Origin of the sequence: Pectobacterium aroidearum, assembly GCF_041228105.1 — a bacterium.
Classification (GTDB): domain Bacteria; phylum Pseudomonadota; class Gammaproteobacteria; order Enterobacterales; family Enterobacteriaceae; genus Pectobacterium; species Pectobacterium aroidearum.
Genome location: NZ_CP166097.1, coordinates 1,960,075 through 2,190,760, shown reverse-complemented (window position 1 = coordinate 2,190,760; position 230,686 = coordinate 1,960,075). Strand labels below are relative to the sequence as shown.

At 50.2% G+C, this 230,686-nt stretch carries 213 protein-coding genes, 4 tRNA genes, 1 other RNA gene and 5 pseudogenes (2 of these 223 running past the window's edge); 89 read left to right on the top strand and 134 right to left on the bottom strand.

Going from position 1 to position 230,686, the window contains the following annotated elements; genetic code table 11:
• The 6 genes from nrfD to AB8809_RS10100 form a co-directional block, all read right to left on the bottom strand.
• Positions 1–545, bottom strand: the 5' portion of a protein-coding gene (nrfD, locus tag AB8809_RS10125; protein ID WP_225182417.1) for a cytochrome c nitrite reductase subunit NrfD. 418 nt of this gene lie to the left of the window's left edge; the window shows 545 of its 963 coding nt (coding positions 1–545); its start codon is at positions 543–545; its stop codon lies beyond the left edge, outside the window.
• Positions 542–1,213, bottom strand: coding sequence for a cytochrome c nitrite reductase Fe-S protein (gene nrfC, locus AB8809_RS10120; RefSeq protein WP_349856067.1), 672 nt, complete (start codon positions 1,211–1,213; stop codon positions 542–544). The genes nrfD and nrfC overlap by 4 nt, the downstream gene beginning before the upstream one ends.
• Positions 1,210–1,779, bottom strand: a complete 570-nt coding sequence (gene nrfB, locus AB8809_RS10115) for a cytochrome c nitrite reductase pentaheme subunit (RefSeq protein ID WP_194430351.1) — start codon at positions 1,777–1,779, stop codon at positions 1,210–1,212. Before nrfB ends, nrfC begins: the two co-directional genes overlap by 4 nt.
• A gap of 48 nt (positions 1,780–1,827) precedes the next feature.
• On the bottom strand, positions 1,828–3,201 hold the full coding sequence (gene nrfA, locus AB8809_RS10110; protein WP_043881940.1) for an ammonia-forming nitrite reductase cytochrome c552 subunit: 1,374 nt from the start codon (positions 3,199–3,201) through the stop codon (positions 1,828–1,830).
• A gap of 645 nt (positions 3,202–3,846) precedes the next feature.
• Positions 3,847–5,013 (bottom strand): alpha/beta hydrolase-fold protein, encoded by a 1,167-nt coding sequence (locus AB8809_RS10105; RefSeq protein ID WP_349856068.1) that lies wholly within the window; start codon positions 5,011–5,013, stop codon positions 3,847–3,849.
• A gap of 197 nt (positions 5,014–5,210) precedes the next feature.
• Positions 5,211–6,905: a sulfatase gene (locus AB8809_RS10100; RefSeq protein WP_349856069.1), complete on the bottom strand. Its 1,695-nt coding sequence runs from the start codon at positions 6,903–6,905 to the stop codon at positions 5,211–5,213.
• Between the two features lie 502 nt (positions 6,906–7,407).
• Between AB8809_RS10100 and AB8809_RS10095 the strand changes: the two genes are divergently transcribed.
• On the top strand, positions 7,408–8,625 hold the full coding sequence (locus tag AB8809_RS10095) for an anaerobic sulfatase maturase (RefSeq protein WP_230458220.1): 1,218 nt from the start codon (positions 7,408–7,410) through the stop codon (positions 8,623–8,625).
• Between the two features lie 90 nt (positions 8,626–8,715).
• Here the strand turns inward: AB8809_RS10095 and AB8809_RS10090 are convergent, their stop codons facing one another.
• The 4 genes from AB8809_RS10090 to licT all read right to left on the bottom strand — a co-directional run bounded on the left by AB8809_RS10090 (position 8,716) and on the right by licT (position 15,150).
• Entirely contained in the window at positions 8,716–10,353 is a 1,638-nt protein-coding gene (locus AB8809_RS10090; protein WP_349856070.1) for a carbohydrate porin, read from the bottom strand.
• 275 nt (positions 10,354–10,628) lie between these two features.
• Complete coding sequence (locus AB8809_RS10085; RefSeq protein ID WP_349856071.1) at positions 10,629–12,035, bottom strand: 6-phospho-beta-glucosidase; 1,407 nt, start codon at positions 12,033–12,035, stop codon at positions 10,629–10,631.
• Positions 12,036–12,070: 35 nt separating this feature from the next.
• The gene (bglF, locus tag AB8809_RS10080; protein ID WP_349856072.1) at positions 12,071–13,972 is read right to left on the bottom strand and encodes a PTS beta-glucoside transporter subunit IIABC; all 1,902 of its coding nucleotides are present in this window, start codon (positions 13,970–13,972) and stop codon (positions 12,071–12,073) included.
• Between the two features lie 314 nt (positions 13,973–14,286).
• Positions 14,287–15,150, bottom strand: coding sequence for a BglG family transcription antiterminator LicT (gene licT, locus AB8809_RS10075; RefSeq protein ID WP_015840653.1), 864 nt, complete (start codon positions 15,148–15,150; stop codon positions 14,287–14,289).
• 644 nt (positions 15,151–15,794) lie between these two features.
• Between licT and pykF the strand changes: the two genes are divergently transcribed.
• Both pykF and AB8809_RS10065 read left to right on the top strand, forming a co-directional pair.
• On the top strand, positions 15,795–17,207 hold the full coding sequence (gene pykF, locus AB8809_RS10070) for a pyruvate kinase PykF (protein ID WP_181828775.1): 1,413 nt from the start codon (positions 15,795–15,797) through the stop codon (positions 17,205–17,207).
• Positions 17,208–17,520: 313 nt separating this feature from the next.
• On the top strand, positions 17,521–17,757 hold the full coding sequence (locus AB8809_RS10065) for a major outer membrane lipoprotein (protein WP_005970385.1): 237 nt from the start codon (positions 17,521–17,523) through the stop codon (positions 17,755–17,757).
• A gap of 180 nt (positions 17,758–17,937) precedes the next feature.
• Here the strand turns inward: AB8809_RS10065 and AB8809_RS10060 are convergent, their stop codons facing one another.
• From AB8809_RS10060 to sufA, 7 genes are all read right to left on the bottom strand, one after another.
• Positions 17,938–18,960 (bottom strand): L,D-transpeptidase family protein, encoded by a 1,023-nt coding sequence (locus tag AB8809_RS10060; protein ID WP_182100099.1) that lies wholly within the window; start codon positions 18,958–18,960, stop codon positions 17,938–17,940.
• A 387-nt stretch (positions 18,961–19,347) separates the two neighbouring features.
• On the bottom strand, positions 19,348–19,764 hold the full coding sequence (gene sufE, locus AB8809_RS10055) for a cysteine desulfuration protein SufE (protein ID WP_015840657.1): 417 nt from the start codon (positions 19,762–19,764) through the stop codon (positions 19,348–19,350).
• Positions 19,765–19,797: 33 nt separating this feature from the next.
• A complete protein-coding gene (gene sufS / locus AB8809_RS10050; protein ID WP_015840658.1) occupies positions 19,798–21,021 on the bottom strand; it encodes a cysteine desulfurase SufS in 1,224 nt (407 codons plus the stop codon).
• Positions 21,021–22,367 (bottom strand): Fe-S cluster assembly protein SufD, encoded by a 1,347-nt coding sequence (gene sufD / locus AB8809_RS10045; protein ID WP_320704040.1) that lies wholly within the window; start codon positions 22,365–22,367, stop codon positions 21,021–21,023. Before sufD ends, sufS begins: the two co-directional genes overlap by 1 nt.
• Positions 22,342–23,088, bottom strand: a complete 747-nt coding sequence (gene sufC / locus AB8809_RS10040; RefSeq protein WP_015840660.1) for a Fe-S cluster assembly ATPase SufC — start codon at positions 23,086–23,088, stop codon at positions 22,342–22,344. Before sufC ends, sufD begins: the two co-directional genes overlap by 26 nt.
• Positions 23,089–23,185: 97 nt before the next feature.
• A complete protein-coding gene (gene sufB / locus AB8809_RS10035; protein WP_010276389.1) occupies positions 23,186–24,685 on the bottom strand; it encodes a Fe-S cluster assembly protein SufB in 1,500 nt (499 codons plus the stop codon).
• Between the two features lie 13 nt (positions 24,686–24,698).
• Positions 24,699–25,070 carry a Fe-S cluster assembly scaffold SufA gene (sufA, locus tag AB8809_RS10030; protein WP_015840661.1) on the bottom strand — a complete coding sequence of 124 codons (372 nt, stop codon included), beginning with the start codon at positions 25,068–25,070 and terminating at the stop codon, positions 24,699–24,701.
• A 427-nt stretch (positions 25,071–25,497) separates the two neighbouring features.
• Between sufA and AB8809_RS10025 the strand changes: the two genes are divergently transcribed.
• Positions 25,498–25,899 (top strand): hypothetical protein, encoded by a 402-nt coding sequence (locus AB8809_RS10025; RefSeq protein WP_015840662.1) that lies wholly within the window; start codon positions 25,498–25,500, stop codon positions 25,897–25,899.
• A gap of 80 nt (positions 25,900–25,979) precedes the next feature.
• Here AB8809_RS10025 and menI read toward each other — a convergent pair whose 3' ends face one another.
• Both menI and AB8809_RS10015 read right to left on the bottom strand, forming a co-directional pair.
• The gene (menI, locus tag AB8809_RS10020; RefSeq protein ID WP_015840663.1) at positions 25,980–26,396 is read right to left on the bottom strand and encodes a 1,4-dihydroxy-2-naphthoyl-CoA hydrolase; all 417 of its coding nucleotides are present in this window, start codon (positions 26,394–26,396) and stop codon (positions 25,980–25,982) included.
• On the bottom strand, positions 26,396–29,449 hold the full coding sequence (locus AB8809_RS10015; RefSeq protein WP_349856073.1) for an FAD-binding and (Fe-S)-binding domain-containing protein: 3,054 nt from the start codon (positions 29,447–29,449) through the stop codon (positions 26,396–26,398). Before AB8809_RS10015 ends, menI begins: the two co-directional genes overlap by 1 nt.
• Before the next feature lie 418 nt (positions 29,450–29,867).
• Between AB8809_RS10015 and ydiK the strand changes: the two genes are divergently transcribed.
• From ydiK to apbE, 3 genes are all read left to right on the top strand, one after another.
• A complete protein-coding gene (ydiK, locus tag AB8809_RS10010; protein ID WP_043881786.1) occupies positions 29,868–30,977 on the top strand; it encodes an AI-2E family transporter YdiK in 1,110 nt (369 codons plus the stop codon).
• 301 nt (positions 30,978–31,278) lie between these two features.
• Positions 31,279–31,390, top strand: an RNA gene (rprA, locus tag AB8809_RS10005) — antisense sRNA RprA.
• 91 nt (positions 31,391–31,481) lie between these two features.
• On the top strand, positions 31,482–32,528 hold the full coding sequence (gene apbE, locus AB8809_RS10000) for an FAD:protein FMN transferase ApbE (protein ID WP_349856074.1): 1,047 nt from the start codon (positions 31,482–31,484) through the stop codon (positions 32,526–32,528).
• 203 nt (positions 32,529–32,731) lie between these two features.
• Here apbE and ppsA read toward each other — a convergent pair whose 3' ends face one another.
• Complete coding sequence (gene ppsA / locus AB8809_RS09995) at positions 32,732–35,110, bottom strand: phosphoenolpyruvate synthase (RefSeq protein WP_349856075.1); 2,379 nt, start codon at positions 35,108–35,110, stop codon at positions 32,732–32,734.
• A 300-nt stretch (positions 35,111–35,410) separates the two neighbouring features.
• On the opposite strand from ppsA, the gene AB8809_RS09990 reads away from it, so the two are divergent.
• The 6 genes from AB8809_RS09990 (at position 35,411) to AB8809_RS09965 (ending at position 41,349) form a co-directional block, all read left to right on the top strand.
• The gene (locus tag AB8809_RS09990) at positions 35,411–36,232 is read left to right on the top strand and encodes a pyruvate, water dikinase regulatory protein (RefSeq protein WP_349856076.1); all 822 of its coding nucleotides are present in this window, start codon (positions 35,411–35,413) and stop codon (positions 36,230–36,232) included.
• Positions 36,233–36,423: 191 nt separating this feature from the next.
• Positions 36,424–37,470 (top strand): 3-deoxy-7-phosphoheptulonate synthase, encoded by a 1,047-nt coding sequence (locus tag AB8809_RS09985; protein WP_349856077.1) that lies wholly within the window; start codon positions 36,424–36,426, stop codon positions 37,468–37,470.
• 220 nt (positions 37,471–37,690) lie between these two features.
• Positions 37,691–38,743: a hemin-degrading factor gene (locus AB8809_RS09980; RefSeq protein WP_015840670.1), complete on the top strand. Its 1,053-nt coding sequence runs from the start codon at positions 37,691–37,693 to the stop codon at positions 38,741–38,743.
• Positions 38,740–39,558, top strand: coding sequence for a hemin ABC transporter substrate-binding protein (locus AB8809_RS09975; RefSeq protein ID WP_300992322.1), 819 nt, complete (start codon positions 38,740–38,742; stop codon positions 39,556–39,558). Before AB8809_RS09980 ends, AB8809_RS09975 begins: the two co-directional genes overlap by 4 nt.
• Positions 39,555–40,559, top strand: a complete 1,005-nt coding sequence (locus tag AB8809_RS09970) for an iron ABC transporter permease (protein ID WP_015840672.1) — start codon at positions 39,555–39,557, stop codon at positions 40,557–40,559. Before AB8809_RS09975 ends, AB8809_RS09970 begins: the two co-directional genes overlap by 4 nt.
• A complete protein-coding gene (locus tag AB8809_RS09965; protein ID WP_349856078.1) occupies positions 40,552–41,349 on the top strand; it encodes a heme ABC transporter ATP-binding protein in 798 nt (265 codons plus the stop codon). Before AB8809_RS09970 ends, AB8809_RS09965 begins: the two co-directional genes overlap by 8 nt.
• An 18-nt stretch (positions 41,350–41,367) precedes the next feature.
• Here the strand turns inward: AB8809_RS09965 and AB8809_RS09960 are convergent, their stop codons facing one another.
• The 9 genes from AB8809_RS09960 to AB8809_RS09920 form a co-directional block, all read right to left on the bottom strand.
• Complete coding sequence (locus AB8809_RS09960) at positions 41,368–42,819, bottom strand: protein adenylyltransferase SelO (protein ID WP_349856079.1); 1,452 nt, start codon at positions 42,817–42,819, stop codon at positions 41,368–41,370.
• Between the two features lie 186 nt (positions 42,820–43,005).
• On the bottom strand, positions 43,006–43,731 hold the full coding sequence (locus tag AB8809_RS09955; protein ID WP_349856080.1) for an EAL domain-containing protein: 726 nt from the start codon (positions 43,729–43,731) through the stop codon (positions 43,006–43,008).
• A gap of 138 nt (positions 43,732–43,869) precedes the next feature.
• Positions 43,870–44,886: a lipoate--protein ligase A gene (locus AB8809_RS09950; RefSeq protein WP_320704030.1), complete on the bottom strand. Its 1,017-nt coding sequence runs from the start codon at positions 44,884–44,886 to the stop codon at positions 43,870–43,872.
• Positions 44,887–44,928: 42 nt separating this feature from the next.
• Positions 44,929–45,405, bottom strand: coding sequence for an NlpC/P60 family protein (locus tag AB8809_RS09945; protein ID WP_219607087.1), 477 nt, complete (start codon positions 45,403–45,405; stop codon positions 44,929–44,931).
• A 144-nt stretch (positions 45,406–45,549) separates the two neighbouring features.
• Entirely contained in the window at positions 45,550–46,326 is a 777-nt protein-coding gene (btuD, locus tag AB8809_RS09940; RefSeq protein WP_349856081.1) for a vitamin B12 ABC transporter ATP-binding protein BtuD, read from the bottom strand.
• Positions 46,327–46,878: a glutathione peroxidase gene (locus AB8809_RS09935; RefSeq protein WP_182100086.1), complete on the bottom strand. Its 552-nt coding sequence runs from the start codon at positions 46,876–46,878 to the stop codon at positions 46,327–46,329. It lies immediately after the preceding gene.
• 51 nt (positions 46,879–46,929) lie between these two features.
• Entirely contained in the window at positions 46,930–47,967 is a 1,038-nt protein-coding gene (btuC, locus tag AB8809_RS09930) for a vitamin B12 ABC transporter permease BtuC (protein WP_349856082.1), read from the bottom strand.
• Positions 47,968–48,103: 136 nt separating this feature from the next.
• On the bottom strand, positions 48,104–48,868 hold the full coding sequence (locus tag AB8809_RS09925; RefSeq protein WP_015840681.1) for a class I SAM-dependent methyltransferase: 765 nt from the start codon (positions 48,866–48,868) through the stop codon (positions 48,104–48,106).
• A gap of 52 nt (positions 48,869–48,920) precedes the next feature.
• The gene (locus tag AB8809_RS09920) at positions 48,921–49,262 is read right to left on the bottom strand and encodes a cupin domain-containing protein (RefSeq protein WP_039532204.1); all 342 of its coding nucleotides are present in this window, start codon (positions 49,260–49,262) and stop codon (positions 48,921–48,923) included.
• A 116-nt stretch (positions 49,263–49,378) separates the two neighbouring features.
• On the opposite strand from AB8809_RS09920, the gene AB8809_RS09915 reads away from it, so the two are divergent.
• Entirely contained in the window at positions 49,379–50,095 is a 717-nt protein-coding gene (locus tag AB8809_RS09915) for a Crp/Fnr family transcriptional regulator (protein ID WP_349856083.1), read from the top strand.
• A gap of 355 nt (positions 50,096–50,450) precedes the next feature.
• Here the strand turns inward: AB8809_RS09915 and AB8809_RS09910 are convergent, their stop codons facing one another.
• From AB8809_RS09910 to lolC, 6 genes are all read right to left on the bottom strand, one after another.
• The gene (locus AB8809_RS09910) at positions 50,451–50,618 is read right to left on the bottom strand and encodes a hypothetical protein (protein WP_180777893.1); all 168 of its coding nucleotides are present in this window, start codon (positions 50,616–50,618) and stop codon (positions 50,451–50,453) included.
• 52 nt (positions 50,619–50,670) lie between these two features.
• Positions 50,671–51,501 (bottom strand): Sir2 family NAD+-dependent deacetylase, encoded by an 831-nt coding sequence (cobB, locus tag AB8809_RS09905; RefSeq protein WP_015840684.1) that lies wholly within the window; start codon positions 51,499–51,501, stop codon positions 50,671–50,673.
• Positions 51,502–51,512: 11 nt separating this feature from the next.
• On the bottom strand, positions 51,513–52,427 hold the full coding sequence (gene nagK / locus AB8809_RS09900) for an N-acetylglucosamine kinase (protein ID WP_349856084.1): 915 nt from the start codon (positions 52,425–52,427) through the stop codon (positions 51,513–51,515).
• An 84-nt stretch (positions 52,428–52,511) separates the two neighbouring features.
• Positions 52,512–53,759: a lipoprotein-releasing ABC transporter permease subunit LolE gene (gene lolE / locus AB8809_RS09895; RefSeq protein ID WP_181844747.1), complete on the bottom strand. Its 1,248-nt coding sequence runs from the start codon at positions 53,757–53,759 to the stop codon at positions 52,512–52,514.
• Positions 53,756–54,463, bottom strand: a complete 708-nt coding sequence (lolD, locus tag AB8809_RS09890) for a lipoprotein-releasing ABC transporter ATP-binding protein LolD (RefSeq protein ID WP_015840687.1) — start codon at positions 54,461–54,463, stop codon at positions 53,756–53,758. Before lolD ends, lolE begins: the two co-directional genes overlap by 4 nt.
• A complete protein-coding gene (gene lolC / locus AB8809_RS09885; RefSeq protein WP_349856085.1) occupies positions 54,456–55,658 on the bottom strand; it encodes a lipoprotein-releasing ABC transporter permease subunit LolC in 1,203 nt (400 codons plus the stop codon). Before lolC ends, lolD begins: the two co-directional genes overlap by 8 nt.
• A gap of 142 nt (positions 55,659–55,800) precedes the next feature.
• Here lolC and mfd point away from each other — a divergent pair, with 142 nt between their 5' ends.
• Positions 55,801–59,253, top strand: coding sequence for a transcription-repair coupling factor (gene mfd / locus AB8809_RS09880; protein ID WP_349856086.1), 3,453 nt, complete (start codon positions 55,801–55,803; stop codon positions 59,251–59,253).
• 126 nt (positions 59,254–59,379) lie between these two features.
• Here mfd and AB8809_RS09875 read toward each other — a convergent pair whose 3' ends face one another.
• A complete protein-coding gene (locus tag AB8809_RS09875; protein ID WP_349856087.1) occupies positions 59,380–60,219 on the bottom strand; it encodes an oxidoreductase in 840 nt (279 codons plus the stop codon).
• Between the two features lie 186 nt (positions 60,220–60,405).
• Positions 60,406–61,416, bottom strand: coding sequence for a helix-turn-helix domain-containing protein (locus AB8809_RS09870; protein WP_349856088.1), 1,011 nt, complete (start codon positions 61,414–61,416; stop codon positions 60,406–60,408).
• Between the two features lie 277 nt (positions 61,417–61,693).
• Between AB8809_RS09870 and yegD the strand changes: the two genes are divergently transcribed.
• Positions 61,694–63,046 carry a molecular chaperone gene (gene yegD, locus AB8809_RS09865; protein WP_349856268.1) on the top strand — a complete coding sequence of 451 codons (1,353 nt, stop codon included), beginning with the start codon at positions 61,694–61,696 and terminating at the stop codon, positions 63,044–63,046.
• Positions 63,047–63,108: 62 nt separating this feature from the next.
• On the opposite strand, the gene AB8809_RS09860 is transcribed toward yegD, so the two are convergent.
• A complete protein-coding gene (locus AB8809_RS09860) occupies positions 63,109–63,699 on the bottom strand; it encodes a TetR family transcriptional regulator (RefSeq protein ID WP_349856089.1) in 591 nt (196 codons plus the stop codon).
• 135 nt (positions 63,700–63,834) lie between these two features.
• Here AB8809_RS09860 and AB8809_RS09855 point away from each other — a divergent pair, with 135 nt between their 5' ends.
• A complete protein-coding gene (locus AB8809_RS09855) occupies positions 63,835–65,043 on the top strand; it encodes an MFS transporter (RefSeq protein WP_349856090.1) in 1,209 nt (402 codons plus the stop codon).
• A gap of 40 nt (positions 65,044–65,083) precedes the next feature.
• A complete protein-coding gene (locus tag AB8809_RS09850; protein ID WP_349856091.1) occupies positions 65,084–66,277 on the top strand; it encodes an MFS transporter in 1,194 nt (397 codons plus the stop codon).
• An 83-nt stretch (positions 66,278–66,360) separates the two neighbouring features.
• On the opposite strand, the gene AB8809_RS09845 is transcribed toward AB8809_RS09850, so the two are convergent.
• From AB8809_RS09845 to AB8809_RS09805, 9 genes are all read right to left on the bottom strand, one after another.
• The gene (locus tag AB8809_RS09845) at positions 66,361–66,900 is read right to left on the bottom strand and encodes a glycine zipper 2TM domain-containing protein (RefSeq protein ID WP_039505960.1); all 540 of its coding nucleotides are present in this window, start codon (positions 66,898–66,900) and stop codon (positions 66,361–66,363) included.
• A gap of 467 nt (positions 66,901–67,367) precedes the next feature.
• Positions 67,368–68,672 carry an NAD(P)/FAD-dependent oxidoreductase gene (locus AB8809_RS09840; protein ID WP_180777881.1) on the bottom strand — a complete coding sequence of 435 codons (1,305 nt, stop codon included), beginning with the start codon at positions 68,670–68,672 and terminating at the stop codon, positions 67,368–67,370.
• A 366-nt stretch (positions 68,673–69,038) separates the two neighbouring features.
• Positions 69,039–69,581, bottom strand: coding sequence for an alpha/beta hydrolase YcfP (ycfP, locus tag AB8809_RS09835; RefSeq protein WP_015840698.1), 543 nt, complete (start codon positions 69,579–69,581; stop codon positions 69,039–69,041).
• Between the two features lie 162 nt (positions 69,582–69,743).
• Positions 69,744–70,763, bottom strand: a complete 1,020-nt coding sequence (gene nagZ, locus AB8809_RS09830; RefSeq protein WP_349856092.1) for a beta-N-acetylhexosaminidase — start codon at positions 70,761–70,763, stop codon at positions 69,744–69,746.
• A 63-nt stretch (positions 70,764–70,826) separates the two neighbouring features.
• Positions 70,827–71,720: a thiamine kinase gene (gene thiK / locus AB8809_RS09825; RefSeq protein ID WP_349856269.1), complete on the bottom strand. Its 894-nt coding sequence runs from the start codon at positions 71,718–71,720 to the stop codon at positions 70,827–70,829.
• Positions 71,701–72,282, bottom strand: coding sequence for a penicillin-binding protein activator LpoB (gene lpoB / locus AB8809_RS09820; RefSeq protein ID WP_015840701.1), 582 nt, complete (start codon positions 72,280–72,282; stop codon positions 71,701–71,703). Before lpoB ends, thiK begins: the two co-directional genes overlap by 20 nt.
• Before the next feature lie 21 nt (positions 72,283–72,303).
• Positions 72,304–72,684, bottom strand: a complete 381-nt coding sequence (locus AB8809_RS09815) for a YcfL family protein (protein ID WP_181828800.1) — start codon at positions 72,682–72,684, stop codon at positions 72,304–72,306.
• A gap of 84 nt (positions 72,685–72,768) precedes the next feature.
• Complete coding sequence (hinT, locus tag AB8809_RS09810; RefSeq protein WP_010276226.1) at positions 72,769–73,119, bottom strand: purine nucleoside phosphoramidase; 351 nt, start codon at positions 73,117–73,119, stop codon at positions 72,769–72,771.
• A 228-nt stretch (positions 73,120–73,347) separates the two neighbouring features.
• A complete protein-coding gene (locus AB8809_RS09805; protein WP_349856093.1) occupies positions 73,348–74,802 on the bottom strand; it encodes an MFS transporter in 1,455 nt (484 codons plus the stop codon).
• A 123-nt stretch (positions 74,803–74,925) separates the two neighbouring features.
• On the opposite strand from AB8809_RS09805, the gene AB8809_RS09800 reads away from it, so the two are divergent.
• Positions 74,926–75,723 (top strand): helix-turn-helix transcriptional regulator, encoded by a 798-nt coding sequence (locus AB8809_RS09800; RefSeq protein ID WP_349856094.1) that lies wholly within the window; start codon positions 74,926–74,928, stop codon positions 75,721–75,723.
• A 59-nt stretch (positions 75,724–75,782) separates the two neighbouring features.
• Here the strand turns inward: AB8809_RS09800 and ptsG are convergent, their stop codons facing one another.
• From ptsG to yceD, 14 genes are all read right to left on the bottom strand, one after another.
• The gene (gene ptsG / locus AB8809_RS09795; RefSeq protein ID WP_349856095.1) at positions 75,783–77,216 is read right to left on the bottom strand and encodes a PTS glucose transporter subunit IIBC; all 1,434 of its coding nucleotides are present in this window, start codon (positions 77,214–77,216) and stop codon (positions 75,783–75,785) included.
• A 313-nt stretch (positions 77,217–77,529) separates the two neighbouring features.
• Positions 77,530–78,327 (bottom strand): metal-dependent hydrolase, encoded by a 798-nt coding sequence (locus AB8809_RS09790; protein WP_015840706.1) that lies wholly within the window; start codon positions 78,325–78,327, stop codon positions 77,530–77,532.
• 19 nt (positions 78,328–78,346) lie between these two features.
• The gene (gene holB / locus AB8809_RS09785; RefSeq protein WP_349856096.1) at positions 78,347–79,357 is read right to left on the bottom strand and encodes a DNA polymerase III subunit delta'; all 1,011 of its coding nucleotides are present in this window, start codon (positions 79,355–79,357) and stop codon (positions 78,347–78,349) included.
• On the bottom strand, positions 79,357–80,016 hold the full coding sequence (gene tmk / locus AB8809_RS09780) for a dTMP kinase (protein ID WP_349856097.1): 660 nt from the start codon (positions 80,014–80,016) through the stop codon (positions 79,357–79,359). Before tmk ends, holB begins: the two co-directional genes overlap by 1 nt.
• Positions 80,006–81,025, bottom strand: a complete 1,020-nt coding sequence (gene mltG, locus AB8809_RS09775) for an endolytic transglycosylase MltG (protein WP_349856098.1) — start codon at positions 81,023–81,025, stop codon at positions 80,006–80,008. Before mltG ends, tmk begins: the two co-directional genes overlap by 11 nt.
• Positions 81,026–81,039: 14 nt before the next feature.
• Positions 81,040–81,837, bottom strand: coding sequence for an aminodeoxychorismate lyase (gene pabC / locus AB8809_RS09770; RefSeq protein WP_349856099.1), 798 nt, complete (start codon positions 81,835–81,837; stop codon positions 81,040–81,042).
• Between the two features lie 128 nt (positions 81,838–81,965).
• Positions 81,966–83,207, bottom strand: a complete 1,242-nt coding sequence (fabF, locus tag AB8809_RS09765; protein ID WP_181844733.1) for a beta-ketoacyl-ACP synthase II — start codon at positions 83,205–83,207, stop codon at positions 81,966–81,968.
• 81 nt (positions 83,208–83,288) lie between these two features.
• Entirely contained in the window at positions 83,289–83,525 is a 237-nt protein-coding gene (acpP, locus tag AB8809_RS09760) for an acyl carrier protein (RefSeq protein WP_005970506.1), read from the bottom strand.
• 154 nt (positions 83,526–83,679) lie between these two features.
• Positions 83,680–84,414: a 3-oxoacyl-ACP reductase FabG gene (fabG, locus tag AB8809_RS09755; protein ID WP_010297224.1), complete on the bottom strand. Its 735-nt coding sequence runs from the start codon at positions 84,412–84,414 to the stop codon at positions 83,680–83,682.
• Between the two features lie 14 nt (positions 84,415–84,428).
• The gene (gene fabD / locus AB8809_RS09750) at positions 84,429–85,358 is read right to left on the bottom strand and encodes an ACP S-malonyltransferase (protein WP_015840712.1); all 930 of its coding nucleotides are present in this window, start codon (positions 85,356–85,358) and stop codon (positions 84,429–84,431) included.
• A gap of 16 nt (positions 85,359–85,374) precedes the next feature.
• Positions 85,375–86,328 (bottom strand): beta-ketoacyl-ACP synthase III, encoded by a 954-nt coding sequence (locus tag AB8809_RS09745; RefSeq protein ID WP_181828847.1) that lies wholly within the window; start codon positions 86,326–86,328, stop codon positions 85,375–85,377.
• Between the two features lie 6 nt (positions 86,329–86,334).
• Positions 86,335–87,381 (bottom strand): phosphate acyltransferase PlsX, encoded by a 1,047-nt coding sequence (gene plsX / locus AB8809_RS09740; RefSeq protein ID WP_015840714.1) that lies wholly within the window; start codon positions 87,379–87,381, stop codon positions 86,335–86,337.
• A gap of 29 nt (positions 87,382–87,410) precedes the next feature.
• Positions 87,411–87,581: a 50S ribosomal protein L32 gene (gene rpmF, locus AB8809_RS09735; RefSeq protein ID WP_011093369.1), complete on the bottom strand. Its 171-nt coding sequence runs from the start codon at positions 87,579–87,581 to the stop codon at positions 87,411–87,413.
• A 16-nt stretch (positions 87,582–87,597) separates the two neighbouring features.
• Positions 87,598–88,119, bottom strand: coding sequence for a 23S rRNA accumulation protein YceD (yceD, locus tag AB8809_RS09730; RefSeq protein WP_015840715.1), 522 nt, complete (start codon positions 88,117–88,119; stop codon positions 87,598–87,600).
• 140 nt (positions 88,120–88,259) lie between these two features.
• Between yceD and AB8809_RS09725 the strand changes: the two genes are divergently transcribed.
• Positions 88,260–88,844 (top strand): nucleoside triphosphate pyrophosphatase, encoded by a 585-nt coding sequence (locus AB8809_RS09725; protein WP_349856100.1) that lies wholly within the window; start codon positions 88,260–88,262, stop codon positions 88,842–88,844.
• Between the two features lie 66 nt (positions 88,845–88,910).
• Here AB8809_RS09725 and rluC read toward each other — a convergent pair whose 3' ends face one another.
• On the bottom strand, positions 88,911–89,867 hold the full coding sequence (gene rluC, locus AB8809_RS09720) for a 23S rRNA pseudouridine(955/2504/2580) synthase RluC (protein WP_015840717.1): 957 nt from the start codon (positions 89,865–89,867) through the stop codon (positions 88,911–88,913).
• 606 nt (positions 89,868–90,473) lie between these two features.
• Here rluC and rne point away from each other — a divergent pair.
• Positions 90,474–93,812, top strand: coding sequence for a ribonuclease E (gene rne / locus AB8809_RS09715; RefSeq protein ID WP_349856101.1), 3,339 nt, complete (start codon positions 90,474–90,476; stop codon positions 93,810–93,812).
• Positions 93,813–93,874: 62 nt separating this feature from the next.
• On the opposite strand, the gene AB8809_RS09710 is transcribed toward rne, so the two are convergent.
• Positions 93,875–94,162: a putative quinol monooxygenase gene (locus tag AB8809_RS09710; protein ID WP_181828851.1), complete on the bottom strand. Its 288-nt coding sequence runs from the start codon at positions 94,160–94,162 to the stop codon at positions 93,875–93,877.
• A gap of 184 nt (positions 94,163–94,346) precedes the next feature.
• Here AB8809_RS09710 and pyrC point away from each other — a divergent pair, with 184 nt between their 5' ends.
• From pyrC to AB8809_RS09680, 6 genes are all read left to right on the top strand, one after another.
• Positions 94,347–95,390, top strand: coding sequence for a dihydroorotase (gene pyrC, locus AB8809_RS09705; RefSeq protein WP_015840720.1), 1,044 nt, complete (start codon positions 94,347–94,349; stop codon positions 95,388–95,390).
• Between the two features lie 106 nt (positions 95,391–95,496).
• Positions 95,497–95,736, top strand: a complete 240-nt coding sequence (gene dinI / locus AB8809_RS09700; RefSeq protein WP_015840721.1) for a DNA damage-inducible protein I — start codon at positions 95,497–95,499, stop codon at positions 95,734–95,736.
• Positions 95,737–95,824: 88 nt separating this feature from the next.
• Positions 95,825–96,082: a hypothetical protein gene (locus AB8809_RS09695; protein WP_015840722.1), complete on the top strand. Its 258-nt coding sequence runs from the start codon at positions 95,825–95,827 to the stop codon at positions 96,080–96,082.
• A gap of 242 nt (positions 96,083–96,324) precedes the next feature.
• A complete protein-coding gene (gene bssS / locus AB8809_RS09690; RefSeq protein WP_005970542.1) occupies positions 96,325–96,579 on the top strand; it encodes a biofilm formation regulator BssS in 255 nt (84 codons plus the stop codon).
• Between the two features lie 441 nt (positions 96,580–97,020).
• On the top strand, positions 97,021–97,575 hold the full coding sequence (locus tag AB8809_RS09685; RefSeq protein ID WP_039471531.1) for a cytochrome b: 555 nt from the start codon (positions 97,021–97,023) through the stop codon (positions 97,573–97,575).
• Positions 97,576–97,604: 29 nt separating this feature from the next.
• Entirely contained in the window at positions 97,605–98,180 is a 576-nt protein-coding gene (locus AB8809_RS09680; protein ID WP_155116510.1) for a YceI family protein, read from the top strand.
• A 70-nt stretch (positions 98,181–98,250) separates the two neighbouring features.
• Here the strand turns inward: AB8809_RS09680 and AB8809_RS09675 are convergent, their stop codons facing one another.
• On the bottom strand, positions 98,251–99,318 hold the full coding sequence (locus tag AB8809_RS09675; RefSeq protein WP_182100062.1) for a rhodanese-related sulfurtransferase: 1,068 nt from the start codon (positions 99,316–99,318) through the stop codon (positions 98,251–98,253).
• A 216-nt stretch (positions 99,319–99,534) separates the two neighbouring features.
• Between AB8809_RS09675 and AB8809_RS09670 the strand changes: the two genes are divergently transcribed.
• Both AB8809_RS09670 and AB8809_RS09665 read left to right on the top strand, forming a co-directional pair.
• A complete protein-coding gene (locus AB8809_RS09670) occupies positions 99,535–100,629 on the top strand; it encodes an NADH:flavin oxidoreductase/NADH oxidase (protein WP_349856102.1) in 1,095 nt (364 codons plus the stop codon).
• Between the two features lie 259 nt (positions 100,630–100,888).
• Complete coding sequence (locus AB8809_RS09665; RefSeq protein WP_349856103.1) at positions 100,889–101,809, top strand: Kdo(2)-lipid IV(A) acyltransferase; 921 nt, start codon at positions 100,889–100,891, stop codon at positions 101,807–101,809.
• Between the two features lie 125 nt (positions 101,810–101,934).
• Here the strand turns inward: AB8809_RS09665 and mdoH are convergent, their stop codons facing one another.
• Positions 101,935–104,499: a glucans biosynthesis glucosyltransferase MdoH gene (mdoH, locus tag AB8809_RS09660; protein ID WP_015840728.1), complete on the bottom strand. Its 2,565-nt coding sequence runs from the start codon at positions 104,497–104,499 to the stop codon at positions 101,935–101,937.
• Positions 104,492–105,994, bottom strand: coding sequence for a glucan biosynthesis protein G (locus AB8809_RS09655; protein WP_155116511.1), 1,503 nt, complete (start codon positions 105,992–105,994; stop codon positions 104,492–104,494). The genes mdoH and AB8809_RS09655 overlap by 8 nt, the downstream gene beginning before the upstream one ends.
• A 442-nt stretch (positions 105,995–106,436) precedes the next feature.
• Between AB8809_RS09655 and AB8809_RS09650 the strand changes: the two genes are divergently transcribed.
• Together AB8809_RS09650 and AB8809_RS09645 are read left to right on the top strand one after the other, a co-directional pair.
• Positions 106,437–106,889, top strand: coding sequence for a DUF2946 domain-containing protein (locus tag AB8809_RS09650; RefSeq protein WP_015840730.1), 453 nt, complete (start codon positions 106,437–106,439; stop codon positions 106,887–106,889).
• 101 nt (positions 106,890–106,990) lie between these two features.
• On the top strand, positions 106,991–108,514 hold the full coding sequence (locus AB8809_RS09645) for a PepSY-associated TM helix domain-containing protein (protein ID WP_349856104.1): 1,524 nt from the start codon (positions 106,991–106,993) through the stop codon (positions 108,512–108,514).
• A 110-nt stretch (positions 108,515–108,624) separates the two neighbouring features.
• On the opposite strand, the gene AB8809_RS09640 is transcribed toward AB8809_RS09645, so the two are convergent.
• The 3 genes from AB8809_RS09640 to AB8809_RS09630 all read right to left on the bottom strand — a co-directional run bounded on the left by AB8809_RS09640 (position 108,625) and on the right by AB8809_RS09630 (position 111,875).
• Positions 108,625–110,289, bottom strand: coding sequence for a methyl-accepting chemotaxis protein (locus AB8809_RS09640; RefSeq protein ID WP_349856105.1), 1,665 nt, complete (start codon positions 110,287–110,289; stop codon positions 108,625–108,627).
• Positions 110,290–111,135: 846 nt separating this feature from the next.
• Complete coding sequence (locus tag AB8809_RS09635; RefSeq protein ID WP_205946699.1) at positions 111,136–111,417, bottom strand: hypothetical protein; 282 nt, start codon at positions 111,415–111,417, stop codon at positions 111,136–111,138.
• Positions 111,418–111,575: 158 nt separating this feature from the next.
• On the bottom strand, positions 111,576–111,875 hold the full coding sequence (locus tag AB8809_RS09630; RefSeq protein WP_349856106.1) for a hypothetical protein: 300 nt from the start codon (positions 111,873–111,875) through the stop codon (positions 111,576–111,578).
• Between the two features lie 154 nt (positions 111,876–112,029).
• Between AB8809_RS09630 and AB8809_RS09625 the strand changes: the two genes are divergently transcribed.
• Together AB8809_RS09625 and AB8809_RS09620 are read left to right on the top strand one after the other, a co-directional pair.
• The gene (locus AB8809_RS09625) at positions 112,030–112,215 is read left to right on the top strand and encodes a GhoT/OrtT family toxin (protein WP_349856107.1); all 186 of its coding nucleotides are present in this window, start codon (positions 112,030–112,032) and stop codon (positions 112,213–112,215) included.
• Between the two features lie 83 nt (positions 112,216–112,298).
• Positions 112,299–112,805 (top strand): DUF523 domain-containing protein, encoded by a 507-nt coding sequence (locus tag AB8809_RS09620; RefSeq protein ID WP_181828863.1) that lies wholly within the window; start codon positions 112,299–112,301, stop codon positions 112,803–112,805.
• Between the two features lie 54 nt (positions 112,806–112,859).
• Here AB8809_RS09620 and AB8809_RS09615 read toward each other — a convergent pair whose 3' ends face one another.
• The 4 genes from AB8809_RS09615 to AB8809_RS09600 all read right to left on the bottom strand — a co-directional run bounded on the left by AB8809_RS09615 (position 112,860) and on the right by AB8809_RS09600 (position 114,940).
• Positions 112,860–113,288: a universal stress protein gene (locus AB8809_RS09615; protein WP_015840738.1), complete on the bottom strand. Its 429-nt coding sequence runs from the start codon at positions 113,286–113,288 to the stop codon at positions 112,860–112,862.
• A gap of 156 nt (positions 113,289–113,444) precedes the next feature.
• Positions 113,445–113,900 carry a GNAT family N-acetyltransferase gene (locus tag AB8809_RS09610; protein WP_015840739.1) on the bottom strand — a complete coding sequence of 152 codons (456 nt, stop codon included), beginning with the start codon at positions 113,898–113,900 and terminating at the stop codon, positions 113,445–113,447.
• A gap of 4 nt (positions 113,901–113,904) precedes the next feature.
• Positions 113,905–114,429, bottom strand: a complete 525-nt coding sequence (locus tag AB8809_RS09605; RefSeq protein WP_180777841.1) for an isochorismatase family protein — start codon at positions 114,427–114,429, stop codon at positions 113,905–113,907.
• Between the two features lie 88 nt (positions 114,430–114,517).
• Positions 114,518–114,940, bottom strand: coding sequence for an NUDIX hydrolase (locus AB8809_RS09600; protein WP_015840741.1), 423 nt, complete (start codon positions 114,938–114,940; stop codon positions 114,518–114,520).
• Positions 114,941–115,499: 559 nt separating this feature from the next.
• On the opposite strand from AB8809_RS09600, the gene AB8809_RS09595 reads away from it, so the two are divergent.
• The gene (locus tag AB8809_RS09595; RefSeq protein ID WP_228483929.1) at positions 115,500–115,682 is read left to right on the top strand and encodes a biofilm/acid-resistance regulator YmgB/AriR; all 183 of its coding nucleotides are present in this window, start codon (positions 115,500–115,502) and stop codon (positions 115,680–115,682) included.
• 370 nt (positions 115,683–116,052) lie between these two features.
• Here AB8809_RS09595 and AB8809_RS09590 read toward each other — a convergent pair.
• A tRNA-Ser gene (locus tag AB8809_RS09590) sits at positions 116,053–116,140 on the bottom strand.
• A gap of 287 nt (positions 116,141–116,427) precedes the next feature.
• Here AB8809_RS09590 and yccA point away from each other — a divergent pair.
• Both yccA and tusE read left to right on the top strand, forming a co-directional pair.
• On the top strand, positions 116,428–117,087 hold the full coding sequence (yccA, locus tag AB8809_RS09585; protein ID WP_015840743.1) for an FtsH protease modulator YccA: 660 nt from the start codon (positions 116,428–116,430) through the stop codon (positions 117,085–117,087).
• Positions 117,088–117,197: 110 nt separating this feature from the next.
• Entirely contained in the window at positions 117,198–117,527 is a 330-nt protein-coding gene (tusE, locus tag AB8809_RS09580; protein WP_015840744.1) for a sulfurtransferase TusE, read from the top strand.
• 12 nt (positions 117,528–117,539) lie between these two features.
• Here the strand turns inward: tusE and yccX are convergent, their stop codons facing one another.
• Positions 117,540–117,818, bottom strand: coding sequence for an acylphosphatase (gene yccX, locus AB8809_RS09575; RefSeq protein WP_015840745.1), 279 nt, complete (start codon positions 117,816–117,818; stop codon positions 117,540–117,542).
• A 223-nt stretch (positions 117,819–118,041) separates the two neighbouring features.
• Between yccX and hspQ the strand changes: the two genes are divergently transcribed.
• The gene (hspQ, locus tag AB8809_RS09570; RefSeq protein WP_015840746.1) at positions 118,042–118,350 is read left to right on the top strand and encodes a heat shock protein HspQ; all 309 of its coding nucleotides are present in this window, start codon (positions 118,042–118,044) and stop codon (positions 118,348–118,350) included.
• A 97-nt stretch (positions 118,351–118,447) separates the two neighbouring features.
• Here the strand turns inward: hspQ and AB8809_RS09565 are convergent, their stop codons facing one another.
• Positions 118,448–118,861: a CoA-binding protein gene (locus AB8809_RS09565; protein WP_015840747.1), complete on the bottom strand. Its 414-nt coding sequence runs from the start codon at positions 118,859–118,861 to the stop codon at positions 118,448–118,450.
• A gap of 193 nt (positions 118,862–119,054) precedes the next feature.
• Between AB8809_RS09565 and AB8809_RS09560 the strand changes: the two genes are divergently transcribed.
• Together AB8809_RS09560 and AB8809_RS09555 are read left to right on the top strand one after the other, a co-directional pair.
• Positions 119,055–119,579 (top strand): DUF2057 family protein, encoded by a 525-nt coding sequence (locus tag AB8809_RS09560; RefSeq protein WP_349856108.1) that lies wholly within the window; start codon positions 119,055–119,057, stop codon positions 119,577–119,579.
• Positions 119,580–119,716: 137 nt separating this feature from the next.
• Entirely contained in the window at positions 119,717–120,175 is a 459-nt protein-coding gene (locus AB8809_RS09555; RefSeq protein WP_015840749.1) for a methylglyoxal synthase, read from the top strand.
• Between the two features lie 84 nt (positions 120,176–120,259).
• Here AB8809_RS09555 and helD read toward each other — a convergent pair whose 3' ends face one another.
• Entirely contained in the window at positions 120,260–122,317 is a 2,058-nt protein-coding gene (helD, locus tag AB8809_RS09550) for a DNA helicase IV (RefSeq protein ID WP_349856109.1), read from the bottom strand.
• Positions 122,318–122,514: 197 nt separating this feature from the next.
• Here helD and AB8809_RS09545 point away from each other — a divergent pair, with 197 nt between their 5' ends.
• The gene (locus AB8809_RS09545) at positions 122,515–122,961 is read left to right on the top strand and encodes a YccF domain-containing protein (protein ID WP_181848705.1); all 447 of its coding nucleotides are present in this window, start codon (positions 122,515–122,517) and stop codon (positions 122,959–122,961) included.
• Between the two features lie 20 nt (positions 122,962–122,981).
• Positions 122,982–125,117 carry a YccS family putative transporter gene (yccS, locus tag AB8809_RS09540; RefSeq protein WP_349856110.1) on the top strand — a complete coding sequence of 712 codons (2,136 nt, stop codon included), beginning with the start codon at positions 122,982–122,984 and terminating at the stop codon, positions 125,115–125,117.
• Positions 125,118–125,133: 16 nt separating this feature from the next.
• On the opposite strand, the gene AB8809_RS09535 is transcribed toward yccS, so the two are convergent.
• Positions 125,134–125,754, bottom strand: a complete 621-nt coding sequence (locus tag AB8809_RS09535) for a TfoX/Sxy family DNA transformation protein (RefSeq protein ID WP_349856111.1) — start codon at positions 125,752–125,754, stop codon at positions 125,134–125,136.
• A 224-nt stretch (positions 125,755–125,978) separates the two neighbouring features.
• Here AB8809_RS09535 and sulA point away from each other — a divergent pair, with 224 nt between their 5' ends.
• The gene (gene sulA, locus AB8809_RS09530; RefSeq protein ID WP_181848703.1) at positions 125,979–126,485 is read left to right on the top strand and encodes an SOS-induced cell division inhibitor SulA; all 507 of its coding nucleotides are present in this window, start codon (positions 125,979–125,981) and stop codon (positions 126,483–126,485) included.
• 362 nt (positions 126,486–126,847) lie between these two features.
• Complete coding sequence (ompA, locus tag AB8809_RS09525) at positions 126,848–127,933, top strand: porin OmpA (RefSeq protein ID WP_182100048.1); 1,086 nt, start codon at positions 126,848–126,850, stop codon at positions 127,931–127,933.
• 153 nt (positions 127,934–128,086) lie between these two features.
• Here the strand turns inward: ompA and matP are convergent, their stop codons facing one another.
• Positions 128,087–128,545, bottom strand: coding sequence for a macrodomain Ter protein MatP (gene matP, locus AB8809_RS09520; protein ID WP_180777826.1), 459 nt, complete (start codon positions 128,543–128,545; stop codon positions 128,087–128,089).
• Between the two features lie 176 nt (positions 128,546–128,721).
• On the opposite strand from matP, the gene AB8809_RS09515 reads away from it, so the two are divergent.
• Both AB8809_RS09515 and fabA read left to right on the top strand, forming a co-directional pair.
• Positions 128,722–130,491 carry a Lon protease family protein gene (locus AB8809_RS09515; protein ID WP_349856270.1) on the top strand — a complete coding sequence of 590 codons (1,770 nt, stop codon included), beginning with the start codon at positions 128,722–128,724 and terminating at the stop codon, positions 130,489–130,491.
• A gap of 91 nt (positions 130,492–130,582) precedes the next feature.
• On the top strand, positions 130,583–131,101 hold the full coding sequence (fabA, locus tag AB8809_RS09510) for a bifunctional 3-hydroxydecanoyl-ACP dehydratase/trans-2-decenoyl-ACP isomerase (protein ID WP_005970620.1): 519 nt from the start codon (positions 130,583–130,585) through the stop codon (positions 131,099–131,101).
• Between the two features lie 94 nt (positions 131,102–131,195).
• On the opposite strand, the gene AB8809_RS09505 is transcribed toward fabA, so the two are convergent.
• The 4 genes from AB8809_RS09505 to betI all read right to left on the bottom strand — a co-directional run bounded on the left by AB8809_RS09505 (position 131,196) and on the right by betI (position 135,822).
• Entirely contained in the window at positions 131,196–131,849 is a 654-nt protein-coding gene (locus tag AB8809_RS09505) for a DUF533 domain-containing protein (protein WP_349856112.1), read from the bottom strand.
• A gap of 146 nt (positions 131,850–131,995) precedes the next feature.
• On the bottom strand, positions 131,996–133,675 hold the full coding sequence (gene betA / locus AB8809_RS09500; protein WP_349856113.1) for a choline dehydrogenase: 1,680 nt from the start codon (positions 133,673–133,675) through the stop codon (positions 131,996–131,998).
• Between the two features lie 19 nt (positions 133,676–133,694).
• Positions 133,695–135,167 (bottom strand): betaine-aldehyde dehydrogenase, encoded by a 1,473-nt coding sequence (gene betB, locus AB8809_RS09495; protein WP_349856114.1) that lies wholly within the window; start codon positions 135,165–135,167, stop codon positions 133,695–133,697.
• Between the two features lie 67 nt (positions 135,168–135,234).
• On the bottom strand, positions 135,235–135,822 hold the full coding sequence (gene betI, locus AB8809_RS09490; protein WP_180777817.1) for a transcriptional regulator BetI: 588 nt from the start codon (positions 135,820–135,822) through the stop codon (positions 135,235–135,237).
• A gap of 352 nt (positions 135,823–136,174) precedes the next feature.
• Here betI and AB8809_RS09485 point away from each other — a divergent pair, with 352 nt between their 5' ends.
• From AB8809_RS09485 to AB8809_RS09475, 3 genes are all read left to right on the top strand, one after another.
• Positions 136,175–138,208, top strand: coding sequence for a choline transporter (locus tag AB8809_RS09485; protein ID WP_349856115.1), 2,034 nt, complete (start codon positions 136,175–136,177; stop codon positions 138,206–138,208).
• Between the two features lie 215 nt (positions 138,209–138,423).
• Complete coding sequence (locus AB8809_RS09480) at positions 138,424–139,062, top strand: RpiB/LacA/LacB family sugar-phosphate isomerase (RefSeq protein WP_015840763.1); 639 nt, start codon at positions 138,424–138,426, stop codon at positions 139,060–139,062.
• A 218-nt stretch (positions 139,063–139,280) separates the two neighbouring features.
• Positions 139,281–139,370 (top strand) — tRNA-Ser (locus AB8809_RS09475).
• Positions 139,371–139,637: 267 nt separating this feature from the next.
• Here the strand turns inward: AB8809_RS09475 and phoH are convergent.
• The 12 genes from phoH to AB8809_RS09415 all read right to left on the bottom strand — a co-directional run bounded on the left by phoH (position 139,638) and on the right by AB8809_RS09415 (position 154,085).
• Complete coding sequence (gene phoH / locus AB8809_RS09470) at positions 139,638–140,426, bottom strand: phosphate starvation-inducible protein PhoH (RefSeq protein ID WP_015840764.1); 789 nt, start codon at positions 140,424–140,426, stop codon at positions 139,638–139,640.
• A gap of 531 nt (positions 140,427–140,957) precedes the next feature.
• Positions 140,958–141,473, bottom strand: a complete 516-nt coding sequence (gene fliZ / locus AB8809_RS09465) for a flagella biosynthesis regulatory protein FliZ (protein WP_015840765.1) — start codon at positions 141,471–141,473, stop codon at positions 140,958–140,960.
• A 203-nt stretch (positions 141,474–141,676) separates the two neighbouring features.
• On the bottom strand, positions 141,677–142,399 hold the full coding sequence (locus tag AB8809_RS09460) for an RNA polymerase sigma factor FliA (RefSeq protein ID WP_015840766.1): 723 nt from the start codon (positions 142,397–142,399) through the stop codon (positions 141,677–141,679).
• Positions 142,400–142,752: 353 nt separating this feature from the next.
• Positions 142,753–144,174 (bottom strand): hypothetical protein, encoded by a 1,422-nt coding sequence (locus AB8809_RS09455; protein ID WP_349856116.1) that lies wholly within the window; start codon positions 144,172–144,174, stop codon positions 142,753–142,755.
• Between the two features lie 44 nt (positions 144,175–144,218).
• Positions 144,219–144,959, bottom strand: a complete 741-nt coding sequence (locus AB8809_RS09450) for a class I SAM-dependent methyltransferase (protein WP_349856117.1) — start codon at positions 144,957–144,959, stop codon at positions 144,219–144,221.
• Complete coding sequence (locus AB8809_RS09445) at positions 144,956–145,408, bottom strand: N-acetyltransferase (protein WP_015840769.1); 453 nt, start codon at positions 145,406–145,408, stop codon at positions 144,956–144,958. The genes AB8809_RS09450 and AB8809_RS09445 overlap by 4 nt, the downstream gene beginning before the upstream one ends.
• Complete coding sequence (locus AB8809_RS09440; RefSeq protein WP_349856118.1) at positions 145,396–146,364, bottom strand: hypothetical protein; 969 nt, start codon at positions 146,362–146,364, stop codon at positions 145,396–145,398. The genes AB8809_RS09445 and AB8809_RS09440 overlap by 13 nt, the downstream gene beginning before the upstream one ends.
• Complete coding sequence (locus tag AB8809_RS09435) at positions 146,364–147,323, bottom strand: glycosylase (protein ID WP_015840771.1); 960 nt, start codon at positions 147,321–147,323, stop codon at positions 146,364–146,366. The genes AB8809_RS09440 and AB8809_RS09435 overlap by 1 nt, the downstream gene beginning before the upstream one ends.
• A 2-nt stretch (positions 147,324–147,325) precedes the next feature.
• Positions 147,326–148,027, bottom strand: a complete 702-nt coding sequence (locus AB8809_RS09430; protein ID WP_349856119.1) for a WbqC family protein — start codon at positions 148,025–148,027, stop codon at positions 147,326–147,328.
• Positions 148,028–148,153: 126 nt separating this feature from the next.
• Entirely contained in the window at positions 148,154–149,263 is a 1,110-nt protein-coding gene (locus tag AB8809_RS09425) for a DegT/DnrJ/EryC1/StrS family aminotransferase (RefSeq protein ID WP_349856120.1), read from the bottom strand.
• Positions 149,264–149,563: 300 nt separating this feature from the next.
• Entirely contained in the window at positions 149,564–152,995 is a 3,432-nt protein-coding gene (locus tag AB8809_RS09420) for a methyltransferase regulatory domain-containing protein (RefSeq protein WP_349856121.1), read from the bottom strand.
• A 223-nt stretch (positions 152,996–153,218) separates the two neighbouring features.
• The gene (locus AB8809_RS09415) at positions 153,219–154,085 is read right to left on the bottom strand and encodes a flagellin (protein ID WP_320703953.1); all 867 of its coding nucleotides are present in this window, start codon (positions 154,083–154,085) and stop codon (positions 153,219–153,221) included.
• A gap of 267 nt (positions 154,086–154,352) precedes the next feature.
• On the opposite strand from AB8809_RS09415, the gene fliD reads away from it, so the two are divergent.
• The 3 genes from fliD to fliT are packed head-to-tail and all read left to right on the top strand — an operon-like array spanning position 154,353 to position 156,594.
• The gene (gene fliD, locus AB8809_RS09410; protein WP_349856122.1) at positions 154,353–155,777 is read left to right on the top strand and encodes a flagellar filament capping protein FliD; all 1,425 of its coding nucleotides are present in this window, start codon (positions 154,353–154,355) and stop codon (positions 155,775–155,777) included.
• 26 nt (positions 155,778–155,803) lie between these two features.
• Positions 155,804–156,214 carry a flagellar export chaperone FliS gene (gene fliS, locus AB8809_RS09405; RefSeq protein WP_015840777.1) on the top strand — a complete coding sequence of 137 codons (411 nt, stop codon included), beginning with the start codon at positions 155,804–155,806 and terminating at the stop codon, positions 156,212–156,214.
• The gene (fliT, locus tag AB8809_RS09400; RefSeq protein WP_015840778.1) at positions 156,214–156,594 is read left to right on the top strand and encodes a flagella biosynthesis regulatory protein FliT; all 381 of its coding nucleotides are present in this window, start codon (positions 156,214–156,216) and stop codon (positions 156,592–156,594) included. The genes fliS and fliT overlap by 1 nt, the downstream gene beginning before the upstream one ends.
• Before the next feature lie 266 nt (positions 156,595–156,860).
• On the opposite strand, the gene fliE is transcribed toward fliT, so the two are convergent.
• The gene (fliE, locus tag AB8809_RS09395; protein ID WP_015840779.1) at positions 156,861–157,175 is read right to left on the bottom strand and encodes a flagellar hook-basal body complex protein FliE; all 315 of its coding nucleotides are present in this window, start codon (positions 157,173–157,175) and stop codon (positions 156,861–156,863) included.
• Between the two features lie 260 nt (positions 157,176–157,435).
• Between fliE and fliF the strand changes: the two genes are divergently transcribed.
• From fliF to fliR, 13 genes are all read left to right on the top strand, one after another.
• A complete protein-coding gene (gene fliF, locus AB8809_RS09390; protein ID WP_205946712.1) occupies positions 157,436–159,166 on the top strand; it encodes a flagellar basal-body MS-ring/collar protein FliF in 1,731 nt (576 codons plus the stop codon).
• Positions 159,163–160,155 carry a flagellar motor switch protein FliG gene (gene fliG / locus AB8809_RS09385; protein WP_015840781.1) on the top strand — a complete coding sequence of 331 codons (993 nt, stop codon included), beginning with the start codon at positions 159,163–159,165 and terminating at the stop codon, positions 160,153–160,155. The genes fliF and fliG overlap by 4 nt, the downstream gene beginning before the upstream one ends.
• Positions 160,148–160,873, top strand: a complete 726-nt coding sequence (gene fliH, locus AB8809_RS09380) for a flagellar assembly protein FliH (protein WP_181828887.1) — start codon at positions 160,148–160,150, stop codon at positions 160,871–160,873. Before fliG ends, fliH begins: the two co-directional genes overlap by 8 nt.
• A complete protein-coding gene (gene fliI, locus AB8809_RS09375) occupies positions 160,873–162,243 on the top strand; it encodes a flagellar protein export ATPase FliI (RefSeq protein ID WP_349856271.1) in 1,371 nt (456 codons plus the stop codon). Before fliH ends, fliI begins: the two co-directional genes overlap by 1 nt.
• An 8-nt stretch (positions 162,244–162,251) precedes the next feature.
• Complete coding sequence (gene fliJ / locus AB8809_RS09370) at positions 162,252–162,698, top strand: flagellar export protein FliJ (RefSeq protein WP_015840784.1); 447 nt, start codon at positions 162,252–162,254, stop codon at positions 162,696–162,698.
• Positions 162,695–163,990 (top strand): flagellar hook-length control protein FliK, encoded by a 1,296-nt coding sequence (locus AB8809_RS09365; protein ID WP_181828888.1) that lies wholly within the window; start codon positions 162,695–162,697, stop codon positions 163,988–163,990. Before fliJ ends, AB8809_RS09365 begins: the two co-directional genes overlap by 4 nt.
• 155 nt (positions 163,991–164,145) lie before the next feature.
• A complete protein-coding gene (fliL, locus tag AB8809_RS09360; RefSeq protein WP_015840786.1) occupies positions 164,146–164,625 on the top strand; it encodes a flagellar basal body-associated protein FliL in 480 nt (159 codons plus the stop codon).
• 5 nt (positions 164,626–164,630) lie between these two features.
• On the top strand, positions 164,631–165,644 hold the full coding sequence (gene fliM / locus AB8809_RS09355; RefSeq protein WP_015840787.1) for a flagellar motor switch protein FliM: 1,014 nt from the start codon (positions 164,631–164,633) through the stop codon (positions 165,642–165,644).
• A complete protein-coding gene (gene fliN / locus AB8809_RS09350) occupies positions 165,637–166,050 on the top strand; it encodes a flagellar motor switch protein FliN (protein ID WP_015840788.1) in 414 nt (137 codons plus the stop codon). Before fliM ends, fliN begins: the two co-directional genes overlap by 8 nt.
• Positions 166,050–166,472 carry a flagellar biosynthetic protein FliO gene (gene fliO / locus AB8809_RS09345; RefSeq protein WP_015840789.1) on the top strand — a complete coding sequence of 141 codons (423 nt, stop codon included), beginning with the start codon at positions 166,050–166,052 and terminating at the stop codon, positions 166,470–166,472. The genes fliN and fliO overlap by 1 nt, the downstream gene beginning before the upstream one ends.
• Entirely contained in the window at positions 166,469–167,245 is a 777-nt protein-coding gene (gene fliP, locus AB8809_RS09340) for a flagellar type III secretion system pore protein FliP (protein ID WP_015840790.1), read from the top strand. The genes fliO and fliP overlap by 4 nt, the downstream gene beginning before the upstream one ends.
• 20 nt (positions 167,246–167,265) lie before the next feature.
• Positions 167,266–167,535: a flagellar biosynthesis protein FliQ gene (gene fliQ, locus AB8809_RS09335; protein ID WP_015840791.1), complete on the top strand. Its 270-nt coding sequence runs from the start codon at positions 167,266–167,268 to the stop codon at positions 167,533–167,535.
• Positions 167,536–167,537: 2 nt separating this feature from the next.
• Positions 167,538–168,323 carry a flagellar biosynthetic protein FliR gene (fliR, locus tag AB8809_RS09330; protein ID WP_015840792.1) on the top strand — a complete coding sequence of 262 codons (786 nt, stop codon included), beginning with the start codon at positions 167,538–167,540 and terminating at the stop codon, positions 168,321–168,323.
• Between the two features lie 341 nt (positions 168,324–168,664).
• Here fliR and flgL read toward each other — a convergent pair whose 3' ends face one another.
• The 11 genes from flgL to flgB all read right to left on the bottom strand — a co-directional run bounded on the left by flgL (position 168,665) and on the right by flgB (position 178,883).
• Positions 168,665–169,618, bottom strand: coding sequence for a flagellar hook-associated protein FlgL (flgL, locus tag AB8809_RS09325; RefSeq protein WP_015840793.1), 954 nt, complete (start codon positions 169,616–169,618; stop codon positions 168,665–168,667).
• Between the two features lie 31 nt (positions 169,619–169,649).
• Entirely contained in the window at positions 169,650–171,356 is a 1,707-nt protein-coding gene (flgK, locus tag AB8809_RS09320) for a flagellar hook-associated protein FlgK (protein WP_181828890.1), read from the bottom strand.
• Positions 171,357–171,480: 124 nt separating this feature from the next.
• The gene (flgJ, locus tag AB8809_RS09315; protein WP_015840795.1) at positions 171,481–172,443 is read right to left on the bottom strand and encodes a flagellar assembly peptidoglycan hydrolase FlgJ; all 963 of its coding nucleotides are present in this window, start codon (positions 172,441–172,443) and stop codon (positions 171,481–171,483) included.
• The gene (locus AB8809_RS09310) at positions 172,443–173,552 is read right to left on the bottom strand and encodes a flagellar basal body P-ring protein FlgI (RefSeq protein ID WP_015840796.1); all 1,110 of its coding nucleotides are present in this window, start codon (positions 173,550–173,552) and stop codon (positions 172,443–172,445) included. Before AB8809_RS09310 ends, flgJ begins: the two co-directional genes overlap by 1 nt.
• A gap of 16 nt (positions 173,553–173,568) precedes the next feature.
• Positions 173,569–174,282, bottom strand: a complete 714-nt coding sequence (flgH, locus tag AB8809_RS09305) for a flagellar basal body L-ring protein FlgH (protein WP_043881944.1) — start codon at positions 174,280–174,282, stop codon at positions 173,569–173,571.
• A gap of 181 nt (positions 174,283–174,463) precedes the next feature.
• Entirely contained in the window at positions 174,464–175,246 is a 783-nt protein-coding gene (flgG, locus tag AB8809_RS09300; RefSeq protein ID WP_010301659.1) for a flagellar basal-body rod protein FlgG, read from the bottom strand.
• A 27-nt stretch (positions 175,247–175,273) separates the two neighbouring features.
• A complete protein-coding gene (locus AB8809_RS09295) occupies positions 175,274–176,029 on the bottom strand; it encodes a flagellar basal body rod protein FlgF (protein ID WP_015840798.1) in 756 nt (251 codons plus the stop codon).
• A 21-nt stretch (positions 176,030–176,050) separates the two neighbouring features.
• Positions 176,051–177,268, bottom strand: coding sequence for a flagellar hook protein FlgE (flgE, locus tag AB8809_RS09290; RefSeq protein ID WP_349856123.1), 1,218 nt, complete (start codon positions 177,266–177,268; stop codon positions 176,051–176,053).
• A 75-nt stretch (positions 177,269–177,343) separates the two neighbouring features.
• Positions 177,344–178,018 (bottom strand): flagellar hook assembly protein FlgD, encoded by a 675-nt coding sequence (gene flgD / locus AB8809_RS09285; RefSeq protein WP_349856124.1) that lies wholly within the window; start codon positions 178,016–178,018, stop codon positions 177,344–177,346.
• A 15-nt stretch (positions 178,019–178,033) separates the two neighbouring features.
• Complete coding sequence (gene flgC / locus AB8809_RS09280) at positions 178,034–178,438, bottom strand: flagellar basal body rod protein FlgC (RefSeq protein WP_015840801.1); 405 nt, start codon at positions 178,436–178,438, stop codon at positions 178,034–178,036.
• Between the two features lie 28 nt (positions 178,439–178,466).
• The gene (gene flgB, locus AB8809_RS09275) at positions 178,467–178,883 is read right to left on the bottom strand and encodes a flagellar basal body rod protein FlgB (protein ID WP_015840802.1); all 417 of its coding nucleotides are present in this window, start codon (positions 178,881–178,883) and stop codon (positions 178,467–178,469) included.
• 165 nt (positions 178,884–179,048) lie between these two features.
• Here flgB and flgA point away from each other — a divergent pair, with 165 nt between their 5' ends.
• The 3 genes from flgA (at position 179,049) to AB8809_RS09260 (ending at position 180,598) form a co-directional block, all read left to right on the top strand.
• On the top strand, positions 179,049–179,717 hold the full coding sequence (flgA, locus tag AB8809_RS09270) for a flagellar basal body P-ring formation chaperone FlgA (protein ID WP_181828891.1): 669 nt from the start codon (positions 179,049–179,051) through the stop codon (positions 179,715–179,717).
• 141 nt (positions 179,718–179,858) lie between these two features.
• Positions 179,859–180,155 (top strand): flagellar biosynthesis anti-sigma factor FlgM, encoded by a 297-nt coding sequence (flgM, locus tag AB8809_RS09265; protein ID WP_349856125.1) that lies wholly within the window; start codon positions 179,859–179,861, stop codon positions 180,153–180,155.
• 5 nt (positions 180,156–180,160) lie between these two features.
• Positions 180,161–180,598: a flagella synthesis protein FlgN gene (locus AB8809_RS09260; protein ID WP_015840805.1), complete on the top strand. Its 438-nt coding sequence runs from the start codon at positions 180,161–180,163 to the stop codon at positions 180,596–180,598.
• 58 nt (positions 180,599–180,656) lie between these two features.
• Here the strand turns inward: AB8809_RS09260 and AB8809_RS09255 are convergent, their stop codons facing one another.
• The 15 genes from AB8809_RS09255 to AB8809_RS09185 all read right to left on the bottom strand — a co-directional run bounded on the left by AB8809_RS09255 (position 180,657) and on the right by AB8809_RS09185 (position 197,213).
• Positions 180,657–181,076, bottom strand: coding sequence for a flagellar protein FlhE (locus tag AB8809_RS09255; RefSeq protein ID WP_349856126.1), 420 nt, complete (start codon positions 181,074–181,076; stop codon positions 180,657–180,659).
• Positions 181,073–183,157 (bottom strand): flagellar biosynthesis protein FlhA, encoded by a 2,085-nt coding sequence (gene flhA / locus AB8809_RS09250; protein WP_349856127.1) that lies wholly within the window; start codon positions 183,155–183,157, stop codon positions 181,073–181,075. The genes AB8809_RS09255 and flhA overlap by 4 nt, the downstream gene beginning before the upstream one ends.
• Positions 183,150–184,301 carry a flagellar biosynthesis protein FlhB gene (gene flhB / locus AB8809_RS09245; RefSeq protein WP_015840807.1) on the bottom strand — a complete coding sequence of 384 codons (1,152 nt, stop codon included), beginning with the start codon at positions 184,299–184,301 and terminating at the stop codon, positions 183,150–183,152. Before flhB ends, flhA begins: the two co-directional genes overlap by 8 nt.
• A gap of 243 nt (positions 184,302–184,544) precedes the next feature.
• Positions 184,545–185,189: a protein phosphatase CheZ gene (gene cheZ / locus AB8809_RS09240; RefSeq protein WP_015840808.1), complete on the bottom strand. Its 645-nt coding sequence runs from the start codon at positions 185,187–185,189 to the stop codon at positions 184,545–184,547.
• 9 nt (positions 185,190–185,198) lie between these two features.
• Positions 185,199–185,588: a chemotaxis response regulator CheY gene (gene cheY, locus AB8809_RS09235; protein WP_015840809.1), complete on the bottom strand. Its 390-nt coding sequence runs from the start codon at positions 185,586–185,588 to the stop codon at positions 185,199–185,201.
• 38 nt (positions 185,589–185,626) lie between these two features.
• Complete coding sequence (locus AB8809_RS09230; RefSeq protein WP_015840810.1) at positions 185,627–186,679, bottom strand: chemotaxis response regulator protein-glutamate methylesterase; 1,053 nt, start codon at positions 186,677–186,679, stop codon at positions 185,627–185,629.
• Complete coding sequence (gene cheR / locus AB8809_RS09225; RefSeq protein WP_014915918.1) at positions 186,679–187,551, bottom strand: protein-glutamate O-methyltransferase CheR; 873 nt, start codon at positions 187,549–187,551, stop codon at positions 186,679–186,681. Before cheR ends, AB8809_RS09230 begins: the two co-directional genes overlap by 1 nt.
• A gap of 516 nt (positions 187,552–188,067) precedes the next feature.
• Positions 188,068–189,753 (bottom strand): methyl-accepting chemotaxis protein, encoded by a 1,686-nt coding sequence (locus AB8809_RS09220; RefSeq protein ID WP_225182372.1) that lies wholly within the window; start codon positions 189,751–189,753, stop codon positions 188,068–188,070.
• A gap of 135 nt (positions 189,754–189,888) precedes the next feature.
• A complete protein-coding gene (gene cheW / locus AB8809_RS09215) occupies positions 189,889–190,386 on the bottom strand; it encodes a chemotaxis protein CheW (RefSeq protein ID WP_010279509.1) in 498 nt (165 codons plus the stop codon).
• A gap of 31 nt (positions 190,387–190,417) precedes the next feature.
• Positions 190,418–192,433 carry a chemotaxis protein CheA gene (gene cheA / locus AB8809_RS09210; protein WP_228484003.1) on the bottom strand — a complete coding sequence of 672 codons (2,016 nt, stop codon included), beginning with the start codon at positions 192,431–192,433 and terminating at the stop codon, positions 190,418–190,420.
• 33 nt (positions 192,434–192,466) lie between these two features.
• Positions 192,467–193,519, bottom strand: coding sequence for a flagellar motor protein MotB (motB, locus tag AB8809_RS09205; RefSeq protein WP_180777781.1), 1,053 nt, complete (start codon positions 193,517–193,519; stop codon positions 192,467–192,469).
• On the bottom strand, positions 193,516–194,403 hold the full coding sequence (motA, locus tag AB8809_RS09200; protein WP_015840814.1) for a flagellar motor stator protein MotA: 888 nt from the start codon (positions 194,401–194,403) through the stop codon (positions 193,516–193,518). Before motA ends, motB begins: the two co-directional genes overlap by 4 nt.
• 134 nt (positions 194,404–194,537) lie before the next feature.
• Positions 194,538–195,116 carry a flagellar transcriptional regulator FlhC gene (gene flhC / locus AB8809_RS09195; protein ID WP_015840815.1) on the bottom strand — a complete coding sequence of 193 codons (579 nt, stop codon included), beginning with the start codon at positions 195,114–195,116 and terminating at the stop codon, positions 194,538–194,540.
• Between the two features lie 3 nt (positions 195,117–195,119).
• Positions 195,120–195,470 carry a flagellar transcriptional regulator FlhD gene (gene flhD, locus AB8809_RS09190; protein WP_015840816.1) on the bottom strand — a complete coding sequence of 117 codons (351 nt, stop codon included), beginning with the start codon at positions 195,468–195,470 and terminating at the stop codon, positions 195,120–195,122.
• Positions 195,471–196,280: 810 nt separating this feature from the next.
• Positions 196,281–197,213, bottom strand: a complete 933-nt coding sequence (locus tag AB8809_RS09185) for a DMT family transporter (RefSeq protein WP_015840817.1) — start codon at positions 197,211–197,213, stop codon at positions 196,281–196,283.
• 310 nt (positions 197,214–197,523) lie between these two features.
• On the opposite strand from AB8809_RS09185, the gene AB8809_RS09180 reads away from it, so the two are divergent.
• Positions 197,524–199,245 (top strand): methyl-accepting chemotaxis protein, encoded by a 1,722-nt coding sequence (locus AB8809_RS09180; RefSeq protein ID WP_015840818.1) that lies wholly within the window; start codon positions 197,524–197,526, stop codon positions 199,243–199,245.
• A 61-nt stretch (positions 199,246–199,306) separates the two neighbouring features.
• Here AB8809_RS09180 and dsrB read toward each other — a convergent pair whose 3' ends face one another.
• Positions 199,307–199,510, bottom strand: a complete 204-nt coding sequence (gene dsrB / locus AB8809_RS09175; RefSeq protein ID WP_015840819.1) for a protein DsrB — start codon at positions 199,508–199,510, stop codon at positions 199,307–199,309.
• A gap of 210 nt (positions 199,511–199,720) precedes the next feature.
• On the opposite strand from dsrB, the gene AB8809_RS09170 reads away from it, so the two are divergent.
• The 3 genes from AB8809_RS09170 to AB8809_RS09160 all read left to right on the top strand — a co-directional run bounded on the left by AB8809_RS09170 (position 199,721) and on the right by AB8809_RS09160 (position 202,203).
• Positions 199,721–201,136, top strand: coding sequence for a diguanylate cyclase (locus tag AB8809_RS09170; protein WP_181848683.1), 1,416 nt, complete (start codon positions 199,721–199,723; stop codon positions 201,134–201,136).
• A 272-nt stretch (positions 201,137–201,408) separates the two neighbouring features.
• Positions 201,409–201,627 (top strand): KTSC domain-containing protein, encoded by a 219-nt coding sequence (locus tag AB8809_RS09165; protein WP_180777774.1) that lies wholly within the window; start codon positions 201,409–201,411, stop codon positions 201,625–201,627.
• A gap of 219 nt (positions 201,628–201,846) precedes the next feature.
• Complete coding sequence (locus AB8809_RS09160; protein WP_349856128.1) at positions 201,847–202,203, top strand: hypothetical protein; 357 nt, start codon at positions 201,847–201,849, stop codon at positions 202,201–202,203.
• A 336-nt stretch (positions 202,204–202,539) separates the two neighbouring features.
• Here the strand turns inward: AB8809_RS09160 and AB8809_RS09155 are convergent.
• The 7 genes and pseudogenes from AB8809_RS09155 to AB8809_RS09125 form a co-directional block, all read right to left on the bottom strand.
• A tRNA-Leu gene (locus tag AB8809_RS09155) sits at positions 202,540–202,626 on the bottom strand.
• An 8-nt stretch (positions 202,627–202,634) separates the two neighbouring features.
• Positions 202,635–202,708: transfer RNA gene (locus AB8809_RS09150), tRNA-Cys, on the bottom strand.
• Positions 202,709–203,387: 679 nt separating this feature from the next.
• Complete coding sequence (locus tag AB8809_RS09145; protein WP_165325039.1) at positions 203,388–203,543, bottom strand: hypothetical protein; 156 nt, start codon at positions 203,541–203,543, stop codon at positions 203,388–203,390.
• A 45-nt stretch (positions 203,544–203,588) separates the two neighbouring features.
• Complete coding sequence (locus tag AB8809_RS09140) at positions 203,589–203,726, bottom strand: hypothetical protein (RefSeq protein ID WP_165345982.1); 138 nt, start codon at positions 203,724–203,726, stop codon at positions 203,589–203,591.
• A gap of 142 nt (positions 203,727–203,868) precedes the next feature.
• Positions 203,869–204,275 (bottom strand): annotated as a pseudogene (locus AB8809_RS09135) (transglycosylase domain-containing protein).
• Between the two features lie 347 nt (positions 204,276–204,622).
• Positions 204,623–204,817, bottom strand: coding sequence for a hypothetical protein (locus AB8809_RS09130; protein WP_129706981.1), 195 nt, complete (start codon positions 204,815–204,817; stop codon positions 204,623–204,625).
• A 107-nt stretch (positions 204,818–204,924) separates the two neighbouring features.
• Positions 204,925–206,244 (bottom strand): D-serine ammonia-lyase, encoded by a 1,320-nt coding sequence (locus AB8809_RS09125; RefSeq protein WP_129706983.1) that lies wholly within the window; start codon positions 206,242–206,244, stop codon positions 204,925–204,927.
• A gap of 493 nt (positions 206,245–206,737) precedes the next feature.
• Between AB8809_RS09125 and dsdC (AB8809_RS09120) the strand changes: the two are divergent.
• A pseudogene (gene dsdC / locus AB8809_RS09120) lies at positions 206,738–207,592 on the top strand (DNA-binding transcriptional regulator DsdC).
• 3 nt (positions 207,593–207,595) lie between these two features.
• Here dsdC (AB8809_RS09120) and dsdC (AB8809_RS09115) read toward each other — a convergent pair.
• Complete coding sequence (gene dsdC / locus AB8809_RS09115; protein WP_129706985.1) at positions 207,596–208,522, bottom strand: DNA-binding transcriptional regulator DsdC; 927 nt, start codon at positions 208,520–208,522, stop codon at positions 207,596–207,598.
• Positions 208,523–208,725: 203 nt separating this feature from the next.
• Between dsdC (AB8809_RS09115) and dsdX the strand changes: the two genes are divergently transcribed.
• On the top strand, positions 208,726–210,063 hold the full coding sequence (gene dsdX, locus AB8809_RS09110; RefSeq protein ID WP_129706987.1) for a D-serine transporter DsdX: 1,338 nt from the start codon (positions 208,726–208,728) through the stop codon (positions 210,061–210,063).
• 65 nt (positions 210,064–210,128) lie between these two features.
• On the opposite strand, the pseudogene AB8809_RS09105 reads toward dsdX, so the two are convergent.
• Positions 210,129–210,374 (bottom strand): annotated as a pseudogene (locus AB8809_RS09105) (IS30 family transposase); the annotation flags it as partial.
• An 11-nt stretch (positions 210,375–210,385) separates the two neighbouring features.
• Between AB8809_RS09105 and AB8809_RS09100 the strand changes: the two are divergent.
• From AB8809_RS09100 to AB8809_RS09045, 12 genes and pseudogenes are all read left to right on the top strand, one after another.
• Positions 210,386–210,921: pseudogene (locus AB8809_RS09100) on the top strand (Tn3 family transposase); the annotation flags it as partial.
• Positions 210,922–211,142: 221 nt separating this feature from the next.
• Positions 211,143–212,093 carry a LysR family transcriptional regulator gene (locus tag AB8809_RS09095; protein ID WP_242451645.1) on the top strand — a complete coding sequence of 317 codons (951 nt, stop codon included), beginning with the start codon at positions 211,143–211,145 and terminating at the stop codon, positions 212,091–212,093.
• Positions 212,094–212,529: 436 nt separating this feature from the next.
• On the top strand, positions 212,530–212,742 hold the full coding sequence (locus AB8809_RS09090; RefSeq protein WP_039325633.1) for an AlpA family transcriptional regulator: 213 nt from the start codon (positions 212,530–212,532) through the stop codon (positions 212,740–212,742).
• Between the two features lie 33 nt (positions 212,743–212,775).
• The gene (locus tag AB8809_RS09085) at positions 212,776–213,639 is read left to right on the top strand and encodes a ParA family protein (protein ID WP_129706989.1); all 864 of its coding nucleotides are present in this window, start codon (positions 212,776–212,778) and stop codon (positions 213,637–213,639) included.
• Positions 213,623–213,883 carry a type II toxin-antitoxin system HicA family toxin gene (locus AB8809_RS09080; protein ID WP_044202821.1) on the top strand — a complete coding sequence of 87 codons (261 nt, stop codon included), beginning with the start codon at positions 213,623–213,625 and terminating at the stop codon, positions 213,881–213,883. The genes AB8809_RS09085 and AB8809_RS09080 overlap by 17 nt, the downstream gene beginning before the upstream one ends.
• The gene (locus AB8809_RS09075; protein ID WP_129712300.1) at positions 213,876–215,600 is read left to right on the top strand and encodes a ParB family protein; all 1,725 of its coding nucleotides are present in this window, start codon (positions 213,876–213,878) and stop codon (positions 215,598–215,600) included. The genes AB8809_RS09080 and AB8809_RS09075 overlap by 8 nt, the downstream gene beginning before the upstream one ends.
• 11 nt (positions 215,601–215,611) lie before the next feature.
• On the top strand, positions 215,612–216,172 hold the full coding sequence (locus AB8809_RS09070; protein ID WP_103182579.1) for a DUF2857 domain-containing protein: 561 nt from the start codon (positions 215,612–215,614) through the stop codon (positions 216,170–216,172).
• Positions 216,172–217,386, top strand: a complete 1,215-nt coding sequence (locus tag AB8809_RS09065) for an STY4528 family pathogenicity island replication protein (RefSeq protein ID WP_129706993.1) — start codon at positions 216,172–216,174, stop codon at positions 217,384–217,386. Before AB8809_RS09070 ends, AB8809_RS09065 begins: the two co-directional genes overlap by 1 nt.
• A 280-nt stretch (positions 217,387–217,666) precedes the next feature.
• A complete protein-coding gene (locus AB8809_RS09060; RefSeq protein ID WP_129706995.1) occupies positions 217,667–218,485 on the top strand; it encodes a PFL_4669 family integrating conjugative element protein in 819 nt (272 codons plus the stop codon).
• Complete coding sequence (locus AB8809_RS09055; RefSeq protein ID WP_129706997.1) at positions 218,482–219,042, top strand: DUF3158 family protein; 561 nt, start codon at positions 218,482–218,484, stop codon at positions 219,040–219,042. Before AB8809_RS09060 ends, AB8809_RS09055 begins: the two co-directional genes overlap by 4 nt.
• A gap of 61 nt (positions 219,043–219,103) precedes the next feature.
• Entirely contained in the window at positions 219,104–219,505 is a 402-nt protein-coding gene (locus tag AB8809_RS09050) for a single-stranded DNA-binding protein (protein WP_129706999.1), read from the top strand.
• A gap of 242 nt (positions 219,506–219,747) precedes the next feature.
• Positions 219,748–220,521 carry a hypothetical protein gene (locus tag AB8809_RS09045; RefSeq protein ID WP_103182583.1) on the top strand — a complete coding sequence of 258 codons (774 nt, stop codon included), beginning with the start codon at positions 219,748–219,750 and terminating at the stop codon, positions 220,519–220,521.
• Here the strand turns inward: AB8809_RS09045 and AB8809_RS09040 are convergent.
• On the bottom strand, positions 220,518–223,808 hold the full coding sequence (locus AB8809_RS09040; protein ID WP_129712301.1) for a hypothetical protein: 3,291 nt from the start codon (positions 223,806–223,808) through the stop codon (positions 220,518–220,520). The two genes, AB8809_RS09045 and AB8809_RS09040, sit on opposite strands and share 4 nt — an antisense overlap.
• A gap of 163 nt (positions 223,809–223,971) precedes the next feature.
• Between AB8809_RS09040 and AB8809_RS09035 the strand changes: the two genes are divergently transcribed.
• The 4 genes from AB8809_RS09035 (at position 223,972) to AB8809_RS09020 (ending at position 229,489) form a co-directional block, all read left to right on the top strand.
• Complete coding sequence (locus tag AB8809_RS09035; RefSeq protein ID WP_129712302.1) at positions 223,972–225,984, top strand: DNA topoisomerase III; 2,013 nt, start codon at positions 223,972–223,974, stop codon at positions 225,982–225,984.
• Positions 225,985–226,511: 527 nt separating this feature from the next.
• Entirely contained in the window at positions 226,512–227,945 is a 1,434-nt protein-coding gene (locus tag AB8809_RS09030) for a DNA cytosine methyltransferase (protein WP_349856129.1), read from the top strand.
• Positions 227,946–228,178: 233 nt separating this feature from the next.
• The gene (locus AB8809_RS09025) at positions 228,179–228,976 is read left to right on the top strand and encodes a GTPase (protein ID WP_129712305.1); all 798 of its coding nucleotides are present in this window, start codon (positions 228,179–228,181) and stop codon (positions 228,974–228,976) included.
• Positions 228,977–229,123: 147 nt separating this feature from the next.
• Complete coding sequence (locus AB8809_RS09020) at positions 229,124–229,489, top strand: DUF3085 domain-containing protein (protein ID WP_005966940.1); 366 nt, start codon at positions 229,124–229,126, stop codon at positions 229,487–229,489.
• Positions 229,490–229,540: 51 nt separating this feature from the next.
• Here AB8809_RS09020 and AB8809_RS09015 read toward each other — a convergent pair.
• Positions 229,541–230,686: pseudogene (locus AB8809_RS09015) on the bottom strand (IS4 family transposase) (it continues 29 nt past the right edge of the window).

Genomic DNA, 230,686 nt, shown 5'->3' with positions numbered 1-230,686 from the left:
ATCGGGTTATTCAGCAGCGGATAAGTCTTCAGCGCGGACAGTAAAAATCCGGTGTAAGCCCCTAACATCACCGCCAGCAGCAACATCACGATATCCAGCGATTTCTGCAGCGGCGCCAGCCAGCCGAGCACTTTGGGAACGAGCGTCAGCTTCGGTAGCCAGCGCTGTTGCAGCACGATAACCTGCTCGCTAAAAATATTGGCGAGCCAGACGGCCAGCGCCGCCATGTATACCTGAAACAGCATGACCCCGACCGACATCACCGAGGTAAAGCTGTAATGGAACATGAGCTTCCAGAACGTCCAGGGGCGCGTCAGGTGGAAGATCAGAATCAGCAATCCAAAAATGATGGTGCACGGCGCGAGAATCAGCGTGGTGCGCATAAGCGTACTGTCGGCGGTTGCCTGTTCAGGATGGTAGCGCCGCAGTAGAGCCGACAGCGTCACCAGCCCCGCAGAAATGCCCACCAGAAACAGGTAAATCGCAATCGGCCAATCCCAGACCAACGAATCAAAATGGAATGCGCTTGAAGACACGGGCGTCATTGATGAACCTCCCCGTATTTAAACGGTACGCGATAAACCTTAGGACGAGTGCCGAGCGCGATTTTGTAGCGATACGTCGGCTGTTGACGAAGCAGGCGGGAAATCTCGCTGTCAGGGTCGTCAAGGTTACCGAACGTCAGCGCGTTGGTCGGACAAGACAACACACAGGCAGGCAGTTTTCCGGCTTTCAGGTTGGTCTTGCGGCAAAAATCGCACTTATCCGACGTTTTCGTCTTCGGATGAATAAAGCGCACCTGATAAGGGCAGGCAGCAATACAGTATTGGCACCCTACGCACAGATCGGGATTCACATCCACAATGCCGTTTGCTGCATCGCGATACGACGCCCCGGTAGGACACACGTCAACACAAGGCGCATGATCACAGTGCTGGCAGGAATGACGGAAAAAACGGTATTTCACGTCCGGGAACGTCCCTATCGGTTCGCTGCGAATGATCGTCAGGCGCGATACGCCCTCCGGCACCTGATTGACCTCACGACAGGCATCCATGCACGCCGTACAGCCGATACAGAGCGATTCATCGTGGATCATGCCGTAGCGGACGCCGTTGATACTCAGCGTCTGTGCGACAACCTGCCCCGCCGTGCTGGTGAGGGCAATCAGCCCTCCCATACGGGCAAGAAATTGACGACGAGAGCAACTCATGGCTGCCTCTTATTACCCAGATGCACTGAGGCTGGGTTAAAATCGGGGTTATTACGCTGGTCGCTGTGGCAATCCACACACAGTTTGATGCGGCTCTTGTCGTTCAGCGTCTGCATACTATCCTGCGCGGGGTGCAGTTGATGACAGCTGGCACACGCTACTTTCGTCACATGCACATCGTGTGGCCAGAACGCTTTCTGCAACTGTTCCGGCGCATGGCATGACATACAGACGCCGTTTTGTTCTTCCACCTTGTACATCGGGAAGTTAAAACGCATGACATCTTTCACGCCTTCGCGGTGCAGCAGCGACGGCTTGCCGTGACAGTTAGTACAGGTCAGCTGTTTTTGATTATGCGGGTTGATGGCGGAAGCATGTTTCCCCTGCATGCCATCCTCTTCCGGTTTATGACACTGTAGACAAGCCTCATCAGGATTGCGCTGTGGCATAACCTCCCACCGCTCTCCTTTTTCCGCCTGAGGTGCGGGCTGCGTCAGCCCTGGCAATGCCCAAAGCATGCCTGATACCAGCACCCCGGCAGTCAATAACGAACGTAATACGCTCATATCCACTCCACTTTATGATCGCCCGCGTCCACGGGCGATGAGGGGTTATTAGTTCAGTCGTCCTGCTTTACGCGCTTGCTCATCCCACTGCGGCACTACCGTATTCAGGAAATCCTGTTTTTCGGCTTTGATTTGCTGCATGTTGAGCCCAATCGCCTGCTGCGCTTTTTCTTTCGTTGAGATATCCGGCAGCTTGACTTCGCCTGTCACGCCTTTTTGTGCCAATAGGCGCACCAGTTTGGTTCTCGCCTCAGCGGATTTACTCAGTGACGTGCCGAGCATCCGTAAGCCTTCATCTGGCGCATGCATGTGAATACCGTGAGAGGCAACCGCCAGATCCCAACGCCACTGAGCATGGCGGATATCCATCAGAATCGGCTGCATTTCTGCTTCAGTTGCACCGGCATCCCAGGCCGCCTTGGCCTCAAAATGCGCATGAACCAGCTGTTCTTCCGCTTTCAGTTTTAATTCATGAATAGCCGTTTTACGTTCGGCGACAACCGCCTGCATCGCCGCTTTATCCTGCGTGTGGCAATTGGTACAGGTTTCGCCGTAATTATCGAAGGGGTTACCAATCTTGTGATCGGTGTACAGCTTGCCGTCTGCGTTTTTCACTTTCGGCATATGACAGTCGATACAGGTCACGTTGTTTTTACCGTGGATACCGACGCTCCAGGTTTCATATTCTGGATGTTGGGCTTTCAGCATCGGTGCGCGGGAAAGGGTGTTGGTCCAGTCGGAGAAAGAAATGGCGTCATAGTATTTTTCCATGTCTTCGACTTTCGTGCCGTTATCCCATGGAAATTTCACCGCTTTGTCTTTACCAGAAAAATAATACTCAACGTGGCATTGTCCACAGACCATAGACTGCTGGCCGAACCGACTGGCTTGATCAAACGGCTTACCAATCGCTTCCATCGCACGTTCCGCATAGGGGCGAGACAGCGTCAGCGCCGGTTTGCCCTGAGCAAAATCCGGCGACGCGGTATCATGGCAGTCTGCACAGCCGAGATCGTTAGTAATCTCCGGCCCGCCTCGCGCCCACTTACCTTTGAAGTAACCGTCCTCGCCCTCCTGCTGGATCAATCGTGCCACATCAGGGCTTTTACAGCTCCAGCACGCCATTGGCAAAGGGCCATCTTCTGCCGTTTTCGGTGCGCCGGTACGCAGCGTTTCACGCACATCTGTTATTGCGTAAGCGTGGCCGCGCGGCTTGTTATAGTCCCTGGAGAAGGGGTAACCCGCCCAGAGGATCACCATATAGGGATCTTCTGCCAGCGCATCATGACGTTCTGACTGTTCGCTGGTGGCCTTCCACGAGTTGAACTGATCGGGGTGTTGAGCGGTGAAGACTGAATTTCTTGCCTCTATCGGAGCGGGAGGCGATGACACCGGAGCATCAGCGGAATAGGCGGGCATCATGAGAAAAAGACTGGCTACCATGCCCCACAGATAGGAGATTGACGTGCTTATCCTGACCATGCGTTTGTGTCCAATTTAAGCCGCCTACTGGCGGTCATTTTAGTTATCTATTTGACAGAAACCACAACAACTGTCGTGACATTACTCGCCGTATGAATAACAAAAAGATGCATTCAAAATATTGTTTTTGATCAAAGGTAAAGAAAAGTAATGAATCGTATCGAAAAGTTCTTGATGCCAGTCCCAATCGCGGCGGAAAGACTCAACAAAATAGGTGCAGGAACTTAAAAATTGCGAAATGAAACATCAGGGTATAGGTCACAAACGCCGGGATGAGATGCCATATCGTCATCTCACCCAGGGTATTTTCTGATAACACACGGTCTTTATCGGTAGAAAAAACTCAGTAAATAGATAATCAAAATTTAAGTAGTAAACGCACCTGTAGATGTGTCCTTAATCTAATGGCGATCGTCTAAGGCTCGAGATGCTTTGCAGGCACGGAGTGTCATCCGCGAGAACGTCATATCCCGGTACGTCTTAACTTCACAATTTAGTAAACACTCTTTATCCTTCAGCCAATTTATTTTCCCTCGCCATCAGAGAAAGCGGACATGCGATGACGCTGCCCGCAGTACGAAGACGCTATTTAAAAAGTTTCTGAACAAATTCACTGTAGGCCGGTCGCCAGACATCCATTTCATGGCCGAGATTCGGATAATGGCGGTAGTCAAAACGGATATTCTTCTGCTCCAGTGTCGTTTTCAGCCCTGCAATATCCTTACCGGTGATGTTGTCGGTTTCACCAATCACGACCGTAAAGTTATTCAGTTGCTGATTGATCTGCTCAGGCCGCGCAAGCTGTGCAGCAACAGCCGTGTTTGGTACCGTTTCGGTGGTAACACCGCTGAACGTTGCCAGCCAGCCGAAATGATCCAGATGGCTCATGCCAGATACCAGCGCCTGATAGCCGCCCTGAGACAGCCCGGCCAGCGCTCTGCCGTTCGCATCCTTACGGACGTTAAAACGTTTGCCGATTTCGGGGATAATGTCATGAATCAGCTCCCTGTCCGCCGCCAGCGCATTGCGCGGGTAGAACACCTTGCGGCGCTCCTGCGGTGGATATTCTTCCGGGATAATGCCGGGAACGTCCGTTTCCGTATCCGGAATGACGACCAGCATCGGCTCAATCTTTTTCTCCGCCAGTAGGTTATCCATTATCTGCGGTATCCGTCCTTGCACCACGGCCGATGCCCCCGTGTCGCCAAAGCCATGATAGAAGTAAAGCACCGGCAGCGGTTTTGACGACTCGCTATAGCCCGGCGGCGTCCAGACATACACCTGACGCTCAGATTTCAACGCGTTGGAATGATAGGTTAGCGTTCTTAGCTCACCATGTGGCACCTGACGCACATCCAGAATACTCCCCGGCACCAGAATCAGGCTGGTATTCACCTGACGCTGCGGTTTAGTCAACGCCGTACCGGTATCAATGGTGCGAAAACCGTCCACGCTAAAAAAATATTCATACAGGTTCGGTGCCAACGCTGACGTTTTGAACGACCACACGCCAGATTCATCTTTCGTCATCGCATGGGACACGATGCTATCGGGTGTCGAACCGGTAAAAACACTGACCTGTTTCGCCGTTGGCGCAAACAGGCGGAAGGTAATGCTGCTATCCGCGTTAACCGCCGTGACGTATTCACTCACGGGGACAGTTGCCGCAGGCATAACAGGAAAATCGGCAGGTAGCGCGAGTGCATTCACCGATACCAAAGAAAGTAAACATGCTAAATATTTCATTTTCATTCTTAGCTCCTTTCACTATCTGCACTTAACTGGAAAAGCAAAGTAATCTCTTCTATTCAGTAAGCACTGATTACCTGAGTTCTTAGTTTTACATACAGAAATTCATCAGATAGACGAGATAACTTAGAAGAAAAGATAGCCATATAATATGGCTATCTTTAAAGCACCTAGGTTAACAACCTATCGTGAGCGGATAATTATTTATCAGCCTTTTTATTCATCAGTTCTTTAACCATTTGGTCAGCCTTTTCGAATGAAGCAAAGACTTTTTCCCCTTCAGCATCTTTATTTACGGTTTCCGGGATGATTCCTGAATACTTGTCGCGAGGGTTATCACCACGTAGCCACTCATCAGGAAAGTCTGCCATTTTCTTACCTGTCTCTTGATAACGGAAAACTTGCCCTTCCTTTGTCCTTTGGTTGTAAGGGATAACGTTTCTGTTATCATGATCCTTCAGCTCCATATACAATTGCTTACGGAGAGCGATCTTCGTCTCAATCAGTTTTTTATCTTTAGAATCAATCAGGTTTTGTTTTTCATCCGGATCGTTCTTCATGTCATACAGCTCTTCCTTATCCCAAATCCCGTAGTACTGAATATATTTATATTCTGGTGTACGAATGGCAAATGTCGTCGGAGTATAAGGAAAATCGTATTCCCAGAAGTATTCATAGGCGAAATAGTCTTTGCGTTTTGCCTGTTTTTCTTTATCCGATTTTATATTCAGGAAGCTATTACCATCATAGTTCTTCGGCTTTTCCGCACCCGCTGCTTCCAGGAATGTCGGTGCAATATCAATATTGGCGACTAAATCTTCAACAACATCACCTTTGCCAAAACCAGGTCCTGATGCAATAAGTGGAACACGCATTGATGTTTCATAAGCACTACGCTTGTCGATCAATCCATGTTCGCCAAAGGTGAAGCCGTTATCCCCCATAACCATAACTATGGTATTTTTATCCAGTCCATTTTTCTTCAGCCATTCCTGAACACGGCCGACACTATCATCGACCGAGCGTAGCGTTTCATAATAATCACGCTGGAATTGCTGCATATCCATTTTCTTATTATAAGGATAATCTACACCATGCCAGCTATTACGCTGGTTTTTAACCCACATCGGTTTTCCTTCGTAATTTTCCGGTGTATCAGCATACGTCTCTGGCAGTGGGAAAGTGACTTTATCCATCGACCCTTTGTGTCTGATTGCCGGATAAAAATCAGAATGAACCCCTTTATGCGATAAATACATCATGAAAGGTTTTTTCTTATCAATACCGTCTAACCAGTTAACCGCGTAGTCGGTCAACTCGTCGGTAATGTATCCTTTTTGTGGAACCATTTTCCCATCAATATTCAGCTTTGCCTGTTCACCAAACATATTTATTGGGTAGTAGTCCCCTTGGCCCAATAACCCGACCCAACGGTCAAAACCAGCAAAACCAGCTTTAGCGGTGTAATCTGCGCCACCAAAGTGCCATTTGCCAAAGAAACCGGTTTGATAGCCACGCTCTTTCAATTTTTCTGGGAAATAATTCAGTTTTGACAAGTCTGTCGGATTGTTATCTGACACACCATGATTATGCACATACATCCCTGTCAAAATACTGGCGCGACTGGGTGAGCAAAGAGAGGTGGTAACAAACGCATTTTTAAACCAAGTACCATTTTTTGCAATTTCATCCATATGTGGCGTCTGGATGTTCTTATTGATAAAACCAAATGCGTCATACCGTTGATCGTCGAGTAAAATATAAACAATATTTGGACGTTGTGATTCGGCGTTGCTACCTGCTTTATTAGCCGTCGCATTGTCTGCTGCAAGCACCGAACCGCTTAGTGCCTGTAAACAACATAACGCAATTGCGCTACGTACAAAGGTATTCATAGTTAGCCCCTATTTCCCAGATGAAACTCAAAAAAAAACCTGACGCGGATTGAATATTATTCAACCCGCGTCAGGTCACGTTCATACAGCGTTACGCCCTGTTTACCTTCATAGGATGCCGCAAATTTTTCTTAATTCAATGTAACTGAAGCATATCTGTGAGTTCGATCACTTTCGCTGCTATAAATATTATCGCCAATAGCGGATGACCCAAAAATAACATATCCACCCGATGTATCCTGGCATAATTTTTATTTTTCTGTAACTATCAACCATGTAGCAATCATGAACCGTTATTGTGTGAACAGACTCTCACTCGCGGCCATAAATATTGATATGCATCATATTTTTGGTATGATGTTAATTAAGATCGTTACCAGTTATATTGGGCGAAACCTGGCAGGCGTTGGTTATAACCAAACCAACTTCTGCCAGGTTTTTTTATTTCCAGCCTCAAATATCACATTATGTAGAACGGCGTTTATGTGAGGGTAGTATGAGTATGAAAATACAGAATTTTCAATTGATGGCAAAACCTTCAGGTTCAGTATGTAACATTGACTGCTCGTATTGCTTTTATCTGGAGAAAGAGCACCTCTATCCAGAACGAAAAAGTCACTGGAAAATGGACAACACGACCCTAGAAAATTACGTCAGAAAAAATATCACGGGGCAAAAAGCAGATGTCGTTGATTTTCTCTGGCAAGGCGGAGAACCTACGCTGTTGGGTATCGATTTTTTCCGCGAAGCAGTTCGGCTACAAAATCTCTATCGCGGCAATAAACAAATAAATAACTACTTCCAAACCAATGGGACAAACATTAATGATGACTGGGCGCGCTTCTTAAAAGAGAACAACTTTCTGGTCGGTTTATCTATTGACGGCGATCGTATCAGTAATGATTCACATCGCCTGACACGGTCAGGAAAAAGTACCTTTGATGATGTGATAAAAGGTTTAGAAGCATTGCAACGCCGCCATGTCGAATTTAATACGTTAACCGTCGTCAATTCAGAAAATGTCAGACGTCCGCTCGACGTCTATCGCTTTTTAAAACGTATCGGCAGCCGCTATATGCAATTTATTCCATTGGTAGAGAGACGTGCTTCACAGCCCGATGCTAATGGGTTGACGCTGATTCAACCTGATTTTTCCGGCCAATGTAGCGTCGAATCCTGGTCCGTCCCGTCGACTGCCTGGGGACGTTTTCTTAATACCATTTTTGATGAATGGGTGCAGAAAGATCTTGGTACCGTTTTTGTTATGAATTTTGAGCAAACAATGGCAAAAATGACTGGTATGCCAAGCGCTTGCGTCATCAACGAAGTATGTGGCGGAAATTTGATTGTGGAATCGAACGGCGATATTTATTCCTGCGATCATTTCGTTTATCCAGAAAATAAACTGGGAAATGTGAACGATGATGATCTGCTGACACTCGTCAATTCCCCCCAGAATATCGCCTTCGGCGAAAAAAAATTGACCAACATCAGTAAAGACTGTCTCAATTGCCCAGTTAAACCAGTATGCAATGGCGGCTGCCCCAAGCATCGTTTCGAGTTATCCAGTGATGGTCGGCCAAATAAACATTATTTATGCAACGGCTTTTCCACTCATCTCACTCACGTATTGCCAAAAATGAAAACAATACTAGAAATGCTGAATCATCGTGCAACACCAACAAAAATGCGTAAAACAATAAAATCAATGCATTACTAATAAAAATAAATTCATAAAAAAACACAGTACTGACGTACTGTGTTTTTTATTACTTTAATGAACGATGTTAAAGGTAGTGAAACGTGTAAATTACCACCACACTTCGGCCTGAACGCCTACACTTAACTGGTCCTGCTTATCATCTCTAAATGTGAATTTATCTAATTCATTATCCAATACACGTAACCATGTACCATAGAAACGAATTTCTGGTCGAGATGACAACATACTGGTATCAACTTTAATGGTATGGAATAACGTTGTTTTGACGCCAGACTGCTTATAGTTAACACCCAGTTTGTCTTTATTGTTCTGATTAAAGTAACCTAGTTCAACGCCAGTCTGATTATAATTACTCCAAATATAAGCGGGACGAATTGCACCACTAATATTATTAAAGTCACTGTGCGCGCCAGTATAAGGGCTGTAAATATCGCTGCCTTGAGTATACACTAAAGCATTAGCCATGATGACATTATCAGCAAGATACATTTCTCCTTGGGAGATCAAGCGTAATGCCGTACCACTATGTTCGCCAGAATACGTTGGCAACGCTCCGTCTCCCGTAAAGGGGTTAGAGTTAGTGTAGCGCGATAGGTTGCTGGCAATTGAGTTATTCGCAACCTGGAGTGTAAATTCATTAAATCCTTTTGGATTCATTTTCTGGTTAAGGATCACACTCGCAAGGTAAGCATCTTTCAACTTGAAATATTCGCCACTTCTTTCGCCGCTTTTTTGAGAGTCACTTTTGTTTGCTGCCATATATTTAGCGGTAAATGTGAGATCGGCCTTATCCCAAAGTGGAATCTTCTTATAACGGACTTCTACTGTATTGGTATTCGCTTGCTTGGTTGTGTTATCTGACACTTTCCTGAGATTAAGATCTTCTCTTGTCAGAGCTACATCTAGTTTCCCTACACCCGCATTAATATTTTCGATACCAACACCCGCACCAACGCCAGAACGGTGGCTTTTCCAATCCAGCATTTGGATTTCATAAACAGGCAAACCATGTTTGCCCACCCAGAAATCTGCTTCTGGAAACGCGGGTAAGAATCCTTTCGTTGTGAGATAAAGATCTGAAAATTGAAGTCTATTTTCTGTTTGCGGCGATTCACCAAACCAGCCTGCGGAATATTGCTGTCCAACAACACCATCTAACTTAACTATCGCATGAGCGCTCTTGTCTCCTTGCTGATAAACCCGTTGTTTAAAAATAAAGTCAAACCAGCCATTATGTTCGTTACCAAATCGCCCTAACCCACCAGGCGCCCATCCTTCCGGTGAACCATTCGAGGCGGTCGCATAACCGGCCCGGAAATACCCTGAATAGGTAAAACCAATATCATCTTTAACGTACTTACTAATATCAGACAGCGTTAGCGATCTATTTTCCGGTACTGAGGAAGGTGTATTGGCCACTACCGCAGACGGTGTCTTATCCGATGTGTTGGGTTGGGATGCAGCAACAGACTGAACAACAATTCGTTCCTTTCCTGTTGGTTTATTAATATTTTCTTTTGCCGTTATTTGTTGCTGTTGGGCAATCGATTTATACTCTCTCAATTCTGCTTTCGTTGATTGCAGCTCTTTTTTATTATCGGCCAACTCTCTTTCTAGTAAAGCCAGCCGTTCCTCTACCGTTAATTTCGCTGCAATAGCGCTATTAGAAGCAATCGCTGAGGCAATCAACACAACTATCAACTTCAGAGATGTTTGTTTACGCATGTTCTATCCCAAGTCATTCTATGTGGAAAAACAAATACACCTACCACTAATTACAGGTACATTTTCGGTTATCATTTTTAGGTAAAATTTAGATTCTAATTTTAAAAAAACCATTACCTCCATCAATTAATCAGAACTACCATCTCTCCCTCTAAAAACATTCATTGAATAACTTTAAAATGACGTCCAGAGAAATAAATGACTTATCGACCTATTATTAATGATTAAAACGTTTGAGTAAGTGAAGTCCTTTTCACTTATCTGGCACACCGCTATTACTCTTTTGAAAATGTCAAAACCTGTCCTTGTGTCGCAATAACGTCTTTATACCAGTAGAAACTTTTCTTACGTCGACGCGCTAATGTGCCGTTCCCTTCATCATCACGATCGACATAAATGAAGCCGTAGCGTTTCGACATTTCGGCTTTTGATGCACTAACCAGATCGATCGGCCCCCAGCAGGTATAACCCATAACCTCAACGCCATCTTCCAGCGCTTCACCCACTTGATACAGGTGATCGTTCAGGTATTTGATGCGATAGTCATCGTTAATGCTGCCATCACTTTCAAGTTTGTCTTTGGCACCCAAACCGTTTTCCACAATGAATAGTGGTTTTTGGTAACGGTCATACAGATAGTTCAGCAAATAGCGCAGCCCTTCCGGGTCGATCTGCCAACCCCATTCAGAACTTTCCAGATGCGGGTTCGGCACCATGTTCAAAATATTGCCGCGCGCTTTCAGGTTCACTTCTTCATCGGTGGTCACACAGCCCGTCATGTAGTAGCTGAAAGAAATGAAATCGATAGTTTCTTTCAACGACTGGCGATCGTCTTCCGTTACCGTCAGCGTAATCCCGTTCTGTGCAAAGAAACGCTTCATGTACGCCGGGTAGTATCCTCGGCTTTGAACATCGCCGAAAAACAGCCAGTCGCGGTTCTGCTGCATCGTTTCCATGACATCCGCAGGCTTGCAGGTTAATGGATAGAACATAGAACCCAACATCATATTGCCGATTTTGGCATCAGGGATGATGTCATGACACGCCTTCACCGCTTTAGCACTCGCAACGAGCTGGTGATGAATCGCCTGATAAATATCCTGCTTACTGCTCTCGGTCGGCAAACCAATTCCGGTAAATGGGGCATGTAACGCACAGTTGATTTCATTGAACGTCAGCCAATATTTCACTTTGTCTTTATAGCGCTGGAATACCGTGCGGGCATAGCGTTCGAAGAAGGTGATCGTTTCACGGCTTCCCCAGCCGCCGTAATTCTTCACCAGGCCATACGGCATTTCATAGTGGGACAGCGTCACCAATGGCTGAATGCCGTATTTCGCCATTTCATCAAACAGGCGATCGTAAAATGCCAGCCCTGCCTCATTCGGCTGGGTTTCATCGCCCTGCGGAAAAATACGCGTCCAGGCAATCGAGGTTCTAAGGCATTTGAAACCCATTTCCGCAAAGAGCGCGATATCTTCCGGATAGCGGTGATAAAAATCGATCGCGATATCTTTAATTCCGCTGTCGCCCGGCGTACGCGTGACGATCTCGCCAAAAATACCCTGAGGCTGTAAATCGGATGTTGATAGCCCTTTACCGTCCGTTAAATACGCGCCTTCAACCTGATTGGCTGCGATCGCGCCGCCCCACAAGAATGCTTTCGGAAACTGATGGCTCATCTTTTCTCCTCCCAATTGGGTCGTAAATTTCAATGTCAGCGAATTAACGTCAGTAAGGCGCCTTGCTCCTGCACGGTGTCTCCGGCAGTAGGCAGAACATCAACGTAATCTTCGCTATTGGTGATAATGACGGGCGTCGTTGTGTCATAGCCGGCTTTCTCAATCGCCTGATAATCAAACTCCACCAGAAGATCGCCCTGCTTCACGACATCGCCGGTTTTAATGTGCGCGGTGAAATACTGACCATCCAATTTCACCGTATCGATACCGACGTGAATCAGCACCTCGGCTCCCTCTTCAGATTCGAGTCCAATGGCATGGTTGGTTTTGAACAGCGAGGCAACCGTGCCACTCACGGGTGAAACCACACGTCCGGCCTGCGGTTTAATCGCGATCCCTTTCCCCATTAAGCCACTGGCGAAGGTTTCATCACCGACCTGCTCAAGCGGAAGCACCGTTCCCGAAATCGGGCTGCTTATCTCTTGCTTACGCGTGGTATCGCTCTGACGCGGTGTGGCTTGCGGCGTTGCCGTGGATGTATTGATTTCTTTCGTATTTTCTTGAGACGGAATGCCGAAGGCCCAACTCGCGGCGGCGGCAAAGGTAAAAGCAATCACCGTACCAATAATGGCGGCCCAGACCGTGTTATCAACACCTGACGGCGGTATAACCTGAGTAAAGGTGAAGATGCTCGGGAAACCAAAGGAATAGATAGTGGTATGGAAATATCCCAGAATGGCGGCACCCATTGCGCCACCAACACAGCCAAAAATGAAAGGACGCTTCAGCGGCAACGTCACGCCATACACCGCCGGTTCCGTAATACCAAAGATCGCAGCCGAGAAAGCGGAACCGGAAATCCCTTTTAGCTTCATATCACGTGTACGCAGCAACACACCCAGTACTGCTCCCGCCTGCCCTAATACCGCAGGAACCAGTAGCGGCATCATAGTGTCATGCCCCAATACGCTGAGGTTATTGATCATCAGCGGCGTTAGCCCCCAATGCAGACCAAAAATAACAAACACCTGCCACAGTGCGCCCATCAACGCACCCGCGATCATGGAGTTCAGCCCGTAGATTAACTGGTAACCGCTGGCCAGCATGTGCCCAAGCCAAGTTGCCGCAGGGCCAATCAGCAAGAACGTGACGGGAACCGTAATGCAGAGGCACAGCAGCGGCGTAAAGAAATTGCGGATATTAATATGCAAGATGGCATTCAGCGGTTTTTCCAGACGTGAAGCAAGCCAGGCCGAGAAAATAATCGGAATAACTGAAGAGGCATAATTGATGAAGGTAATCGGAATGCCAAGGAAATACAGCTGTTGATAACCTGCATTCTGCATGGCACCAAATTCGGCAATCATGGATGGATGCACCAGCGTGGCACCAATTACCATGGTAACAAATGGATTGCCACCAAACTTTTTCCCTGCGGTATAGCCTAATACTACCGGGAAGAAAAAGAATAATGCATCGCTTGCCGCAAACAACACTTTATAGGTTCCACTGGTTTCAACCATCCAACCACACGCCAGACTGAGCGCCAGAAAACCTTTTAAAATACCCGATGCTGCCATCACCCCAATTAACGGGGTAAATATTCCAGAAATAATATCAATGAAGCGCGAAAAGATATTTCCTTTTTTCTCATCGCCGTCTTCATGATTCGCGGAATCCGTCCTGTCGGTCAATCCAGAAATATCCAACAAGCTGTTATAGACATCACTAACATGATTGCCTACGACAACCTGAAATTGCCCGCCGCTTTCAACGACCATGATCACGCCTGAGTTATCCTTCAGCGCCGCGGCATCCGCTTTTTTGTTATCTTTTAATTTAAAACGTAATCGGGTTGCGCAGTGCATGACGCTAATGACGTTGCCGCGTCCGCCGACACCATCGAGTATCTCACTTGCTAATGCTTTGTATTCCATCGCCTATCCTTAATGCTAAACAGACTTAAATATCAATAATTTAAGATTGCCAGTTCTGTTTGAGACAAAAAAAAACCTAAATCGCTTTTCCCAATACGCATTGAGAAAACGATTTAGGTTTTGCCTGCCCGCCGAGACTAGCCTGAACAGTAACAATCCTACTTGTTTGCCAGCGCGACTTACGCACTAACAATAAAAACGTACTTCATCTGATAATTTACTTTCCACATACTTTATTCTTTCACTTTCCCCGTATGCAAGTACATTTACCTTGTCATGCGGCTATTTTGTGACGAAAAGCAAATTAGCAGAAATTACTCCCCATCACCTGGTTCTATTTTATCCTGACCTTCTGTTCGCACGCGTTCAATATGAATCGTTAAGAACATCAACTCTTCTTTCGTTAACGTGTAGTGATACTTTTGAATAATGTGTGCCTGTATTTTTTCCGCACAGCGATAAGACAGTTGATACCGTTCTTTCACCACATCATGTAATGACTCATCATCACTAAAGACCGTACTTTTTCCTATTAACCGCTGCGCAAAGAACTTCAAATGTGTCACAAAGCGATGATAACTTAACGCTTGTTCGTTATAATCCAGGTTAAGCTGATATTTTACAATATTCAGTATTTCCTGCATGATTTTAGTAATTTGCAGTACTTCCGGCATTTCGCTGTCGAGCTGCGCGTTCACCAAATGCAAAGCAATAAACCCGGCTTCATCTTCCGGTAAACGCACGGCCAAACGCTGCTCAATAATATCCAGCGCTTCCAGACCGACAGCGAATTCTTTTGGATACAGGCGCTTTATTTCCCATAGCAGAACATTGCGGATATCCACGCCCTGTTTGTGGCGTTCTATCGCAAAGTGGCAGTGATCCGTTAAAGAGATATAGACGCTGTTTTGCAGTTTCCCAGGCAACCGATCCTTTGCCAACAGGATGATCTTATCTGCTGTCGTGATGACATCCATCGGAATCTCTGACAGCAATTCCTGTAGACGTGACGTCAACTCCCCGGATTTCATCACAAACACGCGCTCAATCAGCGTTTCGTCCAGCAGATCGCCAGAGTGCTTTTTGAAGCCCAGCCCGCGTCCCATCACAACCGACTCATTATTGTTTTCGTCGATTACGGTAACGACATTATTGTTGAGTATTTTGGCAATCTTCATTTTTCAAACCCTGGAAACAAAAAAACCAGACACCCGTAGCAAGAACGAGCATCTGGTTTTGCCTGCTTACGCAGTAACAATCCGCAATGGCAGGTAAACTACCATCTGCCTTTATCTTCTCAAGAAGCATGACACAAAAACGTGATACGGATCGACAGAAAAGCGTGCGGCTTACACGTATTTTCTTTATTTATTGCCAGCCGTTACAAGAATCGCACCCGAGCGCCCATTCACCGCAGTACTGCATTCATACTGCGTTTTTGTTAGGCAGTTGCGCAACAAAGTTGGGTAAAAACACCAAATCGCTCAATTTTTTGCGTAAACGCGACGAAATATTCAATTTCATACCTTTTACCACCTTGTTTCTCGTCGCTTAATAACTATAATACGGAACGTCGTTTCAATTGAATGGTTTCAGCTAAACAACGTGCCACTATCAATAACATTATTATCAACGGCATCGCCAACGCGACTCCCGCAAATCTTATGCGACGAGCGGTTGCGCACTTCATCATCCATTCATTACGACCATCTATACTTACCTTTTCTATACTGTTTCCTCATACATTCTTTCCAGCGGCTTGCCTCGCATCGCCACTGGTTCACTCGTTTTTTTATCCATCACAACTTGTAGAAACTATCGTATGAAAAAGACAAAAATTGTTTGTACCATCGGGCCGAAAACAGAGTCAGAAGAAGTGCTTGGCAACCTGCTGTCTGCCGGCATGAATGTTATGCGCCTGAACTTCTCTCACGGGGATTACGCAGAACACGGCCAACGCATCAAGAACCTGCGTGCCGTTACGGAAAAAACCGGCAAGAAAGCTGCTATCCTGCTTGACACAAAAGGCCCTGAAATTCGTACCATGAAGCTGGAAAATGGTGCTGACGTCACGTTGACCGCCGGTCAGACGTTCACGTTTACCACCGATCAGAGCATCGTCGGTAACAAGGATCGCGTCGCCGTCACATACGCGGGCTTTACTGAAGACCTCAGCGTCGGCAACACCGTTCTGGTTGATGACGGCCTGATCGGTATGCAGGTTACGGCAATCAACGGTAACGACGTCGTCTGTAAAGTGCTGAACAATGGCGATCTGGGCGAGAATAAAGGTGTTAACCTGCCTGGCGTTTCCATCCAGTTGCCTGCACTGGCCGAAAAAGACAAACGCGACCTGATTTTCGGTTGTGAACAAGGTGTCGATTTCGTTGCGGCCTCCTTTATCCGTAAACGTTCCGACGTTGAAGAGATTCGTGCTCACCTGAAAGCACACGGTGGCGAGCACATCCAGATCATCTCCAAGATCGAAAACCAGGAAGGTCTGAACAATTTCGACGAAATCCTGGAAGCGTCTGACGGTATCATGGTTGCTCGTGGCGATCTGGGCGTTGAAATCCCGGTTGAAGAAGTCATTTTCGCGCAGAAAATGATGATCGAGAAATGTAATCTGGCACGCAAAGTGGTTATCACCGCGACGCAAATGCTGGATTCCATGATCAAAAACCCACGCCCTACCCGCGCTGAAGCTGGCGACGTCGCTAACGCCATCATCGACGGCACCGATGCCGTTATGCTGTCTGGTGAAAGTGCTAAGGGTAAATACCCGCTGGAATCCGTTACCATCATGGCGACCATCTGTCAGCGTACAGATTCTGTGATGAAAAGCCGTCTGGATACCATCAAGACCCCTGGCGTACTGCGTATCACCGAAGCCGTCTGCCGCGGTGCGGTAGAAACTGCAGAGAAACTGGATGCACCGCTGATTGTCGTTGCAACCAGCGGCGGTAAGTCTGCCAAATCTATCCGCAAATACTTCCCAAATGCCCGCATTCTGGCGCTGACAACGAACGAAGTCACCGCGCGTCAGCTGCTGCTGAGCAAAGGCATTGATACGCTGCTGGTGAAAGAAATCGCTTCTACCGATGATTTCTACCGCATCGGTAAAGAAGCGGCGCTGAACAGCGGTTATGCGCAGGCTGGCGACGTTGTGGTGATGGTCTCTGGCGCACTGGTTTCCAGCGGCACAACCAACACCTCTTCCGTACACCGTCTCTGATCCCAACAATCAGATCGGAAAAAAGCGCCTTAATGGCGCTTTTTTTATATTTTGAAACGACTTCCTACAGCGCGATAACCTAATTAATGCGTTTGCGTAACACGCCATTTAATAGCCTAAAGCCTCGGAGTTATCCGATAAAAATAGCACTGTTTTCCTTACTTTTTTAATGAATAGGTAAAACTCGCTGTTTCTTTGAGCGAACGATCAAAATTAAGCATGTTCTCATCAAAAATTTATTCTCATTAGAAAAAAGTTTGTGTAATACTTGTAACGCTACATGGAGATTAACTCAATCTAGAGGGTATTAATAATGAATCGTACTAAACTGGTACTGGGCGCGGTAATCCTGGGTTCTACTCTGCTTGCTGGTTGTTCAAGCAACGCTAAAATTGATCAGCTGTCTTCTGACGTTCAGACTCTGAACGCTAAAGTTGACCAACTGAGCAACGACGTGAACGCAATCCGCTCTGACGTACAAGCTGCTAAAGACGACGCAGCTCGTGCTAACCAGCGTCTGGACAACCAAGTTCGTACTTACAAAAAGTAATCGAACTGGTTAAGTAGTGAAAATGGCGCACAATGTGCGCCATTTTTTTTGTCTGCGTTTTACCTTTTCAGCTTTCCCTTTCAATCCTTTTTTCGCCTGATCAGGCATCGTCATCCTTTAGCACTATCCCTGGAACCAGCACAGATGCGCCTGAACGCATCTGGCCGATTTATTTCATGATTAACGCGAGGTAGTACTGATAGCCGTGATCGGTGCAGCCTGATGCGTCTCAGGCGCTTCTGGCGCTGATTCTACCGGTGGCTGGTAGGTATTGATATCTTGTCCTATGCTCACCACGATCGGCATACCTGAACGGCGCACAATCGCATCAGCAACCGCTTTACTGTCCGTCTCCGCATCTTTAACAAACTTCTGCGTCTTCGCCGTCAGTGGAATCGGCATGGTTTGTGGATCGTCTTTATCGGTCTTCGACAGAGGCTGATGCACTTCAACGTAACGTTTGCCGTCCGGTTCAACGGAGGTTTTAATTGCATCGTTAAGAATCTGCACTCGCGTACCAACCGGCACGTTGTCGAACAACGCCTTAATGTCATCCGGACGCAGACGGATACAGCCGGAGCTTACGCGCATACCGATACCGAAGTCCGCGTTCGTACCGTGCAGCAGATAAACGCCGCCGTGCGCGGACAGACGCAGCGCATGCAATCCCATTGGGTTATCCGGTCCAGCCGGAACGACAGCTGGCAGCTTAATGCCCTGCTCTTCAAGATAATGCTTGCGGATGTTTGCCGTTGGCGTCCAGGTCGGGTTCTCACGCTTCTCACTCACGCTGGTCGTCATCAGTGGCGTATTACGCCCCAACTGACCAATGCCGATCGGGTACACAATGACGGTATTCTTCCCTTTCGGGTAGTAGTAGAGGCGCAGCTCCGCCAGATTGACCACAATACCTTCACGCGGGGTATCCGGCAGCAGCATTTGCGTTGGGATGGTGAGCGTGGAACCCGCTTTCGGCAGGTAAGGATCCACGCCTGGGTTCGCTTCCATCATGCCCAATAAACCAATCTTGAAATCCGCCGCGATAGCTTCCAGCGGACGACCATCATTGGGGACCGTATAAGCGATATTCTCGCCGATGAGGCGGCTATTTGGTGGCGGTAGCGGGTATTCCGTCGCTTTAGCGGCGGTGCTGGTCAGGTATGCCGCGAAAGCCATACCAAGTAAAGTTAACGCGCGTTTCATATTAGATTCCCTACAATCAATAACATCTGGCTATGTACCCAGAATGCAGTATCCGGCTATACCTCTTGATCTGGTGTCAATGCGACTATTACTGCCACTCTCCACCGAACGTGGGTATATATTAGCATTGTTGTAACAAAAGAATATTTTATTTAAAAATCAAAGCATTGATATTCAATTCTTTACAAAGCAGAGTCAGCATAAAATTTAACGGGAAATAAATATACGGGACGAATTCTGAAATATCAGCGAGTTAATAAATATGCCGGAAAACAATAACGTGCCGTTGGTAAAAAACCGTAAATGGAAAAAACAAAAAAGCGCTGGACGTTTTTTCCGTCACAGCGCTTTTTTACACTCCAGGAAAGCAGAAAACAGGGAAGAAAATTAAAGCAGTGCGGCGGCGTGCGCACGAATTGCGCGTAACATCGCCTCAAGCCCCTGAGAGCGGGATGGCGTCAGATGTTGGTTCAGCGCCAGCGATTCAAAGAAAGGCCGTACATCCAACTCAACTATTTCCTGCGCTGTCAACCCCTGATACAGGCTGAAAACCACCGCAATCAGCCCCTTCACAATAGCGGCATCGCTGTCGCCGTGCAGAACGATAACGCCCTGCTCGTCAGGCTGCGCCACAATCCAAACCTGGCTCTGGCACCCCGAAATCAGGTTATCTGGATTACGCCATTCATCGGGCAACGGATCAAGACGCTCCCCTAGCTCGATGATATAAAGATATTTTTCTTCCCAGTCATTACAGCGCGCAAAGTTGCGCGCCAGTTTCTGCGGTTCTGGCAGACTCGCCATGGTTTCCTCCCCGAACAGATTCGCGCGCGGCGCTTAACTGCCCAGCAATCGATGGATACGTTGCAATCCGGCAACCAGCCGGTCAATTTCTTCGCGCGTAGTATAAACTGCCAGCGAGGCGCGGCACATACTGGGAACACCGTAATGTTCCATCAGCGGCATCGCGCAATGGTGGCCGGTGCGAATCGCAATACCGTACCGATCGAGGAAACTTCCGACATCATAGGCATGGTGCTGCCCAAGATTAAACGCAATGACGCCGTGACGCTCAGCAGGGCCGTACAACGTCAGATCGGGCACTTGCTTTAGTGCCTCCAGCGCATACTTCATCAGCGAGGATTCATAACGTTGAATCTCTTCCCGCCCCAACGCCGTCACATAGTCCAACGCAGCGCCTAAGCCCATGATACCGCCGGTATTGGGCGAACCAGCCTCAAAGCGCCACGGTGAATCCGCATAGGTGGTACCTGTGCGCAGGCTAACCTGACGAATCATCGCCCCGCCACCTTCCCACGGCGGCATAGCCTGAAGCAGGTCACGTTTGCCGTACAGCACGCCAATACCCGAAGGGCCGTAGATCTTATGTCCTGAAAAGACAAAGAAATCACAGTCCAGATCCTGCACATCGACAGTCTGATGCATAATCGACTGCGCACCATCGACCAACGTAACCGCACCAACTGCTTTTGCCTGTGCGATCATGGTCTTAACTGGGTTTAGCGCACCGAGTACGTTAGAGATTTGCGTTACTGCTAGCAGGCGAGTTCGCTCATCCAGTAATCCAGGAAGCTGCGCAACATCCAGTGAGCCATCTTCGGCCAGCGGCAATACGCGAACCTCAACGCCACGCGCTTCCGCCAGCATCTGCCAGGGAACGATATTCGCGTGGTGTTCCATCTCGGTGATGATCAGGTTATCGCCCGGCTGGATGAATGTGCGGCCATAGCTGTTAGCCACCAGATTGATGGCCTCCGTCGTCCCGCGAACAAAGACAATCTCTTCCACTGAGGCTGCATTGATAAAAGCAGCCACCTGCTCACGAACCGCTTCCATCGCGCTAGTCGCCTGTGCGCTCAGCGTGTGAATGCCGCGGTGCACCGCAGCATATTCATGACGATAGAATTCGGCTTCACGTTCGATAACCGACTGCGGCTTTTGCGCACTCGCGGCGCTATCAAGATAGGCTAACGGCTGACCGTTAACCTCGCTTGCCAGCAACGGAAAATCGGCGCGAACCCGTTCAATAGGATAACTCATCATACCGCCTTGCCGGCATTCGCCAGCGCGTTTGGCAAACGCTGCGCGATACGTTGCAGAACCACATCTCGCAGAGACTCGTTTTCAATCGCTTCTGTGACTTCCGCCGCAAAGGCGAAGATGATCATCTGCTGCGCATCCTGCTCCGTAATACCGCGAGAACGTAGATAGAACAGCTGCTCTTCATCCATACGGCCAATGGTGGCACCGTGGCTACATTTCACGTCATCCGCGTAGATTTCCAACTGCGGCTTGGTGTCGACCTCAGCCAGTCTGCCCAACAGCAGGTTATTGTTGGTCATCTGTCCGTCAGTTTTCAGCGCGTGAGGGGCAACTTTGATCATGCCGTTAAACACCGCTCTGGCGCGATCGTTGACGATGACTTTATGCAACTGACGACTTTCACCATAGCCCTGATTGTGTTCCAGATACGTTCGCGTATCACACACTTCGCTGCCGACGGGCAGAATCAGGCTATTCATGGATAAATTGGTACCTTCGCCGTTCAACTGAGCGCTGGTATGGTGACGCGTCAGCCCAGCTCCCAGCAGGAAACTGTGGCTGCGAACCCGAGCGTCGCGTGCCAGCACCAGATCGTTATGTGCGAAGTGGTAGCTCGCCGCCGCTTCAAACGCCAGCTTATAGTGGCTAACCTGGCTATTTTCTGCCGCATTCACCGTCAGGCGTGCGCCAGTAAAGTGGGCATGCTCATCCAGACTGACATAGTGCTCGATAATTTCCGCACTCGCGCCACGTTCAACGTTCAGGTGGTGGCGATGGTGAACCGTGTTCAATGCCGCGGCCTGGCTGCTGCTGATATGCAACAGGTAAAGCGGTTTTTCCGCCTGCTGTCCGGCAGCCAGACGAATCAGCGTGCTCGTACTAGCCAGACTTTCGGTCAAATGCAGGAACACCTCGGACTGGATCGCCGCAGGCAGTATGCCCTGCGCTCGCGACGCCTGTACGTCAACCTGATAAGGCCCCCAGGCGCTGTCGCTGAGTTCAGCATTGAATACGCCATCGACAAACACCAGACGCCAGCTATCTACCGCGAATGCCAGAGCATCCACCGCTGCGCGATCGAGAGACGGGGCCTGCGGTGCGACAAATTCGTTGCTCAGCAAACCATCCAGCGGCGTGTATTTCCAGTGCTCGTGCTTACGGTGCGGTAAGCCAAGACGCACCACGTCCTGCCAGTGTTGGTTCGCCGCTTCAGAACGGCGCGACGCATCACGTTCAAACAGACCTTGCCATTGCTGCAACGCCTGTTCTTGTTTCTGTGCGATGCCAGTTTTACCCGCCGCGTTCTCGCTCGTCACATTATTGCCCGTCGGTAAGCCAGCCATAGCCTTGCTCCTCCAACTGTTTCACCAGCGAGAAATCACCGGATTTCACAATGCGCCCTTGATACAGAACGTGGACGTGATCCGGTTTGATGTAATCAAGAATACGCTGGTAGTGCGTGACGATGATGAACGAACGTTTGCCGTCACGCAGGGAGTTCACGCCGTTAGAGACGATTTTCAGTGCGTCGATGTCCAACCCGGAGTCGGTTTCATCCAGAATGCACAGATCCGGCTCCAGCGCCGCCATCTGCAGAATATCGTTACGCTTCTTTTCACCGCCGGAGAAGCCCACGTTGACTGAACGGGTCAACAAGTCTTCTGGCATATTCAACAGCTTAATCTTTTCTTCGATAAAGTCGGCGAAGTCAAAGCGATCCAGTGGTTCCTGCTCGCGGTATTTACGCACCGCGTTAACGGAGGTTTGCAAGAAGAACTGGTTGCTGACGCCGGGGATTTCTACAGGGTACTGAAACGCCATGAAGACGCCTTCGCCCGCGCGATCTTCTGGAGACAGTTCCAGCAGATCCTTGCCTTTGAAGTCCACCGAACCGTCGGTCACTTCATATTCTTCACGTCCAGCCAGCGTCGCGGAGAGCGTACTTTTTCCTGAGCCATTCGGGCCCATAATCGCGTGAACTTCACCCGGCTTAATGGTGAGATTAAGCCCTTTGATGATCTCTTTGCCTTCTACGCTGACTTTTAAATTTTCGATGCTTAACATGCTTATTCCTTCCAACGCCCAATGCGACGAGCGCTTAATGAATTCCGGGACCGATGATTCTCATTATTCGTCTGTGAAAATCCCGGTAACCGCCGAATTAACCCACGCTATGTTCCAGGCTAATCGCCAGTAACTTTTGTGCTTCTACCGCAAATTCCAGCGGCAATTCAGAGAAGACGTCCTTACAGAATCCGTTCACGATCATCGAGATGGCGTCATCTTCGCTGATTCCACGTTGCAGACAGTAGAACAGCTGGTCTTCACCAATTTTCGAGGTCGTCGCTTCGTGCTCCAACTGCGCAGTATTGTTACGCACTTCCACGTAAGGGAAGGTGTGTGCGCCGCACTCGCTGCCGATCAGCATAGAGTCGCACTGGGTGAAGTTACGGGCGTTGGTTGCACTCGGCATGATCTTCACCAAGCCACGATAGGTGTTCTCACTGCGTCCGGCGGAAATCCCTTTGGAGATGATGGTCGAACGGGTGTTTTTACCGATGTGAATCATCTTGGTGCCGGTATCGGCCTGCTGACGACCGTTGGTCAAGGCAACAGAGAAGAATTCGCCGACGGAGTAGTCACCGCGCAGAATGACGCTCGGGTATTTCCAGGTGATCGCTGAGCCGGTTTCCGACTGCGTCCATGACATTTTTGAATGCTCGCCTGCACACAGCGCGCGCTTGGTCACGAAGTTCAGAATCCCGCCTTCTGCGTCATCTTTACCGGAGAACCAGTTCTGCACCGTGGAGTATTTCACTTCGGCATTCTTGTTGATGATGACTTCCACCACGGCGGCGTGCAGCTGGTAGGTGTCACGAACGGGCGCGGAGCAACCTTCGATGTAGCTGACGTAGCTGTCGTCATCGGCAATCAGGATCGTACGTTCGAACTGACCGGTTTTCGCCGCGTTGATGCGGAAATACGTCGACAGCTCCATCGGACAGCGCACGCCTTTCGGGATGTATACAAACGTGCCGTCAGAAGCGACCGCCGAGTTCAGCGCCGCAAAGAAGTTGTCATTCGCGGGTACGACCGTTCCGAGATACTGGCGCACCAGATCGGGATGATCCTGAATCGCCTCGCTGAATGAACAGAAGATAATGCCTTTTTCAGCCAGCTCGTGCCGATACGTGGTCGCAACGGATACGGAGTCGAAAATCGCATCGACTGCCACTTTCTTGCCTTCGCGGACAGGAACACCCAACTGGTTAAACGCATTCTCCACTTCGCTGGTCAGGTAATTATTCACGTCCGTAATCCCGGATTGCTGCTTGGCGCCGGGCTCAGAGCCACAGCTGTCGTCGCAGTTACCGCAGGAAGGCGCGGAATAATAGCTATAGTCCTGATAGTCGAGTTTCTCGTAATGGGCTTTCAGCCAATGTGGTTCTTCCATCTCCAGCCACGCCTTGTAGGCGTTGAGGCGGAATTCCAGCATCCACTCAGGTTCATTACGCTTCGCCGAAATCGCCCGTACGACATCTTCATTGATGCCGTGCGCCAGCTCATCGGTTTCCAATTGCGTAAAGAAACCTTCTTTATAGCGTCCATCACCCATCCAGATCTGGACATCATCAGGTACATCTACCGTGCTACGTGCCATAATTTTTCATCACTTAAATGCCAAAGCTTTCGCCACATCCACAAGCATGTTGCGCTCTGGGATTATTAAACTTGAATATCTGATTCAGCCCTTCACGGACGAAATCAAGTTCTGTGCCGTCAATGAAAGGCATTGCTTTCAGTGGGACATACAGTTTTGCACCATCACGTTCGAATACCAGATCGTCGGTTTCGAACTCCTGTACCAGATCCAGCACGTAGCCAAACCCCGCACAGCCTGATTGTTTAACGCTGAGCCGCAGTCCTTGCACGGCCTCATCCTGCTTCATCAGATTCTTAATCTGCTTCACGGCGCTCTCTGTCAGCGTCAATCCTTGCCAGACATTTTCATCCAGTGAAAACGTCCCTACATTTTCCGCTTGCATATGGAATACCTCATTGCGTGTGGTACCAGTTTTCGGCTGGTTTCCCCTAATGTTAGTGATAATGAAACTAGCTTCAACCTCTTGTTTCGCAGGGCTATTCGTAACATTTCGGTTTTTAGCGAGCTAATAGCGTTATTTTACACGTCTCGGGCTCGCCAAACAACGCCGCAAAAAATCAACTAACCAATTGATAATAAATGAATTAAACTCCCTACCCATACCTCTTATGGTCGGATAATAGTTATCATCTCGTTATCATTATTATAACATTTATCGGTGATACCTATTTATAAAACAGGGAAGGTATATGAAGATTTATGTGATTTCCGATCGTACTTTTTGGCGTTAAAGCACATTTTGCCCATTGATCGTGGCCTTTTTTATCAATATGATAATGATTATCATTTGATATTCAGGATCGATCACCATGCTTTCCGTGAATGCCTGGCTGCACCACCAGATTGACGAATATAAATTTCAGATTCGCGATGCCACCGTTGATTTTTACATGGCGGAAGCTCGCCTGAACCGGCCTGGAAGCAATATTGACCATTTACGTCGCTATCATAACGCCTGCATGGATATGGTTGAACTCTGTCTGAGAAACGGCGATGACGACAGCTATCTACATGCGCTGGTCAAGTTGCATAATCGGTTGATTAAAGAGATTAATAATGAAGGGCGTTGCCATCTCTTTCGCGTGCAAAGCTACTACTTTGCCCGTAACACGCTGAAGTCGATTTGCCATCAGTTAAGCATGCAAGGTTCATGGGACAAAGCCACCGCGTTTCAGACCGATTTCGTTAAGCGCGTGCCTTTTCTGCCCTGAAGAGCACTATCTTTTCAAAATAATGCCATTCCAGAAAAACAGAACCAGACCGGCCAGCAGTCTGGTTCAGCGCTTCATGTTTACGGCGTAATAACGGATGTTGTCAGACGTGAAATGCAGCATAGGCGATTCTGATTATCAAAAATCTCAATCTGCCACACCTGGCTACGGCGGCCAACGTGAAGCGCACGACACACGCCCCGCACTTCACCTTCACGCACGGCTCGCAGATGGTTGGCATTGATTTCAAGGCCCACCACCTGCTGATCGCCCTCAGAACACAGATAGCCCGCGACGGAACCCAGCGATTCCGCCAGCACAACGGACGCGCCGCCATGCAATAAGCCAAACGGCTGGCGTGTGCGAGCATCCACTGGCATCACCGCTTCCAGAGAATCATCCGCGATATGGGTATAATGAATACCGACATGACCAACCATGCACGTCTGGCTTTGTTGATTCAGTTGCTCAAGCGTAACCTGTCGTTTCCATAACATCAGATAATCTCCAGCAAGGCCTGTAGCGGATGGCGTAATGCGCTGCCTTCCATGCGTTTCACCTGACTGCGGCATGAATAGCCCGTGGTCAGGCAGCGTTTCTGAGGTAACTTCTGCAACACCTGTTGCCAGGATAGCGCATAAATGCCCTGCGAATTAGCGAGGTTTTTGGTTTCATGACCGTAGGTTCCCGCCATGCCGCAGCATCCGACACTGATATTCTCCAGTTTGGCACCAAAGCGCGAGAAGATATCGGCCCACTGTTTCGTGCTAATCGGCAACGCCGTGGTTTCCGTACAGTGCCCCAACAGATACCAGGATTCGCCAGTGGCAGGCTGCGGCGTGCTGTCGGCCAGTGCCGTCACCAGCCATTCATGCACCAGTTGCACCTGAAAATCACCACGCTTCTCACCCAGAATTTCACGGTATTCGTCGCGATAGCACAGCACCAACGCCGGATCGACGCCCACCATCGGCATCCCCAGTTTCGCGACACGGTTCAGGAAATCTGCCGTCTTCGAGGCCGTTTTGGCAAAGCGTTGCAGGAAGCCTTTAATGTGTTGCGCCTTCCCGTTTGGCGAGAACGGCAGCAGCACCGGTTTCAGCTTCAGCTTTTCAATCAGATGGACGAAATCTGCCACCACCTGCGCATCGTAATAGCTGGTAAACGGATCCTGCACGATTAGCACGTATTGCTGGCGCGCCGCTTCCGGCAACTGCTCCAACTGTTCCAGCGTGGTGTTGACGCCGCTATGCCCGGCAAACTGCTGGCGCAACGACGGCGATGACAGCAACGGTAAATCAACCATGCCGATCTGGCTGCGGCTCAGGTTATTCAGCAGCGGCATTTTCAGGAAGAAGTTAAACGTCTTCGGGCTACGTGCCATCAGCGGCGCATAGCTTTCGACACCGGCAACCAGATAATCACGAACCGGACGCAGATAGCGCGTGTGGTAAAGCTGTAGGAAGCGGGAACGGAAACCAGGCACATCGATCTTGATAGGGCACTGCGTTGAACAGGCTTTACACGCCAGACAGCCCGACATCGCGTCTTTAACTTCATGGGAGAAATCGTAATCCCCCTGCTTCGCCTGCCAGGTATTGCGCGTTTTCTGGATAAATGCGCGCAGGCTCAGCTTCTGCTGCGGCAATGCCTTTTCCAATGCCACCGGATCGACGCCCTGCTCCGCCAGCAGGCGTAACCATTCGCGCACCAGCGTGGCACGGCCTTTCGGTGAATGAATACGGTTGCCGCTGATTTTCATCGACGGGCACATTGGGCTACGGGCATCAAAGTTAAAGCACAGTCCGTTACCGTTACACTCCATCGCGCCACGGAACGCTGTGCGCACCGTCAGCGGGATCGTGCGATCGAACGTGCCACGCTTGACCGCATCGACTTTCATCATCGGCGCCTCGACATCCAACGGCGCACAAATTTTACCGGGATTCAGGCGATTATCAGGGTCGAACGCCGCCTTGATGCGGCGCAGTTCGGCATACAGCTCCGGCCCAAAGAATTCAGGACTGTATTCGGCGCGGAAGCCTTTGCCGTGTTCCCCCCACAGCAGGCCGCCATATTTAGCCGTCAGCGCGACAATCTGGTCGGAAAGCTGTTTCATCAGCATTTCCTGTTGCGGGTCGCACATATCCAGCGCCGGGCGAACGTGCAGCACGCCGGCGTCCACGTGGCCGAACATCCCGTACGTCAAATTATGGCTGTCCAACAGCGCACGGAATTCTTCGATATAATCCGCCAGATGCTGTGGCGGCACGCAGGTATCTTCCGCGAACGGAATCGGCTTCGCCTGCCCTTTGCTGTTGCCCAGCAGCCCTACGGCTTTTTTCCGCATAGCATAAATACGTTCGATTCCGGCCAGGTCGTTACAGGTTTGATAGCCAATCACCCCGCCTTCTCCGCTCGCCAGCAGCGTATCCAGCCCCTGACAGAGCGCGTCAACCTGTCCGTTAATCAGCGTGTCATCATCACCCGCGAATTCAACGATATTCAGGCCGAGCATTTCCTGATTAGGCACATCGGTAATCAGCTCGCTAACGGAATGCCAGACGATATCCTCGCGGGCAAGGTTTAATACCTTAGAGTCCACGGTTTCAACTGACAGCGCCTTCGCCTCCACCATGAACGGCGCATTGCGCAGCGCTGAATTAAAGGAGTCATATTTGATATTCACCAGACGGCGAATCTTTGGCAACGGCGTGATATCGAGTTTCGCTTCGGTGATAAACGCCAGCGTACCTTCAGCGCCGGTCAGAATACGCGTCAGGTCAAAAGTACGGAGATCGTCGCTGAACACATGGCGCAGGTCGTAACCCGTCAGAAAACGATTCAGCTTGGGGAATTTGTCGATGATCAACTCGCGCTGTTCGCGACAGCGGTGCAGCACCGTATGGTAAATACGACCGATAGGTGAATCTTCTAACGCCAGTTTCTCTGCCAGCTCCACTGGCATCGCCTGCGTATCCAGCATTTCGCCGCCTAACAGTACCGCACGCAGCCCCAGCACATGGTCTGAGGTTTTGCCGTACACCAGCGAACCTTGCCCCGATGCATCGGTGTTGATCATGCCGCCCAGCGTCGCCCGGTTACTGGTCGACAGCTCAGGTGCAAAGAAATAGCCATAAGGCTTCAGATATTGGTTAAGCTGATCTTTAATGACGCCCGCTTCGACACGCACCCACCCCTGTTCAGGATTAATTTCCAGAATGCGGTTCATATAACGCGACATATCGACCACGATACCGCGATTCAGCGCCTGCCCGTTCGTTCCCGTACCGCCGCCGCGTGGAGTAAAGGTCAGCTCTGAAAAACGTGCTTCCCCCGCCAGGCGGGATAAGATCGCGACATCAGCGGTTGAACGGGGGAAAACCACCGCATCCGGCAAAAGTTGATAGATACTGTTATCCGTTGCCATTGTCAGACGATCGGCATAATTGGTCGCCGTATCGCCCGTGAATCCATTTTTCTTCAATGCTTCCAAAAAATTAAGCACCGGCTGAACCAGCCCGGGAGATTGCGTGATCTGTGGGATCATTATTTTTTGACCCTGTCCGTACATGATGTGTTTGCCAATATGTCGTGATATGCCTGTGAAGCGCGGTATATAGCCTAATCTTGATCGCTTAAGGATAGAGATACCGGGGCTACCACGGTGTGAGGCATCCCTGCGGGAACCTCATCACAGTGCTTCCCCTAAAGCCATGCTTAAGTGACTAGCATTTGTATATAGCCGCCCTTTCATCGGGGACATCACGTTTTATCACATTTCGCAATCGTGTGCGCTCCCGGATCGGCAAAAACATACAGCGTGTTGGCTAATGGCCGTTTCACCAACAAAATGTTCAACAGGCTGTCAAAACCCCCGGAAATATCTCATGATGACGGGTGACAATAGGTTGTCACCCAAGCTACCTCGCCTTCAGCCTTTTCTTTTGCTATTGAGGAATGATTCGTTGAGCAAATATTCTCAGCCACCACGATTTGATCTGGCCAGAATCCTGTTCAGTCTGGCGTTTATTACCATCATGATTATTGCCTGCTTTTGGGTGGTACAGCCTTTTATTCTGGGATTTGCCTGGGCGTGTATGGTGGTCATTGCCACCTGGCCGATGCTGATTAAATTTCAGGCGTTATTGTGGGGTCGGCGTTCTCTGGCCGTCATCGTTATGACGCTGCTGCTCATTCTGCTGTTTATTGTCCCCATTGGCGTGCTTGTCAGTAGCGTGGTGGATAACAGCTCGGCGTTAATGAGTTGGGGAGCCCGGCAGGAAAACTTTTCGCCGCCCACGCTGGAATGGCTAACGTCAATTCCTTTAGTTGGAGAGAAATTGTTCAACAGCTGGCAGGCGCTGTTACAAAGCGGCGGCAGCGGCCTATTTGCCAAAGTGCAGCCCTATTTTGGTAAAACCGCAACCTGGCTGGTTGCACAGGCCGCCCATGTCGGGCGTTTTCTGATGCACTGCTCTCTGATGCTGATCTTCAGCGCCCTGCTGTATTACAAGGGAGAAGCCGTTGCGAAAGCCGTGCGGCATTTCGCTATCCGGCTGGGACAGGAGCGCGGCGATGCCGCCGTGATTCTGGCGGCGCAGTCAATTCGTGCCGTTGCGCTGGGCGTAGTGGTAACGGCCATCGTGCAATCGGTGTTAGGCGGAATCGGTCTGGGACTGTCCGGGATTCCCTATACCACACTATTAACCGTACTGATGTTTCTGTGCTGTCTGGCGCAGTTGGGGCCGCTGCCGGTACTCATTCCTGCCATTATCTGGCTGTATTGGACGGGTGATAACACCTGGGGCACCATCCTGCTGGTCTGGAGCTGCGTCGTTGGAACAATCGATAACATTATCCGCCCGGTATTAATCAGGATGGGTGCCGATCTTCCTATGCTGCTGATTCTTTCCGGCGTCATTGGCGGATTGCTGGCTTTTGGCATGATTGGCTTATTTATTGGTCCGGTCGTCCTCGCCGTTTCCTATCGCCTGCTCTTTGCCTGGATGCGTGAAATCCCCGAACCGCAAAACATCCTCTCCGTTAATACGTCCAGCAAACCCAACAAAGAATAAAGACGGTAAACACCGTTTCTCCTCCCCGTGGGCGGTGTGCCGCCCACGCATTGCTCATTCTCAGCATTATTGCTTCGTAATTGCTTCGCACCGATTTATTCCCTTACTTTTTCAATAGGTAAAAATAGCTAATGATTAACCCTCTATTCTTGGGGATTAGTCCTAAAAATTTTGATATCATTTCTCTAATGCATCAATATTATTGACAATATCAAAATCCCGAGAAGCCAAACCTTAAAAGATAATTAACTATTAGGATGATTCTTAATGACTGAATAGCGCATAATCCATAGGATTAATACCGGAGCTAGTATTAACCTACTGTATGTCAATGAGGTTTCCTCCTCGTCAGAGTTAGTAACGAATTGCTGTGTGTAGTCTTTGCCCATCCCCTGAGATGGGCCTTTTTTTTCCTTTCATTTCTCTTCCATTCAATTACGCGTCATTCCTTTTTTGTTACTCTCCTGTCTGCCTACTCTCAGTTCAGTTTTTCAGGAGTTTTTCATGACGCCTCTCGCCGCGAAGAGATTACTACTCTGTGGCTTATTCAGTCTTCTGACCGCCTGCGATAATCCAGCTCCAACGGCACAGCGCCCCTTGTTGACCATTGAAGGTAAAACGATGGGGACGTTTTACAGCGTAAAAATTAGCGGCGACATCACCGAAGACAAAACGCAGTTGCAACGAGAAATCGATGCCCTGCTGGAGCAGGCCAATAACGACATTTCCACCTACCGTGACGATTCCGTGCTGTCGCGTTTTAATCAGTATCGGGGAACGGATCCACAGCCTATCAGCAACGGCATGGCGGATATTATTCTGGCTGCGCTGCGTATCGGTAAAGCCACTCACGGTGCGATGGATATCACCGTCGGCCCGTTGGTTAACCTCTGGGGGTTCGGCCCGCAAAAACAGCCTACGCGTATTCCCAGCCAGCAGCAGATCGATGTCGCACGGCAAAACGTTGGGGTGCGTCACCTGAAACTGATCGGCGACGAAAAAGGAGAATGGATTCAGAAAGATCTCCCGGATTTGTATGTCGATCTCTCCACGCTGGGCGAAGGGTATGGCGCAGATGTTCTCGCACAGTTAATGACGCGTAAAGGGATCACCAATTATCTGGTTTCCGTCGGCGGCGCCATTTCCAGCCGTGGCGTAAATGCAGAAGGAACGCCGTGGCGCGTGGCGATTCAGAAGCCAACCGACCAGGAAAACGCGGCACAGGCAGCGGTGAATTTGCAGGGCTATGCAATCAGCACCTCCGGCAGCTATCGGAATTATTTTGAGCAGGACAACAAACGCTATTCTCACGTTATCGATCCCGAGACGGGCAGACCGATTACTCACCAGTTGGTTTCTGCGACCGTAATTGCGCCGACTGCGCTGGAAGCGGATGGTTGGGATACCGGTTTGATGGTGTTGGGAACAGAGAAGGCGTTGAAGCTGGCAGAACAACAGGGGCTAGCGGTTTATCTGATTACCAAAACGGATAAGGGTTTTAGCGCGGTAATGACGCCACAGTTTAAATCCTTCCTGATTGCGGCACCGTGATTTTCAGCACGACTTGCGATCAGCGGCGGTCGAGCGGTGGTAATGGATAGATCGTAAAGACGCTGTGAATACATCCCTGTACGCTCGGATTGCGCCATCCATGGCGCAAACGCTTTACTCTTCTATTCCATTACCACCGTTTTCATTCTGTGAATACTGTTTCAGTTGCCTGATGATTATATATCAGACATTCACCGAACTAATTACTTGTGCTCAGCCAGATTCAGCCAGGTTTGCACCACGGTGTCTGGGTTGAGCGACAGGCTATCGATGCCTTGTTCCATCAGCCAGAGGGCAAAATCTTCGTGATCTGACGGACCCTGTCCGCAAATACCGACGTATTTACCCTGCTTCTTGGCGGCCTTGATCGCCATCGACAACAGCGCCTTCACCGCATCGTTACGCTCATCAAACAGCGACGATACCACGCCGGAGTCACGATCCAGACCCAGCGCCAGCTGCGTCATGTCATTTGAGCCGATGGAGAAACCATCAAAGTGTTGCAGGAATTCGTCAGCCAGCAGCGCGTTGGACGGAATCTCGCACATCATGATGATTTTCAGACCATCTTCGCCACGACGCAGCCCCTGATTCGCCAGTTCTGCAATCACCGATTCCGCTTGCGCCACGGTACGAACAAACGGGATCATGATTTCCACGTTCTTCAGACCCATCACATTACGCACGCGTTTAACCGCTTCGCATTCCAGCGCAAAACAGGCTTTGAAGTCCGGCGACACATAGCGACCCGCACCGCGGAAGCCCAGCATCGGGTTCTCTTCTTCCGGCTCATAACGCTCGCCACCGACCAGATTGGCGTACTCGTTGGATTTAAAATCGGACAGGCGGACAATAACGCGCTTCGGCGAGAATGCGGCTGCCAGCGTCGCGATCCCTTCCGTCAGACGACCGACGTAGAACTCGATCGGATCGTCGAAGCCCTGCATCAGCGTCTTGATCTCACGTTGCAGCTCAGGGGTTTGCTGGTCGAATTCCAGCAACGCACGCGGGTGCACGCCAATCATGCGGTTGATGATGAATTCCAGACGCGCCAGACCGACGCCATCGTTTGGCAGGCAGGCAAAATCAAACGCGCGGTCAGGGTTGCCCACGTTCATCATGATTTTCAGCGGCAGAGCTGGCATTTCATCAATCTGTGAACTCTTCACGGAGAAATCCAGCAGATCCTGATACACATAGCCCGTGTCGCCTTCCGCACAAGAAACGGTGACTTTTTGCCCTTTGCGCAAACGCTCGGTCGCATCGCCGCAGCCCACAACGGCTGGAATGCCCAGCTCACGCGCGATAATCGCCGCATGGCAGGTACGTCCGCCGCGATTGGTCACAATCGCTGCCGCCTTCTTCATGATCGGTTCCCAGTCCGGGTCGGTCATGTCGGTAACCAGTACATCGCCTGCGTTGATCAGGTGCATCTCGCTGATGTCCTGAATCACTTTGACTTCACCCGCACCGATGCGGTGACCGATCGCACGGCCTTCCACCAGCACCGTACCGCTGGCTGGCAGGTGGTAACGCTCCATCACCTGACCGTTGGAACGCACCGTTTCCGGGCGCGCCTGCACGATGTAGAGCTTACCGGTGTGACCATCCTTCGCCCACTCGATGTCCATCGGGCGGCCGTAATGTTTTTCAATCAGCAGTGCCTGACGCGCCAGCGCCTGCACTTCGTCGTCCGTCAGGCTGAAACGCGTCGTTTGCTCTGCCGGCACATCTTCAATCCGTACCTGCTTGCCATGTTCCTGGCTCGCGGCATACACCATACGGATTTTTTTCGATCCCATGTTACGGCGCACAATCGCAGGTTTGTTGTTCTGCAAGGTCGGCTTGTGGACATAGAACTCGTCCGGGTTCACCGCGCCCTGCACCACCATTTCACCCAAACCGTAAGCCGACGTGATAAACACCACCTGATCAAAACCGGATTCGGTATCAATGGTAAACATCACGCCCGCGGAAGCCAGATCGGAACGCACCATGCGCTGCACGCCCGCCGACAGCGCCACACCGCGATGGTCGTAGCCCTGATGCACACGGTAGGAGATCGCGCGGTCATTAAACAACGACGCAAACACGTGCTTCACCGCGACCATCACAGCATCAATACCCTGCACATTCAGGAAAGTTTCCTGTTGGCCGGCAAAAGACGCATCCGGCATATCTTCTGCGGTGGCGGAAGAACGCACAGCAAACGAGGCGTCTTTCTCGCCATCGGCCAGTTGCTGATAGGCGTCGCTGATCGCCTTCTCCAGCTCCGGCTGGAATGGCGTATCAATAATCCACTGGCGAATCTGCGTACCCGCGCTGGCCAGTTGATTCAGGTCGTCAATGTCGGTGCGATCGAGCAGCTCATAAATGCGCTGGTTAATCCCGCTTTGATTAAGAAAATCATTAAACGCCTGCGCCGTTGTCGCAAAGCCGTTGGGAACGGCTACGCCCAATCCTGAAAGGTTGGTGATCATTTCACCCAGAGAGGCATTTTTGCCCCCCACCCTTTCAACGTCGTGCATACCGAGCTGGTTATACCAAAGGACATTACGCAAATCAGGGCCGTTATTGGACATCGAAAATAATCCTTTCTGCATACAATTAGGGTATGAAAGAGTTCGGTTGAGAATCGCCTCAACGCAATCAGGTTAGCATAGCGTTTTGATGAACATGGACAGGTGAATCGATCAACCTATGAAAAAAAACTGATTTCACGGCGAATGATTGCCTAACACGGTAAAAATCCAATATCGTAGAAGATTAGCATTCTTTATCATAAAGATAATGAAATGGTGTTTTAATAAAAGTATTCGTAAAACACAATTTTTGACGAGGTTAACGTGTTCGAGCTGTCGGAAGTATCACAAGGGGGTTATGTGGAAAGAAGCGTATTTTATGTCTCGGACGGTACGGCCATTACGGCAGAAGTACTGGGTCATGCGGTGTTGTCCCAGTTCCCCGTGAACACAGTTAGCTATACCTTACCTTTCGTTGAAAGTGAAGCGCGCGCCAAAGCCGTGTGTGAACAAATCAATACGTTGTATCAGCAAACCGGTGTGCGTCCGCTAGTGTTTTACTCCATTGTCACGCCGACCGTGCGTAACATTATTATCAGTAGCGAAGGATTTTGCCAGGACATCGTACAGGCGCTGGTTGCACCCTTACAGGAAGAATTGAACACGCCGCCTACGCCAGTTGCTAACCGTACTCATGGTTTGACGGCCAATAATCTGAGCAAATACGACGCCCGTATCGCTGCCATCGACTACACGCTGGCACACGATGACGGCATTTCACTGCGCAATCTCGATCAAGCGCAGGTGATTTTGCTGGGTGTGTCACGCTGCGGCAAGACGCCGACCAGCCTTTATCTGGCGATGCAATTCGGTATTCGTGCCGCCAACTACCCTTTTATTGCTGATGATATGGACAACCTGCGCCTGCCGGATGCGTTGAAGCTCTTCCAGCACAAGCTCTTCGGACTCACCATTGATGCAGAACGGCTGGCGGCCATTCGGGAAGAACGCCGGGGAAACAGCCGCTATGCGTCACTACGCCAGTGCCGCATGGAGCTCAGCGAAGTTGAAGCGCTATTTCGCAAACACCAGATTAAATATCTCAATACGACCAATTATTCCGTTGAGGAAATTTCCGCCAAAATCATCGACATTCTTGGCATGAGTCGAAGAATGTACTAGTACATGATAGATTTTTTGTCCTAATGCGGTTGTAATGTGCGCCATTTCGTTTATTGTGTGCTCCATCACTTCCCGGCATTTCGCCGCTGCGAAGCAACCTTTTAGTTGGAAACCTTGTCTGAAAACACCGGGATGTCCATGTTTTTTCGGTGATGACAGGTTTTCGACTTGACCGTATTCAGAGACAAAACATGCTACAAACAGATGAACTGCGGAGCGCGCGCATCGAGAGTCTGGTTACACCCCAAACGTTACTCGCCAGATTCCCGATCACCCCTGCCGTTGCCGAAAATGTCACCTCGTCACGCAAGAAAATTGAAGTCATCCTAACCGGTCACGATCCACGTCTTCTCGTCGTGATTGGCCCATGTTCGATCCATGACACCGACAGTGCGCTAGATTATGCACGCCGTCTTGCTGCGCTGCGCACGCAGTATCAGGATCGATTGGAAGTCGTCATGCGCACCTATTTTGAAAAACCGCGCACGGTCGTCGGCTGGAAGGGACTCATTTCCGATCCGGCACTCAACGGCACCTTCCAGGTAAACGAAGGGCTGGAGATTGCACGCCGCCTGCTGTTGGACGTCAATCAACTCGGATTGCCAACCGCGACGGAATTCCTCGATATGGTCACCGGCCAATATATTGCCGACCTGATTAGCTGGGGTGCGATTGGCGCAAGAACCACTGAAAGCCAGATTCATCGGGAAATGGCCTCGGCGCTGTCCTGCCCCGTCGGCTTCAAGAACGGCACAGACGGCAACACGCGCATCGCCGTCGATGCCATTCGTGCCGCCCGTGCCCAGCATATGTTCCTTTCGCCGGATAAGCAGGGCTTCATGTCGGTCTACAAAACGCAGGGCAACCCGTTTGGTCATATTATTATGCGCGGCGGGAAAAAACCGAATTACCACGCGGAAGACATCGCTGCCGCCTGCGCTCATCTGCGTGAGTTCTCGCTGCCCGAGCATCTGGTGATCGATTTCAGTCATGCCAACTGTCAGAAACAGCACCGTCGCCAGCTCGATGTAGCCGATGACATCTGCCAGCAAATTCGTGCGGGCTCACGCGCCATCGCGGGCATCATGGCGGAAAGTTTCTTAATTGAAGGCAACCAGCCTGCTATCAATCCTCTGGCATTGACGTATGGGCAATCCATTACCGATCCTTGTCTGAGCTGGCAGGACACCGAAACGCTGCTGGCTCGTCTGGCAGACGCCGTCGACAGCCGTTTCTAATCCGATACGCGCTGGCACACTCACCTTCTCCGGTCGTGTGCCAGCCGTTTCCTCTTTTCCCGCCGCCTCTCTCACACTTTCGCAGCACGTAAATTCCTCTTACGATTTCTCTTATTCCACTTATTAAGAAAACTTCACTTGAGGTTGCGTTTTTGTTACATGAAAATGATTCTCATTCATTGCTATAATCAATACGACAACGATTAAGGGAACGAACGAGATGCAGACGTCTATTTACCAACAATACCTCCAGGCTAAAGTTGAACATCCGCGTAAATATGCTCGCGATCTAGCTGCGCTACTCGGCATCAGCGAAGCGGAACTGACTCACGCCCGTGTCGGACACGATGCGCAACGCCTACAGGGTGATGCTAAAGTCTGGTTAAGCGCGCTGGAGCAGGTTGGTAATACCAAGTCGATCACGCGCAACGAGTACGCCGTGCATGAGCATACTGGCTATTATCAAAACCAGACGCTGGATGGACATGCTGGCCTTATCCTCAACCCGCGCGGATTGGATCTGCGTTTATTCCTCTCTCAATGGGCTTCAGCCTTTGCGCTGCGTGAAAACACCGCGCGCGGAGAGCGTCAAAGCATTCAATTCTTCGATCATCAGGGCGATGCGATTCTGAAGGTCTACACGACCGACACCACGGATATGGCCGCCTGGCAGCTATTCGTTGAGAAATTCACCAGCAGCGAAAACCCCGCATTGGCACTTCGTCCGGCAGGCAATGGCACGGCGGCCGAACAGGCCATCGCCCATAATCCTCAGTTTGAAGCAGATTGGCGTGCGATGAAGGATGTGCATGATTTCTTCATCCTGCTCAAGCGCTATAACCTGACGCGTCAGCAGGCGTTTAACTCGGTCGCTGACGATTTGGCCTACCGAGTAGACAACGATGCGCTGTCACAGATCCTGTTTGCCGCGCGTGAAGATCAAAACGAAATCATGGTATTTGTCGGCAACCGTGGCTGTGTACAAATTTTCACCGGCACACTCGAGCGCGTAGAACGTATGGAACAACACGCGGAATGGATTAACATCTTTAATAAAGATTTTACTCTGCATCTGATCGAAGACGCGATTGCTGAAAGCTGGGTGACGCGTAAACCGACGGTCGATGGTGTCGTGACCAGCCTCGAACTCTATGCCGCAGACGGCTCTCAAATTGCACAACTCTTCGGGCAACGTACCGAAGGAACGCCGGAACAACAGCAATGGCGTAATCAAATCGATGCCCTGAAACCGCATAAGGATCTCGCTGCATGAAAAACTGGCTATTCCCCCTGCTATTGACACTCCCACTGGGGGTGTCTGCTGCCGAACGTATCGTGTCTATCGGCGGTGACGTCACGGAAATCATCTATGCGCTGGGCGCAGAGAAAGATCTGGTTGCGCGAGACAGCACCAGCCTGCACCCGGAAGCGGTGAAGAAGCTGCCTGATGTCGGCTATATGCGCCAGCTCAATACCGAAGGCATTCTGGCAATGAAACCGTCTCTGGTTGTCGCCAGCGATCTGTCTCAGCCGTCTCTCATTCTGCAGCAGGTTGCCAGCAGCGGTACCAAAGTCGTTCACGTTCCTGCTCAGCCTTCGTTGGATGTTGTGCCGCAAAAAATCGGCGTCATCGCACAGGCGCTGGGGAAAGAGACGGAAGGTAAAAAGCTGGCGGAAACCTATCAACAGCAACTGGCGGCAGTAAAAAACGCCCCGCTGCCGGTGAATGTGCTGTTCGTTCTCAGCCACGGCGGCATGACCGCGCTGGCGGCAGGCAAAAATACCCCGGCGGACACGATTATCCGCAGCGCGGGATTAAAGAATGCCATGCAAAACGTTGAGCGTTACCAGCCGCTGTCGCAAGAAGGCGTGGTTGCCAGTGCGCCGGACCTGATTCTGATCTCCAGTCAGGGGCTGAAAACATTGGGTGGTGAAGCGCAAGTCTGGAAATTACCCGGTCTGGAACTGACGCCTGCTGGCAAGCAGAAACGCCTGCTCGTCGTCGATGACATGGCAATGCTCGGCTTTACGCTCGACACCCCAGCGCTAATGGCAACGCTGCGCCAGACAGCCGAAGCGATAAAATGACGTCACGGTTTCACCCGCGCACGTGGTTGCTCGCACTGCTGTTACTGATGGTGGCACTGATGGTCGGTGCCGCCAACATGGGCGCACTGACCCTCTCGCTCAAAATGTTATGGCAAACGCCGCTTGACGATCCGATCTGGCATATCTGGTTGAATATCCGCGTTCCTCGCGTACTGCTGGCGATACTCGTCGGCGGCGCGCTGGCCTGTTCCGGCGCAATTATGCAGGGATTATTTCGTAATCCGCTTGCCGATCCCGGCCTGCTTGGCATCAGCAGCGGTGCCGCACTCTGCGTGGCGCTGACTATCGTGCTACCGCTTGGTCTTCCCCCACTGCTGGCACTTTACAGTCCGATGTTTGCCGCCTTTGCGGGGAGTCTGGCGGTTACCGCCATCATTTTCATCCTCAGCCGTTCCGAACAAGGTGGATTAACGCGACTGCTGTTGGCAGGCATCGCGCTCAATGCGCTGTGTATCGCGCTGATCGGTGTCCTGACCTACATCAGCACCGACCAACAGTTGCGCCAGTTTTCACTCTGGGGCATGGGCAGTCTCGGACAGGCACAGTGGCCGATGTTGCTGGTTGCCAGTACGCTGACCATCCCCGCCATGATCGTGACGCTGTACTACGCACGCCGTTTGAACCTGCTTCAACTCGGGGATGAAGAAGCGCACTACCTCGGTGTCAACGTGAGGCGTACCAAGCATATTCTTCTGTTGCTCAGCTCGCTGTTGGTAGGTGTCGCAGTGGCGGTGAGCGGCGTGATCGGGTTTGTCGGGCTTATCATTCCACATCTGATACGTTTGCATCTGGGTGCCGATCATCGCTGGCTCCTTCCCGGTTCTATTCTCGGCGGTGCCTGTCTGCTCCTGTTTGCCGATACGCTGGCACGCACGCTGCTTGCGCCAGCAGAAATGCCCGTTGGGCTGTTAAGCAGCCTGATTGGCGGGCCGTATTTCTTATGGCTGATCGTTCAGCATAAAGGACGTGGCAATGACTGACTCCGCGTTTGACCAGACGTTAGTCGCGCGCCATCTACGCTTTCAGACCAACGGTCGCTATCTGACGGATGATGTTTCTCTGGAACTGCACTGTGGGGAAATCGTCGCAATTATCGGCCCCAACGGCGCGGGAAAGTCGACCCTGCTCCGTTTGTTGACCGGTTATTTGACGCCCGATGACGGCGAGTGCTTGTTAGCCGGACAGCCATTTTCACACTGGCAGCCCGGCGCGCTGGCAAAAACACGCGCGGTGATGCGTCAGCATAGCGGCATGGCGTTTGCATTTAGCGTGCGGGATGTCGTCGCGATGGGGCGTTCCCCGCATGGGGGCTATCCGAAAAATGATGACGTCATTCAGCAGGTCATGGCGCAAACGGGCTGTCTGGAACTGGCTGCGCGTGACTATCGCCACCTGTCCGGCGGGGAGCAGCAGCGTGTACAGCTCGCTCGCGTGCTGGCGCAGCTGTGGCATCCAGAACCGACGCCGGGTTGGCTGTTTCTCGATGAACCCACGTCGGCGCTGGATCTGTACCATCAGCAGCATCTCTTGCGGCTACTCAAGCAGCTTACGCGTGAACAGCCGTTAGCCGTATGCTGCGTCCTGCACGATCTGAATTTGGCGGCGCTGTATGCCGATCGCATTCTGTTGTTACACGAAGGAAAACTGGTCGCACAGGGTACGCCCGCACAGGTGCTGCAGGCGGAGACGTTGACCCACTGGTATCGCGCCGATCTCAGCGTCGGTTCACACCCTGACTATCCCCTTCCTCAGGTTTACCTGCGGCAATAGCCATCCCCCTGCTCCGGCTTAGCTGGAGCAGGAAATCTCCAGATGTTTGCCCCACTCTGGTGGTAACGCCGCCAGTTCGTTCTTATCCGGCTGTTCGTCAAACGGCTGACACAAAGCTTGATGCAGACGTGCCAGTACGCTGATGTCATCGTTTTCAGCCCGTTCAATCGCCATTTGCGCCAGATAATTACGCAGAATAAATTTCGGATTCGTCGTATTCATCAACCGACGTCGCTCTTCATCACCTTGCTCTTCCTGCATCAGCCTTTGGCGATAGGTCGCAAACCAGCTATCGAACGCTGCTCTGTCGATAAACTCATCACGGAGCGGCGCACGCGATGCCAGCTTTTCACTGTCTGCCAGCAAACGGAACGTGCGGGTGTAGTCGCTGCCTTCCTGCTGCATCAGACGTAACAGCCCGACCAGTACGTCATTATCTTCCGCGCTCGCGGTAAACAAGCCCAACTTGGCGCGCATCAGCATGCCATAATGCTGCATCAACGCCGGTTCATAGCGGGCAAGCGCGCGCTCCAGCGTGTCGGTATCCATCAACCCCGACAGCGCCTGCGCCAGACGATGTAGATTCCACAGCCCCACCGCAGGCTGATTATCAAACGCATAGCGCCCGCGATGATCGGAGTGGTTACAAATAAAGTTGGGTTGATAGGCATCTAAAAAGCCATAAGGACCGTAGTCGATGGTCAGCCCCAGAATCGACATATTATCCGTATTCATCACGCCGTGTGAAAACCCCACCGCCTGCCAGTGCGTAATCAGACGGGCGGTACGTTCTACCACATCGCCAAACCACAGCTCATAGCGACGCTCATCGTTTTCCCACTGCGGCCAGTGGCGGGCAATGACATACTCCACCAGTTGACGCACCTTTTCCGGCTCACGGCGATAGTAGAAGTGTTCAAAATGGCCGAAACGCACATGGCTTTCCGCTACGCGCATCAGCATGGCGCCCTTTTCTTCCTGCTCACGCTGTACCGGATGCGTGCTGGTGACAATCGTCAACGCCCGCGTAGTGGGGATCCCCAAATGGTGCATCGCTTCCGAGGCCAGAAATTCGCGTATCACCGAGCGCAGCACGGCACGACCGTCCCCCATGCGCGAATACGGCGTCAGCCCTGCGCCTTTCAGGTGCCAGTCCATGCTGCGACCATCTGCCAGCTGTTGTTCTCCCAGCAGGATGCCGCGCCCGTCACCCAATTGGCCGGCCCACATGCCAAACTGATGGCCGCTATACACCTGCGCCAGCGGCTCCATTCCCGGCAACAAACGCTCGCCGCTCCAAACGGCATCCTGTTCTGGCGTAAACCAGTCAGAAGACAAACCGAGTTCGGCGGCTAACCCCTCGCTATGGTAAAGCAAGCGCGCACCATGTAGCGGTTTGGGCTGTAGCGCGGTATAGAACCCCGGCAATTGGTGAAAATAGTGATTTTTGAATAACGGTGTCTGCTGCATCTTGTCTCCCTAATACCACCCTGTTCAGGTGAAGAGAGCCACACGCTCACCACACATCGACTAACGGGTATGCAGAAAGTGTAGAGGGATGGTAATGAAATTAACACGGAGGAAACATAAGGGTATTCGCTTCACAAGCGAGATCCAAAAAAACCTCACATCCGAAAAGTAGTTAGACCGATTGAATTAGCCAATAAGCGCCGTGTGTGGCTCAAGTTCGTCAAAATGTACGGCAGGCCACATTTGCCCCTGAACGGCATCAATGTCCAGTAGTCTCATTGTGTTCAGAATCGCCACGGTGTCGATCTCCTTGGCGACAATGCTGATGCCTGAATAGCTGCTTTTAATCGTCCGCAGCAACGGCTCCATCATCAACGTATTTGCCGGACGCGATAAAAGTTGCCCAATGAACTGGCGATCCAACTTTACACCTTGTACCAGGCCATCATACAAAGGCTTAAGCGTTGTCTTTCCAGAACCAAAATTATCCAGCCATAAAGGAAAGGCCTGACTCAGATTCAGCAACATGGCGTTTTCTTTTCCCTGCGAGAGCTGCGGGAAAAACTCATTAATTTCCAACAGGACAAAGTCGAGACGTTTGATTTCGCCGCGCAGCACTTCAGAATTGATTAAAATTTCTGCTATTTCACGCCCCACCTTCAGCACCAATTGAATGTGGTTATCGATAAACCATGCGGATTTTTCTTTGATAAAAAGCAGCTGTTCATGAACCAAATCATGCTTCTGGCGTGGATTTAATTGCATGAGAAGAATATCGGCAGGCATGCTCAGCTTGCCCGAAAGACCATTAAAATGGCTTATCATTTCGACTGCCAGCAACGTTCCATCCAACCTGAATATCGGCCAGAAAACATAGTCACTGGTGTAGTCAACAGCAAGGTGGATGCGCATGATCCTGTACTGCATGGAGATTAATAATAATCACATTACGTTATTATTATAGATGAATCTACAGCGCTTATTCGCATAACGCACGAAAAGCGTCTTTCTGCCATGCAACAGGACTCATTTAGCAGCGAATTTCACGTTTTAACGCAAACTCTGCTCCAGCCACTCAGCCAGTTCCTGCAATTCGTTTTGCTGTTCAGGGAAAGCGGTAATCAATGCCTGACACGTTGCCGCCATATTTTCCGGGCGATATACCGTTCCCTGTAATGCGCAAGCGAGTGCTTCTAACGGCGCAGGGTTCAGGCTATCGGTATAAACCTGCGCGCGGACAATCACGCCGCGTTCCACATCAAAATGCAATTCAATCCCGCCCCAGGTAAATCGGTTATCAAGTAAATGCGAGAAGTCCGGCGCCTGACCGAAATTCCATTCCCAGCTACTTTGACGCGCAAACTGTTCGCTGAACCCCGGTAAATCGGGGTAAGCAGAAGGCGAGATAATTTCCGGCTCGCACTGTTCGCCGAAATAATCGAAGAAGGCCTGCGTCACCGCCTGACAGATCACCTGATGATCGACAGAAGGCAGCAACTCCACCAGATTGGCAACGCGAGAACGCACAGACGTAATCCCTTTTGCCTGTAGTTTTTTAATGTCTGGGTTCAAGTAATCGGCTAAACGATTGAGGTCTGCGTTTAGCAGTAGCGTGCCGTGATGAAAGCCGCGATCTTTCGTTTCGCGATAGGCAGAACCGGACACCTTGCGCACACCGTCTGCGGTTTCCACCACCAGATCGTTGCGACCTGACGCGCTGGCTTTTAACCCAAGAGCACTGAGTGCATCCAGAACGATCTGCGTTGAGACGCTTTTATCGTACTCCGGTTTGCCCGCCATAAAGGTAAAACAGGTATTCCCGAGATCGTGAAAAACCGCCCCGCCGCCGCTGCTGCGTCGTGCCAGCTTGATGCCATCCTCTTCCATCCGCCGCGTATTGCACTCTTTCCACGGGTTTTGGGCACGACCAATGACCACAGTTTCCGCATTACGCCACAAAAACAACACCCGCTGCGTAGTGGGCATCTGGCGAAAGATGCATTCCTCAACGGCCAGATTAAACCAGGGATCGTAAGAGTCAGAGATCAATAAACGCAGAGAGGACATGAGCAGCTCCGTGCTGTAAGTACACTAAATAAAGGGAGAAAATCAGATGCGGCGAGCCTGCCAGTAAGCCCGTTTCCAGTACACGTTATCCAACGACGAACGGATTACGCCCTGACTGGTGGAGGCATGAATAAACTGGTCGTCTTTGTCATAAATACCGACGTGCAACCCGCTGCTACCGCTGCCGGTTTTGAAAAAAACCAAATCGCCCGGTAACAGATTCTCGCGATCAATGCGCTCGCCCAATTCGGTTTGTTCTTCGGTGGTGCGCGGCAGCTGCATGCCAAATTTATCGCGGAACGTCAGGTAGACAAAGCCGGAACAATCGACACCATTACGATCCAGCCCGCCATAACGATAAGGCGTTCTGTACCATTGTCCCAGTTGATCGTTTAGCTGCACCATCACCATGATCGAATCGCTCAGACGCGCGTTCGGCGGCGGATTATTATGCCGGCTACTGCTACAACCGACCAAAATCAGGCTGGCGAGAATCAAAGCGTGTCGTAAACGTATCATCGCAATTACCATAAAACCGCTCAGGCCATAGACCTCTGGCGTTTGAAAATGCTAGGTATTGGATTAATTTAGCGTTTAATCGGGGTGACTGGCAAGTAAAGGCGATTTTTCCTATTTTCTAACGACGCAGATTTTCTCTCGGCATCAGGCACTACGAGTGATGATCCAGTTTTTACCATCGACCACGTGCCGCTGAAACGCGACACCGAATACTGGGGACAGCACCTCCGGCCGCATGACCTCGGCCGTTTCGCCCTGAGCCACCAGAGCGCCTGCCGACAATAGCCATACGCGATCCGCATGGTGGGCACTGTGGTTCAGGTCGTGTGTGCAAACCACAACCGTGATGCCAGAACGGCAGAGTTCACTCAGTAACGCATCCAGCGCCACCTGCTGCGCCACATCAAGGCTATTGGTCGGTTCATCCAGCAGCAACAGACGCGCGTGCGGATTGAGGGTCGGCCAAATCTGCAACAGCGCCGCCGCCAGCCGAACGCGCTGCCACTCGCCCCCCGACAGTTGCGTAAGCGGACGCGCCAACTTGTCGGTTAACATCAGGCGTTCCGCCAGAAGATGCACTACTTTTTCAACCGCGTATTCCTGAGCCAGAGGCGGTTGATGCAGTTGCCAGTATTGGAATACCGGCATCAGCGCCAGCGGCGGTTGCTGCTGTGCCAGATAGGCACGCCGTATGGCCAAATCTGCCGCCGTATACTGCGACAGCGACGTGCCAGCCAGCAAGACTTCGCCTTCTCCCGCCAGCAACCCCGCCGCCCTTGCCAGCAATGTACTCTTTCCGGCGCCGTTCGGGCCAATGATATGCAGCAGTTCACCGCGACGACACTCCGCCGTCGTCGGTGACAAACGCGGCGAGGCACCAGCCTGTCGCAGCTCCAATACCGGAGAAGTCTGTTGCGTCAATTATTTTGCCAGCGCATCGTCGATCGCTTTCACGATAGTGTCATGGTCAGGTGCCATATCCGGCGCAAAGCGATCAATCACACGCCCTTCGCGATCTACCAGGAATTTTTCGAAATTCCACAGAATGTCTTCCGGGTTCTTAGGCTTACGTCCCTTATTGACCAAACGCGCAAAAAAGTCACTTTTCCAGGTTCCGTTGGCTTCTGGCTGTTCACGAATTAACAACTGGTACAGCGGATGACGATTCTCGCCATTCACTTCAATCTTGCTGAACATCGGGAACTGAACGCCAAACGTCCCACGGCAGAACGCCTGGATCTCTGCTTCCGACCCCGGTTCCTGACCGGCAAATTCATTGGAGGGGAATCCCAGCACGACCAAGCCTTTGTCACGATAGGTTTCATAGAGTTTTTCCAGCGCGTCGTATTGCTTCGTCAGGCCGCATTGAGAGGCGACGTTGACGACTAAAGCAACCTGCCCTTTAAACGCCTCAAACGTTGTCGCTTTCCCGTCGATAGTAGTCAGTGGAATAGCGTAGATTTCAGTGCTCATCGTTTTGCTCCCTTTAATGATCAATAAGAATGGATAAAACAAGACATATCGCTACAACCGATTACGTAATAACAGCCAGATAAACCATGGCGATCCCAGCGTAGCGGTAACCACGCCTATCGGCAACTCAGCTGCACTCAGCGCAACGCGCGCGACCGTATCCGCCAGCAGCAGAACCCCGCCGCCAGCCAACACACAGCCGTTCAATAAATAACGTTGATCGGTCAACCCGCACAGCCGCAACATATGCGGGATCACCAAGCCAATAAACGCGATGATGCCAGCCAGCGCCACGCTCAGCCCAACCTGTACGCCCATGACCAGCACGAGAATCGTGCGCCAGCGATAGACCGGAATGCCCAACTGACGCGCCTGAATCTCGCCGAGCGTCAACCCGTTCAGCACCGTCCCCTGACGGCTTAACCACAGCAACAGCGGCAAGAGCGCCAACATCAGCCAGCCGTGCCGCCAGTCAATGCCACTGAAGCCGCCCATCATCCAGTACATCAGTTGGCGTAAATCGAGACTGGTACTGAAATAGACGGCCCAGGTCATCACCGCACTACAGATAATGCCGAGCGCAATGCCGATGAGTAATAGACGGGTATTGGAAATATGACGACGGGCAAAATGAAGTAACAGAAAGGTAATCAGCAGCGCGCCAGCTATCGCGCTCAGACTTAACGTCCAGACGGGCAGCAGTCCCTGCCCCAGCAGCACCGTCAGCACTAAGGCCACGCCTGCGCCGTTCGCCACACCCAGCAGCCCCGGCTCCGCCAATGGATTATCAAAGACGGCCTGCATCACAGTGCCCGACATTGCCAGACTGGCCCCCACCAGCATCACGGCCAGCGTTCTGGGCAAACGCAACTGCCAGACAAAGAGTTGCTGAGCCTCATCCAGCCAGGCCGTCGGCCAAATCCAGCGTTCCCCGGCACACAAACTGACGACCAGCGTAAGCGCGAGAAACGCCAACAGCAGTACCAGACTCCGACGATCGCGTCTGTACTGCTGTTGTTTTAGCTGGCTGTAGTGAGGCAACTGCGTCGCGTGCTTTAGCGGGATATCACCCGGCGATAATGGCTGCATTGTTCACCGTAACAAGGGATCCAGCGCAATGAAAAAGCGCAGTTAAGATAACGTCCTGTCACGTATGTTAAACGATTTCGCCCGCCTTACACGCTTTTTCCTTGTTATCGCAATGCAATCAAAATGAATATGAACGCTACTTCGTGCTGCATACCGCAATATAGTTAAGCTGGTTGCGATTGCGGCGGAAGGTATGAAACATGTTGAAGAACATGCCACGGTTTTCTTTCTTCAGTGCATTTTTTACGATGCGCGCCGCGCCAGCCAAACCTTCATCATAAATCAGCCCTTGTGGCGTCAGCAGCGTCATTGCACCGTTATCGTAGCTAACCTTGCTAAAACCACACTCCTGAAACAGCGTCACCCAGCGCTCACGCAGCATCGGCTGAGCATGTACGTTGATCGCTTTGTGCATCTGTTCCACCGCCTGCAATGCCCCGGTATCTTTCTCGGAGAGCAGCATGATATCGTGAGTAATCAGGCGGCCACCCGGTTTCAGCACGCGATAATATTCAGCAATAATCCGGCTCTTGGCCTTGTCGGCATACATCGTCAACATGGCTTCGTTAATCACCACGTCAAAGTGATTATCGGGAAACGGCAGTTCCAGCGCATTCGCCTGCATAATCGTGACCTGCGAAGCCAGACCGTTCGCCGCGACATTTTCCTGCGCCTTCTCTAGCGCGGCTTTATCCATATCCGCACCGATGACCTGACAGCCAAAACGACGGGCGATCTCCATCGCCGTAGTGCCCATATTGCAGGCAACTTCCAGCACGACGCTGTCCTGCCGGAACCCAGCCTGACTGAGCAGCCACTCGGTCGCCTTTCTGCCGCCGGGACGCAGACGTTTTTTCCCCAATCGGGCTAAAAATTTATGCCCTGCTTCATGATCGCTCATACTGTCACTCCTTAATTCTGTTTATCGCGTTAGCCGTTTATGAAATAGCTGTTTAGTTCGTTTTCAGCGTCTTCAACATGGTCAGCAACATACGCGACGACTGCTGCGCATCAACGGCATGTGGGATATTGGCTGGCATACGCACCAACGTGCCAGGCTGCGCGACAACGGGTTCGCCACCGATCGTCAGCAATAATTCACCTTCAAGCACCATAACCAGTGCATCATAAGGCGCACTGTGTTCACTCAACCCCTGCCCCTGATCGAAAGCAAACAACGTGACATTGCCGCCGTCGGTACGAGCCAATACGCGGCTGGCGATACCGTGTTCGGTTGGGGTAATCAACTCATGGAGAACCAGCGCCTGTGCCGCCGGAAGGGTATTTTCTTTCATAGAAACGCTCCGCTATTCTCGATTCGGCATGCCGTGATTTTGCTTGCCGAATCCATGCAAGTGATTATTATTTTCATTTACTGGCTTGATGGTAATACCAGCCTCTGGGAGGGCAAATGACATTTGTCAAAAAGGCGCTGTCGCCCGACGAATACGGTGAGGTGCTGTTTCAGCATGACTGGATGCGCGGTGAACCCAGCGATGTGGTGTGTGAGTTATTGGCAAAAAGCGAGCGCCTGTTTTTCCGGCAGGATGACGTCCTGTTTCGCGAAGGCGACAAAATGCAGCACTGTTTGCTGGTTGAAACGGGAAAGTTGCAGGCTTTTCGCCATACCTATGGCGGGGATGAAAAGATCTTCGGGCAATTTGAACGCGGTGAGTTTGTCGCCATCGCGGCGGTGTTTATGGATCACGGCCGTTTCCCGATGAATATCCGCGCGTTGAGCGATGGCCATACGCTGATGATTCCACGGCATGATATTCACCAGTTTTGTTTGCAGCGCCCGGAACTGGCGCTGCGTTTGCTCAACTATCTGGGCAAAAAACTCTATTCGACGATCAACCAAATCGACTGGCTGACATCCAGCTCCGCGCCACAGCGTCTGGCTGATTATCTGCTGCGGCAGCACCACATTCAGCAAACGCAGCAACTGACATTACCGGTGAGCCGAGGGCAGCTCGCAACGTCATTAGGGATGCGCGGTGAAACATTGAGCCGATTGATGTCCGACTGGAAGCGGCAAGGCTACATTACCTATCGGGGCCATCAGGTGGAATTGTGCGATCTGAATTATCTGAAAGAACTGGCGGCCGAGGCCAGACGGACATTCTGATCGTTCTAAGTCTTTGTCGATTCAGGCATGACGGGTGGATAGAACAACGGTGGTTATACTCTAAATAATTCAAGTTTCAGGAAGGCGGCAAGGGAAGGAATCCCGATGAGCTTACTCAAGTAAGTGATTCGGGTGAGTGAACGCAGCCAACGCACATGCAACTTGAAGTATGACGAGTATATACATTTTGACAATTGTCATTCCCTCATCACCGAATTATCAACTACGCTTAGCTTACATTAATGAGAATAGCTCTCATTAACATAATTATCTCATGCCTATCGTGATGAGATACCGTGAGGGTAACGCTATGCTGGACTTTTTCCGACGAACCTTATCTCTTCATGGAACATCGTCACGCCATGACAGCCAACAGCCACGGCATCCACAGGCGGCCTCGCCGACAGACACCGCTGCTCATGCTCGCTGTAGCGAGAGTGAATATTGTTTCTTTAACCACACCGCCATGTTGCCATTCGATCAGCTTGACGAATGCTGCTGCGGCAACGATAGAAATAAACAAGAGAAAACGTCGTCCTCATACGATTCATGACGTTTTCACTTTTTGCTGGCGTTTAAAACTTGATGCTTTGACCACGCGTCAGCCAGGCCGCGACAAACTCTGGCACGACTGTACTGGCGGGACCGTAGATTTTTTCATCAAACTGGCTTTCTACCTGGCTGGGCTCCAGATTCAGCTCCAGCGTGTAGGCACCGTGCGAATGAGCCTCATGGACAAAACCGGCAGCGGGATACACATGCCCCGATGTGCCAATCGCAATAAAGTAATCTGCCTGCGACAGCGCATGGTAAATCTTGTCCATGTGCAACGGCATTTCACCAAACCACACTACATGCGGGCGTAAAGGCGCGGGAAATTGACAGCAGTGGCAGCGTTCACCGACGGCGAGATCGTCCGTCCACTCAACGATCTGTCCACTTTGGCTACAGCGTATTTTCAGCAGCTCACCGTGCATATGAATGACACGCTGGCTACCGGCACGCTCATGCAGGTTATCGATATTTTGCGTAATCAGCAGGAAGTTATCTTCCAGCATCGCTTCCAGGTTGGCCAATGCCAGATGTGCGGCATTTGGCACAATTTCCGGCTGCTGTAGCTGACGGCGACGAGCGTTATAAAACGCCTGCACCAGCTCAGGGTTACGCTGAAAGCCTTCCGGCGTGGCGACATCCTCGACGCGGTGTTCCTCCCACAGGCCATCGGCAGCGCGAAAGGTACGAATACCCGACTCCGCTGAGATACCAGCCCCCGTCAGTACCACCACGCGCGGTTTTTTCACTTCGCTTGCTGCCAGATAATCACGATGGAAAATACGCGCACGAAGACGCTGTTGCCGCATACGCTTTCCCTTATGAAAACGCCCTAATCGTTGACGCGTATACATACGTTCTCCAGCTAGTTATCCATTAAGTGTAGCAACGCCGCGCCACGTACGCCGCCCGCATCACCGTGACGCGCTTTCTCTATCCGTGGCAGTTTCGCAATCGGTAAAAGTCGTGAAGGAAGACGCGTCGGCAGAATCTGATAAATTTCATCAAAATTCGACAGGCCGCCGCCTAGCACCAGCAGATGCGGATCGAATAGGGTCAGCAGGTTACCCAAACAGGCCGCCAGCAAATCCATAAAACGGTCGACAAATTCTCGTGCTTTTTCCTCTCCACCACGATAGTGCCGGATGATGGTTACGGCAGGCAGAGCTTCACCATACATATGCTCATATAGCCATTCAAAACCACGGCCGGAAATATAATTCTCAATGCAGCCAGATTGCCCACAGCCGCACTTCACGCGGGGAATATCCACACCGATGATATCCAGCGCGTCGGACGGCAGGCGGAGATGACCAAACTCACCGGCGATACCGTTGCGCCCGTCCACCGGACGCCCGTTAATCACCAGTCCACCACCCAGCCCCGTCCCCAGAATTAGGCCCAAAACGACAGGATAGGAACGAAATTCCGCGTCCCACGCTTCCGACAGCACAAAGCAGTTGGCATCGTTGTTGATACGAACATCTCGCTGCAAACGCTGCGACAGATCCGTACGCAGTGGTTTGCCCATCGCCGCAGGCAGATTAGCGGTAAACAGCGCGTCGTTATCGCCCGTTTGTATTCCCGGTATGCCAATACCGACCTTGCCCTGTACACCGACCTGTGCGTCGGCCTCATGCACCAGATCAACCAGCATAGTGAGCAGCTCATCGTAATGCGTACGCGGTGTCGGCACCCGCTTTTGCCATACTTTGTTCAGCTCGGCGTCGAACACGCCCAGCTCAATTTTCGTTCCGCCCATGTCAAAACCGTAGTACATGACTGCTCCTTAGGGTGTGATCGCTTTCCCACACGATAGGGACTATCCCCGTCATCTCTCAAGCCGCATGTGCGTTGGCTTGGCTTACTGTCCGCTCAAGACGCGGGCAGGGTCAATCCGGCTGGCGCGCCGTGCCGGATACCAGCTGGCAATCAGACTCAGTACCAGCGAGGTTCCTAATACGATAAAGACATCCATCAGGTGCAATTCTGACGGTAGAAAATCGATAAAATAGATGTCGCCAGACAACAGCTTATGGCCGATGAGGGCTTCAATGCCGTGAATAATTGGCGTCAATTGCAAGGTAGCTATCACGCCAATCACCGCACCTATCACGCTGCCCAGCAGTCCGGCCAGTAGCCCATACCACACAAAGATCGCTCGAATCAGTCCGTCTGATGCTCCCAGCGTACGCAGGACCGCGATATCGCTGCTTTTATCCTTCACCGCCATCACCAGCGTTGAAACAATATTAAAACAGGCCACGCCAATCACCAGGATCATTGCCAGATACATGATAGTTCTCACCATCTGGATGTCCCGATACATATAGCCATAGGTGCCAATCCAACTGCGAATAGTGACATAAGACTTCGTGACTAAACCTGCATCCCGCACCAGCTTATTGGCGGAGAACACGTCGTTAGCCTTGATCGCAATTCCCGTTACACTCTGCCCCATATCCAGATACTGTTGGGCATCCGCAAGTGGAATCAGCGCTAAACCGTGATCGAGCTGGCCGCTCAATTGTAAGATGCCGCTGATGTGCAGCCGGATGCGTTTAGGCTGCATCAGCTTCATTTCCGGGTCGCTGTTCGGGATCATCACCGTGACCCAGTCCCCTTGCGCAACATTCAGCGCCTTTGCCACACCTTGCCCAATGATGACCTGCTGTTCGCCCGCGTGAAACCGCTGCCAGGCATCATTGAGAACATAATTAGGCAGCGCGCTGAGACGTTTCTCCTGCTGCGGATCGACGCCTTTTACCTGAACCGCCTGAAGTTTGGCACCGTTCTCAAGCAGACCAGTGAAATTGATATAAGGCGCTGCGGCTGCAACACCAGGCACCTGTTCGATTTTAGGCAGGATGTCCTGCCAGCCGTCGAAAGGTTGATTGACCGGCGCGATCTCGCCATGTGGCACGACGGCGAGGATGCGGTTATTCAGTTCACGTTCAAAGCCATTCATCGCACTCAGGCCAAGAATCAACACCGCCACGCCGAGGGCAATCCCTAACGTCGAAATAACTGAAATCAGCGAAACCATGCCGCCACGCCGACGGCCACGGCTAAAACGCAGGCCAATCAGCAACGAGAGCGGAGGAAATGTCATTGCCGCGCTCCCATCAGGGTCAGCTCTTGCTGCAATTGACCATCACGCATTTCCAGTTGGCGGTTCAGTCGGCTAGCCAGTTGCAGATCGTGCGTCACCACCAAAAACGCAGTGCCCTGCCGGACGTTTAGCTCTCCCAGCAGTTCGAAAATGGTATCCGCCGTGCGTTGGTCAAGGTTACCCGTCGGTTCGTCCGCCAACACCAGCGACGGGCTGTTAACCAACGCTCGTGCAATAGCGACACGCTGCCGCTCACCGCCGGACAGCTCCGACGAACGGTGGTGGCTTCGCGCCTCCAGCCCGACAGCCGCCAGCATTTCCCGTGCTTTATCCTGCGCCTGCGAGGTTGGCACTTTACCAATCAGCAGCGGCATCGCCACATTTTCCAGCGCGGTGAAATCCGGCAACAGATGGTGGAATTGATAAATAAAACCCAGCTCGCGGTTGCGTAAATCTGCCTTTGCCGCCGCCGAGAGCGTATTCAGCGACTGACCTTTAAAGATAACCTCGCCCGACGTCGGCGTATCCAACCCGCCCAGCACATGCAGCAACGTACTTTTGCCCGAACCGGAACTCCCGACGATCGCCATCATCTCCCCGCTGCTCATCTCAAAAGAGACGTCGCGCAACACGTCAGTCGACAGCTTGCCGTCCTGATAGCGCTTGGACAGGTTGTTGCACTGCAATAATGATAAATTACTCATAGCGTAAAGCCTCAGCGGGTTGAACGGCGGCGGCGCGCCATGACGGGTAAAGTGTTGATAAGAGAGCAATCACCATCGCGGAAATGGCAATGGTCACCACCTGCGCGGGATCAATATCCACAGGTAACGCGGCGCCATCGAGCAAGACGCCCAGTATTGGCATCAGCGTATTCAGTTGGCTGGCCAATAGCGTCCCCAGCACTGCCCCTAACAACGCGCCAATCACGCCAGCGCTGCCCCCCTGCACCATAAACACCGCCATAATCTGGCGTTGAGTCAGCCCCTGCGTTTGCAAAATGGCGACTTCACCCTGTTTTTCCATCACCAGTAAACCCAGTGAGGTAATAATGTTGAAAGCGGCCACGGCCACGATCAGGCTGAGCAGCAGCCCCATCATGTTTTTCTCCATGCGCACGGCCTGAAACAGCTCGCCTTTACGTTCGCGCCAGTCTTTCCAGACCGTGCCTTCCGGCAGCGTTTGCGTGCTCAACGTATCAACCGACAGCGGTTTTTCCAGCCACAAACGCCAGCCGGTAATGTGGTTCGCCGGATAGCGCATCAATCGAGAGGCATCCTGCTGATTGACCAACAGCTGATAGCTATCCACTTCGCTGTTCGCGGCAAAGGTGCCGACAACGGTGAAGATACGCTGGCTGGGAATACGCCCCATCGGCGTTAGCTGGCTGGCACTCGTCACCATCATGCGAATCTGATCGCCAGCTTTAACCTCTAGCTGTGCGGCCAGTTTTTCGCCCAAAATGACCTGATACTGACCGGGTTGCAGCTGCTGCTGTTTGACGTTGACCAGATAGCGCGACAGTGGCTCCTGCTCGTCAGGATCAATCCCTAACATCACGCCCACGGCAACGCTGCGGGCGCTTTGCAGCACCACATCGCCCGTCGTCAACGGCGCAATGCGCGTCACGCCGTCCAGCGAGTCTAAGGAGGAAGCAGGAATCAACGCCGGGTTCAGCGAACCTTGCGGCGTAGAGATGACCGCTTGAGGCATCACGCCCAGAATATTGTCTTCCAGTTCGCGCTCGAAGCCATTCATCACGGAAAGCACGGTGACCAGCGCCATCACGCCCAGCGTGATACCAATGGCGGATAACCAGGAGACAAACCGGCCGAAGCGGTCTGATGCACGCCCACGCATGTAGCGCAGGCCAATAAATAAAGCGACAGGTTGATACATGAAATCCGTCTGGATAAGGTTGCCAAAGCAAAGTGATCAAGGATAATAAAGGGTAGTACTGCTTTATGGAACCCTAACACCCTCACTCTACGGCTTTTTCTTATTCTTGGCCGGATGCAGGGAGGCGAGACCCGATAATCAGATGATGCCTGAAAATTACCGTTATTCGCTGCCATCCAAAGCCGGTGAGCAGCGCCTGCTGGGCCAGTTAACCGGCGCTGCCTGCGCCGTTGAATGTGCAGAGATTATTGAACGCCACGCCGGGCTGGTGGTGCTTATCGCTCCCGATATGCAAAATGCCCTGCGCTTACGCGATGAGATTCAGCAATTTACCGACCAGCACGTCACCACACTGCCTGACTGGGAAACGCTGCCCTACGATAGTTTTTCTCCGCATCAGGAGATTATTTCGACTCGCCTTTCCACGCTCTATCAACTCCCCAACATGACGCGCGGCGTTCTGATTCTGCCGGTTAACACGCTCATGCAGCGCGTCTGTCCGCACAGTTTCCTGCACGGCCATGCGTTGGTGTTGAAAAAAGGCCAGCGCCTCGCGCGCGATAAGCTGCGTTCGCAATTGGAGCAGGCGGGCTATCGCAGTGTCGATCAGGTCATGGAACACGGTGAATATGCCACGCGCGGCGCGTTGTTAGATCTGTTCCCGATGGGGAGCGAAGAACCTTATCGCATCGATTTCTTTGATGACGAGATCGACAGTCTGCGTCTGTTCGATGTGGATACGCAGCGCACGCTGAATGAAGTGCCGCACATTAATCTGCTGCCTGCGCACGAGTTCCCAACGGATAAAACCGCCATCGAACTTTTTCGCAGCCAGTGGCGCGAACAGTTCGAGGTACGGCGCGATGCCGAGCACATCTATCAACAGGTCAGCAAAGGCGTCTGGCCCGCAGGGATCGAATACTGGCAGCCGTTATTCTTCAGTGAGCCGCTGCCATCGCTGTTCAGTTACTTCCCTAATAACACGCTGATCGTCAACACGGGGAATATCGAACAGAGCGCCGAGCGCTTCTGGCAGGATATTCAGCAGCGCTTTGAAAGCCGCCGTGTCGATCCCATGCGCCCATTACTGCCGTCAGACTCACTCTGGCTGCGGGTAGAAGGTCTGTTCACGGAGCTGAAAGCGTGGCCGCGCGTACAATTGAGAACCGATACTCTGCCGGAAAAAGCCGCCAACGTGAATCTGGCCTATCTGCCGTTGCCAGAGATGGCGATTCAGCATCAACAGAAATCCCCGCTGGATGCACTGCGCCGCTTCATTGAACAGTCAGAAGGTCAGGTCATTTTCTCCGTCGAGAGCGAAGGCCGTCGCGAAACGCTACAAGAGCTATTGGCACGCATCAAACTGAATCCTACGCTCATCAGCACGCTGGAACAGGCTCAGGAGCGTGGCACCTACCTGATCATCGGTGCCAGCGAGCACGGTTTTATCGACACGCTGCGCCAGCGCGCCTTAATCTGCGAAAGCGATCTGCTGGGCGAACGCGTTAGCCGTCGTCGTCAGGATAATCGCCGCACGATCAATACCGATACGCTGATCCGCAATCTGGCGGAACTGCGACCGGGGCAGCCCGTCGTCCATCTTGAACACGGCGTTGGTCGCTATGCTGGGCTGACAACGCTGGAAGCCGGTGGCATCAAGGCTGAATACCTGATTTTGACCTACGCGGGCGAAGACAAGCTGTACGTCCCCGTTTCTTCACTGCATTTGATCAGCCGCTACGCAGGCGGTGCCGATGAAAATGCACCGCTGCATAAACTGGGTGGCGATGCGTGGTCGCGCGCACGGCAAAAAGCGGCGGAAAGAGTACGTGATGTCGCCGCCGAACTGCTGGATATTTATGCTCAGCGCGCAGCGAAAAGCGGTTTTGCCTTTAAACATGACAAAACGCAGTATCAGCTTTTCTGCGAAAGCTTCCCCTTTGAAACGACCCCCGATCAGGCGCAGGCCATCAACGCCGTACTGAGCGACATGTGTCAGCCGCTGGCGATGGATCGTCTGGTGTGTGGCGATGTCGGTTTTGGTAAAACCGAAGTGGCGATGCGCGCCGCGTTTCTGGCGGTTGAAAACCACAAGCAGGTTGCCGTTCTGGTGCCAACGACGCTGTTGGCTCAACAGCATTTTGACAACTTCCGCGATCGCTTTGCCAACTGGCCGGTGAAGATTGAAATGATCTCCCGCTTCCGTAGCGCCCGTGAGCAAACTCAGGTGCTGGAGGAAACGCAGGAAGGCAAGGTCGATATTCTGATCGGCACCCATAAGCTGTTGCAGAGCGACGTGCGCTGGCGCGATTTAGGGCTGTTGATTGTGGACGAAGAACACCGCTTCGGCGTGCGTCACAAAGAGCGCATCAAAGCGATGCGGGCGGATGTCGATATCCTGACGCTAACCGCTACACCGATTCCGCGCACGCTCAACATGGCGATGAGCGGGATGCGCGATCTGTCGATCATCGCCACGCCCCCTGCCCGTCGTTTAGCGGTAAAAACGTTCGTGCGCGAATATGACAATCTGGTGGTACGCGAAGCCATCCTGCGTGAAATCCTGCGCGGTGGGCAGGTGTATTACCTCTATAACGATGTCGAAAATATCGAAAAAGCCACTCAGCGACTGGCGGAACTGGTGCCGGAAGCACGTATCGCTATCGGCCACGGCCAGATGCGTGAACGTGAGTTGGAACGGGTCATGAACGACTTCCACCACCAGCGTTTTAACGTGCTGGTGTGTACCACCATCATCGAAACCGGGATCGACATCCCGAGCGCCAACACCATCATCATCGAGCGTGCCGACCACTTCGGTCTGGCGCAGTTACACCAGTTGCGTGGCCGCGTCGGGCGTTCCCATCATCAGGCTTATGCCTACCTGCTGACGCCGAACCCCAAAGCGATGAGTACCGATGCGCAGAAACGTCTGGAAGCGATCGCTTCGCTGGAAGACCTCGGCGCAGGCTTTGCGCTGGCAACGCACGATCTGGAAATCCGCGGCGCAGGCGAGCTGCTTGGAGAAGACCAGAGCGGACAGATGACCAGCGTCGGTTTCTCGCTGTATATGGAACTGCTGGAAAGCGCCGTCGATGCTCTGAAAGCAGGTCGGGAGCCGTCGCTGGAAGATCTGATCAACAGCCAGACCGACGTCGAACTACGGTTACCTGCCCTGCTACCCGATGATTTCATTCCCGACGTCAATACGCGCCTGTCGTTATACAAACGTATCGCCAGTGCGAAAACCAGCGACGAGCTGGATGAGCTGAAGGTCGAGCTGATCGATCGTTTCGGCCTCCTGCCCGATGCAAGCCGCTATCTGTTGCAGATTGCTGCCCTGCGCCAGCAGGCGCAAGCGCTGGGTATTCGCCGTATTGAAGGCAATGAGAAAGGTGGATTTATCGAATTCAGCGAGCAAAATCGCGTCGATCCCTCTCACCTCATCGGCTTGCTACAGCGCGACCCGGGCACCTACCGTCTTGATGGCCCGACCCGCCTGAAATTTATGAAGGATTTAAGCGATCGCCCGCAGCGCATTGAGTTTATCGGTTCGCTGTTGGGGAACATGGCGCAGCATACGCTGGCGGCATAATTCGCTTTGACGAGTATAAACGGGAACCTGAAGGTTCCCGTTTATACCAACCGCTCCCGTGCTGTAGCCATGTCACGCCGGTGGCAGGCCACGCTACGTCGGAATTCATCTCATTTCCTTTTTATCTCATTTAGTTGAGCGAGAAATACCGGTCGCCATACGCATGAAGCGGTCAAAGGCACGGTCTGATAGCAGCCGACGTATACACATTATCGGCTTTACACCAAAACCGACGGCATAGCGTGTTTTGGGCCGACGAGCGCTCACTGCCAGAGCGATAGTGTCAGCAATCATATTCGGGGAAGACTGGCGTTTCCGGCTACTTTCACTCACCATGGAATCGGCCATCGCCTGTGCCTGTTTTGCATAGGCTCCGTCCCCTGATACACCCAACAGTTTCGCGGCGGCAATATCTGCCCACTCGGTTTTAATGCCACCGGGTTCAATGACCACGACATCAATACCGAAAGGCTCCACTTCCAGACGCAGGCAGTCGCTGATCGCTTCCAGTGCAAATTTGGTTCCGTGATACCAGGCACCGAGAGGTGTATAAATCTTCCCTCCCATCGAAGTAATGTTAATCACGGTGCCAGAACGTTGTGCCCGCATATGCGGCAGTATCCGTTGCGTTAGCTGTACTGCACCAAAGACGTTCACCTCAAACTGGGCGCGTCCCTCCTCTAGAGACACCTCTTCCACAGCGCCATAGGAACCATAACCCGCATTGTTTACCACAACGTCGATACGCCCACATTCGGCAATGATGGTATCCACCACCGTCTGTATCGAGACACTCTCTGTCACATCCAGCGGCAGTACACGTATCCCCGCCTCTGCCAGTTTCTGCATCCTCTCGACCCGACGAGCAGCAGCATAAATAGTATGGCCGGCGGCCTTTAAACGCATAACGGTCGCTTCACCAATCCCCGAGGAGGCGCCAGTCACCAGAATAACTTTTGATTTCATACATTGGCCCTTATTGCTGACATAACACGGTGACGCACGCGATGTGCTCATCATCGTCCTTGTGATGTACTTTAGGCGACACTGTCAACCACGGGGATAGCGTATTGTGCCATGTCACTTGCCTTATGCGCCAATAGCCAACGTCGGTATTCAAATAGCGTGGCGTTGTTACGGTAAGGCGGTTTGTCAGTGTAAGTGTGCCGTATTGCGAACGCTGTCCGGCGTCTGACCCGTCCACTCATGGAACGCGCGGTAAAAAGAGTTCGGATCGTCAAATCCGAGAAGAAAAGCGATTTCGCCTGCGGGCATTGATGTGCTCTCGAGATAATGTCGCGCCAGTTTTTCACGCGTACCGTTCAGCAGTGAGCGAAAGCTTTCTCCTTCTTCTTCCAGACGCCGCTGGAGTGTCCGCCTGCTCATCGCCAGTCGGCCCGCAACCACAGCGACACCTGCGCTATTACCGGGCAACAATTCCAATAGCAGCGCCCGAACACGCTCGGTAATACTGGCCTTCTCATCCAGTTCACTCAGGCGGCGGCGAAGTTCAGGCTCGAAAATCTTCCACATTCCATCACTGGCTGTGAGGAATGGACGCAGGCTGTCGGTGGATGAAAAAGTAATTAACGGCTGTGGGCCATGCACAATGTCACACCCAGAGAAATGGGTGTAATGGCGAGAATACGGCGACGGCGGGAGCACCGGCAGAGCAACATGAAGCGCATTGACAGATTCACGCGTACCCAGCTCCGCCAAACGAATAAAAAAGGCAAGCTCAGCAATCTGCAATGAGAATGGCACCTCACTCTGTGCATACAGCCAGACAGGTGCCAGCGTCATATTACCATCCTGACCTACCCGGATATCCAGACGCATCGGAGCCATCAACTGCTTGTACTTTGCCAGTCGTTGAGCGGCCTGCATCAGGCTGGTGCTGCACAGCGCGGCAAAAAGTGGAGGATCAAAAAAGTCAGCGGAAACCTTTTTCACAATATCCAGAGGAAATAACGGTGCACCGACCTCCTCTTCAAGCCCCTGCCAAAAGCGAAAATATTCTGCCGTAGAGAGCCCCACAGCGCTTCTCGACAATAAATCATCCGGCAGACCAGCCCTGCGCATTACATTCACAGGCCGAACACCCAAATCCTTCAACAAGATCTTCCAGCCCGCGTTGAGAAAAAATATTTCGCTGCGTGTCATCTTCACTTCTCAGACCATCTGGTGATGGCATCGTCGGTTGATAAGCAAACTGTCATTCTAGGGTAAAATAAGGGCAGAAAACTTGCTATATGCGCCAGAATGGTGGCAATTCATGCCATCGCCGGGCGATACATCAGACTTTACAAGCCCTGCCAGAACGCAGTAAAGTCGCCACCTTTTTTTATGGCCTGCCATTTCTGGCGGCCTCCCTTCCGGGCCGTCGCCGGTGCGACGTTAAACGCTTTTCCCGGAAATTTTTATGGCATGGGGCACGACGATGTTTATCGGTTTTGACTACGGCACGGCGAACTGTTCCGTGGCAGTGATGGATTCAGGTACACCACGGCTCCTGTCGCTGGAAAAGGATTCTCCTTATCTTTCTTCTCTGCTGTGCGCGCCCGTACGTGAAGCCGTGAGCGAGTGGTTATGGCGGCACCATCAGGTCAGCGCTGAGGGCGAGAACGCGCTGTTGCTCAAACGTGCCATCAGCTATAACCGCGAGGAAGATATTCGCGTACAGCCCGATAGCGTGAAGTTCGGACGCGAGGCGTTACGCCACTATATGGATGACCCGGAAGAGACGTGGTTCGTTAAATCGCCGAAATCTTTCCTCGGAGCTGTCGGGTTGAAAGCGCAGCAAATCGCGCTGTTTGAAGATCTGGTTTGCGCGATGATGTTGCATATCCGCAAGCAGGCAGAAAGCCAGCTTGACCAGCCTATTCGTCAGGCCGTTATCGGTCGCCCGATTAACTTCCAGAGCATCGGGGGCGAAGAAGCCAACCAGCAGGCGCAAGGGATTTTAGATCGTGCGGCACACCGTGCCGGGTTTGAAGACGTTGTCTTTCAGTTTGAACCCGTCGCCGCCGGGTTGGATTTCGAATCGACATTGACGAAAGAGACACGCGTGCTGGTCGTGGATATCGGAGGCGGAACCACCGACTGTTCCATGCTGCTGATGGGGCCAGAGTGGCATAAGCAGCACGAACGCGCGCAAAGTCTGCTAGGACATAGCGGCTGCCGCGTTGGCGGTAACGATCTGGACATCATGCTCGCGTTCAAACAGCTCATGCCGCTGCTTGGCATGAATAGCGAGTCGGAAAAAGGCATCGCTCTGCCGATCATGACCTGGTGGAATGCCGTCGCGATTAACGATATTCCGGCGCAAAAAGAGTTCCATAGCACCGCCAGCCGCGCATTAATCAACGAAATGATCCGCGATGCCCGCCAGCCCGAGCTGGTGAAAAGACTGCTGACCGTGTGGCAACAGCGCCTGAGCTACCGTCTGATTCAACTGGCGGAAGAGAGCAAGATTGCCCTGTCCCATCAGTCGGAGACGGCGGCCGATTTGCACTTTATCGAGTCAGGTCTGGCAACGTGCATTCATGCGGACGAACTCAACGCCGCCATCAATAATCCACTGACTCGCATTCAGCAGCAGGTAACGCTGGCGTTAGAAACCAGCGAAACCCGCCCGGAAGTCATTTACCTGACCGGCGGTAGCGCACGCTCTCCCCTGTTGCGTCAGGCCATTCAGCAATTGCTTCCCGATATTCCTATCGCCAGCGGTAATGATTTTGGTTCTGTTACCGCCGGACTGGCGCGCTGGGCAGAGATTATCTTTCGCCGTTAAGCCAAAGGCGAGACGTAAGCTATCCGTCTCGTCAGGCCATCGTGTTATTTATTTTTGATTAACTAGTGTGGCTTGACTAACAGCCCCCGTAGTAGCAATTCCAGCGCGGCAACGCCTTGTGCCAGCCGCGCATTACCATCCTCTCCGTCCGCAATCCAGAATGCCGCTTCGGCCAGACTGCCATAGATTAAGAATGCCAGCGCCTGTGGATCGGCTTCAGCCACTACACCTTGCCGGATAAGGTTATCGATCAGCCGCTGCATCGACTCAACGCAATGGCGCTGTGAATCCGGTGAGGCACCACCCAACACGGCACGGGCATCGCGCAGCACAATCCGCTGAATCTCCGGTTCCAGCGCCATTTCCAGATAGGCACGGCAACGACGGCGAAAGCCGTCCCAGGCATCCTCGGCAGTGTCGGAGATGACTTGCAGTCGTTCGTCCATCTCGGCATCGATCTGTTCCACCACTGCCGCCAGCAACCCCTTTTTATCACCAAAGTGGTGATAAAGCGCCCCACGGGTCAGGCTCGCCTGCGCGGTAAGATCGTCCATTGAGGTATCCGCATAACCGCGTTCGCTGAAGACCTTACGGGCGGTCGCCAGCAGCGTAGCACGGGTTTCTTCCATTTCAGCACGGGTACGACGAACCATCGACACTCCTTTACATACATACCGTATGATTATTTACATTCACTCCGTATGAATATATGCTTTTATTCATACGCCTTGTATGTATTGTCGCTGTGCCGCGATGTGGTGGCAAGCGGATTCACTTTGGAGAACAAGATGGTTAACCCATATCGCGAGCTTTTCTCTGCGCCCGGCACAAAAGGCTTTGCGCTGGCTGGCCTGTTGGCACGGATGCCGCTGCCCATGACAGGCATCGGCATTATCACCCTGTTGTCGCAACTGCACGGCAGCTATGCGCTGGCTGGCGCAGTCTCTGCCACCTTCGTCCTGACCTACGCACTGCTGTCACCGCAGATCTCCCGTCTGGTCGATCGTTACGGGCAAAGCCGCGTGTTGCCCATCGCAACCGCCGTCAGCGCGATCGGCATGCTGCTTCTGCTTGCCTGTTCCTGGTTGCAGGCACCGGAGTGGACCTTATTCATCGGTGCCTTACTGGCCGGTTTCATGCCCAGTCTATCGGCGATGGTGCGCGCACGCTGGACGGCGATCTATCGGGGAGATCCCCGCCTGCAAACCGCTTACTCGCTGGAAGCCGTGCTCGATGAAGTCACCTTTATCGCCGGGCCACCGCTAGCTGTCGGGCTGTCCGTCGCCGTGTTTCCACAGGCTGGCCCGCTGGCAGCAGCGCTCTTGCTGGCTATCGGCGTGTTTGCGCTGGTGACACAACGCAGCACCGAGCCACCTGTGGCAGCAATGAGTACCAGCACCGATCGTTCCGGTTCGGTGTTCAAACAGGCCAACATACGCCTGCTGACGCTGTTGATGGTCGCGATGGGTATCATCGTGGGCACCGTAGATATCGTCAGCGTCGCCTTCGCCGCGCAGCGTGGTCAGCCAGTGGCGGCCAGTCTGGTCTTGTCAGCGTATGCCGTAGGTTCCTGTCTGGCCGGACTGCTGTTCGGCGCTCTCAAGCTGCGAACCGCACTACACCGCCTGTTGTTGCTGGGCGGTTTGGCTACGGCAATCACCACGCTCCCTCTGCTATTCGTTGGCAGCATTCCCGCACTGGCAATGGCCGTCCTGATCGCCGGGCTATTCTTCGCCCCGACCATGATCGTGGCGATGTCGCTGGTCGAGCGTCTGGTGCCCGAGCACCGTCTAACCGAAGGCATGACCTGGCTGCTGGCAGGGCTAAATATCGGCGTGGCGCTAGGCGCAGCGGTATCAGGTCACGTTGTTGATAACGGAGGCGCGCGGGCTGGGTTCACCGTGGCACTGTGCGCTGGCGCGTTGGTGCTGCTGGTCGCGCTGTGGGGCTATCTGCGTCTGCGGGCAAACGCCGCCTCTCTTGCCAATGCCGCCTGACGGTGACATGACGCTCTTCTCCCCGATTAAGGACTGAACTATGAATACGTCTTCATCTATCCCGATGAACAGGGCTGCACAGCATCTCTGGCTGGCCGTCGCCGCCGTCGGCCTTGCAACCTTCTCTGTAGTCACGACGGAAATGCTTCCAGTCGGCCTGCTGAACCCGATTGCCGATACGTTGCATACCTCTACCGGAACTGCAGGCTTAATGATCTCCCTGCCCGCCCTGCTGGCTGCACTGTTTGCCCCGCTGGTGGTGATCGTGTCCGGCGGCATAGATAGACGCCGAATTCTGTGTGGGCTGCTGACGCTGCTGGTCATCGCCAACATCGCCTCGGCACTGGCACCGAATATAGGTTGGATGCTGGCTGCGCGCGTGCTGGTAGGTTTTTGCATGGGTGGCATCTGGGCGATTGCCGGCGGTCTGGCTGCCCGACTTGTTCCCGAGCACGCCATCGGACTGGCAACATCGATTATCTTTGGCGGCGTCGCAGCGGCTTCCGTACTGGGTGTACCGTTCGGCGCACTGATCGGCGATGTCGTCGGGTGGCGCTGGGCTTTCGGCGGCATGGCTATGTTTAGCGGGCTGGTACTAATGCTCCACCTCGCGGTCATACCTGCGTTGCCCGTTGCCCATTCAGTCACCGTACATCAGTTCGGCAAACAGCTGACCAACCGTAAGTTGCAAGTCGGATTGATTCTGACGCTGCTACTGGTCGCCGGACACTTCATGGCCTTTACCTTCGTGCGCCCGCTTCTGCTCTCGGTATCAGGATTCGAGGTGCGATGGATTGGCGCACTGCTGTTCGCTTATGGCATTGCAGGCATCGTCGGCAATTTTCTGGCGGGACTCATCGCGGCAAAGCGCACGGCACTAGCCTTGATGGCGATCGCACTGGGGCTGCTGTTGACCCCGATATTGTTCCTGACCATCGGTGCCTCACACATCGGTGGCGGCGTGACGCTGCTAGCCTGGGGGCTGGCCTACGGCGGCGTGTCCGTCGGGTTGATGACATGGATGATGAAGGCGGCACCCCACGACGTAGAAATTGCCGCCGCACTGTATGTTGGCGTTTTCAATATTGGCATCGCACTCGGGTCATGGACTGGTGGCCAAGTCGTAGATAGCTCAGGGCTAATCACAACGCTTTGGCTCGCAGGTGGATGTGCCGTTGTCGCCTTGCTGTTATCCCTGAGCATGACGCGGATCGAAAACAACAAAATAGGATAATGAAAAAAACCGCGAGCACCTTATTCAGGTGTCTCGCGGTTTTTAGAGATGGTGTCAGCGCAAAAACGTAGACGTAGGGTAAATCAACTCTGCTGATTCAGAATCAACTGACCGTTCCTGTCCACTGGAATTTGTGTGCCAGGATCGCGATCCATGCGGATTTTACCCTGCTGGTCGCCGATTTTATAGGTGACATCATAACCCAAAACTTTTTGTGATTTGTCGTACACCGTCTGACAACGCTGCTGCTGTGTCGTGTACGTATCATTTTCCTGCATACCGCTTTGTACGCGGTTACCGGCATAACCGCCCGCCAGTGCACCCGCTACCGTCGCGATATCTTTACCGCGTCCGCCACCAATCTGGTGCCCCAGCACACCACCCGCGACAGCACCCAGCACCGAGCCAGCAATCTGGTTTTCATCCTGTACCGGACGACGATGCGTCACGTTTACGTTACGGCACTCCTGACGAGGCGTTTTGACCGTCTCTTTAATCGGTGTTGCCGTTAGCACCTGTGCAAACTGAGGTTTAGAGGAGAACACGTCCATACTCGCCACCGCCGCCACACCCAATGCAGCAGCCACACCAATACCTACACCCGCTAACATTGATTTGTTCACAGGATACCTCCCGAATCTATTCTCACGCATTCCCCATCTGCAACCCCGTCGTAAGATTTGCTTTACGCCAGCTCGCGTTTAACGCGATGAGTCCGATGGTTCCTTCTGAATATCAGCATTCAGAATTTTCGACGTGCGTGCTACGCCATCTGTAAACAGTGGAAAGTCTGCACAATGTTTCACACTCTCGCAATAAGACTAATTAACCAAAAGTGTCAGATTCGTAACATAAAAGCGTCATTTGGGAATTATCTTAACTGGAATTGCTAATAGGACGATATTTTATACTGTTATTTCAGGGGCTCAGTAACACGGCGAATAGAGGTACGGCTAAGGGACAAAGTCTTGTGAACGTACTGATAGGGGGGCACGTTTTTTCGAGAGAACCAAAGCAGGCAGATGAGAAAAACAATACGGGCGCAAACTCACGTTCACGCCCGTATCAGAAGGATGTCAGCCGTTGTGGATTAATGCAATTTGAGGCGCGGGCGAATCACCCGGTTGATCCCACCGACCAGCATCATCAGACCCGTTTTCACATAGCCATGCAGAGCAACCTGGTGCATACGATACAGGGAGATGTAAACGAAACGCGCAATCCGCCCTTCTACCATCACCGATCCCCGCATCAGGTTCCCCATTAGGCTACCCACTGTACTGAATTTAGACAGCGAGACCAGAGAACCGTGATCTTTATAGACGTATGGTTTCAGCGTCTGTCCGTTCAGCAACGCAATGATGTTACTGTGGCAGCGAGACGCCATCTGGTGAGCCGCTTGCGCGCGTGGTGGCACGAAACCACCGCCTTCCTGCGGGCAGGAGGCACAGTCGCCGATAGCGAAAATGTTGGGATCCCGCGTCGTCTGTAGCGTCGGTTCAACCACCAGTTGGTTAATCCGGTTTGTTTCCAGACCTGCAATCTCTTTCATCGCATCCGGAGCTTTAATCCCTGCTGCCCACACCATCAGGTCGGCTTCAATAAATTCACCGTCCTTCGTATTCAGGCCGCCGCTTTCCGCGCTGGTCACCATGGTTTTTGTCAGCACACGGACGCCAATATTGTTCAGTTCCTGATGTGCTGCCGCGGAAATACGCGGCGGCAGCGCGGGTAAAATACGCTCACCCGCTTCCACCAGCGTGACGTTCAGCGTTTGGTTATCCAGCCCGTCAAAACCGTAACTGTGCAGCTGTTTCACCGCGTTATGCAGTTCCGCAGACAGTTCAACCCCCGTCGCACCGCCGCCCACAATCGCGATATTCACCCGCTCTTTTTCATCCTGATTCGCCGTGAATTTCAGGAACAAATTCAGCATTTCATTATGGAAACGACGGGCCTGTTTCGGGTTATCCAGGAAAATACAGTGATCTTTCACGCCCGGCGTACCGAAGTCATTCGAGGCACTGCCTAACGCCACCACCAAAATGTCATACGGGATACGACGCGCCGCAACCAGAACGTCGCCTTGTTCGTCACACACTTCGGCCAGTTGGATCTGCTGCTGCTCACGGTCAATATCCGTCAGCATGCCCAGTTGGAATTGGAAATAGTGGTTACGGGCGTGCGCCAGATAGCTTAGCGCATCCATGTCGTCGTCCAGCGAGCCGGTTGCTACTTCATGCAGCAGCGGTTTCCACAGGTGGCTATGGTTACGATCCACCAGCGTGATCTCTGCTTTTTTCTTGCGTCCTAACTTGTGGCCCAAACTTGTAGCAAGTTCAAGTCCGCCAGCTCCCCCGCCGACAATGACAATTTTTTTGGTTGGTGATGTCAAAATGACCCCCTAAAATGTGAACCAATGGTTAATAAAGAGTAAAAAATAATATCCTTATATAACATAGGGTTCGCGTAAGTTAAGCCTGATATCTGCAGCAAGAATAGCACGCTAGGTTATTTGGTCATACCAAAATTGATATATATCAATTTATTTTGTCACCCAGGTTTTTACCGAAAAAATTCCATCTTTATTTCAGTGAATTAGCGGAAGTCGGTGTGAAGAAAAAATGCTGAATCGTGTGCAAATGCCTCACGGCACGCACTAAGAAAAGTAAATAAATCGCGTTATTCCTCCCGAACGCTCCCAAACGAGGGCATCAGAAGGAATGACGAGCAGCGATTAACACATCATCGCTAAAGCGGCTTAACCCAGCGTTTTGAAGGCTTTGATCCGCTGCAAATGGGGGGAGATGCTTTTGAATTTATGCGTCTGAATGTCGTCCCAGACAATCTCGTAATACGCTCCCAACATCTGCGCGCTGCGCTGGCTGTCGAGCATTTCATCATGGCGGGAGAGCATCACCATGCAGCGATCGCGATTCTTTTCACGAAAATTCGCCACGCACTTGGTGGCGATATCTACATACTCTTCCGGGCGATCAATTTTCCCGCCCATGTTTTCCTGCGGGAACAGGTTAGGATTGACGATGACTTGCCGTATGTCACACAGGAAACCGACCCGTTCTGCCCAGAAACCACCCAATCCCACGCCGCAGATCAGCGGACGATCGTCGTCAGAATGCTGAATCATCTTATCCACCTGCTTTAGCAGATGTTGCATGTCATGACGCGGATGCAGCGTGCTGTAGCTAATCAGCCGTACATCTTCATCAATAAACTGAAGCTGTAGGACCTTTTCATGGTTACCGGGACTGGTTGAGTCAAAACCGTGTAAATAGATAATCATCTTTCATCCTCACCACTGACTGGGTTGCCTATTTCTCGCCATTTTTATACCCGTCATACTTCAAGCTGCTTGTGCGTTGGCTTCCCTTACTCACCCCAGTCACTTACCTAAGTAAGCTCCTGGGGATTCGCGCAGTTGCCGCCTTCACGCAACTCGAATTATTTAGTGTATATGCGCCTGCCAGCGCTCGCTGAGTGATGTGAGCGCTTGATTAGCCAGCTTCCAGCGCGGCGAATCCAGCAGTTCCCGACGAGAAAACGAACCCTGATGATATAAGCGCGTCAGTTGCTCCGCTTTGACCGGGGACAGGTTATCCAGCACGCTGACCGCACCTTCCCGATGATTACAGACCAGAATCATGTCACATCCCGCCTGCAATGCCGCCTGCGCCCGCTCGGGGTAACTGCCCATCACCGCCGCACCTTCCATCGAGAGATCGTCGGAGAAAATAATGCCATCAAAACCCAGTTCTTCACGCAACACCGTTTTGAGCCAATAGGGCGACCCACTTGCCGGACACGGATCGGCCTCCGTATAAATCACATGGGCAGGCATGATCGCATCCAACTCTTGACGCTGGATCAGCGCTTTAAAAATCAGCATGTCGTGTGCGCGAATCTCCGCAAGCGGACGCGGATCGCGCGGCGTTTCTTTATGTGAATCGGCACTGACCGCACCGTGACCGGGGAAGTGCTTACCTGTCACCTTCATTCCCGCACTGTGCATGCCGCGAATAAAGCTCTGTGCCACCGCCAAAGCGGTCTCTGGATTAGCATGAAATGAGCGCTCGCCAATCGCCGCGCTTTGGTGACCGATATCCAGCACCGGCGCAAAGCTAATGTCGATATCCATCGAGATCATTTCTGCAGCCATCAGCCAGCCGCCCTCTTCCGCCAGACGCAAAGCTTCTGGTTCGCTATTTAACGCCGCGAAGGCCTGTGCGGCAGGCAGGCGAGTAAATCCATCACGAAAACGCTGAACGCGCCCGCCTTCCTGATCGACGGAAACTACAAGACGTTCACGCGACGCCGCGCGGATTTGGCGCACCAGTTCACGCAGCTGCGCCGCATCATGAAAATTGCGGGTAAACAGAATAACGCCGCCAACCAGCGGGTGTTCCAACACTTCACGATCTTCCGCATCCAGCTCATAGCTGGCGACATCTAACATTACCGGACCCACAAAAACCTCATTCTTTAAAGTGTACTGCTGAGTAAAATGACCACGACAACAAAAGCTATACCATCAGTCTGGCTGTAGCCGATGACCCAATTGTAGCCGATGATAGAGCGCGGGAATGTCCGCTAAAAATTCGGGGTTCTTCGTTTGCTGCCAGCGTATCTCGAACCACATCAATACCAGATAATCGACCCAAGGGAACCACTGCCTCATCTGTTGCTGAAGGCGGTTCACGGAAAACCCTCGCCGATGCCTCTGGTAGCTCTGCAGAAAATACCTTTGCGCCATACTGTCCATCTGGCTGGCTCGCACAATGAACGCCAGTTCAAAGGCAATATCGCCATCTGAGGCATATTCCCAGTCAATCAGCATCGTTCCTTGTGGCGTGATTAGCAGGTTTTCAGCATGCACATCCAGATGGAGAGGCGCCAGCGCCAAAGGCGTGGGCAATGGCGCTCGCTGAAAATAATGATGGGCGCGCAGTAGCGCGGGCGAACGACGGTGCGGATCCATCAGTTGCCAGTGTTGAGCGAATAGCATTTTGATATCGAGAGGATGGCCGCTACGCGGCAGGCGATGAAGCCGAGACAAGACACGCGCCACTTCGCCATTAGCCAGCATCATCAGGAACTCATCAGATGTGGCAATGCGCCCTGGCACCCACTCGACAATCAGCCAGTCGTCGCGCCACAGCAGCGGCCGTGGCGCAAGTCCTATCGCGGACATCTGCCGCAGCAGGGAGAACTCTCGCTGGCGATCGACGCCCATCTTCCGCTCGGTTGGCGACTGTCGACGGGCAAGCCATTCGATACCCGGGCCACGAATGCGCCAGCTTTTACTACTTAGCCCACCAACCAACTCAAAGCGAATATCCGCTATCTCTACAGCGGGGAAATGCTTCTGGATCGCCGCCGTCAGCTGTTGCTGGATACCTGCCTGCTTAATGCTGAACGGCGCCATTGCCTGACCATACAATTTCACCGGTCTGCACCAGCATCAGTTGCATGTCGATCTGTGGCGATTTCACATCGCCGCTGACGTCGCTATACAGCACATACTGTGCGCTGACATAACGCGCCAGGCCAATCGCCTTGCTGCGCGACCCTAAACTGTCATCAACCGACAGACCCAGCGTTTGTTTCGCGGCGGCCAACTGCTCACGCGGCACCAGCGTAAACGCCTTGCCCGAAGATAACGCGCTGTACAGCGCACCTGTCGCTTTCGCAATCGGCAATGAACCGTTAGTGTTGTTTTTCACACTATCCACCAGCAGGATGCTGCCCGGTGTGACGCCATCGGCTTGTAGCATCTGCGCCACCAGCGGATTAATGCTGGCTTCCCAGTTCAACGTCTGGATTTTCGGCGGTTGCGGTACAGATTCACCCGGCGGTAGCGTTGGCGTGGTTGGCACTTGAGGCTCAACGGGCTCAATCGTCGCTGGCGGCTCAGTCGGTTCCGGTGGGCGGCTGGGGCACCCTGTCAGTACCAATGCCGCCAGTATCACACCTAGATACTTTTTCATATTTTCTCTCTCTGCACACCATTACAAAAACAGATGAAGGCGAACCTGGCGCGCAGTGGGACTACTGCGCGTTGAAAACACCGTCATTTCCGTCTGTGGCGGGAGTTCAATGGACTGCACGTCTTCGAACGGCAGCACATCCAGCCCATTTTCATCATACCAATAGAAACGGTAATGTACGGTCACCGCCTGTGAGGCGTCGTTGCTGACAACGGAAGAAGCACGCAGCCGACCCTTTTCTGAATCCAGCGACGGATTCCCTGCCGTAATGCCCGCCGACAGCACGGGGGCATCCAATACCAGCGTTTGCCGTTCATTGATGGTCAGCACCTTTGGCGCGCTACAGCCCGCCAGCAGTCCGGCGATCAAACACGCGGATAGAAAAAGCATCGGGTTACGCATGATGTTCTCGCATGATGGTTTTCTCGCACGATAGTCTACCCATGACCATCGAACCTGGTTCTATAGGATCTAGTGCTATAAGATCTAGTTTGCCAGCAAAGGCCCTAATGCGCGGCCACCAAGCAGATGCATGTGGATGTGGTAAACTTCCTGCCCGCCGTGTCGGTTGCAGTTAATTATCAGACGATAGCCGTCCTCGGCAATACCTTCCTGCTGCGCAATTTTGCCCGCAACCGTCACCATCCGTCCCAGTGCCGCTTCATGCTCCGGCGCCGTATCGTTAACGGTAGGGATCAAGACATTCGGAATAATCAGGATGTGAGTGGGTGTGCGAGGAGCAATGTCACGGAAGGCGGTGACCAGTTCATCTTGATACACGATATCGGCAGGGATTTCCCGGCGGATGATTTTACTAAAGATGGTTTCTTCAGCCATGATTGATTTCCTTGTTAAAGCTGGCATTGAACGACGTCATGTAGGCAGTATGAGTGACATATTCCATTTCTTTCAACCTTCTTCGTCTATTTCTGGTGCGGGTGGTCAAAATACGACTCCCAGTAAAAACCAGAAATACGCCCGCCTTCTCCCGAAAACAGCGACACTATCGCCCCTGCGATCAGGATTTCGCATCATCCATCGAAAATTCGTGTGTGCGCCTTCCCATCAACCGAATGACCGCTGCGTTCTCACCAGCATCAGCAACAGGATGCAGACCAGCAGCGCAGCAATCAGGTTGTAGAGCATTCCCGCCACAAAGGCTGAAACGTATTGACCCGCTTGTGCAACTGCGTCATCGCCTGTCGCCAGTGCAGTACCAAACAGGATGCCCACCACGGCCACACCCAACGCCGCCCCAACCTGCTGAACCGTCGAGATCACGCCCGATGCCATACCCGCCTGAGCCTCATCCACAAATCCCAACACCAGATTTAACAGCGGCGTCATGATGAAGCCCTGACCTGCCCCTACCACCACCAACACAGGGATCAGCCGAACGGCCACCAGATCGGCCCCCGCTAGCTGCACCTGCATAATCAACAGGCCGATCGAGACAGCATAAACCAGCGCCCCCACGACGATAGTAACCGTGCCCCAGCGAGCAACCAGACGAGGTGCAGCCAGCGATGCCAGAACGAAACCCACGCTGCACGGCGCGAAAATACTTCCGGCAAGGAAAGGATCAAGTCCCAGCCCTGTTTGCACCAGCAAAGCAAAACACAGGAAAAATGAGCTGGATGTGGAATACACCAGCAGCACCAGCGACACACCCAGCAGGAAACGGCGCTGTACGAGCAGACGCATATCCACCAGCGGAAGATGCCCCGCTCGCTGTCGACGTTCCTGCTGACGGTAAAACATCGCTAACAAGAGCGTTGCTGTGGTCAACATCCACAGGCTCCATTCTGGCCACCCTTGTCCCGGCCCTTCAATCAGCGGCACCAGCAGCAGCGTCAGCCCAACGCTGATCAACGCCACACCCATCCAGTCCAGCGAAGGGCGCTGCGGCGTCCGAGACTCAGGGATAAATCGTGCCGCGGCGATAGCAAGCAGGCCAATCGGTACATTGATAAGAAAGATACTGCGCCAGCCCAACCCAAACAGATTGGCATGCACCAGCCATCCTCCCAGTATCTGACCCGCGATAGCGGCGAGCCCTAGCGTCATGCCCAGCAGACCGAAGGCACGGCGGCTATCGTCACCGTCGAAATTGACGCGGATAGAGGCATAAACCTGTGGAAACAGTAAAGCGGCCGCCAGTCCCTGTAAGATGCGAGCACCGATCAGAAACCCCGCACTGGGCGCTAGACCACACAGCGCAGAGGCAAGCGTAAACCCGGCCATGCCCACCACAAACAGGCTGCGTCGACCAAATACATCCCCCAGCCGCCCACCCGTAATCAGCAGTACGCCGAAAGCCAGTTCATAACCCGCTACGATGAAACCGATTTGCGCGAAGCTAGCACCCAGATCGGCCTGCATGCTGGGAATAGCGACATTGACCACGAACAGATCGAAGATCGTGACAAAACCGGCCATCAGCAGCACAGAGAGGCCAAGCCACGGCGGGCTGTTGACGGCTGGCGCAGGCAATGCCGACGCGCGATAATTTGAGTTCATCTTGTGTCTCCTTGCATATCGAGAAGTTGCGTATCGAAAATAATGACGCCGCCATTCTCAAATCCTTTTTAAACAATTACAATTTAACCACTTATGCTATTACTAAAAGCAATGCGGTAAACGATGCGAACATTGGAAAGAACTCGCCATGATCTGGCTGCATTTTTGCGCGCGCGCCGTGAACGGGTGTCACCCGCCGACGTGGGCTTGCCTAGCGGAGGAAGACGGCGCACGCCGGGGTTAAGACGCGAAGAAGTGGCGGCATTGGCTGGCGTTGGCCTGACGTGGTACACCTGGCTCGAACAGGGACGCGATATCGGTGTGTCGGCAGCATTTCTGGACAGCCTGGCACGGGTGCTAAAACTCGATGCCGCTGAACGTCGCCATCTGTTCCTGCTGGCGCATGAGCGACCACCGGCCGAACCGGGTAAGACGTGGTGCGTCGTGCCACCGCTGGTACGGCGTCTAATGCACGATCTGGCTCCGCATCCGGCCTATATCCTCAACCTGCGCTGGGATGTGTTGACCTTCAATGAACCGGCAAATCAGCTTTTCAGCTTCGATGCCCATCCTTCCGAAAGACGTAATCTGCTCTGGCTCTTGTTCACCAACCCGTTACTGCATGAGCGATTCATCGGCTGGGAGCAACAGGCTCCGCAGATGCTGTCGAGTTTTCGCCGCGATTTCGCACGTGCGACGCAGGAAGCAGACATTCATGAACTGATGGACGAGCTGGAGCGGGTATCGCCAGATTTCAAAACGTGGTGGCGGCAGCATGAGGTACACGCCCCATGTAGCGGCGTGCGGCAACTGATGATCGACGGCAAGGCTGAAGTTTTCGAACATACTTCGCTAACCATCGATGAGGATCGCCATCTACGTCTGGTGGTTTACGCCCGTCAGTCTCAGGAAGAGGAATAAGACGGTTCTGACCATAAAAAAGGGGCTTTCGCCCCTTTTTATCACTCCCCAACAACGCATCAGTGGTTACGGATGTAGTCGTCCATATCGGTTTTCAGGTTATCGGATTTGGTACCGAAAATGGCCTGAACACCGGAACCTGCCACAACCACACCTGCTGCGCCCAGTTTTTTCAGGCCAGCCTGATCAACTTTAGCCACATCGCCTACGCTAACGCGCAGACGGGTGATGCACGCATCCAGGTTAGTGATGTTTTCTTTACCACCAAACGCGCTAACCAGTGCGGCAGCCATTTCAGTGCTGTCCTGTGACGCTTGCTCAGAAGAGCTATCTTCACGGCCTGGCGTTTTCAGGTTCAGTTTCGCAATCAGAACGCGGAAGATGGTGTAGTAAATCAGCGCATAGCACAGACCCACAATCGGGAACAGCCACAGGTTGCTACCGTTACCGCTCAGTACCACGAAGTCGATCAGACCGTGAGAGAAGCTAGTCCCATCACGCATACCCAGCAGGATACAGATTGGGAACGCCAGACCCGCCAGAATCGCATGGATCACATACAGGATTGGCGCAACAAACATGAATGAGAACTCAATTGGCTCAGTGATACCCGTCAGGAACGAGGTCAGCGCCGCAGAGATCATGATACCGCCCACTTTCGCGCGGTTTTCTGGCTTAGCAGAGTGCCAGATAGCGATAGCTGCAGCCGGCAAACCGTACATTTTAAACAGGAAACCACCAGACAATTTACCCGCAGTCGGGTCACCAGCGATGTAACGTGGGATATCACCGTGGAAAACCTGTCCCGCGGCATTGGTGAATTCACCAACCTGCATTTGGAAAGGTACGTTCCAGATATGGTGCAGACCAAACGGCACCAGAGAACGTTCAACGACCCCATAGATACCGAATGCCAACATCGGGTTCTCATTCGCAGCCCAATGTGAAAACGTTTGGATAGCGCTACCGACCGGTGGCCATATGAAAGACAACACCGCACCAGTAACGATCGCCGTCAGGCCGGAAATAATCGGCACAAAACGTTTACCGGCAAAGAAACCCAGATACTCAGGCAGTTGAATGCGGTAGAAGCGATTAAACATATACGCGGCAATCGCACCGGCAATGATCCCGCCCAGAACACCGGTATCCGCCAGGTGCTTCGCAGTAATCTCGGCAGCCGGTAGATTAAGAACCAGCGGTGCAATCGCAGCCATGGTTTTTACCATGATGCCATAAGCTACCACCGCCGCCAGTGCGGAAACACCGTCGTTATTGGTGAAGCCCAGGGCAACACCAATAGCAAAAATCAGCGGCATGTTGGCAAACACCGAGTCACCGGCCTGCGCCATGACGCTGGAGACAATTCCAGGCAACCAGCTAAAATTGGCCGAACCGACACCCAGCAGAATACCTGCGATAGGGAGTACGGATACGGGCAGCATTAGCGACTTACCTACTTTTTGCAGGTTTGCGAATGCATTCTTGAACATAATTGAGTGTGCTCCTGAGTAATAGTGCTTTTACTTCTGATACTTCATATAAGCAAAGACGGGGAGGATGGCCTTTGCGAGTTGGGGTGTCTTAGCCCCCTTTAATTTTTACGCAGAGTAAAATAAATAGCGGTCACAATGTTTGATTGCTATCACGTTTCCACAAGCCAACAGGCTGAGTTCGAACAGATATTGCACTTTTCTGTGATATATCGCTAAAAAACACGTCCCCCTGAAGAGGAAAAACCTAATCAGAGGGATTATGCAGTGCTATTAATTACACGGGTAAAAAAAACTCGGCTATTCTCAGCCACTATTGCGCAGCGGTCAACCGAGTCGGATCGATGTGAAACAGGCGGGAGAAGTTTTCTGTCGTGGCGGCAGCGAGGGTTTCCAGCGATGTGCCTTTCACTACGGCAAGATATTCCGCAACATCACGTACATACGCAGGTTGGTTTTCCTGACCACGGAATGGAACCGGCGCTAACCAAGGGGAATCCGTCTCAATCAGCATCCGATCCAGCGGCACGTAACGCGCGACATCACGCAATTCCTCGGCATTACGGAACGTCACGATGCCAGAAAACGAGATATAAAACCCCATATCCAGCAAAGACTTTGCCGTCGCCAAATCTTCCGTAAAACAGTGCAGCACGCCGCTGCATTTCTCCGCGTGTTCGTCACGCAGAATAGCCAGCGTATCTTCACGGGCGGCACGCGTATGCACGATGACCGGTTTGTTCAAGTCATTGCCAATACGAATATGTTCGCGAAACGATTCTTGCTGTTGGGTTTTCGTCTCCTGCTGGTAGAAATAGTCCAGCCCCGTTTCCCCCATCGCCACCACGCGACTGGCGCTGGCTAGCTCGCGCAGCTCGGCATAATCATAAGGGGCTTCCTGATTTAGCGGATGAACGCCGCAGGAAAACGCCACATTATCGCGCTCGCCGATTAACTCTACCATGGCACGGTAACCGGGCAGCGTAGTTGCCACGGCCAACAGGAAGCCGACATCGCGACGTTTCGCTTTCTCCAGAACATCGGAGACATCTTTATGCAATGACTGATAATCCAGACCGTCAAGGTGACAGTGGGAATCCACTAACAACATGATATTTACTCGATAATAATTAAACAGAAAAAGGATGGCTGTCGCGCTTAACCGACGAAGCAAACGTACGTTCCCCATCAAGCAGGCGTTCTGTCAGCAGCAACTCACGATTTACGCCCGTAACGGTTAGCAATTTTTGCCGACAAACCAGCCACTGTTGCAGCTCATACTGCAAATGCACGGAGGGTTCACGCGCCAGACGCTCAACCAGTTCGATCTGATCCTGATTCACCAAATGCTCGCTCGCCCCCCGCTGCCATTTCATGGCATCCAACAGTAGCACGGTCAACCAGTGAATGCGGGTATCTGCATCGTCATGATTCAGTTGCGGAATCAACGAGAGCTGATCCCGTGAAGTCAGCGCGGCAGAAAATGCCTGACACAGCCCGCTACGCTGCTTCCACTGCTCTGGTTGCAATAACGCTTCGGCGGCTAATGGCGCGCCCGATTGCAGTCTCAATGCCGTGCGCAACGCCTTACCGTCATGGCGATGGCGGGCATTCAGCCACAGCACGCTTTGCGTCTCAGTCGGGACATCCAGATAGTGATACAGACAACGGCTGCGCAACGTTGCCAGCAGCCTGGCCGGTTCGCGGCAGCCAAATAAAAAGAAGGTATTCTGTGGCGGTTCTTCCAGCGTTTTTAGTAGCGCATTCGCGGCCGCTTCTGTCAGTTGCTCTGCGGCAGACAGCCAGATCACTTTTGCTCCGCCTTGTCGGGCGTGTTGATACACTTTTTCCACGACGTCACGCACCGGATCGACACCCAAACTCTGCTTGCCTTTCTCAGGACTCAGCACATGCCAGTCTGGATGCGTTCCCGCTGTCATCAGGTTGCAGGAGTGACAGTGGCCGCAGCTTTTCATGCCATCAGGCCGCTGGCAGATCAGCCAGCGACTCAGTGCATAAATCAGCGATTCATCGCCCATACCCGGCAGCGCATGCAATAACACCGCATGATGACCCCTGCCCGCCTGATACTGACCGATGAGCTGCCGATAGGATGCATTCAGCCACGGATACCACTCCATCAGCGCGGCTCCTGCGCGACAGGTTGCAACCCTTGTTGCTGCAACCACTGCTGTAGCGCTGCCTGAATATCCGCACTAACGGCATCAATCGATTGTGAAGCATCGATCGTCAGGATGCTGTCATCCTCCGCTGCCAACTCCTGATAACGGGAGCGAGTGCGTTCAAAGAAAGCCAGCGATTCCTGCTCAATCCGATCCAGTTCGCCGCGCGCGCGCGCGCGCTGCAAACCAATAGCTGGCGGCAAATCCAGATAGAGCGTCAGGTCAGGGCGAAAATCGCCCAGCACGGTATCGCGCAGTGAACGCAGCAGTTGCTGATCGATCCCACGTCCACCGCCCTGATAAGCCTGTGAAGAAAGATCGTGACGATCGCCGATAACCCATTGTCCGTCAGCCAGAGCGGGTTTGATTACATTATCCACCAGTTGAACTCTGGCGGCGTACAGCATTAGGACTTCCGCTTTATCGGTGACCTTCTCATCGGTCATACCTTGCTTGATAAGCTCACGTAGCTTCTCTGCCAGCGGCGTGCCACCGGGTTCTCGCGTGAAAACCACCTCTTTCACGCCATGCAACCGCAGCGTTTCCACCACGATATGACGCGCGGTGGTCTTCCCTGCGCCTTCCAACCCTTCAATGACGATAAATTTACTGTTCATCCCGTTCCTTTAACGCTGAGCGGTATACCCTCACAGCACGATTGTGGTCTGCAAGGTTAGTGGTAAAACTGTGTCCGCCTTTTCCATCTGCCACAAAATACAGGTACGACGTTTTGGCTGGGTGCGCTGCCGCATCTAATGAGGCTTTTCCCGGCATCGTGATTGGCGTCGGCGGCAAACCGGAAATAACATAGGTATTGTACGGCGTCGGTGTGTCTAATGCTTTACGGGTTATCACGCCTTTATAGTCATCGCCCATGCCATAAATCACCGTGGGGTCGGTTTGCAAGCGCATGCCGAGCCGTAACCGATTGATAAAAACGGAAGCAACCTGCGTACGTTCTTCATTGATCGCCGTTTCCTTTTCAATGATTGACGCCATCGTCAGCAACTCGTCTGGCGTTTTATACGGTAACCCTTCTTCACGCCCTTTCCATACTTCATCCACCGTTTTTTTCATACGCTGATGCGCACGCTGCAACAAAGTACTGTCGCTCGTACCCGCCGTGTAGGCGTAGGTATCAGGATAAAACCAGCCTTCCGGGTTTGCCTTATCTTTGATTTCCAACAGCACTGCGATGTCCTGTTCAGTTTTATCGGACAGTGTATGCTTAATATAGGGTGCCTGTTGCAACGTGGTTAGCCATTCTTTCAGGCGTGAACCCTCGACAAAACGGATGGAGAATTGTGCTTCCTTTCCGCTGGACAGTAATGCCAGCATCTCACGGACGGTCATTCCCGTAGTAAAGCGATACGTACCCGCTTTGAATTTAGCCAACTCAGGCTCAAGACGCAGCAGCCACGGAAAAAATACGCCATCCGTAATAATTTTCTGATCGAGCAGCAGCGTTTCCAGCCCTTCTCTTCCCGTACCGGCCGGAAGCGTAAAAATAGTTTCCTTTTCGATAGCCAGTGGAGAACCAGCAAAACGCTGCATTTTCTGCCACGCTACCAACAACATCAGCACAACGGCAGCGATAATCAGCAAACCAATTTTCTTTTTCTTCATAAATCAACCATCTACTAGCAGTCAGAACTCAGGAATCGATAAAGCTCTCGGGAGTGGTAACGCCAGACATGCGCCTGATTCACGGGGACTATCGGCATTAATGCATTACAAACCAGCACCTCATCCGCATCGGCCAATGCAGCCACAGGTTCACTGACGATCTGTAGATCGAAGTCAGAACCTGCCAGCGAGGCAATAATATGCTGTCGGGCAACGCCATCTACACCAGACTGAGATACATCCGGCGTATAGACATGATTTCCTTTGCGCCAGAATAAATTAGCGGCACAGCATTCCACTAGCGCACCGGAAGTGTCAAGCACGAGGGTCTCATCGGCTGATGTCTGGTCAAGATGCGCTCGAATCAGCACCTGCTCAAGACGATTCAGATGTTTTATGCCCGCCAACAGTGGATTTTTAGCTAGCGTCACCGGGCTAAGATTCAGGCTAATCCCTTGTTCGCGCCAATCGGCATAGTGCGCAGGATAGCCTGCCTGCATGACGATCCGGGTTGGCTGCATGCAGCCTTGGGGACTATAGCCACGCCCGCCAGCACCGCGCGTTAGCATCACTTTCACTACGCCGTCCGCCCGCCTCTGCGCTGCCAGTTTCATTTCTGCAATCAGGCCTTCCCAGTCAACAAGTGGAAATAACAGGCGTGTCGCGGCCTGTTGCAGGCGCACGATATGTCGATCCAACCAGACAACCTCTCCAGCACTGACTCTGGCTGTCGTAAAGCAGCCGTCACCATACTGTGTCGCCCGATCGAGCACCGAGAGCTGTTCCTGTAACTGGCCATTAATCCACAGCATAATAAGCTCCGCATCATTTATCATCGTCAGCTTGCCAGTAAAGCTGCGTTGCAGACAAGCAGGTGTGTCTGATTTTATGCAGGCAAAAAAAAACCCGGAAACCGGGTTTTTTAAAAACACTATTGCGATCAAATCTTACGGAAGATCAGAGAACCGTTGGTTCCGCCGAAGCCGAAAGAGTTACACAATACATATTCCATATTGCTAACCTGGCGCGCTTCATGCGGCACGAAATCCAGATCGCAGCCTTCATCTGGGTTATCCAGATTGAGCGTTGGCGGAACGGCTTGATCGCGCAGAGCAAGAATACTGAAAATTGACTCCACTGCGCCTGCCGCACCGAGCAAGTGACCCGTCATGGATTTTGTCGAGCTAACCAGTACGCTGCTAGCATCCGCACCAAACACGGATTTCACAGCCTGTGTTTCAGCCTTATCACCTGCAGGCGTAGAAGTGCCATGCGCATTGATATAGCCGATCTGGTTCGTTGACACACCCGCATCACGCAGGGCGTTTTCCATCGCCAGTGCTGCACCTGAACCGTTCTCCGGCGGAGACGTCATATGATACGCATCGCTGCTCATGCCAAATCCAACAACTTCTGCATAGATTTTCGCACCGCGCTTTTTCGCGTGTTCATACTCTTCCAGCACCATGATGCCAGCACCGTCACCCAGCACAAAACCATCACGATCTTTATCCCACGGACGGCTTGCCGCCTGAGGATCGTCATTGCGTGTAGACAACGCACGAGCAGCGCCGAATCCACCAACGCCTAATGGCGTACTGGCTTTTTCTGCACCGCCGGCCAACATCACATCCGCATCGTTGTAAGCAATAATGCGAGCGGCATGACCAATATTATGCACGCCAGACGTACAGGCTGTAGCAATGGAGATGCTCGGGCCACGCAGTCCATACATGATAGTAAGATGCCCAGCCACCATGTTGACGATGGTTGACGGCACGAAGAACGGACTGATTTTACGTGGGCCACCGTTCACCAGCGCTGTGTGGTTCTCTTCAATAAGACCCAGACCGCCGATGCCGGAACCAATCGCTGCGCCGATACGCGGTGCGTTCTCTTCCGTTACTTCCAAACCGGCATCCTGCATAGCCTGAACGCCAGCAGCAACACCGTATTGAATAAAGGCATCCATCTTGCGAGCTTCTTTACGCGAAATGAATTCCTCAGAATTAAAATCCTTTACTAAGCCAGCAAAACGCGTTGCATAGGCACTAGTATCGAAATGGTCGATCAGGCTGATACCACTCTGACCGGCAAGAAGAGCACTCCAGGTAGACTCAACTGTATTGCCGACAGGAGATAACATGCCCAGTCCGGTCACAACTACTCGACGCTTAGACACGCTTATCCTCCAGGGAGGGAAAAAAAGACACTGCGGGACAAAAAAACTTAGGCGGTCGAATGACCGCCTAGATATGTTCGCTTACTGCTGGTTAGCCTGAATGAAATCAATGGCTGCCTGAACAGTCGTGATTTTTTCAGCTTCTTCGTCTGGAATCTCAGTATCAAATTCTTCTTCCAGAGCCATTACCAGCTCAACAGTGTCAAGAGAATCAGCGCCGAGGTCATCAACGAAAGAAGCATTGTTTACGACTTCTTCCTGCTTAACACCAAGCTGTTCAACGATGATTTTCTTAACGCGTTCTTCGATAGTGCTCATACTCTTAAATTTCCTATCAAAACTCGCTTTCGCGATGGTTTTCGTAGTGTATAAAATGTTTGAAAAGATGCAACAAAATCTCGGCTGGTCGAACCACGATTTTGTGCTATTTTGCGGTTATCACCGCAAATAATGCAAATAGTTTTCGAGCTTTTTAGATCATATACATGCCGCCATTGACATGCAATGTTTCGCCAGTAATGTAAGCAGCTTCATCAGAGGCTAAAAATACAACAGCACTGGCGATTTCTTTAGCATCACCGAGACGGTTAGCTGGAACCGACGTCAAAATGCCTGCTCGCTGTTCTTCTGTCAATGCCTGAGTCATATCTGTTTCGATAAAACCAGGTGCGACGACGTTGACCGTAATACCACGAGAAGCCACTTCACGCGCGAGGGATTTGCTGAACCCAATCAGCCCCGCCTTCGCTGCCGCATAGTTAGCTTGCCCTGCATTGCCCATCGTTCCCACAACAGAACCGATGGTAATGATACGACCAAAACGTTTCTTCATCATGGCACGCATTACTGCTTTAGACATGCGGAATACCGACGTCAGATTGGTATCCAGAATATCGTGCCATTCATCATCTTTCATACGCATCAGCAGGTTATCACGCGTGATACCGGCGTTATTGATAAGGATATCAACTTCCCCAAATTCCGCGCGAATTTCTGCCAATACGCTTTCTACTGATGCTGCATCGGCAACATTCAGCATATAACCTTTACCGTTCTCACCCAGCCAGCCGCTAATTGCTTCAGCACCTTTTTCGCTGGTTGCGGTACCAATGACTTTTGCCCCGCGGGCAACCAACGTCTCGGCGATGGCACGCCCTATACCACGGCTTGCACCGGTAACCAGTGCAATTTTCCCCTCAAAACTCATTGTCTTCTCCGTTCTTATTTCTCAATCGCCGCTGATAGAGAAGCAGGATCGTTCACCGCAGCTGCTGTCAGGGTATCGACGATTCGTTTGGTTAAGCCAGTCAATACTTTACCCGGCCCGACTTCTAACAGTGACTCAACGCCCTGAGAGGCCATAAATTCAACACAGTCAGTCCAGCGCACGGGGCGATAAAGCTGGCGTACTAACGCATCGCGAATCGCTTCCGGCGTCGTTTCGATGCTCGCATCAACATTATTGACAACGGGAATGACCGGAGAATTAAAGGTCACAGATTCCAGCGCAACAGCAAGTTTCTTCGCCGCTGGCTCCATTAACGCACAGTGTGACGGTACGCTGACAGGCAGCGGCAGTGCACGCTTCGCGCCAGCTGCTTTACACGCTGCACCGGCACGCTCAACGGCGTCTTTATTGCCCGCAATCACCACCTGACCCGGTGAATTGAAGTTTACCGGAGAGACAACTTGCCCCTGCGCGGATTCTTCACACGCTTTGGCAATGGCATCGTTATCAAGCCCGATAATCGCAGACATCGCGCCCGTTCCTTCCGGTACCGCTTCCTGCATCAGTTTGCCGCGCAGTTCAACTAAACGGACAGCCTGTTGAAAATCGAGAACACCAGCACAAACCAGTGCGGAATATTCACCCAAGCTATGGCCAGACATCAGCGCTGGCGTTTTTCCGCCCTGCTGCTGCCAGACACGCCAGATAGCAACAGAAGCGGTCAGTAACGCAGGCTGCGTCTGCCAGGTTTTATTCAACTCTTCAGCAGGCCCTTGTTGGGTGAGTTGCCATAAGTCATAACCTAACGCTTCGGAAGCCTGAGCAAACGTCTCGGTGACAATTGGGTATTCTGCCGCAAGCTCGGCCAACATCCCTACCGTCTGCGATCCCTGACCGGGAAATACCATTGCAAATTGCGTCATATCACAATCCTGTTAATTAAAAACGAACCAGCGCGGAACCCCAGGTAAAACCGCCGCCGAAGGCTTCAAGCAGCACCAGTTGCCCTGGTTTAATGCGCCCATCGCGCACGGCTTCATCAAGCGCTGAAGGCACGGAAGCCGCGGAGGTATTACCATGACGATCCAACGTCACAACCACCTTGTCCATCCCCATACCCAGCTTTTTCGCCGTGGCGCTAATGATTCGCAGGTTAGCCTGATGAGGCACCAACCAGTCTAATTCACTTTTGTCCAGTTGAGCCGCTTGCAGCGTTTCTTCAACGATATGTGCCAGTTCAGTCACGGCCACTTTAAAGACTTCATTACCCGCCATCGTCAGGTAAGCAGGCGTCTCCGCATGGTTACGATCCTGATGCGGCAGCGCCAGCAGTTCGCCATAGCGCCCATCAGCGTGCAGATGGGTAGAAAGAATACCCGGCTGCTCTGATTGCGTTAACAGCACCGCTCCCGCTCCATCACCGAATAAAATCAGCGTGCCGCGATCTTCAGGATCCAATGTACGAGACAGCGTATCGGAACCAATCACCAGTGCGTATTTCACCGCACCATTTTTAACATATTGATCGGCAACGCTCAGTGCATAGGTAAAACCTGCACAGGCAGCCGCCAGATCGAAAGCGATCGTATCTTTGATCCCTAACAACTGCTGAACCTGACAGGCAGAGCTCGGGAAAGCATGGCTTGATGATGTTGTCGCAACAATCAGAAGACCGACTTCAGAAGGATCGACATTTGCCATTTCCAGCGCTTTCTGCGCGGCACGGTATCCCATGGTCGCAACGTTTTCATCCGGCGCAGCAATACGGCGCTCACGGATTCCAGTACGTGTGACGATCCATTCGTCCGTCGTTTCCACCATCTTTTCTAAATCAGCGTTCGTCCTGATTTGTTCAGGCAGGTAGCTGCCCGTTCCGATTATTTTTGTATACATGTACGCTTAGTCACTCTTGGGTAATACCGCTTCTAGACGGGCGGCAATCCGGTCGGGAAGCTGCCGCCGTACCGTCTGCATTGCCTGTTCAATAGCAACCGCAAACGCTCTCTGGTTTGCTGCACCATGGCTTTTGATTACAGTTCCCCGTAATCCTAGCAGGCATGCGCCATTATATTGATCGGGGTTCAAATGACCGAAACGCTTTGATAAGCGCTTTTGTAACAAACGTCCCAGCCATTTCAACCACCAGGACCGTTTTTGTTTTTGCCCCGGGCCTGAGGCTGGCGATTTCAGCAGTGACAGAAACATCCTTACCACGCCTTCCACCGTTTTCAGTGTGACATTACCCACAAAGCCGTCACAGACCATCACATCCGTTTTCCCAGTCAGCAGATCGTTGCCTTCCAGATAACCGATATAATTTATTGATGGTGCCTCTTTTAACTGTGCCGCTGCTTCACGGATAGTGCTCAGCCCTTTGCTTTCTTCTTCACCAATATTCAACAACGCGACCCGAGGGTTCTTCAGTTCCAGCACTTCTTCCGCCATGACTGAACCCATCACGGCAAACTGAACCAGCATTGTGCTATCACAGTCAACATTCGCTCCCAGATCCAACACGACGGTCTTTCCGTGCTGCTGGTGAGGTAAGACCGACACCAATGCGGGTCGTTCAATACCTTCAAGTGGCTTAATCAGAAGCTTGGCCAGCCCCATGAGCGCCCCCGTGTTGCCTGCACTCACACAGGCCTGTGCTCTGCCGTCTTTAATCAACTCAAGCGCTATGCGCATTGAGGTACCACGGCTCGCACGAATAGCCTGCGACGGCCTCGCATCACTAGCAATAACCGACTCCGCCGGAACAACTTCTAAGCGGGAAAGTAAATCAGAATCGACTTTGGCAAGTAATGGTGTAATCGCAGCAGGATCGCCGACTAATAACAAATTGAGAGCTGGATTAGAAGCCAGTGCCTGCAATGCAGCAGGCACTGTTACGCAGGGACCAAAATCCCCGCCCATCGCATCTAACGCCAGAGTTAGGCGTGTCAAGGTATTGCCTTGCAAATAATTCGCAAGAATTACTTAGCAATGACCTTGCGACCGCGGTAGTAACCATCCGCAGTGATGTGGTGACGCAGGTGAGTTTCGCCAGAAACTTTATCTACGGATACAGAAGAGGTAGTCAGCGCATCGTGTGAACGACGCATACCACGTTTGGAACGGCTAGGTTTGTTTTGTTGTACGGCCATGGACCTTACTCCTTAATTACTTACGCTTTAAACTGGCTAATACGGCAAACGGATTTGGTTTTTCCGCCTCTTCAGGCAGTTGGCCAAACACCATGTCCGCTTCGGACACTTCACAGTGTTCAGAATCATGCACCGGGGCGATAGGCAACATCAGAATAATTTCATCTTCAATCATTGCCAGCAGATCGACTTCGCCAAACTCATCAACGCCGATCGGCTCATACGCTTCCGGTAACGCTTCGGCCTGCTCATCATTGACGACCGGGCTAAAACAGAATGTCGCATGGACTTGATGCTCAAACGGCTTTCCGCAACGTTGACACATCAGTGTGACCGTAACATCGGCGTTACCGTCAATCACTGCCAGACGCTGATTATCAATATTGAAAGATAAAGAGGCCTGAACATCACTATCCACACTCACCACTGATTCGGCAACACGCTCTACTTGTTCTGGCGAATAGATACCAACGTAGTCTAAACGCTTCTGAGCAGTGCGGACCGCATCAAGGGTTAAGGGTAATTTTACCTTTTGCATAGGGCGCGCATATTAACGTCGTAACGACATAGAGTCAAAGAAAAAGGCAGTGGTACACCACCTTTCACCAATATTCGCTTCCAGAGCGGCGCACAGTTTAAAATGCCTTTCATCATTACGCTACGGTTTATCAAAAAATTATGCAGCAGATCGTTCTCGCTTCAACTTCACCTTATCGCCGGGCCTTATTGGAAAAACTGGGCCTCCCCTTTGTTTGCGCGTCGCCAGACATCGATGAAACCCCGCAGCCGGGTGAAGATGCCGTCGATCTCGTGCTTCGCCTTGCTGAAAGCAAAGCCCGAACATTGGCCACACACTACCCCAATCACCTGATTATCGGCTCCGATCAGGTTTGCGTTCTGGGAAATACCATTACGGGAAAACCCCATAATAAGGAGAATGCAACGCGACAGTTACAGCAGGCCAGCGGGAAATGCGTTTCCTTCTTTACCGGTTTAGCGCTTTTCAATAGTGCGACCCAAGAAATACAACGCATCGCGGAACCATTTGACGTGCATTTTAAAACGCTAACGGATGCGGAAATTGACGGCTATCTGGAGAAGGAGCAGCCGTGGAACTGCGCGGGCAGTTTCAAAAGCGAAGGGTTGGGTATTGCCCTCTTTGAACGGTTATCCGGGCGCGATACTAATACGCTCATTGGGTTACCACTGATCGCGCTGATTCAGATGCTACAAAAGGAAGGCGTTAATCCTTTGACGGCGTAATACAAATCGGGATAGCGCGATGACGTTCTATCCCGACAGATAAAGGCGTATAAGCGATACGCGTCGTTATGCTTTTGTCTTACGCAACGCCTGAAGACAGCGACGTAGCCCATTATCCAAAGGCGCTTCGATTCTCAACGTCTCGCCAGTATTCGGATGCTCAAAACGCAGTGCCTGCGCATGCAGGAACAGACGTTTTAAACCGGTGTCCGCCAGTTGCTCATCGAATTCACGATCGCCGTAACGGTCATCAAATGCTATCGGATGCCCAGCATATTGAGTGTGTACACGAATTTGATGCGTACGTCCGGTGACAGGACTCGCCCTCACCAGAGTTGCATGCTCAAAACGCTCTTCTACCTTAAAGCGCGTTTCTGACGGCTTACCTTCGCTGTTAACCCGCACAACGCGCTCACCGCTTTGTAGAATATTTTTTAGCAACGGTGCCTGGACAACCTTGCAATGGGATTGCCATTGTCCGCGAACCAGCGCCAGATAATCTTTTTGCATGCCTTTCAGCCGCAGCTGTTCATGCAGAGAGCGCAAAGCCGAACGTTTTTTCGCTACCAGCAAAACGCCTGACGTATCGCGATCGAGGCGGTGTACTAGCTCCAGAAAACGCGCTTCCGGGCGTAAAGCACGCAGGCCTTCAATTACGCCGAAGCTCAGACCGCTCCCGCCATGCACAGCGGTACCCGAGGGCTTATTCAGCACCAGCAGGTAGTCATCTTCGTAAATAATGCACTCGGCCAACGCCGCGACTTTACCAAGACTCGCAGAAACAGGCGTTTCATCACGTTCTGCCTGCCGAACAGGCGGAATACGAATGACATCGCCGTCGAGCAATTTATACTCAGGCTTGACCCGTTTCTTATTTATCCTTACCTCGCCTTTACGCAAGATACGGTAAACCATGCTTTTAGGCACACCCTTTAAGTGGGTATGCAAAAAGTTATCGACGCGCTGCCCCGCTTCATCTGCGGAGATCGTCACAAATTGTACTGAAGGATTATCTGTTTTCATGATGCGCGATTCTAAATAGAGCAACCCGATAGCGCCACTTCTTTTTCTGTGCTTAACTGTGTGTCTGACTTATGAAGATATTGTTGCACTATCGGGTAAGTAACGCGGGTAGATAACGGGTGAATTGCTCAGTAGCATCAAACCCTGCCCGTTTTGGCGATAACGACACAACTATCTTTATACAGACAGGCAAAGTCACCTTGCTATAACGGTATCAGCAGTGGAATAATGCTTTTGCGTTTCCCACGCGGATTTCCGATAAAACAAGGGGAAATTGCGAAATTATTAAATTTGCCTGATGACGCACACACGCAGCAATGGCGTAAGACGTAATGCGAAATCAAGCAGTTAGCGGGCTGCGGATTGCAGCTTGGCCGGCAAATGGAATCAGATCTGGCGACATTATTCAGAAGCTGTTCCCTCAGTAAATGCGCTGTTTTCCATCAGGAAACACAGGCTACCGAAACATGCGTCTCTATGCAGGCGACAACCGGGAGGTTGACGTCCCTGCGATAAGCCACGAGGCCATCGGTTCACTCCGGTCATGCGGTTCTTTTGTCCGCAGCTCTATCAATAATGCAAGTAAAAATAACGAGTAAGTTGAAGATGAAAAGAATGTTAATTAACGCAACTCAGCAGGAAGAGTTGCGTGTTGCCTTGGTTGATGGTCAACGGCTGTATGATTTGGATATCGAAAGTCCAGGTCATGAGCAGAAGAAAGCAAATATCTACAAAGGTAAAATCACTCGTATCGAACCCAGTCTTGAAGCGGCTTTTGTTGATTACGGCGCAGAAAGACATGGTTTCCTCCCTCTTAAAGAAATCGCCCGCGAATACTTCCCCAGCAACTATGCTTCCCATGGTCGTCCTAACATTAAAGACGTGTTACGTGAAGGTCAGGAAGTCATTGTTCAGGTAGACAAAGAAGAGCGTGGCAACAAAGGCGCTGCGCTGACTACCTTTATCAGCCTGGCGGGTAGCTATCTGGTCTTAATGCCGAATAACCCGCGCGCCGGTGGAATCTCCCGTCGCATCGAAGGTGACGATCGCACCGAGCTCAAAGAAGCCCTGGGGTCGCTGCAACTGCCTGATGGCATGGGTCTCATTGTTCGTACTGCTGGTGTGGGTAAATCCGCTGAAGCCCTGCAATGGGATCTGGCTTTCCGTCTGAAACACTGGGACGCGATCAAAAAAGCCGCCGAAGGCCGCCCTGCACCGTTCCTGATCCATCAGGAAAGTAACGTGATTGTTCGCGCCTTCCGTGACTATCTGCGCCCAGATATTGGCGAAATCCTGATCGACAATCCGAAAATTCTCGATCTGGCGAAAGAACACATTTCTGCGCTGGGTCGTCCTGATTTCAGCAGCAAAATCAAATTGTACAGTGGTGAAATCCCGCTTTTCAGCCACTACCAGATTGAATCGCAGATCGAGTCGGCTTTCCAGCGTGAGGTTCGCCTGCCGTCCGGCGGTTCTATCGTTATCGATACCACCGAAGCGCTGACGGCGATTGATATCAACTCCGCCCGTGCAACGCGCGGTGGCGATATTGAAGAAACCGCGTTTAATACCAACCTTGAAGCCGCAGACGAAATTGCTCGCCAATTGCGCCTGCGTGACCTCGGTGGCCTGATCGTTATCGACTTTATCGATATGACCCCGGTTCGCCACCAGCGCGAAGTGGAAAACCGCCTGCGAGATTCCGTACGTCAGGATCGTGCGCGTATTCAGATTGGCCGCATTTCCCGCTTCGGTCTTCTGGAAATGTCGCGTCAGCGTCTGAGTCCGTCACTGGGTGAATCCAGCCATCACGTCTGCCCGCGTTGTAGCGGTACAGGTACGATTCGTGACAATGAATCACTTTCTCTGTCTATTCTTCGCCTGATTGAAGAAGAAGCGCTGAAAGAAAACACCAAAGAAGTCCACGCGATTGTTCCAGTCCAGATTGCTTCTTATCTGCTGAACGAGAAGCGTGATGCCGTTAACGCCATTGAGAAACGTCAAGGCGGCGTGCGTGCGGTCATCGTGCCACACGATGGCATGCAAACGCCTCACTACTCCGTTGTCCGCGTCCGTAAAGGCGAAGAAAAGCCAACGCTCAGCTATCTGCTGCCTCAGCGTTTGGAAACGGAAACACAGCAACAGCAAGACGAACAGACGATTGAACGTAAACAGCCTGAGCAACCTGCTTTAGCGACGTTTACCATGGCAGAAATGCCAGCGGAAACCGCACCGTCGGTAGCCAAAGCGACACCTGCTGCGGCGAAACCTGCGGAAACCGCTCAGCCAGGCCTCATCAGCCGTTTCTTCAGCGCCTTAAAAAGCGCCTTTGCTTCTGAACCTGCGGTAAAAGCAGCGGATAGCGTCGACGAGAAGAAGGCAGAAGAAGAGAAATCGGCTGACGGTCAGCGTTCTGAACGCCGGAATTCTCGTCGTCAGGGCAATAACCGCCGCGATCGCAATTCTCGTGACGATCGTGGTTCTCGTGACAATCGTGAACCGCGTGATGAGCAGCGCCGTAATAAGCGACAGAACGAGGAAGTGGTTGCGGAAAACGCGGAGAAAACCAGTTCAGAAGAACAGCCTCGCCGTGAACCGCGTGCTGAGCGCCAGCGTCGTCGTCAGGATGAGCGCCGTCAGGCTCCTGCTGAAGCAAAAACTCAGGCAACTGTTGATGATTCCGATGACAACGTAGCCGAGCAGGATAAACCGACTCAGGTTATGCCACGTCGTCAACGCCGTCAGTTGTCACAGAAAGTACGTGTTCAGTCTGACACTCAGCAGGATACCCTCTCCGATAGCACAGTGCCTGTCGCTGTTCCATCTGAGCAGGCTCAATCCTATGTCAAGTCGAACGAGGCTGCGGTAGACAACAACGAGGTCGATAGCGAGCAAAACGACGCAAATCGTGCCAACGCCGAGAATGGGGGAATGCCACGTCGTTCACGCCGTTCGCCGCGTCACCTGCGCGTCAGCGGCCAACGCCGTCGTCGTTATCGTGATGAGCGCTACCCGTCTCAATCTCCTATGCAGTTGGAATTTGCCGCCGCATCACCGGAAATGGCATCAGGAAAAGTGTGGATCAGCTATCCTCTTGCCCAGACACAGCAGGCTGAAGGCCAACCGCAGGACGAAAACGTTGCGGCGATTGAAACACCGCTGTTGCCAACCGTCGTCGAAACTGCAGTGACTACGCAAATCGATACCGCGGAATCCAACGTAGCTGAAAATGTGGCGATTGCTGAAACCGCGGTTCAGGAAGACGCTGTTGTCACCGCAACAGCACAATCTGCCGACGTGATTCAGGATAGCAATGTCGCAAATGTCGAGGTGAGTGCCGCAGACGAAGATACCGTCATCGAGCCCGTTACCGAGAACACCGCTATCGACGATGCTATCGCTGCGGTTGCCGTAAGTGCCGTTGAGGAAGCAAAGGTTGCTGATACTGCACTAGCCGCTGAAGACGCACAGATCGTTGAACCTGTTGCGACTGAAACTGTAATTGCTGAAACTTTAGCTACTGACGATGTCGCTACGGAAGCATCCGTAGAAGACAAGCAGACGGATAGCATTGCTGATGCAACCGAGAAGGCTGATGTGGCAGAACCCGTTTCTACTCCAGCAGTTTCCGCAGTACAGGAAACGATCCCGCCACAGCGCGCTCAGGATGAACCTGTCACCGCGGCCAGCGCACAGCCGATAGTGGAAGAACCTGTATCGAGCGTAGCAAAAGCAGCAACCGTTGCTGAGCAACCTCGCTATAAGTTCCATGCGACAGCGCCGATGACCAAGGCTCCTGCGCCGACATACCACGCGGAACCAGCTCGACAGAGTGATTGGGTTCGTCCTGCCTATCCGTTCTCAGGAAAAGGTTCGGCAGGCGGTCATGCTGCAGTTAACCAGTCAACTGCGCCAGCAACCAAGCCTACACCTGTCAGCGAATAATCCTGACTTCTATAGACAAACACCCGCCAATTGGCGGGTGTTTTTTTATGTACTAACGCTTGTTAGCCTAAAAAACGCAATAGCTTGATATCTACGCTGTCCGTTTTGCCATCCAGTTCAGCCAGCAGGTTCTTGAAGTGATCGCTCTGCTCATGTGATGTCAAAGCCTCTCGATCTTTCCAGCGCTCGAAGAACACGAACGAACCAGCTTTATCTACGACTTCATGCAGATCATACTGCACATTACCCGCTTCCTGTCGGCTGGGCACCACCACGCGCTTTAGCGTTGCGGTCACGTCTGCAATGAACTCTGCTTTTGCCTGAATGGTAGCAACAATACGAATTTCCATATACATCCCTTATTTATCAATGAAAAGATAGTGCTATCAGATGCCAATCCACGGTTAATTTCAAGCATTCATCAACAAACGGATGCATTCGAATGGCTTTACGCTTATCCTTATCCCCCGCCGTATCAGTCCCAAAACCAACCGAAAGACGATGTTTTTCTACTGACCGCCGGAGCGCAATTCCATGACCGCACAGCCCACTATTCTTAAAATCCGTCGTCCTGACGATTGGCACATTCACCTGCGTGACGATCGGATGCTGGAAACCGTTCTCCCCTATACCAGCCGTTTCTTTGGCCGTGCGATTGTTATGCCTAACCTGACGCCGCCGATTACCACGGTGGCCAGCGCTATCGCGTATCGCCAACGTATTTTAGCCGCGGTTCCGCAGGGTGATGACTTTCACCCGCTGATGACGTGCTACCTGACCGATGCGCTTGATGCCAATGAAATCGTGAGTGGTTTTGAGCAAGGCGTCTTTACTGCTGCCAAATTATACCCGGCCAACGCCACAACAAACTCCAGCCATGGAGTAACCAGCGTCGCCAATATCTCCGGCATTTTGGAAAAAATGCAAAAAATTGGCATGCCGTTGCTCATCCACGGTGAAGTTACCGACGCTGCCGTGGATATTTTCGATCGGGAAGCGCGATTCATCGAAACGGTATTGGAACCATTGCGCCAACAGTTTCCTGAGCTGAAGGTCGTCCTCGAGCACATTACGACGAAAGAAGCCGCGCAGTACGTGGTTGAAGGTAATGATTATCTCGCCGCAACCATTACACCGCAGCACCTGATGTTTAACCGCAATCATATGCTGGTTGGCGGCGTTCGCCCTCACCTGTATTGCCTGCCGATCTTAAAACGCAATACGCATCAGCAGGCACTACGTGAAGCCGTAGCCAGCGGTTGTGAACGCCTTTTCCTCGGTACTGATTCAGCGCCTCACGCGAAACACAGGAAAGAATCCAGCTGTGGCTGTGCTGGAGTATTCAATGCCCAGGCGGCATTAAGCACATACGCCACCGTTTTTGAAGAAATGAACGCGCTTGATAAACTCGAAGCATTTTGCTCCCTAAACGGCCCACGTTTTTATGGCCTGCCAGTGAACGACAGCTGGATTGAGCTTTACCGTGAAACGGTCACGTTCCCGGAAGAAATCTCGCTTGGCGATGAGTCGTTAATCCCCTTCCTTGCCGGACAAAGCCTCAACTGGTCAGTCCGTTAATCGACAAGCCCATCCGCATTATGCCGATGGGCTAAATTTTGTTGCGTGTCTTGTTCTCCACTTGCAATAACTGTATAAATAAACAGTTTAAAATTTGGAGGTCATCATGCGCGTAGAAATCACTCTTGCAAAGACAACGCCTTTACCCGCCGGTGCGATTGATGCACTCAGGCATGAGCTGGAAAAACGTATTCACAAAATTTATCCCGATACGCCCATTCAGGTTCGTTATGCATCTGCAAATAACCTGACGGTAATGGGTGCAGGCAAAGATGACAAAGATCGTATCTCTGAAATTTTGCAGGAAACGTGGGAAAGTGCCGACGACTGGTTTACAGCAGAGTAATCTAAAACTTGAAAGATAACGAAGATATGGGCTGTAATGGCAGTTTAAAGCGGCATTTCGCCATATGCTATGACCGAGGGTATCTGTTATGACGGTAGAAAAACCAGAAGAGGCAATGACATTCGGGGAACTGCTGGAGCTGATTGGCGAGCAACAACGCAAAATCGATGCTCTGGAACTCGCCTTTTCGTCTCTGGCATTCTGCCTCGATGAAAAAGCAAACACACTGATGATTCATAACCTGACTCTCGAATCTCAAAATGAGAATCGAGATCCAGCGATGAAAAAATACCTTGCCAGGCTTGCTGCCGCATTGGAGAAAAATGCAGGTTCTGGTGTGGAATAATGTCCTGCTGCCCCTGCTAACAACACCTTCGGGATGAAAGCCTATTCGTCCCGATATTTTATCTGACGCATCGCTTACCCCCTTTCTCCATACCGTCTGTGTAATATTTTTTACGAAAAACTGAAAATATTTCCCATAAATTAAATAAGCAGCAGTATACTGATAATGCTCATTTAAAAATAATGAGCCACCTGAAGCCTCGTTAGTCACTCATGTTAGTAACTAGTCAATAAGGGGTATTTATGGATAGAAAAAATGAAGTTATTCAGACACATCCTCTTGTAGGTTGGGATATCAGCACCGTTGACAGTTATGATGCCATGATGATCCGTTTACACTACTTATCCACCTCGGATCAAGCACCAGATGAAGCACATGTAGACCGCACGCTTTGGCTAACGACCGATGTTGCACGGCAACTGATACACATACTCGAAGCCGGTATTGCAAAAATCGAATCAACAGACTGTGACGTCAGTGATTATCGAAAACATTAGTAATTGATAACGTTATTAATAGTATATTCAATACCCATCAGTTTTTCCTAAAACGACAACACCGCCAATTAAGGCGGTGTTGTCGTTTTAGGGCTATTCTCATTTCTTTTTATATTCACCAATAAATTAATTCGTACCGTCTGTCTTTATACTAATAATCACTTACTGCATCATTATTCAACTAATAGAGCCTCTTTGCAGTGCCGCACATTTATTTCTCTGCCAGCTTATTCATTCTTCATTTGCCAACAGACATCAGAAATAGCTATTGCTATTAAATAACTTCCATAACCAAACTGAATAAATTATGAATTTAAATTCAAAAAAACTGCTCATGTTTATGATAATGTTACAATTTGAAAGTTTATATTGATTTTATGTTTCATCCTGTTAAATTTCGCCGAATTGACAGCGTTATCGTTTTGATAAGGAGTTATCACTATGCTTTGGCGTAATACCTCTTCTCGTTATGGCCATATCAGCATTCTTTTGCACTGGATTGCAGCGTTAACCGTTTATGGCATGTTCGCTTTAGGCCTGTGGATGGTCACATTAGGCTACTACAATATCTGGTATCACCGTGCTCCGGAGATCCACAAAGCGATTGGCGTATTGTTCTTTGCCATCTTAATTTTTCGCGTGGTGTGGCGCTTTATTTCTCCACCGCCTCCACCGTTGAAAAGCTACTCCACATTGACCCGCGTCAGCGCGACGCTGGCTCACATTGCGCTTTATGTCATTCTTTTCGCCATTCTTATTAGTGGATATCTCATTTCCACTGCCGAAGGGCATTCCATCTCAGTTTTTGGCTGGTTTTCTATTCCGGCCATTGTCAGCGGCTTGACGGATCAGGCCGATATAGCAGGCGACGTGCATCTTTATCTTGCATGGGCGGTGGTTGCCTTATCAGCGCTGCACGGTTTAGCCGCATTAAAACACCACTTTATCGATGGTGATAACACGTTGAAACGGATGTTGGGTCGCAACGTTCCTTAACTTTCTGGATTTATGGAGAAATACCAATGCTGAAGAAAACACTACTGAGCCTGACCGCAGTATCCATGCTTGCCTCTGCCGGTTCTGCACTGGCGGCAGAGTACAAGTTCGATAAAGAAGGCCAGCACGCGTTTATTGAATTCCGCATTAAACACCTCGGTTACAGCTGGCTTTACGGCAGCTTTAATGACTTCGATGGCGCCTTTACCTTTGATGAGAAAAACCCATCAGCGGATAAAGTGAATGTCACCATCAACACCAACAGCGTTGACACCAATCATGCTGAGCGTGACAAGCACCTTCGCAGCGCAGAATTTTTAAACGTTACCAAGCATCCGCAGGCGACGTTTACGTCAACGGAAGTGAAGAAAGACGGTGAAGATTACGATATTACCGGCAACCTGACCTTAAATGGCGTCACCAAGCCCGTTAAGCTTGATGCCAAACTTATCGGCCAGGGTGATGATCCGTGGGGTAACTATCGTGCCGGTTTTCAAGCCGAAGGGACTATCAAGCTGAAAGACTTCAACATTACGACTGATTTAGGTCCAGCCTCGCAAGAGGTGGAACTGATTATTGCCGTTGAAGGCGTTCGCCAGAAGTAAGGCTAGGCATTGACTGTACGAAGCCCTTTCCTTTGGAAAGGGCTTTTTATATTACGCGCTTAACCGCTAATTATTCGGCCTTGTCTTTCACTGCAGGAGCCGGAATGTGCAACGTTGACTGTAATAGTCCTTTAGATTTATTGAAAATCTTCATTCCATTCTCACGCCCGCTGCGTATCGCTCTTTGCTCTTCCAACGGCAATTTCATTTCATCCAAACACTGTGTGCTACAGCAACCTTCGTATTTTGCAGCGCAGGCAGGGCACTGGATAAACAGCAGATGGCACCCTTCATTACGGCAGTTAGTATGGCTATCACACGACGCACCGCACTGATGGCAATGCGCGATAACGTCATCAGAAATGCGCTCTCCCATTCGTTCATCAAAAACGAAATTCTTGCCGATAAACTTCAGTGGTAGCCCCTGAGCTTTAGCCTGGCGCGCATACTCAATAATACCGCCTTCTACGTGATACACATTCTTGAAGCCATGGTGCAACATGTAGGCGCTGGCCTTCTCGCAGCGAATACCGCCCGTGCAGTACATGACAATATTTTTGTCACGCGCCTCATCAAGCATCTCAACCGCCATTGGCAACTGCTCACGAAACGTATCCGACGGCACTTCCAGCGCATTCTCGAAGTGTCCGACTTCATACTCGTAATGATTACGCATATCGACAAACACGGTGTCAGGATCGTCCGCCATGGCATTAACCTGATCGGCTTTCAGGTATTGCCCAACATTCGCTGGGTTAAATGTCGGATCATCTATCCCATCAGCGACAATCCGTTCGCGCACTTTCATACGCAATACCCAGAACGATTTCCCGTCATCTTCCAGGGCAATATTCAAGCGAATCTGATCGAGTGCCGGGTGTGCACTGAATAATACCGCCTTGAAAGCATCGAACTGATTATTGGGTACGCTGATTTGCGCGTTAATCCCCTCAGTAGCAATATAAATGCGACCGAAGACCTTACACTGCTCAAGCTGAATATACAGACGATCGCGAAAGGCTTTGGGATCGTCAATGGTGAAATATTTATAGAAGGAAACTGTGGTACGCGGCTCGGTTTCCGCAAGCATACGCGCCTTCAGTTCCTCATTAGAAATCCGGTTATGTAACACTGGCATGGTGTACGTTTCCTGTCTTCATTGAGGTTAGCGTGTGACGTTCATCATCGAATCAGAGATCGATATATTGAATCGCCCGGCATCATACCTGATAGAGCTGAGGCTGTCAGGGCATGAAATGAATAGCGCGGCAACAAAGAGTGATCTACCGTAAGCCAATAGCCTCTGGGATTCATTTCGCTTTCATGAAGTATCATCATCGAAGGATCTGTCATTATGAGTCAGCTTTTCTCCCCCGTATCTCTTGGTAAACTCGAACTACCTAACCGAATCATCATTGCCCCTATGTGCCAGTATTCGGCTGAGGACGGCAAAGCGACGGCCTGGCATACCATGCATTTAGGTAACCTGTCACATTCCGGAGCAGGATTACTCATTATCGAAGCTACCGCGGTTTCTCCAGAAGGCCGAATTTCCCCACGCGACCTTGGCTTGTGGGATGACGTGACAGAGCAAGCCCTTGCTGACGCGGTTAACGCGGTCAAAACCTATTCTTCCATGCCTCTCGGCATACAGCTGGGTCACGCAGGTCGCAAAGCCTCAACGGGGGTTCCTTGGAGCGGGCGAGCATTTCTGCGTCCGGAGCAGGGAGGCTGGCAGACTATCGCACCATCAGCGATCCCCTATAATGACAGCGATGCTGCGCCGCTAGCGATGTCAGAACAACACATTCGTGCGTTAATTGATTCATTCGTTTCGTCTGCTAAACGTGCGGATCGTCTGGGCTTTGACCTGATAGAAATTCATGCTGCTCACGGCTATTTGCTGCATCAGTTCCTTTCACCGCTGACAAATCAGCGCACAGATAACTACGGGGGTTCACTTCAGAACCGGATACGCCTGGTCGTCGAGATTTACCGTGCAGTACGCGAGGTTTTCCCGGCGCACAAAGCCGTTGGCGTGCGCATTTCTGCGACAGATGGCGTTGAGGGAGGTTGGGATCTGGAGCAGTCGGTACAGCTTAGTCAAGCGCTGCACGAATTAGGCTGCGATTTCATCCACGTATCCAGTGGCGGACTATCGCCGTTGCAACAAATCCATCCGGCACCCAATTATCAGGTGCCGTATGCGCAGCGGATTAAGCAAGAGGTAGGAATCACCACCATCGCTGTTGGGCTAATAACCGAGCCGGAACAGGCAGAAGCGATCGTCGCAACTGGTGAAGCAGACGCTATTGGGCTGGCTCGCGCCATTCTCTTCGATCCCCGTTGGCCATGGCATGCGGCCGCAAGACTGGGCGCGCAGGTATCCGCCCCGGCACAGTACTGGCGTAGTGAACCACGCTATGCCAGGGGCATTTTCAAACAGTAGCGGTAGATACACTGTGTCAGGCGATCCTATCTGGGTCGCCACTTTCCTACCTCGCCAGACGTCATGCCATCAAAGGTCAAAACTCATTCTCTGAAAATGATAGGATCAAAGCTGTTTTTTTGCATAAAAATCAGTCAATAACGCAGCGCTAATTTGTGTTATTGGCAAAGCGCCGCAATAATCTATCTTGCAGTTAACCATTAACTCGTTTTTTAACGGTTCGCGTGCTGACCAGCACCCAAATATTGATACTGAGGCCATGACACAAATCCCTTCTTTTAATCGTTCATTGCTACATCCGCGCTACTGGCTCACCTGGTTGGGCATCGGCATCCTTTACCTTATCGTTTTGCTTCCCTATCCCGTTCTGTATCGTATCGGTACCGCACTTGGTCATCTGGCTATGCGTCTATTGCCAAAGCGCGTCAACGTTGCCATCCGTAACCTTGAACTGTGTTTCCCCGAGATGTCGCAGGCTGAACGTGATGAGTTAGTCAGGAAGAATTTTGAATCTGTCGGCATGGGAGTGATTGAAACCGGTATGGCCTGGTTTTGGCCAGACTGGCGTATCGAGCGCTGGTTTACGGTGACGGGCGTTGAGCACATTCGTCCTGAGAACGAACGGGATCAAGGAGTACTGCTCATCGGACTGCATTTTTTAACATTGGAGCTCGGCGCACGAGTTTTTGGCATGCACAATCCGGGGATCGGTGTCTATCGTCCGAATGATAACAAGCTGATTGATTGGTTACAGACGTGGGGAAGAATGCGGTCCAATAAATCCATGTTGGACCGAAAAGATCTTAAGGGCATGATTCGTGCTCTCAAACAGGGCGATATTATCTGGTATGCCCCAGATCACGACTATGGTCCACGAAGCAGCGTATTCGCCCCTCTGTTTGCCGTAGAAAAAGCGGCGACAACCCGCGGTAGCTATATGCTGATCAAGACCGCGCGCCCTGCCGTCATTCCTTTTGTTCCACGCCGTCTGCCTGACGGAAAAGGCTATGAACTGCTGATCCAACCTGCAGAGCAGGATGCACCTATAGAGAATGAAACCGAGACAGCCGTTTGGATGAACAAGGTTGTTGAAAAGAATATTCTGCTCGCACGGGATCAGTATATGTGGCTGCACCGTCGTTTCAAAACCCGCCCGGAAGGCGAACCGTCCTTTTATTAAGGAGCGTATTTTAACTAACACGTTCGTTCCAGTTGCTCATTTCAGGAACAGCCACTCTTGTGACAGACGAAAAAAAAGCAACGGCGATTGATTGCCGTTGCTTTATCTTTCACGCCAACGCGAAGTTAGCTTTTGATATGCGGTGCGGGAAGTTTCTGGTAAGACTCAACCCACGCAGCATAGGTTTCCGGTTTTTGCCACACATGGTAGTGCAAGCGCGATATCGTAACGGGATCGCTAAGCAGTACCAGACGCTGATTATTACTCACCTCTTCCGGCTTACGGTTCAAGGCATCACGCACATTCTTCTCACGTACGTCTTCAATCGCTTGGCTGAAGCGATGACGCGCCGTTGCCATTGCACTGGCGAGAGCGTTAATTGACGGATCAAAGACGGCCTGCATAAACCCATTATCCAACCTACGCTGATGGTTCAGTCGGCAATATTCATCCGTAGCAACCAACTCACGAGGTGGATTGAACTCTTCCGGTATCATCAACAGCTTGGCACGTTTACATCCCAGCCCTAATGACGCGCGGCTCGAATAAACCGAAACAAACGGCGACAAAATCAGCGAGAAGACTATCGGAGCCAGCCACCACAGGAAGCGCAGATCCAACCATGCCATGCCAATCGCCCAGACCAGCCCCAGAATCAACTGGGAACCGTGGCGCACAAACGCCTCGCTCCAAGGAGTTGCATCGTCGTCACGCTGCGGGGAATTCCACTGCACCGACCAACCGAGAAACGCACTGACAACAAACACGGTGTGGAACAGCATACGAACCGGTGCCAACAGGACTGAGAACAGCATTTCCAGCAGCAGCGAAATAAACACCCGTAAAGCACCGCCGTACTCTTTTGCGCCTTTTGCCCACACAAGAATCACGCTCAACAGTTTTGGCAAGAACAGCAAGACCAATGTCGTCGAGAAGAGTGCGATAGCCAGCTCCGGACGCCACTGTGGCCAGACGGGGAACAGCTGCCGGGGTTGCAAGAAGTACTGGGGCTCCATGAGCGTATGCACAACCTGCAACGCCGTAGAGAGCATCAGGAACATAAACCACAGCGGTGCCGACAGATAAGACATCACACCGGTAAGGAAAACGGCGCGATGAACCGGATGCATACCTTTAACCAGGAACAACCGGAAGTTCATCAGGTTGCCATGGCACCAGCGGCGGTCACGTTTCAGTTCATCCAACAGGTTAGGCGGCAGTTCTTCATAACTTCCCGGCAGATCATAAGCGATCCACACGCCCCATCCTGCGCGACGCATCAGCGCTGCTTCGACGAAGTCGTGCGAAAGAATCGCACCGGCGAACGACCCCTCACCTGGCAGCGGTGCCAAAGCACAGTGCTCGATGAACGGTTTAACGCGGATAATCGCGTTATGCCCCCAGTAATGCGATTCGCCCAACTGCCAAAAGTGCAAGCCAGCGGTGAACAGCGGACCGTAAACACGCGTTGCAAACTGCTGGCAGCGCGCATACAGCGTATCCATGCCCGATGCTTTCGGTGAAGACTGGATGATACCGGCGTTCGGGTTCGCTTCCATCAGTCTGACCAAAGACGTCAGACATTCGCCACTCATGACGCTATCGGCATCCAGAATGACCATGTAGCTGTACTGGTTACCCCAACGGCGGCAGAAATCATCGATATTGCCGCTCTTACGTTTGACTCGACGACGACGACGACGATAGAAAATGCGCCCTGTACCGCCGACATCACGACACAGTTCCATCCAGGCTTTTTGCTCTGCCACGCAAATGTCGGGATCGTTACTGTCACTCAGTACGTAAATATCAAAATGTTCAAGATTGCCCGTTGCTTCAACCGACTCATACGTCGCACGCAATCCCGCAAACACACGCTCTACGTCTTCGTTACAAATCGGCATGATTAACGCCGTGCGGTGCTCTGGATTTAGCGGCTCGTTACCTACCGTCGTGGAAGAGATGCTGTATTTATCTCGACCAATCAACAGTTGCAGGAACCCCATCAGTGCGGTCCAGAATCCAGCCGACACCCAGCAGAACAGCACTGCAAACAGAACCAGTATGCCGCTTTGCAGCACATAAGGAAGCAGTTGCATCAGCGAACGCGTCCACGGTTGACCCGCCATTTCAAACGGATCGATGAGCGCCCATCCCTGATAAGGCAGGATGGTTTTCATATACCAGGTTGCGATCGCCGTCTGAAACAGCGTTAACACCAGCAGAATATAGCGGCGGATTGTTCCCACCAGGCGCCAGCGGTTTTCGGAGATTTTCTCTTCCGGGCTGTAATGAGGGCGAGGCGGTACAGTGCGTCCCAGTAAGCTTTCCCACCAGCGAACCAAAGGATTGGTTCGCCAGACGTCAGGAAACATAGAAGCGCGGGTAATGACGGGCATCGCTTTTAATGCCGTCCGCCCTTCTCTGTCAGTGCCGAGTTGTTTACCGTTGTCCAGCCCTTCTGCCCAGGCCATTTCAAGACGAGCCTGCACAGACTGCAGCGTAGCATCATCTTCAGACTGAACATTAACCTGATGCTCTTCAGACGGGCTACCTTCAGACAAAGCCTGATGCAAAACGGCCTGATCGTTCCAGGCCGCTTGCGGTAATTTTTCGCGAAGAACCTCTGCCTGCTCGGCAGGCAGAGGTAGTTTCTCAATATAATCGAGAGAAGAAGTTGACTTATTCATTAGCAGGCAGCTGATTGCTCCAGGTTTCAGTCAATGTCGTCTCGCCATTAACCAATGCAGCTCTCATTTCAGTCGGCTGTTTCGCATCTTTCACACGCAAACGCAGCGTCAGACGCCAGCCATGAGTTACTGGGTTATAGCGAACATTATTTTCTACAATCTCGCCGTTATCACCAATGCTGACCTGAGAGGCCACCGGAGTGCTCTCATCCAACTCTTTTAAATTCGGTCCAACAAAATCCACAATATACGCGATCGTGCCGTCAGGCTGGCGGATCAGGTTAGATTGCTTAACATCACCGGCAGAACGGCGAGTTTGTTGAACATAGGCAATGTTCGGAGAATGCAGTTGATCTTCGTCGCGCGTAAAGTGCAGACGATATTTAATATCCAGCGGTTTGCCCGTTTCAGGCAATACATCAGGCGTCCAGAAAGCGACTATATTGTCGTTGGTTTCATCCGCAGTAGGGATTTCAACCAGCTCTACTTTTCCTTTGCCCCACTCGCCTTTCGGTTCAACCCAGCCGCTTGGACGCAGATCGTAACGATCGTCAAGATCTTCATAGGCAGTAAAATCACGACCGCGTTGCAGTAGACCAAATCCTTTCGGGTTTTCTACCGCATAGGTGCTGACGGACAGGTGTTTTGGATTATTCAGCGGACGCCAAATCCACTCACCATTGCCGGCATGAATTGACAGGCCATTAGAATCGTTCAGCGCCGGACGATAATTCAGCGTCGGAGAAGGCTGGTTCGGCCCGAACAGATACATGCTGGTCAGCGGAGCAATACCCAGTTTGCCCACTTTATCACGCAGGAAGACTTTAGCTTGAACGTCTACGACGCTGTCACGCCCCGGATAAACGGTAAAGCGGTAAGCCCCTGCGGCACGCGGAGAATCCAGCAGCGCATAAATAACCAGATGTTTATCATTTGGTTTTGGACGTTCAATCCAGAACTCACGGAAACGAGGGAATTCCTCACCGGAAGGTAATGCGGTATCGATAGCCAAGCCACGGGCAGACAAGCCATAAATCTGGCCTTTTCCTACCACACGGAAGTAGCTGGCACCCAGCATGCTGACAATTTCATCGTTCTTATCGGCTTTATTGATCGGATAGAGAACTTTAAAACCCGCAAAACCGAGATTTTTAACGGCTTCAGCATCGTGGTTGACGGAACCAAAATCAAAATACTCAGGAGAGTATTTAATCTCATCAACCGTTGTCGCTGTGACTTCATTAATTTTCACCGGGGTATCGAAATACATCCCCTGATGGTAAAACTGGAGTTTGAATGGCGTCTGTACATTATTCCAGTATGACTTATCGTTATTGAAACGAATTTGCTGATAGTCCGCAAATTTCATATCCCGGAATTGCGCAGGAAGATTACTTTTCGGCGCTTCAAAACCCTTTTGTGACAGCTTTTCAGCCTGCTGTGCCACATCATCAATAGAGAATGCCCAAGCAGGCACTGCGCTTACAGACAGCATAATGGCGGCGGACAGCCAGCGAAGGCTGGCAACCCGCTGTTTAAACCCAAATTTATTATCCAGCACAGCTCCCCCTGTTGGTGTGCTTCAATCAACTAAAATCCATATTAATGGATAAGTTAGCTTTCCTACAACTTGATAAAGATATTGTTCATCATAATAGGTCAGCGTTTAAACAACGAGAACGCTAAAGCATGATAAACCGGGTTGTAAAAATGCAAAACAGCCACGGACTATAGCGAATATCGACCTGCACGTGCGTAGGATTATTCCGTTTGCGCCCATACCGTTTCCCATTGCCCAGCGATAAAAGATCTGACGAACAGTGACATTGATTCACATACCGTTTGAAGTATGGCGGGTATAAACATTTGTGTAACAATGCAGGGGCAAGTAAAGTACACTCCTCGACTGAACCCGGTATTGTTGAATTAAGACTGCTATGCTTTTGTCCGCGCTTCGACGGCGAAGTTTCCCAGCCTGGGTCGGCATCTTCGCTATTTTGACCATCTTCGTTGCACCAGTGATTTCACAAACACGGGTGCTTTACGAGCGTGAGCATAACTTTCATGAACACGGGCACAATGAAAATAGCGCAACAGCGCACGCCAGCCACAACGGCAATCTAGCGGAACAACAGCATACCGGACACGCAATGTCCGGGCACCACACGACCCCATCACACCATTCTCCCTCATCACCGTCGATGATGATGGATCATGCCGCTTGTGGTTACTGCGTACTCTTTTCGTATACGCCAGCGCTGTTCGCAACAGGTTCACTCAATCCGATACTGACCGCTTCTTTATCTGAAGCGCTGGTTATTCATTTTATCTCCCGCATTGTCCTTCCCGAACGTTACGCTTCCCCAGTAGTGCGCGCCCCACCTTTCTGAATCGTGCATCATCATGCCATGTGCATTTATAACGCATCGCGCTATACCCTTTCAGGTATGGCGTTTGATCATTTTTTTGTTAAATGATTTCAGAGGGTTTTATGTCACACCCTAATCAGGCATCAGCTACTGCTGCCGCCTCCGGCACGCGCTCAGCCGGAGAAACCGCGCCGGATCAACACGCGGTAGACAACGTATCGCCACGTGCTGCGATCGTCGCTCTCTTCATCCGTCTGCATTTCTATATTGGTATTTTTGTCGGCCCTTTTATTTTCGTCGCAGCCCTGACGGGTACGCTGTATGTCCTGACGCCGCAGATTGAAAATCGACTGTATTCACACCAGCTTTTTACCGAGAGTCAGGGCACGCCACATTCCCTGTCTGAGCAAATCCATGCGGCACAGGCGGGGCTCGCTCACCGTCAGGATGCAAAACTGCTTGCGATCCGCCCTGCACCGGTAGCCGGAGAAACCACCCGCGTCATGTTTGCCTTGCCGGAATTGGGGCCATCGGAAAGCCGCGCCGTTTTCATCGATCCGGTTTCGCTGGAAAATCGCGGTAGTGAGATTGTTTACGGCACCAGCGGCATTCTGCCATTCCGTACCTGGCTTGATTACCTGCACCGCGGGCTGCTGCTAGGTGATATCGGGCGTAATTACAGCGAGCTGGCGGCATCCTGGCTGTGGGTCGCGGCACTAGGCGGCATTGTCATCTGGTGGTCAACCCGACATGTCTCGTCAGCGGCCAAACGACGGAAATTGAAAAATAGCCAGACGACGGCGGCAAAGACGCAGCGACTGCGCCACTGGCATGCCACGGTGGGGCTAAGCCTTGTGCTTGGTTTGCTCTTTTTCTCCGCGACGGGGCTAACCTGGTCACAGTGGGCAGGCAGCAACATTTCTGTCGCGCGTACCGCATTAGGATGGCAGACCCCATCAGTCAAAACCCAATTGCCCGCACCGATGTCTCATCACGACATGATGCACGGTCACGATATGGCGATGGCTACGGATGAGCACGCGGAACATCATGCGTCAATGCCAATGGGGGATGTCGACGCCTCTTCACCTACATTATTTGATGAGGTACTGGCTGCCGCACGTCATGCAGGGATTGATGCCAATAAAATCGAAATCCGCCCCGCCACTCAGCCGCACCGCGCCTGGACAGTCAGTGAGATCGACCGCGCCTGGCCAACGCAGGTTGATGCCGTATCAATTAACCCTGATACGCTGGATGTTGTGGACAAAACCGATTTCAACACCTTCCCGCTGGCCGCCAAACTCACGCGTTGGGGCGTGGATGCGCACATGGGCGTGCTATTCGGTTTGCCAAATCAGCTCATCCTCGCGGCATTTGGACTTGGGCTCTGTGCAATGATCGTCTGGGGCTATCGGATGTGGTGGATACGTCGTCCAAAATCTCGTCATAGCGTGAATCCGGTCAACACGCTGACGGCAGCATGGTTAGCGGTTCCCGTCTTTCAGCGTGTGCTTATTGCGCTTATCACGCTGCTACTGGCAGTCAGTTTACCCGTCATGGGGATCAGCCTGCTCATCTTCCTGCTGATTGATACAGTTCGGTGGTATATGGGCAACCCCAAGCAGGCTATCGCCAAAAGCTGATTGCCAGACTGCCATCATCGTTAGATCCAGACATAAAAAAACCGCCACTGTGTGACACAATTTGTGCAACACAATGGCGGTTAATCAGCAATACAGCTTAATGGCGGATGTTAGAACGTCGTCCAGTCCGCTAACTCACCTTTAGCCGCGGTTTTTTCTGCACGGTTATTTTTAGGGGCTGACAGCGCAGGCGTTTCCACTTTTCTACTCAATGCCGCGCTTTTATAAGATGCACCAAGGTTAAATACGCTGACCGTACGCGCGAGGCTATTTGCCTGATCCTGTAAAGAGAGCGCGGCGGCAGCGGATTCTTCAACCAACGCGGCATTTTGCTGGGTTGTCGTATCGATCTGCCCTACGGCCAAGTTGATCTGGTTGATTCCATCGCTTTGTTCACGGCTGGCCTGCGCAATTTCGCTGATAATTCCTGTTACGCCCTGCACATTCGTCACCAGTGAATTCATCGTGACACCCGTTTCTTCTACCAGCCCCATGCCGTCCTGCACTTTCTTGAATGAATCATCGATAAGCTCTTTGATTTCTTTTGCCGCCGTAGCGCTTCGCTGAGCCAGCGCACGTACTTCACTGGCAACAACGGCGAACCCTCTCCCCTGTTCACCGGCACGTGCCGCTTCAACGGCCGCATTCAGCGCCAGAATGTTGGTCTGGAAGGCAATACCATCGATCACGCCGATAATTTCTGCCATACGCTGTGAAGAATCACGGATACCACGCATTTCCTGCGTGACCGTTTCCATCATGGCGCCGCTTTTCTTCACCGTTTCAGACGCGCTGGCCGCCAGATCTGTTGCCTGCGTCGTATTATCAGCGGTATTTCTGATCGTTGACGTCAGTTGCTCCATCGATGACGCAGTCTCTTCCAGCGAACTTGCCTGTTCTTCCGTTCTGGCCGATAAATCCTGATTCCCTGCTGCAATTTGCGATGCGGCGCTGGAGATCGTTTCTGCGCCATCGCGCACCTGGCTAACAATCTGCCGTAGACTGCTGTTCATATTGTTCAAGGCAGATAACAGCTGGCCGGTTTCATCTTTACGATCGGTATAAATCTCAGAGGTCAGATCGCCTTTCGCGACATTTTCAGCAACGCCCAGCGCTTCCTGTAGCGGCAGGGTCACGCTGCGGGTAATCAGTGAAGCAATAATCAACCCAGCCAGCGCACTGATGAGAATAATCGTGGCGAGAACCATCAGCGCATTTTTATAGCTTTCCCCCACCGCTTGCGCAGCGGATGCCATCTTGTCATCCTGTATCCCGATGAATTCGTTGACCTTGCTGGTGTATTTTGCCTGTGTCACACGCGTTACGTTGAAGTATTCTTCAGATGCGGCTTCGGTGTTCCCTGCCGAGATCAATGACGAGAGTTTGTTCGCTGAACCAAGGAAATCGCGGCGGATATCACCAATATCACGCAGTACCGCAACCGATTTATCGTCACTGACGGACTGGTTCAGATACTCCATGAGTTCAGATATTTTCCCTGAACGCTCTTTGTTCAGCGCCAACTGTTTATTGATTTCACTTTCTGATTTAAGTAATAACAACAGTTGCTGATTATTGAGGTAACCATTCAATTCATCAATCAGCTTATTACTTTTGACGGTCAATGGATAATTTTGCGAAACAATCTCATCCATTTTTTCGTGAAAGTCACTTAATTTTGAAATGGCAACGCTGCCAATTACCAAAAGCATTAATACCAGAAAAGAGAACCCCGCCCCTAATCGATACCCTATACGCCAGTTGGATAAACTCATTAACATCTCCTTAATTAATTTTTTCTATCTGTATAAAAATATATAATTGAAAAATTAATATTTATTCAATAAATACAGATAGCTCCAATACTCTTTTTCATAACAAAAAATACACATTTCTGGACAGATAATTTATATGCCCTGGTGAGAAACATGAACAATATGTAGGTAGACATGCGCATCAAACCATATTCATGGCGGTACGGTCGAATTGGTCTAACCAGATACGGCGCGCGATAGCAGACTTCTGCACATGCTGGCAGTAGAAAAAACGTCATCCTTTACACCTCATCTTTCACCGCATTTCTCCGTACCATAACCTGACTTTTTACGTTCCTATGACTCACAGAATCCAGGAGAATTACCGTCACTAAAATTATGGTCTAATAGCAGCGGCAAGGAACGAATACACACCAGAACAACTTTTCCTGACGCCGAAGGCAGTATCGGCTTTTTGTAGATAATCTTTATATTTTCTAACTTATGGCACTAATATCTATTTAATCGATCATTTTTTTACAATCTATCTATTTATAAGATATATATTTCCAGATGAAATGAATATGGTATTCAGGATGTAACAATAAAATCAAAAATAAATAATAACAATTTGTTATATTTTTAAATAAATACCTTCTGCGTTTATATTATGTCACGAATGCGAAGTAGGAATATGAAGAGTTAGGTGAATGGACATGGGACTGGACACTTCCAGCCATTTTCTCGTTCGACACGAGCAGTGTGGATTGATCGAAAAATATTCACCCAGATGCATTTTCATCAATGCGCCTGGGTGATTTAATTTTGTTATATATTTTTTGAATCAATCAGAGATTCAGAACCGCATTACTTTTTCTTGGAAGCCGCTTTAGATTTACCTTTCAGTAATTCCCGGATTTTCTTTAGCTCTTTCTGCGTTAACGGCACTTCCGCACCAACTTCTTCTGTACCCTGACTGTCCACCAGCTCAGGAGACAATTCAGAGGCATGGTGGCTTTCATCAAAGCTCTTCAGTAACCGAGCGCTGACCTCTGCACTGATAGAGACTTCATTTTCCAGGGCAGCCGCTTTGATTTTTTCTTTCAGCTCTGAGGAAATCTTCAGGGACAGGCTAGATATCTCACTCATTTCATTACCTTTCTCATGGGGTAAAATAGTAAGCTATGACAGCCAGCCGGCAATGTCCATACTGAAATAAAAATTTAATATTTCTGTCACAAAAATAGCGTAATTAATTTATTAGCAAAGAGATTATTATTTCGCTATTTTTATTTCCCTGCCGAATGTTATGTATTCCCATTTTTCATTCTCCAGTCATCAATCATTTTCTGGGTCACTTCGTCTTTGTAACAGATCGGGGCATATCCCCCTGCCCGACTCCATGCGCTACGCTTGCCACACTTGCTACCATTACGCGCTGAATTATAAGGACAAGGACAATTACCAGAATAAGAAGAAATTGATTCCTGAATGAGCCGTTCTTTGATCTGCTCATCAGAAATTCGGGTATTTTTCGCCATACTGGGTGTAGAAAAAGAAAGCAGAGCCACAGCACACACCATCGCAACAGACAGCGTCGTTTTCATACGAGGGCCTTATTTTAATCAGAAGATAATCACTGTAGTACAAAATTCGCACCGCAGAACACGGTCTCACGGCTACCCACTATGGGTTAAAAAATTGATCATGAAATATTAACAACATAAAATGCAGGCGCTCCGAGGATAAAAGGAAACAAACGTGCCACATCACTCCCTATGGGAACTTATTAAGCTTACCTACACGATCGGTTTTGTCATCGCCCTGATCGTTACTTTCTTGTTAAGTAAAGATAAATCCCTGTTCATCCGATTCTTCGCGTCGTTAATTGTCGGGCTAACCTGGCCGCTGAGCTTTCCAGTTGTCCTGTTGTTCTCCATTTTTTGAAGCGCTGCTTCTCTTCCAGATAACCGGCATGGTGAATCAACGCAGCAGCGCCTATTCGCGCCTTTTAAGAGAGAATGCCCACAATGAGTAACATTCTGATCAGTGCCTGTCTGTCCGGCTTTCCCGTCCGCTATAACGGCACCGAAAAGAAATCGGTTGGCGGCTATCTTGCCCAGTGGCGCCAACAGGAGAGACTCATTACGTTTTGCCCGGAACTGGCGGCAGGTTTCTCAACGCCCAGACCTTCAGCGGAAATCATCCCGGCTACTGGCGGCAATTCTGTCATCACGGCAGGCGCTAAGGTTGTCGAAGCAACCGGTGCCGATGTGACCGAACGTTATATTCTGGGTGCCTGGCTAGCGCTGCAAATGGCGCAACAGCATAACTGCCGCTTCGCGCTCCTCACGGAAGGGAGCCCATCTTGCGGCAGTCGCATTATATATAGTGGGCGGTTTGATGGTTCACAAACAGCAGGAAGTGGCGTTACCGCAGAGCTGCTGCGTCGCCACGGTATCGACGTGTTTTCCGATCGTGAGATCGAACAGTTAATTGAACGTGTTGAATACTTCGATCGTCATTCTGATGCGTAGCAGCGCAACTGCCCCATCGGACAAACCCTAATGCGGCAGTTGCGTTATGCAAAACTAACGGACAACTAATACGGACATTTTCGCATGGCGAACGATGGCTGCGGCATTTGAGCCAAGCAGGTAGGTTTTCACATCTGGCCGCCGCGAACCGATGACGATCAAATCCGCATTCATCTCCTCCGCCAGCGCCAGCACCTCGTCTCTGGCCGAACCAAAACTGACGCTGCATGACAACCGCGACGCCGGCAGATCGATCGTTTTCATCAGCGATTTGAGCTTGTCATTTGCTTTCACCACCGCCTCATTCTCAAACTCTTTTATGCCAAAAGAATACGCAGATAAGAACGCCGATGCATCCGGGAGGGAATGGAAAAGGTGTATTGCGGCGCCTGACATTTTAGCCAACCTAACTGCATGCGTAATCGCGTGTTGGGTGAGTTCATCTTCTTCTATATCTACTGGCACTAGGATGCTCGTGTACATAATCACCTCTCCTCTGCATGGATAACTGATTACCTGTCAGTATGTAAGAAGCGTAGTCTGCTCGTCGTCAGCAGAATATGATCCCGTTCACTTTTACACATGTTGCCCGCTATTTTTAACCTGCCAAGTGCCCGTTAGCTCACCGCCAACTTTTCTTTAAAGCGGTCGTGAATAGATACGTGAAGATTCCCCCCAAGGGTGATAGCCCATTCCGGTAAAGTGGAAACCATAGCGTTCATAAAAGCCGAGCAGCTCTGTGCATAAATGCAGCGTAGAAAAACCAGCGCAACGGGTTTCCTGAGCAAGGTGTTCAATCAATTGCCCCGCATACCCATTGCTACGATGATTCTCTTCAACATAAAGCGCGCATAGCCAGGGATAAAGATCCATACGGCTGATGAAATCATTGGTAATTAACCCGGCACCACCAATAATATGCCCATCCTTTTCCAGCAAATACCAATCAGGCAATGGGTTTTCTGCACCAATACAGTGGTTGATACAGTCTTCGTAAAGCATCAACGTCTCGTCAGATGCCCAGTGGCGTTGGAAATAATGAATCGCCCTTTCTTTGTATTCAGGGCTCTTTCTGACAGAAATAATATTCAACATAGGGCTAGCAACTCATCTTCCATGAGGCAACGATGTGCCCCGTTGTTTCTACCGTAATCGTGTTGCCTGGAATAATAAAATTCCGCCACACCTCGTTGTAATGCGTGATTAATTGTTCTGCTTTCAGTTCACCGCGATTAGCCGTCGTGTGTGCATCGGCGGCGATCGTCAACGCATAGCCTCGGCTGGCCGCATTCTTAATGGTGGCATCAACACAATAATCCGTCGCGCATCCGCAAATCGTCAGGTGGCTAACGCCCAACTCTGCCAATACATCGGCTAACGGCGTACGGTAAAACGCATCGCACGCCGTTTTGGTAATAGATAAACAACCCTCTGGCTGGTTCAGCTCAGGCAATAACTGCCACCCCTCGCTGCCTGACAACATGCCGTCTTCTTCATGCTGAATGAAAATCGTCCGATCTGCTGCGCCTGAAAGCTGATTTATCAATGCGACCGTCTGTGCCTGTCGTGCTCTTGGTGTTGCAAACACCGCATTCTGCATATCAATCACTATCAAAACCCGCATCTTTTTTCCTTATTTTGGCACTTAACATCGGCAGTCATGATCCTCAGGGAAGCAACGGCTTGTCTCACTCCAACCAGACTGACTGTGACTAGATCATGTCCACTATACCATGAGGATAAAACTTGATTTCCCCTGACCGCAGCCGATCAATATCAAACCAGCGGGTAACAATCGGAACACCATTTGTCTCGATACCATGGATAATTTCCTGCTGGTAAAGTGACTCGTCCTGAAAGCGCGCCTCATAAACAAAGACAATCTCATGCCCAGGTTTGCCATTGTAGGAAAAAATATTCTCTGAAACGCCTAACAGTGAGAAATCCTTGGTCGCTGCACTAATTTCCTCCTGGACTTCCCTCTCCGCTGCCGCCTGCGACAATTCGCCAAAATCGACGCCACCACCGAGCGGCAACACGTAATGCTCATCTTTTATAGGGTCATACCCTTCTGCTAACAGAATCTTTCCATGGTTTCGGAAAAGACAAACTGCTTTCGCTCTGATCTTTTGCATGTCAACGCTCCAGGTAAACTACAACTCTCTAAACTACAGCACTCTTTTGATAAAAAGACATTTATTGATAAGCGACATGTAGCACAGAAATATGTCATCTTTTTTTACAGATAAAAATCTGTTAGAACTTAATCAAAATGCATTAATAGTTTTTATGTTCAGTGAATGTTTTTCTCTGCCTCCTTTCATTTCTTTGTGTTTAACTTATTGAAGTCATGCGTCTCACATAACTATTCCAGACATAATATTGGTGGAGAACGATAAATTCATATTTATCAGCCTGACCATTGATCGGCGTCATCCTTTCGCATTCCGGTACGTCGCCGAATCACGCTGTGTTTATTTATCTTACCGACTGGTTTTATGCGTACGATCGACTAAAGTTAACTAACCATTTCTTCATGTCTGGCGGACAGCGAATGCGTGCTGTCTGGCAAGACGTGCATTAATCACGTCAGAAAACGCACAAGGTAAGGGAGGAAAAACAATGCATTCAGAGGTACCCCCAAATGAGCTCCCGATATCTGACACTCTCGGCCTTGACTCTCAGGTCAACGACATGGAAATACTCGGCAACATTGTGGAAGAAATCATTCAGTCCGGCCATTCCGTCAGTAACAAGGCCATCATCGCTAAATTAATTCACAAGATTGAAACAGAGGCTAATGCCGCTTTTCAGGAGAAATATCGAGCATTGCTGGAACTGATTGTTTATAAAACTCAGGACGACTTCCTGATTTAATGCCCGTTGAAAACACTATTCTCTCGTTTTCCAGTAGCGTTTATACGTTATTGGACAGAATTTTATTTAATGCGCACAGTCAGCGATAAATAACACAAGTGTTTATGTTGTTATTATTCCTGACCCGCGACTATCAATTTATTAATACCGAATAGCGCGAGACCTGCTTATTTTACCAATCGTTAATATTCATTTCTGAATGAATGATGTAAGGGAAAAAATTCGTACCGCAGCGTCGCTACACGTCCACACCTGCTCAACACGAACGTCATTATGAACAACACTCACATCAGCAGTATGAGATAAAAATACGATTGGTTAGATAGCAGAAACGAAAACGGGCTAGCCTAAGCTAACCCGTTGAATTTTTTGGCGGAGGAGTAGAGATTCGAACTCTAGAACACTTTCGCGTCGCCGGTTTTCAAGACCGGTGCCTTCAACCACTCGGCCACTCCTCCGCAATGACGCGAACTATAAACAGTGAATGAGAGCTTGTAAAGCATCACAGCGCTCAATTGCCTGAAAAATAATCTAACGTAGCGCATTTGAACGCAAAACCGCCATGCGGCAGATGAAATAGCGCAATTTATCTCCAGCACCCGACAAATTGCAGAACAAAACACGAGCGAAGACCTAAGGATGAATAATTTGCAGCGTAAAGAAGGGTAAACCACCTTTAATAACGTCCTGCAACTATTTACTCTTTGACATTGGATAATAGCACCCTGAAGAGAGAGTCGCTGATATGGATCGTATTGTTGTTTCTTCTACCCGTGAAAGCTCGCTACTCAGCACGCACAAAGTGCTGCGCAACACCTATTTCCTGCTGTCGCTGACGCTGGGTTTTTCCGCCGTTACCGCAACAGCAAGTACCGTACTTAACCTGCCCGCTCCGGGATTAATTCTGATGCTGGTTGGGTTTTATGGCCTGATGTTCCTGACGCACAAACTGGCGAACAGCCCTGCGGGTATTCTGGCAGCGTTCGCACTGACCGGATTTATGGGTTATACGCTAGGCCCGATTTTAAGTTCGCTGATTTCCTCAGGCGCAGGCGACATTGTCATGCTGGCGCTGGGCGGCACGGCACTGGTGTTCTTCTGCTGTTCAGCTTACGTATTAACGACACGTAAAGATATGTCCTTCCTGTCAGGTATGATGATGGCAGGTTTTGTTGTTCTGGTTGTCGCCGTCATCGCCAATCTGTTCTTGCAGATTCCGGCCTTGCATCTGGCGATCAGTGCCCTGTTTATTCTGTTCTCTGCGGGTGCCATCCTGTGGGAAACCAGTAACATCATCCACGGTGGCGAAACCAACTACATCCGAGCAACAGTTAGCCTGTATGTCGCGATCTACAATATCTTCGTTAGCCTGTTGAGCATTCTGGGCATCATGCGTAACGACTAAGTTTTATTTATTGCCACACCGAGAAAGCCCCAACCGGGGCTTTTTTTATTTCCAGCACAGACAGAAATATTTGTTAAACTGCGGGCTGATCTATCGCAGGCGGAGAAAAGATGTTGGAGTTTGAAGGACAAACAATCGAAACAGATGCGCAAGGTTACCTAATGGATAGCAACGCGTGGAGTGAGGCATTGGCTCACGTGTTAGCAGAGCAGGAAGGCATCATGCTGACCGAACCGCATTGGGAAGTCGTCCGGTTTGTGCGGAATTTTTATCAGGAGTTCAATACGTCACCCGCGATACGCATGCTGGTTAAAGCGATGGCGCAAAAGTATGGCGAAGAGAAAGGGAATAGCCGCTACCTGTACAAACTTTTCCCCAAAGGGCCAGCAAAGCAGGCGACTAAAATTGCCGGCTTGCCCAAACCAGTAAAATGCATCTAGCATTGCCCGGTTTCAATAGCGGATCGTAAAACCTTCATAGTCCGTCTTGCCATGTGGCTCAATAAGCACCTTATCCACTCTGGCGCTTCGTGGGCCTCCTTGTTTCAGCCACTCAATTAACGCTTCTACCGCTTGAGCGTCGCCGTTTGCCACCACTTCCACGCTGCCATCATCACAATTGCGCGCATACCCATTGAGTCCGAGTCGCACGGCCTGATGTTGCGTGCTGTAGCGAAACCCAACGCCCTGAACCAGGCCATAGACATAAGCGATAGTCGCTATCTTTGCCATCTTCTCCTCCTTCCCAATCTACGAGGCTAAACAACATTTCATTAGCAGGGCTGTATCTTCTAAAAATTTACACCATACTGTTAATAATGTGTTCAGGCACTGATTCATCGACGAACACATCGCTTGAAAAACGCTGTACGCTAAAAAGCGTTGTCGGATGCGGTTGTCCTCCTCCACGTAATCCGCAGCGAGTAGAAAGTGTAATCTATTTCCAGGGGGTTATATGATCATCTGTAAATTTGGCATCGGACAACAGATTCGTCATAAGCTACTGGGGTTTCCGGGGGTCGTTATCGATATCGATCCCGAATACTCATTAGAAACACCCACTTGGGAAGAGATTAGCGGCAACGATACGCCACGTTCCGAACCGTGGTATCACGTTGTGATGGAAGATGACGAAGGCCAACCTATACATACTTATCTGGCAGAAGCGCAGTTGATGAAGGAAGAACTGTCGGAACACGAACACCCTTCACTCAACGAGCTAGCCGAGGTCATTCAGCGCCGTGCGCCACAGCTGCGCCATTAATTTTTCCCTACGTTCAATATTGGCGGCCGAAAACAAACATTGGCGATGTTGTGATACTCAGCATCGCCGAATGTCTGTGCCTTCTTTACCTGAGCGCTTATTTATCCAGACCCAGCCGTGGGATTTCAATTTTCGGGCAACGATCCATCACCACTTTCAACCCGGCATCATGAGCCAAAATTGCCGCTTGTTCATTAATGACGCCGATCTGTAGCCATAAAACGCTAGCGCCAATGGCAATGGCTTCTTTGGCAACCTCGTAAGCCGCTTCAGGCTGGCGAAAGACATCGACCATATCAATCGGTTTAGGGATATCCGCTAAACTGGCATACACTTTTTGACCCAGCAGCGTTTGTCCGGCCAGTTTGGGGCTAACGGGAATAACGTCGTATCCCTGCTCTAGCAAATATGCCATCACACCATAACTCGGGCGGGACGACTTATCGCTAGCCCCCACGAGCGCAATGGTTTTGACCGTTTTTAGTACAGATTCAATATCACTGTCATTCATGCTATTCAGCCTCTCTTGCGTGATTTATTACAGTGTATCGCACATTTTACGGATCGCAGAAAATGGCTTGAAGACCCGCCGTCTATATCTTATAGAACGAAAAATGCCATAACAGCCTGTTTCAAATTGAAACCTTTGACACATTCAGACAATTCCTCAACAATACTCGGATTGCGTGCTATTTGGGAAAAATATGAAATTCGGCTTCATCACTGTCTGCCTTTTTATTGCAGGGTTCAGTACCTCAGTAATTGCGGCAACAACGTTGAAATTAGATCAGAAAATCGATCTCCTGATGGTTGACGGGCAAAAGATGTCAGGCTCGTTGCTAAAGGGTGCCGATAGCCTCGAACTTGGCAGTGGGCAACACCAGATTTTGTTCAAAGTTGTCGACACCGTCGATGCCCAAACCGGTGCGCCAGTGACCTATTTTCCTTCTACGTTTATTGCGACCTTTAATACGGTAAAAGTGGCATCGGTGTCATTTAAACTACCGCCGCTGCATACCCTTGAAGATCGAAAAAATTTCACTGCTCAGCCTCAGTATCAATTGCTTGATGAAAAAAATCAGGCTATCCCCGTGCGTACCGATGCGCTTGTTATTGCTGACAATGAGCTGCTCGATATAGAACGAAAAATGTCGGAGTACAATGCAGCGGCGAAAGGCGCGTCCGTTGCTGGCTTTTCTGCCGCGCTGAATGAATCTGTAACCTGGTGATTTTACGCGCAGTCGCATCAGATTTTTGATACCCGTTCGCCTTTTCCTGCTTTTATCGCTTTGCACCGAAACAGCGTTTCCGTAATCTGTCTGTACCCTAGCGTCAGCTTTACTACACCAGATTGAAGGACGTAACCATGGAGTTCACCACCCGTACCATCGCCGCGCAAAAACATATTGCGCTGGTAGCACACGACCACTGTAAACAATCCTTGCTGGATTGGGTTGGTACGAATAAAGAACAGCTCAAAGAGCACACGCTTTACGCCACCGGAACCACCGGAAACCTGATTCAGTTGAATACGGGGCTGCCCGTAAAAAGCATGCTGAGCGGGCCAATGGGAGGCGACCAGCAGGTTGGCGCGCTGATCTCCGAAGGGAAAATCGATTTGATGATCTTCTTTTGGGATCCACTTAACGCCGTACCACACGATCCCGATGTGAAGGCGCTGCTGAGGCTGGCTACGGTTTGGAACATTCCCGTGGCCACCAACCGTGCAACGGCGGATTTTCTGGTCAATTCTGCGCTATTTAAAGAACCCGTACAGATCGCCATCCCCGATTATCAACGCTATCTGCAAGACCGCCTGAAATAGTCACGCGCATCATCATGGACCAGCGGCGTGCCACACCGTCGCTGGTCTACTCTCCTACTTCTCTCTTCTCTGCTTTCGCTTTCATTATCCCGGCTTACGCTGCGTCGGCACACCTAGGCGATGAAGATGTTCAATAAACACCGATGGATTCGCCGCATCCTGTAGCAGCCAAACGCGGTGTTTCGCTCTCGTCAATGCCACATACAGTAAGCGACGTTCTTCCGCATCGGGGAAATCTTCAGGTTCAGGTAACAGCACGGCCTCAATCACGGATTCCCTAGCCGGCGCCGGGAAACCGTCTCTCCCTTCATGCATACCCACAATGATGACGTATTCCGCCTGCTGCCCTTTACTGGCATGTACGGTCATAAAATCAATGTGCAAATTCGGCCATTTGGTTGCGGCTTTATCCAAAATAGCAGGGCGTAAATGATGGTAGCGAGCAAGCACGAGAATGCGCTCATCCGCTTTCACAAAGCCGCTCAGTTTATCCAAAAGTGGCTCAAGCTGATCCTGAGGCAGGATAGTCACCGCTTTTTTATCTCCTTTACTCAGGCTATTAAGCGGTTTCTTCAACTGATACGGGTTCTGCTGTATGAACGTATTGGCGATTTCACCAATGCGTTCATTAAAACGATAGGTGGTATCCAGAGCACACTGCTCACCTACACCGAAATGCTGTTCAAATGCTGTCGTCAACGTCAGCTCTGCACCGCTAAAACGGTAAATCGCCTGCCAGTCATCCCCTACGGCAAAAAGACAGGTACGGCTATTTTGACGACGCAGTGCTGCCAGCAGGCTCGCACGCTGTGGCGAGATATCCTGAAATTCGTCCACCAGAATGTGCTTCCAGGGGCTAACAAAGCGCCCCTTATCCAGAAGATTGACAGCCTGATGGATGAGGCCGGAGAAATCGACCGCATTTTCATCCTTAAGCGCTTTTTTCCAGGCTTTCAACAATGGTGCCATCAGGCGAACACGTTGCTGAAATTCTGTCCGAATGGATTCTGGCGCCAGCTCAACCATATCGTTTTGGCTGCCGCCGTGCATACGCATCAACCCTAGCCAGCGCTCCAGTCGCCCGGCCAGCCGCCCCGCCAGCTTTGGGTCATTCCAAAAATCGCCTTCAGGAATCTCCCATTCCAGCTCTTCTGTTAACCAATGCCGCCACCCGTTAGCCTGCGTTTTTTTCTCGGCACACTGCTGCTGCCAGTGAGAAATCAGCAGTTCCCGACGTTGTTTTGCATCACTTTCCAACTGGCTTATCATCGGTGCCTTGCGACTCGCCTGCTGAATGATGTGCAATGCTAAGGCGTGGAACGTCTTAGCCTGAATTTCATCCGTGTGGAGCCGTTCTTGAATACGTTCGTTCATCTCTTCTGCCGCTTTACGTCCAAACGCCAGTAGCAAAATCTGATCGGGTGCAGCCTCTTGCCGATGCATTAACCACGCCGCGCGGGCCACCAGCACGGATGTCTTCCCGCTACCGGCACCCGCCAGCACCAGTACGCCCTCTTCGCCATTTATCACGGCTTTACTCTGCGACACGTTTAATGGCGAACTCTCCACCGTTTCAAAGAAAGGCTGTTCTGCCGCTAACGTGCGATCCATCCATCTCTGATTCACCGCAGTGCGCATCTCTTCGCCCTGTTCAAGCCAGCGCAAGCAGTCCCGGTAGTTATCACGGCAGTTGTCAAAGGTTTCAAGTCTGGGAACAGGCAAAGGCAGCGCTTCCAGAGAATCGCGGACGGCTTTCTGCAACGTTGACAGCGCCTGTCGGCTAAACCATTTATCCTGCTGCGTCAGTGTTTGAATGCTGTCCGTTTGGCGCTGTAAAACCTCCGCGCTAATCAGACTCATCTCCTCGCTCCAGTCAAGCCAGGATTTAAGCAGATGGCGGTAAAAAGCCTGTGTTTCCTGCCACTCAGTGCCGTGCAAGCGCACCACTTTCCCGGCAGGCAATTCAAATTCCAGCTCTCCCCACACCAGGCCTCTTTTACAGTGAATACCCAGCAGTTGATTAAAGGGAATCAGGTATTGATGTTTATCGCCACTCACTTCGACACCGGCATTCAGTAACCGCACCCGATTGTAAGGATGCTGGGCCAGATGTTTACCTAACGAGGTAGATTTCAGTTCCATGATGTTCGCGCCATGACTATGTGAGAGGTTATTCGTCCATACTTTGTCGTTTATCTGTTCCTAGTTTACCCGTTATCGGACTTCACGCTCTAGCCTTAAAAACAGGTTAGGATATCCTGATGCTTAATGTGATAATTCTTTTACCATCAGCAAGTTTGGTTACTTTATCGGGTTACCTTACAAGTACAGGAGAGACTATGCGTACTGTGTTGAATATCCTTAATTTCGTATTAGGTGGTTTTTTCACCACACTGGCCTGGCTTCTGGCGACTGTCGTCAGCGTGCTGCTGATTTTTACCTTACCGCTAACACGCTCATGTTGGGAAATCACCAAGCTGTCGCTCTTCCCTTATGGCAATGAAGCCATCCATGTTGATGAACTACGCCCGGATGAAAAGAGCACGATTCTCAATGCAGGCGGTTCTCTGCTGAATATCTTCTGGTTCATTTTCTTTGGCTGGTGGCTCTGCCTGTCGCACATCATTACCGGTATCGCGCAGTGCATTACCATCATCGGCATTCCTGTTGGCATCGCTAACTTTAAAATTGCTGCCATCGCGCTGTGGCCAGTTGGCCGTCGCGTGGTTTCCGTCGAACTTGCACAGGCTGCGCGGGAAAACAATGCCCGCAGCCACTTTCGCTAACGGCATCTAAGGATATTACGTTGCTCACCTTTGCCCCAGGAATTCGTCGCTATGTGTACAACAGCAGTTGGCTGTACACCATTCGTATCCTCATTGCGCTCAGCGGTGCGGCGGCAGTTCCCTGGTGGCTAGGTCAACCAACATCAACCATTCCGGTCACGCTTGGCGTCGTTGCGGCCGCCCTCACTGACCTTGACGATCGCCTCACCGGACGTCTGCGTAATCTGTTCATTACGCTGGCCTGCTTTTTTGTCGCTTCCGTCTCGATCGAACTGCTTTTTCCCTATCCCTGGCTATTCGGGTTTGGCCTAGCTATATCGACCTGCGGCTTTATTCTGCTCGGCGCATTAGGGCAGCGCTATGCGACTATCGCCTTCGGCGCACTGCTGATTGCGATTTACACCATGCTGGGAATCTCTCTTTACGACAACTGGTATCAGCAGCCCATCATGCTGCTGATCGGGGCATCGTGGTACAACCTGCTTACGCTGTTCGGCCATCTGATATTCCCCATCCGCCCGTTACAGGACAACCTCGCACAGTGTTATCAGCAGTTGGCCCGCTATCTGGATGCAAAAGCCAACCTATTCGATCCCGATATTGAAGAAGAAACCGACAAGCCCTTGATTGACGTCGCGATGGCAAACAGCCAGTTGGTCGCGATCCTCAACCAGACCAAATCCTCGCTGTTAACGCGTCTGCGTGGCGACCGCGGACAGCGCGGGACGCGTCAAACGCTGCACTACTATTTTGTCGCTCAGGATATTCACGAACGGGCCAGTTCATCACACGTTTACTATCCGCAACTACGCGAGAAACTGCGCTATAGCGACGTCTTATTTCGCTTTCAACGCCTGCTCAGCATGCAGGCCAAAGCCTGTCAGCAACTATCTCAATCCATTCTGCTACAGCAAAAATATCAGCATGACAGCCGCCTTGAACGGGCTTTCGTGCATATCGAGTCCGCTATTACGCGCATCGCGGCCAGCAACATGGCAGATGCCGCACAACTTAAGGCGCTCACATATTTATTAAATAATCTGCGCGCCATTGACGCGCAGTTAGCGACTATCGAATCCGAACAGGCCATCGAGCAAGAAAATAACCCGGAAAACACGCTGGCAGACGACAAAATAACGGGTTGGAGCGACATCCGCTTACGTATTAGTCGCCACCTGACGCCCCAGTCAGCGCTGTTTCGTCATGCTATCCGCATGTCCGTACTCCTCTGTAGCGGCTACGCGTTGATTCAGATAACGGGTTTGCAACACGGTTACTGGATCCTGCTGACCAGCCTGTTTGTTTGCCAGCCAAACTATAACGCCACCCGGCGACGGCTGACGTTGAGGATTATTGGCACATTGACCGGTATTTTACTCGGCTTGCCCATTTTGTATTTCGTCCCATCGCTGGAAGGGCAGCTCACGCTCATCGTCATTAGTGGCGTACTGTTCTTCGCCTTTCGCAACGTGCAGTACGCGCACGCAACCATGTTTATTACGCTGCTTGTCCTGCTCTGTTTCAATCTATTGGGCGAGGGCTTTGAAGTCGCGGTGCCACGTATTATCGATACCTTGTTGGGGTGCGCCATCGCGTGGGCTGCGGTGAGCTTTATCTGGCCGGACTGGCGCTTTCGCGGTCTGCCCACCGTTATCAATAAGACTCTGGACGCCAACTGCCGTTATCTTGATGCGATTATGGTGCAATATCATCAGGGGAAAGATAATAGCCTGCCTTATCGCATTGCCCGCCGAGATGCGCATAACTGTGATGCAGAGCTGGCATCTGTCGTGTCTAATATGTCTTCAGAACCTCACGCGACCAGAAATAAGCTGGACAGTGCATTTCGCTTCATGTGCCTGAATCATACGCTGTTAAGCTATATATCAACGCTCGGCGCGCACCGTGGGAAAATTACCTCATCGGAAACGCTGCAATTGCTGGATGATGCCGTGTGTCATGTTGATGACGCGCTACACTGTAGCGAAGAGGAAAGCTCACGCATCAATCAGGGATTGAAAACTATTACCGCCAGCATTCAATCCCTTTCGCCTGAGTCAGACAGTAAAGAATCATTGATTATTCAGCAAATCGGTCTACTGCTCGGCCTTCTTCCTGAACTCGTACAGCTCAAAAATGACATGATGAGACAGTGAGAATAAAGCGTATTTCTTAGTGCTTTGATCCTTTAGAGACAGCATTATTTTTATACCACTCCAGCAGTTCGTTGCGGATACCGCGAGGGAGTGCCTCCTGATGCGTGCCACAGATGGCGCCAGCAAGCGCCAACAGCACGTTAACACTCAGATTAGCGCGAACCTTCCTCAACTCGAGATAGCTATTTTTAGCGCCATAATGCTGTAATTCATCCACATTCCTTATCCCCGCTTTCCACAGTAGTCGTTCAATATCGTGGTTAAGATTCGGGAGATCTTTTAAACGCCCGCTCGTACATTTGAGGGCCTGATCATGCTGCGCACCGGTCAACGCCAGTCGGGCAAAATATAATAGCGTTTGCGGTTCTTGCCATAATGCTTCATCGACAAGGAAGTAGTTCAGCGGTAACGGCATTCCGCGTTTGGTATAAATCAGATGAGGCATATCGCGCTGCTGAAAATATCTTTCATCTTTCTTACTGGCACGCAGATAAAGTTCCCCTTCCGAGACCAGTCCAAAAATCGTTTTATTTGCTGCGATGCTGTAGCCACCAAATTGGGAACGTGAAGTGATATCCCCCAAAGATGAAAAAGAATGCTGAGATTGCAAAATCCTTTTTTTGCATAATTGCTTCATTGCCATAATCCTTAGTATTGAAATGATCTCTTCCTGAACAATTAAAAATATCTGTAGCAGGAACAAATAATTAAGCACAGCCCCGATGCGGCTTCAAACAGTAAATGTGTTTACTGTCTCTTGCATAAGGAATATGCGAAGCGCTTTCAAAAAAATCAGGTTGATTTTCACGCACACAGCAGATACTGTATACCCATACAGTAACACTATGGGTAGCACTCATTATGCGTACGCAATCAATCAGCTCTCACAACGTTCAGTCGTCATCGTTTTCTGCAAATCAGCATACTGCGGAAACCTCGATCAGCGCGGGCGGAATTATCAGCGAAATCGTGTACAACGCCGATCAGCCCATAGTCACACACCTGCTATTACCGCTTTTACAGCAGTTAGGTACGCAATCTCGTTGGCTGCTATGGCTTTCTCCTCAGCAAAAATTGAGCCGCCCCTGGGTACAGCAATCTGGGTTACCGCTGGATAAAATGGTACAACTCCACCACATCAATCCGTTGTTCACGGTTGATGCAATGGAGAGAGCATTGCTGACAGGAAATTACAGCGCGGTGTTGTGCTGGTTACCGCACGAATTAACGGAAGAAGAGAAAGTTCGGCTACGGCACGCAGCCCAGGCAGGAAATACGTACGGCTTTATTATGCGACCAGAAAGCACTGGCGGTGACGCCTATAGACTATTTCCCAGCCTTAAAATTCATTCGACATTGTATCATTAAGTAAATTAAGAATTTTCTCAGCTCTATCTGGTTATCTACTGTACAGATCGCCGCAGAGCGGTATTCTGCGGGCTTTTGACGTGTATTTAGCACAGCTAAAAGGCGTAAGATCTGTCAAAAGCATCTACTATTTGTTAGCAAGTATGTATGAATCGTGCGGTTTTCTTATGACGCAAATCACATCATACTTGTAACTTTCTCATCACGTTGTAGACTTTAACTCGCTGGAGTTGCTCTTTTATAACGTCAGTTGACTGACAGTAAGTCATAAATAAGGGCAAAGTCTCCAACCAAAGGATTTTAACCAAAGGTTTATTAGCCCATCAGGTTAATTACCGATTTGGATGATAATGAGGCGTAAAATGAAAAAAACAGCTATCGCAGTTGCAGTGGCACTGGCTAGCTTCGCGACTATCGCGCAAGCAGCTCCTAAAGACAATACCTGGTACACCGGTGGTAAACTGGGTGTGTCTCAATTCCACGATACTGGTTTCTACGGAAATGGTTACACCGGTGTCAACAACAACCCAATCAAAAGCAAGTTAGGCGCTGGTGCATTTGTTGGTTATCAAGCCAACCCGTACCTGGGTTTTGAACTGGGCTACGACTGGCTGGGCCGCATGAAGTATGCAGGTTCTACTTCTAACGCAGCAGACAGCGCGAGCTTGAAAGCACAGGGCATCCAACTGGCTGCTAAACTGAGCTACCCAGTGCTGCCAGATCTGGACGTTTATACTCGTCTGGGTGGTATGGTATGGAGCGTTGACACTCACGCTGACAGAAGCGGCAACCACCTCAACAACGACGACACTGGCGTTTCTCCGCTGGCTGCGATCGGTGTTGAATACGCTATAGACAAAAACTGGGCTACTCGTGTTGACTACCAGTGGGTAAGCAACATTGGTGATGCTGGTACCGTTGGTGCCCGTCCAGACAACATGCTGATGAGCGTTGGCCTGTCTTACCGTTTCGGCCAGGATGACCGTGTAGCTCCAGTTGTTGCTCCGGCGCCAACTCCAGCTCCGGCTCCAGTTGTTGAAACCAAGCGTTTCACGCTGAAATCTGACGTCCTGTTCAACTTCAACAAAGCAACGCTGAAAGCAGAAGGCCAGCAATCACTGGATCAACTGTACACTCAGCTGAGCTCTCTGGATCCAAAAGATGGTTCCGTTGTTGTTCTGGGCTTCACTGACCGTTTAGGTTCAGAGCAATACAACCAAGGCCTGTCTGAAAAACGTGCACAGAGCGTCGTTGATTACCTCGTTTCTAAAGGTATCCCTGCGAACAAAGTCTCTGCTCGTGGCCTGGGCAAATCTCAACCTGTTACCGGTTCTACCTGTGACAACGTGAAACCTCGTGCTGCGCTGATCGACTGCCTGGCACCGGATCGTCGCGTAGAGATCGAAGTTAAAGGCATCAAAGACGTTGTAACTCAGCCTCAGGCTTAAGTTATTAACGAAAAAAAACCTCGCTCCGGCGAGGTTTTTTTTATGGCAAACATACTTGTCCGTCACCCTGCTGGCCGTTGCTGCGCAACGTTGAAAAACGCTCCCTGCGTTTTTTTATGCCTGTTTATCGGCAAGATAAAGATAACTGGCCTATCACATCTCGTCGTTATTCAGAATGGCTTTAAGATCCTGCTTGAGCAACGACATCTGGCTGGCATATTTTTCTTTATGCTCGGCATCTTCAATTAACTGTACAATCGTTTCCGACAAGGTCACTCCGCGTCTCTGAGCCAGAGCCGCAAGGCGCTGCCAGACCAAATATTCCAGATCGATTGATTTCTTGCGCGTATGTTGGTGCTCTGCATTGAAATGACGTTTACGCCGTGCCCGGATCGTCTGCTTCATCCGATTTTCTAAGGTCGGGTTCATACATTGCGCAATCCACTCCAGCACTTTCACTGGCTGGTTTTCCATTTTAAGCAATGCCTGTACCGCCTCATCCGCAGCACTCTGCTCCAGAAAGCGCGTAATCTCTTCACCCTCCCGGTGTTTTTTCACCAGGTACTTCCATTTCCATCCGCACTCAAGATTTTCTAGTTGTTGATATTTCATATTAAATTCTTCAGTGACCGCGTAACGTTACTTTCAGCATAACAGTTTTCCCTGATTTTGACCGCTTTCTGGCGGTTTTTTGGCGGCTTTTAAGACAATCAGCCAAGCACCGTCCCGCTTCAACATGTTAAAGATGACGGAGAGATGACTCTCCTTATGTGCACTCGTCATTATTCTTGTATAATCACGCTTTTCCTTTAGACGATTACATTGATACTTTGACCAGTAACCGACTCTCATGGCAGCATTTACTGCCCAATAATACGCCTTATCAAACGCTATTCACTCAGGCAGCTCAGCTTGCTCCTGCTGAATTCTCCGCTATTCAGTCGCGTCTGGCAGACAGTCTGACGCTCTTTTGCCACCCTCGCTCTCCTTCTCGCTTTATGCTGTTGAAAGCGCAAGAGAACGATGAATATATGGCATTGATCGCCCGTGCGTTAAGTGCAATCAGGCCAGACTCCGGGGCGATACATGGCAGTAAATATATCATTGAGGGTCGTCATATCCAGGTCGAGCCAGCCACACAGCCTGCAGATAATTTTGCCGCACAGCAGTCCGGTGGCTATCAGGAATGGATCGAACCTGAACAACTCTTCGGCTGCGTGCGCAGTTTTCACGACGAAATCACTCTGCATCCAGGACTGATTCATCAGGTTAATGGCGGTACGCTGATCCTGTCGGCCAGAGCGCTATTGGCTCAGCCTTTAATGTGGCTGCGTCTGAAGCAGATTATGGCAGAAGGAATCTATCGTTGGCTCTCACCAGACGAGCGCAAGCCTCTGCCCGTGGACGTTCCACCGATGCCGCTTGATATCCGCTTGATTATTCTTGGCGACCGAGAAAGTCTGGCTGATATTCATGATATGGAGCCGGAATTAGGCGAGCACGCCATTTACGGTGAATTTGAAGCGCAATTGCAGTTGATTGAAACGGATGACATGGCGCGCTGGTGTGCCTACATCAATGCATTATGTAGCGAGAATCAACTACCGCTGCTGGATGCCGATGCCTGGCCAGCCTTAGTCAATGTCGCAGTACGCTACAGCGGCGATCAGGGCAATTTACCACTGTGCCCACGGTGGTTAACCAGCCAGTTAAAATATGCCTCGCTGTATGCCAGAGATGGCCAGATCACGGAACAGGCGCTGGTTGACGCCGTTGCCGCTCGCCAATGGCGTGAAGGCTACCTTCGTGAACGTATGCAGGATGAAATAGAATTAGGTCAAATCCTGATCGAAACGGAAGGTGAAGTCGTCGGTCAGGTTAACGGCCTGTCCGTACTCGAATTCCCTGGCTACCCTGTTGCTTTTGGCGAGCCGGCACGCATCAGTTGCGTCGTTCACGCTGGCGACGGTGAATTTACCGACGTCGAGCGCAAAGCCGAACTGGCGGGCAATTTACACGCCAAGGGCATGATGATCATGCAGGCGTTCCTGATTACGGAGTTAGAGCTTGATCAACAGCTTCCCTTCTCCGCTTCCATGGTCTTCGAGCAATCATACAGTGAAGTTGACGGTGACAGTGCCTCTTTGGCAGAGCTGTGTGCGTTAGTCAGCGCCCTCTCCTTACGGCCAATCAATCAGCAGTTCGCCGTAACCGGCTCCGTCGATCAGTTTGGTCGCGTACAGCCAATTGGTGGCGTGAATGAGAAAATCGAAGGTTTCTTTGAGGTCTGCCAGCGTCGCGGATTGACGGGAACGCAGGGCGTGATTTTACCTGTGGCTAACCTGCGCCATCTCTGTTTACAGGACGATGTCGTTGAAGCCGTACGAGAAGGGAAATTCCACTTGTTCCCGGTAGAAACTGCGCCAGAAGCGTTATCATTATTGACTAATTTCGCTTATGACGATGAACAGCAGCCCAATCTGCTGAGCACGATTCGTGAGCGAATTGGACAACTTACACCGCAGGAGCGTAGACGCTTCCCTTGGTTTTTCCGTTAAACCAACTGGTTCAACCAGACGCAACAGACTTGCCCAGCGTACAGGTGTACGCTAACCTGCGTGCTTCATTAAAATAAGGCTTACAGAGACCATGGTAGATAAACGCGAATCCTATACAAAAGAAGACCTCCTTGCCTCCAGTCGTGGTGAGCTGTTTGGTCCGCAAGGCCCTCAGTTACCCGCCCCTAACATGCTCATGATGGACCGCGTCGTTAAAATGACGGAAGACGGCGGTAAGTATGGCAAAGGCTACGTGGAAGCCGAATTGGATATCACGCCTGACCTGTGGTTCTTCGGTTGCCATTTCATCGGCGATCCAGTGATGCCAGGTTGCCTCGGTCTGGATGCCATGTGGCAGTTAGTCGGCTTCTATCTGGGCTGGTTAGGTGGCGAAGGTAAAGGCCGCGCACTCGGTGTTGGCGAAGTCAAATTCACCGGACAAGTACTGCCGACAGCGAAGAAAGTGACTTATCGCATTCACTTCAAACGCGTGATCAATCGCCGTTTGGTGATGGGTATTGCTGATGGCGAAGTACTGGTTGACGGTCAGCAGATCTATACCGCTGACGAACTGAAAGTGGGTCTGTTCAAAGACACCAGCTCTTTCTAAGCGTCAGATAGCACTGCGGGCGAAACCCTTTTCGCCCGCGTTATCCGCTTATTTCTCCGACGCACTCTCATCCTGACTTAAATCACTCGCCTTATCATGACGAGCTTTTCAACTCATTGGTGATCGATTGCCGTACATCTTGCGGTATCTTCAACTCGGTCGCTAACGCATCCAGATAGCTCTTCTCCATGAAGTGATCGACATCAATGACCGCACAGCTCAGGAAGTAGATCTCGAGCGCTTCTTCCTCATTCTTCACGTCTTTAGCCAGCAGCACCGGGTCAAGCGGTTGCTCTATCGCTTCCTGTACCCAGTGATGTGCCTCACTACCCAGTTGCAGTTGCTGGATATTCTCATCAATACGCTGCTTTTCCGACGCATCAATATGACCATCACTCTTAGCTGCAAAAACCAGCGCCTGAATCAAACGACGCGCACGAATATTATCGCTCGAAGACTGAGTGCCAAACTGTGGATCGTCCTGATGCGTGTCGCGAACCCGTTTCTTATACTGGTTCCACAGCACCACGCCCGCCGCTGCGCTGCCACCAATGATCAACGCGTTTTTCCCTAATGAGCCCATGATCTTCCGAGCGGATTTATTCGACAACAAGACGCCAGCCAAACCGCCCAGCGCAGCGGGTTTCAGCATGTCGCCCAAATTGCCGTTTTTACCCCCTTGATGATGATTCCCCTGCTTGCTACCGGAGTTTAATAAGCCCTGAATCTGTTGCAGCCAATTATTCATTTTCATTCCTCAAGGAAAAGTGACATCACTGATGGTGTTGTCACCCATAGTAATGGTGCGGAAGGCGTTTGTTTGTCAGATTGTGTATAGCAATGAAAAGTATGGACCGCGCTTTCTGGGCGGTCCATCTGGCTATGCGGAGAATGTTATGAGGCTGGTTTCAGCGGCGCTTTTCTGACCGGAGTATTTCCCGACACGTAGTAACGCGCCCTGCTACGCGGCAGCGGCTGGCGCCGACGGATTCGATCGGCAATTTTCTCAGCAATCATAATAGTTGTCGCATTCAGATTGCCGGTAATAATTTGCGGCATGATAGAAGCATCCACCACACGCAATCCTTCCATACCGTGGACACGGCCTTGTCCATCGACCACTGCCATCTCGTCCTCTCCCATTTTGCAGGAACAGGAGGGATGGAATGCCGTCTCAGCGTGAGTACGGATAAATTCATCCAGTTCCTCATCGGTCTGCACTTCCAGGCCAGGGCTGATCTCTCGCCCACGGTATTTATCCAGCGCAGGCTGCCCCATGATTTCACGCGTAATGCGGATCGCATCGCGAAACTCCTGCCAATCCTGTTCTGTCGACATATAGTTGAACAGGATGCTGGGGTGCTCACGCGCATCTTTGGAGCGCACCTGAACGCGCCCACGGCTGAGCGAACGCATAGAGCCCACATGCGCCTGAAACCCGTGCTCTTTTACCGCGTTACTGCCGTTGTAGTTAATCGCGACCGGGAGAAAATGGTATTGAATGTTCGGCCAGGCGAACTCATCACGACTGCGAATAAATCCCCCCGCTTCAAACTGATTGCTGGCACCAATACCTGTGCCGCTGAACAACCATTCTGCCCCGATCTTCGGCTGATTAAACCACTGTAGCGCCGGATACAGCGATACCGGCTCTTTGCAGGCGTATTGCAAATACATTTCCAGGTGATCCTGCAAATTCTCACCGACACCGGGCAAATCGTGCACAACAGGAATATCGAGTCCCTGAAGCAGATCTTTCGGCCCCACGCCGGAGCGTTGCAGGATCTGCGGCGAGGCGATCGCACCAGCACACAGCAGTACTTCACGACGCGCCTGCGCTGTTTGCGGGCTTTCGCCTTTAAAGTAAGCGACACCAACGGCACGTTTTCCCTCAAAGAGAATCTTGTCGGTTAAGGCGTGCGTCACGATGGTCAGATTTTTACGACCTTTCGCCTGATCCAGATAACCTCGCGCGGTACTGGCGCGACGCCCCTTCGGCGTGACGGTTCTGTCCATCGGCCCAAAGCCTTCCTGCTGATAGCCGTTAAGATCGTCGGTACGCGGATAACCCGCCTGTACGCCCGCTTCAACCATCGCGTGAAACAGTTCGTTGTTTCCCATCTTCGGCGTGGCCACGGAAACCGGCCCCGTCGCACCATGATAGTCATTCGAGCCCACATCCCGCGTTTCCGCTTTGCGGAAATACGGCAAGCAATCAAGGTAACTCCAGTCTTCCAGGCCCGGCATCGTCGCCCAGTTATCGAAATCCATCGCATTGCCACGGATGTAGCACATGCCGTTAATCAGCGATGAGCCACCCAGCCCTTTGCCACGGCCGCATTCCATACGGCGGTTATTCATGTGCGGTTCCGGGTCGGTTTCATAAGCCCAGTTATAACGCTTCCCTTGTAGTGGGAACGCTAATGCGGCAGGCATTTGCGTGCGAAAATCCAACCGATAGTCCGGGCCACCAGCTTCAAGCAGCAGCACGCTGACGTCGCTTTCTTCTGTTAAACGCGTTGCCAGCACATTACCTGCAGAACCGGCTCCGATAATGATGTAATCATATTCCATTAGGCTTTCTCCCCTTCGTTTAAAATACCGAGCGGAATTCACCCAGTTCAACCTGTACAGATTTAATTTGCGTATAGTGTTCCAACGTTGTTATGCCGTTTTCACGGCCAACACCCGAATGTTTGTAGCCGCCCACTGGCATTTCAGCCGGAGATTCACCCCAGGTGTTGATCCAGCAGATCCCCGCCTCAAGCTGATGGATAACCCGATGTGCCCGATTCAAATCTCCGGTCACAATACCGGCCGCCAGCCCATATTCGCTATCATTGGCACGGTGGATAACCTCAGCCTCATTTTGATACGTCAGAATACTCATGACCGGGCCAAAAATTTCTTCCCGCACAATCTTCATATCGTCCCGACAATCCGTGAACACCGTAGGGGCAACGAATGCACCTTGTGCATATTTCTCGTCAGTCATCGGTTCGCCGCCCACCAGCACGCGAGCACCTTCGCGCTTTCCGCTTTCGATGTAGCGCAGTACAGATTCTCTGTGCGGGAAGCTAACCAGTGGACCAAAATTTACGGCTTCATCAGTCGGGTTACCGATACGAATGCGCTGAACACGCGCCAGAATTTTTTCCTCAAACTGCGTCTGCAATGCCTGCGGAACGAAGACGCGTGTACCGTTGGTACACACCTGCCCTGAGCTGAAAAAGTTCGCCATCATGGCGATATCCGCCGCCTTATCCAGATCGGCATCCTCAAAAACGATCAGCGGCGATTTCCCACCCAGCTCCATCGTAACGTCTTTCAGCGTCGAGCCTGCGGCATTGGCCATTACCGTTTTCCCGCTGGCAATCCCTCCCGTGAAAGAGACTTTGGCAATCCCAGGATGCGTGGTCAGCGCCTGACCAACGGATTGTCCCGTTCCCGTCAGCACGTTGAATACGCCAGCCGGTAATCCAGCCTCGGTGTAGATTTCTGCCAGTTTCAGCGCAGTAAGCGACGTGACTTCGCTGGGTTTGAAGATCATTGCATTGCCCGCCGCCAGCGCAGGGGCCGATTTCCACAATGCGATCTGAATCGGATAGTTCCAGGCACCGATGCCTGCGACCACACCAAGCGGTTCACGGCGGGTATAGGCGAACGAGGTATCACGCAGGGGGATCTGCTGCCCTTCGAGCATGGGAATCAACCCCGCGTAATATTCCAGAACATCCGCGCCGGTCACGATATCGACGGTGCGCGTTTCTGAGAGCGGTTTGCCAGTGTCGTGCGTTTCAAGTAACGCGAGCTCATCATTGCGTTCACGCAGGATATCCACGGCACGGCGTAAAATACGCGAGCGCTCCATCGCCGTCATCGCCGCCCATATCTTCTGCCCTGCGGCGGCGGCAATGACCGCACGATCAACATCAGCAACAGTGGCCGACTGGAGCTGAGCGATGATCTCGCCATTTGCGGGATTTACTGCATCAAACCTATCGTCACCCGAGCTGTCGACATAAGCGCCGTTGATATAAAGCTGTTGTAAACCGTAGCGAGACATAAATTCTCCTGTCTGATGGCTACCCGGTACGCACTCCGGGCAGAAAAGGCAAAATGATAAGGAAGGATTACGTGCGAGTGAGCTGCTGCTCGATATAGTCGTAGGCAATGCTCAATGCTTCTTCGCGGTTGAAGGCGTCGTGACTTAGCGCACTGCGCAGCCACAGCCCATCAATCAGCCCCGCTAGCCCTTTTGCCGCAATACGCGCGTTATCTTTCGGCAAGCAATGGCTAAACTCGACGCACAGGTTGGAGTAAAGCCGCCGATCGTTAACCTGCTGTAGCCGATGGAGCATGGGGGAATGCAGGCTACTGGCCCAAAACGCCAGCCAGGTTTTCATCGCCGCGCTATTCGTCTGACTATCATCAAAATTTCCCTGAACAATCGCCCGCAAACGTGCACGAGGCGTGTTTTCTGTCAGGCTCAGTAGCCTTGATTTCACCGCCAGCCCCAGATGACTTATCAGGTAGCGCATCGTCGCTTCCAGTAAGCCATTTTTATCGCGGAAGTAATGGCTGATGATCCCATTCGACACACCCGCACGTCGGGCAATCTGTACGATCGAGGCATCATGCATCCCCACATCGTTAATCGCGGCCAGTGTCGCTTCGATGAGTTGCTGCCGTCTGATGGGCTGCATTCCGACTTTAGGCACTGCACTTCCCCTTCATTTCCTTCCCTTCATTTTTGCGTGATGAATCACGGTAAAAAACGATGATTCATGATCCGATTTGTCCCATTAAACTTTTTTTTGATTGAACGTTCAATAAAAAATGAATATCTTTTATTGCTGAAAGGTTAAAAATCTGTATCAATTATCACGAAAAACAGTTTGAGTTCAGACGATAACTCCAACTTAAAAAGAATAATTTCTTTTTTGTTCTGACGACGATCTTCAACGGAAAGCGTACTCAGCGGATGTCCTGCGTCCCGTTCTTGGTATGCGCTAAGCACGCTTCGTGGAGAGAGGAATCAGAGTATCTGTTCACGTAACGCAAGGGATAACCATGCCAGCATCAGAAACGACCACCCAGCAGGATCGCCTGAATCCTGTCGTGTTCTACACATCAGCGGGACTTATCCTGACCTTCTCGCTGATGACCATGTTGTTTAACAAAGAAGCAAATGCCTGGATTACCCACGCGCTCAACTGGGTTTCCGCCACCTTTGGTTGGTATTACCTGCTAGCCGCCACGCTCTACATCGTTTTCGTCATCTTCATCGCCTCGTCTCGCTTTGGCTCGATCAAGCTCGGGCCGGAGCAGTCGAAACCAGAATTTAGCCTGATGAGCTGGGCTGCAATGCTGTTTGCGGCGGGGATCGGCATTGATTTGATGTTCTTTTCCGTCGCGGAACCGATTACGCAATACATGATGCCGCCGGAAGGACAAGGACAGACGATGGAGGCAGCTCGGCAGGCTATGGTCTGGACGCTGTTTCACTACGGGCTCACAGGCTGGTCAATGTACGCGCTGATGGGCATCGCGCTGGGCTACTTCAGCTACCGGTATAATTTGCCGCTGACTATTCGCTCTGCCCTGTATCCCATTTTTGGTAAACGCATCAATGGCCCGATTGGACACAGCGTCGATATCGCAGCCGTACTCGGAACCATCTTCGGTATCGCCACTACGCTGGGTATCGGCGTCGTTCAGCTTAATTACGGGCTGAAAGTCCTGTTCCAGATTCCTGAGAACCTTACCGTTCAGGCCTCACTCATCCTGCTTTCCGTAATCATGGCGACCGTTTCCGTGACGTCTGGCGTCAATCGTGGTATTCGCTTCCTTTCCGAGCTGAACGTCCTGCTTGCACTCGGTTTGATTCTCTTTCTGCTCTTCTGGGGGGATACCGAGTTTCTGCTAAACGCGCTGGTGTTGAACGTCGGGGATTACATCAACCGCTTTACCGGTATGACGCTCAACAGCTTTGCATTCGATCGCCCGACCGAGTGGATGAATAGCTGGACGCTGTTCTTCTGGGCGTGGTGGGTCGCGTGGGCACCGTTTGTCGGGCTGTTTCTGGCGCGTATCTCGCGCGGCAGAACGATTCGGCAGTTTGTCGTCGGCACGCTGATCATCCCGTTTGTCTTTACCCTGCTGTGGCTCTCCATTTTTGGTAACAGTGCGCTTTATCAGGTAATTCACGGTAATCTGGACTTTGCGAACGAAGTCATGCAGCACCCGGAACGTGGATTCTACAGCCTGCTGGCACAGTACCCCGGCTTCAGCCTGAGCGCCTCTGTCGCGACCATTACCGGCCTGCTGTTTTATGTTACCTCTGCCGACTCTGGTTCGCTGGTACTGGGCAATTTCACCTCTCGCCTTGGTGACATCAACAACGATGCACCAAACTGGCTGCGAATTTTCTGGTCAGTCGCGATTGGCCTGTTGACGCTGGGTATGTTGATGACAAACGGCGTGTCAGCATTACAGAACACGACCGTCATCATGGGATTGCCGTTTAGCTTTGTGATGTTCTTTATTATGGCGGGGTTATATAAATCACTGCGGGTTGAGGATTACCGTAAAGCCAGCTCCTTGCAAACCTCAGCGCCGATACCAATTTCAGGCGACGATCGTCTGAACTGGAAACAACGCATCTCACGCGTCATGAATTTCCCTGGCACAACGCATACACAGAAAATGCTGGATAACGTCTGTAAAGCGGCGATGGAGGATGTTGCACGTGAACTGCGTCTGCGCGGTGCCAATGTTGAAGTCAACGAATTACCGCCAGTCGAAGATGAACGTCTGAATCACCTCGAACTATTGGTGGATTTGGGTGATGAGCAGAATTTCCTCTACCAAATTTGGCCACAGCGCTATAGCGTCCCAGCGTTTACCTACCGGGCCCGCTCGGGGAAATCAGATTATTACCGCCTTGAAACCTTCCTGTTGGAAGGAAGTCAGGGAAATGATCTGATGGACTACAGCAAGGAACAGGTGATTAACGACATTTTGGATCAGTACGAACGCCACCTGAATTTTCTTCATATTAATCGAGAAGCGCCCGGCAATACGCTAACCTTCCCAGATGCATAACTCTCCCCTATGGCGCTGAAATACAGCGCCATTTTTCAATGTGTTATGTCTTTATCGCCCCTTTTTCGTTCATTGTGTTTTTCCTGAATCTATGGGCTATGCCGCATTCTTTGCTTCCACGATTTGCGCTTTATTTTTGAAACGGTATACTGCACACATCAAATTGAAATACAGTTTTAAAAAATGTATTTGTCCGTCACAGAAAAGGAACGAACATGAAAATTGCACTGATTAACGAGAACAGCCAGGCTGCCAAAAACGCCATCATCGCCGAGTCTCTGACCAAAGCGGTTGCACCGTTGGGCCACACTGTACACAACTACGGTCAATACGCCGTTGAAGATGCCGCACAGCTGACCTACATCCAGAACGGTATTCTGGCTGCTATTCTGCTGAACTCTGGCGCTGCTGATTTCGTTGTGACTGGCTGCGGTACTGGCCAAGGCGCCATGCTGGCTTGTAACTCTTTCCCAGGCGTAATCTGTGGTCTGGTTGTTGACCCATCTGATGCTTACCTGTTCTCTCAGATCAACAACGGTAACGCCGTATCCGTTCCTTACGCTAAAGGCTTTGGCTGGGGCGCTGAACTGAACCTGGAAAACCTGTTTACCCAGCTGTTCAAAGAAGAAGGCGGCCGTGGCTATCCGAGCGATCGCGTTGTTCCTCAACAACGTAACAAAAAAATCCTGGATGCCGTAAAAGCAGTGACCTACAACGACCTGATCACCATTCTGAAAGGTCTCGATCAGGATCTGGTTAAAGGCGCCGTTGCTGGTCCTAAATTCCAAGAATACTTCTTCGCTAACAGCAAAGACGAAGCACTGACCAGCTACGTCAAAACGCTGCTGGCGTAATTGTCCTACAGCTGATAAAAAACCACAGGCCATCGCGGTCTGTGGTTTTTTTATGCCTATTCCCCACCCATTTTTCCTGCATTTTCATGACACCGTAGCGCTGACTATCCGTTACCGTTCAATGCTTAGCCAGACGCACCATTCGCGCTAAATACTGCTTGACCGAAGCTAAGCGACTCCCTATAGTAGCGCCCCGTTGCCCCTTGTAGGTAACCCCCGGTGAGGTGTCCGAGAGGCTGAAGGAGCACGCCTGGAAAGTGTGTATACGTGAAAACGTATCAAGGGTTCGAATCCCTTCCTCACCGCCATATAAAAGAAAACGCCCTTAACGCAAGTTAAGGGCGTTTTCTTTTATACCGTTGGTACAGATAAGAAACTTTGACAGGGTACAACAAAATAACAAGACTGGCGTTTTGGACCGCCAACGGCGGCCCAGAGGGCGAGCGGCAGGACGCCGCGAGTCAATCCATCAAACATGTACATGCCTGATATTAAAACGCCCCTGACGCAACTCAGGGGCGTTTTCTTTTATATGCTGATGGTACAGGAGTTTTCACTCCCACACCATACAGACATCAGCCATAGGCATGGAGCGTGCGCTGGCACAGCGCCGAACGCACACAGTCCTCTTTACCGAAAGAGACCACGCCAATCATGTCATCCTCAACAAAGCGCTCCAGCGCGTCGCGCAGGCCGGATTTCACACCAGCCGGCAAGTCGCACTGCGTCACATCACCATTGACGATAACCGTGACATTCTCGCCTAAACGCGTCAGGAACATTTTCATTTGGTTCACCGTCACGTTTTGCGCCTCATCCAAAATCACAACTGCATTTTCAAATGTCCGCCCGCGCATATACGCAAAAGGCGCAATTTCAACTTTGGCAATTTCCGGCCGCAAACAGTATTGCATGAAAGAGGCCCCCAGCCGACGCAAAAGTATGTCGTAAACCGGGCGGAAATAAGGCGCAAATTTCTCCGCAATATCTCCAGGTAAAAAGCCAAGATCCTCGTCGGCCTGTAATACTGGCCGCGTAACAATAATACGCTCAACCTCTTTATGGATTAGTGCCTCCGCCGCTTTCGCAGCGCTCAGATACGTTTTACCGCAGCCAGCTTCGCCTGTGGCAAAAATCAACTGTTTGTTTTCTATCGCAGACAAGTAATGTTCCTGGGCAGCCGTACGAGCTTGAATAACGGAATTATCGCGATTCTCACGCGCCATGCCGATTGCTTCAATCCCGCCCATCTGTACCAGAGAAGTGACCGATTCTTCCTCACGCTGACGATGGCTACGCGACTCACGACGAATAACGCGTTTTGCTTCACGACGAGCTTTGATCACTGCTTTTTGTCTTCCCATAGTGGCACCTTACAGTTTGTTTCACTTACCGCACTGTTCTACAGCGCGTGACGTTTAACTCACTAACGAGGTTAGGCTTCCTTATTAAGCCAATAGCGGACAGAAAATACACATGATTCATCCACGAACCGAGTGAAAAATGGATAACGCGTTCATGGATAGAAAACGAAAATAAACGGAGAGTTTGGGTAACAAGAGAATGGTGTAGCGTTGAAAATAAGTGGGAGGAACATCCCTCGCATCGGCGAGTCAGCAGCGTAGAATCTTGACATCGACTACAAAGTCCAAAAAAGGACATTACCATTCGCGTTCCTCACTGTGACAACGACTATTCCACTGAATAATGATTGATCGCATCGTAGAACTACTGCTAACCATTGCCTAAAAATTAGTGCCGAATGATTTCAGTAGTATGACAGTGCAATAATTTGCCCCTGCAATGCAAGCATTTTTTACACTGTCATAACATTTACGTATAGTCAGTATCCCATGGTTTGGCAATGTCAGCCTGAGAACGACGCATTATGTACGTCAGAAATGCCGCTGCCAGTCCAGATATTGATCGTATTTTCGTAAGGCACTGCGGTAAATATTTTGCTCAATATCGGGAAGGTAATCACAAACGCGCTGCTGTACCCCATCGCGGTGACGGGAAAAGGTTTCCGCGGGGTAATTATTTGCAGCCAGCAGCTCGTCCAACCGCCGCAGGCGAATGACATACTCGCGCATCGTGCTATGGCGGACTTCAGTCTGTTCGATCAGATACTGCGTGAAAGCTTTAATATCGAAATAGCTAGCAGTCGTATTGCATAATATTTCGCTACAAAAGCGGCAAAGCGGGATTAATTCCTGTTGAAGACCGGACCATATTTCGTCATCAATAAGCCTGTCGATGCTGCCAATCGATTTTTTATTGATAAGCTGATTGCGAAATACCAGTGAAACGCGGTCGAGCTCTTTATCACACTGGGAACAGTTGGTCTGTCTGTGTTTGAAGTCTTTCAGATAACGGCTTAGCAGCTGTTTCTTCCGAATTGATGGGTGCATGAATCCATTCCATGACGATATATAACTTCAATATGAAGCAACAGCACCTTTCATTACGCCAGAAAACCTGGAGTGCTAACAACAGGCAGTATTGATCACGTAAATACTGATGCAAAAACACTCATCAATATTCAAATGCTGCCATGTTTTTGTGCTTCAGAGACTGAAGATATATTTGATAACAGTATTCCTACGCAGCGTAATTAAACATCGTTCATTAATTTCACGCGCAGGCGCTTTATCGCCTGGCTATGCAACTGACTGACCCTCGACTCACCGACTTCGAGAACGGCACCGATTTCTTTCAGGTTCAACTCTTCCTGATAGTAAAGCGTCAATACCAATTTCTCACGCTCTGGCAGGCTTTCAATCGCGTCCATCACACGATGGCGCAAATTGCCTTCCATCAATTGATGCAATGGATTCGCATCTTCATTGCCTTCCAGTAGAGCCTCTGCGCTATCACCATGTTCCTCACGCCATTCATCGTAAGAGAAAAGCTGGCTGTTGTTCGTATCCAGCAATATCTGACGATAATCCTCAAGCGTGATATTCAGGGCCTGCGCAACCTCCTGCTCTGTTGGAGTACGACCGAGCTGTTGTTCAGCCTGCTGCATTGCTTGTGCCACTTCCCGCGCATTACGCCGTACACTGCGTGGAGCCCAATCACGACTGCGTAATTCATCCAGCATCGAACCGCGGATTCGTTGAACGGCATAGGTAGTAAACGCCGTACCTTGCAACGAATCATAACGCTCGACTGCGCTGAGCAAGCCGATACCACCAGCCTGTAGCAGATCGTCAAGCTCAACACTCGCGGGGAGACGAACCTGTAAACGCAAGGCTTCATGGCGCACTAGTGGAACATAGCGCTTCCAAAGGGAATTTTTATCCATTGTGCCTTCGGCGGTATACAAATCGCTCACAGTGACAAATACCTACGATGATAATGTTATCGACACTATTATGCTTTTAGGTAGGGTAGCCAATCGGCTGAATAGCGTCAAAAAAGAAGGGTTATTCCTGCCATGTATGACAGGATTAGGTAAAGACTCTGCGATGAGAAACACAATTGGCAGGCACACAGGGTGCAATGCAATACAAAATTTGTGATGTAGATCTCTTCAGAAGGGAGATGATTCTAACGCAGACCTCTGGCAGAGGAAAGGAGGTTTATGGGCTGGGGAGACACAGGCTGCGTCATCCCTTTTTGTTGGTATATTTCAGAGATGACACAGAGCTTATAATATTCGATTGCTGCTATGTAGTAACGTATTTTTTAATGATTAACACTATATTTATCAATAAGATAATTTTTATATGAAAAATATCTTCCTTCAATATTTTTCATAGTGGTTACTACCCACATAAATGAGTAGTCAGTATGGCTAATGTCACAAACAAATGAGGAATTAATCCTGAAAACAGTATTTTTATCTTTTACATAATCAAGGGCGGCAGAAAGCGCAACTTGATCTAAAAACCATACATGATTATTGTTGACTAAATTAACATGAATGAATGACGATACTCTATCAATATAATTCCTTGACTCTTCCCCACCACCCAGGTAAACAAAACCTGCCGATGCGTTTTCCCAAAAAGGCGCATTTTCAGTAGTCGTCAAAATCAAGTCAAATGCCTGTGTTTGAATTGACGATAGCCAATCCTTTCTTAATAAACAATCAGCATCTAAAATTAGCAAAGGGGTATCTAATGCACTTAAAGCGTAATTAGCAAAAACAAATCGCCTTGATGCATAATCGGCACTCATGTTTGAAGACGTAGATAAACGCTCTGCCGTACAAGAAATATTTAGCTCAGGAAACTGCTTATTTTTATTTTTAATATCAATAGATGTTTCATCATCAATATTATAAACATGAATATGGACATTAAAACTGTCTTTATTTGTTTCATAAATTGAATACAATGCTGGTATAGCGTGCTCATAGTAATATTTAACATCACAAGCTATGATGATGGTTGTCTTCTTATTCTGATGGTTTTTTCTTATTATCCAATTATAGTCATCATTTGAAATAGAATGAGCTTTTTCGTCTAAGAGCGAAGAGAAGTTAATAAAAGAATCTGGATATCCACCAAGCCTATAAATCGAACAAACCAGCATTAATAAAACCATCAAATCTTCACCTATTAAATGTTGATTAGATGTCATTTCCTTTATTAAAGGTAAGGTAAGTTCATAATCCTCTTCAATAATACAGATCATCAACAATATTCTGAAAGCTGCCGGGGAGTTCTTTAATGTCGAGAAATTGTTATTTATCAAATTAACCGATGAGTCAACGTCACCAATTCTAAATAAAATTTGAATTGCTATGACAAGGTATTCTATATTAGGATTTAATTTCAGTATATCTATTAATGAATTGCGAATACCAATAACATATTCATCAGGCAGCTTTTTCTGATATCCACTCCATTTTTCATCGAAAGCCATATTAGCATGGGCCATCGTGACAAGTAGTTGTTTTAACGCTTTATCTTTGTCGGATGGCAGCCCGCTATCATGTAAACTCAGCTCTCTGGCAACAAATAACACATCGCAATTAAATTCTTTAACCACACTGTCTATGACTCTCAGAGGAATATTACCCGTCTCACCAAGCTCAATATCTCTTGTAAATACATCCCGATAAAATTGATGCATAGCTTTGGCATGAGCGTAGCTTTGCATAATAAACCTCCATGTTCATTAGTTATATAAAAATTAAAATCAGATTATTTTTTTTTACACAATAAAAATATACTAGAACAGAGATCAGGGTATTGTTGGCCCAGCTGATAGCAACCTTCTAAATATTCATTTGTTATGATATCGGTTTGCAATAATTTGTCCCATTGAAAATTCGCTAAAGCTTTAAAGAATATACCTGAACGGTAGGCAACGTGTAATCCAGCAAGACTCGCGTCGCGCTCAAGTGTATCCAGTGCATACGTACAACGATGTCCATGCTCAAATTCTGCTTCAGTCACCGCCGAATTATGGGAAATAATCCCCATTTTTACGGCTATCTGGCGGGAAGCTGCATTAGCATTAGGGCAAACGAGGAATAAACGTCCTCCTTCCGCTAACCATTCATCATTAATACGCTTAAGCAGAGCGATGGGGTCATCAATATGCTCAAGCACATGCGTCAATACAATATTATCGTAACGACGAGGTAATTGAACATCTTCAAAGCGTGAATGAATATAAGTTACTCCGTCTTTTAACCGACCTTTAGCATATGAAATCGCTTCTGCGGACGCTTCAACGCATGTGATATCGTTGAAATGTTCCTGTAGCCGTGAAGTAAAATCACCTTTGAAGCTCCCTAGCTCCAATAAATTTCCTGGACGAAAGAAAGGAGTGAATGCACGAACCATAAAAGGATGCATCACATCAAAGTCGAAATTATAGGCGTATTTATGTCCTGCTGTATCCTTAATTTCCTGATCATAATTTCTGTTGATTGTCATGTTCTCGTCTCACAATGTCGGATCATTTGCAGGATATTGCCGCTAATTCCTGACTGAATAAAAGCATGTTTTAGATAAAAGTATCTGGCAACCTGATTACTTTCTTCAACTTCCAAACGTATTTCTATCGCACCTAGCGTTTGCATTTTCGCGATACAGTGTTCCAACAAAATACCGCCGAAACCCATGCCCTGAGCTTCCACGAGTACAGAAACATTAGTAATAAATGCAATCCTTGTTTGTTCATTAAAATATGAAGCGACAAGGCCGACTAAACGTTCGTCTCTCCATCCTTCAATGCAATGAGCAAGGCGAGCTATCTTAGCGGCATAGGCCGCTATTTCAACTCGGTGCTCTAGCGAACGGACAAATGCATCATCACAGGCACGCAGATGCGATGCGATATCCTCCGCGGTGGCGCTATTCTGACGTATAATCATTCGCTGCATGCAGTCAACTCAGCCAAACCAAAGCCTTCTTTTCCGAATGCGTTGCCGTTATAGAGCAAGTATACCTTCTCATCACTTCGGAAAAGGTGCGGATAACACTGCATCTCGCTATCCCATTCCCCAGGTCCCGAAATAGCAGGCACCTGAGAATCATCTCTATGCCATGTCATAAGATCGTCTGACCAGGCATAACCAAGACGGTATCCACGTCCGGCACCTAAGCGAAAATCGAAACACTCGCGATAACAAAAAATCATGTGATATCGATTGCCCACTTTGATCACTGTCGGCAACGCCTGACATTCATCATCACCAAGCCGATCGGCAATGATAGGCTTACTCTCTCGCACCCAGTCGATGCCATCGTCAGAAACAGCATGTGCAATTTTATAAACGCGGTCTGGTGGAGAATCAGACTGTTGCCTTTTCCAACCCACGCCGTAGATGTACCACATATGGAAGCGCCCTTCGAGATGCAGAACAAATGCATCCCCGACCAAATAAGGTTCGTGCAAGGAAGCCGACATCACAGGGCCTGTCGCATGCCGTTGAAAGGTATTACCGCCATCACGACTAATTGCCAAACCTATCGAGGTATCCACAGAAACAGAGACCCGGCGATTCCATCCTGTGGTCCAAGCCATTACTGCATCATTGTGGCGCAAAACGTTGAAGGGAAAAATGCCGTGTTCATCAAACGTGCCTAATTCTGCGTGATCGATCACAGGTGCCGCACTAACGTTCAAGATCTCCTGCAGATTCTTATCCATATCTACATAAGAAACTCGACTGATGAATTTATTATTTTTCTCATCTATTTCGCGAGTAGAAAAATATATACGAACAAAATCATCAAATACCAAGGCCTGAGGGGATTGGGCATACCCTGCCCCACCAATCAAAGGTGGATGCGCCTGAGGTGAATAGATTAGCCCATGTTTACGCCATGTCAGCATTAGCGCAATTCTCCTTCTAACTGTGCCAAACCAAAACCATAGCGCCCAACTTGATCGCCTAAATATGCCATATAGACCTTACCATCAAGTTCAAATACATGGGGATAGCTGATCATTTCCGAGTCCCACCCTGTTTCAGACACATCAATTCCTGCTTTTTCATCATCACGATGCCAGTCAATGAGATCGGAGCTCCATGCATATCCAATACGATACCCATGCTTTTTGCCTCGATAATGTTCGCTGTAGCGGTAGCAAAAGAACATATGATACTTGCCGTTTGCATAAAACACATCGGGACTCGCCTGCGCTTCATCTTCTTCAATTCGGCTGCTGATTAAATCTTTATTGATCTTCCGCCAATTTATGCCATCACTCGATAACGCCATGCGAATTTTGTAAACAGGCTCTGCTCTACCATCAACCCGTTTCCATCTACGACCTGCGATATAGAATAGCTGCCATTCGCCATTAAAACGGCGAATTTTCGGCCCGCTCATAACAAAGGGTTCTTCAGGAGAATAGCTAATAATCGGTCCTGGCCCAGCTTTGCGGAATACATCACCATCATCACTAGTGGCCATGCCGATGGCAACGTTGAAAGGTACAGACTCACACCGAGTCCAGCCGGCATAATATGCACGGAAAATATTTTCATCACGAACAACGGATACCGGATAGGTACCGAATTCGTCAAATTCACCCGATTGCCCTAATGGTAAAATAGGGGTTTCGGAAACACGTAATACATTGAAAAGATTATGACGATCCAGGTCAACCCAGGCAGAATAGCTAACATACATGCCATGTTCATCAGCTGGTGGGCGACAAGAGAAATAAACACGGACAAAATCATCAAAGACCAGCGTTGCGGGTGCCTGTGCAAACTCTTTAAGCCAGGGGCGGTCATTAATCTCTTGCGGGGTGAATACCTTACCTAACTTTTTCCACTGGAACATATTTATATCAACTCATATTCAGTAGTAATAAGGCGTAGTACCTCATCACTGGAATTAAACATCATGACATCAATGATTGATAACCAAGCCACAAAAGGTTCATCGAATTGTTTATAAATAATACTATTTGGCTGGATAAAATTCAGAGTCATTCCATGTGACGCAAAGGCGTCTTGGGAATAAAGAGAAATACCACCAGGTGGGTTACTGTACGTTTTCGCGCCGAGAGCGTTCCCAAATGCAAGCACTTTGTCTTGAGATTTTAGTGAGTGATCGATATTGATAGAAGAGGATATTTTTATATCACATGCTAAACCAAGATATTCTTTAATGCTTTTCAATGAGAAAAATATATAGTTAAACAAATTATCATCTCGATAATTAATTATATTTTCCAGCAATGGAAAAACATCTTTAAAATAAGGAGCACGACGATAAGCACCACATATTTTGTTGATTAAGTCTTCTCTATTAAATGTCTCTGACAGTACCCTATCTTTAACATCTAAAAAATCAGAGTCTTTCTTCAATGGTAGACTAAACGTACTATCTTTCCCATTTAACAAAATGCGGTTTCGATTTATCCATCCTTTTTTGGTGTATTTTATATTATCGTAAACCACAAAAACATCTACTTCGGCCATCAACTGAAAATAGCCAATGTAAGGAAAGAAATAAGGTTGCATTACCGCATACTTTATCAACTCGCTCTCCTGGCACTACTAAAACCGCTACCCAATACAGATATGAATTGTAAATTACAAACCATCGTATATTGATAGTTTGTAATTGACTCTATTGTTTTTCTAATCAAAAAACCTTCGCTTACGTTACGCACAATCAGAAATACACCTAACAACATCCAATATACTTTCATCTGACAAATCAGGATAAATAGGAAGACAGAGCACATTGTCAGCAATGTGCGTTGCCGTTGGCAGGCCACCTTCTTTAGCTGAGTCCAACCCTCGATACATTGGAAAGGTGCTAATTAGCGGATAAAAGTATCGGCGGGCATATATGTTTCTTTCTCTCATTATATTGTATACTTCGTCTCTTTTTTTAGGGAAATCATCAGAGAAGAAAATAGGAAAATAAGCATAATTCCAGGTCACATTCTCAGGAATGTTCACAACATTAATTCCCGCAATGTTTTTTAAAAGCTCACAATATCTTAGATAAATGTTCTTACGCTGCTCCAATGCTGAATCAATATATTTTAATTGAAGCAATCCGAATGCGGCCTGAACCTCATTCATTTTTGCATTAATACCAGGAGCAACAACGGTTACTTCATCAACGAAGCCAAAATTCTTAAGATAATCAATTCTTTTTTTCGTTTTCTCATCTTGAGAAATAATCGCACCACCTTCGATAGTGCTAAAAACTTTCGTCGCATGAAAACTGAGAATCGAAAGATCGCCATGATTTAATATGCTGACATCATTCCTCTTAACACCAAAAGCATGAGCCGCGTCATAAATCACTTTTAGGCCATATATATCAGCTATATTTTGAATACGGTCAACATCTGCAGGTAATCCATAACAATGCACGGGTAAAATTGCAGACGTTGCTGGCGTAATAGCCTGCTCTAATTTAGAAGGATCAAGATTACATGTTACTGGATCAATATCAACAAAGACGGGTTTTAACCCATTCCACAATAATGTATGCGATGTTGCCACAAATGAGTAAGGAGTAGTAATGACCTCGCCAGTGATACGTAACGCTTGCAAAGCAGTTAATAAAGCCAGTGTGCCATTGGAAAATAAACTAAGGTATGGAACGCCAAGATAATCAGCCAGAGCTTGCTCTAAACGCTGATGGAATGTCCCATTATTAGTTAGCCACTTATTTTCCCATATTTCTTCAAGATAAGGAGTAAACTCATCCAAAGGCGGTAATAACGGGCTTGTTACATACACTGGTTTTTTCATTTCACCATCTTCCGCTTATAGATTATTCGCAATCAACGCTACCGCCCTTGACTCACAGCTATCAACGCGCTGAAAACTTACCCATTTTGATGACATAAAAAGAAAATGCTCAGGTTTGCTGCCCCCAGGTAAAAATATTAATGCCGCATTCTCTTTCTATAATATCCGTAGCCGACCTCTACTTATTCGGCAATACGTTGAAAATTATCTTTTACCGATAATGGCATAAGCGTTCATGCCATTATCTCGATCATTTCTATCAGTCAGCCTGATGACGTGCATCCATGAAACCGATCATTTTCATGGCACTGGTGAGTGACCTATCGCATAACTCTTAGGTGGCTCACCGGCACAGTAAGCTTTCCATACCATTCTTAGCGCCTGCTCGAAATAGGTGGCGGCGGTTACATTATCAGCACCGACGTCATGCTCCATTTTCTTGCGTAAACTATGGCGAATTTGATTCAGTTCATCCAACCGATTATTCCAGGAAATAGCCTTGTCGATATAGTCAGCTTCTGAATCTGCAATAAACTCATTCAAACCAGCCTGGCCAAGGTTTACCACCCCTTGGCGAGCAGCATAGGTTTCACCGGCCAGCGTTAGAGTCGGCACGCCCATCCATAACGCATAGTTCGTCGTGGTTCCCCCGGTATAGGGGAACGTATCTAGCAGCACATCAATTTCCTGGTGCATAGCCAGATAACTCATTATGTTGACACGTTCGCGGAAAATCAGCTGATCAGGTTGAACACCCTGCGACTCTAACCTTTTACGTATATGTTCTCTCGACTGCTGGCTAGGCAACGCACCAATAATCATCTTGCTGGTTGGTAACTGAACGAGGATTTTTCCCCATGCCGATAATACCGTATCGTTAATCTTAGTCGGTCTGTTGAAGCTGGCGAACGTGAGATAACCGTTTTTCAACGCAGGAAGATCGTTAACATCAGGGCCATTAACTACCGGTTCAAATTGTCGGTCAAATAGCACATACAGTAATTTTTCAGTAAATTGATGGGCTAAAACTTCTGGATATGGGGCATGGTTCATGACCAGATAGTAATCCATCGCTTTTAATCCCGTCGTTCCCGGGTAACCAATCCAGCTAATCTGGATCGGTGCAGGCTTCATAGCGAACATTGACAAGCGGTTATCGCCAGTGTGACCGGAAAGATCGAAAAGAATATCTATCTCATCCTGTTTAATCAGTTCGAATAATTCCGTGTCGCTACTGCTCGCCACGTTACGCCACACAGCTGAACGTTCTTCCAGCATACGAGTCACTTCATCATAATGATGTGATGTGGAATAGGCATAAAGGGCAAAGTGTTGAGGGTTTATGTCATTCCATACCGGCGATAAGAATTTGCTGACGGGATGTGAATATAAATCTCCAGAAACAAAACCAATACGTAATACTCTGTTGGGATCTTTATTTTGTAGATAGTGAACAGGTGTACTCGCACCAATCCGTTTTTCTACCGCTTCGCCATACAATAAATGCTCAGCAAAAACCTCTGAAGCCGGGATATTGGCATTATGTAGTAAAGCAAATAAAAGGTTACTGTATATACTTAAATCATCTGGAGCTGCAGCAACCGCTCGGCGATAATAATCAATTGCACTTTCGACATTGGATTTTTTATCCAACACCATCGCCATACCGTTCAGTATTGCCGCATCGTTAGGTAGAAGTTGCATCGCTTTTTCTAGACAGACTTCTGCCCCAGACATATTTTCGAATTTTAAATAAACAAGCGCCACCACATTCCAGGCGACAGCAACGTTGCTATCACAGCGAATAACCTTATAGGCTAAGTTAATTGCTTCCCAATAATGATATGTATTGTGCAACAAACTAGATAATTCACTATAGACTAACCATGCATTGCTATACATGGAAATAACTTTCGCCAAAGAGAATATTGCCGCATTTTTATCCCCAGTAACGAAGTTAATTCTCTCTAGCGTAATCCAATTCTGTAAATTATTCGGCTGTTTTATCGTCAACTCTTCTGCCAGAGAACGAGCTTCATTGTATTTCTGTTGCTTTAATAACTCATATAATTGATGTTTGACTTTCGCATCAATCGCGTTATTAACGAATTCTTTTCGACTTTTTTCAACCTTTATAGCGTCACTAGCCTTGAATAAGCCACCGCCACTCGCGTTGCTGGAATATATGAGCAACGGATTGATATTATGGATTACTTCTTTGACGTCCTTCGCCAATTCCAAACGTTTTTGGAAGTAACGTTGCCACGCCAGAGCGCTGCCGACCATCAGACCTTTATGATGCAATTCATCCAACAGCGCTAATGAGCCCTCGTCCTGCTCATCTAATAAGTCCATCGGAATTTTTAGCCCTTGAGCCTCTGACGGTAAAGTGAAAGATTCATACCAGTAGTTAAATACTGGATAATTACCCCCACAATTCGGTAATACTCGCAGCGTACTGAATTCGCTTTTACGATAAGCACATTCACCGACACAGAAATGAATGCTCGATAACCCTTGCTTTAACAAAGCATAAAGGGATTCACGCACATTGTTTTCATGTTCGTGTTTATCATTTTCTTTCTCAGGAAAATGCGTATTAAATATCAGTTCCTTAAAGGAAACACTCGCAGGCCACGCATTACCTAAGACATCCAGAATTTGCTGGGTAAGTTCGTGATCGGTCGATATCTGTATTCCAGTATTAGTCGAATAAGCGTTGGACGCCAAACCTTTATTCAACATGCTACGGCGGAAACTCCCGGCCCAGGAAAGTTTATCCAGCCGCGAGACATCAATTTCCGATTCCAACTTTTCCGCCCGTTCAGCAGCGACCAGCAGACTAAACCGACGTTTGCGTCCAACGTTAAAATCCAGATACTGCTGTTTCAATATCTTATTGCCAGTCGGACAGATTGTGCGCAGTAAGTTATCTACCTGGTCACCATAGTGAGAGGCAATCTCAGTATGAGGCTCAATTTCGCCAACATAAGCCAAGCCTTCTTGCGTAATCAGTGCATTAAAGTCGAGCAGATAGCAGGGTTGATTCAGGCCTTGTAGATAGTTGAGCGCTAGCGACACATCGCCCAGTTGTTCGGCTTCTTCAACCAGAGTCGCAATAGCGGCTCTTTGAGGGTTATTTGCAGACATGCCCAGCGATAAATAGCTCAACATGGCTCTTGCACTGGCTTGCTGTTGTTCCGGTGTTTCTGCCAGACTCGCGTGCAGATTTAAAGCATCCTGCAGAATTTCCTCTGTCTTCCCGCCAGGATAGGTCGAATAGGAAAAACACACCACGCCTTTTGCACTTAAATGACGGTGACAATATGCTAACAACGCCGAGCGAGCTTCGCCGCTAACCAGTCCGAAAACACCATGGACAATGATATAATCAAATTTGCCAAGATTGCTGTCCAAAAGCGATGCCAAATCCATTGCCTGGAGTTGCAGATTGGTTAATCCATATTGCTGAACCCACATCTGCCCTTGCGCAATTTTTTCCTCATCAAGATCGATACCAATAGCCTGCGCCTGCGGATAAGCAGTAGCAAATGGCAACAGGTTCGCGCCACTCATGCATCCCAGTTCCAGTACCCGTGCTCTATCAGGATCCGCTGCCACAATGCCATGCAAGTATGCTACTGCCTGCAAATGCGTCGGTGAGGTATAAGGCAAAGGACAGCGATCAGCAGCGCTCGTTGTTGGATGGCTGGCGGCAGTATCTAGAGTCATCAGAAGGGAAAACCTTTCATGAGAGGAAAAAGAAATTACTACTATCGTATCAACTATTAAGATACGCAATCTTATAAATAGAGGGAAATATTAGGCGTATAACATACGTTAGGGAAGAGTGATATTGCTTCACAACAGTGTAATACATGGAGCATTCATCATAAAAAAACCAGCCCCGAAGGGCTGGTTATCATATAAGCTACAGAGTTTGTCTGGCTGAGAATTAACGCAGCAGAGACAGAACAGTCTGTGGAACCTGGTTTGCCTGAGACAGTACAGAAGTACCAGCCTGCTGCAGAATCTGGCTACGGCTCATGTTTGATACTTCGGTCGCGTAGTCAGCGTCTTCGATACGGCTACGAGCAGAAGACAGGTTGTTAATAGAGTTGTTCAGGTTAGTAATGGTAGATGAGAAACGGTTCTGAATCGCACCCAGGTTACTACGAGCAGTGTCGACAGCAGACAGTGCAGTATCCAGAGAGGTGATCAGTGCCTGAGCGGCGGCGTTAGCAGAACTGCCAGTAGCAACAGCACCCAGAGAAGTAATTTTATCAGCAACATCACTCATTGAACCGCCAGTCGTTGCGTTGATCAACGCAGTGCTGTCGATAGTGATGGTTTCAGTTGAGCCAGTGTTAGCACCAACCTGAATGATGATACCAGCACTTGCAGAACCGTCCAGCAGTTTGGTGCCGTTGAAAGAAGCACTCTGCGCAACACGGTTAACTTCGTTAATACGCTGGGTCATTTCCTTAACGATAGAATCACGGTCAGTCTTGCCGTTAGGATCGTTCGCTGCTTGAGTTGCCAGCTCACGGATACGCTGCAAGTTGTTGTTGATTTCGTTCAGGTTGCCTTCGGCAGTTTGAGTCAGAGAGATACCATCGTTGGCGTTACGAGCGGCCTGGGTCATACCCTTAATCTGAGCGGTCATACGGTTAGCGATCGCTTGGCCAGCTGCGTCATCTTTCGCGCTGTTGATACGCAGACCAGAAGACAGACGCTCGATAGCGGTACCCAGAGCAGACTGAGATTTGTTCAGGTTGTTCTGAGTAGTCAGAGACATGATGTTAGTATTAATAACTGCCATAATAGCGTTCCTTAATCAGTGGTTATCAGTTTCGGGTTAGACCCACGGGTTCATCCCCGTCGCTAACATTTATCGGAACGCTTTTCAGAAGCTTTAATTTTTTTTAGCCTAAATTCATTTTTATTGCTCAAAGGGCGATTCTGACCTCCCCCCTATCCTGCGACAATATCAGTCATAAAGAGAGGTGTTCTTTACTGCTAAACTTATTCTCTATTCTGCCGATAATGGCTTCATAGCTCATCGCACTCTGAATAAAAGGATTCTACCATGGCAAGTATTTCTTCATTAGGTGTGGGTTCAGGACTACCTTTAGACTCATTGCTAACACAGCTTAAAACCGCTGAAAATCAAAAGCTTGTACCAATAACAACCCAACAGTCGAGCTTCAAGGCCCAACTGAGCGGTATCAGTGCCCTGAAAAGTGCGCTTGATAAACTCAAAACAGCGAACGATGCTTTAGCGATCTCTGAATCTTTCGGCATTGTTAAAGGTTCAATTGATGGCATCACATCAACCAAAGTTTCCAGCACAAACAAAGCATTCTCTACCACCACCGATAGTAAAGCGGTGGCAGGTACCTATAGCATTGACGTGAAACAATTAGCACAAGCGCATTCAATAACGTCAACGGCCAAAACTAGCGCCACAGAGCCCTTGAGTACAACAGATACAAAACTCGTTATTGCCCAAGATAACGGTAAATTCACTAAAGTCGGTGATGATTACCTAAAATATCTGGAAATAGATATCAAAGCGGGCGAAACATCGTTGAACGACGTTCGTGACGCTATTAACAAAGTCAATGGCACCGTAACAGCAAGCGTCGTCAAAGCCAAAGATAATGAGTACTACCTGATGCTGACCGCCAAAAACAGCGGTACCGAGAGTAAAATCTCTATCGGGGGAGACGACACGAGCGTTTTTAATGGTGCGCCGATAGAAAAAGTTGCGGCCAAAAACGCACAAATCACGGCAAACGGCATTGAGATCGAAAGACAAAGCAACGCAATCTCTGATGCTTTCGAAGGCGTCACGATCAATCTTCTGGCCCAAACTGAGACAGGCAAACCGGAAACGCTGACGATTGAGCAAGATATCACCGGGATGAAGGATACGATCAAAGCCTGGGTTGATGCTTACAATGCGCTGCAAGACACCATTTCAGCTCAAACAAAATACACTGCAGTTGAAGCAGGCGAATCGCAAGTAAGCTCCAACGGCGCGTTATTAGGTGATTCTACGGTTCGTGGTATCCAGAGCAAGCTCAAAGCGCAGCTAACAACGGTACAAAGCGGCGGTGACGAATTCCGTATTCTGGCAGATCTTGGTATTACGCAAAACTTCAAAACAGGGAAGTTAGAAATCAGTGATACCAAGTTAGAAAAAGCGCTGAAAGAAGAACCCGGTAGAGTTCGAGACTTTTTCGTTGGTGATAATGATAAAACAGGATTTGCGACACAGACTCGTACATACCTGAAGGAAGTCCTTGATACGTCAGAAGGTCTCATTAAAACCAAAGAAGATGGTATTAATAGTTCGCTGAAAAAACTGGATACTCAGGCTGCGCGTGTCCAAGATGCAATAGAAAGTACAATTGCTATTTATCAAAAACAATTCGTCGATCTTGATAAAGCGATGACTAACATGAATAGCACCATGAGTCGTTTAACGAGCATGTTCTCTAAACTCTAAATTTTCGATTAAAGATAGGTAACGTGATGTACAACATGAAAGGCAGCCAAGCCTATGCTCAGGTAGGCCTTGAAAGCAGCGTGATGAGCGCAAGCCCTCACCAGCTTATCGTCATGCTGTTTGATGGTGCGCGCAGTGCGATGATTCGCGCGCGCATCCTCATGGAACAGGGCGATATCCCAGGCAAAGGCATGGCGTTATCTAAAGCAATCAACATTATCAATAACGGACTCAAAGCCGGGTTGGATATGGAAGCCGGGGGCGAACTCGTTGAAAACCTGTCCGCTCTGTATGACTACATGTCCCAGCGTTTGTTGATTGCCAATTTACATAACGATGCAAAAGCGATAGAAGAAGTTGAAGTGTTGTTGGAAAATATCGCTGATGCCTGGCGGCAAATCGGTCCTAATTACAAACCAGAGCAGGAAGTACGTTAATGGCCTCCCCCCATCGGCTTCTAAAAGATTACCAACAACTTTTGTCTCTGAGTCAAAAAATTCTTCATTTGGCAGTCAACGGCCAATGGGATACGTTGGTTGAGCAAGAGATTGTTTATGTTCAGTCCGTTGAAGGCTTAGTTAACACGCCAATTCCTGACGAAATTGACAGTGTGATGCGTCTGCATCTGCGACAAATTTTGCAGGAAGTGATGGATAATGAAGCGAAAGTAAAACAACTTCTGCAGAAGCGGATGGACGAGTTAAGTTCGTTAATGGGACAGTCACTGAAGCAAAAGTCAATTAATACGACTTATAACGAATTTGCGGGGCAGAGAATGCTGCCTGGTGATGCCTTACCTGATGAAACACGCTCATAGTAGCATCACACATTATCGATATACCGAGCTCACCGCGCCTCTATTATTGAGGCGTTTTTTTGGCTGTTTTTCGTCAACATGGTTAGACTATCGGCAGAAGGCAATCTGTAGGCGCTAAAAAGATTGAAGACTAACTGCGTTGATAAGCAGGAAGAAACTGGCGGGAAATCAGCACAAATAAAAAATTGCGCGCAATCTCATCAGCATTAACAGTGAGATCGCGCACAATAATGTTGATAATTACAGCCTGATGCCATGAAGTGGCATCAAACGGACATATTCATCACTTCCTGATACGCAGAGACCAGTTTATTACGTACCTGAATGCCCATTTGCATTGAAATGGATGACTTCTGCAAATCCACCATTACATCATTCAATGCTACGCCTGGCACACCCAGAGTGAATTTTTCAGCCTGCGTACGAGCCGTCTGTTGCGTGTCGCTGATCTTATCGATCGCAGCCTTCAACTCACTGGCAAAACCAGGTTCTACCGATGGTCTGGCTATTGGCGTACCAGATGCCTGCAGGGCTTTGACCTGCATTTGCTGTAAAACGCCATCAATACCTTGAACCGACATAATACCTCACTAAACCATGCTAATTAGGCTTTTTCATACACATTTATGACAGCGATACCCTATCACACCACTCTTAGGCTAAATGGGGTAATTAGCGTGAAAAATGCCACCTTATCGACCCATCGATTTTTCTTTTACGGAAAATAATGACATGCCGATAAATGTAGGCGAAATGTTTTATTGATTGCGCAATCAGGGAGTTCTGTTTTGTCACGTCACAACGTTAAGTATATCGTTCAACAACCAAGCAGAGATAGAGTATGAACGCCTCATTAACCGGCGCCGCTACCGGTAAAAATAGCTTTGGCGAAATACTCAACCGGTTACGCGCCAATCCGAAGATTCCGCTATTGATCGCAGCTGCTGCGACTATTGCCATTGTCGTCGCGTTAACGCTATGGGCTAAAGGTCCAGATTATCGGGTTCTTTATAGCAATATAAATGACCGGGATGGCGGTGCGATTGTCGGCGAATTAACAAAGCTGAATATCCCTTATCGCTTTGCGGAGAGCGGCGGCGCGATCATGATTCCCGCCGAAAAGGTCTATGAGACCCGACTCCGACTTGCTCAACTTGGCCTGCCAAAAGGTGGTGCAGTTGGCTTTGAATTGCTCGACCAGGAAAAATTTGGCATCAGCCAATTCAGCGAGCAGATTAATTATCAGCGTGCGCTGGAAGGTGAGCTGTCCAGAACGATAGAAACGCTCGGCCCTGTTCAGAATGCGCGAGTTCACCTTGCCATACCGAAGCCTTCACTGTTCGTTCGTGAGCAAAAAGCCCCCTCTTCTTCTGTCACCCTAACGTTACAGCCAGGCCGTGCATTAGATGAAGGCCAAATCAACTCCATCGTTTACATGGTTTCCAGCAGCGTTGCTGGCCTGCCTCCAGATAATGTTACGGTCGTCGATCAGACCGGACGTCTGTTGACTCAGGCGGGTGGAAGCGGTCGAGATCTGAATGCAGCGCAGCTTAAGTACAGCAACGAAGTCGAAGCTATGTACCAGCGCCGCATAGAATCAATCATCGCCCCCATGGTCGGTATGGGTAACGTGCATGCCCAGGTCACCGCACAAATTGATTTCTCTGCCCGCGAACAGACTGACGAGCAGTATCAACCTAACCAACCGCCAGATAAAGCGGCCGTTCGCTCTCAGCAGACCAGCCAGAGTGAGCAACGAGGCGGCCCTAACGTAGGTGGTGTTCCTGGTGCCTTGTCCAATCAGCCAGCGCCTGCTCCAACCGCGCCTATCGCAACACAGCCAAACAATGCTAATGCCAATGCGAACAATCAGGCTGGCCAACAGAACCAGAACCAAAACAATGCAGCGGGTGCGCAAGCCAATGCGGCAAACGCGAATACCGTCATTCAAACATCAAATATTCGTAATGATGCAACAACCAACTATGAAGTTGATAAGACGATTTTACATACCAAACACAGTACGGGTGGTGTAAAGCGTTTGTCTGCTGCCGTTATCGTTAACTACCAGCCACCTGGTGAAGACGGCAAACCGGTTGCACTAACGGAAGAACAGATTAAACAGATTGAAACAGTAGCACGTGAAGCAATGGGCTTTTCTGCTGAACGCGGTGATACATTGAATGTCGTTAATACGCCATTTATGGACAGCACCGACGGTTCTGGCGAACTCCCCTTCTGGCAAAAACAGGCATTCTTCGATCTGCTGATGGAAGCTGGCCGTTGGCTGCTGGTTCTGATCGTTGCCTGGATTCTGTGGCGTAAGCTGGTTCGTCCACAATTGCAGAGAAAAGCACAGCAGCAAGAAGCGGCACTGGCAGCGGCTGCCCTGTCTCAAGGTGCAGACAACGATGTTATGGTCAACCTGAGTAGCTCGGAAGTTGAACAGCAGCGGAAATCGCAACAACGCGTCAATGCAGAAATGCAAAGTAACCGCATACGTGAAATGGCAGAGAACGATCCACGCGTTGTCGCTCTGGTAATTCGTCAATGGATGAGTACTGAACTATGACCCTGACAGGAACAGAAAAAAGCGCCATCTTATTGATGACCATTGGTGAAGACCGCGCCGCAGAGGTGTTTACTCACCTTTCGACCAAAGAAGTACAGCATCTCAGTGCTGCGATGGCGAACATGCGACAGGTATCACAACAGCAGTTGCTCGAAATCCTGAGAGAATTTGAGGCGGACTCAGAGCAATATGCTGCGCTCAGCGTGAATGCCGGCGACTACCTTCGCTCAGTGCTTGTCAAAGCGCTTGGTGAAGAACGAGCATCTAGCCTGTTGGAAGATATTCTTGAAAGCCGCGACTCTACGAGTGGGATGGAAACACTCAACTTTATGGAGCCGCAGATTGCCGCAGACCTTATTCGCGACGAACACCCACAGATTATCGCAACAATTTTGGTGCATCTGAAGCGTGCTCAGGCTGCCGATATCTTAGCTCTGTTTGACGAACGCCTTCGTCATGATGTCATGCTACGTATTGCGACCTTCGGCGGCGTTCAGCCTTCCGCACTGGCAGAATTGACAGACGTTCTGAATGGCTTGCTGGACGGACAGAACCTCAAACGCAGCAAGATGGGTGGTGTTCGTACTGCGGCTGAAATTATCAACCTGATGAAAACTCAGCAGGAAGAAGCGGTTATTGATGCCGTACGCGAGTTCGATGGCGAATTGGCACAGAAAATCATCGACGAAATGTTCCTGTTCGAAAACCTGGTGGACGTGGACGACCGCAGCATCCAGCGTCTTCTGCAAGAAGTCGAGTCCGAGTCTCTGCTGTTGGCATTGAAAGGTGCCGAAGAGCCTTTGCGCGAGAAATTCCTGCGCAACATGTCTCAACGTGCGGCAGAAATTCTTCGCGACGACCTTGCGACCCGCGGCCCGGTACGTATGTCGCAGGTGGAAAACGAGCAGAAAGCCATTCTGCTTATCGTTCGTCGACTGGCAGACAGCGGCGAGATGATTATCGGTGGCGGCGAGGATGCTTATGTCTAACGCCCCCAAGAACCTGGCCTGGCAACCCTGGAAGCTTAACGATCTGGCTGAGCCCGTTTCGAAACCAGTCATCCCAACCTATCAGGTAAATGATGAGCCTGAGATGCCTGACATGGAGCGTTTCGCTGAAGAAAACGCTCTTTCAGCAGCCGAGGACGAGTTGGCTTCTCTGCGCGAAAGCACACTTCAGCAAGCGCGAGAAACAGGTTTTGCGCAAGGCCACCAACAAGGCTATGACGCGGGCTATCAGGAAGGTTTAGCCAAAGGGCAACAGCAGGGTCTGCAGAATGCCCTGCAGCAGCAACAGCCGATCATCGAACAGATGCAGAATATGGTCACCGAATTTCAACAGACGTTGGATACACTCGACAGTGTGATCCCAGCTCGTCTGATGCAGTTGGCTCTGACCGCAGCCAAGCAGATTTTGGGACAACCTCCGGTATGCGACGGTAACGCGCTGCTCGGTCAGATACAGCAATTGATTCAGCAAGAACCTATGTTTTCGGGTAAAACGCAACTGCGCGTTCACCCTTCAGACCTGGAACGCGTTGAACAGTATTTGGGCCCGACACTCAGTTTGCATGGCTGGAGATTACTTGCCGATAGCCAACTTCATCCTGGTGGCTGTAAAGTCAGCGCGGAAGAAGGCGATCTGGATGCCAGCCTAGCAACGCGCTGGCATGAGCTTTGCCGTTTAGCTGCACCGGGAGAACTATGATGACTTCACGCCTCGGACGCTGGCTTTCTTCTCTCGATTCATTTGAGAAGCGTATTGACGACACGCCTTCGGTACGTCGTTACGGCCGCTTAACCCGGGCGACAGGTTTAGTATTGGAAGCGACAGGGTTGCATATGCCACTGGGCGCCACCTGCCTCATCGAACGACAGAATGGCTCTCAGGTTGAAGAAATCGAAAGTGAAGTGGTCGGGTTCAACGGGCAAAAACTCTTTCTCATGCCGCTGGAAGAAGTTGAAGGCATTACCCCCGGCGCACGCGTTTATGCCCGCGTCGGCCAGGACAGCAGCAGTCAGGGAAAACAATTACCATTAGGCCCTGAACTACTTGGCCGGGTGCTGGATGGTAGCGCAAAACCGCTGGACGGTTTACCTGCACCGGATACAGGCTATCGTGCACCGCTAATTACACCGCCGTTCAACCCATTACAAAGAACGCCGATCGAAAGTGTTCTGGATGTAGGTGTCCGAGCCATCAACGCCTTGCTTACCGTGGGCCGGGGGCAGCGAATGGGTCTGTTTGCTGGTTCAGGGGTGGGTAAAAGTGTGCTGTTGGGCATGATGGCGCGTTATACTCAAGCTGACGTCATCGTTGTCGGCCTTATCGGTGAACGTGGCCGAGAAGTAAAAGATTTTATCGAGAATATTTTAGGCACAGAAGGACGAGCGCGTTCCGTCGTTATTGCTGCGCCAGCGGATGTTTCTCCATTATTAAGGATGCAGGGCGCCGCTTATGCCACGCGTATTGCGGAAGATTTTCGCGATCGTGGATATCACGTTCTGCTCATCATGGATTCGCTCACGCGTTATGCCATGGCACAGCGTGAAATTGCTTTAGCAATTGGCGAACCGCCGGCAACCAAGGGGTATCCCCCTTCTGTCTTTGCCAAATTGCCCGCGCTGGTAGAACGTGCAGGTAATGGTATTCATGGAGGTGGTTCAGTCACCGCCTTCTATACTGTTCTAACAGAAGGTGACGATCAGCAGGATCCAATAGCCGACTCCGCTCGCGCCATCCTGGACGGACATATTGTGTTGTCTCGTCAATTGGCTGAGTCTGGTCACTATCCAGCAATTGATATCGAAGCCTCGATTAGCCGTGCGATGACCGCGCTGATAGATGAAGGCCACTACGCTTCTGTGAGACAGTTTAAACAGTTACTATCCAGTTACCAACGTAACCGTGATTTAGTCAGTGTTGGCGCCTACGCCGCAGGCAGTGACCCTATGCTCGACAAAGCTATTCGGCTCTATCCGCACCTGGAAGCCTTCTTGCAGCAGGGTATGTTTGAACAAAGTAACTATGCAGAATCTTGCCAGGCGTTGCACACTATTTTCCCTCGTAACGAGTAGGAGAGCAGATGAAAACCCAGTCACCGCTGGTTACACTACGCGAACTGGCGCAGAAAGAGGTTGAGAAAGCAGCAGGCCAGTTGGGACAGGTGCGTCAGGCGCATCAACAAGCAGAACAGCAGCTCAATATGCTGTTAAACTATCAGGATGACTATCGTCAAAAATTGAACTCGACGATGTCTGCTGGTATGGCGAATAATAGCTGGCAGAATTATCAGCAGTTCATCCGAACGCTGGACAGTGCAATTGAGCAACACAGACAACAGCTCTCGCAGTGGACATCACGTTTAGATTTAGCAATGAAGACCTGGCAAGAAAAGCAGCAGCGATTGAACGCCTTTGAGAAACTGCAAGATCGTGAGTTGACAAGACAGCTTGCCAAAGAAAACAAAATAGAACAAAAACAAATGGATGAATTTGCCCAACGGGCCTCACAGAGGAAAGCAGAATCATGAATCTGTCCGCGTTACCCATAGCGACTACTGTCAGTGATACGAGCAGTTCTTCTGCTTCTCTGCTGACACAGGGCGAGCTGCCAAAAGATTTTGTTGATCTGTTGAGCAAACGCATATCGCAAATAGCCGATACATCGGATAAAAAAACACTCGAAAAAGTGGACGAAGAAGCGCTGCTAAACGCTTTAGGGAAAGATGCTGCTTCCCTCAGCCGCGATGATTTAAACGCGCTGCTTTCTTCGTTCAGTTCACTTACTGGCGCAGCCATTACTGCGGGTAAGCAAAATCCAGACATTGCCGAACAGGCGAAGCTTAAGGGCCTGGACAAGAAAGACAGTACCAGTACGTCAGATGACGCCGTCGCGATGCAGGCGCTGCTTGCTATGTTGCAGACAACGCCACTTGCGACGCAGCCTGCCACTGATAGCATTGCCGCGACTGCCGTAAATGCGGGATTAACGATTCCGGGGCTCATTGACGCAAAACGCCAGAATGAGGCTCCTACTTCTGTACTGAACAGTACGGGTGAGAATGCCAAAAGTACCTTGGCAAAGCTGCTAGACACATCAGTAATGCCGGATAAAGATGCGGGTATATCACGCGATCTGCGCCATGCAGCCAAACAAACCTCATCTCCTGCGACAGAGTCAGCAGATGACGCAGCCAAGTTTGCGCTAACGACGCCAAATTCCCTAGCAGGCGATCGCAATGCCTCTGAATCGGTTTCCACCTTAAGCAACAGCGTGTCTCAAACCACACCGCCTGTCGCACAGGCTATGCATATTCAGCCAGCAGCAGTGGGGACGACCACACCAGCACCTCAGGCAGCAAGCGCGCAGTTGAATGCACCGTTTGGCTCACCACAATGGCAAGACGCATTGGGACAGCAGATAGTGATGTTCAGCCGTAATGGACAGCAGACCGCGGAACTACGTTTGAACCCGCAGGAACTGGGCGCTCTGCACATCAGCCTAAAAATTGATGATAATCAGGCACAGATTCATCTGGCATCAGCAAGCAGTCAGGTTCGTTCAGCACTGGAAGCTGCGCTGCCCCACCTGCGTAATGCGATGGCAGAAAGCGGAATTAACCTTGGCCAAAGCAGCGTAGGTAGTGATTCCTCTGCCTGGCAACAGCAAATGGCCAGTAATAATAACGACGGCAATAACCGTGGCCCGTCTTATCAGCAGCAATTTGGTCATTCAGCAGAAGGCACGGGTGAATTACTAAATGTACCAGAACAGTTAAGATCAATGGCGTCATCGGTCAACGGCGTTGATATCTTTGCCTGAAACTGAAGTAAACGAATAAGTTAGCACGGTTTTCCCTGCCTATTCTCTGTATTGAACATAGCAATAGGCAGGATAATCATCGACATTACGCATTTATTTATTGCTGGTTTCATCCAGCAGTAAATATCGATAAGTAACGGGAACTATCTTTGGCTATGTCTGATATGCAAGTTCGACCAGGACGTAAACGGTCTATTTGGCTAATACTACTGATTATCGTTGCTCTCGCTGCGACTGGTGCTGCGGGCGCCGCCTGGTGGCTATTAAATCAGAAAAACTCAGCAACGGCCGAGCAGGAAGCACCGCCACCGCCAGAGCCTGTTTTCATGCCGCTGGATACCTTTACCGTTAATCTCGTCAATGCAGATAACGATCCTGACCGCGTCCTGTATGTTGGCTTCACGCTGCGTTTACCAGATGAAGCAACGCGCACACGGTTTACTAATTATCTGCCAGAGGTTCGCAGCAGACTGTTATTGTTACTTTCTCGTCAGGACGCGATTGCGCTCGCTAATGAGCAAGGCAAACAGAAGCTGATTGAGCAAATTAAGCAAGTGCTAAGCCCACCATTAGTTCCTGGTCAACCTAACCAGGTCGTTACTGATGTTCTGTTCACGGCCTTTATACTGCGGTAACCATTATGGGCGATAGCATTCTTTCACAAGCAGAAATTGATGCATTATTAAATGGCGACAGCGGCGATAGCGACGCTGATGCCAATGCGTCGTCAAAAGTGGATGGGGGCGTCAAACCCTACGATCCGAATACGCAACGACGTGTTATCCGCGAGCGTTTACAGGCATTAGAAATCATTAATGAGCGTTTTGCGCGCCAATTCCGTATGGGATTGTTTAACCTGTTACGCCGCAGCCCTGATATCACCGTAGGTGGAATCAAGATCCAGCCGTACCATGAGTTTGCCAGGAACCTTCCTGTACCGACAAACCTGAATCTGATTCATTTAAAACCACTACGCGGCACGGCTCTGTTTGTATTTTCACCAAGTCTGGTGTTTATCGCCGTAGATAATCTTTTCGGCGGCGATGGGCGCTTTCCGACGAAAGTCGAAGGACGTGAATTTACCCATACAGAACAGCGCGTAGTTAAGCGTATGTTGCGCTTGGCTCTGGAAGCCTATGGCGAAGCCTGGAATGCGATTTACAAACTTGACATCGAATACGTACGTTCAGAAATGCAGGTCAAGTTTACCAACATCACAACGTCGCCTAATGATATCGTCGTGACTACACCGTTTCATGTTGAAATCGGTTCACTAACTGGCGAATTTAACATCTGTATTCCTTTTTCGATGATCGAGCCGCTGCGCGAACTGCTTGCGAATCCACCATTGGAAAACTCACGTCAGGAAGACCAGAGCTGGCGAGACACCTTAGCCAAGCAGGTACAGCATTCCGAATTGGAGCTGGTCGCAAGCTTTGTTGATATTCCGCTGCGCTTGTCCAAGATTCTGAAGCTCCAACCCGGCGATGTGTTACCGATCGACAAACCTGACAAAATCATTGCCCATGTTGACGGTGTGCCGGTGATGACCAGCCAATATGGCACATTGAACGGGCAATATGCTCTACGTGTTGAACATTTGATTAACCCTATATTGAATTCTCTGGATAACGAGGAACAGCCCCATGAGTGACACCAAGAAACCGTCCGACGACAAGGAATCAGTGGACGATCTGTGGGCTGATGCATTTAACGAGCAACAGGCTGCAGAAAAACCGGCCGCGACAACCGAAGGCATTTTCAAATCGCTGGAAGGTCATGATCCGCTGGGTGCCTTACAGGATATCGATCTTATTCTGGATATTCCTGTCAAACTCACCGTTGAGCTTGGCCGGACAAAAATGACGATAAAAGAGCTTCTGCGTCTCACCCAAGGTTCTGTTGTCGCACTTGATGGCTTGGCTGGTGAACCGCTGGATATCCTGATCAATGGTTATCTCATCGCTCAGGGTGAAGTTGTCGTCGTATCTGACAAGTATGGTGTGCGTATTACCGACATCATCACACCATCCGAACGTATGCGCCGCCTGAGTCGTTAATGGCAATAGCCTCGGTCTCACCTCCGACTCCAGTAACAAGTCAGCAGTCGACGCTTGTTACTGAGCCACCACTTACCGGCAGCATGCTACTGACACAGGTTGGTAGTGTGCTCGCTGGTATTTTATTATTTATTCTGCTGATTGCCTGGTTCGTTCGCAAACTGGGTTTTGTACCGCAAGCCAAGCAAAATAAGTTGCTAAAAGTGGTATCCAGTTGCCCTGTTGGGCAACGTGAACGTGTAGTTATTGTAGAAGTTGATAATACCTGGCTAGTGTTAGGTGTTACTGCTCAACAAATCACACCTCTGCATACGCTCCCAGCACAACCAACCAACGACAGTTCATCTGCTGGCGGTAACAAGCCGGTCGATTTCAACCAACTGTTAAAGAAAGTTTTAAAGCGTCCGGAAAAGTCGGAATGAGTGCCTTGCCTAATTATTTTCGTATCACCGCTTTGTTACGCACGCTACGCTATGGTTTAGCCATCAGCTTATTGCTTCTGGCTCCATCGGTGTGGGCCCAGCTTCCTGGAATTGTGACTCAGCCGCTACCTAACGGTGGACAGAGCTGGACGCTATCAGTACAAACGCTGGTTTTCCTCACGTCATTAACGTTTATTCCTGCCGCATTGTTAATGATGACTAGCTTCACTCGGATCATCATTGTACTGAGCTTGTTACGCAACGCGCTGGGTACGCCAACCGCACCACCGAACCAGGTCTTGTTAGGGCTGACGCTTTTCCTGACGTTTTTTGTTATGTCGCCAGTATTAAACCGCGTTTATGAAGAAGCCTATCTTCCCTTCAGCCAGGATCAAATCAGTATGGAGGTCGCCATCGAACGCGGGGCAGAGCCTGTGCGTGAATTCATGCTGCGGCAAACCCGGGAAACCGATCTGGCGTTGTTTACTCGGTTGGCTGAAATTCCTGAAATTCAGGGGCCTGAAGCGGTTCCCATGCGTGTGCTTCTCCCTGCATTTGTGACAAGTGAACTAAAAACCGCTTTCCAGATTGGCTTTACTATATTTATCCCTTTCCTGATCATTGACCTCGTTGTTGCCAGCGTATTGATGGCACTAGGGATGATGATGGTTCCTCCGGCAACCATTTCCTTGCCTTTCAAGCTCATGCTTTTTGTATTAGTCGATGGCTGGCAGTTGCTACTCGGTTCATTAGCCCAAAGTTTTTATAGTTAGACGGATAGAGGAATGCGACTATGACACCAGAATCGGTGATGGCGCTTGGCTATGAAGCAATGAAGATAGCATTGGCGCTTGCAGCCCCTCCATTGATAGCGGCACTGCTCAGCGGGCTGACGATCAGCCTCTTGCAGGCGGCGACTCAGGTAAACGAAATGACACTGTCGTTTATCCCTAAAATCCTCACCGTATTCTTCACTTTAGTGATCGCTGGCCCCTGGATGTTAAACCTCATGCTGGACTACATGCGTACGCTATTCGGCCAGTTACCTAATATTATTGGGTAAGCATGCTGACGTTTAATAGTTGGGACATGGTGAATTGGGTCAGCCAGTTTTTCTGGCCTTTTGTCAGAATTCTTGCGTTGATTAGCACTGCTCCTGTCTTTAACGAAAGAGCGATTGGGAACCGGGTGAAAATTGGTCTGGGTGTGCTGATCACCCTACTGGTTGCGCCCTATTTGCCATTAAACACCACGCCTATCTTTTCCGTCGCGGGTATATGGCTGTTAATACAACAAGTTCTCATCGGCGTTACTCTCGGCCTGTCAATGCAGTTAGCATTTGCCGCGATTCGCCATGCCGGCGAACTTATTGGTTTACAGATGGGACTCGCCTTTGCGACCTTTTTTGATCCCACTGGCGGCCCGAATATGCAGGTAATAGCGCGTTTTCTGAATATTCTTGCCATCTTACTGTTCCTGACATTTGATGGTCATCTCTGGATGATTTCGTTATTAGCAGATAGCTTCTATACTCTGCCCATCAGCACCAATCCTATTAACAGCCATGCCTTTCTCGCGCTTGCTCGTGCCGGTGGACTGATTTTTATTAACGGATTGATGCTGGCGCTGCCAATCATCACCCTGCTGCTAACTATTAACCTGGCCTTAGGCATGCTTAACCGCGTTGCCCCACAGCTCTCGATATTTGTCGTGGGTTTCCCGATAACCCTTACCGTGGGTATCATGACGCTAGGTTTGTTAATTCCGTTAATCCCACCATTTGCAGAGCACTTATTCAGCGAAGTTTTCGATTTACTCGCTGATATCCTTACCCAGCTATCCAGCCCCTAATTTCCTATAAGCAAACATAAGTCGATGTGACTGACTAGTCAGGGATCCGCTTTTCTGTCGCCCATGCCCTACTTCAATTTTTATATAATTAGCCCCGTCGCGATCGTGGGGAATAGCATGTAGTCACACATGCCATGTCAAATATCAATGCGCTAACAAGATGAGGATAATATAAAGAGAATTAGAATTAACAGGGAAAAGGGAAAATGTAGAGCAATGACGGTAGGATAAAAAATGGCATGTCATCCAATATAATAAAGAGAATGACACGCCCAAAAAATACGCCCGGTTTAAGCGTATTCAAACCGTACAGTAGAATAGATAAATGTTTTCTATTACTACTATTTCATCTGGAATAACGACATACCCTGCATGTTCTGGAAAGCCGTATAAGAAGCCTGCAGAGAAGACTGCTGCATGATATAAGACGAGATCGCTTCATACCAGTCGGTGTCCTGCAACTGCGACAATGTCGTTTTATTCGCTACATCACGATCTTTACCAACCGCATCGAGATTATCAATCTCATTGAGCTGGATACCCAATTCGGCCCGAACGGATGAGATGTTATTAAGTGAATTGTTTAAACCACGGTTTGCCGTTTCTAACGCTGCAGCAACATTGGCTTTTGTTACATCATCAGCATCCGCAAGTGGGGTTTCAAGCGCTTTAATTGCAATGTCTAGCGTTTCAAATAAATCCGACTGGATACTCCCATCCGGTTCTTTTTTGGCATCACCAGTTACACCATTGAAAACCGCAGAGCCAGTATGGCCGACTGTCATATTTCGAGCGGAATCAACACGCTGTGAAATGGCCTGATTTCCGCCGACGTACTGAATTCCCGTCGCACCGTCAACAAAAGGAGGATTATCGGTTTCATAACCAGAAAAAATATAGTTACCATTACCATCGGTACTGTTAGCCATATTCAACAATTCAGCCTTCATACCGCGCAGAGAAGTCGCGACCGATTTACGGTCGTCGTCATTCAAAACACCGCCGCCTTTGATGACTTCAGTCAATGCGCTGGTAATTGTGGTCGAGCTCTTATTAAGAATAGATTCTTCCAAAGACATACTTTGCTTAGCAAACGTACGCGCCAACGTATACTGACTGTTTTCTGATTGAGCCTGGCCAAGCATAATGGCGCTCGCCGCCGCAATCGGATCGTCTGATGGATTTACGACGCGTTTACCGGTTGATAACTGCTCACCCGTTTTTTGCCACGTTGCCTGACCATTAATAATGCCTTGCATATTTTGCTGGTACATCATGCTGGTACTTAAGCGCATGGTATCAATTCCTCTTTCTCAAATGGTCAAACTAGCTACGAGCCGCCAACAGCGCATCAAATATAGATTGTGCAGTCTTTATTACCTGAGCATTTGCCATATAGTATTGCTGGTAACGCATCAGATCGCCGTATTCTTCATCGAGGTTTACACCAGATACGGACTGCTGTTCTGCCGTTAATTGCTTAACAACGTTTTGCTGCGATGTATTGTTTATTTTCAGGGTGCTGGTTTGGTTACCAATCTCTCCGACCAAGCCCGCGTATGCGCCGGAAATACTCGCTTTACCGCCCACAATTTTTTCATTTTGCAGTGCAAGTAACGCTTTAGCATTCGTGTTATCGCTAACACCACCAAACACAGGATTACCGCTTCCATCTACTACAGGATTGCCAGCATCATCAAGCTTCACGGACGCCGCAGCAATTTTACTAGGATCGGAAATAGCCACCGACATATCGATAATCACGTCGTTAACCGGCTTGAGCAGGAAAGTATCGTTTGTCGTCGGCGTACCCGTAATCGTCATTTTGATGCCATCAAAATTCAGGCTGCTCTCAGGAGGAGTCCCCGCTGTCGTCACTGCCGCAGTGAATTTTGAATTGTCAGACAAACGGGTCACTTGCCAGTTAGCGCCATCGTATTTGATCGAATAATTGGTTGCCTGCACATCTTTGGAATTGGTGTAAGACGGCGTTAACACGGCATTGCCAGCATTCTTGCTATCATTCAGAACGACCGCTTTACCAAAAGAGAAAAAGTCGCCGCCTTTAACACCATCACGGTCATAACCTTGCTGATGTTGAGCATTAAATGCATCGGCAAATGCCAACGCGAGCTGCCCAAGCTGATTACGTGCCTCATCCAGCGTTTCTGTACGGAAAGAGAGCAACCCACCTAATGAACCACCTGTTAAAGTACTCTCATTCAGCGAGACAACATCATTTGTCTGGTCTCTATACCCAACGGTCAGGCGAGTCGGATCGCCGCTAGAACCAATGGCGACCAGTTGGTTGCTCGTTCCAGCCTGAACCAGGTTAGTACCATTCTTCAATGCAACGTTGTAAACAATGCCATCCTGGACAGTAACATCAACACCCACCAGCTTATTGAGCTGATCGACCAGAAGATCACGCTGATCGAGCAAATCGTTAGGCATCGTGCCGCTATTTGCTCCCATTAGCTTCGTGATTTCATTGTTTAAAGACGCAATTTGTTCAGTATATGTATTAACCTGACCAACGGTGCTTTGAATCTGCGTATTCAGACCGCTGTCCATATCACGCAAATATTTATCTGTAACTTTAAACTGGTTTACCAGCCCTTCTGCCTTACCCAGCACGGTTTGGCGAGTCGATGAATCGCCGGCGTTACTGGTCAGGTTTTGCAGGTTAGAAAAGAAACCCTGAATCGTTGATGAAAGGCTTGTTGTGCTGCTGGCCAGCAAGTTATCAATCTTGGAGATCTGCTCGTAGTACGCCGTGACAGAGCTGCTTGTTGTTTGCGCAGCACGCAGCTGATTGGTGATAAATTCGTTGTATTGGCGGTTGATACTAACAACATTGACACCGTTACCAATATATCCAGCCGATGTGCTGCTGCTAGTCGCCTGCTCAAGTATCGCATTTTGCCGGCTATAGCCAGTAACAGCCTGATTACTAATGTTGTTACTCACCGTACTGAGCGCAACCTGTGCACCTTTTAAGCCACTCATCGCGGTGTTAATTAAATTGGACATAGGGTGTTGTTCCTTTTACACAGGCTCTTTCGCCCTGCGCGATTAACCAAATGCTGAAAGCAGCAAATACGCTACATAAGTTAATTACTTTATCGGTCAGGAAGCGCAAATCTTGAATAAAAAATTAAAATAGGCCGCTCAAATCGTGCGTATATGCCTTCGCCACTTTCTCACCTGAGTTCTTCATTTGCTGGATCATGCTCACCAGCTTCTGAGCATATTGTGGATCCGTTGCATAACCCGCTTTTTGTAACGCATGAGCTGCCTGCTCAGCCGTTCCAGCGCTCATCACCGCTGAATAACGTGGGTTGTTGGTGAGCAATTTCACATAATCGCCAATCGCTTCAATATAGGAATCGTACACCCGGAAACTCGCCTTGACCTTCTTGGCTACGCCCTGCTCATACTCTGTCGTGGTGATCTCAGTTGTCGGCCCATTCCAGCTACTGCCCGCTTTGATACCGAACAGGTTGTGACTAGGACGCCCATCTTCGGTAGGAATTTCACGCTGGCCCCAACCAGACTCAAGCGCCGCCTGAGCAATAATAAGATGGTGGGGTATACCGCTATGCTGGCTAGCAATCTGAGCGGGCAAAGAAATCTGCGACACAAAGTTACTATTGGATAGCGGCAAGGCTGAACCGGTAGTGGGCAGTTTAGGCAGCGCTTTACGCACCATCTGCTCGACGGCCGCCGTTGGCATGGTTTTTAGCACATCACCATCGAATGTTAATGGAACAGAAGGGACCGGTGCTTTAGCTGCTGCCGCATCGGGAGATTGACGAGTCAATTGCTCAACCATGACATCCGCGAGCCCCAATCCCTTGCCCTTCGTTGAGATCTCCTGGGCAATTTGCTGGTCATACATTGAGGTATACAGACGCGTCTGATCGCTGTTGAAGAGCCCGTCCTGCGGAATCGCAGAACGCATGCTTTTCATCATCAATTGCACAAACACACCTTCCATCTGTTGCGCAACCGCCCTGATACCCTCTTTACTTTGGGGATTACCTGAAACTTCACGTTTCAGCGTATTCAGGGACTGCGCATCATAGGCCGCATTATTCAGCGTCTGTATATCACTCATTAGATAATTTCCAGTTTGGCACGCAAGCAGCCAGCGCTTTGCATCGCCTGCAGAATAGACATCAGCTCCATCGGCGTCGCCCCCAAAGAATTCAGTGCACGCACGACATTGTTGAGGTTGGCGCTGGAATTGACTCGCTGCAGAGCCCCACCCGCCTGCTGAACCGAAATCTCTGTTTGCGGAGTCACAACTGTCTGCCCGCCGCCAAATGGGGTATTGGGCTGACTGACGTTAGCCTGCTGATTAATCGTCACAGAAAGGTTGCCCTGAGCGATAGCGCAGCTATCCAGCGTGACATCACGGTTCATCACGACAGAACCTGTGCGAGAATTGATCACCACCTTGGCATCCTGAATACCGACGTTAACTTCAATATTCTGGACATCGGCCAAAAAGCGCACCTGAGAACTGTTGCCATGTGGAGCAAGCACCTGAATGGTACGAGAATCCAGCGGAGTAGCCGTGCCACCATATCCAGAGCGGTTAATGGCATCGCTCACTTTCTGCGCCATGGAGAAGTCGTCATTTTTCAGTTGCAGCATAATGGTATTCGATGCACCAAATGTGCTGGGTAACTCTCGCTCGATAACCGCACCATTACTGATCCGGCCGCCGGCAAGCTGGTTAACCTGAACACTACTTCCGCCAGCGGATGCCCCAGCACCGCCAACCAGCACATTACCTTGAGCAAGGGCATAGACCTGATTATCGACCCCTTTCAATGGGGTCATTAACAGTGTCCCACCGCGCAGGCTCTTCGCGTTACCGAGTGAAGAAACAACAACATCAATATTCTGGCCAGCTCTACCGAAAGGCGGAAGCTCCGCCGTGACCATCACCGCAGCAACGTTTTTCAGTTGCATGTTGGTTCCGGCTGGCACGGTAATACCTAATTGGGAAAGCATGTTAGTTAAGCTTTGCGTGGTAAACGGCGTCTGCATCGTCTGGTCACCAGAACCATCCAGACCAACGACTAAACCATAACCAATCAACGCATTACCACGTACGCCCTGGATGTTCACCAGATCGCGAATTCTCTCTGCCGACGCAGGGGCAATATTCAGCGTCAGTAACGTCAGCAGTACAGTGAAAAATGATGCAATCCGCATGGCAGGCCTCTTAAGCTTAGAACGGAGAAACATTGAGGAAGAACCGCTGTAACCAGCCCATGTTTTGCGCTTCGTTAATATAGCCATTGCCGACATATTCAATACGCGCATCCGCAACCTGGGTTGATGGCACCGAGTTATTACCACTAATGGTTCTCGGATTAACTACCCCAGAGAAACGTATAAACTCTGTTCCCTGATTAATGGCAATTTGTTTTTCGCCAACGACCTGTAGGTTGCCATTGGCCAGCACTTGCCCCACAGTAACGGTAATCGTGCCGCTGAACGTATTGTTGGCGTTAGCGCCACCTTTCCCGGTGAAATCATTTGTGCCTGTGGCATCTAATGCAGCACGGTTGTTACCCAGAGGTCCTTCGAGATAGCGTGGTGTCGTCGTCACACCAAACGTCGACGATCCATTACGAGCGGCATTAGCAGATGAACTTTTACTGGCGCTGACATTCTCCTGCAACACGATCGTCAATGTGTCGCCAATATTACGTGGGCGACGATCCTCAAACATCGGCTGGTAGCCATAATTCATAGGCTGCACAGTCTGGAAAATAGAACCATTAGGGCCCGCTAACACTGGTGATGCAGGCTGGGCAGTTGTAGGCCCAGTGACAACTTTATCATGCGGAATATAGGCGCAACCGTTAAGTGCTAACATCGCGATCAATGCCAACAGACGGGGTCGGCGGAGTGGTTTGATAACCGACTTTGCATTTATTATCACTGCGGATATCGCCTTAAATTAATCTATTTCACATATTCACGGGGTAAATCAAAACCATATCGGCCCCACTTATCTGGTGCTTATGGCCATCATTACCCCGTTAAACACTGTCTATATTGCTAACATCAGACCACCAGAGCACCCGCCCTCGTTCCTGAAAGTAGCGAGTTACCTATTACAGTTGAGTCAATTTCTGCAACATTTGGTCAGAAGAAGAAATTGCCTTACTGTTGATTTCATAAGCACGCTGCGTCTGAATCATCGATACCAACTCTTCCGCCACATTGACGTTGGAGGTTTCGACATATTTCTGATACAGCAAGCCTGCGCCATTCAAACCTGGGTTTGTTTCATTTGGCGCACCGGAGCTTGCGGTTTCCAGATACAGGTTCTCACCCATGCTCTCAAGGCCGCTATCATTAATGAAGGTCGTCAATGTCAGCTGGCCGATCTGGTTTGTTGCCGCCTGCCCTTGTACTTTAACGCTGACAATACCGTCACGGCCAATGTTCAGTTCTGTCGCATTCGCCGGAACAGTAATAGCGGGCTGAACCTGATAACCGCTGGACGTCACTAACTGACCGTTACCGTCAAGTTGGAAAGCACCGTCACGCGTATAAGCCGTTGTCCCATCAGGCAGCTGAACCTGAAAGAAACCCTGCCCTTTAATGGCAACGTCTTTAGAATTACCGGTTTCGGAAAACGTCCCCTGAGTATGAATACGCTCCGTTGATACCGGACGAACACCGGTACCTAACTGCAAGCCGGACGGTAGCATCGTTTGTTCTGAAGACTGAGCGCCAGGCTGACGAACTGTTTGATACATCAAGTCTTCAAATACCGCACGCTGACGCTTGAAACCATTGGTGCTGACGTTTGCCAAGTTATTGGAAATAACGTCCATATTGGTTTGCTGAGCATTCAAGCCGGTTTTTGCAATCCACAAAGAACGGATCATTTATTCACTCCTGTGCGCACTCGGCGCTTAACCCATTGCTAATATCTGATTAGCGCGTTGTGCATTATCGTCGACGCTGCTAATGACTTTCATCTGCATTTCAAATCGGCGAGCATTGGCAATCATATCGACCATAGTATCGACCGTGTTCACATTACTGCCTTCAATCACGCCCGGCATAATGCGCACGGTGGGATCGTTTTGCAGAACATTACCACGTTGTTGCTGAGCCTGTTGCGTCAAGCGGAATAAACCGTCATCAGACCGCTCAACTTCTTGTCCTGTAGCCTTAACGAGCTTCAAACGCCCCAACTGAGCAATCGTATTCGGTGGATCCCCAGGGTTAAGAGCAGAAATCGTACCGTCAGCAGAAATACTGATCTGGGCCTGCGGCGGCACGTCAATCGGCCCACCGTCGCCCATCACTACACGCCCCTGGATAGTTAACTGCCCATCAGCGTTGATCTCCATATTACCATTACGGGTGTACGCCTCACCGCCGTTAGCTGTTTGTACTGCCAGCCAACTCTCTTTCGGTAAGGCGACATCCATTGCACGGCCAGTATAATTCATCACGCCTTCGGTCATATCAGCACCAGGCGTTGAAGCAACAACCAGCGTTCGGGTGGGCAGTGTCAACCCATTTACCGGCACAGCACGCAGTGCAGAAAGCTGTGCCCGGAAACCCGGCGTTGAGGCGTTAGCCAAGTTGTTCGCAGTAATCGCCTGCTTTTCCAATGACTGGCTCGCGCCACCCATTGCTGTATAAATCGCGTGATCCATGCAATGTCCCCGTTAGGATAATTAACGCAGGCTAACCAGCGTTTGCAGAATGGAATCCTGCGTTTTGATGGTTTGCGCATTCGACTGGTAGTTACGCTGCGCAACAATCATGTTGACCAGCTCTTTACTCAAATCAACGTTCGACATTTCGGTGGATTTACCCACTAGCTTACCCAGGTTTCCGCTACCAGCGAGACCGACAACAGCCTGACCAGAGCTTGCCGTTTCAGACCACGCGTTGTCGCCTTCAGGTGATAAACCTTCTGGGTTAGCAAAACCAGCCAGAAGAATCTGACCCAGAGCCTGTTTCTGACCATTACTATAGCTACCCACGATAGTACCGTCGTCATTGATAGCATAGCCAGTCAGCGATCCCGGACCGAAACCATTCTGAGTTGGGCTCTTGTAGCTATATTCGGTATTTTGCTGCACGCTTCCCGTCAAATCGAGAGCGAACGTACCACCTGCCGCGCCATTCGTCCCAGTCATATTGATAGTAAAAGGCGTATGAGCAGTGGCACCAGTGGAACTTAAAGCACCATTTGCTTCAAAATTCAGCGTTCCAGCATTTTGATAAGTAGCAGGGGTGACTGCGTCATCTTTCGCATACGTCTGCCACGTATTATTCGCCGTTTTGACAAAATACAGCGTGTAGTTATGCACGTTACCCTGACCATCATAGGTTGTTAGTGCAGTCTTGCTGTTATAGGTACCTTCTCCACCAGGTGTTGTCGCCCAGGAGTTTGCTGGAACTGAGTCTGAAGATTTCAGGTTGGCTTTAATGGACGCAGTTGTCGTACGGTTCGCTAACATGTCGCCATCAGGAATCGTCAACGGAACGGGATCGGCACCCGTTTGAACAACTGGAGGCGTCCCCGCTACCGGGTAACCCGTCAGTTGCATACCTTGTGCGTTGACAATATTACGGCCGTTCAGCATGAATTGACCATTACGGCTGTAATAGACGGAACCGTTGGTATCCTGCAGACGGTAAAAACCACCGCCGCTAATCGCAATATCCAGGTCTCGTGAAGAGGAGGTGACGGTACCATTACCGAAATCCTGCAATACCGATGCAACCTTCACACCCATACCCACTTTAGAGCCTGCAAACATATCAGCAAATGTGACAGTACCGGATTTAAAACCTACTGTTGCTGAGTTAGCGATGTTATTACCGATAACATCCAGGTTATTAGATGCCGCGTTTAAGCCACTGACCGCCTGAGAAAAACCCATGTCGTTCTCCAGATGAATTGATTAAGTCATATTCCCGGTAATGCGTTTCACCGGAATACTGTGAAATTTATAGCGTTACAGAATCTGCCGGACATCGTCCATGGTGGCTCTGCCACGCAGTCCTAAATCCAGCAATGCACCGCTATCGCCGCGAACGACACTATTTACAACCGCATAGCTCAATGGCTGAACAACTTGCTGCGCGCCGCCCGTGCTGGCAGCGACAGTGAAGGTATAAGCACCATCAGGCGCAACCGTGCCATCAGAAAGCTTACTATCCCAGTTAAACGAGTGAACACCGGCAGAAAGCGTCCCCAGTTCGATCGTGCGAACGGCTTTACCAGTCGCATCATTAACGGTGACAGTAACGACTTCTGCGGCTTTCTCCAGTTCCACACCAAAGGGTGTACTGGTTTCTTTACCCACAAGAATGTCTTTTCCAGGGATCATGACACTATGACCAATCAGCGTCGTTGCCTGCATGGATTGGTTGTTATTGATCTGGCCGGAAATAGAACCCAAGGTGGTATTCAGTTTTTCAATACCACTCACTGTATTGAGCTGAGCAAGCTGGCTAACAAGCTGATCGTTGCTCATCGGATTCGTTGGATCCTGATTCTTCAACTGCGCAACCAAAAGCGTCAGAAACTGGTTCTGTAGGTCGGCACTACTATTTTTCTCTACCGCCGTTGTCGACGAGACACTCGATGTACTCGTTGCCGAGGAAGTATCATTAATAGTTACAGACATTATTGCGTCTCCCGATTATTGCCCGATCGTTAACGTCTTCAGCATCATCGATTTTGTCGTATTCAAAACTTCGACGTTTGCCTGATAGCTGCGTGATGCAGAAATGGTGTTTACCATCTCAGCCACTGGATCAACATTCGGCATACGAACGTATCCCTGTCCATCAGCCAGCGGATTGCCCGGTTCGTAAACCAGACGTGCGGGTGACGGGTCTTCGATAACATTAGCAACGCGCACGCCGCCAGTTGACTGCCCCGGGGCCGCATTCACTTCGAATACAACCTGCTTGGCGCGATAAGGTTCGCCATCAGGGCCCGTCACGCTGTCTGCGTTAGCCAGGTTACTGGCGCTCACATTCAGACGCTGAGATTGCGCAGAGAGCGCTGAGCCTGAAATTTCGAATATATTTAATAACGACATGAATCTTTACCTTCTCATCGCGCTACGATCACGAACCTGACTGCAAGACCGACATCATGCCTTTAATCTGCCCGCCCAGGACGGTCAGGCTGGTTTGATATTTCAGGCTATTATCGGCAAAATTAGTGCGTTCCCGGTCCATATCGACCGTATTACCGTCCAATGCAGGCTGATCGGGTACGCGATAGAGCAAATCAAGTTCCGGCGGCTGAAAATTCTGTGCCGGTATATGCCGTACAGATGTGGTTTTCAGCGCGATACCTGTACCGTTCACCCGCCCTTGCTCCATCGTTTTACTGAGCTGGCTGGCAAAGTCGATATCCCTGGCCTGATAGCCTGGCGTATCCGCATTAGCAATATTCGCGGCCAGAATTTCCTGCCGCTGGGCACGCAAGTTCAACGCTTCCTGCTGGAACCGCAACGAGGCGTCTAATTTATCAAGCATGCTCCCTCCGCAAGTTAGAATTTGGAGTGGGTAGGATAATTCTCATTATGGCTATGTCATCGAACGAATAGGCACCAAATGCAGCGCTATTTATTGCCTTAACCTTGCGCTGACATCGTTACACTTATTGCCCGACATAATCGGAATCAGGAGCGCTGAACTGGAATGAAAACAATATATTATTACCTTTGTCTGGCGACATCCTGTTTTTTTACCCTATGCGCTCCTGTCAATGCCAATGACCTTCCCGCGCAGATCAATCAATTCTTTGCCTCACGCTTTCAGGGAAGCCCAAATACCGTTAACGTTGTGATAAAATCGCCGGAATCACAGTGGCCACAGTGCGAAGCGCCCCAAATCACGCTGCCCGGGAATACGAAAATGTGGGGTAATGTGAGCCTGTCCATACGTTGTGGACAACAGCGCCGCTTCATTCAAACTGAAGTGCAGGTAACAGGGAACTATGTCACCAGTTCACGGCCGATAAACCGTGGAACAACGCTGACAGAAAAAGACATTAGTTTGACCAAAGGCAGGCTCGATTTATTACCGCTGCGCCCTATACTGACGTTACAAGGCGCACAGGGTGCAGTCCTTTTACGCGATCTCACTCCGGGCCAGGTTATTACCGCTTCCATGATCAGGCGCGCATGGGTCGTCAAGGCCGGTCAGTCGGTGCAGATTATTGCCCAGGGAGAAGGTTTCACGATTAATGGCGAAGGAAAAGCCATGAACAACGCGGCAGCTGGGCAAGCAGTCAGAGTTAGAACGGCAAATGGACAAATAATCAGCGGAATCACGAACGAAGATGGGATTATTCTGATCTCACAGTAATTAATTAAAGATTTGCTCATGTTTGCCGATGATAGTTACAGAGTCATTACTGACGACGTTTTAAAATTGAACACCAATGTGATGGAAATTCTGTAACACATTGATGATTAACTTTTTATCCTCAAATCAGAGGGATGTATTATGAGTATTGATCGCACCCAGTCACTGAAGCCGGTCAGTCAAGTGCAACAACGCGAGTCTGGCGATATCGCTAAAACCAAACGCAAACAGGCTGAGGCTCAGTCTGAAGTCAGCGCAACACAGGTAAAACTGAGCGACGCGCAGGCAAAATTGATGCAGCCTGGTACGCAGGACATCGACATGAACCGTGTTGAAACGCTGAAGCAGGCAATTCGTGATGGCTCACTTAAAATTGATGCCGGAAAGATCGCGGATACATTGCTGAAAGAAACACAGGATTTTTTAGCAGGTAAGTAATATCTATGGAAAATCTGCAATCGATTCTGGAGCAGCTGCTGCATAACCTGCGTGAGCTTGATGCTGTCATGTCTGACGAGCAAACGTTACTTTGCGCGGGGCATATCAATAGTATTGCTCTACAACAGGTGACGGAGAAAAAAACCTCTTTGCTGGCAACGATGCAGCATTTGGAAACTCGACGTCATGACATCGAATCAACGCTTAAGCTGCAAGCACCTTATGATGGTATTGAGAAATTGTCTGCTTACTGGCAGCAGGTTCAAGAGCTAACCAGACGTTTGAACGATCAGAATAAGCACAATGGTCTTCTGCTGAGTCGGCATATTGCCTATACCAATGAAGCCATCAATATACTGAAGCCTCGTCATGGTCAGGGATTGTATGGTCCTGATGGTCAGTCAAAAGGTGTAACAGTGGGCGGTAGAAAAATCACGTTCTAAAAGTCTCTGTATTTCAGCAGAGACTTTTCATCATTTAAAACTGCTACTTTTTTAAAAACTACTTATAGTTCACCGCGATATCTATCGTGCGAACGCTGAATGTATGATTTATACGTCCATTTCCTGCAATGTAGTAGACAAAGCGAAACTCATTGTTAGCCGCCAGTCCCTCAAATGCCTGAGTTTGTCCATCACCACTTCCGCCTAAGTCAACACAACGCTGCGGTGTTTGTGAACAGAGCTTAACCGCAAGCCCTGTCGGTATCTCTGAATCAATAAGATGCCGCCAATATATTGTTGTGATAGTTTCCTCTGGCTTAACGGCAATGTTAGGCGTGAAAGCCGACGTGGTAACCATTTCACCACGGTAATCCAGCTTTATTCCGGCCATACTCCCGTTCCAACTGCCAGGTGTCGCAATAGCATAGAACGGAAGCGCCAGCACAGCGACCGACAAAAAACGCATCACCGCCCTCATTTCTGGGCTTCCCCTATAATCGATGTCATACGGATCTGGCGATGATCGCTGATTTCCAAATTAGATAGCACAGCCATGTTTGGCAAGCTGCGATGCAGGAAGCGAGCGAGCAAAGCACGTAAGGCATGGTTCACAAGCAGAACCGGTGGAGCACCTAGCATCTCCTGCCGCTGTAACGCTTGTTTCGCCTGTTCGAGCAGGCGATCGGCAAGCCCAGGCTCAAGGCCACCGCCCCCCTGAAGTGCCTGTAACAGAAGGCGTTCCAACGATCCTTCAAGGCCTATAACCTGAAGTTCGCTGTCTCCCGGGAACCACTGCTGAGTGATAGCACGTCCCAGAGCCACCCTCACTACCGTGGTGAGTTCATAAGGATCCGGCTGCACTGGCGCATGTTCAGCCAATGTCTCCATGATGGTACGCATATCCCTGATAGATACTCTCTCGCTAAGCAGATTTTGCAAGACCTTGTGCAACGTTGTTAGCGTCACGACACCAGGAATGAAATCTTCTGTCAGTTTTGGCATTTCCTGCGCAACGCGGTCCATCAATTGCTGCGCTTCTTGTCTTCCAAACAACTCACTGGCATGTAATGCAATTAAGTGGTTCAAATGTGTTGCCACCACCGTACTGGCCTCTACGACCGTAAACCCTTGAGCTTGGGCCTGTTCTTTCAGGGCATTATCAATCCAGACAGCCGGCAGCCCAAACGCAGGGTCTTGCGTGATATCACCAGACAAAGAACCAACCGCATTGCCCGGGTTGATCGCCATCCAACGCCCAGGATGAGCTTCACCGCTACCAACCTCAACACCTTTCATTAATATACGATAGCTGGCAGGCTGAAGCTCCAAATTATCCCGGATATGAACCACCGGCGGTAAATACCCCATTTCCTGAGCAAATTTCTTCCTGATACTACGAATCCTACCCAGCAGTTCACCATCTTGCTGTGCGTCGACCATTGGAATCAAGCGATAACCCACTTCCATACCTAGCGGATCTTCAAGCTGTACATCAGACCAGCTGGCTTCAATAACCTGATGTTTCTCCATTGCTGCGGGTGTTGGCTGCAACACAGGTTCTTTTTGCTGCTCACCGCGCATCCACCAGGCTAGCCCTAACAAAGATGCAGTGAATAACAGAAAGACAAAATTAGGCATACCGGGAACCAAGCCAATAAGCCCGATAACCGCCGCACTCAGTACCATAACCCGTGGATTGTTGAACAGTTGGGTGACCATCTGTTGGCCAACATCCTGATCGGTACTCACGCGAGTAACAATAACACCCGCTGCGGTAGAAATAATCAGAGCAGGAATCTGAGCAACCAGACCGTCACCGATGGTAAGCAGCGTATAGCTTTCTGCGGCCTGTCCTACCGGCATACCGTGTTGTACAACACCAACGATCAATCCGCCAATAACGTTAATGACCATGATAATCAGTCCGGCGATAGCATCACCGCGCACGAACTTACTGGCACCATCCATTGAACCGTAAAAATCAGACTCCTGCGTCACCTCAGCACGGCGTTTTTTCGCCTCTTCTTCACCAATTATCCCAGCATTAAGATCGGCATCGATCGCCATCTGCTTACCTGGCATACCGTCCAGCACAAAACGCGCGCCGACTTCGGCGATACGTCCGGCACCTTTGGTGATAACCATGAAGTTGATTAAGACAAGAATGATAAAGACCACAATACCTATGGCAAAATTTCCGCCAACCAGAAAGTGGCCAAATGCTTCAACGACCTTACCGGCAGCAGCGGTGCCCGTATGGCCTTCCAGTAAAATAATACGGGTAGACGCGACGTTGAGTGACAAACGCAGCAACGTAGAAAACAGCAGGATCGTAGGAAATGCAGCAAATTCCAGCGTCCGCTGCGTGAACATCGCAACCAGCAATACCATGATTGACAGTGCGATGTTAAAGGTAAATAGCAGATCCAGGATAAATGGCGGCAGCGGCAATACCATCATGGAAAGTATCAGCAGGATCAGTATAGGTCCGGCTAATATTTGCCATTGGGTACCTTTCATATTACTCGGTAAACGAAGCAAAGAGGCCAAATTAGCCATCAGTAGTATTCTCTTTAGCAAAATCCAGCGCATCAGGCACTGGTAAATGTTTCGGTTTTCTAGGAATTAATCCACCTTCGCGCTTCCAGCGTTTCAGTTGATAAACCCAAGCTAAGACTTCTGCAACAGCAGCATACAACGCAGCGGGAATGTGCTCTCCGATCTCTGAATGACGAAATAGCGCTCGAGCCAACGGGGGCGCTTCTAAAATAGGGACGCGATGCTCGGTCCCCAACTCACGAATACGCAAAGCGATCTCACCCGCACCTTTAGCCAACACTTTCGGTGCATTCATTTTTTTCTCATCATAACGTAATGCTACCGCATAATGCGTCGGGTTAGTGACTATCACATCAGCCTTAGGAACATCAGCCATCATTCTACGCTGAGCAATTGCTCTCTGCTGCTGACGAATACGGCCTTTAACATGAGGATCGCCTTCACTCTGTTTATGCTCGTCCCGAATTTCCTGCTTGCTCATCCGTAATTTTTTGATGTGGCTCCAGACTTGCCAAAACACATCAAAAGCGACCATAGGAATCAGGCCCATGATGATGAGAAAGCCACACATTACGGCCAACTCTAACGCATCACCTAACGCCGAAATCGGCGATTCGGATATTAAATGCAATATTTTTGGCCAGTTATGAATCAAGAACAGCGTACTAATGATCCCAACCATGACTGATTTTAATATTGCTTTAAAAAGCTCAGCTAGTGATTGAGCAGAAAACAACCGCTTCAGTCCAGAGATAGGATCTAATTTTTTAAAATTAACTTTTAATGATTTGGTACTAAATAGTACCCCGCCGAGCAGCAAAGGCGCAGACAGTGCAACCAACACAGCCCCGAACATAATGGGTATTAACGCCGACGCAGCCTGACGCAGTAATGAGCCAACATGCCGTAGCATTTGGGTGTCATCGCCGATCGTGGCGTAATCAAAATTTAACGACTGTGAGACAATTCTGGCCAATCGGCCAGCCATAGCATCGCCACCTATCCACAAAATAGCCAATCCTGCGACCATCATCAGAACAGAAGTCAGCTCTCGAGATCGTGGGATCTGGCCTTCTTCACGCGCCTTTTCCTCCTTTTGGGGAGTGGGGGCTTCTGTTTTTTCTAGATCGCTATCATCAGCCACTATGGCGTTCCTGTTACGACTTTCGGGATAGGAATTTGCTGCCTAGCATGACAAATACGGAAAAATTTTATGGCTGGAACAACGAGAAAAACCAACGCTTCTTTAACGAATAGTAAGGGGGAAAGGTGGGGAATATCGAATTTAGCTATTTATGGCCATAAGTACTGGCCATAAATAACCAGGCGATGGTGTTCATCATTTTTTCAAAAAAAGGAATCACTCCCTTTCTTGAAACAAGATGGATTAGAACCCAAGGCTATCCAGAAGATCATCAACCTGATCCTGATTGGCGACGATACCTGCTGCACCTTTATCCAACTGCGGCCCATTCAGCAGACCATCATTTGCACGCTTAGGTGCATCTGGTTTTTCTGGGATATTTTCCAGCAACACCATCAACAGTTGTTTTTCAATCTCCTGGACAACATCCATCATACGCTTGATGACCTGACCGGTAAGGTCCTGGAAATCCTGCGCCATCATGATTTCCAACAGTTGAGCGTTGGTAAATGAGGTATGCTGCGGTACATCTTCAAGATAGCTACGCGTATCCGTGACTAATTCACGCGCATCTGCCAGCTCGATTGGATTTTCAAACCACTCATCCCAACGAGCTTTCAGAGACTTAGCATCAGCTTCTAGTTGGTTTTGACGTGGCTGTGCAGCTTCTACGCAGCTCAGAGCGCGCTCTGCCGCTTGCGCAGTCATCTGGACAACATAGTCAAGGCGATCGCGGGCATCAGGAATAGCCTCTGCGGCTTCTGCTATCGCATTATCCAAACCCAGCTCTTTCAAGCTGTCGCGTAGCATACGAGTCAATTGGCCAATACGCGAAATGATCTCGGTTGCTGAAGCAGTGTCGTTCACGGACGGCATATGTGGCGTCATAAGATCCCCTTACATACCCAATTTTTCGAAAATCTTATTCAGTTTTTCTTCAAGGGTAGCTGCAGTAAATGGTTTAACTACATAGCCGCTAGCACCCGCTTGTGCTGCAGCGATAATGTTCTCTTTCTTCGCTTCCGCAGTTACCATCAGCACCGGAAGGCTGGAAAGCGAACCGTCAGCACGAATAGTCTGCAGCAGCTCCAGTCCATCCATGTTAGGCATATTCCAGTCAGAAATGACGAAATCAAAAGCACCAGCACGAAGCTTGTTCAGCGCATCAGCGCCATCCTCTGCTTCTTCTACGTTATTAAAGCCCAGTTCCTTCAGCAGGTTACGGACAATTCGGCGCATCGTCGAAAAATCATCCACTACCAGAAATCTGAGTTCTTTATCGGCCATACCTACTCCTAAAATATTTATTGCTCACCGAGAGCTGCTTATATACGTAATGCCTGTCCGGCAGAGATTTGTGCCAACATACGCTGGCTCACCTGGTGCAAATCCACCACTTCATCGACGCCACCCATAGCAATCGCTTCACGTGGCATCCCGAAAACCACACAACTTGCTTCATTTTGGGCCAGAGTATAAGCGCCAGCCTGATGGAGTTCCAACATACCAGCCGCCCCATCATTCCCCATTCCAGTAAGGATTACCCCTACAGCATTTCGCCCGGCGTATTGTGCAACCGAACGGAATAACACATCGACTGATGGACGATGTCGATTCACCGGAGGTCCATCATTTAAACGTACTTGGTAGTTTGCTCCACTACGCGCCAGTTCAAGATGGCGTGCTCCAGGGGCAATGTAGGCATGACCAGGAAGAACACGTTCCCCGTCTTCCGCTTCTTTCACCGTAATCTGGCACAGTTTGTTCAACCGCTCGGCGAAAGATTTCGTAAAGCCTGGTGGCATATGCTGTGTAATCAGTAATGCGGGGCTTGTCGGCGGCAGAGGCTGTAATACATGCCGTATCGCTTCCGTTCCCCCTGTTGATGCACCAATCGCGATCAATTTCTCACTACTGAGCAATGGCATATGCTGAATAATTTTTGTCGGCTCAGCCGCTGCACTACGCTGCGGCAGGCGAGCCTTCGCTGCCATGCGAATTTTTTCCGCAATCAGCTCGCTGTACGCCAGCATCCCCTCACGAATGCCTAACTGAGGCTTGGTGACAAAATCAATCGCACCAAGCTCCAAAGCACGAAGCGTGATTTCCGAACCTTTTCCCGTCAGGGACGACACCATGACGACAGGCATCGGGCGCAAACGCATCAGCTTTTCAAGAAAATCCAATCCATCCATACGCGGCATTTCAACATCCAGCGTTAATACTTGAGGATTGAATTTTTTAATCAAATCACGAGCAACTAATGGATCTGGCGCAGTTGCGACAACTTCCATATCAGAATGGCTATTAATTATTTCAGTCATGATCTGACGCATGAGGGCAGAATCATCAACGCATAATACTCTTATCTTGCTCATTATCTTTCCTTAGCCAGCCCGTATACAGTTTGCCCACGCAAATAGAATTCGCGACTGATCTGGCTGAAATTCTCTGAATGCCCGGCAAATAACAATCCCCCCGGCTTAAGCATCGGGACGAATCGGCGGAGAATACGCTCTTGAGTTTCTTTATCGAAATAAATCATTACATTACGACAAAAAATAGCATCGAATGGCGCGGGAACAGACCAATCAGGAGCGAGTAGATTTAGTTGTTGGAAATGCACCATTGACGCAAGCTCAGGACGAACACGAACCAAACCACTGTGTGGCCCAGTACCGCGTAAAAAGAATCGCTGTAGTTGCTGTGGAGAAAGAGAGCGCAACTCCTCCTGACGATAGATGCCAGCCGTTGCCTTTTCTAATACCTGGGTATCAATATCACTGGCCCATACCTGACATCCACTTGCTTTATTACCCAAAACTTCGGCAAGTGTCATGGCCAGCGAATAGGGTTCTTCCCCTGTAGAAGCCGCTGTACTCCAGATAGTGTAACCGTTTGGACGTTTTCTGGCATGCTCAGCCAATATAGGAAAATGGTGAGCTTCACGGAAAAATGCCGTTAGGTTAGTGGTTAACGCATTAACAAAGGCTTGCCATTCTGCACTGTTAGGATCTGACTCCAACAACGCTAAATACTGACCGAAATCATTAATTCCAAGCAAACGGAGACGTCTAACCAAACGGTTATAAACCATTTCGCGTTTGTGATCGGCCAGAACAATGCCGGCTCGCTGATATATTAATTGGCTGATGCGTCGGAAATGAGTGTCCGACAACGGCAACCGGTCAACCATCTGCGTCAGAATAGAGGCAGATTCAGGGCGATTTTGCGATGGTGTACTTTTCATATCAAACCGCTCGAATAGTGTTTTTTGCTATGGTTTTTTTCAATCTGAACTTTCCTTTACAGCTAACGCAGGTTTTTTATTGTCATTCGTCAATTGCTCATCGCATGGCGATTAAAACTGACACTGTATTGGTAATACACCCTACAAGTTCTGCAAACAAAACCAGTCAGTGTGTTAGTTCTACCAAAGCCACATGCTGTCGGGTGGCATTCTCCCTCTCATCACAGCTGCGCTACCTGCTTTATTCTTTGGCTTTAATACCAAAGCCAGCCTCACCCCATCATATCCATAACATAAGTTACAGATTGAACAATACCATGAATTATCCTGCTTCAAAGCACCAAGTGCTATATCACTTATAAAACCCCAAGCATGCAGAGATAAATTACTCACCTATTCATTTTTTAAATTATGGCGAGTAAGCGAGCACCCAGCCACCTACTCGTAAGCGGCTGGGAATTGGCTCAGTAACACGTCCTACAGCTTGGTTATTTATAGCCTATAGACGGCTCCTTATCAGAACGTTTCCCAATTATCATTGGATAAACCTTCTTTTGCTTTCTTGCCGCCATTCGCTGATGGCGCCAGCAATACAGGTTTTTGGCCCGTCGCTGCTGGTGTCGTTCTTCTAAAAGAACCCGCATCTTCAGACAGGCGGAATACCGCAACAGCCTGATTCAACACTTTCACTTGTTCTTCCAGAGCAACCGCTGCGGCCGCAGACTCTTCAACCAAGGAGGCGTTTTGTTGCGTTACGCGATCCATTTCAGTTACAGCCTGACCAACCTGATCGATCCCTTTACTTTGCTCATCTGAAGCTGAGGCAATTTCGCCCATGATGTCTGTTACACGAGTAACCGCACTGACGATTTCTCCCATCGTCTCGCCCGCACTCTCAACCAGCACAGAACCTTCATCGACCCGACTGACAGAATCTTCAATCAAACTTTTAATTTCTTTCGCAGCTTGCGCACTACGCTGTGCCAAATTACGCACTTCGCCTGCAACAACCGCAAATCCACGGCCTTGCTCCCCTGCTCTGGCCGCTTCAACCGCCGCATTCAGCGCAAGAATGTTGGTTTGGAAAGCAATACCATCAATCACACTAGTAATATCGGCAATTTTTTGCGAACTTCCAGCGATATTGTGCATGGTTTTGACAACATTATCGACGACCTTGCCGCCCTTCTGTGCCGTCTCTGACGCACTCAGAGCCAACTGGCTGGCCTGACGGGCGTTTTCCGCATTCTGTTTAACGGTTGCGGTCAACTGTTCCATACTTGCCGCTGTTTCTTCTAACGAAGCAGCTTGCTGCTCGGTACGTGAAGAAAGGTCGTTATTTCCAGCACTAATCTCTGTTGCGCCAGTATAAATCGCATCAGCGCCTTGTCGAACAGCACTAACCGTTGCAACAAACTCACTTTGCATATGACGAATACTGTCAGCCAGAATTCCCATTTCATTACTGCTGTGAAAGTGGGTTGTTTTTGTCAAATCACCTTTTGCAATATGACGAATGTGTTCAACAATATTATTTAGCGGCCTAATTAGTAGTTGTTGAATACCAATCCAGGAAACCAGAGCTACCGCAAAAACCAGCACAACAATGAAACCAAGGATCCAAAGCGCCGAGTCATAAGCTTCGTTGTTTTTCGCTATACCGGCCTGATAAAGTTTATCGCTTTCCGCTTTATAGGCGTAATACGCTTTTTCAAAGTTATCCTGGAAACTTTGTGTCGGTTGCTCAACAAACTTCTTAAATTCCCCTGCATTCAAAAACTGAATTAATTCCGTTAATGCGCCATTCAAAGCCACATAATTCTCTTTTACGCCCCGAGTAACGGCTTCATCCTGGCGTGCGTCCTGCGGCACTTTCTCATAGCGGGAGAAAAAATCGTTTGCCACAACCAGTTGTTTTTGAGCTGAAACCAGAAGCTCTTTACCACCAGCACCAGCACCGGTACCACTCGCATCAAGAGCAAAACGCGTACCTGCCCGGTTAAGGGTATTACGGGTCTGTAATAAATATGACCATGCTGAATCCAGTTCAGAACGCTTTTGGTTAATAATCTGCGTTGAGCTGAAGATATCCTTATCATTTTTTAATGCACTAAAGAATAAACCACCAGAAATAAGCTGAAGTGCCCCAAACAACACCAGTACAAGCATCAGACCTGTAACAACTTTTATACGGTTAAACATATAACGCCTTTTGAGTAGACCAACCACCGATGATATCGGCACTATTCTGGATATCTTTACGAATTTCTGAACTGACAAGGATATGACTAAGGAAGGTTTTCGGGGCCACTTTCGTAGCCCCTGAAGGCCGATGGATTAGACTTTTAATACGCTATCAACCAGCGCCATTTCTTCGCTGCTCAACAGTTTTTCGATATCAACCAGAATCAGCATTCTCTCGCCTAAAGAGCCCAAACCAGTCAGGTATTCTGTTGACAGAGTTACGGCAAACTCCGGCGCAGGGCGAATTTGATCTGCGGTCAATGACAACACATCAGACACGCCATCGACGACAATACCTACGACACGCTGACCAAGATTCAGAACAATAACAACCGTGTTGTCATCGTATTCAACATCCTGCTTGGCGAATTTAATGCGCAAGTCAACGATCGGTACAATGACACCGCGTAGATTGGTGACACCTTTGATGAAGGAAGGCGTGTTGGCAATGCGCGTTACCTGGTCATAACCGCGAATTTCTTGTACTTTTAAAATATCAACGCCGTACTCTTCGTCACCCAGCGTAAAAATCAGGAATTCCTGTCCTACTGTTTCGCCAGTTAATTTCGTGACGCTTGCAAGTCCAGTCATGTTTTCCACCCTTTATTAACGATCTGTTTTATTAAGCAGCAGTTTCAACCACACGCTTTTCACGATTAAGCGCTTGTAACGCTGAAACATCCACAATCAGCGCAACGCTACCATCACCAAGAATGGTAGCGGCTGAAACGCCTGGTACCTTGCGATAATTACTTTCCAGGTTTTTAACGACGACCTGATGTTGCCCAATCAACTGATCGACCAACAAGGCGTAACGCCGTCCCGCACTCTGCAGGATAACGACGATTCCCTGTGTAGCATCCGTTTTAGCGCCATCCACATCAAAAATATGGAATAGCTCAACGAGAGGTAAATATTCACCACGAACCTGTAGTACACGCTCGCCACCGGCTAATGGATACAAATCCTCCGACTGAGGCTGCAGGGATTCCATCACAGCATTAAGCGGTAGAATAAAGACTTCATTGTTAACTTTAACGGACATACCATCGAGGATGGCTAACGTTAATGGCAACAAGATTCTGATAGTTGTACCTTTCCCAGCCTGGAAGTGGATTTCGACATGCCCACCCATTTCCTGGATATTTCGCTTAACTACGTCCATGCCGACACCGCGACCAGAAACGTCTGTGACCTTCTCAGCCGTGGAGAAACCAGGAGCAAAAATCAACATACCGACTTCTTCATCAGACATTGTGTCGCTCACGGCCAATCCTTGAGACAGCGCCTTAGCCAGAATTCTTTCGCGGTTGAGCCCAGCTCCATCATCGATAACTTCAATACAGATGTTACCGCCCTGATGTTCCGCGGAAAGCGTCAGGTTACCTACTGCAGATTTACCTGCAGCAACGCGTTTATCTGGCGATTCGATACCGTGATCGAGGCTGTTACGCACCAAGTGAGTAAGAGGATCGATAATACGTTCGATCAAACTCTTATCCAATTCAGTCGAACTCCCCATGAGCGTCAGCTCGACCTGCTTATCCAATTTGGCAGCCAAGTCACGAACCAAGCGAGGGAAACGGCTAAACACATATTCCATCGGCATCATACGGATGGACATAACCGACTCTTGCAAATCGCGAGCGTTACGTTCCAACTGCCCCATGCTGTTAAGCAGATCGCCATGCGCCACAGGATCGAGTTCGCTTGAGCGCTGTGCCAGCATCGATTGCGTAATGACTAACTCACCAACGAGGTTGATAAGCTGGTCAACTTTCTCAACCGCTACACGAATACTGGTATCACCGGTTTTTGCTTTATTTTTTCCATTTTCCGGTGCAGCTTGCGGTTTTGCAGCAGTTGGCGCAGACGGTGCAACTGGAGCTACCGGGGCTGGGGCTGGCGCTTCAACAACAGCCAATGTCTCTACAACTTCAGCAACGACAGGTTGGCTAGCTACGGCAGACTTGAAGCTGATTTGCTCAGGTTCAAGAACAAAACACAGCACGGCACTAATATCGTCTTCACTTTCCGAAGTAACCAATGTCACTTCTACGCTAGTGTCAGTCTGGTGAGGATCTTTAACGGTTCCCAGATTACCAAGCTCTTCCAGCATTTGAGGTATTTCCTGGGATTTCAGGCCGGTTAATGCGATACGCATTTCACCTTTACCTACAGCGTTAGATGCTGGGCTGGTAGTGTGCTGTGTTCCAACTGGAGCCTCAGCCTGGGTGACGTCACCATCAGCTTTAGACTCCAGGGCGAGCTGGCGCAGAGCCTGACAGATATACTCAAAGCTTTCGGCATTGGGTTCCTGCGCGGTTTTATAAGCGTCCAACTGATCCTGCATAATGTCTTTTGTTTCCAGAAACAGGTTGATGATATCAGTGCTAAGACGCATTTCTCCACGTCTTGCCCCATCGAGTAGGTTTTCTAAAATGTGTGTAGTTTCTTGTAATACTTTAAAACCGAACGTACCTGCGCCCCCTTTTATGGAGTGAGCCGCTCGGAAAATTGCATTCAATTGCTCTGTATCAGGCTCCGACGGATCCAACAATAATAAATGTTGTTCCATATCTGCCAGTAATTCATCTGCTTCATCAAAGAAAGTTTGATAGAAAGCACTCATGTCCATGCTCACGTGGTCACCTCTGCTGTGAATCGCGGCTTATTGAGAAGGCGTCGCCTGACTATCGGGCGCAGCAGGCAACGCAGTGGTTGGCTGTTGACGCTCTGGAGCAGGAACTCCATTAGTTGGTTGTGGCGATGCCCCACCACTCCCACTCGTATTATTATCACTATTTTCGGCAGCCGGAGTGGTAGGTTTAGGCTTATCCAACTCCATATTTTGTAAATTTTCCGCCTTGTCTATATTTACAGCAGAGCTTTCTGCATTTTCTTCTTCAATATCCTTTTGAGCTTGTCTGCTCAATACCAGCAGACTGATGCGTCGGTTAATCGCATCATTTCCACCTGTCGCCTGTTTGAGGTTCATTGTCGCAGCCATGCCCACAACGCGCAAAACTTTTCCATCAGACAAACCACCAAAAATAAGCTCTCGGCGCGATGCATTAGCACGATCTGCGGACAGTTCCCAGTTACTATAACCACGTTCCCCCGTCGTATACTGAACATCATCGGTATGGCCTGAAATACTCAGTTTATTGGGGAAATCGTTCAGAATAGGCGCTATAGCACGCAGAATATCGCGCATATAAGGTTCAACCTGTGCGCTTCCGGTTTTAAACATTGGGCGATTTTGACTATCGATGATTTGGATACGTAACCCTTCATCGATCATTTCAATTAACAGATGTGGACGAAGTGCGCGCAGCCGTGGATCGGCCTCAATTAACTGATCCAGACGCTCACGCAATCTGTTGAGTCGAACCTCATCCAGCTTCTTTTCCACGTTATCTGTTTTGATGGCCTTTTTCACTTCACCATCTTGCTGGGTTGGATCGTTTCCTCCGCCCGGGATCGGGCTGGAACTGTCACTTGATTTAGAGCCTGACGTTAGCGCAACCTTTAGTGGAGTTCGAAAATACTCTGCGATTTGGGCCAGCTGCATTGGCGTAGAAATTGCGATAAGCCACATTACAAGAAACAATGCCATCATTGCTGTCATGAAGTCAGCGTAGGCAATCTTCCAGGAGCCACCATGGTGGCCCCCATGTCCAGACTTACGCTTTTTGCGAATAATGGGATGCTGATGTTTCATGCGTTACTGTCCGACGCTTGCTGAGTCGGCGATTTCACACGACGAATGTGTTCTTCCAATTCGGTAAAGGAAGGACGCTCCGTTGAGTACAGCGTTTTACGACCAAATTCAACGGCAATTTGCGGAGCATAGCCATTAAGGCTCGACAGCAAAGTGACTTTAATACACTGTAATACTTTGATTTTTTCTGCATTCTTCTGGCGCAATAAAGCCGCCAATGGCGAAACAAAGCCGTAAGCAAGGAGGATACCCAAGAAGGTTCCCACCATAGCATGAGCGATCATCATCCCCAGCTCAGCAGCAGGTCGATCAACATAAGCTAGTGAGTGAACAACACCCATAACAGCGGCTACGATACCAAATGCCGGAAGACCATCCCCCATTAGCGTCAAGCTCGTCGCAGGCACTTCGCTTTCATGTTCAATCGTTTCGATCTCTTCATCCATCAGCGTTTCAATCTCAAACGCATTCATGTTGCCGCTGACCATCAAACGCAAATAATCGGTAATAAATTCAACGACGGTGTTGTCAGCAAGGATATTCGGGTAGCTTGAGAAGATCTCGCTCTCACGAGGATTATCAATATCAAATTCCAGGGAAAGCATGCCTTGCTGGCGGGATTTGGCCATCACACGAAAGAGTAAGGCCATGAGATCCATATACAATGCTTTATTATACTTGGAGCTTTTGACCAAAAGAGGTAATGCGCGTAGTGTTGCTTTTATCGCCTTTCCATTGTTACCAACGATGAAAGCACCTACCGCCGCACCACCGATAATCAACAGCTCCGAAGGTTGATAAAGCGCACCCAAGGCCCCACCGACCATGAGATAACCGCCGAGTATCGAGGCCACAATTACGATATAACCCAATATAACCAGCACAAGAAATCCTTATAATAAAAAAGGTGGGCGGAGAGTGAGATAAAACTGCGGAGCCGTAGCCAGGACGTTCTTGAAGGAGAAATCTATCACTGCCTTCACAACCAACAGTGATAGATTCACAAATCGCTACAGGCTCAGACTGCGTGTTTTACCTGTTCATCCAGCAGTTGAGGTATTATATCGGCAAGATTTTGCGAAAGTTTACGCTTTTTTACTGCTCTGGAAGGGGGTTGGCACAAACTACAAACAAAGCTGTTTTTAGGTTGATGAGCGTGAGTAATGAACATCCCTTTGCAGCAATTGCATGACGACAGTTGCAGCATACCGCTGTCAACAAACCGGACTAATGTCCAGGCTCGCGTCAATGCCAACAGTGGAGAGTCGCTCTGCGGCGCACACTGTTCGAGATAAAGCCGGTAAGATTTAATAACCGCTTCAACACCACTGCACTGCCCATTCTTGATTAAAAAGCTGTATGCGTTGTAGAACATTGATGAATGAATATTCTGTTCCCAGGTCATAAACCAATCCGTTGAAAAAGGTAGCATTCCCTTTGGCGGCGGACTTCCTCTCAGTTCTTTGTACAGTTTAATCAAACGTCCGCGGCTTAACTGAGTTTCACTTTCTAACATCTGTAAACGAGCACCAAGCGAAATGAGCTCCATTGCTAATTGGATATCTTTCGCTTCCTGAACAATACTTTTCTCCGCCATTACTTATGCCCTTTTCTTAGGCAGGTTTTCTTCTTTCGAAGTTAACTGTTGTAATAAGTGACTCGACAACAGAATCCCGGTATGAATTTGCTGTAAATCATCCACACGTGATTCCTGAGTCAACACTTTGATTGTATTGTGATCGTTAAAACGGAAATGGCATATCAATTGGTTAGTTTCTGCCAACTTCACCATCTGCGGTAAAGTCAGTTGCATCAAGGTATCTGCCATCTCGTCATTGATTCCAAGACGGAACATCGCAGAAGCTTTTTCATCATTAATTAAGCGTTGCGCCAGTAACAAATAAGACAGATTAATGTCATAAATGTGTTTGAGTAATTCAGAGGTACCCATATTTCCCATCCCGACAGGCTATGTTTAAAACATAAGTTAGGTGATAGACCATATCGCCCAGTTCGAAAATCACTCTCCATTGATGGCATAAAAAACTATCGGTGCCAGATACTGCGAGTTACTACTTTATCATTTCTTATTCGGGCAATCGTTACTTGCCAACTTTACGCATCACGCTGCGAATCCGTTCATCCGTTGCTTTTTAGTCACATCCTGAAGACCCACTCCAACCAAAGCATAGGATTAATCCTAAAACAGCGCAACTGTACCGCCTAATCCGTAGCACATACAACGCGGCTGAAGAATGATTTTGGCCATTATGTGATACAGATCACATAAATGAAAGCATTATGAGCCAAAGCCCGTCTGGTCAGATCACTTTTGCGCCTATTTTTACGCCAAAAACGCGCACCAAACGTTACAAAAAAGATCATTGAAAAGGATCAAAAAGAAACGATTTGCTTGCTATATAAATGATAGATATACAAAAAATTCATTACGTCTAAGATGCATACCGCTATGTAAGTTTATACCTTTCACGAAAAACTTACACTTTTTACCCAAAAAACTCTTAAACGCATGTTCTGAAGCAAAATTTATCTATCTTCTGCCGAAGCACAGCCGCAATGACAACAAAGCATAGAAGTATGACATAAAAAGGAAGGAAATAAGATATTTCATTGATATTAAAGAAATTAATGAGACATTGGGGTTAGTTGCAGACGCGATAGCGTGAAGTCGTTCTACTCTCAAACTTCACGCTACAGGCAGCGTCTTTAGGACAATATGCGGACTGGATGACGGAGGTACTTAGCGAGCGCTTTTCACCACTCGGTTAACCAACCAAATACCTGAACAAACCAAGACAAGTGCAAAGAAATATTTCCACTCTAGGATGCTTTCATTAAGGAACAGCGCTGAAAGCAGCGTACCAGATACCGGGATGAGGAAATTAAATGGTGCGACCATACCAACTCGATTATATTTCAGCAATTGGCTCCATAATGAAAAAGCGACAGAAGAGAGCAAAATAAGATAGCCCAGCATCAGCACAGCTTTCCAATCAGGTATGATGAGTGTTCCACCTGTACAGTACCCCGATATCGTTAAAATGATCCCACCAATAGCCAATTGATAACCTGTCATTACAGTTGGATCCATGGTTTGCGATATCCGCTTACCATATATAGTAGATGCAGACAAAATAAATGCGGCAATAACAACGAACCCATCACCTAACAACGTAAAACTGGTGCTCATGCCGTTACTGTTGATATTAACGACCATCACACCGACAAAGCCTAATATACAACCCACTAGCTTGTTGATATTTAATTTATCATTCTGGTACAAATAATGAGCAAGCAGCACGCTAAAAAAAGTACTGGTTGCATTCATGATCGAGCCTTTAACGCCTGTGGTATAAGCCAGACCGATATAGAAAAAAACATACTGCAATGATGTCTGGAATATTCCCAGGATGCTCAACTGGACTAACTGCCCACGCTGAAAACGCCCGATAGACCGCCCGCTTAACACAGCCAGCACTAACAGCAACAGCCCGGCGAAGGCGAACCGGTAGCCTGCAAAAACGAGTTTTCCAGGAATATCATTATCTGCAATGTGAAACAGTTCATAACCATTTTTAATTGCCGGATAAGCACTTCCCCAGAGCAAACAGCATAATGTGGCGACAAAAAAAACAATTTTTTTATCAGAAAAAAAATGCGTGTGCTTTTCCAAGAAAAATTCCTCCGAAGATAGAGCCGACATAATAGCGTTGAACCCCAGACAAATAAAGTTAGGAAACCAGACTCTTTATTTTTTATTATCAATCTGTATGATTTCGCATCACGTATTTCTCTTTTCTTTTTAAAGAGTTAAAAACGTGATCGGGATCGCACCGAATTTGATTAAGGTTTCTCAATATATGCCGATTATCTTTTACATTGGTTGTTTAGCTAATGGCTTGTCATTAATGTAGACACTAAAACCTAAACGCCGATGCCACTACTAGTGGCATGGTAAATCATAAATTCCTGAGAATGAGCGAATGGATATGAAAATAACTTCAAGGTCTGAGCAGCACGTCGAGGCTGGCATGCTGAGCAATTTACGGCTAGTTCCCTTATTCGTCATTATTCTGGGTGGAATCATGCTGTTATTTGCAGCATCTATCGGCACATCCAGCTACTTTCTGCAAAGCAGCAATCAGTCATTAGACGACGTTACACAAGAAATTGATACCCGAATGGGGATCTCAAACAGCTCCAACCACCTTCGTACTGCGCGTCTGTTGCTCATTCAGGCTGCGGCAGCTGCACGTATCGGTGACTCTCAGGTCTTCAATGACAACCTGAAGCAAGCTGAACAGCGGCTGGAACAGTCAAAAAAAGCATTCCTTGTCTATGAAGAGCGTCCAGTTAAAACGCCGCAGGATATGGCGTTGGACGACGAACTGCGCAAATCTTATGATGCTTATGTGAATCAAGGTCTTATGTTAATGCTCACTGCAGCAAAACAGGGGCTATTTGAAGAAGTCATCACTCTCGAATCCGAAGAAACCCGGGTTTTGGATTTGGCCTATAACAAATTTCTGTTAGAGGCTGTCGCTTACCGTACACAAAGAGCGAAAGAATTAAATGAAACTGCGCAGAGAAACGCGCTACTCGGATATTCGTTGATGGGGGGCAGCTTTGCTCTGGCGACGATTTTAACACTTCTGACCTTCTTCCTGCTGAGAGGTATTCTCATCAAACCAATGAATCAGTTGGTCGCGAGAATTCAGCGTATTGCGCAAGGCGATCTGACTCAGATGTCAGATCGTTATGGTAGGAATGAAATCGGTACGCTAGCCAGCAACGTTCAGCAAATGCAATCTTCTCTGGTAACAACCGTCACTACCGTCCGGGAAAGTGCAGATTCTATTTATCAGGGTTCAACGGAGATCTCATCCGGTAACACGGACCTTTCCTCACGAACCGAGCAGCAAGCCGCCGCGCTTGAGCAGACCGCAGCCAGCATGGAGCAATTGACGGCAACGGTGAAGCAAAACTCAGAAAACGCACATCACGCAAGCCAGCTCGCAGCCAATGCTTCAGGAAAAGCCAAACAGGGTGGCGAGATCGTTGCAAACGTCGTCAATACGATGAACAGTATTTCGGGTAGTTCAAAGAAAATCTCTGAAATTACCAATGTCATTAACAGCATTGCATTCCAAACCAATATTCTCGCGCTAAATGCCGCAGTTGAAGCTGCCAGAGCGGGAGAACAAGGTCGCGGTTTTGCCGTCGTCGCCAGTGAGGTTCGTAGCCTCGCACAGCGTAGTGCACAAGCCGCAAAAGAGATTGAAACGCTGATTTCCGAATCCGTCAACCTGGTCAACAGTGGTTCTATTCTGGTTGATAATGCGGGTCAGACAATGAAAGAAATCGTCGATGCCGTCACTAACGTCACTGATATCATGGGTGAAATTGCCTCTGCCTCTGACGAACAAAGCCGGGGAATCTCTCAGGTTGGCCAGGCGATATCTGAAATGGACAGCGTGACACAGCAGAATGCTGCGCTTGTTCAGGAAGCCAGTGCAGCAGCTGCCTCGCTGGAAGAGCAAGCCGCGCTGCTGACCCGCGCAGTTGCGACATTTAAGCTATCTGGCCATTTATCAGGCGCTCCTTCAGCACCTGGTCGGCCGAACGCTCTGGCCGCAAAGGATCGTTCATCACTCGCCCTCCCCCGTAAAACCAATACGGAAAACGGCAACTGGGAAACGTTCTAATACTGGATACAGCAATCACAGCGAGCATTGTTAACGCGGACAATGCTCGTGTGTGTTCTTTTTACTCTTCGTCCGGCAACGTCTTTGGCTCAACAAACGTACCATCTTTGCTGTCAGCCTCATTGAAAAACCAGATACCGGCTGGGTAATCTTTTAATGCAACTAAATACATTATCCCTTCCTGAAACGTTTCCACAGCCAGAATCGTCCCTTCCCGGCGCGTTTTCCCATCGGTTTTAACCGTAACCAGATCGTTCACTTTCATAAAATTATCTCAAAATAGCTTCTAACATCAAAAAAACAGCATTATCATTTACAGCAACGGCAGTAATAGTACCTATATGAAATGATTAATTTTATTTGTTTTTAACAACGCCATATTGACCCTCTCTGTCATTAAATATCGATTATTCAGGCAAAAAATTGATCGTTTCTATCCTAGTACATCCGACAGACTCGCAAAAGAGATTAAAAGTTGAACGAACTATTGAACGTTAATGAACAGAGAGATAACGATGAGTTGGACTACAATCAAGTCATAACATCAGAATGGACGCAATTAATAGCTACAACCTCACAGAAATCTTTTAATCTACTGCGCACTATCTCCGAGCAGAAAGCGTCCGACTTTGCTGACAAGTTCTACTCCTACATGCTCAAAGATCAGGAAGCTTCACTTTTTCTTTCCAGTCAGCAAGTTCACGATCGCCTCCATGGGTCTATGAGTAAATGGATAGCAGATATTCTGACGAATACCGGAGAGCACCTGGCTGACCTGATTAATCATCAAAAGAAAATTGGCCAGATTCATGCACGTATTGGCATTCCCGTCGATTTGGTTGAGCGCGGAGCCAGGCGTCTAAAATGGCACCTTTATGAAGACATTGCGCAGGTCGCCGAGGATAAAGCGCTGTGTTTTGATGCCATGCGTTTTGCCTCTATCTCTATGGATATCGCCATAGAGATCATGAGTAAAACCTATTCACAATCGCACGATCTCGCCGCCAAAAATGAAGAATCCTATCGGCTATTTTCCATTCTGGAAAATGCCAGCATGGAAAGAGAGCGTCAGAACGCATCGCTGCTCAACTGGGAAAATGCTTTTATTTTCAGCGTTGCAACAGGTACGCCTCTTTCCAGCATCCAGGACCTGAGTGATTCAGAGTTCGGTCTATGGTTTAACCATAAGGGAAAATCCAGTTTCAGTAACATTCAGGGAATACGCACTATCGCCTCGATCATAACGGAAACGGACGAGTATATTCGCGGCTACAGCACTACCGCACTACTGACGCAGCAGGATTACGCTCCGCTGCTTAAAGCAGTCAGAAGCAAGATTTATAAAATAAACATGCTTTTGGGATCGCTATTTGACGAAGTCCAAAAGCTGGAAAGTGGTAAGGATACGTTGACCCTTCTGCTAAACCGTCGCTTCCTGCCAACCATTCTTCGGCATGAAATATCGCTGGCAATGCACTCAAGTACTCCGCTCAGCATCGCCATGATTGATATTGACCATTTTAAAACCGTCAATGACACCTATGGCCATGCTGCTGGCGATAACATCCTGAAAAGGATTGCAGAAGTGCTATATGAAAGTACGAGAAACAGCGATTATGTTTTTCGTTACGGCGGGGAAGAATTCATGATCGTGCTTATTGAGACGCCCAAAGTCGCCGCCCACACCATCATCGAGCGACTGAGAAAGAAAATTCAGGATCACCCTATTCATCTTCAAAACGGCGAAAGCATTACAATGACCATAAGTGCAGGTATCGCCGTGTACAACGGTCATCCAGATTATGAGTGTCTGATAAAGGCAGCGGACGATGCACTCTATCAGGCCAAGGCCAACGGCAGAAACAGGATCGAATACGCGCAAGAGGAATAACTATTTTTCCTTGTTGCAAGCCTGCGTTTCTGACCACCGCCGGAAAAGAATAGCCCGCTATTCATCATCGCAGGTTTGCATCCTCCTCTAAGCAAGCCGTGCCCCCCTCAACTGAACAAATTCACAGCATAAAAACGATAAACTACCGATTTTACTAACCAACCCGCCAAAAATTTGATACATATTCAATAAATAAGCATGATCGTCGACAATGCATCATGTAGTGAATCTTTGATAGTTTGAACTTATTTTATGCAGGGGAGGAATGAGCATTGCAGCGACAGCAGGTTTCATCGTCACGAATTCATTCGATTGGGTACGATACAAAAACGCACAGCCTTGAGATAGAATTTCATAATAAAGAGATCTATCAATATGTTGGCGTGCCTGAATCTATCTATAAAAAATTTATGTCTGATGCTGTCGTCTCTAAAGGTCGTTTCTTTGATGGCGTGATAAAAGATAAATTTTTATGCCGAAAAATCAGATAGATGAAAATGTAACCATCACATCTTCGGTATTTGTCGCCGTTTCTTAACGGCGATGTAAGGTGTCGCGTTGCGCCATATCAATTTGCCATTTCCGCTCTCAGTCGCCTTCCAGCATCACAACTCATCATGTGAATTAAACATATATCCAGGTGGTATCTTTTCGATAACATCCCTTCAATTCATGTGAGTATCTATCCTGTCTAACTACGGAGAATTCATATGATCGCATCGGATATCCAGGGGGCTAATTCTTTATTTGCCCAGGCCAGCAAGCACGCTATTGTGCCAGATGAAGATACTTTCAAAATGGCACTTGAGAAGGCAAAGGAAAGCGGACAGATCTCCAGACACGAGCCCAGCGCTAAAGTTGAACCTCAGCGTTCAAAAGCAGCGCAAGAATTTATGGACTGGGTCTCTATGTCTCATGAAGAAAGATTATTTTTCTCCGTACTTGCATCCATGGGAATATCCAAGGAGCAATATGAGGCAATGCCGTTAGAAGAACGCATGGCGTTAGGCCTCAAAGTACAAGAGCGTATAAAAGAGATGGCGGAGCAAGACCAGCAGCTCGCGTAATGGCAGCAAACGAGCCAGTTAAAGCGATACGGGTGACATCTTAGCGTCATTGACGCTTATAGCCCGTTACATTATGTAGAGGAAAGCAGCAGCCTTTTTAGATAAGAGCGATTAGCCGAAAAACAGGAAATAGTAAGCTCCTGACTATCAGCAAGACGACATGATATCTGCCGCAAAACTCCGATGATTGATAGTCAGAATAAAAGGTCAAAGTCGTGCCGGCCTAGCACTGACAAAAAATCATATTAGGAAAGCGTTTTTCAGGCACAAAAAAACCGCCTTTCGGCGGTCTGCGACATTGCACATAAGTGCTTGTTTTAATTCTTTTTAAATCAATGGTGCCCGGGGCGGGACTTGAACCCGCACAGCGCGAACGCCGAGGGATTTTAAATCCCTTGTGTCTACCGATTTCACCACCCGGGCTTAAATATTGGAGGCGCGTTCCGGAGTCGAACCGGACTAGACGGATTTGCAATCCGCTACATAACCGCTTTGTTAACGCGCCAGAATATTTAGGTCTTAAGACCAACATCCGCTATTGCCGATGCTTTAAATTGGAGCGGGAAACGAGTCTGAAATCCACCCGTTATCTCTTTGTTTTAGAAAGAATTTCCCGACATCCCTAGATAGGATGGACAGCATTATGGACTAGAACTTAAATCTTGGCAAGTCGGAACCTGAATTTTTTCCATACAGCGTCGTACATGTACAACAACATCCACCGAACATAGACAAGAAGGCTTCACAAAGCCTTTCAGATAAGGGCTCCAAGCCATAGCCCCGTCAAGTGACAATGCTGCAACCTACCAGGGGCAGCTTGGAAAGCCGAAATATCCTACGCTAAGCGCGTTATTTGTTCTTGGTTCAATCGACGAATCACACCTAAAAAACGTTACGCAGTCATGTAGTATATAGCTTCGGCACCGAGACAATGTACTGCATGCCCTTATGGCGATCTAACTCATGACATTTAGGTTATGACCGTTATGCCCATGACAAATAGGTGATAACATTAGGGACTTTCAGGGAGGATTTGCCCTATGACATTTGGGTAACCGAGTGAGCAAGCGCATCGACAAGCATGACCCTGCCGCTGTAGGTCCGGTTATAGTTGCGGGGGACCAGTACTGGCCTTTGCCTGTCCCAATCTTTACCGGCTCATCTTCGAGCCAGGTGTTTAGCCCCTACAGCTCGGGTATCTGAAGTGCGAAGAGGTAGACAAACGGTTTCACCAGCGAACCTATCTGCCAGTTGGAGTCTTTTGCGCCGTTGAATCCGTTGTAGTCAACGTTGCGATCACCGACAATCGCTGAAATATTGCCGCTCTGACTCTCAGCCACAATCAGCGCCACCTGCAGGTCTTGATTACCGGATTTTTTCGCGAGCTAGGGGACGGTTTCTGTCACGGTCTTTTCGGCATAGTCCTGCGCAACAGGATCAAAGATTGAAAAAATGCGGGCTCCTGAAAGGCCGTTCATATCCAGCTCCTTGCTGTTACGTATTTCTTTCTTCAGCAGGCTCATGAATACCGGATGCTGGATAAAAACGGTGCCTTTCTGCTGTACGCGCAGTTCACTTTTCAGAGCAAGTTGACGCGCCTTTTCATAAATGGCGGCTGCTGCTTGGGCAGCCCCCAGAACGACTTTACGCCGTGCAAGGGCGTTTTCAGGGATTGTAAAGCGAAGCGCCTTTCGCCATGCCGATCAGCATGGCCTGCTGCGCCAGCGTCAGCGCGTTCACCTGCTGGCCAAAATAGTAGGTGCTGGCAAGAGGGAAGCCGTAAATGCCCTGGGAACCGTCCTGACCGATGTGAACCTCATTCAGATAGAGCTCAAGGATGCGGTCCTTGCTGAATTTTCTCTCAAGAATAAACGCATCAGAATTTCGCGGATCTTCCTGCTGTAGGTTTTGTCCCGCGAAAGAAAAAGGTTTTTGACCACCTGCTGGGTGATGGTGCTGCCGCCCTCAACTGTGCGTCCCGCGCGAAGATTATTGAAAAACGCGCGGGCGATCACAGTCAGATTTATCCCGTGGTGCTGCCAGAAGCTGTGGTCCTCTGTTGCAATGAGCATGCTGATAAGCGTCTCAGAATAGCTGACAAGCGGTCTGAAAATGTGCTGCTCCCCCCCCGCCGAATACATCATTGATACCAGTCGTGGTTCAATTTTGAGCGTGTTTTCGGTGCGGTGATCGCTACCAGCAACAATCGCGCAATTTTTCCGTCCCTGAACGTGACGCGATAGCGGCCGACGCTGCGGCATGATCGGTGTAGGCAAACTCACGCCGGTAAATCACAACCCCGTCCCGCCTTCAGGCTGTACTCATCGGGAGCGTCGGGAGAGGCGCTTTCCTGATATCGCGTGCTTTTCAGTATCCTCACCAGAGTATCTAGGGAAAGCGAATCGCCCTGACTCAGTACTCATGACTTGCTGTATACCTGAGCGGGCATATCCCACATGCCGTTACCGAGACGCTGCTCAATATCTTCATCAATCTGTTTTGCCAGTGAAAAAACATACAGGAAACCTATGCCGCCAGCGGCCAGTACCAGAGACAGGAGTATCAGAGGGATAATCTTTGTGGAGCGGGATTTTTTGCGGGGATCGGGTTTCATCGTACCGTTTAACAGTTAAATAATCAGTGCTGGCGCAGCGATAAGCCGTAGCGCCGGGGCTGGTTCGGATATGAAAACCCGGATACAGGTAAGGCGTGTGCCGGTCCTCAGCGCTTTCCTTTCGCAAGGTACTGCTGCATTTCTTTCTCAGGCACCATCCCGCCACCAGTTGCCCAGACCAGATGGGTGGCATCAGCCATAGCGGTCACGGAAAGCCCAAGGCGTTTCTGATAAGAAATATTCGACGTGACATACTGGGGTCCACTCATACCGGCCAGCGCCGAGGGTTCGAGCCGCAGGCCTTCCGTACGGTCCAGCATAGCGAGATAGTCATACATCAACTCATCGCTCAGCGTATAGCAGCCATCGATAAGCTGTTCCATTGCCCGGCCGACAAATCCGGACGCGCGACCGACTGCGAGACCATCTGCTGCAGTCCTGTTATCAATCCCGATGTCCTGTACCGAAATGGCGTCGTGCAGGCCGGTACTCATGCCCAGCAACATGCAGGGCGAGTGCGTGGGCTCTGCAAAAAAGCAGTGCACGTGATCTCCGAAGGCAAGCTTCAGGCCGAACGCAACGCCGCCCGGTCCTCCGCCTACGCCACAGGGCAGGTATACAAACAGGGGATGACTGGCGTCCACGGTAATGCCCTTCGCCTGCAGCTGGCTGCGTAGTCGCAGCCCGGCCACGGAATAGCCGAGGAACAGCGTCCGGGAATTCTCATCATCAATAAAAAAGCAGGCGGGATCGGACTCCGCAGCCTTGCGCCCCAGTTCGACGGCAACGCCGTAATCCTGCTCGTATTCCATGACTTCCACTCCGTGCGAACGGAGTCTATCTTTTTTCCACTGGCGTGCGTCTGCAGACATATGCACGGTCACGTGCAAGCCTAGCCTGGCACTCATGATGCCAATGGAAAGCCCGAGATTGCCCGTAGAGCCGACGGCTATCTTATGCTGGCTGAAAAACTGCTGGAACTCAGAAGAGAGCAGTACGGCATAATCATCCGTCGTGGTGAGCAGGCCGGCTTCGAGAGCCAGTTTTTCAGCGTGGGCCAGTACTTCATAAATGCCGCCCCGCGCCTTTATCGAACCGGAAATAGGAAGATGGCTGTCTTTTTTAATCCAGAGGTTACCCTGTATTGCGCCTGCCTTTTCGAGCTCAGCCTGCATGTGAGGTGCCCGGATCATGTCAGACTCGATGATACCAGCAGTCGCGGCCGTCTCAGGAAAGGCCTTTGCAAGCAGCGGCGCGAAGCGTTGCAGCCGGGCTTCGGCATCCTCAGTATCAGCAATCGTCAGTCCAACGCGCTTAAGGCCTTCTTCAGCCGTTTTGACTCCAGGATTCAGCCAGAATGTAGCGCGCAGGGACTGCAGCTCGGTAACGACAGGCAATGAAAGAATGTCTTTATTGAATTCGGTCATGGTGCACTCTCAACTGTGGTTCGGGTACGTGGGCTACAGTGCGTTTTTTCCCCGCACTCCTTATTCAGACTGAAAAGCGTTTCAGGCAGCGGTGGAGGCGGTTGTAAAACGTCCCTGTTAATCAGTCCATTTTTAAGATTTAAACTTCAGCCCTGCATTGATCGCGAGGGAATAAAGCAAAATCAAAGCGGCAACACCGGTAGCAAGCGTCAGGACGGGCACCAGTGTTAGCAGAAATACAAAGTAGAGGGCCATACTGACAGACCTTTTGTTTGAAATACGCGATTTGTATTCCGGGCGCAATTACATAACACCCCCGGTGCGCTGACAAACGATGGATTTTCATCTTCACATGAACTCATTTAACACAAAGCGCGGCTTCCGATCGGATTTGTACAGATAAAATGGGCATCATTAATTTCTAATATAATCCCATTTATTCATGATGTTATCGGTATAATTTTCAGATAAACGCTGAGCGGAGGTATTGCGAATGGGAAATCGGTTGCATGAAATTAACGGAGGTCAGTTGGACAGGCTTTATACCTTCGAAGTCGCGGCCAGGTGCGCGTCGTTCTCAGAAGCTGCAGCCGAGCTTTCCCTGACGCCGAGTGCGGTCAGTCACCGGATAAACCAGCGTGAAAGAGAGCTGGGAATGAGGTTGCTCAGCCCTTCGCACCGTAAAGTTGAGCTGACCGCAGAAGGTGAGCGAATTTTTGCCGCGATGAGCACATCACTGGACTATTTGAATAAGGATCTGCTAGGCATCAAAAATGAGGGGTCAGCGGGCGTCTGACCGTTTACTGTAGACCATTATTTGCGCAGTCCTGGCTCGGCCGTATCCGCTTATTGATCTGGTGATTTACACGGGGAACGAGGATATCGATTTGCACCGGTATGGGCGTGGATCTGTCTGTAAGCTTTGACGATGCCAGTCACGGCCGTTTTCATCAGGAGCACCTGATGGACGAAATCATTATTCCGGTATGCAGTCCGGAGTATGCCCGGCACTGGCAGCTCGCGGGGCAGCCGGAAAACCTTGCTTCCTGTCATCTGCTTCACGACAGGAAAGCCTGGAGCACCGATTCAGGCGATGACGAATGGAAACTCTGGGCGCAGCATTATGGTGTCGATATTTCCTCAGCGCAGGCTCAGTTCGATCAGGCCGAGCAAGCGGTTGCTCAGGCATAAGTTTGACACAGGTGAACTGATAATGCCCTTTCCGGAATTAGAGTTGAAATGCAGCCAGCGCTACTATATCAGCACGCACGCCGACAGGCGGTGGCCCAAAGTAAAAGCCTTCACCCGATGGCTTAAAGAAACGGCTGACGCAGAGCAAAACAGCTGAAAACTATGTCCGGGACTTAAGCCATGCAATGAATGCCTCGATCTTGGGCCACTGGCGGTTTGAAAGCGTAGAGACATAATAATGCTGCTCGCATTTTTTCGTCATTGCACCAAACGGGGAGACGAGTTCTCCACGATCAAGACGGTTCTGTACGAGACGGCGACGTCCCATTGCCAGCCCAACGTGATTAATAGCTGCAATAACGGCCAGATCTGAACGGTCAAAGCTCATGCCTGCCGCTTCCGGCAGCGTTATGCCAAAGCTGTCCGCCCAGTTGTCCCACTCACCGTGCCCTGAATCACAGCTCCAAGCCTGCCTGTCGTGCAGCAGGGTGCAGAGATTAAGGGCCGCAGGATTATCAGACAGGTTAAACCACCGGGCATAGTCGGGGCTGCAGACCGGCAGAATGGATTCATCCATTAGAAAATGCTGTGCGAGGTTCCCGGGAGTCATGTCATCGTAGTAAATAGCCAGATCGATGCCCCCCTGCTGAAAATTAACGGACTCATTGCCGGTCAGGATATTCAGCGCGATGGCGGGATATTGTCGTGCAAAGTCCCCCAGGGCGGGGACGAGCCAGCACTGCGCGATCGAGGGACGGGAGTAGATAGTAAGGGTGCCTGACAGTTCCTGATTCTTGATATCAAGCAGCTCGCGATTGAGGGCGTCCAGTGAAGCTTTTACCGTCCAGAATACTCTCCTGCCTTCTGTCGTCAGGGAAACTTTGCGGTGGGAGCGCGCAAACAGCTGGATCCCCAGTTCCTGTTCCAGTTGGTTAATCTGGTGACTGATGGCGCTGGGGCTCAGCGAAAGCTCTTCTGCAGCCAGCGCAAACGACTCATGCCGCGCGGCGGTTTCAAACGTATACATACGGGAAAGCTGTGCGCCGGTGAGTGGACGGTTTCTTATCAGCTTTTCAATACCATTCATTACGCCACCTTCCTTTTTTTGAGCAACCACATCATGGCATTACACATGAATAAAATCGCATTATAAGCACTTACTATGATAGTAAATGACAGAGATCACGCCTTTAATGCAATATGACTCACGTTAAAGCAACAATTCATCGTTTGTCAAAGCATGTCATTTTTTATCCAATGACGGGACAATAATCATGTCAGGAAACTATTATGATGACCCCGTTCTGGACTGTAACCGTACTGCTGCTCAGCATAATTATTATTGTGGTCACCATCGTTAAATACCGGCTGCACCCCTTCCTTGCGCTTCTGTTGGCAAGCTTCTTTGTCGGCACGCTGACGGGAATGGATCCCCGGAATATGGTAGCCGCTATCGAAAACGGTATTGGCGGAACGCTGGGCTTTCTCGCGGCAGTGATTGGGCTGGGAACCATCCTGGGAAAAATGATGGAGATATCGGGGGCAGCAGAACGGATTGGTCTCACCCTTGAGAAAAGCCGCTGGCTGTCAGCCGATGTCATTATGGTGCTGGTCGGCCTGATATGCGGTATAACGCTGTTTGTGGAGGTGGGCGTGGTGCTGCTGATCCCGCTGGCATTCTCGGTGGCACGCAAAACAAACGCATCTTTGCTTAAGCTTGCCATTCCGCTTTGTACCGCGCTGATGGCCGTACACTGTGTCGTTCCGCCTCACCCTGCTGCACTTTTCGTCACAAACAAGCTTGGCGCAGATGTCGGTACGGTGATCGTTTACGGTTTACTCGTCGGCCTGGCGGCCTCGCTGGTCGGTGGATGCCTGTTCCTGAGGTTTCTTGGAAAAAAAGTCCCGTTCAAGCCGGTGCCAGAGGCATTTTCTGGCCTCGTCCTGCGCGAAGAGCACACGCTCCCTTCGCTAAGCACATCGCTTTTTGCGGTGATGCTGCCCATCGGATTGATGCTGATTAAAACCCTTGCCGAAATTTATCTTCCGGCTGAAGGTGGTGCAATGCGCATCATGTCCTTCATTGGGAATCCTATCACCGCCCTGTTTATTGCTGTACTTGTGGCTTACTACACGCTTGGCCTGCGTCGCAACGAGAGTATGGGAACGTTGCTGACCAGTACAGAAAACTGCTTCGGCTCAATCGCAAATATTCTGTTAATCATCGGGGCAGGAGGCGCTTTTAACGGTGTTCTCAAAGAGAGCGGTCTTGCACAAGCGCTTGCTGATATTCTTTCAAACCTTCATATGCACCCGTTAGTGCTGGCCTGGTTAATTGCGCTGATTCTTCACGCGGCCGTAGGATCGGCAACCGTTGCCATGATGGGGGCAACCGGCATCGTGGGCCCCATGCTGCCAATGTACCCTGGCGTGAGCCCTGAAATTATGGCGATAGCCATCGGATCAGGCGCGATTGGCTGCACTATCGTTACTGACTCATTATTCTGGCTTGTTAAACAATATTGTGGCGCAACGCTCAGTGAAACGTTCCGTTACTATACCTCGGCCACGCTTATTGCATCAGTAGTAGCGCTGGGATGTACGCTTCTGCTTTCGTACGTTATCTAAGGTAGAGAATTTTATGCCCAGCTGTTCTCAAATTAATTACCAGATGTCTGCTTATGGCTGTGAGTTCAACCGATGGATGCAACACACTTATTGAACCGCTCTGCGGGTGGTTCATAGTCTAGCGTTTTTCTCGGTCTTTCGTTGAGCTGTCTGGCAACACTGATAAGTCTTTGCTGGCTGTGAACTGATAAGTCAGTTCCTTTTGGAAAATATTGTCTGAGCAATCTGTTCGTATTTTCATTTGAGCCACGTTGCTAGGGAGATTGAGGATCGCAGAAATAAATCTGAATGTCTGTCGCTATAGTAAATCTCTGGGGGGAGAGGCCGCATCGAAAGGTCATTATTTATGCTGGACTGGTTCCGAGATCCTTCACTGCGTCGACGAGTTCAGGCAGGGTTGAATAAAGGTGAGGCACACAATGCCCTTGCGCGAAGCGTCTTTATGCACCGATTGGGGGAAATCAAAGATCGGGGCTTGGAAAACCAAGGCTAGCGGTCTGACATTGCTGACTGCGGCGATCCCACTGTGGAATACTGTATATATAGAAAGAGCCATAGATTCTCTGAAGCGAAAAGGACTCCCGGTAAATAAAGAATTTATTGCTCATCTGTCCCTACTGGGATGGGAGTACATAAATCTGAGCGGGGATTACGTCTGGCGAACAAACCTCAAGCTGGGACAGGGTAAATACCGGACAGTTACGCTTAGTGGATAGTAGTCTGTACAAAAAGCAGGCTTCGCGTAGGATATTTTCCGTTTTCCAAGCGGCCCCAACCACAAGCAAGCGCCAGATCTCATCAGTTCCCCCCACTACATCCAGAGACAGAAACACGCAATGTGTGAACAAAACCCCATAAGAAGCAGCCTTAGCATTAGCGATGCTTCACAGCCGGGTTGATCTGCTCGTTTTCCACACCTGCCCTAAGAAAAACTCGGCTCAGCAAGCTATTGAAATGCCCTACACCCTCACAACCAATTGAGGCTGCATTTCAGCGTGGAGTGCCCCACAAAAGACAGCCAAAATACATGAATGAGTCCTATTCGCGTGGCGGAACCTTCCTAAAGGAATCAATACCCAATGGAAAGAAAGGAGTATGAAAATATGAGGATACGCTACCTGCGGTATTTCCTGATCGTTGCAGAAGAACAAAGTTTCACCCGAGCTGCAGCCAGAGTTCATATCGAACCATCACCTTTATCACGAGCCATCAAGGAACTGGAGAGCCATCTGGGGGTACAACTGCTTCATCGGTCCAAAGGACGTATCAGGCTGACCTGGCCAGGCGAAGTGTTTCGTGAAGAGGCTCAACGCATCATTGCCTTTATAGAGAACGCTCAAACACGGGTTAACTCAGCCTCGCAAGGCTACCGTGGTCGGCTGCGTATTGGACTTGCAGACAGCCTGGCTCCACCAAGGCTGACAAAACTGCTCGCTCGTTGTCGTGAGGAGGAACCTAGCACCGAGATTAGGATCACGGAAATGACCGTCAGCGAGATGTTACTTGCAATCAGTCACGATCAAATCGATGTTGGTTTTACTGTCGATAATTCAATCATACCGGGGTATCTCAAAGAGGTTGTATGGACTGAGCGCCCAGCCATTGCAATCCCAACTCATCACCCGTTACTCTCACAAGAAAAAATCTCTGACGCCGAGATACTTCGCTATCCGCTAGTGCTTTGCCACCCCGAACAGTGCACTGGTGGATATAACCTGACTCGACATTTGTTCAGCAATCCGTCACTCCCTACACCAAACATTGCCGAATATGTTTCAGGGCATGAGCCCATGATCATGTTAGTTGCAGCAGGCTATGGAATCGGTCTCGGGCTGGCATCCCAAATTGCTCTCTATAACCATCCAAATGTCATTATCCGCGAAGTAGCAGACAATATTCCCAGCACAGCTACGTTTGTCGTAACAGCAGAAAGAGAACGCTCAGCAGAGCTGGTTCGATTTATCAACCGGGCTATCGCAATCGGAGAAATGCCAACTTTGCCGCACGCCCCACCGACCCGAACACTGTGACACCACAATGAAACAAAAGGACTGTTTTTGTCACTTTCATGACAAAAAACAGTCCTTCTATTGCATAAAAATCCTTGCCACACAGCTTTAGTGAACGAACCCGTATAGCTCCCAGGGCTTGAAGCGCGTGTCAACATCCAACAAAAATCAATCTCAGACATTTTTCGTCTACAGACAAACAACAACCAAAATATTTTGGCTGCTCATTTTTATGCATTGAAAGGTTTGATCAGATGCATGCTTTATTGGTCGGAAGTGATAACCAATATTGTCACTTTTGGGGCAAGCAGATATTGGTTTAAATCAAAGGTCGTGCTTGTTGCGACAAGAAAGCGGTGACCCGCTCGTCCCTATTGTTTGATGTGGCTTATCGATGGTGTCTATTTAATGGCAGTCACCCTCAATAAGCGCTACCAAGCATTAAGGAGTGACTGTCATGTTCCAACAGAACACTGTTCCCGTTCCAGAGCGTCGCATCCTGCGCCGAGCTGAAGTTGAAGCCAAAACCGGCTTTAAAAGAGCCCATATTTATAACTTGATGAAAGAGGGAAAGTTTCCCAAGGCGCTGCGTCTTGGCGTGCGCGCCGTGGGATGGGACTCTGCCGAAATTGATCAGTGGATCACTGATCGCCTCAAAGAACGAGCCTGACTGCTCCCAGTCGCCAATTACCAGGAGCAGACCATGCAAGTGATTTCTGTTATTTCAACAAAAGGTGGCGTGGGTAAAACAACCATTGCTGCCAACCTAGGAAGTTTCGTTGCCGATGCCGGATTCCGCGTACTCCTACTCGATCTGGACATGCAACCCACACTGTCCTCTTACTATGAGTTGAGCAACCATGCCGCTGGCGGCATCTATGAACTACTGGCGTTCAATGAACAGGATCAGGGGAAAATTGTCTCCCGTACCGCCATTGAGCGTCTGGATGTTGTGCTATCCAACGATGAACATCGCCAGTTGCACACACTGCTACTTCACGCTCCAGACGGCAGGCTGAGGCTGCGCAACTTATTGCCTGTGTTCCAGCCACACTACGACCTCGTTGTCATTGACACGCAGGGTGCACGCACAGTCTTGCTGGAGATGGCATTACTGGCATCACAACAGGCCATTTCACCCGTCACGCCAGAAATACTCACTGCCCGTGAGCTACATCGGGGAACCCTGCAACTGGTCGAGGACATCGCACCTTACCGTAATCTGGGCATTACGCCCCCACCTCTACACCTGCTGATCAATCGCGTGCCAGCCGTGTCGTCCAATGCCCGCATGATCCAGAAAACCCTGCGTCTGGTTTTTCAGGAGCAAGCGGGCATCCACATTCTGGACACCGAGATACCAGCAATTGAAGCGTTTCCCCGTGCGGCGACTCGCGGTCTGCCAGCGCATCGTGTTGAGCGTACCAGGCCTTACGGTCGCCAGACCCGCTCTGCGCGAGAAATCATGTGCAGCCTGGCAACCGAATTACTGCCCCAGTGGCGTGAGCAGTTCGCACTGGTCACAGGAAAAACCAGCGGAGGGCATGCCCATGTCAAATGCCCGTGAACTGGCTAAAGGCCACAAGCAGTTACTACCGCTGATTGAATACGCGCTGCAAGAAGGCTGGGAGGTTGTGCGTACCTCTGGTGGGCATCTGAAGTTCACCAAACCGGGCATGCCTCCTATTTTCACCAGTTCTACGGCCAGCGACTACCGCGCCGGACGCAATGCACGCGCCTTGCTCCGACGTACGCAGAACCAGTTTGCCACTGACCAATCCTCTCCTGACAAGGGAGGCCGCCATGCCTGATATTTCCGTACAAGACCTGACCAACAAGCTACTGAGCGAAGGCTTCGCGAGCAAAGCACCGATTACCGGAGTGTTAAGCGCACCTATTGCGGAAACCGCGATGGTTATCACACTCGACGAATTGTCACCCTATGAACTCGATCCACGACTGACCCGCAACCCGCTCTACGACGATATCAAAGCCTCAATACGCGAGCGCGGACTCGACTCCCCGCCTTCCATCACTCAGCGACCAGGGGCAAAGGGCTATATCATTCGCAACGGGGGCAATACCAGACTGTCGATTCTGCGCGAGCTCTGGACTGAGACCAGGGACGAACGCTTTTTCCGCATTCCATGCCTGTTCCGCCCATGGCCGGAACGCGGTGAAATCATCGCATTGACAGGGCATCTGGCTGAGAACGAGCTGCACGGTGGCCTGTCATTTATTGAACGTGCCCTGGGCGTCAATAAAGCACGGGAGCTTTATGAAGAAGAGACCGGGAAATCACTGTCACAGTCAGAGCTGGCCCGCCGCCTCAAGGCCGATGGCTACCCAGTACCCCAGCCCCATATCAGTCGCATGCAAGAGGCCATTCAATACTTGCTTCCGGCCATCCCTACCGTGCTTTATGCCGGGCTGGGAAGGCATCAGGTCGAGCAGTTGACCAGCCTGCGGCGTGCTGCTGAACGGGCCTGGTCCGCTCGCAGCACCAACACGCACCACCACATCGACTTCACCACCTTGTTCCAGGATGTGTTGGTGATGTTCGACAGCACACCGGGCAATTTCAGTGTCCAGCGCGTACAGGATGAGTTGATTGGACAAATGGCCGATCTGCTGGAGATGGAATACGACACGCTGGCATTCGAGATCACCGACACCGATCGGCGTTGGCAGTTACTCAGCAACGAAGCACCATCGGCTGAACCTGGGGCATCTACGCTGCAAGAGAAGACGCCATTACCCGTAACGCCGCCCGGAGTTACATCGGAATCCACGTCGCCCAGGAACATCGAACCATCAACGACCGACAAGGCGTCTGCACAACCGGGATCGCCCCCGTCTGAACCTGTTGGCCGCACCTCACAAGACAAATCTGCGGCAGGAAACGATGAGCATGCCGCGCTACTGCAACAGCATGTTGTTTCTCCTGCTGCCACAACCGAACGGCTGCAGTCGATTCAACGGCTGGTCGCCGGCCATACTGGCGAGACCCTGCCGGACTTCGAACGCAATGTCTTGCAATCCATCCCTATCCAGGCCGATAGCCTGTATCCGATCACCGATATCTGGCACATTGAGGCATCGCTGGATGAACCTTCTCGACTACGCACCCATATTGCGCAGTTTGCCGCAGAAATCGCCCATGAAGTCGGTGCGCAAGATGCTATTGAGCCCTACGAAAATGGCATCGGATTCAGTTGCAAATGCGCCGATGACCGTGTCAACACAGATACGTCAGCATCCATGGTGCTGGCGCTGCTGCACGCCCTGAGCGCCCCCTATCTGCACGCCACACATCCGCTTTCAGATACCGCGTCTTCGATCCGGTTTGGGCTACTCGGGCATTTATTGCAGGGGATACTGGACGCAAGCAATGACGCAAACGATGCACCACAGCGGCTCAATGACAGCGCACTGGTGAAGCTGTTCCGATTGCTACGGCTGACCCGCAGGCTGATCGACATTGAGAACGGCACACAGGATGACGGCGACGTCATTCCCGGATCATGAGGAGCACAACCATGACCGGTCCACACCCTCTCAATCAGGCTGTCATCGCACAAGCACTGCATGATCTGCGCAATGGTCAATTGCGCAGAGCCAAGTCCATGGGATTTGATGACACTGACCTCGATGCACTGAAACATCCTGCCATGGCAAGTGTGCTGGCCAACGCCAACGTGTCCTGGTGCTCCGTCGTGGTCAACCGCGATGTGCTGCGTCGGCTACTGCATCAGGTCGATGGTGTAACCGAAGAAGTCGCCAGAATTGACCGGCTTCTGCGCCTGGGGGCCAGTACCGAACTTATCAGTAAGTTCTTCGGGCTCACCCATCAGGAAATCGCGTTGCGCCGCAGTGTGATCGGATTGCCAAAAAGGAAAGGCCGCCATCCGGTTCTGACCGAAGAGCAGGATACCAATCTGTGGCACAGCTGGTCTGCTGCAGTTAAATCACAGAAAGTGGCACTCAATGATGATATGGATATGCTGGGTATCGCAGCAGATCTCGCCGAAGCTACAGATCTGCCTTTGTCCGTTATCTGGAGTGCCATACGCGGATGGATTGATGAAGGACAGACCTGATGGCAGGAGGCCAGCCACGCACGAACGGCCCCATCCGGCTGAATGAGCTGTTCGACCAGGCTTTCTCCCATCTGCAACCGCAATCTGCGAAGCCGGTTCAATCTGCCTCATCGCCTGCGGCAACGGATGGTTTCCTCTTCAGCGGCAATCACCATGACAGTGTGCCACGGGCACTACTGATGGACGGACGGCTGACCCCGCTTGAACGCAACGGCTGGCAAGTTTTCCGGCTGATGCTTGCAGAGGATGGTATTACCGCGATGCCCACGTACGATCAACTCGCCCCCTGGCTTGCCTCCATGCCGTGCGCGGCCAGAGCGTCTCACGAAACGGTCGCACGCACCCTGACGATGCTGCGCCTGACCCGATGGATCAGCCTGGTCAGGCGCAGACGTGATTCACGCACAGGCCGCATTCTGGGCAACCTCTATGTCCTGCACGATGAACCGCTCACTCCCTATGAGGCAATCCAGCTTGACGCCGACTACCTGGCGTTGGTCAGCCAGTCTCTGGTCCATGCCAGCAAGTCTGTCCAACGTGTCGGTGTGTATACGCTACAGGAGATGTCCCAGGATTCGATGCTCAGCGGCCAGGTACTGCCAACCCGATTGCAGGTGCTGACACAGCGTCTGGCCGCACAGGGCTGGCGCATGGATTCACGTTACCCACAGGATATGAACGATCACGATTCCGAAGAAGGGATAACGCCCCCTCTTCGGAATAATGGCGACCTGACTTCGGATTCCAAATCAGGCCTGAGCGCCAGCAAAATCAACCCACTTCGGAATCCGAAGAACATCAGTACAGTACATATAAAAGAAAATAATAAAAAAGTACTTACAGTACCGCGTGCGCAAGAACTTGGGATGCTGCATTTCCCGGAGCGCTTTATGGCACTCAAGGCTGAGCAGCAATCCGGTGCGCTGGCCGCATTGCAGTCGGTTGAGCCCAGTTTGCACCAATCCGTCCTTGACGAATGGGATGCCCGCTGCACGACAACCACCATTCGCAACCCCGCAGGCTATCTGTTTGGCATCATCCAGAAAGCCCTGCGCGGTGATTTCCGAGCCTGGGCTGGGCAGAAGGACAACACACAAACAACGCCCGCCACCAAACCACGTGAAGCCCCCATCCCACCGCAGCCGCCTGCGGCGAACAGAGATGTCGCACTGGCCCATCTGGCACGACTGCGCAAATTGCTGGATGCCCCCTGAGTCGGCCTATCCATCACCATCCATGGTTGTCTATACCCTGGGTATAGCTGCACACACAGCCTTCCAGATGAGACGCACACGACTCACACAAAAATAGCCATATATCGTCCACTGACGTCCACCGTCGCCTATACCCCGGGTATAGCTGCACACACAACCTTCCCTCGCAGGCAGTCAGGCGCTTCGCAAAACAGGCTGACCAGCAGTGCGGTTTCATGACTGACGGCCTTCCTGTTACAGCCGAAGCTGGCGACTCGTTTCACTACCGAGAGTCATCACCATGTCCAACGAAAACAATGCCACCGAATCCTTGCAATTGAACCTGGGGTCATTGCGCAGTGCGATGTCACTGACCCTGCATACCCACCACGCGTCGCGTATCTGGCACGGACGCGCAGCCGCAGAAGGAAAACCCGGCATCGTCGGCCTGAACGGATTTGTCTCCATCATGAACAAGCTCAAGCGCGGTGCCGAGCAGGACGATCCCTACTCCGACTGGTGGATGCTGCGCATTGAAGACAAGCTGTCGCTCACCAAAGAACAGCTCCAGAACTTGCGCCAACAAGTGGATCAAGCACTGGCTGACGTACCACCCGCGCTGAGTATTGGTGAAAACATGAATGTGCAACCCGTCAAGCTGCCGCTATTCGTCTCCTCGCAACTGGGCTTTATGGCGGTCTATTTACTGGCCGACTACGACGATCTTGCCCGCCGCCTGATCCTGGCCCACCACACCGCACTGATTGACCGCTCAACCCTTGAACGCTGGCTCAACGACGGAGCCCATGCCCTGCGCAGTCTCTTCAGTCTGGCGCAGCAATACCGCTACTCCGGCACCCGGCGCGACGACTTTGCTGCCAACAATGCCGCAGCCCGTGCCGCAGTGGAAAAATACGGAGAACTGCCGCAGGACGTGCTCGAAGGCACGCGTCGTTCACGCTTCGCACCACCCTTGATCCGGCGTGGACAAACGAACATGGCGCATTCAGGCACCACACATCAAACACCCTCACACGCAGACGAACCTGCTGATGTCCATGCCAACACCAGTGGAAACCCAACTGAAGAGGCACAGGATAGCGAGGATGACCACGCATGAGCGCATCGACACGTTTCACCCTGCTGGAACAGACCGCCTTCCAGCAGTTGGGACATGCAGGCTACCTAAAAGGCCTTTTAAAACCTTTTAAAGGTAAAGGGGCACTCGAAGTCTGGGCCAGCCAATGCGAGGCACTGCGCGACAACCTGATCGTGCTGGCGCAACGACAGGTTCTGGCACAGGCACGCAGCCATCCCTTCAACCTGCTACCCACGCAACTGGCCCAGCAAACCACTGGCGCAGGCACCACCTTTCTGCGCTGGCGCAACCTCGATCGCAGCAGTATGGGCGTAGCCCTGTGGCAGAAGATGATGGCCAATCCGGCTACGCCACCCGGACTCATCGGCGATTTACACGCAATAGAAGTCCAGCGTGCCGTGCTGAACATGCAGATTAGCCTGTTGCACACACTCGCACGCCAGGCCAGGGACTGCGCCAGCAAAGTGGCCCATGCCGACGATATTTATCTGCGCCGGACAGGCCATCAGGCAGATCTAAACCAGCCCCATACAGGGGGAGACCACATGAAACATCAGGCATCGGCACAACACCGTTGACGGTTTCAACCGGCATTGTCTTTCCAATACGGGCATTTCACATCAAACAGGAGTCATAGACATGAGTACACATTTCAGTGGCGAGGGAAATATCGGCTCTGCGCCAGAATTCCACGAGTACCCCAACGGCAACGAAGAACCACGTCGGGTGTTGCGTCTGAACGTCTACTTCGACAACCCCGTCCCCGGCAAGAGCGGTGCCTTTGAAGATCGTGGCGGTTTCTGGCGGCCAGTTGACTGGTGGCATCGTGATGCGGAGCAATTCTCTGGACTGTTCCAGAAAGGCATGCGGGTCGTGGTTGGCGGACGTGTGGAGCGCGACGACTGGGCCGATGAGAACAACAACCCGCGCACGACTTACCGGGTCAATGCACGCAGCGTTGGCATCCTCCCTTACCGAATCGAGGCCATCACCCTGAGCCCCAAGTCAGGGCCAGCAGATCCGGGGCCACAGACCGAGTAACACATCGCACTTCGTGACGATCCCAGAAAGTGGTCGTCCCCTATTCCACTGACGTCTACTGCGTTTCGCGCGCGCCAGCGCAAGAAGCTGACTGCATAAGCGAGCCGCGCCCAGTATAGACATTTCCCGGGGCAGAAGCCGCCGTAGTCGTACTCTTGAAACACCTTGAGGCTGAACGACGATGGTGATTCATTAACCAAAGATTGGCATAATTGTTCAATTCACCATTTCCGGTAGCCATTATGATAAGTCAGCGTACACGACACTCTCTTGCCCAGTTTTTGGCAATACAGGACATCTCTGTCTCTATCGCCCTTTTGGGCAAGAACAATGTTGACCATCAGAATCTATATTCACAACAATTACTGCTTAATCTGATTCACGCCTTTCAAAATATGAGTGACGCGATTCTGTTATCGATATTGCAGGAAATCATTGCAACAACAAAAAATCTACGAGCAGCTATATCACCCAAGGTCCTCTTCGACGAACGAATGCATGATCTCAGCCAATGTCTCGTGCTTGATGGCTACATCATCCATGATCAACAATTGACTCAAGGTGATCCCTCCATTGCCGATGCATCCCCAATGGAAGACGACCTGATGGAAGCACTACGACAATGTGGTTTACCACGCTGGGAAGACATCATCGCCAAAATCAGAGATTCCGATCAGCGCTTTCGCTCCTCTCCTCCTGACTACAACGCATCACTGACCAATGCTCGTATCGCACTGGAAACTCTGGCAGTCGATATTGCAGCCGAAGTTGCAGAAGGAATGGAGCCAACACCAACCTATAATGCAGCCAAATGGGGCGAGGTTCTCCGTTTCCTGCGTGAAAGTGCAGAAATCACTTTAGAAGAAGAAAAAGGGCTGGCAGGTGTATTCAGCTTCCTGAGTCCCGGAGCCCATCGCCCAGTTGGTATACCAGAAAACCAGATGACCCGACTGGGTCGATCCTTCGCACTAAACATGTGCTGGTTTTTGTTGCAAAATAGGCTTACCCGCCGCTAGCTCTGCGTTGCAACTACCCGCACATCATCCACCTCTTGTGCGGGCTCCTGTGCCCGCCAGATCACATACAGTTCGTTGACTAGGTTCACCCCCTCTTCGTAGGCGTAGAAATTCGTGGTTATCTGACGCGGCTCAGTTCGCCAATCCTCTCCAGCATCCTCAGTGTCATAGCGATACATCCTACGAGAACGGCCGATATAGCGCGTCTTGATGTCATCCTCGATATCCTTGCGATTTGACATCAGGTGCATGCCGGTCGGAGACGGAAACGCGACCATGACACATCCAGCATCCTGAGCGATGCGTATGGCTGCATCAAAGTAGCCATCCACAATCGATGACACACTGTGGGCAGCAAACACATCCCCGATCGGATTAATGGCACGGATCACCAATGTAAATCCCGCTTTATCAAAGCTCCCTATCCGCTCGAAATACAACAATGCCATTCCGGCAATGCGCTTATCGCCTGGTGCAAACACAAGCATGTGTACATGTCGGGACTCCTCCCACATCCGCGTATTGTTCCCGGTACAAATACCAGCTGACATCTTGGCAAAGAACGCCGCGGGTGATTTAGAAACGCAGGCAACCATCTGGCTACCCGTCTGACTCTCCCCCTCATGAACCACGCGCCTGCGCTGTAACTCACTCCAGCGTCCAAATTTTTTTAAAACCAATACCCTAGTTCGAGCTATCGCCTCTGACAGTCGTTGATCAGGAGCACCTTCGTCTATCTGCCAGCGAGCATCAAGACGCGAGCCCAGCACCGCCACAGCGCTACTGCTCAATCCAGCAACGAAGGGCGCAATGTGGACATCCAGAGCATCGCCGATATCCACATCAAACAACGCACGCAGTGAATCCAATAGCAGAACGATCTCCGAGCCCGCCTGTGCCATTGTCCTTAGCCTTTCCTCTCCTTCTTTAAGCCACACAGCAACATTTTCATCGGCATGACAGATAGCTAGCAACACGCCAAGATGTGGTGCCAACGACCAAACATCGGCAGCACTATCTCCCAAACGCTTTGGACTCAAATGCCGGCAAGCCTCATGCTCATCTTGTGCAATGCAAGACGAGAAGCGAGCAGCAAATACCAATGCTCTAGCAAGTGCATCAAGCCCTCGCGAATCGACATCACCTTCTACCTGTAACTCAGTGCGCATCCACGTCATTGGATAGCTTGCTTCCAGCAAGCTAGAAGGTACATCCGTCTCCCGCGACTGCAGACATGGCCAAAGCTGGCGAATGGTAGAAGCACTGGTGCGATACACCAGGGCAACAAGCTCGGCTTGCTGTTGGCTTAATGTCACTGTTGAAGGCCCACGGCCAGCAAGCAGATCATTCAGCAGTAACCGCAAGCTATCAACCTCTCCCTCAAGCTGAACAAGTGGTGCTTCAAGGTATGGCATCAGGCTATCCAGAAGCACACCATCGGTCAGCCCCAGCATGCGCTTTATACAAGGAGCAAAACGCTCTACCAGCTCATGGCGAAGGTCACTGCTGCATTGCAGGTAACTCGTCTTCTGCTCATCCTCGGCCTGATAGGGATAGCGGCCTATCTTCTGCTCCACATAATGGCTTAGCAACGATTCTACACAAGTGCGATTGCCTGCCATCAGCGTGAAGTCACAACGGGTAAAGGCATCATCCAACAGCACACGCTTGATGGCGTCGATCCCTACCCCAAGGTGTACATCCTTGATACCAGGTGCATAGTTGTAAAACCACTTCAGTAGGACAGGTAGCCCGACAAGTCCGCGATCTTCACGTAGATAGGACAGCAGCGTAGTGCCGAGGGAGGCCACCTTGGTCACCTGGCGCAAGTGCGCAAACGTCTGCAATTCCCCTGACTGCTGCATGTATTCAAAGGCGTCCGCATACCCGCCAGAGGCTGCTCTTTGCAGCCATTTGGCCACGGTTGACGGCGTCTGTCCTACGCCCGGCAAGGCCGCAATAGCCAGCCAACGCGACAGCGATTCTGCTCTAAGCTGCCGATAACTGCCCTGAAAGGCCAGTACGGCAGCGGCAGTTGAAAATCCATATTCCTGCAGCACCTGCAAGTAAGCTGACAAATCCAGCTCCAGCAGCAGGTAATCCTCGGCGCTAGCCAATTGCTCGAAGGTAAAAAGCCAAGGTGCCGACAGCAACACATTGAGTCTGGCAGTGACCGGAGTGAGATCATCCATCTCACCCGTTTCCAGTATCAATTTTTGGCAAGCAACCAACCCATCAATATCAGCTCCGGCCGTCAGCAATGCCAGGGCGAACTCAGCACTGCAAGTCTGATGGCCCCCCAGTAAACGATCAAAGCGCACCAGATCGACAGCACGGCGGATCTTGAGTACCTGCAGCAGAAAGCGCCAACGCTGCGGTTGAGTAAACAACACATGCCGTGCCATGTGCTCAAAAAGCACCCCGAGCCCCTCGCTATCACAGTCCAGTTGTTCGAGATTCTCAGTCAGCCACTCAACATTTCGATGCGATAGGTCGACATCCACCTGACGGGCAATTTTCTCGGCTGGGACACCCGCTTTGCGCAACAGCACTACCAATTCCTTGAAGCGTAGCTGTTCTTCCAATGACGGTTGCTCGTAACGACTCAACCAACTTGGACGCTCAGGAAGCCAGGAGAGATCCTCCACTCGCTGGACGATCCCTTGTCGCACCAACGTCAGAACTCGTGCGCCATTAACCTGCCGCCCGGGCAATACTGCATGGGATTTATCCATCTGCAATTTTTGCTGAACGCCCAAACAGCAATATGACTGCATCCAGTCTATATCCAGCTCTCGCATGCCTCGGAACGCCTCGAATGTATTGGGCAGTTCCAGTTTGCGCATGACGAAATCAAACGATCGGCTGTAGTAATGGCTATCTGTGAGTGTCCGCTTCACATGTACCGAATAGACCAGACTTCTTCCGCAGAACGAACCCGCATAATGAAGAAACTTTCTGGCCCGATGCAGCACCATCGACAACGGCAGAAAGCACATCAGATACTGCCTGATGATTTCAATTTTTGAAGGCCGCAAGGATACGTGGTTTGGGATACGTAATGCTCTGCGCAGATGGGATTCAACAGCCACGTCCTCTGCCAACATCGACTCGCCATAGAAGGCCAAATGTTGCTGGTAAGCAGCGATTGCCTGCCTTAACTCCCGAAGAGGATGCATTGGCTGATTTATATCAACCTGTCGTTTTTCTTCTGCCGCAATTCTAGATAGAATTCGACTTCGAAACTCCCGATAATTATCAGGAGGGATAACCACTAAATTATTCAAACCTTCCCCACTGCGTTGCGCAATAAATCCAGCATACTAAAAACACCAGCATAATACCTGCCTTGCGACACCAATACGTTGGCTCGTAATCCGCATTCTTTATCATTTTAAAATCTCCAGCCGGGAATACTCGACAGCATGATTCACGTGCCGAGAGAATTCCATGAAGCTATTTCTGTGCGAGAAGCCCTCCCAGGGCAAAGATATCGGACGTGTACTGGGGGCTACCCAACGAGGCAAGGGTTGCCTCACCGGTTCAGGTATCACCATAACCTGGTGCATCGGTCATCTCGTTGAAGCAGCACCGCCCGATGCCTATGGCGAGCAGTACAAACGCTGGTCTATCGAGCAATTGCCCATTATCCCTGAGCGCTGGCGCGTCGACGTCAAATCCAAGACCGCCTCGCAGTTCAACGTCGTCAAAGACCTTCTGAGCAAGGCAAGCGAACTGGTCATCGCAACGGATGCTGACAGGGAAGGCGAGTTGATCGCACGTGAGATCATCGAACTGTGCGGTTATCGCGGCCCCATCCAGCGGCTCTGGTTATCGGCATTAAATGACGCGTCGATCCGCAAAGCACTGGCAACGCTCAGGCCATCAAGCGAAACCATGCCGATGTACTTCTCGGCCTTGGCCCGTTCCCGCGCAGACTGGCTGATTGGCATGAATCTCAGTCGCCTGTTCACCGTTATGGGGCGGCAGGCCGGTTACGATGGCGTCCTCTCCGTGGGCCGGGTACAAACCCCAACGCTGAAACTGGTTGTCGATCGCGACCGCGAGATCGCATGCTTTGTCTCTGTACCGTTCTGGGCAGTCGAGACCGTACTATCGAGCGCAGGTCAATCTTTCACTGCAGCCTGGCTTGCACCAGATACAGCAACAGACGATGCCGGCCGCTGCCTGCAGGAGCCCATAGCCCGGCAGGCAGTAGAGCGCATGCGTTCGGCTGGTAGCGCCCAGATCACGTCCGTCGAAACTGAACGCATGCGTGAAGGCCCACCGTTACCCTTCGATCTGGGCACGCTGCAAGAAATCTGCTCAAAACAGTTGGGCCTGGACGTGCAGGAAACCCTGGAAATCGCTCAGGCACTGTACGAAACTCACAAAGCGACGACGTATCCGCGCTCAGACTCCGGCTATCTGCCCGACAGCATGTTCGCCGAGGTGCCCACCGTACTCGACAGTCTTCTCAAAACCGATCCTGGCCTGCGACCGCTCGTTGACAAGCTAGACCGCAACCAGCGCTCACGTGTATGGAACGACAGCAAAGTCACGGCGCACCACGGCATCATTCCCACGCTCGAACCCGCCAACCTTAAGGCAATGAGTGACAAGGAACGGGCAGTCTATATGCTGATCCGTGCCCACTATCTGGCGCAGTTTCTGCCGCAACATGAGTTTGACCGCACCACTGCACGCTTATCCTGTGCGGGTGAAACGCTACAGGCTGTCGGCAAGCAGGTCGTCGTCATCGGGTGGCGGCAGGTACTCGCTGAGCCCAGGCCAGACGATGATGGCGAGACCACTCCGCGCAGCCAGGTTCTGCCAGCGCTGCATGAAGGTTTGTCTTGCCAGACCACTGGAATCGACTGCAAAGCGCTCAAGACATCGCCGCCACGTCCTTATACCCAGGGCGAACTGGTCAAAGCGATGAAGGGCGTTGCTAAATTGGTTGCCGATCCACGCCTGAAGCAAAAGCTGAAGGACACCACGGGTATCGGCACTGAGGCAACTCGCGCCAATATCATCAAAGGATTGCTTGACCGTGGCTACCTGCAGAAGAAAGGCCGTTCGGTACGTGCCTCCGATGCGGCCTTCACACTCATCGACGCCGTTCCCGGTGCCATTGCCGATCCCGGCATGACCGCCATCTGGGAACAGGCGCTGGACATGATCGAAGCCGGTCAGCTCACTCTTGATGTCTTCATCGACAAGCAGTCAGCCTGGATCACGCAGTTGGTACAGCAGTATCGAGGTGCATCGCTGTCTATCAAGGTGCCACAGGGACCTGCATGCCCAGAATGCGGCACCGCTATGCGTCAGCGTACTGGCAAAAGCGGGCCATTCTGGTCTTGCCCTCGCTATCCTGACTGCAAAGGCTCTCAGCCTATCGACAACGGCAAACACAAACGTGCTATGCCGCGCAAACGTAACAGCAGCACACGGGCATCCTGAACCGCCCTGAACCCAAAAGCCATGCCACATCTTCAGTGATGACATGGCTCCCCCCCCCCCGCGCCCATGCGGGAATCCCCGCGCACCAAGCCTTCTACTAAACAGTGCGCACTTCGCTATGCTCAGGCAGCGAGGCAGAGGGCAACTCGTCCACGGATCGCACCAGACGCTTTCCCTCTTCTCCGGTACTTCCGCCTTCCTTGAAGGGTTTCCTGATGCCTTGTTTGAGAGGCCAGACATCAGGAAACCCTTCGGGGATGACGGTATTCGTTGCCGCGCCCAACGGCGAAAAACTGGGCTCCCTTTGTGTGTGGATACATGCCAGAGGATTCCGGCCACAACCACGATAACGGCCGGGTGCGATTGCTGCGACAGTGAATGGTTTTGACGACGACCACATCCTGAAACAGCCCACAGGTGGTTTATTCCTACCAAGTCGGAGGCCAACAGGTCCCCGACACTTTTTCTCCTGATTTACGACACACAAGGTTGGGCCTGTGGCCCTGAACCAAAAAACAGGAGACCCTATGAACATGCAACCTACAACACCCCATGTACTGCAATTCGGCAGCGTCTGCAGTGGCATCGAGGCAGTCAGCCTCGCCTGGGAACCACTGGGTATGAAAGCCGCCTGGTTTTCGGAAATCGACCCTTTCCCGTGTGCCGTGCTCGCACACCGCTACCCCCATGTGCCCAACCTCGGCGACATGACGCACATCGCCAACCAGGTACACGCTGGCGAGGTCATCGCCCCAGATATTCTGGTTGGCGGGACACCTTGCCAGGCGTTCAGCATTGCCGGCGCACGACGGGGACTGAACGACCCTCGCGGTGCCTTAACCCTCAGCTACGTGGAGCTTGCCAATGTCATCGACCAAATCCGTCTCAAAAATCATCAGTCCCCCACCACGATCGTCTGGGAAAACGTCCCTGGCGTGCTCAGTGACCGCTCCAACGCCTTTGGCTGCCTGCTGGGCGCACTGGCCGGAGAAAGCCATGCGCTCAACCCGCCAGGGGAAAAATGGGCGCACGCAGGTCACGTGTCTGGACCCCGCCGTCGCCTCGCGTGGCGGGTGCTCGACGCCCAACACTTCGGTGTCGCCCAGCGCCGCAAGCGTGTGTTTCTTGTGGCAAGTGGTCGAGACGACCTCGATCCCTGCGAAGTACTTTTTGAGCGCGACAGCGTGCGCGGGCATTCTTATGCGAGCAGCTCGCCGTGGCAAGAAGCTGCCCGCGCTGCTGGAGCAGGCCCTGCGACAGCAAGCGACTATGCCGGACTGAGCCCCTATGACAAGGTGGTCACGACATTCAGTTTCGCTGGCGGTACAGGGCCAGTCAACGTGGCGGCCTGCCTGATGGCAGCCGGTTCCAAACATGACATCTGCACCGAGAACTTCCTGGTGCAGTCGATGGCAGGCCCCCTCAGCCATACACTGAACCCGGCAACGCATGGCAAAGACTACAGGGAAGATGGTGCCAACAAAGGTATCCCGATGATGGCCTTTACCGCTCAGGACTATGGCGCGGATGCCGTAAAAGACGTCACCCCGACATTGCGGACCAGGGCCTGGCCTGCCATCGCCTTTGCACAGAACGGGCGTGGCGAACTGCGCCTGGAATCGGGTCACGGGCAGATCGCTGGCACGCTGCTCGCCAGCGGCGGAAAGCCCGGTCAGGGCATGCCAACCGTGTTCAGCGTCACCCCGCCTGACGCGCACTTCCATTACACGCCGCTTGAGCATAATGGAGAAAACTGGCAGCAATGGAGGGTCAGGCGGCTCATGCCCGTCGAATGCGAACGCTTGCAGGGCATGCCGGATGGCTGGACGCTGGTGCCATATCGCGGCGGCAAACCTGCTGCTGATACCCCCCGCTACAAAGCGATCGGCAATTCTATGGCCGTACCATGCGTAGCCTGGCTGGGTCAGCGTCTGCTCCAGGCATTGCAGACACCCGGGTGACATCGCGCTAACCAATACGGGCACGTCCTGATGCGTGTTGTTCCACACACACGCACCGTTGCCACGTCATGCTGAATACATGTTCGCCGGCGTAGCTGGCAACATCCCAGGCAGTCAAGGCCATCAAGACTGCGACACGCCGACGGTGTGTTGGCTTTCGCTATTTTCTCATTCCACCCATAGGGGCTCTCCTCCCTTGTGGCTGGGGAGCTCCTTTTTTTGGAGACTTTCCCATGGATCATCAAACCATTCGCAATCAGATGCAGTCATTGGTGCGTGACCACGTTCCTTCCAATGCCCGCAGTTTCAGGTTCAAAATTTTTGACGGCCAGCCCAAGGTGTCGACACTGGGCTTTCACATTGATCCCAAGCCTTTTGAAGGAAAGATCATCGCCAGGACGGAGGATGCCATTGTCGTCAAGACGGGCCGAATCGAGTTCGCCGTGCTTGACCGGACGCTCGTGACCGAAGATCCAGACGAAGGAGCCAGGGTGCAGGTCGAACCCTACGCACGGCATCGCTTCGACGGTCTTCGCGCAGACACCCCCGAAGAGCGCACCAAATACACCGCTGATGGCAAGCCCTACAAGCTCCAGACGTATGTCCTCGGCTCCGCCCCCGCCAAGCTTCCGATCCCGCAACCCCGCTGCCCGGAGTTACAGGAACTGATCAGGCAACTGGAGGAGCTGCCGGCACCGGATGGTTTTCGTCGGATTACGCACCTGCTGGTTGATGCGGGTGCGCGGGATTTCACCTGGGTTGATCCACTGCCCAAGGACATCATCGCTACACCACCGGCTATCAGCTTCAACACAAGCACGGCGAAATTCAATGGCCGCGTCACTGTGCAATACGAACGCGCCGACGACCTCTATGCCGTAGTGCTGAGCCACGATGGAGAGTTGGTTGAACGGGTTGACGGTGTGTTCTTCGATACCCTCGGAGACGTACTGTTCAGGCTGATCGACGATGGCAGTTGGCGTCGCATACGTGTGCGCACCATTCAAAAGCCGCTGCGACGCAAGTCATGACGCGACAGACAACCCGTCTATACGGTGGTTATCTGACCAGCATCGTTTACTTATCGCACCTCGACTGGGATACGCACCAATCCCCCGCCCCGGACAACACTTCTTCACTGTGTTGCCCGGCATACCATCCTCTCAGGAGTAACTTGTATGACTTTACGCTTCAAAGGAGCCGAATTGCGGCCCGTCATCGCCGAGGCTGTTGCCAATCAGTGCCGCATCATCCTGGTCAAGGATCAGGGTGTTTACTGGCTCGCCGAGCATGGTGAACGCCATCCCGATGGGCGTCAAAAGCTGATCGCCTACGCAATTGGCTGCAACCCTGACGTTGCGCCCTTCGACGACTGGTGGGAGCGTTCACGCGCTGAGTTCGGTGGCGATGATTTTGGTGAGTTTTTCGAACCTGGCGACAGGGTGTTTACCGGCATCCTGGATGGTGCTGGTGATCTCGAAGTGTCCGCTACCGCAACACAGATTTTCCTGCAAGTTGTCGCGACAAGCCCCGATAGCAACTGAGCCTCGTCCTCCATAGCCCCCTCATGGGCTGAGAGATCCCCAGAAACATCATCAATACACCATGATGATGTTTCGATAGGCTCTCGCCATATCGTCGTATACCCTGTCGGGGTTCATCCTCGACAGGATCCTCGGTGATTGACGGATGACATTTTCACTCAATGTCAGATACGACAACACCCTCCGAGATTTCTCACTGTTCGCCTGAAACCATCTATTTATTCCTTTGCTTTCAAGATAATAACCCGTTAGCCACATGATGATGCTGTAGAGTGTCGCTATCAGGCAGAGCACTGATATTCGCTTTTCGCCCCGACTTTTACTTGCCCTAAGCCCCAGTCCATAGCGCTCACTTTTCTCATCTCTAAAATTCTGCTCTATCTGCATACGGCGACTGTAAATTTTAACTATCTCACGTGGTTTATATCCCATCAGGCTGGTAAAAAGCAGCCACGGTTCACGCGCGCTTTTACGATACATCTTGTCCGTTTTAGGGAAGCACTGGTTACCTTTCCTGCCCGTTGCCCGCTTATGCACGGTATAGAAATGCCCGAGGCAGTCACGGCTGGCGTTGCGTGCCAGTCGCCCAAATCCCAGATAGCATGACTTCGCTCTTGACGTAATATCCCGCGCCATTTTCCATTCCTCATCCCCGATTATCTGAAAATAAAGGCGACCTCTGATACGTCCGACAAAATGCCAGCCCAGAGAGCGAATGTGGTGAAACCAACTGCTGCGAAAGCCTGCATCAGTCACAACAATGACCTGCTTATCTTTGCCGATGGCGGCAGCCATCTGATCGAGAAAATCGTTCTGAACGGTAGCGTTGTTCTGGTATTGAGAGGAAATGACTTTACTCATCAGCGGGATAGCTCTTCCATCGCACAGTAGACTCGCCCGCAAAACGCTGAGCTCCGATGACGGATAGCCGCTCCAGTCCACGGCAATAACGCATAATGAAAGGCTGCAGGTGAGGCGGGATACAAGCTTCTGATAAACAGCGGGGACATCGCTAAACATCAGGTCACTGTTGAGATGGCGGTCAACACGCTTAATCTTGTGCTTAACCCGTGCCGGTCCTGGCAGATACCTGCCGATGCTGGTCAGAGAGAGCGATGCGCCACGCGTCAGTGCAACGGTCATATCGAGCAGAGCATTTTACGGTACTGATGGAGTGAGTTCAGGGACTGGCTAAAA

Bases quoted from the DNA above. Each gene is read 5' to 3' on its own strand.
- nrfC (WP_349856067.1), bottom strand. From the start codon at position 1,213: ATGAGTTGCTCTCGTCGTCAATTTCTTGCCCGTATGGGAGGGCTGATT.
- nrfB (WP_194430351.1), bottom strand. From the start codon at position 1,779: ATGAGCGTATTACGTTCGTTATTGACTGCCGGGGTGCTGGTATCAGGC.
- nrfA (WP_043881940.1), bottom strand. From the start codon at position 3,201: ATGATGCCCGCCTATTCCGCTGATGCTCCGGTGTCATCGCCTCCCGCT.
- AB8809_RS10105 (WP_349856068.1), bottom strand. From the start codon at position 5,013: ATGAAAATGAAATATTTAGCATGTTTACTTTCTTTGGTATCGGTGAAT.
- AB8809_RS10100 (WP_349856069.1), bottom strand. From the start codon at position 6,905: ATGAATACCTTTGTACGTAGCGCAATTGCGTTATGTTGTTTACAGGCA.
- AB8809_RS10095 (WP_230458220.1), top strand. From the start codon at position 7,408: ATGAAAATACAGAATTTTCAATTGATGGCAAAACCTTCAGGTTCAGTA.
- AB8809_RS10090 (WP_349856070.1), bottom strand. From the start codon at position 10,353: ATGCGTAAACAAACATCTCTGAAGTTGATAGTTGTGTTGATTGCCTCA.
- AB8809_RS10085 (WP_349856071.1), bottom strand. From the start codon at position 12,035: ATGAGCCATCAGTTTCCGAAAGCATTCTTGTGGGGCGGCGCGATCGCA.
- bglF (WP_349856072.1), bottom strand. From the start codon at position 13,972: ATGGAATACAAAGCATTAGCAAGTGAGATACTCGATGGTGTCGGCGGA.
- licT (WP_015840653.1), bottom strand. From the start codon at position 15,150: ATGAAGATTGCCAAAATACTCAACAATAATGTCGTTACCGTAATCGAC.
- pykF (WP_181828775.1), top strand. From the start codon at position 15,795: ATGAAAAAGACAAAAATTGTTTGTACCATCGGGCCGAAAACAGAGTCA.
- AB8809_RS10065 (WP_005970385.1), top strand. From the start codon at position 17,521: ATGAATCGTACTAAACTGGTACTGGGCGCGGTAATCCTGGGTTCTACT.
- AB8809_RS10060 (WP_182100099.1), bottom strand. From the start codon at position 18,960: ATGAAACGCGCGTTAACTTTACTTGGTATGGCTTTCGCGGCATACCTG.
- sufE (WP_015840657.1), bottom strand. From the start codon at position 19,764: ATGGCGAGTCTGCCAGAACCGCAGAAACTGGCGCGCAACTTTGCGCGC.
- sufS (WP_015840658.1), bottom strand. From the start codon at position 21,021: ATGAGTTATCCTATTGAACGGGTTCGCGCCGATTTTCCGTTGCTGGCA.
- sufD (WP_320704040.1), bottom strand. From the start codon at position 22,367: ATGGCTGGCTTACCGACGGGCAATAATGTGACGAGCGAGAACGCGGCG.
- sufC (WP_015840660.1), bottom strand. From the start codon at position 23,088: ATGTTAAGCATCGAAAATTTAAAAGTCAGCGTAGAAGGCAAAGAGATC.
- sufB (WP_010276389.1), bottom strand. From the start codon at position 24,685: ATGGCACGTAGCACGGTAGATGTACCTGATGATGTCCAGATCTGGATG.
- sufA (WP_015840661.1), bottom strand. From the start codon at position 25,070: ATGCAAGCGGAAAATGTAGGGACGTTTTCACTGGATGAAAATGTCTGG.
- AB8809_RS10025 (WP_015840662.1), top strand. From the start codon at position 25,498: ATGCTTTCCGTGAATGCCTGGCTGCACCACCAGATTGACGAATATAAA.
- menI (WP_015840663.1), bottom strand. From the start codon at position 26,396: ATGTTATGGAAACGACAGGTTACGCTTGAGCAACTGAATCAACAAAGC.
- AB8809_RS10015 (WP_349856073.1), bottom strand. From the start codon at position 29,449: ATGATCCCACAGATCACGCAATCTCCCGGGCTGGTTCAGCCGGTGCTT.
- apbE (WP_349856074.1), top strand. From the start codon at position 31,482: ATGACGCCTCTCGCCGCGAAGAGATTACTACTCTGTGGCTTATTCAGT.
- ppsA (WP_349856075.1), bottom strand. From the start codon at position 35,110: ATGTCCAATAACGGCCCTGATTTGCGTAATGTCCTTTGGTATAACCAG.
- AB8809_RS09985 (WP_349856077.1), top strand. From the start codon at position 36,424: ATGCTACAAACAGATGAACTGCGGAGCGCGCGCATCGAGAGTCTGGTT.
- AB8809_RS09980 (WP_015840670.1), top strand. From the start codon at position 37,691: ATGCAGACGTCTATTTACCAACAATACCTCCAGGCTAAAGTTGAACAT.
- AB8809_RS09975 (WP_300992322.1), top strand. From the start codon at position 38,740: ATGAAAAACTGGCTATTCCCCCTGCTATTGACACTCCCACTGGGGGTG.
- AB8809_RS09970 (WP_015840672.1), top strand. From the start codon at position 39,555: ATGACGTCACGGTTTCACCCGCGCACGTGGTTGCTCGCACTGCTGTTA.
- AB8809_RS09965 (WP_349856078.1), top strand. From the start codon at position 40,552: ATGACTGACTCCGCGTTTGACCAGACGTTAGTCGCGCGCCATCTACGC.
- AB8809_RS09960 (WP_349856079.1), bottom strand. From the start codon at position 42,819: ATGCAGCAGACACCGTTATTCAAAAATCACTATTTTCACCAATTGCCG.
- AB8809_RS09955 (WP_349856080.1), bottom strand. From the start codon at position 43,731: ATGCGCATCCACCTTGCTGTTGACTACACCAGTGACTATGTTTTCTGG.
- AB8809_RS09950 (WP_320704030.1), bottom strand. From the start codon at position 44,886: ATGTCCTCTCTGCGTTTATTGATCTCTGACTCTTACGATCCCTGGTTT.
- AB8809_RS09945 (WP_219607087.1), bottom strand. From the start codon at position 45,405: ATGATACGTTTACGACACGCTTTGATTCTCGCCAGCCTGATTTTGGTC.
- AB8809_RS09935 (WP_182100086.1), bottom strand. From the start codon at position 46,878: ATGAGCACTGAAATCTACGCTATTCCACTGACTACTATCGACGGGAAA.
- btuC (WP_349856082.1), bottom strand. From the start codon at position 47,967: ATGCAGCCATTATCGCCGGGTGATATCCCGCTAAAGCACGCGACGCAG.
- AB8809_RS09925 (WP_015840681.1), bottom strand. From the start codon at position 48,868: ATGAGCGATCATGAAGCAGGGCATAAATTTTTAGCCCGATTGGGGAAA.
- AB8809_RS09920 (WP_039532204.1), bottom strand. From the start codon at position 49,262: ATGAAAGAAAATACCCTTCCGGCGGCACAGGCGCTGGTTCTCCATGAG.
- AB8809_RS09915 (WP_349856083.1), top strand. From the start codon at position 49,379: ATGACATTTGTCAAAAAGGCGCTGTCGCCCGACGAATACGGTGAGGTG.
- cobB (WP_015840684.1), bottom strand. From the start codon at position 51,501: ATGTATACGCGTCAACGATTAGGGCGTTTTCATAAGGGAAAGCGTATG.
- nagK (WP_349856084.1), bottom strand. From the start codon at position 52,427: ATGTACTACGGTTTTGACATGGGCGGAACGAAAATTGAGCTGGGCGTG.
- lolE (WP_181844747.1), bottom strand. From the start codon at position 53,759: ATGACATTTCCTCCGCTCTCGTTGCTGATTGGCCTGCGTTTTAGCCGT.
- lolD (WP_015840687.1), bottom strand. From the start codon at position 54,463: ATGAGTAATTTATCATTATTGCAGTGCAACAACCTGTCCAAGCGCTAT.
- lolC (WP_349856085.1), bottom strand. From the start codon at position 55,658: ATGTATCAACCTGTCGCTTTATTTATTGGCCTGCGCTACATGCGTGGG.
- mfd (WP_349856086.1), top strand. From the start codon at position 55,801: ATGATGCCTGAAAATTACCGTTATTCGCTGCCATCCAAAGCCGGTGAG.
- AB8809_RS09875 (WP_349856087.1), bottom strand. From the start codon at position 60,219: ATGAAATCAAAAGTTATTCTGGTGACTGGCGCCTCCTCGGGGATTGGT.
- AB8809_RS09870 (WP_349856088.1), bottom strand. From the start codon at position 61,416: ATGACACGCAGCGAAATATTTTTTCTCAACGCGGGCTGGAAGATCTTG.
- yegD (WP_349856268.1), top strand. From the start codon at position 61,694: ATGTTTATCGGTTTTGACTACGGCACGGCGAACTGTTCCGTGGCAGTG.
- AB8809_RS09860 (WP_349856089.1), bottom strand. From the start codon at position 63,699: ATGGTTCGTCGTACCCGTGCTGAAATGGAAGAAACCCGTGCTACGCTG.
- AB8809_RS09855 (WP_349856090.1), top strand. From the start codon at position 63,835: ATGGTTAACCCATATCGCGAGCTTTTCTCTGCGCCCGGCACAAAAGGC.
- AB8809_RS09850 (WP_349856091.1), top strand. From the start codon at position 65,084: ATGAATACGTCTTCATCTATCCCGATGAACAGGGCTGCACAGCATCTC.
- ycfP (WP_015840698.1), bottom strand. From the start codon at position 69,581: ATGATTATCTATTTACACGGTTTTGACTCAACCAGTCCCGGTAACCAT.
- thiK (WP_349856269.1), bottom strand. From the start codon at position 71,720: ATGGCGCCGTTCAGCATTAAGCAGGCAGGTATCCAGCAACAGCTGACG.
- lpoB (WP_015840701.1), bottom strand. From the start codon at position 72,282: ATGAAAAAGTATCTAGGTGTGATACTGGCGGCATTGGTACTGACAGGG.
- AB8809_RS09815 (WP_181828800.1), bottom strand. From the start codon at position 72,684: ATGCGTAACCCGATGCTTTTTCTATCCGCGTGTTTGATCGCCGGACTG.
- hinT (WP_010276226.1), bottom strand. From the start codon at position 73,119: ATGGCTGAAGAAACCATCTTTAGTAAAATCATCCGCCGGGAAATCCCT.
- AB8809_RS09805 (WP_349856093.1), bottom strand. From the start codon at position 74,802: ATGAACTCAAATTATCGCGCGTCGGCATTGCCTGCGCCAGCCGTCAAC.
- AB8809_RS09800 (WP_349856094.1), top strand. From the start codon at position 74,926: ATGCGAACATTGGAAAGAACTCGCCATGATCTGGCTGCATTTTTGCGC.
- ptsG (WP_349856095.1), bottom strand. From the start codon at position 77,216: ATGTTCAAGAATGCATTCGCAAACCTGCAAAAAGTAGGTAAGTCGCTA.
- AB8809_RS09790 (WP_015840706.1), bottom strand. From the start codon at position 78,327: ATGTTGTTAGTGGATTCCCACTGTCACCTTGACGGTCTGGATTATCAG.
- holB (WP_349856096.1), bottom strand. From the start codon at position 79,357: ATGGAGTGGTATCCGTGGCTGAATGCATCCTATCGGCAGCTCATCGGT.
- tmk (WP_349856097.1), bottom strand. From the start codon at position 80,016: ATGAACAGTAAATTTATCGTCATTGAAGGGTTGGAAGGCGCAGGGAAG.
- mltG (WP_349856098.1), bottom strand. From the start codon at position 81,025: ATGAAGAAAAAGAAAATTGGTTTGCTGATTATCGCTGCCGTTGTGCTG.
- pabC (WP_349856099.1), bottom strand. From the start codon at position 81,837: ATGCTGTGGATTAATGGCCAGTTACAGGAACAGCTCTCGGTGCTCGAT.
- acpP (WP_005970506.1), bottom strand. From the start codon at position 83,525: ATGAGCACTATCGAAGAACGCGTTAAGAAAATCATCGTTGAACAGCTT.
- fabG (WP_010297224.1), bottom strand. From the start codon at position 84,414: ATGAGTTTTGAGGGGAAAATTGCACTGGTTACCGGTGCAAGCCGTGGT.
- fabD (WP_015840712.1), bottom strand. From the start codon at position 85,358: ATGACGCAATTTGCAATGGTATTTCCCGGTCAGGGATCGCAGACGGTA.
- AB8809_RS09745 (WP_181828847.1), bottom strand. From the start codon at position 86,328: ATGTATACAAAAATAATCGGAACGGGCAGCTACCTGCCTGAACAAATC.
- rpmF (WP_011093369.1), bottom strand. From the start codon at position 87,581: ATGGCCGTACAACAAAACAAACCTAGCCGTTCCAAACGTGGTATGCGT.
- yceD (WP_015840715.1), bottom strand. From the start codon at position 88,119: ATGCAAAAGGTAAAATTACCCTTAACCCTTGATGCGGTCCGCACTGCT.
- AB8809_RS09725 (WP_349856100.1), top strand. From the start codon at position 88,260: ATGCAGCAGATCGTTCTCGCTTCAACTTCACCTTATCGCCGGGCCTTA.
- rluC (WP_015840717.1), bottom strand. From the start codon at position 89,867: ATGAAAACAGATAATCCTTCAGTACAATTTGTGACGATCTCCGCAGAT.
- rne (WP_349856101.1), top strand. From the start codon at position 90,474: ATGAAAAGAATGTTAATTAACGCAACTCAGCAGGAAGAGTTGCGTGTT.
- AB8809_RS09710 (WP_181828851.1), bottom strand. From the start codon at position 94,162: ATGGAAATTCGTATTGTTGCTACCATTCAGGCAAAAGCAGAGTTCATT.
- pyrC (WP_015840720.1), top strand. From the start codon at position 94,347: ATGACCGCACAGCCCACTATTCTTAAAATCCGTCGTCCTGACGATTGG.
- dinI (WP_015840721.1), top strand. From the start codon at position 95,497: ATGCGCGTAGAAATCACTCTTGCAAAGACAACGCCTTTACCCGCCGGT.
- AB8809_RS09695 (WP_015840722.1), top strand. From the start codon at position 95,825: ATGACGGTAGAAAAACCAGAAGAGGCAATGACATTCGGGGAACTGCTG.
- bssS (WP_005970542.1), top strand. From the start codon at position 96,325: ATGGATAGAAAAAATGAAGTTATTCAGACACATCCTCTTGTAGGTTGG.
- AB8809_RS09685 (WP_039471531.1), top strand. From the start codon at position 97,021: ATGCTTTGGCGTAATACCTCTTCTCGTTATGGCCATATCAGCATTCTT.
- AB8809_RS09675 (WP_182100062.1), bottom strand. From the start codon at position 99,318: ATGCCAGTGTTACATAACCGGATTTCTAATGAGGAACTGAAGGCGCGT.
- AB8809_RS09670 (WP_349856102.1), top strand. From the start codon at position 99,535: ATGAGTCAGCTTTTCTCCCCCGTATCTCTTGGTAAACTCGAACTACCT.
- AB8809_RS09665 (WP_349856103.1), top strand. From the start codon at position 100,889: ATGACACAAATCCCTTCTTTTAATCGTTCATTGCTACATCCGCGCTAC.
- mdoH (WP_015840728.1), bottom strand. From the start codon at position 104,499: ATGAATAAGTCAACTTCTTCTCTCGATTATATTGAGAAACTACCTCTG.
- AB8809_RS09655 (WP_155116511.1), bottom strand. From the start codon at position 105,994: ATGCTGTCTGTAAGCGCAGTGCCTGCTTGGGCATTCTCTATTGATGAT.
- AB8809_RS09650 (WP_015840730.1), top strand. From the start codon at position 106,437: ATGCTTTTGTCCGCGCTTCGACGGCGAAGTTTCCCAGCCTGGGTCGGC.
- AB8809_RS09645 (WP_349856104.1), top strand. From the start codon at position 106,991: ATGTCACACCCTAATCAGGCATCAGCTACTGCTGCCGCCTCCGGCACG.
- AB8809_RS09640 (WP_349856105.1), bottom strand. From the start codon at position 110,289: ATGAGTTTATCCAACTGGCGTATAGGGTATCGATTAGGGGCGGGGTTC.
- AB8809_RS09635 (WP_205946699.1), bottom strand. From the start codon at position 111,417: ATGAGTGAGATATCTAGCCTGTCCCTGAAGATTTCCTCAGAGCTGAAA.
- AB8809_RS09630 (WP_349856106.1), bottom strand. From the start codon at position 111,875: ATGAAAACGACGCTGTCTGTTGCGATGGTGTGTGCTGTGGCTCTGCTT.
- AB8809_RS09620 (WP_181828863.1), top strand. From the start codon at position 112,299: ATGAGTAACATTCTGATCAGTGCCTGTCTGTCCGGCTTTCCCGTCCGC.
- AB8809_RS09615 (WP_015840738.1), bottom strand. From the start codon at position 113,288: ATGTACACGAGCATCCTAGTGCCAGTAGATATAGAAGAAGATGAACTC.
- AB8809_RS09610 (WP_015840739.1), bottom strand. From the start codon at position 113,900: ATGTTGAATATTATTTCTGTCAGAAAGAGCCCTGAATACAAAGAAAGG.
- AB8809_RS09605 (WP_180777841.1), bottom strand. From the start codon at position 114,429: ATGCGGGTTTTGATAGTGATTGATATGCAGAATGCGGTGTTTGCAACA.
- AB8809_RS09600 (WP_015840741.1), bottom strand. From the start codon at position 114,940: ATGCAAAAGATCAGAGCGAAAGCAGTTTGTCTTTTCCGAAACCATGGA.
- AB8809_RS09595 (WP_228483929.1), top strand. From the start codon at position 115,500: ATGGAAATACTCGGCAACATTGTGGAAGAAATCATTCAGTCCGGCCAT.
- yccA (WP_015840743.1), top strand. From the start codon at position 116,428: ATGGATCGTATTGTTGTTTCTTCTACCCGTGAAAGCTCGCTACTCAGC.
- tusE (WP_015840744.1), top strand. From the start codon at position 117,198: ATGTTGGAGTTTGAAGGACAAACAATCGAAACAGATGCGCAAGGTTAC.
- yccX (WP_015840745.1), bottom strand. From the start codon at position 117,818: ATGGCAAAGATAGCGACTATCGCTTATGTCTATGGCCTGGTTCAGGGC.
- hspQ (WP_015840746.1), top strand. From the start codon at position 118,042: ATGATCATCTGTAAATTTGGCATCGGACAACAGATTCGTCATAAGCTA.
- AB8809_RS09565 (WP_015840747.1), bottom strand. From the start codon at position 118,861: ATGAATGACAGTGATATTGAATCTGTACTAAAAACGGTCAAAACCATT.
- AB8809_RS09560 (WP_349856108.1), top strand. From the start codon at position 119,055: ATGAAATTCGGCTTCATCACTGTCTGCCTTTTTATTGCAGGGTTCAGT.
- AB8809_RS09555 (WP_015840749.1), top strand. From the start codon at position 119,717: ATGGAGTTCACCACCCGTACCATCGCCGCGCAAAAACATATTGCGCTG.
- helD (WP_349856109.1), bottom strand. From the start codon at position 122,317: ATGGAACTGAAATCTACCTCGTTAGGTAAACATCTGGCCCAGCATCCT.
- AB8809_RS09545 (WP_181848705.1), top strand. From the start codon at position 122,515: ATGCGTACTGTGTTGAATATCCTTAATTTCGTATTAGGTGGTTTTTTC.
- AB8809_RS09535 (WP_349856111.1), bottom strand. From the start codon at position 125,754: ATGAAGCAATTATGCAAAAAAAGGATTTTGCAATCTCAGCATTCTTTT.
- sulA (WP_181848703.1), top strand. From the start codon at position 125,979: ATGCGTACGCAATCAATCAGCTCTCACAACGTTCAGTCGTCATCGTTT.
- ompA (WP_182100048.1), top strand. From the start codon at position 126,848: ATGAAAAAAACAGCTATCGCAGTTGCAGTGGCACTGGCTAGCTTCGCG.
- matP (WP_180777826.1), bottom strand. From the start codon at position 128,545: ATGAAATATCAACAACTAGAAAATCTTGAGTGCGGATGGAAATGGAAG.
- fabA (WP_005970620.1), top strand. From the start codon at position 130,583: ATGGTAGATAAACGCGAATCCTATACAAAAGAAGACCTCCTTGCCTCC.
- AB8809_RS09505 (WP_349856112.1), bottom strand. From the start codon at position 131,849: ATGAATAATTGGCTGCAACAGATTCAGGGCTTATTAAACTCCGGTAGC.
- betA (WP_349856113.1), bottom strand. From the start codon at position 133,675: ATGGAATATGATTACATCATTATCGGAGCCGGTTCTGCAGGTAATGTG.
- betB (WP_349856114.1), bottom strand. From the start codon at position 135,167: ATGTCTCGCTACGGTTTACAACAGCTTTATATCAACGGCGCTTATGTC.
- AB8809_RS09485 (WP_349856115.1), top strand. From the start codon at position 136,175: ATGCCAGCATCAGAAACGACCACCCAGCAGGATCGCCTGAATCCTGTC.
- AB8809_RS09480 (WP_015840763.1), top strand. From the start codon at position 138,424: ATGAAAATTGCACTGATTAACGAGAACAGCCAGGCTGCCAAAAACGCC.
- phoH (WP_015840764.1), bottom strand. From the start codon at position 140,426: ATGGGAAGACAAAAAGCAGTGATCAAAGCTCGTCGTGAAGCAAAACGC.
- fliZ (WP_015840765.1), bottom strand. From the start codon at position 141,473: ATGCACCCATCAATTCGGAAGAAACAGCTGCTAAGCCGTTATCTGAAA.
- AB8809_RS09455 (WP_349856116.1), bottom strand. From the start codon at position 144,174: ATGCAAAGCTACGCTCATGCCAAAGCTATGCATCAATTTTATCGGGAT.
- AB8809_RS09450 (WP_349856117.1), bottom strand. From the start codon at position 144,959: ATGACAATCAACAGAAATTATGATCAGGAAATTAAGGATACAGCAGGA.
- AB8809_RS09445 (WP_015840769.1), bottom strand. From the start codon at position 145,408: ATGCAGCGAATGATTATACGTCAGAATAGCGCCACCGCGGAGGATATC.
- AB8809_RS09440 (WP_349856118.1), bottom strand. From the start codon at position 146,364: ATGCTGACATGGCGTAAACATGGGCTAATCTATTCACCTCAGGCGCAT.
- AB8809_RS09435 (WP_015840771.1), bottom strand. From the start codon at position 147,323: ATGTTCCAGTGGAAAAAGTTAGGTAAGGTATTCACCCCGCAAGAGATT.
- AB8809_RS09425 (WP_349856120.1), bottom strand. From the start codon at position 149,263: ATGAAAAAACCAGTGTATGTAACAAGCCCGTTATTACCGCCTTTGGAT.
- AB8809_RS09420 (WP_349856121.1), bottom strand. From the start codon at position 152,995: ATGACTCTAGATACTGCCGCCAGCCATCCAACAACGAGCGCTGCTGAT.
- AB8809_RS09415 (WP_320703953.1), bottom strand. From the start codon at position 154,085: ATGGCAGTTATTAATACTAACATCATGTCTCTGACTACTCAGAACAAC.
- fliD (WP_349856122.1), top strand. From the start codon at position 154,353: ATGGCAAGTATTTCTTCATTAGGTGTGGGTTCAGGACTACCTTTAGAC.
- fliS (WP_015840777.1), top strand. From the start codon at position 155,804: ATGTACAACATGAAAGGCAGCCAAGCCTATGCTCAGGTAGGCCTTGAA.
- fliT (WP_015840778.1), top strand. From the start codon at position 156,214: ATGGCCTCCCCCCATCGGCTTCTAAAAGATTACCAACAACTTTTGTCT.
- fliE (WP_015840779.1), bottom strand. From the start codon at position 157,175: ATGTCGGTTCAAGGTATTGATGGCGTTTTACAGCAAATGCAGGTCAAA.
- fliF (WP_205946712.1), top strand. From the start codon at position 157,436: ATGAACGCCTCATTAACCGGCGCCGCTACCGGTAAAAATAGCTTTGGC.
- fliG (WP_015840781.1), top strand. From the start codon at position 159,163: ATGACCCTGACAGGAACAGAAAAAAGCGCCATCTTATTGATGACCATT.
- fliH (WP_181828887.1), top strand. From the start codon at position 160,148: ATGTCTAACGCCCCCAAGAACCTGGCCTGGCAACCCTGGAAGCTTAAC.
- fliI (WP_349856271.1), top strand. From the start codon at position 160,873: ATGACTTCACGCCTCGGACGCTGGCTTTCTTCTCTCGATTCATTTGAG.
- fliJ (WP_015840784.1), top strand. From the start codon at position 162,252: ATGAAAACCCAGTCACCGCTGGTTACACTACGCGAACTGGCGCAGAAA.
- AB8809_RS09365 (WP_181828888.1), top strand. From the start codon at position 162,695: ATGAATCTGTCCGCGTTACCCATAGCGACTACTGTCAGTGATACGAGC.
- fliL (WP_015840786.1), top strand. From the start codon at position 164,146: ATGTCTGATATGCAAGTTCGACCAGGACGTAAACGGTCTATTTGGCTA.
- fliM (WP_015840787.1), top strand. From the start codon at position 164,631: ATGGGCGATAGCATTCTTTCACAAGCAGAAATTGATGCATTATTAAAT.
- fliN (WP_015840788.1), top strand. From the start codon at position 165,637: ATGAGTGACACCAAGAAACCGTCCGACGACAAGGAATCAGTGGACGAT.
- fliO (WP_015840789.1), top strand. From the start codon at position 166,050: ATGGCAATAGCCTCGGTCTCACCTCCGACTCCAGTAACAAGTCAGCAG.
- fliP (WP_015840790.1), top strand. From the start codon at position 166,469: ATGAGTGCCTTGCCTAATTATTTTCGTATCACCGCTTTGTTACGCACG.
- fliQ (WP_015840791.1), top strand. From the start codon at position 167,266: ATGACACCAGAATCGGTGATGGCGCTTGGCTATGAAGCAATGAAGATA.
- fliR (WP_015840792.1), top strand. From the start codon at position 167,538: ATGCTGACGTTTAATAGTTGGGACATGGTGAATTGGGTCAGCCAGTTT.
- flgL (WP_015840793.1), bottom strand. From the start codon at position 169,618: ATGCGCTTAAGTACCAGCATGATGTACCAGCAAAATATGCAAGGCATT.
- flgK (WP_181828890.1), bottom strand. From the start codon at position 171,356: ATGTCCAATTTAATTAACACCGCGATGAGTGGCTTAAAAGGTGCACAG.
- flgJ (WP_015840795.1), bottom strand. From the start codon at position 172,443: ATGAGTGATATACAGACGCTGAATAATGCGGCCTATGATGCGCAGTCC.
- AB8809_RS09310 (WP_015840796.1), bottom strand. From the start codon at position 173,552: ATGCGGATTGCATCATTTTTCACTGTACTGCTGACGTTACTGACGCTG.
- flgG (WP_010301659.1), bottom strand. From the start codon at position 175,246: ATGATCCGTTCTTTGTGGATTGCAAAAACCGGCTTGAATGCTCAGCAA.
- AB8809_RS09295 (WP_015840798.1), bottom strand. From the start codon at position 176,029: ATGGATCACGCGATTTATACAGCAATGGGTGGCGCGAGCCAGTCATTG.
- flgE (WP_349856123.1), bottom strand. From the start codon at position 177,268: ATGGGTTTTTCTCAGGCGGTCAGTGGCTTAAACGCGGCATCTAATAAC.
- flgD (WP_349856124.1), bottom strand. From the start codon at position 178,018: ATGTCTGTAACTATTAATGATACTTCCTCGGCAACGAGTACATCGAGT.
- flgC (WP_015840801.1), bottom strand. From the start codon at position 178,438: ATGTCGTTATTAAATATATTCGAAATTTCAGGCTCAGCGCTCTCTGCG.
- flgB (WP_015840802.1), bottom strand. From the start codon at position 178,883: ATGCTTGATAAATTAGACGCCTCGTTGCGGTTCCAGCAGGAAGCGTTG.
- flgA (WP_181828891.1), top strand. From the start codon at position 179,049: ATGAAAACAATATATTATTACCTTTGTCTGGCGACATCCTGTTTTTTT.
- flgM (WP_349856125.1), top strand. From the start codon at position 179,859: ATGAGTATTGATCGCACCCAGTCACTGAAGCCGGTCAGTCAAGTGCAA.
- AB8809_RS09260 (WP_015840805.1), top strand. From the start codon at position 180,161: ATGGAAAATCTGCAATCGATTCTGGAGCAGCTGCTGCATAACCTGCGT.
- AB8809_RS09255 (WP_349856126.1), bottom strand. From the start codon at position 181,076: ATGAGGGCGGTGATGCGTTTTTTGTCGGTCGCTGTGCTGGCGCTTCCG.
- flhA (WP_349856127.1), bottom strand. From the start codon at position 183,157: ATGGCTAATTTGGCCTCTTTGCTTCGTTTACCGAGTAATATGAAAGGT.
- cheZ (WP_015840808.1), bottom strand. From the start codon at position 185,189: ATGACGCCACATATGCCGTCCGTGAACGACACTGCTTCAGCAACCGAG.
- cheY (WP_015840809.1), bottom strand. From the start codon at position 185,588: ATGGCCGATAAAGAACTCAGATTTCTGGTAGTGGATGATTTTTCGACG.
- AB8809_RS09230 (WP_015840810.1), bottom strand. From the start codon at position 186,679: ATGAGCAAGATAAGAGTATTATGCGTTGATGATTCTGCCCTCATGCGT.
- cheR (WP_014915918.1), bottom strand. From the start codon at position 187,551: ATGAAAAGTACACCATCGCAAAATCGCCCTGAATCTGCCTCTATTCTG.
- AB8809_RS09220 (WP_225182372.1), bottom strand. From the start codon at position 189,753: ATGTTTAACCGTATAAAAGTTGTTACAGGTCTGATGCTTGTACTGGTG.
- cheW (WP_010279509.1), bottom strand. From the start codon at position 190,386: ATGACTGGACTTGCAAGCGTCACGAAATTAACTGGCGAAACAGTAGGA.
- cheA (WP_228484003.1), bottom strand. From the start codon at position 192,433: ATGGACATGAGTGCTTTCTATCAAACTTTCTTTGATGAAGCAGATGAA.
- motB (WP_180777781.1), bottom strand. From the start codon at position 193,519: ATGAAACATCAGCATCCCATTATTCGCAAAAAGCGTAAGTCTGGACAT.
- flhC (WP_015840815.1), bottom strand. From the start codon at position 195,116: ATGGCGGAGAAAAGTATTGTTCAGGAAGCGAAAGATATCCAATTAGCA.
- flhD (WP_015840816.1), bottom strand. From the start codon at position 195,470: ATGGGTACCTCTGAATTACTCAAACACATTTATGACATTAATCTGTCT.
- AB8809_RS09180 (WP_015840818.1), top strand. From the start codon at position 197,524: ATGGATATGAAAATAACTTCAAGGTCTGAGCAGCACGTCGAGGCTGGC.
- dsrB (WP_015840819.1), bottom strand. From the start codon at position 199,510: ATGAAAGTGAACGATCTGGTTACGGTTAAAACCGATGGGAAAACGCGC.
- AB8809_RS09160 (WP_349856128.1), top strand. From the start codon at position 201,847: ATGATCGCATCGGATATCCAGGGGGCTAATTCTTTATTTGCCCAGGCC.
- AB8809_RS09140 (WP_165345982.1), bottom strand. From the start codon at position 203,726: ATGAGCCTGCTGAAGAAAGAAATACGTAACAGCAAGGAGCTGGATATG.
- AB8809_RS09130 (WP_129706981.1), bottom strand. From the start codon at position 204,817: ATGAAACCCGATCCCCGCAAAAAATCCCGCTCCACAAAGATTATCCCT.
- AB8809_RS09125 (WP_129706983.1), bottom strand. From the start codon at position 206,244: ATGACCGAATTCAATAAAGACATTCTTTCATTGCCTGTCGTTACCGAG.
- dsdC (WP_129706985.1), bottom strand. From the start codon at position 208,522: ATGAATGGTATTGAAAAGCTGATAAGAAACCGTCCACTCACCGGCGCA.
- dsdX (WP_129706987.1), top strand. From the start codon at position 208,726: ATGATGACCCCGTTCTGGACTGTAACCGTACTGCTGCTCAGCATAATT.
- AB8809_RS09095 (WP_242451645.1), top strand. From the start codon at position 211,143: ATGGAAAGAAAGGAGTATGAAAATATGAGGATACGCTACCTGCGGTAT.
- AB8809_RS09090 (WP_039325633.1), top strand. From the start codon at position 212,530: ATGTTCCAACAGAACACTGTTCCCGTTCCAGAGCGTCGCATCCTGCGC.
- AB8809_RS09085 (WP_129706989.1), top strand. From the start codon at position 212,776: ATGCAAGTGATTTCTGTTATTTCAACAAAAGGTGGCGTGGGTAAAACA.
- AB8809_RS09080 (WP_044202821.1), top strand. From the start codon at position 213,623: ATGTCAAATGCCCGTGAACTGGCTAAAGGCCACAAGCAGTTACTACCG.
- AB8809_RS09075 (WP_129712300.1), top strand. From the start codon at position 213,876: ATGCCTGATATTTCCGTACAAGACCTGACCAACAAGCTACTGAGCGAA.
- AB8809_RS09070 (WP_103182579.1), top strand. From the start codon at position 215,612: ATGACCGGTCCACACCCTCTCAATCAGGCTGTCATCGCACAAGCACTG.
- AB8809_RS09065 (WP_129706993.1), top strand. From the start codon at position 216,172: ATGGCAGGAGGCCAGCCACGCACGAACGGCCCCATCCGGCTGAATGAG.
- AB8809_RS09060 (WP_129706995.1), top strand. From the start codon at position 217,667: ATGTCCAACGAAAACAATGCCACCGAATCCTTGCAATTGAACCTGGGG.
- AB8809_RS09055 (WP_129706997.1), top strand. From the start codon at position 218,482: ATGAGCGCATCGACACGTTTCACCCTGCTGGAACAGACCGCCTTCCAG.
- AB8809_RS09050 (WP_129706999.1), top strand. From the start codon at position 219,104: ATGAGTACACATTTCAGTGGCGAGGGAAATATCGGCTCTGCGCCAGAA.
- AB8809_RS09045 (WP_103182583.1), top strand. From the start codon at position 219,748: ATGATAAGTCAGCGTACACGACACTCTCTTGCCCAGTTTTTGGCAATA.
- AB8809_RS09035 (WP_129712302.1), top strand. From the start codon at position 223,972: ATGAAGCTATTTCTGTGCGAGAAGCCCTCCCAGGGCAAAGATATCGGA.
- AB8809_RS09030 (WP_349856129.1), top strand. From the start codon at position 226,512: ATGAACATGCAACCTACAACACCCCATGTACTGCAATTCGGCAGCGTC.
- AB8809_RS09025 (WP_129712305.1), top strand. From the start codon at position 228,179: ATGGATCATCAAACCATTCGCAATCAGATGCAGTCATTGGTGCGTGAC.
- AB8809_RS09020 (WP_005966940.1), top strand. From the start codon at position 229,124: ATGACTTTACGCTTCAAAGGAGCCGAATTGCGGCCCGTCATCGCCGAG.